The sequence below is a fragment of the Mycobacterium sp. NGS49 genome (assembly GCF_059812565.1).
Window position 1 is genome coordinate 1 of the sequence record NZ_JCALCX010000012.1, and the last position, 208,221, is coordinate 208,221.

General features: G+C 66.9%; 192 protein-coding genes, 3 tRNA genes and 3 pseudogenes. 91 read left to right on the top strand and 107 right to left on the bottom strand.

Features of this window, described 5'->3' with window-relative positions:
- Positions 1–403: hypothetical protein (locus AC5Y7D_RS14045; protein ID WP_499924828.1), on the bottom strand; the 403-nt coding region annotated here is incomplete at its 3' end.
- An 88-nt stretch (positions 404–491) separates the two neighbouring features.
- Between AC5Y7D_RS14045 and AC5Y7D_RS14050 the strand changes: the two genes are divergently transcribed.
- A complete protein-coding gene (locus AC5Y7D_RS14050) occupies positions 492–1,028 on the top strand; it encodes a TetR/AcrR family transcriptional regulator (protein ID WP_499924830.1) in 537 nt (178 codons plus the stop codon).
- A gap of 1 nt (position 1,029) precedes the next feature.
- Here AC5Y7D_RS14050 and AC5Y7D_RS14055 read toward each other — a convergent pair whose 3' ends face one another.
- Positions 1,030–2,280, bottom strand: coding sequence for a cytochrome P450 (locus AC5Y7D_RS14055; RefSeq protein WP_499924831.1), 1,251 nt, complete (start codon positions 2,278–2,280; stop codon positions 1,030–1,032).
- A 153-nt stretch (positions 2,281–2,433) separates the two neighbouring features.
- Here AC5Y7D_RS14055 and AC5Y7D_RS14060 point away from each other — a divergent pair, with 153 nt between their 5' ends.
- Together AC5Y7D_RS14060 and AC5Y7D_RS14065 are read left to right on the top strand one after the other, a co-directional pair.
- Positions 2,434–3,045 (top strand): TetR/AcrR family transcriptional regulator, encoded by a 612-nt coding sequence (locus AC5Y7D_RS14060; RefSeq protein ID WP_499924833.1) that lies wholly within the window; start codon positions 2,434–2,436, stop codon positions 3,043–3,045.
- Between the two features lie 18 nt (positions 3,046–3,063).
- Positions 3,064–3,978, top strand: coding sequence for a ribonuclease Z (locus AC5Y7D_RS14065; RefSeq protein ID WP_499924835.1), 915 nt, complete (start codon positions 3,064–3,066; stop codon positions 3,976–3,978).
- A 12-nt stretch (positions 3,979–3,990) separates the two neighbouring features.
- Here the strand turns inward: AC5Y7D_RS14065 and AC5Y7D_RS14070 are convergent, their stop codons facing one another.
- Complete coding sequence (locus AC5Y7D_RS14070; protein WP_499924836.1) at positions 3,991–5,052, bottom strand: GGDEF domain-containing protein; 1,062 nt, start codon at positions 5,050–5,052, stop codon at positions 3,991–3,993.
- A 279-nt stretch (positions 5,053–5,331) separates the two neighbouring features.
- On the opposite strand from AC5Y7D_RS14070, the gene AC5Y7D_RS14075 reads away from it, so the two are divergent.
- Positions 5,332–6,576, top strand: coding sequence for an HNH endonuclease signature motif containing protein (locus AC5Y7D_RS14075; protein WP_499924838.1), 1,245 nt, complete (start codon positions 5,332–5,334; stop codon positions 6,574–6,576).
- 212 nt (positions 6,577–6,788) lie between these two features.
- Here the strand turns inward: AC5Y7D_RS14075 and AC5Y7D_RS14080 are convergent.
- Positions 6,789–7,884 (bottom strand): annotated as a pseudogene (locus AC5Y7D_RS14080) (IS110 family RNA-guided transposase).
- Positions 7,885–8,060: 176 nt separating this feature from the next.
- On the bottom strand, positions 8,061–9,530 hold the full coding sequence (locus tag AC5Y7D_RS14085; RefSeq protein WP_499924840.1) for an amidase: 1,470 nt from the start codon (positions 9,528–9,530) through the stop codon (positions 8,061–8,063).
- Positions 9,531–9,607: 77 nt separating this feature from the next.
- Between AC5Y7D_RS14085 and AC5Y7D_RS14090 the strand changes: the two genes are divergently transcribed.
- Positions 9,608–9,781, top strand: coding sequence for a hypothetical protein (locus tag AC5Y7D_RS14090; RefSeq protein ID WP_499924842.1), 174 nt, complete (start codon positions 9,608–9,610; stop codon positions 9,779–9,781).
- Between the two features lie 3 nt (positions 9,782–9,784).
- On the opposite strand, the gene AC5Y7D_RS14095 is transcribed toward AC5Y7D_RS14090, so the two are convergent.
- The 3 genes from AC5Y7D_RS14095 to AC5Y7D_RS14105 form a co-directional block, all read right to left on the bottom strand.
- Positions 9,785–11,173 carry an AAA family ATPase gene (locus tag AC5Y7D_RS14095; RefSeq protein WP_499924845.1) on the bottom strand — a complete coding sequence of 463 codons (1,389 nt, stop codon included), beginning with the start codon at positions 11,171–11,173 and terminating at the stop codon, positions 9,785–9,787.
- A gap of 147 nt (positions 11,174–11,320) precedes the next feature.
- Positions 11,321–12,214 carry a fructose bisphosphate aldolase gene (locus tag AC5Y7D_RS14100; RefSeq protein ID WP_499924848.1) on the bottom strand — a complete coding sequence of 298 codons (894 nt, stop codon included), beginning with the start codon at positions 12,212–12,214 and terminating at the stop codon, positions 11,321–11,323.
- A gap of 51 nt (positions 12,215–12,265) precedes the next feature.
- Positions 12,266–13,024, bottom strand: coding sequence for an SCO6745 family protein (locus AC5Y7D_RS14105; RefSeq protein ID WP_499924850.1), 759 nt, complete (start codon positions 13,022–13,024; stop codon positions 12,266–12,268).
- Between the two features lie 52 nt (positions 13,025–13,076).
- On the opposite strand from AC5Y7D_RS14105, the gene AC5Y7D_RS14110 reads away from it, so the two are divergent.
- Complete coding sequence (locus AC5Y7D_RS14110) at positions 13,077–13,478, top strand: YchJ family protein (RefSeq protein WP_499924852.1); 402 nt, start codon at positions 13,077–13,079, stop codon at positions 13,476–13,478.
- Between the two features lie 52 nt (positions 13,479–13,530).
- On the opposite strand, the gene AC5Y7D_RS14115 is transcribed toward AC5Y7D_RS14110, so the two are convergent.
- The 3 genes from AC5Y7D_RS14115 to AC5Y7D_RS14125 form a co-directional block, all read right to left on the bottom strand.
- Complete coding sequence (locus tag AC5Y7D_RS14115) at positions 13,531–14,280, bottom strand: enoyl-CoA hydratase (RefSeq protein ID WP_499924853.1); 750 nt, start codon at positions 14,278–14,280, stop codon at positions 13,531–13,533.
- Between the two features lie 118 nt (positions 14,281–14,398).
- Positions 14,399–15,844: an FAD-binding oxidoreductase gene (locus AC5Y7D_RS14120; RefSeq protein ID WP_499924854.1), complete on the bottom strand. Its 1,446-nt coding sequence runs from the start codon at positions 15,842–15,844 to the stop codon at positions 14,399–14,401.
- A 94-nt stretch (positions 15,845–15,938) separates the two neighbouring features.
- Positions 15,939–16,514: a TetR/AcrR family transcriptional regulator gene (locus tag AC5Y7D_RS14125; RefSeq protein WP_499924855.1), complete on the bottom strand. Its 576-nt coding sequence runs from the start codon at positions 16,512–16,514 to the stop codon at positions 15,939–15,941.
- An 87-nt stretch (positions 16,515–16,601) separates the two neighbouring features.
- Between AC5Y7D_RS14125 and AC5Y7D_RS14130 the strand changes: the two genes are divergently transcribed.
- From AC5Y7D_RS14130 to AC5Y7D_RS14140, 3 genes are all read left to right on the top strand, one after another.
- The gene (locus AC5Y7D_RS14130) at positions 16,602–17,249 is read left to right on the top strand and encodes a hypothetical protein (RefSeq protein WP_499924857.1); all 648 of its coding nucleotides are present in this window, start codon (positions 16,602–16,604) and stop codon (positions 17,247–17,249) included.
- A 42-nt stretch (positions 17,250–17,291) separates the two neighbouring features.
- Complete coding sequence (locus AC5Y7D_RS14135; protein ID WP_499924859.1) at positions 17,292–17,648, top strand: hypothetical protein; 357 nt, start codon at positions 17,292–17,294, stop codon at positions 17,646–17,648.
- A gap of 113 nt (positions 17,649–17,761) precedes the next feature.
- Positions 17,762–18,445, top strand: coding sequence for an LppU/SCO3897 family protein (locus AC5Y7D_RS14140; RefSeq protein ID WP_499924860.1), 684 nt, complete (start codon positions 17,762–17,764; stop codon positions 18,443–18,445).
- 7 nt (positions 18,446–18,452) lie between these two features.
- On the opposite strand, the pseudogene AC5Y7D_RS14145 reads toward AC5Y7D_RS14140, so the two are convergent.
- Together AC5Y7D_RS14145 and AC5Y7D_RS14150 are read right to left on the bottom strand one after the other, a co-directional pair.
- Positions 18,453–19,042, bottom strand: a pseudogene (locus AC5Y7D_RS14145) (SDR family NAD(P)-dependent oxidoreductase); the annotation flags it as partial.
- 52 nt (positions 19,043–19,094) lie between these two features.
- The gene (locus AC5Y7D_RS14150) at positions 19,095–19,526 is read right to left on the bottom strand and encodes a YiiD C-terminal domain-containing protein (RefSeq protein WP_499925217.1); all 432 of its coding nucleotides are present in this window, start codon (positions 19,524–19,526) and stop codon (positions 19,095–19,097) included.
- A 106-nt stretch (positions 19,527–19,632) separates the two neighbouring features.
- On the opposite strand from AC5Y7D_RS14150, the gene AC5Y7D_RS14155 reads away from it, so the two are divergent.
- The 5 genes from AC5Y7D_RS14155 to AC5Y7D_RS14175 all read left to right on the top strand — a co-directional run bounded on the left by AC5Y7D_RS14155 (position 19,633) and on the right by AC5Y7D_RS14175 (position 24,733).
- A complete protein-coding gene (locus tag AC5Y7D_RS14155; protein WP_499924862.1) occupies positions 19,633–20,202 on the top strand; it encodes a DUF2231 domain-containing protein in 570 nt (189 codons plus the stop codon).
- A 58-nt stretch (positions 20,203–20,260) separates the two neighbouring features.
- Positions 20,261–20,872 carry a TetR/AcrR family transcriptional regulator gene (locus AC5Y7D_RS14160; protein ID WP_499924864.1) on the top strand — a complete coding sequence of 204 codons (612 nt, stop codon included), beginning with the start codon at positions 20,261–20,263 and terminating at the stop codon, positions 20,870–20,872.
- 76 nt (positions 20,873–20,948) lie between these two features.
- On the top strand, positions 20,949–22,505 hold the full coding sequence (locus AC5Y7D_RS14165; RefSeq protein WP_499924867.1) for an MFS transporter: 1,557 nt from the start codon (positions 20,949–20,951) through the stop codon (positions 22,503–22,505).
- Entirely contained in the window at positions 22,502–23,278 is a 777-nt protein-coding gene (locus tag AC5Y7D_RS14170) for an SDR family NAD(P)-dependent oxidoreductase (protein WP_499924870.1), read from the top strand. Before AC5Y7D_RS14165 ends, AC5Y7D_RS14170 begins: the two co-directional genes overlap by 4 nt.
- A gap of 93 nt (positions 23,279–23,371) precedes the next feature.
- A complete protein-coding gene (locus tag AC5Y7D_RS14175) occupies positions 23,372–24,733 on the top strand; it encodes a PE family protein (RefSeq protein ID WP_499924872.1) in 1,362 nt (453 codons plus the stop codon).
- 38 nt (positions 24,734–24,771) lie between these two features.
- Here the strand turns inward: AC5Y7D_RS14175 and AC5Y7D_RS14180 are convergent, their stop codons facing one another.
- Entirely contained in the window at positions 24,772–25,587 is an 816-nt protein-coding gene (locus AC5Y7D_RS14180) for an SDR family NAD(P)-dependent oxidoreductase (RefSeq protein ID WP_499924875.1), read from the bottom strand.
- 113 nt (positions 25,588–25,700) lie between these two features.
- Here AC5Y7D_RS14180 and AC5Y7D_RS14185 point away from each other — a divergent pair, with 113 nt between their 5' ends.
- Positions 25,701–26,333 carry a dihydrofolate reductase family protein gene (locus AC5Y7D_RS14185; RefSeq protein WP_499925219.1) on the top strand — a complete coding sequence of 211 codons (633 nt, stop codon included), beginning with the start codon at positions 25,701–25,703 and terminating at the stop codon, positions 26,331–26,333.
- Here AC5Y7D_RS14185 and AC5Y7D_RS14190 read toward each other — a convergent pair.
- On the bottom strand, positions 26,315–26,944 hold the full coding sequence (locus AC5Y7D_RS14190; protein WP_499924876.1) for a TetR/AcrR family transcriptional regulator: 630 nt from the start codon (positions 26,942–26,944) through the stop codon (positions 26,315–26,317). The genes AC5Y7D_RS14185 and AC5Y7D_RS14190 overlap by 19 nt on opposite strands.
- Positions 26,945–27,022: 78 nt before the next feature.
- On the opposite strand from AC5Y7D_RS14190, the gene AC5Y7D_RS14195 reads away from it, so the two are divergent.
- The 7 genes from AC5Y7D_RS14195 (at position 27,023) to AC5Y7D_RS14225 (ending at position 34,794) form a co-directional block, all read left to right on the top strand.
- Positions 27,023–27,691 carry a DUF998 domain-containing protein gene (locus tag AC5Y7D_RS14195; protein ID WP_499924879.1) on the top strand — a complete coding sequence of 223 codons (669 nt, stop codon included), beginning with the start codon at positions 27,023–27,025 and terminating at the stop codon, positions 27,689–27,691.
- Between the two features lie 82 nt (positions 27,692–27,773).
- Positions 27,774–28,802 (top strand): fused (3R)-hydroxyacyl-ACP dehydratase subunits HadA/HadB, encoded by a 1,029-nt coding sequence (locus tag AC5Y7D_RS14200; RefSeq protein ID WP_499924881.1) that lies wholly within the window; start codon positions 27,774–27,776, stop codon positions 28,800–28,802.
- A 396-nt stretch (positions 28,803–29,198) separates the two neighbouring features.
- The gene (locus tag AC5Y7D_RS14205) at positions 29,199–30,362 is read left to right on the top strand and encodes a hypothetical protein (RefSeq protein ID WP_499924883.1); all 1,164 of its coding nucleotides are present in this window, start codon (positions 29,199–29,201) and stop codon (positions 30,360–30,362) included.
- Between the two features lie 75 nt (positions 30,363–30,437).
- Entirely contained in the window at positions 30,438–30,857 is a 420-nt protein-coding gene (locus AC5Y7D_RS14210) for a hypothetical protein (RefSeq protein ID WP_499924885.1), read from the top strand.
- Positions 30,858–31,128: 271 nt separating this feature from the next.
- The gene (locus AC5Y7D_RS14215; RefSeq protein WP_499924888.1) at positions 31,129–32,220 is read left to right on the top strand and encodes an SDR family oxidoreductase; all 1,092 of its coding nucleotides are present in this window, start codon (positions 31,129–31,131) and stop codon (positions 32,218–32,220) included.
- Positions 32,221–32,424: 204 nt separating this feature from the next.
- Entirely contained in the window at positions 32,425–33,327 is a 903-nt protein-coding gene (locus tag AC5Y7D_RS14220; RefSeq protein WP_499924890.1) for an FTR1 family iron permease, read from the top strand.
- A 147-nt stretch (positions 33,328–33,474) separates the two neighbouring features.
- Positions 33,475–34,794, top strand: a complete 1,320-nt coding sequence (locus AC5Y7D_RS14225) for a sensor histidine kinase (RefSeq protein ID WP_499924892.1) — start codon at positions 33,475–33,477, stop codon at positions 34,792–34,794.
- Here the strand turns inward: AC5Y7D_RS14225 and AC5Y7D_RS14230 are convergent.
- The 5 genes from AC5Y7D_RS14230 to AC5Y7D_RS14250 form a co-directional block, all read right to left on the bottom strand.
- Positions 34,776–35,444, bottom strand: a complete 669-nt coding sequence (locus AC5Y7D_RS14230; RefSeq protein WP_499924894.1) for a response regulator transcription factor — start codon at positions 35,442–35,444, stop codon at positions 34,776–34,778. The two genes, AC5Y7D_RS14225 and AC5Y7D_RS14230, sit on opposite strands and share 19 nt — an antisense overlap.
- A 105-nt stretch (positions 35,445–35,549) precedes the next feature.
- Positions 35,550–36,344: an ABC transporter permease gene (locus tag AC5Y7D_RS14235; protein WP_499925221.1), complete on the bottom strand. Its 795-nt coding sequence runs from the start codon at positions 36,342–36,344 to the stop codon at positions 35,550–35,552.
- Between the two features lie 649 nt (positions 36,345–36,993).
- Complete coding sequence (locus AC5Y7D_RS14240; protein ID WP_499924897.1) at positions 36,994–37,287, bottom strand: DUF1490 family protein; 294 nt, start codon at positions 37,285–37,287, stop codon at positions 36,994–36,996.
- Positions 37,288–37,416: 129 nt separating this feature from the next.
- Positions 37,417–38,091, bottom strand: coding sequence for an ABC transporter ATP-binding protein (locus AC5Y7D_RS14245; RefSeq protein WP_499924899.1), 675 nt, complete (start codon positions 38,089–38,091; stop codon positions 37,417–37,419).
- A gap of 387 nt (positions 38,092–38,478) precedes the next feature.
- Positions 38,479–39,255: an SDR family NAD(P)-dependent oxidoreductase gene (locus AC5Y7D_RS14250; RefSeq protein ID WP_499924900.1), complete on the bottom strand. Its 777-nt coding sequence runs from the start codon at positions 39,253–39,255 to the stop codon at positions 38,479–38,481.
- Positions 39,256–39,406: 151 nt separating this feature from the next.
- Here AC5Y7D_RS14250 and AC5Y7D_RS14255 point away from each other — a divergent pair, with 151 nt between their 5' ends.
- Complete coding sequence (locus AC5Y7D_RS14255; protein WP_499924902.1) at positions 39,407–40,381, top strand: zinc-dependent alcohol dehydrogenase; 975 nt, start codon at positions 39,407–39,409, stop codon at positions 40,379–40,381.
- 18 nt (positions 40,382–40,399) lie between these two features.
- Here AC5Y7D_RS14255 and AC5Y7D_RS14260 read toward each other — a convergent pair whose 3' ends face one another.
- Together AC5Y7D_RS14260 and AC5Y7D_RS14265 are read right to left on the bottom strand one after the other, a co-directional pair.
- Entirely contained in the window at positions 40,400–41,614 is a 1,215-nt protein-coding gene (locus tag AC5Y7D_RS14260) for a cytochrome P450 (RefSeq protein WP_499924903.1), read from the bottom strand.
- 52 nt (positions 41,615–41,666) lie between these two features.
- A complete protein-coding gene (locus AC5Y7D_RS14265; RefSeq protein ID WP_499924905.1) occupies positions 41,667–42,386 on the bottom strand; it encodes a hypothetical protein in 720 nt (239 codons plus the stop codon).
- Between the two features lie 207 nt (positions 42,387–42,593).
- Between AC5Y7D_RS14265 and AC5Y7D_RS14270 the strand changes: the two genes are divergently transcribed.
- Complete coding sequence (locus AC5Y7D_RS14270) at positions 42,594–43,085, top strand: TspO/MBR family protein (RefSeq protein WP_499924907.1); 492 nt, start codon at positions 42,594–42,596, stop codon at positions 43,083–43,085.
- Positions 43,086–43,173: 88 nt separating this feature from the next.
- A complete protein-coding gene (locus AC5Y7D_RS14275; protein WP_499924909.1) occupies positions 43,174–44,361 on the top strand; it encodes a lycopene cyclase family protein in 1,188 nt (395 codons plus the stop codon).
- A gap of 44 nt (positions 44,362–44,405) precedes the next feature.
- Here the strand turns inward: AC5Y7D_RS14275 and AC5Y7D_RS14280 are convergent, their stop codons facing one another.
- Positions 44,406–44,849: a nuclear transport factor 2 family protein gene (locus AC5Y7D_RS14280; RefSeq protein WP_499924912.1), complete on the bottom strand. Its 444-nt coding sequence runs from the start codon at positions 44,847–44,849 to the stop codon at positions 44,406–44,408.
- Between the two features lie 114 nt (positions 44,850–44,963).
- Here AC5Y7D_RS14280 and AC5Y7D_RS14285 point away from each other — a divergent pair, with 114 nt between their 5' ends.
- Together AC5Y7D_RS14285 and AC5Y7D_RS14290 are read left to right on the top strand one after the other, a co-directional pair.
- Positions 44,964–45,572 carry a TetR/AcrR family transcriptional regulator gene (locus tag AC5Y7D_RS14285; protein ID WP_499924914.1) on the top strand — a complete coding sequence of 203 codons (609 nt, stop codon included), beginning with the start codon at positions 44,964–44,966 and terminating at the stop codon, positions 45,570–45,572.
- 725 nt (positions 45,573–46,297) lie between these two features.
- Entirely contained in the window at positions 46,298–47,107 is an 810-nt protein-coding gene (locus AC5Y7D_RS14290) for a nuclear transport factor 2 family protein (protein ID WP_499924917.1), read from the top strand.
- Between the two features lie 698 nt (positions 47,108–47,805).
- On the opposite strand, the gene AC5Y7D_RS14295 is transcribed toward AC5Y7D_RS14290, so the two are convergent.
- Entirely contained in the window at positions 47,806–49,104 is a 1,299-nt protein-coding gene (locus tag AC5Y7D_RS14295; protein ID WP_499924921.1) for a glycosyltransferase, read from the bottom strand.
- Entirely contained in the window at positions 49,101–51,341 is a 2,241-nt protein-coding gene (locus tag AC5Y7D_RS14300) for a glycoside hydrolase domain-containing protein (RefSeq protein WP_499925223.1), read from the bottom strand. Before AC5Y7D_RS14300 ends, AC5Y7D_RS14295 begins: the two co-directional genes overlap by 4 nt.
- Positions 51,342–51,629: 288 nt before the next feature.
- On the opposite strand from AC5Y7D_RS14300, the pseudogene AC5Y7D_RS14305 reads away from it, so the two are divergent.
- Positions 51,630–51,965, top strand: a pseudogene (locus tag AC5Y7D_RS14305) (ATP-binding protein); the annotation flags it as partial.
- 88 nt (positions 51,966–52,053) lie between these two features.
- Here AC5Y7D_RS14305 and AC5Y7D_RS14310 read toward each other — a convergent pair.
- Genes AC5Y7D_RS14310 through AC5Y7D_RS14320 form a run of 3 tightly spaced genes read right to left on the bottom strand, consistent with a single transcriptional unit; the run spans position 52,054 to position 55,007 of the window.
- Complete coding sequence (locus AC5Y7D_RS14310; RefSeq protein ID WP_499924923.1) at positions 52,054–53,286, bottom strand: NAD(P)/FAD-dependent oxidoreductase; 1,233 nt, start codon at positions 53,284–53,286, stop codon at positions 52,054–52,056.
- Between the two features lie 3 nt (positions 53,287–53,289).
- Positions 53,290–54,672, bottom strand: coding sequence for a cytochrome P450 (locus AC5Y7D_RS14315; protein ID WP_499924925.1), 1,383 nt, complete (start codon positions 54,670–54,672; stop codon positions 53,290–53,292).
- A 14-nt stretch (positions 54,673–54,686) separates the two neighbouring features.
- On the bottom strand, positions 54,687–55,007 hold the full coding sequence (locus tag AC5Y7D_RS14320; RefSeq protein ID WP_499924927.1) for a 2Fe-2S iron-sulfur cluster-binding protein: 321 nt from the start codon (positions 55,005–55,007) through the stop codon (positions 54,687–54,689).
- A 10-nt stretch (positions 55,008–55,017) separates the two neighbouring features.
- Between AC5Y7D_RS14320 and AC5Y7D_RS14325 the strand changes: the two genes are divergently transcribed.
- Complete coding sequence (locus AC5Y7D_RS14325) at positions 55,018–56,109, top strand: AraC family transcriptional regulator (RefSeq protein WP_499924929.1); 1,092 nt, start codon at positions 55,018–55,020, stop codon at positions 56,107–56,109.
- A gap of 132 nt (positions 56,110–56,241) precedes the next feature.
- On the opposite strand, the gene dnaB is transcribed toward AC5Y7D_RS14325, so the two are convergent.
- Positions 56,242–57,621 carry a replicative DNA helicase gene (gene dnaB, locus AC5Y7D_RS14330; protein WP_499924931.1) on the bottom strand — a complete coding sequence of 460 codons (1,380 nt, stop codon included), beginning with the start codon at positions 57,619–57,621 and terminating at the stop codon, positions 56,242–56,244.
- A gap of 367 nt (positions 57,622–57,988) precedes the next feature.
- Here dnaB and AC5Y7D_RS14335 point away from each other — a divergent pair, with 367 nt between their 5' ends.
- Entirely contained in the window at positions 57,989–58,225 is a 237-nt protein-coding gene (locus AC5Y7D_RS14335) for a hypothetical protein (protein WP_499924935.1), read from the top strand.
- 12 nt (positions 58,226–58,237) lie between these two features.
- Here AC5Y7D_RS14335 and rplI read toward each other — a convergent pair whose 3' ends face one another.
- The 8 genes from rplI to AC5Y7D_RS14375 all read right to left on the bottom strand — a co-directional run bounded on the left by rplI (position 58,238) and on the right by AC5Y7D_RS14375 (position 65,245).
- Positions 58,238–58,696: a 50S ribosomal protein L9 gene (rplI, locus tag AC5Y7D_RS14340; protein ID WP_499924939.1), complete on the bottom strand. Its 459-nt coding sequence runs from the start codon at positions 58,694–58,696 to the stop codon at positions 58,238–58,240.
- 31 nt (positions 58,697–58,727) lie between these two features.
- Complete coding sequence (gene rpsR / locus AC5Y7D_RS14345; protein WP_499924942.1) at positions 58,728–58,982, bottom strand: 30S ribosomal protein S18; 255 nt, start codon at positions 58,980–58,982, stop codon at positions 58,728–58,730.
- 44 nt (positions 58,983–59,026) lie between these two features.
- Positions 59,027–59,545, bottom strand: a complete 519-nt coding sequence (locus tag AC5Y7D_RS14350; RefSeq protein ID WP_499924945.1) for a single-stranded DNA-binding protein — start codon at positions 59,543–59,545, stop codon at positions 59,027–59,029.
- Positions 59,546–59,633: 88 nt separating this feature from the next.
- A complete protein-coding gene (gene rpsF / locus AC5Y7D_RS14355) occupies positions 59,634–59,924 on the bottom strand; it encodes a 30S ribosomal protein S6 (RefSeq protein ID WP_055578152.1) in 291 nt (96 codons plus the stop codon).
- Between the two features lie 111 nt (positions 59,925–60,035).
- Entirely contained in the window at positions 60,036–60,674 is a 639-nt protein-coding gene (locus AC5Y7D_RS14360) for a DJ-1/PfpI family protein (protein ID WP_499924949.1), read from the bottom strand.
- Entirely contained in the window at positions 60,674–62,308 is a 1,635-nt protein-coding gene (locus AC5Y7D_RS14365) for a glycosyltransferase family 87 protein (RefSeq protein WP_499924953.1), read from the bottom strand. Before AC5Y7D_RS14365 ends, AC5Y7D_RS14360 begins: the two co-directional genes overlap by 1 nt.
- Complete coding sequence (locus AC5Y7D_RS14370) at positions 62,305–64,818, bottom strand: transglycosylase domain-containing protein (RefSeq protein ID WP_499924955.1); 2,514 nt, start codon at positions 64,816–64,818, stop codon at positions 62,305–62,307. Before AC5Y7D_RS14370 ends, AC5Y7D_RS14365 begins: the two co-directional genes overlap by 4 nt.
- Entirely contained in the window at positions 64,811–65,245 is a 435-nt protein-coding gene (locus tag AC5Y7D_RS14375; RefSeq protein ID WP_065136884.1) for a DUF5318 family protein, read from the bottom strand. The genes AC5Y7D_RS14370 and AC5Y7D_RS14375 overlap by 8 nt, the downstream gene beginning before the upstream one ends.
- 124 nt (positions 65,246–65,369) lie before the next feature.
- On the opposite strand from AC5Y7D_RS14375, the gene AC5Y7D_RS14380 reads away from it, so the two are divergent.
- The 8 genes from AC5Y7D_RS14380 (at position 65,370) to AC5Y7D_RS14415 (ending at position 72,198) form a co-directional block, all read left to right on the top strand.
- Entirely contained in the window at positions 65,370–66,245 is an 876-nt protein-coding gene (locus AC5Y7D_RS14380) for a DUF1707 SHOCT-like domain-containing protein (RefSeq protein ID WP_499924960.1), read from the top strand.
- Positions 66,246–66,383: 138 nt separating this feature from the next.
- Entirely contained in the window at positions 66,384–66,926 is a 543-nt protein-coding gene (locus AC5Y7D_RS14385) for a PadR family transcriptional regulator (RefSeq protein WP_499924962.1), read from the top strand.
- Positions 66,927–67,005: 79 nt separating this feature from the next.
- Complete coding sequence (locus AC5Y7D_RS14390; RefSeq protein ID WP_499924964.1) at positions 67,006–68,109, top strand: inositol-3-phosphate synthase; 1,104 nt, start codon at positions 67,006–67,008, stop codon at positions 68,107–68,109.
- Between the two features lie 136 nt (positions 68,110–68,245).
- A complete protein-coding gene (locus AC5Y7D_RS14395) occupies positions 68,246–69,148 on the top strand; it encodes an Rv0045c family esterase (protein ID WP_499924966.1) in 903 nt (300 codons plus the stop codon).
- Between the two features lie 17 nt (positions 69,149–69,165).
- Positions 69,166–69,966, top strand: a complete 801-nt coding sequence (locus AC5Y7D_RS14400; RefSeq protein WP_499924968.1) for an LLM class F420-dependent oxidoreductase — start codon at positions 69,166–69,168, stop codon at positions 69,964–69,966.
- Positions 69,967–70,067: 101 nt separating this feature from the next.
- Positions 70,068–70,808, top strand: a complete 741-nt coding sequence (locus tag AC5Y7D_RS14405; protein WP_499924970.1) for a GntR family transcriptional regulator — start codon at positions 70,068–70,070, stop codon at positions 70,806–70,808.
- Between the two features lie 190 nt (positions 70,809–70,998).
- Positions 70,999–71,493: a MarR family winged helix-turn-helix transcriptional regulator gene (locus AC5Y7D_RS14410; protein ID WP_499924972.1), complete on the top strand. Its 495-nt coding sequence runs from the start codon at positions 70,999–71,001 to the stop codon at positions 71,491–71,493.
- Between the two features lie 39 nt (positions 71,494–71,532).
- Entirely contained in the window at positions 71,533–72,198 is a 666-nt protein-coding gene (locus AC5Y7D_RS14415) for an SDR family oxidoreductase (RefSeq protein WP_499924973.1), read from the top strand.
- Between the two features lie 4 nt (positions 72,199–72,202).
- Here the strand turns inward: AC5Y7D_RS14415 and leuS are convergent, their stop codons facing one another.
- Positions 72,203–75,061 carry a leucine--tRNA ligase gene (gene leuS, locus AC5Y7D_RS14420; protein WP_499924974.1) on the bottom strand — a complete coding sequence of 953 codons (2,859 nt, stop codon included), beginning with the start codon at positions 75,059–75,061 and terminating at the stop codon, positions 72,203–72,205.
- Between the two features lie 210 nt (positions 75,062–75,271).
- Here leuS and AC5Y7D_RS14425 point away from each other — a divergent pair, with 210 nt between their 5' ends.
- Positions 75,272–76,375: an LpqN/LpqT family lipoprotein gene (locus AC5Y7D_RS14425; protein WP_499925225.1), complete on the top strand. Its 1,104-nt coding sequence runs from the start codon at positions 75,272–75,274 to the stop codon at positions 76,373–76,375.
- Between the two features lie 55 nt (positions 76,376–76,430).
- Positions 76,431–76,781, top strand: a complete 351-nt coding sequence (locus tag AC5Y7D_RS14430) for a hypothetical protein (protein ID WP_499924978.1) — start codon at positions 76,431–76,433, stop codon at positions 76,779–76,781.
- 33 nt (positions 76,782–76,814) lie between these two features.
- Here AC5Y7D_RS14430 and AC5Y7D_RS14435 read toward each other — a convergent pair whose 3' ends face one another.
- Positions 76,815–77,423, bottom strand: coding sequence for a YqgE/AlgH family protein (locus AC5Y7D_RS14435; RefSeq protein WP_499925226.1), 609 nt, complete (start codon positions 77,421–77,423; stop codon positions 76,815–76,817).
- Between the two features lie 102 nt (positions 77,424–77,525).
- Between AC5Y7D_RS14435 and AC5Y7D_RS14440 the strand changes: the two genes are divergently transcribed.
- Entirely contained in the window at positions 77,526–78,848 is a 1,323-nt protein-coding gene (locus tag AC5Y7D_RS14440; RefSeq protein WP_499924980.1) for an MFS transporter, read from the top strand.
- Positions 78,849–78,860: 12 nt separating this feature from the next.
- Positions 78,861–79,637, top strand: coding sequence for a TIGR03084 family metal-binding protein (locus AC5Y7D_RS14445; protein ID WP_499924982.1), 777 nt, complete (start codon positions 78,861–78,863; stop codon positions 79,635–79,637).
- Between the two features lie 32 nt (positions 79,638–79,669).
- Here AC5Y7D_RS14445 and AC5Y7D_RS14450 read toward each other — a convergent pair whose 3' ends face one another.
- From AC5Y7D_RS14450 to AC5Y7D_RS14475, 6 genes are read right to left on the bottom strand one after another with little or no spacing between them, the layout of a single operon-like run.
- Positions 79,670–80,848 (bottom strand): PPE domain-containing protein, encoded by a 1,179-nt coding sequence (locus AC5Y7D_RS14450; protein ID WP_499924984.1) that lies wholly within the window; start codon positions 80,846–80,848, stop codon positions 79,670–79,672.
- A 7-nt stretch (positions 80,849–80,855) separates the two neighbouring features.
- Positions 80,856–81,203 carry a PE domain-containing protein gene (locus AC5Y7D_RS14455; protein WP_499924986.1) on the bottom strand — a complete coding sequence of 116 codons (348 nt, stop codon included), beginning with the start codon at positions 81,201–81,203 and terminating at the stop codon, positions 80,856–80,858.
- A gap of 39 nt (positions 81,204–81,242) precedes the next feature.
- The gene (gene eccCa, locus AC5Y7D_RS14460) at positions 81,243–85,328 is read right to left on the bottom strand and encodes a type VII secretion protein EccCa (protein WP_499924988.1); all 4,086 of its coding nucleotides are present in this window, start codon (positions 85,326–85,328) and stop codon (positions 81,243–81,245) included.
- Between the two features lie 2 nt (positions 85,329–85,330).
- On the bottom strand, positions 85,331–86,827 hold the full coding sequence (gene eccB, locus AC5Y7D_RS14465) for a type VII secretion protein EccB (protein ID WP_499924990.1): 1,497 nt from the start codon (positions 86,825–86,827) through the stop codon (positions 85,331–85,333).
- Positions 86,828–86,873: 46 nt separating this feature from the next.
- Positions 86,874–87,215, bottom strand: coding sequence for a YbaB/EbfC family nucleoid-associated protein (locus AC5Y7D_RS14470; protein WP_499924991.1), 342 nt, complete (start codon positions 87,213–87,215; stop codon positions 86,874–86,876).
- A 39-nt stretch (positions 87,216–87,254) separates the two neighbouring features.
- Positions 87,255–88,442 (bottom strand): DUF5632 domain-containing protein, encoded by a 1,188-nt coding sequence (locus AC5Y7D_RS14475; protein WP_499924992.1) that lies wholly within the window; start codon positions 88,440–88,442, stop codon positions 87,255–87,257.
- Positions 88,443–88,533: 91 nt separating this feature from the next.
- Between AC5Y7D_RS14475 and AC5Y7D_RS14480 the strand changes: the two genes are divergently transcribed.
- Positions 88,534–88,677 (top strand): hypothetical protein, encoded by a 144-nt coding sequence (locus AC5Y7D_RS14480; protein ID WP_499924993.1) that lies wholly within the window; start codon positions 88,534–88,536, stop codon positions 88,675–88,677.
- On the opposite strand, the gene AC5Y7D_RS14485 is transcribed toward AC5Y7D_RS14480, so the two are convergent.
- The 6 genes from AC5Y7D_RS14485 to AC5Y7D_RS14510 are packed head-to-tail and all read right to left on the bottom strand — an operon-like array spanning position 88,674 to position 92,724.
- Positions 88,674–88,985, bottom strand: a complete 312-nt coding sequence (locus AC5Y7D_RS14485) for a DUF2694 family protein (RefSeq protein WP_499924995.1) — start codon at positions 88,983–88,985, stop codon at positions 88,674–88,676. The two genes, AC5Y7D_RS14480 and AC5Y7D_RS14485, sit on opposite strands and share 4 nt — an antisense overlap.
- A 33-nt stretch (positions 88,986–89,018) precedes the next feature.
- A complete protein-coding gene (locus AC5Y7D_RS14490; protein WP_499924998.1) occupies positions 89,019–89,330 on the bottom strand; it encodes an ESX-1 secretion-associated protein in 312 nt (103 codons plus the stop codon).
- 40 nt (positions 89,331–89,370) lie between these two features.
- Positions 89,371–90,759, bottom strand: a complete 1,389-nt coding sequence (locus AC5Y7D_RS14495) for a DUF4226 domain-containing protein (RefSeq protein WP_499925000.1) — start codon at positions 90,757–90,759, stop codon at positions 89,371–89,373.
- 49 nt (positions 90,760–90,808) lie between these two features.
- Complete coding sequence (locus AC5Y7D_RS14500; protein ID WP_499925001.1) at positions 90,809–91,162, bottom strand: DUF4226 domain-containing protein; 354 nt, start codon at positions 91,160–91,162, stop codon at positions 90,809–90,811.
- Between the two features lie 13 nt (positions 91,163–91,175).
- Positions 91,176–91,958, bottom strand: coding sequence for a C40 family peptidase (locus AC5Y7D_RS14505; RefSeq protein ID WP_499925228.1), 783 nt, complete (start codon positions 91,956–91,958; stop codon positions 91,176–91,178).
- Entirely contained in the window at positions 91,948–92,724 is a 777-nt protein-coding gene (locus AC5Y7D_RS14510; protein WP_499925002.1) for a helix-turn-helix domain-containing protein, read from the bottom strand. Before AC5Y7D_RS14510 ends, AC5Y7D_RS14505 begins: the two co-directional genes overlap by 11 nt.
- Positions 92,725–92,870: 146 nt before the next feature.
- Here AC5Y7D_RS14510 and AC5Y7D_RS14515 point away from each other — a divergent pair, with 146 nt between their 5' ends.
- The 4 genes from AC5Y7D_RS14515 to AC5Y7D_RS14530 all read left to right on the top strand — a co-directional run bounded on the left by AC5Y7D_RS14515 (position 92,871) and on the right by AC5Y7D_RS14530 (position 96,181).
- On the top strand, positions 92,871–93,299 hold the full coding sequence (locus AC5Y7D_RS14515) for a WhiB family transcriptional regulator (RefSeq protein WP_499925004.1): 429 nt from the start codon (positions 92,871–92,873) through the stop codon (positions 93,297–93,299).
- A 102-nt stretch (positions 93,300–93,401) separates the two neighbouring features.
- Positions 93,402–94,784: an acyl-CoA dehydrogenase family protein gene (locus AC5Y7D_RS14520; protein ID WP_499925005.1), complete on the top strand. Its 1,383-nt coding sequence runs from the start codon at positions 93,402–93,404 to the stop codon at positions 94,782–94,784.
- A gap of 27 nt (positions 94,785–94,811) precedes the next feature.
- On the top strand, positions 94,812–95,849 hold the full coding sequence (locus AC5Y7D_RS14525) for a pirin family protein (protein WP_499925007.1): 1,038 nt from the start codon (positions 94,812–94,814) through the stop codon (positions 95,847–95,849).
- Positions 95,846–96,181: a GNAT family N-acetyltransferase gene (locus tag AC5Y7D_RS14530; RefSeq protein ID WP_499925009.1), complete on the top strand. Its 336-nt coding sequence runs from the start codon at positions 95,846–95,848 to the stop codon at positions 96,179–96,181. Before AC5Y7D_RS14525 ends, AC5Y7D_RS14530 begins: the two co-directional genes overlap by 4 nt.
- 2 nt (positions 96,182–96,183) lie before the next feature.
- Here the strand turns inward: AC5Y7D_RS14530 and AC5Y7D_RS14535 are convergent, their stop codons facing one another.
- From AC5Y7D_RS14535 to AC5Y7D_RS14560, 6 genes are all read right to left on the bottom strand, one after another.
- Positions 96,184–97,671: a PPE family protein gene (locus AC5Y7D_RS14535; protein WP_499925011.1), complete on the bottom strand. Its 1,488-nt coding sequence runs from the start codon at positions 97,669–97,671 to the stop codon at positions 96,184–96,186.
- Positions 97,672–97,913: 242 nt separating this feature from the next.
- Positions 97,914–98,180 (bottom strand): YdeI/OmpD-associated family protein, encoded by a 267-nt coding sequence (locus AC5Y7D_RS14540; RefSeq protein ID WP_499925013.1) that lies wholly within the window; start codon positions 98,178–98,180, stop codon positions 97,914–97,916.
- A gap of 16 nt (positions 98,181–98,196) precedes the next feature.
- Positions 98,197–99,504 carry an ammonium transporter gene (locus AC5Y7D_RS14545; RefSeq protein ID WP_499925014.1) on the bottom strand — a complete coding sequence of 436 codons (1,308 nt, stop codon included), beginning with the start codon at positions 99,502–99,504 and terminating at the stop codon, positions 98,197–98,199.
- A 173-nt stretch (positions 99,505–99,677) separates the two neighbouring features.
- The gene (locus AC5Y7D_RS14550) at positions 99,678–100,865 is read right to left on the bottom strand and encodes an NRAMP family divalent metal transporter (protein ID WP_499925015.1); all 1,188 of its coding nucleotides are present in this window, start codon (positions 100,863–100,865) and stop codon (positions 99,678–99,680) included.
- 44 nt (positions 100,866–100,909) lie between these two features.
- On the bottom strand, positions 100,910–101,788 hold the full coding sequence (locus AC5Y7D_RS14555; protein WP_499925016.1) for a magnesium transporter MgtE N-terminal domain-containing protein: 879 nt from the start codon (positions 101,786–101,788) through the stop codon (positions 100,910–100,912).
- A gap of 263 nt (positions 101,789–102,051) precedes the next feature.
- Positions 102,052–102,134, bottom strand: a tRNA-Leu gene (locus AC5Y7D_RS14560).
- A gap of 236 nt (positions 102,135–102,370) precedes the next feature.
- Here AC5Y7D_RS14560 and AC5Y7D_RS14565 point away from each other — a divergent pair.
- The 7 genes from AC5Y7D_RS14565 (at position 102,371) to pknB (ending at position 112,254) form a co-directional block, all read left to right on the top strand.
- Entirely contained in the window at positions 102,371–104,044 is a 1,674-nt protein-coding gene (locus tag AC5Y7D_RS14565; RefSeq protein WP_499925018.1) for an FHA domain-containing protein, read from the top strand.
- Between the two features lie 125 nt (positions 104,045–104,169).
- Positions 104,170–104,637: an FHA domain-containing protein FhaB/FipA gene (locus AC5Y7D_RS14570; protein WP_459360227.1), complete on the top strand. Its 468-nt coding sequence runs from the start codon at positions 104,170–104,172 to the stop codon at positions 104,635–104,637.
- 67 nt (positions 104,638–104,704) lie between these two features.
- Positions 104,705–106,252 carry a PP2C family protein-serine/threonine phosphatase gene (locus AC5Y7D_RS14575; RefSeq protein ID WP_499925021.1) on the top strand — a complete coding sequence of 516 codons (1,548 nt, stop codon included), beginning with the start codon at positions 104,705–104,707 and terminating at the stop codon, positions 106,250–106,252.
- Positions 106,249–107,661 carry an FtsW/RodA/SpoVE family cell cycle protein gene (locus AC5Y7D_RS14580; protein ID WP_499925023.1) on the top strand — a complete coding sequence of 471 codons (1,413 nt, stop codon included), beginning with the start codon at positions 106,249–106,251 and terminating at the stop codon, positions 107,659–107,661. The genes AC5Y7D_RS14575 and AC5Y7D_RS14580 overlap by 4 nt, the downstream gene beginning before the upstream one ends.
- Positions 107,658–109,136: a D,D-transpeptidase PbpA gene (gene pbpA, locus AC5Y7D_RS14585; RefSeq protein ID WP_499925024.1), complete on the top strand. Its 1,479-nt coding sequence runs from the start codon at positions 107,658–107,660 to the stop codon at positions 109,134–109,136. Before AC5Y7D_RS14580 ends, pbpA begins: the two co-directional genes overlap by 4 nt.
- A complete protein-coding gene (locus AC5Y7D_RS14590; protein ID WP_499925026.1) occupies positions 109,133–110,380 on the top strand; it encodes a serine/threonine-protein kinase in 1,248 nt (415 codons plus the stop codon). The genes pbpA and AC5Y7D_RS14590 overlap by 4 nt, the downstream gene beginning before the upstream one ends.
- Positions 110,377–112,254, top strand: a complete 1,878-nt coding sequence (pknB, locus tag AC5Y7D_RS14595) for a Stk1 family PASTA domain-containing Ser/Thr kinase (RefSeq protein WP_499925028.1) — start codon at positions 110,377–110,379, stop codon at positions 112,252–112,254. The genes AC5Y7D_RS14590 and pknB overlap by 4 nt, the downstream gene beginning before the upstream one ends.
- Here pknB and AC5Y7D_RS14600 read toward each other — a convergent pair.
- Both AC5Y7D_RS14600 and AC5Y7D_RS14605 read right to left on the bottom strand, forming a co-directional pair.
- Positions 112,232–112,930, bottom strand: a complete 699-nt coding sequence (locus AC5Y7D_RS14600) for an aminodeoxychorismate/anthranilate synthase component II (RefSeq protein WP_499925030.1) — start codon at positions 112,928–112,930, stop codon at positions 112,232–112,234. The genes pknB and AC5Y7D_RS14600 overlap by 23 nt on opposite strands.
- 44 nt (positions 112,931–112,974) lie before the next feature.
- On the bottom strand, positions 112,975–113,718 hold the full coding sequence (locus AC5Y7D_RS14605) for a DUF881 domain-containing protein (protein WP_499925033.1): 744 nt from the start codon (positions 113,716–113,718) through the stop codon (positions 112,975–112,977).
- A 98-nt stretch (positions 113,719–113,816) separates the two neighbouring features.
- Here AC5Y7D_RS14605 and crgA point away from each other — a divergent pair, with 98 nt between their 5' ends.
- Positions 113,817–114,098 carry a cell division protein CrgA gene (gene crgA, locus AC5Y7D_RS14610; protein WP_055578119.1) on the top strand — a complete coding sequence of 94 codons (282 nt, stop codon included), beginning with the start codon at positions 113,817–113,819 and terminating at the stop codon, positions 114,096–114,098.
- A gap of 169 nt (positions 114,099–114,267) precedes the next feature.
- Positions 114,268–114,681, top strand: a complete 414-nt coding sequence (locus AC5Y7D_RS14615; protein WP_499925036.1) for a PH domain-containing protein — start codon at positions 114,268–114,270, stop codon at positions 114,679–114,681.
- A gap of 120 nt (positions 114,682–114,801) precedes the next feature.
- On the opposite strand, the gene AC5Y7D_RS14620 is transcribed toward AC5Y7D_RS14615, so the two are convergent.
- The gene (locus AC5Y7D_RS14620) at positions 114,802–115,350 is read right to left on the bottom strand and encodes a peptidylprolyl isomerase (RefSeq protein WP_499925231.1); all 549 of its coding nucleotides are present in this window, start codon (positions 115,348–115,350) and stop codon (positions 114,802–114,804) included.
- 136 nt (positions 115,351–115,486) lie between these two features.
- Between AC5Y7D_RS14620 and cwsA the strand changes: the two genes are divergently transcribed.
- Positions 115,487–115,915 (top strand): cell wall synthesis protein CwsA, encoded by a 429-nt coding sequence (cwsA, locus tag AC5Y7D_RS14625; protein ID WP_499925038.1) that lies wholly within the window; start codon positions 115,487–115,489, stop codon positions 115,913–115,915.
- Between the two features lie 143 nt (positions 115,916–116,058).
- On the opposite strand, the gene AC5Y7D_RS14630 is transcribed toward cwsA, so the two are convergent.
- From AC5Y7D_RS14630 to dnaA, 10 genes are all read right to left on the bottom strand, one after another.
- Positions 116,059–116,131, bottom strand: a tRNA-Ala gene (locus tag AC5Y7D_RS14630).
- Positions 116,122–116,262 (bottom strand): hypothetical protein, encoded by a 141-nt coding sequence (locus AC5Y7D_RS14635; RefSeq protein ID WP_499925040.1) that lies wholly within the window; start codon positions 116,260–116,262, stop codon positions 116,122–116,124. Before AC5Y7D_RS14635 ends, AC5Y7D_RS14630 begins: the two co-directional genes overlap by 10 nt.
- 26 nt (positions 116,263–116,288) lie before the next feature.
- Positions 116,289–116,362 (bottom strand) — tRNA-Ile (locus AC5Y7D_RS14640).
- A gap of 59 nt (positions 116,363–116,421) precedes the next feature.
- The gene (locus AC5Y7D_RS14645; protein WP_499925042.1) at positions 116,422–117,270 is read right to left on the bottom strand and encodes a DUF3566 domain-containing protein; all 849 of its coding nucleotides are present in this window, start codon (positions 117,268–117,270) and stop codon (positions 116,422–116,424) included.
- A 71-nt stretch (positions 117,271–117,341) separates the two neighbouring features.
- On the bottom strand, positions 117,342–120,422 hold the full coding sequence (gene gyrA, locus AC5Y7D_RS14650; protein ID WP_499925044.1) for an intein-containing DNA gyrase subunit A: 3,081 nt from the start codon (positions 120,420–120,422) through the stop codon (positions 117,342–117,344).
- A 36-nt stretch (positions 120,423–120,458) separates the two neighbouring features.
- Positions 120,459–122,489 (bottom strand): DNA topoisomerase (ATP-hydrolyzing) subunit B, encoded by a 2,031-nt coding sequence (gene gyrB / locus AC5Y7D_RS14655; protein ID WP_499925046.1) that lies wholly within the window; start codon positions 122,487–122,489, stop codon positions 120,459–120,461.
- A gap of 244 nt (positions 122,490–122,733) precedes the next feature.
- Positions 122,734–123,273, bottom strand: a complete 540-nt coding sequence (locus AC5Y7D_RS14660; protein ID WP_499925047.1) for a DUF721 family protein — start codon at positions 123,271–123,273, stop codon at positions 122,734–122,736.
- Positions 123,270–124,421, bottom strand: coding sequence for a DNA replication/repair protein RecF (recF, locus tag AC5Y7D_RS14665; protein ID WP_499925049.1), 1,152 nt, complete (start codon positions 124,419–124,421; stop codon positions 123,270–123,272). Before recF ends, AC5Y7D_RS14660 begins: the two co-directional genes overlap by 4 nt.
- Positions 124,422–124,451: 30 nt before the next feature.
- On the bottom strand, positions 124,452–125,648 hold the full coding sequence (dnaN, locus tag AC5Y7D_RS14670; protein ID WP_499925050.1) for a DNA polymerase III subunit beta: 1,197 nt from the start codon (positions 125,646–125,648) through the stop codon (positions 124,452–124,454).
- A 525-nt stretch (positions 125,649–126,173) separates the two neighbouring features.
- Entirely contained in the window at positions 126,174–127,673 is a 1,500-nt protein-coding gene (gene dnaA, locus AC5Y7D_RS14675) for a chromosomal replication initiator protein DnaA (protein WP_499925053.1), read from the bottom strand.
- Between the two features lie 571 nt (positions 127,674–128,244).
- On the opposite strand from dnaA, the gene rpmH reads away from it, so the two are divergent.
- The 9 genes from rpmH to AC5Y7D_RS14720 all read left to right on the top strand — a co-directional run bounded on the left by rpmH (position 128,245) and on the right by AC5Y7D_RS14720 (position 134,955).
- Positions 128,245–128,388: a 50S ribosomal protein L34 gene (rpmH, locus tag AC5Y7D_RS14680; RefSeq protein ID WP_077100535.1), complete on the top strand. Its 144-nt coding sequence runs from the start codon at positions 128,245–128,247 to the stop codon at positions 128,386–128,388.
- 21 nt (positions 128,389–128,409) lie between these two features.
- A complete protein-coding gene (rnpA, locus tag AC5Y7D_RS14685; protein ID WP_499925056.1) occupies positions 128,410–128,772 on the top strand; it encodes a ribonuclease P protein component in 363 nt (120 codons plus the stop codon).
- Positions 128,769–129,131, top strand: a complete 363-nt coding sequence (gene yidD, locus AC5Y7D_RS14690; RefSeq protein WP_499925057.1) for a membrane protein insertion efficiency factor YidD — start codon at positions 128,769–128,771, stop codon at positions 129,129–129,131. The genes rnpA and yidD overlap by 4 nt, the downstream gene beginning before the upstream one ends.
- Positions 129,115–130,248 (top strand): membrane protein insertase YidC, encoded by a 1,134-nt coding sequence (gene yidC / locus AC5Y7D_RS14695; protein WP_499925058.1) that lies wholly within the window; start codon positions 129,115–129,117, stop codon positions 130,246–130,248. The genes yidD and yidC overlap by 17 nt, the downstream gene beginning before the upstream one ends.
- 121 nt (positions 130,249–130,369) lie before the next feature.
- Entirely contained in the window at positions 130,370–130,924 is a 555-nt protein-coding gene (locus AC5Y7D_RS14700; RefSeq protein WP_499925061.1) for a Jag family protein, read from the top strand.
- Between the two features lie 113 nt (positions 130,925–131,037).
- Complete coding sequence (rsmG, locus tag AC5Y7D_RS14705; protein WP_499925063.1) at positions 131,038–131,736, top strand: 16S rRNA (guanine(527)-N(7))-methyltransferase RsmG; 699 nt, start codon at positions 131,038–131,040, stop codon at positions 131,734–131,736.
- A 59-nt stretch (positions 131,737–131,795) separates the two neighbouring features.
- The gene (locus AC5Y7D_RS14710) at positions 131,796–132,803 is read left to right on the top strand and encodes a ParA family protein (RefSeq protein ID WP_499925233.1); all 1,008 of its coding nucleotides are present in this window, start codon (positions 131,796–131,798) and stop codon (positions 132,801–132,803) included.
- A gap of 3 nt (positions 132,804–132,806) precedes the next feature.
- Positions 132,807–133,793 (top strand): ParB/RepB/Spo0J family partition protein, encoded by a 987-nt coding sequence (locus tag AC5Y7D_RS14715; protein ID WP_499925066.1) that lies wholly within the window; start codon positions 132,807–132,809, stop codon positions 133,791–133,793.
- A 367-nt stretch (positions 133,794–134,160) separates the two neighbouring features.
- On the top strand, positions 134,161–134,955 hold the full coding sequence (locus AC5Y7D_RS14720) for an acetyltransferase (RefSeq protein WP_499925068.1): 795 nt from the start codon (positions 134,161–134,163) through the stop codon (positions 134,953–134,955).
- On the opposite strand, the gene AC5Y7D_RS14725 is transcribed toward AC5Y7D_RS14720, so the two are convergent.
- The 8 genes from AC5Y7D_RS14725 to AC5Y7D_RS14760 form a co-directional block, all read right to left on the bottom strand.
- Complete coding sequence (locus AC5Y7D_RS14725) at positions 134,942–136,168, bottom strand: N-acetylmuramoyl-L-alanine amidase (protein ID WP_499925069.1); 1,227 nt, start codon at positions 136,166–136,168, stop codon at positions 134,942–134,944. The genes AC5Y7D_RS14720 and AC5Y7D_RS14725 overlap by 14 nt on opposite strands.
- Positions 136,169–136,312: 144 nt before the next feature.
- Entirely contained in the window at positions 136,313–136,663 is a 351-nt protein-coding gene (trxA, locus tag AC5Y7D_RS14730; protein WP_499925073.1) for a thioredoxin, read from the bottom strand.
- Positions 136,660–137,646: a thioredoxin-disulfide reductase gene (trxB, locus tag AC5Y7D_RS14735; RefSeq protein WP_499925078.1), complete on the bottom strand. Its 987-nt coding sequence runs from the start codon at positions 137,644–137,646 to the stop codon at positions 136,660–136,662. Before trxB ends, trxA begins: the two co-directional genes overlap by 4 nt.
- Before the next feature lie 107 nt (positions 137,647–137,753).
- Positions 137,754–138,473: an RsmA family anti-sigma factor gene (locus AC5Y7D_RS14740; RefSeq protein ID WP_499925082.1), complete on the bottom strand. Its 720-nt coding sequence runs from the start codon at positions 138,471–138,473 to the stop codon at positions 137,754–137,756.
- Positions 138,474–138,518: 45 nt separating this feature from the next.
- On the bottom strand, positions 138,519–139,097 hold the full coding sequence (gene sigM / locus AC5Y7D_RS14745) for an RNA polymerase sigma factor SigM (protein WP_499925084.1): 579 nt from the start codon (positions 139,095–139,097) through the stop codon (positions 138,519–138,521).
- A gap of 45 nt (positions 139,098–139,142) precedes the next feature.
- The gene (locus tag AC5Y7D_RS14750; RefSeq protein ID WP_499925235.1) at positions 139,143–142,667 is read right to left on the bottom strand and encodes a murein biosynthesis integral membrane protein MurJ; all 3,525 of its coding nucleotides are present in this window, start codon (positions 142,665–142,667) and stop codon (positions 139,143–139,145) included.
- Between the two features lie 107 nt (positions 142,668–142,774).
- The gene (locus AC5Y7D_RS14755) at positions 142,775–145,186 is read right to left on the bottom strand and encodes a DUF6049 family protein (RefSeq protein ID WP_499925086.1); all 2,412 of its coding nucleotides are present in this window, start codon (positions 145,184–145,186) and stop codon (positions 142,775–142,777) included.
- The gene (locus AC5Y7D_RS14760) at positions 145,183–145,926 is read right to left on the bottom strand and encodes an NUDIX hydrolase (protein ID WP_499925088.1); all 744 of its coding nucleotides are present in this window, start codon (positions 145,924–145,926) and stop codon (positions 145,183–145,185) included. The genes AC5Y7D_RS14755 and AC5Y7D_RS14760 overlap by 4 nt, the downstream gene beginning before the upstream one ends.
- A gap of 272 nt (positions 145,927–146,198) precedes the next feature.
- Here AC5Y7D_RS14760 and AC5Y7D_RS14765 point away from each other — a divergent pair, with 272 nt between their 5' ends.
- The 10 genes from AC5Y7D_RS14765 to eccA (AC5Y7D_RS14810) all read left to right on the top strand — a co-directional run bounded on the left by AC5Y7D_RS14765 (position 146,199) and on the right by eccA (AC5Y7D_RS14810) (position 157,674).
- Positions 146,199–147,650, top strand: a complete 1,452-nt coding sequence (locus tag AC5Y7D_RS14765) for a CCA tRNA nucleotidyltransferase (protein WP_499925089.1) — start codon at positions 146,199–146,201, stop codon at positions 147,648–147,650.
- A gap of 177 nt (positions 147,651–147,827) precedes the next feature.
- Positions 147,828–148,337: a pullulanase gene (locus tag AC5Y7D_RS14770; RefSeq protein WP_499925091.1), complete on the top strand. Its 510-nt coding sequence runs from the start codon at positions 147,828–147,830 to the stop codon at positions 148,335–148,337.
- 207 nt (positions 148,338–148,544) lie between these two features.
- Positions 148,545–148,871 carry a WXG100 family type VII secretion target gene (locus AC5Y7D_RS14775; RefSeq protein ID WP_499925093.1) on the top strand — a complete coding sequence of 109 codons (327 nt, stop codon included), beginning with the start codon at positions 148,545–148,547 and terminating at the stop codon, positions 148,869–148,871.
- 49 nt (positions 148,872–148,920) lie between these two features.
- Positions 148,921–149,211, top strand: coding sequence for a WXG100 family type VII secretion target (locus tag AC5Y7D_RS14780; RefSeq protein ID WP_499925096.1), 291 nt, complete (start codon positions 148,921–148,923; stop codon positions 149,209–149,211).
- A gap of 65 nt (positions 149,212–149,276) precedes the next feature.
- On the top strand, positions 149,277–150,110 hold the full coding sequence (locus AC5Y7D_RS14785) for an ESX secretion-associated protein EspG (RefSeq protein WP_499925101.1): 834 nt from the start codon (positions 149,277–149,279) through the stop codon (positions 150,108–150,110).
- 35 nt (positions 150,111–150,145) lie between these two features.
- Positions 150,146–151,174, top strand: a complete 1,029-nt coding sequence (locus AC5Y7D_RS14790) for a MinD/ParA family ATP-binding protein (RefSeq protein WP_499925105.1) — start codon at positions 150,146–150,148, stop codon at positions 151,172–151,174.
- Positions 151,174–152,655 (top strand): type VII secretion integral membrane protein EccD, encoded by a 1,482-nt coding sequence (gene eccD / locus AC5Y7D_RS14795; protein WP_499925108.1) that lies wholly within the window; start codon positions 151,174–151,176, stop codon positions 152,653–152,655. Before AC5Y7D_RS14790 ends, eccD (AC5Y7D_RS14795) begins: the two co-directional genes overlap by 1 nt.
- Entirely contained in the window at positions 152,652–154,295 is a 1,644-nt protein-coding gene (locus AC5Y7D_RS14800) for a S8 family serine peptidase (protein ID WP_499925111.1), read from the top strand. Before eccD (AC5Y7D_RS14795) ends, AC5Y7D_RS14800 begins: the two co-directional genes overlap by 4 nt.
- Positions 154,292–155,827: a type VII secretion protein EccE gene (gene eccE / locus AC5Y7D_RS14805; protein WP_499925113.1), complete on the top strand. Its 1,536-nt coding sequence runs from the start codon at positions 154,292–154,294 to the stop codon at positions 155,825–155,827. Before AC5Y7D_RS14800 ends, eccE (AC5Y7D_RS14805) begins: the two co-directional genes overlap by 4 nt.
- On the top strand, positions 155,824–157,674 hold the full coding sequence (eccA, locus tag AC5Y7D_RS14810; RefSeq protein WP_499925115.1) for a type VII secretion AAA-ATPase EccA: 1,851 nt from the start codon (positions 155,824–155,826) through the stop codon (positions 157,672–157,674). The genes eccE (AC5Y7D_RS14805) and eccA (AC5Y7D_RS14810) overlap by 4 nt, the downstream gene beginning before the upstream one ends.
- On the opposite strand, the gene AC5Y7D_RS14815 is transcribed toward eccA (AC5Y7D_RS14810), so the two are convergent.
- Together AC5Y7D_RS14815 and AC5Y7D_RS14820 are read right to left on the bottom strand one after the other, a co-directional pair.
- The gene (locus AC5Y7D_RS14815) at positions 157,661–158,836 is read right to left on the bottom strand and encodes a thiolase family protein (protein WP_499925117.1); all 1,176 of its coding nucleotides are present in this window, start codon (positions 158,834–158,836) and stop codon (positions 157,661–157,663) included. The genes eccA (AC5Y7D_RS14810) and AC5Y7D_RS14815 overlap by 14 nt on opposite strands.
- 111 nt (positions 158,837–158,947) lie before the next feature.
- Positions 158,948–159,403, bottom strand: coding sequence for a hypothetical protein (locus tag AC5Y7D_RS14820; protein WP_499925119.1), 456 nt, complete (start codon positions 159,401–159,403; stop codon positions 158,948–158,950).
- Positions 159,404–159,750: 347 nt separating this feature from the next.
- Between AC5Y7D_RS14820 and mycP the strand changes: the two genes are divergently transcribed.
- From mycP to AC5Y7D_RS14850, 6 genes are all read left to right on the top strand, one after another.
- Complete coding sequence (gene mycP / locus AC5Y7D_RS14825) at positions 159,751–161,103, top strand: type VII secretion-associated serine protease mycosin (RefSeq protein ID WP_499925121.1); 1,353 nt, start codon at positions 159,751–159,753, stop codon at positions 161,101–161,103.
- Positions 161,100–162,497: a type VII secretion protein EccE gene (gene eccE / locus AC5Y7D_RS14830; RefSeq protein WP_499925122.1), complete on the top strand. Its 1,398-nt coding sequence runs from the start codon at positions 161,100–161,102 to the stop codon at positions 162,495–162,497. Before mycP ends, eccE (AC5Y7D_RS14830) begins: the two co-directional genes overlap by 4 nt.
- Before the next feature lie 78 nt (positions 162,498–162,575).
- Positions 162,576–163,964 carry an EspB family ESX-1 secretion system-associated protein gene (gene espB / locus AC5Y7D_RS14835; protein ID WP_499925125.1) on the top strand — a complete coding sequence of 463 codons (1,389 nt, stop codon included), beginning with the start codon at positions 162,576–162,578 and terminating at the stop codon, positions 163,962–163,964.
- A gap of 5 nt (positions 163,965–163,969) precedes the next feature.
- Positions 163,970–164,308, top strand: coding sequence for a YbaB/EbfC family nucleoid-associated protein (locus AC5Y7D_RS14840; protein ID WP_499925239.1), 339 nt, complete (start codon positions 163,970–163,972; stop codon positions 164,306–164,308).
- Positions 164,309–164,545: 237 nt separating this feature from the next.
- On the top strand, positions 164,546–166,843 hold the full coding sequence (locus tag AC5Y7D_RS14845) for an EspK C-terminal domain-containing protein (RefSeq protein ID WP_499925128.1): 2,298 nt from the start codon (positions 164,546–164,548) through the stop codon (positions 166,841–166,843).
- Positions 166,844–167,009: 166 nt separating this feature from the next.
- Complete coding sequence (locus AC5Y7D_RS14850) at positions 167,010–167,822, top strand: hypothetical protein (RefSeq protein WP_499925130.1); 813 nt, start codon at positions 167,010–167,012, stop codon at positions 167,820–167,822.
- A 21-nt stretch (positions 167,823–167,843) separates the two neighbouring features.
- On the opposite strand, the gene eccD (AC5Y7D_RS14855) is transcribed toward AC5Y7D_RS14850, so the two are convergent.
- The 14 genes from eccD (AC5Y7D_RS14855) to AC5Y7D_RS14920 all read right to left on the bottom strand — a co-directional run bounded on the left by eccD (AC5Y7D_RS14855) (position 167,844) and on the right by AC5Y7D_RS14920 (position 185,416).
- On the bottom strand, positions 167,844–169,379 hold the full coding sequence (eccD, locus tag AC5Y7D_RS14855; RefSeq protein WP_499925133.1) for a type VII secretion integral membrane protein EccD: 1,536 nt from the start codon (positions 169,377–169,379) through the stop codon (positions 167,844–167,846).
- On the bottom strand, positions 169,376–171,568 hold the full coding sequence (locus tag AC5Y7D_RS14860) for a MinD/ParA family ATP-binding protein (protein ID WP_499925137.1): 2,193 nt from the start codon (positions 171,566–171,568) through the stop codon (positions 169,376–169,378). The genes eccD (AC5Y7D_RS14855) and AC5Y7D_RS14860 overlap by 4 nt, the downstream gene beginning before the upstream one ends.
- 126 nt (positions 171,569–171,694) lie before the next feature.
- Entirely contained in the window at positions 171,695–171,982 is a 288-nt protein-coding gene (locus tag AC5Y7D_RS14865; RefSeq protein WP_499925141.1) for a WXG100 family type VII secretion target, read from the bottom strand.
- A gap of 37 nt (positions 171,983–172,019) precedes the next feature.
- A complete protein-coding gene (locus tag AC5Y7D_RS14870; protein WP_499925144.1) occupies positions 172,020–172,322 on the bottom strand; it encodes a WXG100 family type VII secretion target in 303 nt (100 codons plus the stop codon).
- A 91-nt stretch (positions 172,323–172,413) separates the two neighbouring features.
- On the bottom strand, positions 172,414–173,508 hold the full coding sequence (locus AC5Y7D_RS14875) for a PPE family protein (protein ID WP_499925242.1): 1,095 nt from the start codon (positions 173,506–173,508) through the stop codon (positions 172,414–172,416).
- Between the two features lie 223 nt (positions 173,509–173,731).
- The gene (gene eccCb, locus AC5Y7D_RS14880; protein WP_499925147.1) at positions 173,732–175,486 is read right to left on the bottom strand and encodes a type VII secretion protein EccCb; all 1,755 of its coding nucleotides are present in this window, start codon (positions 175,484–175,486) and stop codon (positions 173,732–173,734) included.
- Positions 175,483–177,747: a type VII secretion protein EccCa gene (gene eccCa, locus AC5Y7D_RS14885; protein ID WP_499925150.1), complete on the bottom strand. Its 2,265-nt coding sequence runs from the start codon at positions 177,745–177,747 to the stop codon at positions 175,483–175,485. The genes eccCb and eccCa (AC5Y7D_RS14885) overlap by 4 nt, the downstream gene beginning before the upstream one ends.
- A 13-nt stretch (positions 177,748–177,760) precedes the next feature.
- Positions 177,761–179,206: a type VII secretion protein EccB gene (gene eccB, locus AC5Y7D_RS14890; RefSeq protein ID WP_499925152.1), complete on the bottom strand. Its 1,446-nt coding sequence runs from the start codon at positions 179,204–179,206 to the stop codon at positions 177,761–177,763.
- Positions 179,207–179,209: 3 nt separating this feature from the next.
- Positions 179,210–180,931 (bottom strand): type VII secretion AAA-ATPase EccA, encoded by a 1,722-nt coding sequence (gene eccA, locus AC5Y7D_RS14895; protein WP_499925154.1) that lies wholly within the window; start codon positions 180,929–180,931, stop codon positions 179,210–179,212.
- Complete coding sequence (locus AC5Y7D_RS14900; RefSeq protein WP_499925157.1) at positions 180,928–181,485, bottom strand: DUF2694 domain-containing protein; 558 nt, start codon at positions 181,483–181,485, stop codon at positions 180,928–180,930. The genes eccA (AC5Y7D_RS14895) and AC5Y7D_RS14900 overlap by 4 nt, the downstream gene beginning before the upstream one ends.
- A gap of 40 nt (positions 181,486–181,525) precedes the next feature.
- On the bottom strand, positions 181,526–182,380 hold the full coding sequence (locus AC5Y7D_RS14905) for an ESX secretion-associated protein EspG (RefSeq protein ID WP_499925160.1): 855 nt from the start codon (positions 182,378–182,380) through the stop codon (positions 181,526–181,528).
- Between the two features lie 2 nt (positions 182,381–182,382).
- The gene (locus tag AC5Y7D_RS14910; protein WP_499925163.1) at positions 182,383–182,694 is read right to left on the bottom strand and encodes an ESX-1 secretion-associated protein; all 312 of its coding nucleotides are present in this window, start codon (positions 182,692–182,694) and stop codon (positions 182,383–182,385) included.
- An 89-nt stretch (positions 182,695–182,783) separates the two neighbouring features.
- Positions 182,784–184,022, bottom strand: a complete 1,239-nt coding sequence (locus AC5Y7D_RS14915; RefSeq protein ID WP_499925167.1) for an EspA/EspE family type VII secretion system effector — start codon at positions 184,020–184,022, stop codon at positions 182,784–182,786.
- A 239-nt stretch (positions 184,023–184,261) separates the two neighbouring features.
- Positions 184,262–185,416, bottom strand: coding sequence for an ESX-1 type VII secretion system transcriptional regulator EspM (locus AC5Y7D_RS14920; protein WP_499925169.1), 1,155 nt, complete (start codon positions 185,414–185,416; stop codon positions 184,262–184,264).
- 368 nt (positions 185,417–185,784) lie between these two features.
- Here AC5Y7D_RS14920 and AC5Y7D_RS14925 point away from each other — a divergent pair, with 368 nt between their 5' ends.
- Positions 185,785–186,075 (top strand): WhiB family transcriptional regulator, encoded by a 291-nt coding sequence (locus AC5Y7D_RS14925; RefSeq protein ID WP_306246627.1) that lies wholly within the window; start codon positions 185,785–185,787, stop codon positions 186,073–186,075.
- A 134-nt stretch (positions 186,076–186,209) separates the two neighbouring features.
- On the opposite strand, the gene AC5Y7D_RS14930 is transcribed toward AC5Y7D_RS14925, so the two are convergent.
- Positions 186,210–187,469, bottom strand: a complete 1,260-nt coding sequence (locus AC5Y7D_RS14930) for a MinD/ParA family ATP-binding protein (protein ID WP_499925172.1) — start codon at positions 187,467–187,469, stop codon at positions 186,210–186,212.
- A gap of 647 nt (positions 187,470–188,116) precedes the next feature.
- Between AC5Y7D_RS14930 and gltB the strand changes: the two genes are divergently transcribed.
- The 3 genes from gltB to AC5Y7D_RS14945 all read left to right on the top strand — a co-directional run bounded on the left by gltB (position 188,117) and on the right by AC5Y7D_RS14945 (position 194,463).
- On the top strand, positions 188,117–192,700 hold the full coding sequence (gene gltB, locus AC5Y7D_RS14935) for a glutamate synthase large subunit (RefSeq protein WP_499925175.1): 4,584 nt from the start codon (positions 188,117–188,119) through the stop codon (positions 192,698–192,700).
- Positions 192,693–194,159, top strand: coding sequence for a glutamate synthase subunit beta (locus AC5Y7D_RS14940; protein ID WP_499925177.1), 1,467 nt, complete (start codon positions 192,693–192,695; stop codon positions 194,157–194,159). The genes gltB and AC5Y7D_RS14940 overlap by 8 nt, the downstream gene beginning before the upstream one ends.
- 169 nt (positions 194,160–194,328) lie before the next feature.
- Positions 194,329–194,463: a hypothetical protein gene (locus tag AC5Y7D_RS14945; RefSeq protein ID WP_499925179.1), complete on the top strand. Its 135-nt coding sequence runs from the start codon at positions 194,329–194,331 to the stop codon at positions 194,461–194,463.
- A gap of 55 nt (positions 194,464–194,518) precedes the next feature.
- Here the strand turns inward: AC5Y7D_RS14945 and AC5Y7D_RS14950 are convergent, their stop codons facing one another.
- Complete coding sequence (locus AC5Y7D_RS14950) at positions 194,519–195,367, bottom strand: LLM class F420-dependent oxidoreductase (protein WP_499925182.1); 849 nt, start codon at positions 195,365–195,367, stop codon at positions 194,519–194,521.
- Positions 195,368–195,394: 27 nt separating this feature from the next.
- On the opposite strand from AC5Y7D_RS14950, the gene AC5Y7D_RS14955 reads away from it, so the two are divergent.
- On the top strand, positions 195,395–195,820 hold the full coding sequence (locus AC5Y7D_RS14955) for a hypothetical protein (protein WP_499925185.1): 426 nt from the start codon (positions 195,395–195,397) through the stop codon (positions 195,818–195,820).
- Positions 195,820–196,830 carry a PHP domain-containing protein gene (locus tag AC5Y7D_RS14960; protein WP_499925188.1) on the top strand — a complete coding sequence of 337 codons (1,011 nt, stop codon included), beginning with the start codon at positions 195,820–195,822 and terminating at the stop codon, positions 196,828–196,830. The genes AC5Y7D_RS14955 and AC5Y7D_RS14960 overlap by 1 nt, the downstream gene beginning before the upstream one ends.
- On the opposite strand, the gene dinB is transcribed toward AC5Y7D_RS14960, so the two are convergent.
- Complete coding sequence (dinB, locus tag AC5Y7D_RS14965) at positions 196,819–198,018, bottom strand: DNA polymerase IV (protein WP_499925190.1); 1,200 nt, start codon at positions 198,016–198,018, stop codon at positions 196,819–196,821. The two genes, AC5Y7D_RS14960 and dinB, sit on opposite strands and share 12 nt — an antisense overlap.
- A 24-nt stretch (positions 198,019–198,042) precedes the next feature.
- Positions 198,043–198,690, bottom strand: coding sequence for a TetR/AcrR family transcriptional regulator (locus AC5Y7D_RS14970; RefSeq protein WP_499925193.1), 648 nt, complete (start codon positions 198,688–198,690; stop codon positions 198,043–198,045).
- 177 nt (positions 198,691–198,867) lie between these two features.
- Here AC5Y7D_RS14970 and AC5Y7D_RS14975 point away from each other — a divergent pair, with 177 nt between their 5' ends.
- Positions 198,868–200,337 carry a flavin-containing monooxygenase gene (locus AC5Y7D_RS14975; protein WP_499925195.1) on the top strand — a complete coding sequence of 490 codons (1,470 nt, stop codon included), beginning with the start codon at positions 198,868–198,870 and terminating at the stop codon, positions 200,335–200,337.
- Here AC5Y7D_RS14975 and rraA read toward each other — a convergent pair.
- From rraA to AC5Y7D_RS15015, 8 genes are all read right to left on the bottom strand, one after another.
- Positions 200,334–200,819 (bottom strand): ribonuclease E activity regulator RraA, encoded by a 486-nt coding sequence (gene rraA, locus AC5Y7D_RS14980; protein ID WP_499925196.1) that lies wholly within the window; start codon positions 200,817–200,819, stop codon positions 200,334–200,336. The two genes, AC5Y7D_RS14975 and rraA, sit on opposite strands and share 4 nt — an antisense overlap.
- 3 nt (positions 200,820–200,822) lie before the next feature.
- The gene (locus AC5Y7D_RS14985) at positions 200,823–201,275 is read right to left on the bottom strand and encodes an Rv3852 family protein (protein WP_499925197.1); all 453 of its coding nucleotides are present in this window, start codon (positions 201,273–201,275) and stop codon (positions 200,823–200,825) included.
- 79 nt (positions 201,276–201,354) lie between these two features.
- Entirely contained in the window at positions 201,355–201,654 is a 300-nt protein-coding gene (locus AC5Y7D_RS14990) for a hypothetical protein (RefSeq protein ID WP_499925198.1), read from the bottom strand.
- Entirely contained in the window at positions 201,651–202,304 is a 654-nt protein-coding gene (locus AC5Y7D_RS14995) for a DUF6474 family protein (protein ID WP_499925200.1), read from the bottom strand. The genes AC5Y7D_RS14990 and AC5Y7D_RS14995 overlap by 4 nt, the downstream gene beginning before the upstream one ends.
- 125 nt (positions 202,305–202,429) lie before the next feature.
- Entirely contained in the window at positions 202,430–202,828 is a 399-nt protein-coding gene (locus AC5Y7D_RS15000; protein ID WP_499925203.1) for a transcriptional regulator, read from the bottom strand.
- A gap of 614 nt (positions 202,829–203,442) precedes the next feature.
- Positions 203,443–203,976 carry a peptidase gene (locus AC5Y7D_RS15005; protein ID WP_499925204.1) on the bottom strand — a complete coding sequence of 178 codons (534 nt, stop codon included), beginning with the start codon at positions 203,974–203,976 and terminating at the stop codon, positions 203,443–203,445.
- Positions 203,977–204,203: 227 nt separating this feature from the next.
- Positions 204,204–204,827: a superoxide dismutase gene (locus AC5Y7D_RS15010; protein ID WP_499925206.1), complete on the bottom strand. Its 624-nt coding sequence runs from the start codon at positions 204,825–204,827 to the stop codon at positions 204,204–204,206.
- 143 nt (positions 204,828–204,970) lie between these two features.
- Positions 204,971–205,123 (bottom strand): hypothetical protein, encoded by a 153-nt coding sequence (locus AC5Y7D_RS15015; protein WP_499925209.1) that lies wholly within the window; start codon positions 205,121–205,123, stop codon positions 204,971–204,973.
- A gap of 507 nt (positions 205,124–205,630) precedes the next feature.
- Between AC5Y7D_RS15015 and AC5Y7D_RS15020 the strand changes: the two genes are divergently transcribed.
- Both AC5Y7D_RS15020 and AC5Y7D_RS15025 read left to right on the top strand, forming a co-directional pair.
- Positions 205,631–206,668 carry a DUF4328 domain-containing protein gene (locus tag AC5Y7D_RS15020; protein WP_499925210.1) on the top strand — a complete coding sequence of 346 codons (1,038 nt, stop codon included), beginning with the start codon at positions 205,631–205,633 and terminating at the stop codon, positions 206,666–206,668.
- 4 nt (positions 206,669–206,672) lie between these two features.
- A complete protein-coding gene (locus AC5Y7D_RS15025) occupies positions 206,673–207,497 on the top strand; it encodes a glycerophosphodiester phosphodiesterase (RefSeq protein ID WP_499925212.1) in 825 nt (274 codons plus the stop codon).
- Between the two features lie 11 nt (positions 207,498–207,508).
- Here the strand turns inward: AC5Y7D_RS15025 and AC5Y7D_RS15030 are convergent, their stop codons facing one another.
- Positions 207,509–208,054, bottom strand: coding sequence for a ferritin (locus AC5Y7D_RS15030; RefSeq protein ID WP_499925215.1), 546 nt, complete (start codon positions 208,052–208,054; stop codon positions 207,509–207,511).
- Between the last annotated feature and the right edge of the window lie 167 nt (positions 208,055–208,221).

Below are 208,221 nucleotides of genomic sequence, written 5' to 3' on the forward strand. Positions count from 1 at the left end.
GCCGGTTGACCGTCGTGGCATCCACACTCGGCGGGCTGACCCGCAGCGCGATCGCACCAAGCGCAAGGAACAGCGAGGCACCGGCGGTCGCGCCGAGAAGCGTCGTCTTCGGCGCTCCGGCCCGCAGGGCGATCAGGGATGCGGCGACGTCGGCGGCGTCACAGACGAGGCCGGCCTGCAGAACCGCCTTGTGTACGGCCGGTTCTGGATAGTGCAAGGCAGCACCCAGAACCAGATCTCGCACACCGAACAGTCGTGTGACAAGTCCGACGCTGGCGCCGTCCGGCAACTTGCCGAGCCCGAAAACCCGCGAGCTGAGTGATGGCGACGCCCAGGAGATTCCGCCGGCGAACATCCGTATGAAGGACATCGTGGTGGCGGCGGGGTGCTGATTGCTGTTCATGGATGCGGTCATCTAAGGCCCGGCCTTTCGTTTGTAGTTGTTACTACAAATAGATCTAACCTGTAGTCGTGACTACAATCAAGACCCAATGGGGCACAAGTACACGCGCGAACAAATCCTCGACGATGCCGTAGCGATGGCATTGAGCGAAGGGCTCAGCTCGCTGACCTTCGGCGCACTGGCCAAACACCTCGGCACCAGCGACCGCGTGATCGTCTACTACTTTCCCAGCAAGACCACACTGGTCACCGACGTCCTCCTCGAGGTCGGCAACAGGCTCCAGCTTGCGCTGGCTCGCGCACTGCTGGAACCCGCTGATGACCACCGGCAGCTGGTCAGAACCGCGTTCAAGGTATTGGCCCGGAACGAGTTCGACCCGCTCTTCGCCGTCTACTTCGAGGTCTGCGGCCTTGCCGCCGCCGGCGTTGCGCCGTACCACGACCTCGCCGCGCCACTGACCGAGGGCTGGATCGACTGGCTGGCAAAGTTTTTCACCGGCAGCACCAACCGCCGGCGCGCCGAAGCCGAGGCCAGTCTCGCGCTCATCGACGGGATGCTGCTGTTGCGGCAACTCGCCGGTCCGGCGGCAGCTGACCGGGCCGCCAAAGTCCTGGGTGTTCGCTGATTCACCTCAGCGAGTAGCGAATCGGCAGGTGCTTGGGACCGCCGACGAACGTGGTTGCGATCAATTGCGGATCATCGGCCATTTCAATGGATTCGATCCGCGGGATCAGCTCGGAGAAGAAGCTGTTCATCTCCAGCCGAGCCAGTGCGGCGCCGAGGCAGAAGTGCACGCCATGCCCGAACGACAAGTGTTTGTTGGGGTCGCGTCCGACGTCGAACCGGAACGGGTCGGTGAACACTTCTTCGTCCCGGTTGGCTGAAACGTAGGACAGCAGCACGGCTTCGCCCTTGGCGATCGGCACCCCGCGCACCTCGGTGTCGGCCTGCGCGGTGCGCATGAACTCCTTGACCGGCACCACCCAGCGGATCATCTCCTCGACCGCGGTGCCCATCAGTCCGGTGTCCTGTTGCAGGCGCTGAAGTTCGGCGGGATTCTCCAGCAGAGCGAGCAGTCCGCCGGAAATCGCGGCACTGGTGGTGTCGTGACCGGCGCTGGCCACGATCACGTAATAGGAGATGGTGTCCATATCCGACAGCGACTCGCCGTTGATGGTGGCATTGGCGATCGCGGACGCCAGGTCCTCGGTCGGATGCTCCCGCCGCGATGCGGTCAGTGCGGAGAAGTAGTTGAAGAAGTCCAGCAGCGTCGCCAGTAGATCGGTGCTGGCCTCGCCGCGCCGGAGTTCGGTGTCGTCACCGCCGAACATTTCCTGGGTGAGCTTGAGCATGCGCGGAAAGTCGGACTCCGGCAGTCCCAGCAGCGAAAGGATCACGTACAGCGGGTAATTCACCGCGATCTCCTGGACGAAATCCAGTTCGGGTCCGCGCTCGAGCATCTTGTCGACGTAGATCTTCGCCAATTCGTCACAGCGGGTCTTCAACGCCCGCATCGCCTTTGGGCGAAACCAATCCACCCCGATCTTGCGCATGTCGCGGTGATGCGGATCGTCCATGTGGATCAGGGTGCGCAGACCGATCCCGGCCTCCTGGTCGGCCAGCAATTTTGCCTCGAGCTCGGTCACCATCAGCAACGGACGCGGGTGGTTGGTGAACAGGTCGTTCTGGCGCTCGATGGCCATCACGTCGGCGTGCTTGGTGATCGCCCAGAACGGTCGGTAGCCCTCGACGTCGACCCACGACACCGGAGCGTGCGCCCGCAGGTGGGTCAGCGCCGCGTGCAGTCGCTTCTCGTCGGCGTAGGCCGCGGGGTCGGCCAGAACCCGCGCCGCCTCGTCCATGATCCGGGTGCTCATATCGTCTCCTGACGGTGCAGTTACCGAGAGAGTCAGCGTCTGCGGGTGGACAACGATCGGGGCGGATTGGCGGCCACGGCAGCACCTCGCACTAATGTGGAACGGTATCGTTCTAGATTATGCCTGCGGCGGCCGATGGGTCAAGATGTCGTTATGACTCTTGCCGGCGGCCGTACCTATGGCGGACTGAGCCCGGAGCAACGTTCGCAGGACCGCCGCTCGCGTTTGGTGGAGGCGGCGCGCACGCTGATCGCCGAAACCGGGGTGGCACCGCTGACCGTCGATGTGGTCGCCCAACGGGCCAATCTCAGTAAGCGGTACTTCTACTCGGAGTTCGCCACCAAGGACGACCTGCTCGATGCGTGCGCCGAGGACTTGTTCAGCCGGTTGTATGCCCAGATGGAGGAGGTTGTGAACACTGTCCCGCTCGCCGAGCGGGTCGAGCGTACGGTCCGTGCGGTCGTGCACACGCTGGCCTCTGATCCCTCCGACGCGCGCTTGTACATGGAATGTCCGGGCTTTCCCCGGCTACGCGAACGCCAGCAGCGCGCGGTGCGCGACTTCAGTGAGCACATGGCCGCCCGCGCGATCGCCTTCACCGGACGACCGAAGCCGGCCGTCGACCGGGTGCTGGCCACCCGTGCGCTGGTGGCCGGAACAACCGACCTCATCGTCGGCTGGCTGCACGGCGACATCGACACCGACGAGGACCGCATCGTCGCCACCCTGACCGCCACCGCCCTCGGAGCGGCGGCGACGCTGTGAGTTGCACGGCGTAACGGCATGTCGGTCCGCGAACTGATCGTGCTGGGCACCGCCAGTCAGGCGCCCACCCGGTACCGCAACCAGAACGGATACCTGCTGCGCTGGGACGGCGAAGGATTGATGTTCGACCCCGGGGAGGGCACCCAGCGGCAGATGCTGCTGGCCGGTGTGGCGATGAGCAGCGTGACGCGATTGTGCCTCAGCCACTTTCACGGTGATCATTGCCTCGGTGTCCCCGGGATCATTCAGCGCCTGTCGCTGGACCAGGCACAGCACCGGGTGCACGCCTACTTTCCGGCGTCGGGGCAGGAATACTTCGCTCGCCTGCATCACGCCTGCATCTTTCATGACCGTGCCGACATCTATGCGCAGCCCGTCGCCGTCGACGGGCCGATCGCGGCGGGCGCATTCGGCGTGCTGGAAGCCCGACGACTCGAACATTCCGCCGATGCGATCGGCTATCGACTGATCGAGCCCGACGGTCGACGATTTGTGCCCGAATTGTTGCAGCGCTTCGGGATCGACGGGCCCGCGGTCGGTGAGCTGCATGCGGCAGGGTCCATCGACTGGGGCGGTCGGAGGGTCGATTTGTCCGAGGTCAGCGAGGCGCGGCCGGGCCAACGGTTCGCCTTCGTCATGGACACCCGGCTGTGCGACGCGGTCTATGCCCTGGCCGACAATGTGGACCTGCTGGTGATCGAGGCGACGTTTCTGAGTCGGGACGCGGACCTGGCCGCGCGTTACGGACATCTCACGGCGCGACAGGCGGCGCGGGTTGCGGCCGAGTGCGGGGTGCGGCGGCTGGTGCTCACCCATTTCTCTCAGCGCTACACCAGCACCCGGGAACACCATGACGAGGCGGCCGAGGTCTTCGACGGAGACCTCGTCATCGCCGACGACCTGGCCCGGATACCCGTCCCCGAGCGATTATGAGCCGACCTCCGATCAACACAGATCGTGGTGGTAGTAGCCGTTGCCGCCCAGCCGCTTTGCCTGGTACATCGCGGCGTCGGAAGCTGTGATCAGGTCAATGAGCAGTGCCTGGTGCTCGGCGGGCGTGGTTTCGTCCAGGTGGGCGCAGGCCGTACCGATACTCGCCGTCACTCCAACCGTCGAGCCCGCGATCGCCTCGCAGATCTCTTTGGCCAACTGTTCGGCGTTGCAATTCGCCGAGGTGCCGGCCACCAGGAATTCCTCCCCGCCGCTGCGCGCCACCACCGCCTGTTCGTCGGCGACGGCCAGTAGTTCCTGCGCGACCTGTACCAAGGCATTGTCGCCCGCGGCATGACCGCGGTTGTCGTTGACACCTTTGAAGTTGTCGAGATCCACCACCAAGACCACCAAGTGGGCGTCGATGCCGCGGCGGGCCAGCATCATCCCCAAGGCATTGTGTGCAAACGCGCGCCGGTTCAGCAGGCCCGTCAACGGATCGCGGTCGGCGCGCAGCAGGTCCCCGGCCAAGGCACGAACCAGCACTGCGATCGCGAGCGGCAGCGCGATGTTGACCTCGAGCACCAGCCAGAGGTCCACCACCGCCAACGAGGGGTGCCCCGAGTTCGCCAACCGCCCGGCTTCGAACAGACCGACTGCGGCGGCCACCGCAAAGTTGTACAGCACGAATCCGGTCGTGTGGAAGAACGCCATATACGCGCCGAAGGTGGCGAAGGCGATACAGCCGATCAACGCCGCCAGCGGCTTCGGGTGCGCCAGACACGCCAGCGCAACGGCGATGTTGCACGTCAATGCGAACGCCACCGACTGCACGCGGGTCGGCCACCGCCAGACCCACAGCAGTGCACCCAAGGTTCCCCCGACGACGGCGGTCCAGGTCATGGCGACCGGCACCGCTCCACGGGGACCATCCGAGCCGGCGAGCAGCACCAGCAGACACAACACCAGCGATGTCGAAATGAACGCCATCAGCGCCCGAGTGGTGCCGCTGATACCGCGCGCAGCCAGGTACCCAGAGAGCCAGTCGTACTGATCGGCCCGCTGCCAGCGGCTCAAGATCCCAGGTTGACGCTTAATTGCCACCACCGATGCAAGAGTCAAGGTGCCGGCCCGCCGCAGCGCGGCTCTCCCGAGGCCGAACACGCAGATTATTGCTGATGCCCTGGGTGGTTGGCGATGATCCCGGAATCCAGCGGCTCAGGCGGATCGCCAATGAGAAATACTCTAGGTGCCAACCGGTGCCGACCGTGAACTCGACCGGCTCGTCCCAGCCCTCTGACAGCGGCGGCGACGCGGGCAGCCGTCAATGTCGTACCCCGCTGTGATGATGGGGTTATGTCTTCGATCGGCTCGGTGGGCTCTGCGGTGACGCTTCCGAAGGAGCGTTTGGAGGTGTTGTTCGAGGAGTTGGCGCAGTTGGCCGGGCAGCGTAACGCCCTGGACGGGCGGATTGTGGAGATCGCGGCTGAGATTGAGCGTGACGGGTTGTGCGGGATGACCGGGGCGCGTTCGGTGGCGGCGTTGGTGGCGTGGAGGCTGGGGTTGTCCTCGACGACTGCGCACACGATCACCACGATCGCAGGCCGGGTGGAGGAGTTTCCGCGTTGCACCCAGGGTTTGCGGGAGGGGCGGTTGTCGCTGGATCAGGTCGGGGTGATCGCGGCTAGGGCCGGGGCGGGATCTGATGAGCATTATGCGCAGTTGGCGCGGCATGCCTCGGTCGCTCAGTTGCGTACCGCGGTCAAACTGGAACCGCGTCCGGAGCCGGATCGGCGTCGGCAGCCTGCGATCACCAAGACCGGCGACGAGGAGTCCACGACGTGGCGGATCACCTTGCCGCATACGGAGGCGGCGACGTTCGAGGCAGCGCTGGCTTCGCATCGGGAGGCGTTGATCACCCAGTGGAAACACGACCGCGCCGACGCCGGGGGCGCCTCCCAGACAGCGCCGCCGATGCCCGACACCCTGGAGGCGTTCATGCGGCTGGTCGAGGCCGGCTGGGACGCCGAGGCCACCGCCCGCCCGCACGCCCAGCACACCACGGTAGTGGTGCACGTCGATGTCGCGCAGCGGGTGGGCGCGCTGCACCTGGGTCCGGTGCTGACCGAGGCTGAACGCCAATATTTGACTTGTGATGCCACCTGCGAGGTCTGGTTCGAACGTGACGGCGAGGTCATCGGCGCCGGGCGCAGCACCCGCGGAGTCAACCGGCGGCTGCGGCGCGCTCTCGAGCACCGCCACCGCAGCTGCGCGGTGCCCGGCTGTGGCGCTACCCGCGGCCTGCATGCCCACCACATCCGGCACTGGCAAGACGGCGGCCCCACCGACCTGGCCAACCTGGTCCTGGTCTGCCCCTACCACCACCGGCTGCACCACCGCGGCGAGATCACCATCACCGGCAACCCCACCGACCTCACCGTCACCGACAGCGACGGAGACCTGCTACACCCCGGCTCACTCGCGCGTCCACCCGACCACCCCCCACCCGACGTGCCGCCCTACCCCGGGCCCAGCGGCGAACGCGCCCAGTGGTGGTGGTACCAACCCTTCCAACCCCAACCACCACCCGGCACCAACTGATATGGGGAGAACTTTGTCAAGTGGGCATGGGCAGGCGCCGTCGAGGAGCTACCGATATTCGCGGGTTGGCTACCGCAGGGCGGGGTTTCGGCTGGATCGCATCCGCGTGTCTAGGGTCGAGCGTCGACCCGGCTGGGTCTGCTCCTAGTTGTGTCGCGGGTCGATCCACGCGCTGCCACCACCGCACTCGCGAGGAAGCAGTCAGGTGGCAGTCAGTCGTCCATCACCGCAAGTGACCAGCACCAGCCGGCCAGCTCGCGGGCGATCGCAACGGTGGCCACGGTGGACCGCTCGCGCCGCGCCAGGAAACCCACCCACCGGTTATGGAGACGATGATTGCCCTGGTGACCTCGCACGTGCCGCCGCCGGAGCCAGCTCCCAGCGCGAACGCATCACCGCTCCGACCTGATACTTCGATCGGTGATGCCAGGCCGCCTCGACGAGTAGCCGCCGCACGTGGGTGTTCCCGGTCTTGGTGATCGGGCCTTGCGCTCGCGGACGACGATGCCGAGGGCACCAAACCGACGAACGATCCGATTGTGCTGCCGGTGAATCGATCCCAGTCGCCGATCTCAACGGCCAACGCCAATGCGGTCAGCGCGCTGACACCGCGAAGGCATGACAGCCTGCGCACCGCCGGAGTGAACTCACTGTCTGCGGCGATGTCCTCGATCGCCGAGTCCAGACTCCGGCGTCTGGCCTGCAGCATCAACACGTGCTCGTAGTCGGAATCGAACGCCATCCGCGTCGCCAGCGTCGTCAACTGCGGCGTGGCCTGCGCGCGCAGCCAGCGATCGTGCGCATCGGTCCAGGCTGCGCCCCCGTGATAGACGATGCCGTGGCGCAGCAGCAGCCTGGACAGTCGATGACGCGCTCTCATCAGATCACCACGGCAGTCTTCGCGCGCACGTACCAAATCGCGGCAGGCCTGCTGGTTCACACTCGGAATCGCCACCAAGGTGACCTCGTCCAGGCGCAACAACCGCGCCAGATGAAGTGCGTCGCGGGCATCAGTCTTCACCCGGTCCCCGGCGGGCTTCTGCAGTTTCGACGGCGCAACGACCTCACATCGAATTCCGGCACCGCTCAATGCCCGATACAACCCAAACCGGTCGGACCGGCCTCATAGGCCACCGCCACCGAGCCTGGCAACCGTTTGATCCACTCCTGGATGTGCTCGTAGGACGGCGTCAACCGAGTCTGCGACACCTTCCCTGTGACGCCGTCAACCGCCGCTACTACAACCGAACGCGCGTGCACGTCCAGCCCAATACTCGTACGCTCAGTGAGCGAGGCCCCGGCCCGCAACCCCCGACACAACGCCGACGGTTACTCATACCGTCTCGACTATCCATCGACGCGAAACAGCGTTCGCGCACAACAGGTTTCATCGCCGTCGATACGGTCGAGTGAAAGCGCGATCAGATGCTGGGGTGTTGGTGCCCGATCTTCGTCGGGAGCGCGGCCGTCGTCATTCGACACCGCTACAGCGCGGCCACCCGATCCGCCCACGGCTGTGCCTGCTCGAGTTGAGCCGCCAACCGGATGAGCAGCGATTCTCCGCCCAGCGGTGCCACGAACTGCACGCCGAGTGGTAGGGAATCAGCCGTCCAGTGCATCGGTAGCGAGATCGCCGGTCGGCCGGTCAGATTCGCCAGCTGGGTGTACGGCACCCAGCCGAGGTTCTTCTCCACCAGGTCGTCCACGATGCCGGTGTGGCGCAGCAGGCGGGCGGTGCGCGTCTTGATCAACGCGTCGGATGCGCGCTGCAAGGCGACCGGCAGGTCGAACTCGCCGATCCTGGGGGGCGGGGTGGCCAGCGTCGGGGTCAACAACAGATCGTGAGACTCGAAAAACGTGCTCAGCCGGCGTGTGTGCTCGTGGCGCCGCTCTACGGCGTCCACATATTCGACGCTGCCGGTCGCGCGACCGGCCGCCGCCATGATCAGCGTGTCGCGTTCGAACGACTCATTGCCGGCGCCCGTCAGGCGCTTGGCTTGGTCAACATCCCAGGCGAGGTGGACAAACCAGGTGAGCAGGAAATCCCGGGCGAGTGCGGCGTCGTCGTACGGGGCCTGCGCCAGTTCCTCGACGTGGTGTCCGAGCCCGGTCAAGATCCGCACCGTCGCTTCGACGGCAGCGACGGCTTCCGGGTGCGGATCGGGGGTGATCGCCGATGGCACCCGCACACCGATCCGAAGCTTGCCCGGGTCCTGCCCCACCGCCGACGCGAAGGGCGCGGCGGGCAGGGCAGGCAGGTAGGGCCCGGACGGCTCGCCTCCGCAGATGACGTCCAGCATCGCCGCGGTGTCGCGCACGGTTCGCGACACGACGCCCTGCACCGCCGCCCCGTGCATGGATTCGCTGGTCGTCGGGCCCATCGGGGTGAGCCCGCGCCCCGGTTTGAGACCGACCAGGCCACAGCAGGCCGCCGGGATGCGGATCGACCCACCGCCATCGTTGGCGCCCGCGCACGGCACGATGCCGGCCGCGACGGCCGCGGCCGACCCTCCGGAGGACCCGCCCGGTGTTCGCTGCAGGTTCCAGGGGTTGCGCGCCGGGCCCCACGCCTCGGATTCGGTGATCCCCTTCGCACCGAACTCCGGAAGGTTGGTCTTGCCGAAGATGACCAGCCCGGCATCTATCCAGCGCTGCACGATGGTCGCGTGCTCGGCGACGGGCTCCCACATCAGGGCGCGACAGCCTTGCGAGCTGGGCAGACCCGCGTAGTCCTGGGCAAGGTCCTTGATCAGGAAGGGGACGCCGGCGAACGGGCCTTCCAGCTGGTCCTGGGGCGGGGCCGGGACATCGCGCACGATCGCGTTGATCCGGGGGTTGACCACCGCGGCCCGCTCCCTGGCGAGCGTGAGCAGCTCCGCTGCCGATACCTGCTTGTCGGCGACCAGCCTGGCCAGCCCGGTGGCGTCGTAGGTCCGATACTCGTCGAAGTTCATGCGTTTGACCGTAGGGCCCGTTGTCGCCTTCGGCTAAGCCTGGTTTCAGAATCACCGATACGGGCGATCCCGGCCGAATGAATCCTCAGCAGCAAGACGAAGACGCCCGGGCGCCCGTCCCCGAGGACGCACGGGAGACGACCCCGGCGCAGCGCGCGGAGGAAGAGCGGCTGGAACACCAGACCGGTGATCCCGACGCGCCCGCTTCGCGGCAATCGCACGATGAGCTCGCCGACGAGAGCACGCGCTAGACCTCAGAGGTACAGGCCGGCCGGCACGGTGGCCCGGTAACGACCGTTGCCTACCTCGGCTAGGAGCGTTGCAGTGCAGATGCGGCCGTCATCACCGGCCAGCACCGCCCGGCGGACCACTTCGCGGATGTCGCTCCCGCTGGTCCGTTCGGGCATGGCTGCGACGACGGCTGCCGTGTCCACGTCGCGGCCACCGGGGATACCGCGGATCAGCGCCGCCAGAATGCGCGCCGCGTCGATACGGTTGGGGTACCCGACTTCGACGACAGAATCGAACCGCCCCGTGCGGATCGCGGCTTTGTCCAGCGTCGCCGCATCGTTCGTCGACGCCAGTGACAGGATGCGGGCGTCGGCTTCGACGTCCATGGCCTGCAACAGCTCCGACAACCCGCCGTCACCGCTCGCACGGCTGCGGCACCACAGGTCGACATCCTCCAGCACGATCAGCACCGGGCCGCCGAGCCGCTGAGCCTCCTCCACCACGGCAGTCAGTAAGTCCTCACCGGCCTTCGCCTCGACGTAGATGACGGTGAATTCGCCGACCACCTCGCGAGCCACCACCGCACTCACCGCCGACTTGCCGGTTCCGGGTGGTCCGCACAGCAGCACACCCCGCCGCGCTCCCAGTCCGTGCGCCCTGAGCACTTCGTGGCGGTCGCGTACGGCCGTGACGCCGAGGTCGACCTCGGTCCAGACCTCGTCCGGAACGATGACGGTCTCGCGGGTCACAGTGGCCGGCAGGTCGATGACCGAGAAGCTGAGCCCTTGATTGTTGGTCGCACGCACTGCCCGTCCGCGGTACGGGTTCAGGTCGTTGGCGCGTTCGGCGAGGCGATCCAGCACCGCCCGGGCGTGCGCCTGATGGTCCGGCGTGACAAACGCGCTCACTTCGGCCGAATGCATGATGCTGTCGCGTGCCTCGATGTGGATGACGCAACCGGTGTCCTCCAGCAACGACCCCGCCGGGAAGTGCACGCGCAAACACAGCGGGTGCCGGTAACGGCGGTCGCCGATCTCGGTTTGTGTCCACTTCGGGGGATAGGCGTACTCGCCGGGACCGATCTCGCAAACCTCTGCGTAGTCCTCCATCCACTCCGCCAACGCGAGAGCGGTGGTCAACCGGGACACCGGAGTGAGTGCCCGTTCCTCGTCGAGCAGATAGCCGCAATCCGGTACACCCAGGCATCGTGCCGTGAAACGTTCTGCGGTTTCAGCACTTTCACGCTCGGCGACGCCGACCAGCAACTCCCCGAGAGCCCGCAGCGCCGGGCGCACCCCGTAGTCCAGGCCATCCAGCCAGCCACCGACGTCGTCGATGACACGACGGTGCGCGGCACCGCCGCCGGTCATCCCGTCGGTCAAATCGGTCAGTTGGTCATCGGTGAGAGTCATCGCCTTGTCACGGTTGTCGGTGGATCAGCAGCGGTCCACCATCGCACCTGAATTCGGAGGCGGTCAACCGGTTTTCGGGCCAGCGATGCGGGAATCTCGATGGCCGACGCCGCAACCCGCCCCCTGGCCTGCCGCCGACGGGGACCGCTAAGTCACTGACGCTGCGTAGATCTGGTCGATGTTCGCTCCGAGCATCTCGTCGAACTCGGCGTCGGTCTGATCGACCGTCAAGCCTTCGGTGAGCGCTCGCGAGAAGCTCGCAATGAGACCGTGATTGCGCGTCAGGATCGCGCAACTTTCGGCAAGGCTGTAGCCGCCGGACAACGCGACCACGCGCAACACCCTGGGATGCTCGATGAGCGGCCTGTACAGGTCGTCTTCGGTGGGCAGGGTCAGCTTGAGCATCACCTGTCTGCCCTGGGGAACCTGGTCCAGTTTCTCGCACAGCGCCGCCAGCAGCAGCCGGTCGGCTCTGGGCTTGTCGGGGCTGTTGATGCTCACCTCGGGCTCGAGGATCGGCATGAGCCCACGTTGGGCGATCCGGTTGGCGTAGTCGAACTGCTGGTCGACGACGGCTTTGATCCCGTCGTCGTCCGGCTCTTGAATGAACGAACGCATCTTGGTGCCGAAGACCCCCTTTTCGACTGCGCGGTCCAGCAGGGAATCGAGCTTGGTCATCGGCTTCATCAGCTGCACACCATTGCCGGCGGTGTCGAGACCCTGGTCGACTTTGACGATCGGCACAATGCCCTTCTGTTCCCACAAGAAAGCCGCGGTGTCTTTGCCGTCGATGGTGCGGTCCATGGTCTGCTCGAAAAGGATGGTGGCGAGGACTCGGTCACCGGAAAAGCTCGGACTGGACATGATGCGTTCCCGCATCTGGTGGATCAGGTCGAACATCTTGTCGTCGCTGTCGTACGCATCTGCTGAAACGCCGTACAGCTTCAGGGCTTTGGGACTGCTCCCGCCACTTTGGTCCAGCGCGGCGATGAAGCCGGGCCGCGAAGCCATCGCGTTGAGTTGCTCCTCGTTCACTGCCATCCCTCCCTCGCGTCTGCAACCTAGAATGCCGCAACGGTGCGCTTCCAAACTTCAACTCGGGACACTGGCCTTCAGCGACGCCAGGGCGTCGGCGTTCAACCGAGCGAACTCGTTGGCCTCCTCGAGGCTCAGGGCGGCCGCGAAGATCTCCGCCATGCGGCTGTTGGTCGCCTCTTCCACGTCGGCGTAACGGTCCTTCTTGTCGGATCCGTCGGCGAAAGGCTCCGGCCAGCCGAACATCTTGGTGTACTCAGGGCCCCTGTTGAGCATGTGCGCTTCCACCGGGCTGATACCGGAGCTGCTGAGCACGGGGAAGTGAACGGCCGCCCGCAGCTCCCGCAGAATGAACATCACCTGCATCGCCCGCGCCGGCGCGTCGTCGGCCAGTGGCATGCTGCGCCAACCCGCGTACAGCGGCAGGTCTTGGCCCGGCGTCGCCGCGATAACCTTCTCCCCCAACGCGGCCAACCGGCCCAGCCCCGCTGCGCCCTTCAAGTACTTGCGGCCGAAGTCAGCGCTTTGTTCCCAGTACGTTTCGGCGGCACCTGCCGCTCCGCGCACCGCCACACCCTCCGCCCAGAGGGCACCCAGGGCGTTCGGCTCGAACACCGCGAACGCCGCGGCGGCGGTCTCGCCTGCGACGTCGCCCAGCACACCGCCACGGCCGGCGACATAGCCGGCCAGCGGGTTCTGATATCCCGCCGCGGCGCTCTCGGCGAAAGTTTCCGGGTGCAGCATGAACACCGCCACGGCCTGTTGGATGGCCGCTCCCGCGGCGCGGGCGGCGTCCGCCATATCGGTGTCGGTCATCGCGACCCTCCTTCGCTGTTTGCGCCAGTTTGCAGCCTGAAACAATCACCTCATGGGCGTCAAGGCGCACGACGGGGAACGGTGCCCCTGCGGGTCGGTCGGCAACTACCTCGAGTGCTGCCGGCCGCTGCACGCCGGCGAACGGCACGCCGACACCGCGCTTGCGTTGATGCGGTCGCGCTTCAGCGCCTTTGCAGTGGGCGACATCGATTACCTGCACGCAAGTTGGCATCCCAGCACCCGGCCGAAGCGAGTGGAATTGGACAGCGACGTCGTGTGGCGTCGGCTGCAGATCGTCGACACCGAAGCCGGTGCCGCAGAAGACATCACCGGGGTGGTCGAATTCCGCGCCCAGTACGTGCGCCACGGCAGTCGCCACATCCTGCACGAACGCAGCCGGTTCGAGCGGGAGAAGGGTCGCTGGTTGTATGTCGACGGGGATGTGCTCGATTGACGCCGGGCGGCAGCGGCGTCCACATCAACGTGATCCGCTGAACCGCAGCCGGTCACCGACCCCGAAACACCGGCGCCCGCTTCTGAAAGCGGGCCACTTGCGCCTCCACGGCGTCTTGGCTCTTCCACGCCGCCTCGAACATCGCTTGGTGGACGGGCCTCTCGGTGTCCCAGGCGCCATCGTCATTAAGCACCCGCTTGGCGTGTTGTATCGACAGCGGGGCCAGCCCGGCGATCTCATTTGCCCACTGCTGAGCGTCCTGGAGAGTGCCGATCCGATTCGCCATCCCGCACAACAGCGCCTCTTCGGCAGGGAGTTTCTGAGCCGCCATCAGCATGGCGCGGGCGCGCCCGTAGCCCACCAGGGAGGTCAGTCGCCGAACCGTCCAGGTATCGGCCGCGAGCCCGTACTTGGCCACTGGCAATTGGAAATACGCGTCGGCATCAACCACTCGGAGGTCGCAGATGACGGCCAGCTGCACGCCCGCTCCGATAACGGGTCCGTTGATGGCCGCGATGACGGGTACCGGCGTGTGGTCGATCGCTGCGTTGAGCGCCAGGGCCTTATCCATCAGTTCGTCGACTAGGTTCTCCGCCGAGGCGGCTTCCGCGCCGGACAGGTCCATCCCGGAGCAGAAGACGCTGCCCTCGCCGGTCAGGACGATCGCCTTCACACCCTCGGCGGCAGCGCCCTCGAATGTCCTTCGCAGTTCATCGATCACGTCGGCGTTGAGGGCGTTGCGCCGTTCCGGACGCTGTATCCGAATGGTCAGCACGTCGGCATCCCGGGAGAGTCCGATCATGCCGTGACCTCCGAGTAGCCGCCGCCGCATTTGGCTGGGCGTCGATGCGACACCGCGTCTCCTTTCCCTGTCAACTCATGCCAACGGCGCCTGATGGCGTCGTTCGCCCGTGTGGTGCTCAAAGGTTGAAGCCGGAGAACATGATTCGGCCCGGATCGTACTTCTGGCGTACGGTGCTCAGCCGGGAGAGGTTCTGGCCGAAGTATCGCACCGGCGGCTGGTTCGCCTCCAGGTAGTTGACGTATCCGCCTACCGAATACTGTTGCACCGCTTGATGTGCGCTGCTCAGCCAACCGGTCGCTGCCGCCGGTGAGCCGGCTGTCTCGACGTACCACTGCACCAGCGCGGACTGTCGTCGCCACGGGAACGCGGTGGCGTTCGGTGCCACCGTTGCCATGGCGCCGTCCAGTGCGTGCATGATCGCCAACATGCGGCCCGCGTTGCGCGGAAAGGCGTCTACCGCGGCGCTGATCCCCTGGGCGACAGCCGGGGTGATCGTTGTGAAGACGTCAGATCCGCCGACATAGCCGAGCGGTGCGGGATTGAGGTTGTTCACGGCCAGATACCGCACCAGATCAAGGTAGTTGAACGTATGGTTCTCGGTGCCGGCCGGTTGCACTCCAACAGCCGAAATGATCGCCGCCGCAACGCTGTTGCCTGAACCTGCGGGACAGGTAGCGAGGATCCGACAATGCGTACCCGTGGCGTCGGTGGTGCTGTCCGCCAATGCCCAACTGTTTCGGTCCGCGGTGCGCAACCAGTTCTGCCAGCCGACGAGGACCTGTGCGAGCGCCTGCTGCGGAAAGGTGAGGTTCACCGCATCGACATCCTGGGTGGCAAACGTGGCAAAGGTCAACGAGGTGGTCACCCCGAAGTTGCCCCCGCCGCCGCCCCGCAGGGCCCAGAACAGGTCCGGGTTGCTGTTGGCGGATGCGGTGACGGTCTGGCCGCCAGGCAGCACCACCGATGCCGAGGTCAATTGGTCGCACAGCAGTCCCGCATGCCGGGACTGGGCACCCAGCCCACCGCCCAGGGCGTGTCCGGCGGCGCCCACCGTGGGGCAGGTGCCGGTCGGGATGCCCCGACCGACCGCGGCCAGCGCCTGGTGCACCTCGTACAAACCGGTCGCGGGCGTCACCGTCACCTGCCCGGTGGCGGCGTCGAAGCTGACATCGCCGGGCAGCTGTCGCAGATCGAGCACCATGGTTCCGTTCGCCGTCGAGGCGCCCGTATAAGAATGCCCACCACTACGCGCAGCGACCCTGAGCTTGTTGGCTGTGGCGAATGCCATCGCCTTCTGCACATCTGCGGCTGATTTCGGGGTGACGATCGCCGCCGGGGTCGAGTCGTTGTAGTTGGTATTGAAGACTTGTTTGGCCGTGCCGAATTGGGCGTTGGTCGGCTGCATGACCTGCCCGCCGAGCGCGCTGGACAGACCGTCCCAGCCGGAGGCGACCGGATCCGCACGGGCGCGGTTGGCGCCGAACACCACACCGGCCGCTAAAGCGCCCACGGCGCCACGCAGAAGTGTCTGCCGGGAGATCTGGGCCGGGCGGTCCGTCATATCTCGCATGGTTGCGCAACGGACTATGGGAACCGGGATGCCGCGGCTGTCGGGGGCTCAACTGTGCCCGAACCGTGACGCCGCCCAGTGCGCGTCACCCGGTTCGGGGCGCGACGAACGGCACCAGTACTTCATCGACGAGCTGCACGATCAGTTCGTCGTCAATCGGGTCGCCGGTTACCAGGAGCCGGTGCCACAGCACGCTCTGACCCAGTTCGCGGGCGATCTCGACGGGTACGTCGGGCCGCACGTCCCCGCGGGCGATTCCCCTGGCGAGCAGCTCGGCCATCTCCTTCTTGCGCCACCCGATCACCTCTGTACGGAAAACCGCGGCGAACTCGGGATCGTTTGCGGCTGCGGCGATTCCGGCCTGGATGACGGCCGCGCGCGGACCGGTGAACACGTCGGCCCACCCGCGAAGGATCGCCAGCATGTCTTGGCGATAACTGCCCGTGTCTTCATGGGGAATCGCCGCGACTGCGGTCCGCAACAAAGTGTCACGCAGCAGCGCCCGGCCGTCTGGCCAGCGCCGGTACAGCACCGCCTTGCTGGTGCCCGCGGCCGCGGCGACCGCCTCCATCGTGACGCCGGCCGGACCGTGCGCACAGACCAGTCCGAGTACCGCGTCCCTGATCGCCGCATCCAATTCCGCACCATGGCGTCGCCGCATCGCATTCCTTCCCAAGAAACGATTGCGTTTCTTACGCTGGGGCCTTACGCTATCGGCAAGAAACGTTACCGTATCTTGGAGGTCGTCATGCAGCCTCGGCCGGTCCTGTACCCGCTGCGTTCGGTGGAGACCGCGACAGTGCACTTCACCACCGCTCCCCACCACCGCCGCCGCGTCACCATCGACCATCGGGCGCTGACTGCCGTCAGCCCGAGAATGGTGCTGGACTGGTTCACCCAGCTGGGTGGCACCATGCCGTACGGCGGCCAGGTCATCGACCGCTATCTCGCCTGGCACCCCATCGATCACATCCGGTGGGAACTGGCCCGTCCGGCGCCGGGCGGGGGTGCGGCCGAGGGCGCGCGTTTCCGCATCGTGGAGGCCTTCGGGGCCAAGCCCGAGTACAAGATCGACGTCATCGACCGCGTGGAAAAGCTTGACGCGACGGGCATCCGCCTGGTGACGCGGGTCGCCGGCGTCATCGTCATGCAGCTGGAGCACACGTGGTCGGCGGGCTCGGACGGCACGCACTACGTCACGGTGCTCGACATCGGGGCGCGAACCCCCCTGTTCGCGCCGGTCAACCGCCTTCTGCATCGACGCTTCCCCGACGACATGGTGCGGGCGTGGATCAAGCACAACATCGAAGAGGTCGGTCAGCTGGAATATCTGCTGCCCCAACTTGAAACACGGCTCGGATCCGTGCCAAGGAAAGATCAAGAACTCGTCAAGTAGCTTCCGCGACGGTGATCGTGTCCGTCAGATCGAGGAGGCACGATGTCGGGTCGCTGGAGCGCATACGCAGGGAAGTTCGCCGCGGTTGTCGGCTTGGGCGCCGGCCTGATGGCCGTCTCCACCGGCATCGCCCATGCGGAAGCGCCCCCACCAGTTGGCTTTTGGGCCAACAGCACTGGCTCCGAACAACTGTTGGTGAGTCAGAGCGGATGCTCGCTGGCCAACGCCGCCGGGGTACCGACCACATCGGGTCCGTGCAGCTGGAACGCGTCTTCGCGCGGCGGAATCCTCACCATCGTGAGCAGCCAGACCCATCGGCCGGCACCGGTCTACTTCAACGTCGTCTGGGTGAACCAGTCGACCATCACCGTCGAGGGTGACGTGTTCTACCGGCGCTGACCCGGAGAAAGTTACTGCGGAATATCCGACAGGTGGCCGATTAGGCTGCTAGCCGGACGGGCGCCACTGCACGGAGTCGCCACGTCGTCGACTCGGGCACAAGGGGTTTGCACATGACAGGCAGCGACAGCAGCACCGCACCGGAGGGTTACCCGGTTCCGCCGACCGGTGGGTATCCACCGCCTCCGCCCGCTGGGTACCCGCCGCCGGGTCCCCAGTACGCGCCGCCCCCACCGCCTCCCGCGGCGCCCAAGAAGGGATCGGTCGGCAAGCGGATCGGCGCGGCCCTGGGTGCGGTCGCGCTCGTGATCGCCGCCAAGTTCGGACTGCACGCGGTAACCCACCGCCATGCCGATCGCCCCTTGACCAACAGTGGCTTCGACTACGCAGTGGGCACCTGCCTGAACCTCGCCAAAGCGGGCATCGCCGTCAGTCCGAGCGATGTACACGTGGAGCCTTGCTCGTCGCCCACGGCACTGTCGAAGGTCGCCAAAAAGTACAAGGGCGCCAAGAACTGCCCCAACGACAACTACGGAACTCTGGAAGGTGGCGGCAGCGGCCTGTGCCTCGAAGACAACCTGACCGTCGGCAGTTGCTATCACCAGGCCTTGATCTCGCACATGTTCGCACCAACCGACTGCAAACCCGGCGTGTTGTCCAGCGACCCGACCTTCCGGGTCGCGACCCGGCAGGACGGCGTCAACGACCCCGCCCTGTGCGATGGTGATCAGCAGGTGGTCAATTTCCCTGAGCCGGCGCTGACGTACTGCATGGACGTTCTGGAACGCAGCGGGTAGGAGGTCGGCCGGCGCCCTTGCCGTTATCGACCCGGTACACGGCGCCGTGCACACCCGAGGCGTCGTCGCTGGCCAGGAACGCGATGACGTTGGCGACGCCGAGGGGTTGCATCATGCCGCGCGGTGCGGCTGAGCGCAGTATCAGGTCGTAGTTCCGCTTCTCCGGGGCACTGAACTGTTCGATCTGCGGGGTCAACATGCCGCCCGGGCACACCGCGTTCACGCGCAACCGATCCGCGGTGTACTCGACGGCCAGGGCACGCGTCAGCCCGATCAACCCGTGCTTGGCCGAGCAGTAGCCGGCCGAATACGCCTGGCCCTCGACACCGGCGATGGACGCGACGTTGACGATGTTGCCGCCCCGGTCCAGCAGGTGCGGCAGTGCGGCGCGGCACAGGTAGAAGGGGCCGTTCAGGTTCACCGCCAGGTCTTGGGCCCAATCGTCGTCGGTCATCGACTCGGTGCGCCGCATCTGATGGCGCCCAGCACTATTGATCAAACCGTTGCCCCCCTGCGTGACAGCAGTCGCGCCGTCTCGGCGCCCAGGCCCGACGAGGCGCCGGTCACGAGGGCGACTTTGCCGTGCATTGTTGCCATTTCGTCCCTCGCCGACTTCACAGGTCTGCGGCGCGCACCCGTCGCCGCAGCGTCAATCTCGATGTGCCCGTAGCTGATACAGCCCGTGCGTGGTGGCAACGACCGTGCCGTCGGCGTCGGTCACCACCGCATCCAGCGTGTAGTCGGACTTGCCCCGTGCGGCCGCCTCGGCTTCGACTCGCGCTATCGTCTCGTCGTCCATGCTCGCTTCAGCGCGCAGCGGGGTGGTGGCCATGGCCCGGAAGGCGATGTCGACGTTCTTCACCAAGGGGAAGTACTTGCTCGTATCGAAGGTGGCCAACGCGATAATGCCGCCCAAGACTTCGGCGACGGTGAACTGCACGCCCGCATAGATGACACCGAAGTGGTTGCCGTTGCCCTCGACCGGGACACTCGCGGCGGCAAATCCGCGGCGCGCCTCGACCACCCGTACACCCATGCGGTCAGCGATCGGGATGGTCGATGTCAGTGCGGAATTCATCATCTCGACGAGCTCGTCAGTCACGGTCTCGATCGTCGCACACGGTCTGCCCACGCGAACGTTCGGGACGGATGCGGTTGGACGCCATCTAACCGGGTAGATAACCGCAATGAACCTGCATCGTGTCTTGGGACGTGTCGAGGAAGTCGAGGTTCTGGATGGGTCCGCCGGAGCGGCCTCCCGGGTGGCCGAACAGTTGCTCGGCCGTCGCGGACTCGCCGGGGCTCTGCGCGGCGCCTGGCTGGGACACCCCGTGCACCCCTTGCTGATCACGCTCCCCATCGGCGCCTGGATGACCTCGGCGGTATTCGACGTCGTCTTCGACGACGCCAGGGCAGCCCGCCGGCTCGTCGCCGTGGGTCTGACCGCCACACCGCCAACCGTGCTGGCCGGATGGGCGGACTACCCGCTGCTCAACCGGCGACAACAGCGGGTGGGTCTGGCGCACGCAGCATCGAATGCGGTCGGCGTCATCATGTTCTCGCTCGCCTACCGGGCGTACCGCAAGGAGCGCCGCCGCCGCGCGCGCGTGTACACGCTGCTGGGTCTGACCGCGATCAGTGTCGGCGGAGCCCTGGGCGGGCACTTGTCCTACGCGCAAGGCGCCGGCATGTTCCGCTGGCAGCCACGACGTGCAGTGACAGACCGCAGCCCGGTAGCGCACCTGCGGGCCGCGTGAGGCCGTAACAGCCTGTCGATTCCACCCGCCCGCGGGGTCCGATGTAAGACTTGTCAACATGGCGTCGAGCCCCTACCACCACGGCAACCTGCGGCAGGCGCTGTTGGACCACGCTGTGGCGCTGGCCCGGGCCGGCGGGCCGGACGCGGTCGTGCTGCGTGATGTGCAGCGGGCCGCCGGGGTCAGTAATTCGGCGGCATACCGGCACTACTCGGATCGGCAGGCCTTGCTGGGTGCGGTTCAGGTCTACGCGATGACCATGCTGGGCGATGCGATGACGGAGTCGATCGATGCGGTTCCCCACCGCGGCCCGCGCAGGCGCCGGGCGGTCGCGCGCTTCAGAGCCACCGGGCAGGCGTACGTCGACTTCGCTCTTGCCGAACCCGGTTTGTTTCGAACGGCTTTCGCGCCTGGCGAAATGCAGCACAACGGCAGCACCGTGTCACCGGACCGTCATCCGTTCGCCATTCTCAGCCGCTGCATCGACGACCTCGTCGCCACCGAAGTGCTCACCCCGAGTTTGCGCGATGGGCTCGACGAAGCGGCGTGGGCGGCCGTGCACGGCCTGGCGACGCTGTACCTCGACGGACCGCTCGCCGCGGCTGATGCAGATCGCAAGCAGCTGATCGTCGACCGGCTCCTCGACGTGATCGAAGTCGGCATCCGCTAGCGACAAATGTTGACAGCGATAACTTCGACTGCCATGCTTGCCGATGTTATTGCTGTCAACATAAGGCGGATTTTCGATGACCATTGACACACCGAACCGTTCCCACACCGAATGGTTGCCGACGCGGGCCCGGCCCGCAGCCATCCTGGTAGTGGTCCTGGTCGCATCGCTGGCCATCAATGTGGAGACCACGATCGTCAATGTCGCGCTGCCCACCCTGAATTCGTCGCTGGGCGCATCGACTCGAGGGCTGCAGTGGATCGTGGACGCCTACAACCTCGCGTTCGCCGCCCTGGTGCTGGCCGGCGGCACTGTCGGGGACAAGTTCGGGCGCCGCGGGACGCTCATCGCCGGACTGGGCCTCTTCGCACTCAGTAGCGTGGGCGCCGCACTGTGCACCACAACCGGATCGCTGATCGCGATGCGGGTGGTGATGGGCGTGGCCGCGGCGCTGATCTATCCCACCACGCTGGCCATCATCACCGACACCTTCCGCGAGCCTCGTCAGCGTGCGGTCGCGATCGGACTGTGGGGTGCGGTCACCGGCCTGGGCGTCGCGGTCGGCCCCATACTCGGCGGCGCGCTGCTCGAGGTGTTCTGGTGGGGCAGCCTGTTCCTGGCCCTGGCCCCCATCGCCCTTGCGGCCGCACTCGCCGCTCCCGTCGTCATCCCCGCCTCCACTCCCGATGCGGGGTCCCGGCTGGACCGAGGTGGACTGGTGCTCTCGGTTCTCATGCTCGGCGCACTCGTCTACACCATTATCGAAGCGCCGGAACAAGGTTGGGGTTCGGTGAGGACACTGGGCGGCTTCGCGGTGGCGCTCGCGGCCGGCATCGGATTCGCGCTGTGGGAACGTCGGCAGCCCGATCCACTGATCGACGTCACACTGTTCACCAACCTGCGGTTCAGCGCCGCAAGTGGGGCCGTCACGGTGGCATTCTTCGCCTTGTTCGGGTTCATTTTCCTGATCACCCAGTTCATGCAGCAATTGCAGGGCTTCGGGCCGCTGGGCACCGGCGTGCGGATCCTGCCGGTGGCGCTGTCGATCGCAGTGGGATCGGTGCTGGGAACCAGGCTGGCCGTCGGCAGAGTCGGCACCAAAGCCGTTGTGTTCGTTGGCCTTTTGCTGATGGCCGCCTCGTTTGCCTGGATCAGCATTATCGACCTGAGCGTCGGCTATCCGGAGATGGCCGCTCAGATGGTGCTGTTGGGCGGCGGGCTGGGACTGACCACCGCGCCGGCCACCGACTCCATCATGGGGGTGGTGCGGCCCGAACAGGCCGGTGCCGGATCGGCGGTCAACGATGCCACCCGGCAGGTGGGCGGCACCCTCGGGGTGGCGGTCATCGGCAGCGTCTTCTCTACGCTCTACATCCGTCAACTCACCGAAAGCCAAGCGCTGCAGGCCTTACCGCAACCCGTCCGGTCGGTGGCGCAGGAGGGCCTGGCACAGGGGCTGGCCGTCGCTGCGAAATCACCTGCCTCGATAGCCGGCGCCGTCCGCGATGCCGTCAGCGACGCATTCCTGTCCGGCATGAGCGCGGGCTGCGTGACCGCCGCGGCGGTCTGCCTGGCCGGAGCGTTCTTCGTGCTGGCCGTGCTGCCGGCACACCCGGTCGGCAGCCGGGCATGACCTGGCTCGAGCGGTACGGACCGTGGGCGGTGATCACCGGCGCCAGCGACGGGATCGGGCGTGCATGCGCGAAACTCGTTGCCGCGGAGGGGGTTAATGTGGTGCTGGCCGCGCGCAACGAGGCCAGGTTGCAGGTGCTGGCCGGCGATTTGGAGAACACGCACGGGGTGAAGACCCAGGTGGTGGCGGTCGATCTCAGCCAAATGGGCGGGGCAGCAACTCTTTTGGATGCGACAGCCAATTTGGACGTGGGTTTGGCGGTCTTGGCGGCCGGATTCGGCACCACCGGACCGTTCGCCGAATCCTCTATGGACGGGGAACGCGAGATGATCGCGGTCAACGTCACCGCCGTCGCGCAACTGGCCCAATCGTTCGCCACGCGGATGGCCGCGCAGCGGCGCGGTGGGATCGTGCTGTTCGGCTCCATCCTCGGCTGGCAGGGCGTGCCTGGCCAGGCGAACTACGCGGCGACCAAGGCTTACGTGCAGACTCTCGCCGAGGGCCTGCACCGCGAACTCAAGCCGCGCGGCGTCGATGTGCTCTCGGTCGCACCGGGCCCGGTGCACACCGGGTTCGCCGCACGTGCGGGCTTGACCATGACCTCGGCCGCCGCCCCCGAGGCGGTGGCTCAAGCGATGTGGTCCGCGCTCGGACGACGCGCGACCGTCGTGCCAGGCCTGCGGGCGAAGTTCCTGACGGCATCGCTGAAAATGCTTCCTCGGCAGCTCAGGTCGATCATCCTGGGCCGCGTCATGGCGTCGATGCGTCGCTGACGAAGTTGCTGCGGAATTTGGGCACGGGCGGGCATACGCTTTTCTGACATGCGGTGATCCTCGGGCGGTCCCCGCGTCGGTTCGGAGGTCGAGATGTCCTTTGTCAGTGTGGTACCGGAGTGCTTGACGGCGGCGGCCTCACACCTGGTGAGCATCGCTTCCTCGGTCGGCGCGGCCAACGGGGCGGCAGCCGCCCCGACCTCGGCATTGTTGGCCGCGGGTGGTGATGAGATATCGGCCGCCATAGCCGGGATGTTCAGCGATCACGCCCAGGCCTATCAAGTCGTCAGCGCCCGGGCCGCGGAGTTTCACCAGCAGTTTGTCCAGCTGCTGAACGCAGGCGGGGCGTCGTACGCCAGCGCCGAGGCCGCCAACGCCAACCCGTTGCAGGCCCTGATCAATCAGGTGAACGGACCTGTCGAGGCGCTGCTGGGACGACCACTGATCGGCGACGGCCGTAACGGCGTAGACGGAACCGGCTCCAACGGGCAGAACGGCGGATTGTTGTGGGGCAACGGCGGTAACGGCGGGTCGGGTGGGGCGGGCCAGAACGGCGGCAGCGGCGGAGACGGCGGCTTCCTGTTCGGCAACGGTGGCCGCGGAGGCGCCGGCGGCGCTGTCCCGAATGGCTTTGCCGGGTTCGGCGGCAACGGCGGAACTGCCTTCGGCCTGTTCGGTAACGGGGGGGCAGGTGGGGTCGGCGGGGCCGGGGGGACCGGCGTCGGCGGCGACGGCGGCAACGGCGGTAGCGGCGGCTTGCTGTTCGGCAACGGCGGCGGCGGCGGTGCCGGTGGTCGCGGGTTCGTTGCCGGTTGGGGTGGCTACGGCGGTGACGGCCTCGGCCTGCTCTACGGGCTTGGCGGCGCCGGCGGTGCCGGCGGGGCCACTCCCTTCAACGGCGGAGTTCCCGGCATCGGCGGGACCGGTGGCAGCGGCAACATTTTGTTCAACGTGATCAGCACCGGCGCCGAAGGCGGCACCGGGGGCGATGCTGCCGGCACCACTACCGGCGGGCAGGGCGGCCAAGGTGGCAGCGGCGCCGGTCAACTCTTCGGCTTCGGCGGCGCCGGCGGGGCGGGCGGCGCTTCGCTGGGCACCGGCAGCGGCGGGCCGGGCGGATACGGGGGCGACGGCGGCGCCTTCTTCGGCATCGGCGGCGCCGGCGGCAATGGCGGGCCCGCCGCTGCCGGCGGACGGGGAGGCGTCGGCGGGCTGGGTGGTCTCGGCGGCATCATCTTCGGCCTCGGCGGCGCCGGCGGCAATGGCTTCGGTGCGGCCGACCTGGCCGTCGGGGGTAACGGCGGCCAGGGCGGCTACGGGGGCTTCTTCTTCGGCATCGGCGGCCACGGGGGCAACGGCGGCATCGGGGCTACCCCGGGAGTTGGTGCACCCGGCGGTTTCGGCGCCTACTTCCTGTTCGGGCCCATCGGGGCGCCGGGGCTGACGCCGGCGTGAGCTGGTAATTCTCGACGGGCGGCGCAGCGCACTGAGTCCTAATGCCCCTTGAATTCGTCCATGGAGTTGTAGACGCCGACACGCCGCAGGTAGAAGTCGCGCAGCCGGATCGGCAGCACGGCGCTGAGCACTTTGTTCATCTTCGACGTCCACGGGATGACGACGAACGGGCTGCCCTGCAGCATCGCCTTCCAGGTCTCGTTGACGACGTCCTCCTGCTCGAGCATCGGCGTGAACAGGATGCCCTTCGCGCCGTCGAACATGCCGGTGTTGATGTAGGTCGGGCACACCGTGGTGATCTTGACCTGCTCGTGGCCCGCCTGTTCGAGTTCCAGGCGCACGGAATCGGAGAAACCGATCGCCGCCCATTTGGAGGCGGCGTAGGCGGCCATGCGGGGAATGGCGTTCAGGCCGGCCGACGACGCGATATTCACCAGGCGGCACTGTTGGCCCGACTCGATCATCGCAGGCAGGAACTCCCGGGCCACCAGCATGGGGCCGATGGAGTTGACTTCCACGGTGAGCATGAAGTCACGCGGCTGGTTTTCCCAGAAGTAACCGTTGCCGCGCACGATCCCGGCGTTGTTGAACAGCACATGGATCGTGCCAACGGTGCTGCGGACCTGCTCGGCCGCCTCGGCGACCCGGTCGGGTGAGGTGACGTCGACGGTGTCGTAGTGGATCGTGCCGCCGGCCGCTTCCAGTTCGGTTGCGGTCTCCTTCAAAGCGGTTTCGTTGGCGTCCCAGAGGACCACCGCAGCAGCGCCCTCCTTGACGGCCTGGGTGGCGAACAATTTGCCGAGACCCATGGCGGCGCCGGTGACTAGGACGTTGGTCCCCTTGACGGATTGCATGATGGAGCTCCTCTGGGCATCTTCGGTGAAGCAACGGGTAGCTCATACCGTTCTATCGCATCAGGGCTTGCACCGACGCGATGAGTTTGTCGGCACACACCGGTCTACCGGTCATGGGCCTCATCCACATTGAGCTGTTCGCCACCCTAGACCTCGTCGGCCAAGCGCCCGGCGGTCCCGACGAGGACCCGGTGGGCTTTCCTTTCGGCGGTTGGCAGGCGCCCTTGATGCACGAGGTCAGCGGGGCGCAGATCGGCGCTGCCTACGAGGGCACCGACGCGCTGCTGCTCGGCCGACGCACGTACGACATCTTCTCGGCCTATTGGCCACATCAGCACGACGGGCCGATCGCCACGCTGTTCAACAGGGTGCCGAAGTACGTGGCCTCGCGCGGCCGGCCCGAGCTGTCGTGGGCCGGGTCCACGCACCTGGGCCACGACCTGGCCGGCGCGGTCCGCGAGATCCGCGACCGGCACGACCACATCAAGGTTGTCGGGAGCCTGAACCTGGTGCAGACGCTGCTGCGCGAGAAACTCTTCGACCGTCTTGACCTCTGGGTTCACCCCATCGTGCTCGGCGTCGGGAAGAAGGTGTTCGACGGCGGCGCGGTGCCCACGAACCTCGGACTCCTGGAACCGCCGGTAGCCAGTCCGACCGGCACGGTGTACCTGCGCTACGGACTCGCCGACGGCACGCCCACAACGGGTGACATGAGCGCGCCCGATCATCAGGCTGCCGGTCGGTAACCCGCCAGGAACACCCGAATAGCGGACTGCACCCGACCCTCGACGTCGATGGCCGCCTGCACCGCCGGGCCGCCGCAGAACAGCGCCTGGTCGATACACCGGCCGACCACCAGAAATGCGAAATGCTCTGCGGCAGTATCGGGTTCGCGCACCTCCAACAGGCCGCGCCAGTCCAGCCGGCGGAAGCAATCGGCGAAGGCCGCCAGCATGCGGCGCGGGGCGCGGTCGTAGTAGAGCGCCGCGAGTTCGGGCAATCGGTTGGCCTCGCCGACCACCAGCCTGCGCAGTTGCACCACGGGTTCTTGAAGGACCGCGCGTAGATAGTCGCCGGCCAACGCGGTCAGGTCCCGTTCCAGATCGGTGGTTTCCGCCAGGGCTGCCACGCGGTCCAGGAACGCCGACACCGTGCCTTCCAAAGCCTCGTCGACAATCGCCATCAACAACTCGTGCTTGTCCCCGAAGTGCTTGTACACCGTCTGTTTGGACACCGCGGCCGACGCCGCGATCGCGTCGACGCTGGTGCCGTGATACCCGCTGGCCAGGAACAACTCCTGACCGGCGGACAGGATGCTCATGCGTTTGCGGGCCGAACGGCCCACTGGCTCGGGCATAACCGGCCTCTCGTGAGTACTGGACAGTCTAGTTTTTGGTACTGTACGGTCTAGTTCCATGGTGACATGGAGGATGCCGTGACCCGTACCGATTGCCCACCTCTTGCAGACCGCGTCACAAAGTCGCTCCTCGGATACGGCGTCATCGCGGGTCCTGTCTACGTGGTGTCGGTTGCCATCCAGGCGGCCACTCGGGACGGATTCGACCCCACCCGGCATGCCGCAAGCCAACTGGCCAACGGTGACCTCGGGTGGATTCAGGTCGCGACGTTCCTGATCACGGGCGCTATGACGGTCGCCGCCGCCGTCGGCGTCAGGCGTGCACTCGGTGCCGGACGGCGCTCCGGGTGGGCCGCCGGTCTGCTCGGCGGCTACGGGCTGGCCTTGATGGTCGCCGGGGGCTTTCGCGCCGACCCGTCGGACGGGTTCCCGCCCGGCACCCCGCCCGGCGTCGGCCACCTGAGCTGGCACGGCCTCACCCACTTCGCCGTCGCAGGGGTCGGCTTCTTATGCCTGGTCGCCGCGTGCTTTGTGCTCGGCGGATGGTTCGCGCGGACGCCGGGCGGCACCGGGTGGGCGTGGTTCTCGCGCGTCACCGGTCTGGTGTTCGCGGCGAGCTTTCTCGCGTTGTCCTCCGGGTCCGGTGGTACGGCGTCGATCCTGGTGTTCACCGCGGCGGTCGTACTGGTGTGGACATGGCTGACGGCCTTGTCAGTCAGGCTTTACCGGAGCGTCGACCACCCCTAGGTCGCGTTTTGCCCGTTGTCGGCGCGCTAGTGTGCTGTGGTCGGCCTCTACCAGCAAGCCGATAGAACAGTTGGGCGAATTCATGACCACAGCGACAGAGGCATCAACGCTCGAATCTCGGGTCGGCCATTACTACGAGATGGACTACACCTACGAGGTGGGGCGCGAGAAGGTACGCGAGTACGCCCGCGCGGTGCAGGACTACCACCCCGCTCATTGGGATGTCGATGCCGCCGCGGAACTCGGATATTCCGGGCTGGTAGCGCCGCTGACGTTCACCTCCGTTCCGGGCATGACCTGCAATCGCCGCATGTTCGAATCGGTGGTCGTCGGCTACGACACCTACCTGCAGACCGAAGAGGTCTTCGAGCAACATCGTCCGATCGTTGCCGGCGATCAACTCCGCATCGACGTCGAACTGACATCGGTGCGCAGGATCGCGGGCCGAGACATGATCACCGTGACCAACACCTACACCGATACCGCCGGCGAGCGGGTGCACACCCTGCACACGACGGTCGTCGGCATCACCGCCGAGGACTTCGATCCGGAGGTCAAGCTCGCCGTGCAGAAGGCGATGATGCACGACGTCAACATCCTCGACACCGGCGAAGCCGACGCCGCCTACGAGAAGACGGTGCGCCCCGAGGGCGAGGTCCGGATCGCGCAGGACACGGCACGCACGCCCGGCACGCCGTCCTTCGACGAGCTGAAGGTGGGTGACGAGCTGCCGGTGCGTCATACCAGGCTGTCCCGTGGCGACCTGGTGAACTACGCCGGCGTGGCCGGCGACGCCAACCCGATTCATTGGGACGAGACCCTCGCCAAGGCGGCCGGGCTGCCCGACGTGATCGCCCACGGCATGCTGACCATGGGTCTGGGCGCCGGATTTGCCTCCGCGTGGACCGGTGATCCCGGTGCGGTGACCCGCTACGCGGTGCGGCTGTCCCAGCCGGCCATCGTGTCGGCCATCGAGGGCGCCGACATCGAATTCAGTGGCCGGATCAAGTCTTTGGACCCGGACACCCGCTCCGGTGTCATCATCGTCGGCGCGAAGTCCGCCGGTCGCAAGATCTTCGGCTTGGCCACGATGAACGTGCGGTTCAGCTGAGAAAGCGGATCGAGCGGGCCGGGTAGTCGACTCCATAATGACGCGATGTCCGTCCGGGCGCAGTGAATTTTGCTGCCCGTGTCCCGCCCCTACACTCCGAGGATGCAATCGGGTCTGCTCCGGCTTGATGCCGACCAGCTGCACGACAGGTCCAACCACTGGAGCCAACGAAGCGCTGATCTCGCCGTCGTAGCGCCGCCCTCACCCGGGCTGCCGTTTCAACCCACCACGTCGGCGGTCGGGAGTGCACATACAGCGGTCGAGCTTGCCGCAGCGACGTTGACCGTCCGCATCCACGCGACATCCGTGGCGGTCGCGGCCTGTGCTGCCGGGTACGTAGGCAACGAAGCGACAGCAACAGCCGACATGGCGGCTGTGCGACCAAGGATGGTGTAGGTGCTGCCGGCTTTGTCCCAAATCCGGGCCTGGAGCACCGAGCATCTGATCGAGGCGGCCAACTACTGGACGACGACCGCCGATCGGTGGGAAGACGTATTCCTACAGTTGCGCAACGAATCCCACACCCTTGTGTGGGAAGGGGCTGGCGGTGATGCGCTGCGCACCCGAACCGGTGCTGACCTGGACATCGTTAGCCCCAAAGCCGATCAACTACGCCAAGCCAGCACGATCGCCCGCGCCGGCGCCGGAACCATCGGAGCCTGCCAACGCCGAGTCATCTACGCCGTCGAGGATGCCCACAACGCGGGTTTTGCTGTCGAAGAAGACATCTCGGTCACCGATACCCGAATCAGCCGCAGCGCAGCCGAACAGGCGTCTCGCCACGCCCAAGCCCAAAGCCTGGCTGCGGACATCCGGCTACGCGCAACACAACTCATCGCGATCGAACAAGAAGTCGCCGCCAGAATCGCCGCCGCTACCGCCGGAATCGCCGCCACCACCTTCCCGGAAACGCCCCTCGACCACAGGCCTCACATCCACGCCGTCGACCGCACGTGGAAACAAGACCCAGCACCCACGCCCCCAGCGCCCGGGCCTGCCGGCCTCAGTGCCGACGATATCCGCAGGGTCCTCGACAAACTGCCCTTCGGGGACCGACCGTTCATCAGGGAGGTCCGTTCACCGGAGGATCTTCAGAATCTGTGGGAATGGGCCCGGCAGAATGGGGTGGAAATACCAAACGGGTACGGCGACCCCAGCATAGGCACTCGATACCAGCTGCCTGACGGCACGACAATCGGGCAACGCTGGGCCGGCGAGTCCACCGGAAGACCCGTCCTTGATGTCCGCCTCCCTGGGAAAGACGGCCATGTCAAGGTGCACATCAACCCCCGAGGCGGCACGCCGGAGTTTCCACCACCAGCCGGGACGGCGCCATCCGGGGCCCCACCGGTCCGAGCGCCGGCCGGACCACCCCTCGTCGCGCGCCCACCAGTCGAACCAGTGCCTGGCCGAGCTGGGTCAACACCACCATTGGTTGGTCTCACTGCTGTGCCCCCAGAATCCATCCCGCACCCCGTGCACCCGCCCCACACCCACCACGGACCACCTGTGCTGGGCAAAGACGAGCTACCAGACTTAGACGAATTCACCCCAGGATGATGACGCCCTCGACGTCGCGCCCAGCCCGTCACGGAAAAACGATGACCCACATGCACAGCGGAAGGATGGCGAACGATGACTCAACCTGATGACGGGCGCCGCGGACACGGAGTGCCGGGGTTCAGCGCCCAAGAGTCATTGCGCGCCCAATTGTTGTCTGACGCACTGGGAAACTGCCTGCCACTGACGCACGTAACATCGGTCATGTCGCACGAAGACCTGGCCGCCAGCCTCAGGGTTCAGCAGGACCTGGCGTTGCGAACCATCCGATCGCTCCTCGACGACCGGCTCGTGCAGATCGGAGATATATCGGGCGCCTCCGATGAACGGATCGTGCCGTGGGATCTCTCGATCGACGACACGATGGACCGTATCTACGACCTCTTCGTCAACCATTACGACGAGCCCTCGTTGTGGGAATTCACGATCTGGCTAGGACTCACTCCAGCGGGTGAACGACTAGCCCACCAGCTCAGGAATCCGGCTAGAGACTGAATCCGGCAAGGGAAGGTGAAGGATCTGCCTGACGGCCGGGCAGCCGCGCTCAGCAGCTGCAGCAGCGCTGGCGGAACCAAAGCCACTGTTATGACCGCATATCCCTGCCTGCCAACGAAACTCGTCGTCCGGCTGATCAGGCCCCCTGGCTCGACAGTCGACGTCCGGTATGTTCCCAAGCCTCATCGCGCTAGGGTCCGAGCAGCAGCGTTTGCCATACGCGACACGCTGCGCATGAGGTGCACGTCCCGCGAGAGAGGAACAACCCTCCATGAGCCGACCATCCACCACGATCGACCCTGCCGCGCCGGTGCTCGTCACGGGAGCCAGCGGCTACATCGGCAGCTGGATCGTGCGTACGGTGCTCGAAGCCGGACACACCGTTCACGGCACGGTACGAAACCCGAACAAGGCATCCGGCCTCGAGCATCTGCACAAGCTGTCCGACGAACACCCGGGCCGACTGAAGCTCTTCAAAGCCGACCTCCTCGAACCCGGCAGTTTCGACGAGGCCATGAAGGGGTGCGAGCTCGTCATGCACACCGCGTCGCCGTTCCTGATCTCCGGCTTCAAGGACGCCGAAGAGGCGCTGGTCCGTCCGGCGCTGGAGGGCACCCGCAACGTGCTGGATTCCGTCAACCGCACCGACAGCGTCAAACGGGTGGTGCTGACCAGCAGCGTGGTCGCGATCTACGGCGACGCCCGGGAGTCACAGGATGTCCCCCACGGCGTGTTCACCGAGGAACACTGGAACACCACCAGCAGTGCCGACCACCAGCCGTACCCCTATTCCAAGACAGTGGCCGAGCGGGAGGCCTGGCGTTACCAGCAGGAACAGGATCGCTGGGACATGGTGACCATTCATCCCGGCTTGGTGCTCGGTCCCTCGCTGACCAGCGGCAGCGACTCGGCGAGCCTGAGCACGATGAAGCAGTTCTATGACGGCACCATGCTGGCCGGCGCGCCGGACATGGCCACCGGCCTGGTGGACGTCCGCGACGTTGCGGATGCGCACCTGCGCGCCGGTTTTACTCCCGAGGCGCACGGGCGCTACATCGCCAACGCCGACACCCTGACCTTCTTGGAGATCGGCAAGATCTTGCGCCGACGGTTCGGCCCGTTCTATGCGTTTCCCAGGACGACGGCGCCCAAGGTGGTCTTCAAAGTCATCGCTCCCGTTGTTGGACTCACCAGAAAGTTCGTCGACCGCAACGTCGGTTACCCGCTGGCATTCGACAACACCCGCAGCCAGAAGGAACTGGGTTTGACGTACCGGCCGGTCGAGCAGACGATCACCGATCACTTCCAGCAGATGCTCGACGACGGCCTGGTGCAACGGATTCCGGGACTTTCCTGGCTTTAGTCGGCGCGCGTTGCCGCTGCTTGGATGAGCTGGAAGCGTGAGGTGATACCGAGCTTGGTGTAGACCTGCGTAAGGTCGGCTCGCACCGTGCTCGGGCTTCTCAGCGCCTTCTCAGCGCCCGTCCCATACTCTCCTGGTCCTCACGCCTTTCGTTACGCGGTGACTGAGACATTCTGACTAGCTAGGGGAGAGGACGGGTGCGACGTGCAAGCCGGATACGGTGCCTTTATCGGGGTTTTCTTGATCGGCCTGCGCGAAGGCTTAGAGGTAACGCTCATAGTCAGTATCGCCGCGGCCTTTCTGAAGCGAAACGGCCAGTCGACTCGTTCGCTGTTTGCTGGTGTTGCTGTCGCCGTACTGATTTGCCTTGCCGGCGGCGTCGGTTTGACCCTGCTGTCTAAAGAGTTGCCGCAGGCCCAGCAGGAAATGATGGAAACCCTCATCGGTGTCGTTGCAATCGCATTTGTGACCTCCATGATCGTTTGGATGGTCCACCACGCCGGCAGACTCCAGGGCAAACTCGAACATGGGGCCGAAGAGGCGGTCAGCCGGGGCGGGTCATTTGCGCTGGTGGTTATGGCCTTCCTTGCTGTGCTGAAAGAGGGCTTCGAATTGTCGGTTTTCTTGCTGGCGGCCGCCGAGAACTCTCACAGCAGCAGCTGGTTTGCCGTTGCCGGCGGCCTAACCGGTATCACGGTAGCGATCGCGGCGGGCGTCGGCATTTATTACGGCGGCTTGAAACTCAACCTACATCGCTTCTTCCGCGTCACCGGGATATTCCTGGTACTCATCGCCGCCGGGTTGGCACTGAATGTGTTGCGCACCGCCCACGAGGCGGGGTGGTTGAACATCGGTCAACAGCAGATCGCCGACCTGTCATTCTGGATTCCGGAGGATTCGCTGCAGGGTGCTCTGGTCACCGGCCTGTTCGGCATTCCCACCGATTCCAGGCTCATCGAGGTGTCGGGCTGGCTGCTATACGCGGTGACAATGGTCTTGGTCCTGATGTGGCCAGCGCATAGTCGGTCCCGCACCCCACGCCAAGAATCCGAATCCATAGTTCCAGCGTCGACAGACTCACCACTGCGGGATCACCTCGGCTCGTGAATGCGCGCTGCGCCAAGATTTCTCAGCCGGCTCTCAGCCACTGCGTAGGAAAATGCGCATGTGCACGAGGTCGGGGGTAACGCGGGTCCGAGGCTCTGGGGTTATACCCGGCCCCGCAACTGGGGAATCGCTACCCGCTCAGCCGTTGTGTCAGCTCTGGTTGTGTTGCTTGCCTTCACACTTGCCGGGACCGCGCTCGACCTGGTTCTTTACCGATTGTTGCTCGACGGGGTCGATGACGCTGCGGCCTCCAGAGTTCAAACTATCGCCGCAGCACTGGAATCCAGATCGCTCGACGACATGGACAGCGGTCTGTTGATGACCGACCAACATGTGGTTGCGATCCAAGTGATTGACCCTTCCGGCACGGTAGTACGGCGGTCGGGCTCTGCGCCGAACACACCGCTGCTCCCCGTTTCTGATTTCAGCGCCAAACTCCGGCGCGGCATCTCCGACGACGCGGCGCCCAGCGACGACATGAGGCTGAGCGGGCAGCGGGTCAACACCGTATCGGGGCAGTACACAGTTCTCGTTGGTGGCGGCAGTGAGGCAGTAGAAGACACCGCGCGGACCGTCGGGCTGCTCCTGGCTTGTGGAGCGCCCATCATCATCGCGGTGGCCGCGGCCGCAACCTATCGGCTGGTGCGACGCTCGCTGCGCTCAGTTGAAGCGATTCGCCGCAGAGTCGCAGCCATCACGACCTCTGATCTTGCCCAACGGGTGCCCGTGTCCGACAACCGCGACGAGATTGCGGCCCTGGCCATCACCATGAACGAGATGCTGGCGCGCCTCGAAGCCGGACAGCAGGCGCAACGAAGATTCGTGGCCGACGCCTCGCACGAACTGCGAAGCCCGCTCACCACCATTATTTCTGGGCTAGAGCTCGCCGAGGTCCACCCCGGAGTCTTCGATACCGAATTAGCCACTCGCACTTTGCTTCCCGAAGCCCAACGCATGCACACTCTGGTTGAAGATCTGCTGTTGTTGGCGCGCGCCGATGAACGACATCTGATTCTGCGAGCAGAAGAGATCGCCCTGGACGACCTCGCTCATATCGAGGCCGCCCGTGTTCGGCGCGCAGGCGCCTGCGTGATCGAAACCGATATCGGCCCAGCGCGTCTGACCGGTGACCCCGTGGCCGTATCGCGGATGGTGCGCAACCTGGTGGACAATGCCCTGCGGCACGCGAAGTCCCGCATCGACATTCAGGTCAGCAACGGAAACGGAACAGCCGTGCTTTCTGTCAGCGACGACGGCCCCGGCATACCACCTAATGAGCGAAGCCGAGTGTTCGAGCGCTTTGTGCGACTGGACTCAGACCGCGCCCGCGGCAGCGGGGGCGCCGGCTTGGGCCTGGCCATCGTCGCTGAGGTCGTCACTGCGCATGGCGGCACAGTCACCGTCAATGACCGTCCCGAGGGTGGAACCACCATGACCGTGACCCTGCCTCAGCACGTCAATCGGTAACCGACACCTCGAACTGTCTCAATAGTGTTGGTGTTGAAAGGATTATCGATTTTGCGCCGCAGGTACCCGACGTAGACTTCCACCACGTTATCGGGGCCGTGGTAGTGCGTATCCCAAACATTGCTCAGTATCTGGGTTTTCGTCACAACGTTGTCCTTGTTGCGCATCAGAAACTCCAGCAACCCGAATTCGCGCGGAGTCAACGCGATCGCGGTCGAACCGCGGTGTACCGTGCGCCGCGCGGGATCCAACGATAAAGAACCCGCCGATAACACGGTAGGGCGCTCGGGCGCACCGCGACGTGCTAAAGCGCGTAGGCGCGCCACCAGCACCCTGAACGAGAACGGTTTCATCAGATAGTCATCCGCGCCGAGATCGAACGCGTCGGTCTGGTCGTGCTCGCCGTCTTTGGCGGTCAGCATCAACACCGGTGTCCACACCCGCTTGGCTCGCATTCGGCGTAACACCTCGTACCCGCTGAGGCCGGGAAGCATGATGTCAAGAACAACGAGATCGAAAGCGTTCTCGGTCGCCTCGTGAAGCCCATCGACGCCCGTCTCGACGGCCACGACGACGAAGCCCTCGGCCCGTAACCCCCGGGATAACGTCGCGGACAAGCGCGCCTCGTCCTCGACGAGCAGGATCCTCACACGGCTACCTTAGGCTTCGTGCGCACGCCACGTCACGCTTTGCCCGGATCAATTCGCGTCGCGCAGTCTCTCAATTGCTCAGTCTCACAACGTAATCCGGTGAAGTCAGCTCGGATCGTCCGACCGGTTCGCCTGATTCAGCCGTTGCGCGTCATCGAAGAGCGATTCTTCGGCGAGGTGGGCAGTAACGAGGGCGGACAGCGCGACGGCGGCAAGCTGCATGTACATGACCACGATCTGGTAGCGGATCGCGGTGAGCGGGCTTGTTCCGGCCAGGATCAGCCCGGTCATCGCACCGGGCAGGCTGATCAGCCCGACCACCTTGGTGGAGTCGATCGTCGGAATCAACGCGGCGCGCAGAGCGGATCGCCGGTGCGGCAAGATCGCCTGTCGTCCGGATTGGCCGAGGGACAGTCGAGCTTCGATGGCCGGCCGCGACTGACGAACTTCATCGTCGAGCCGCCGCAACACACTTCCGGCCGCCAGCATGGCGGAGGAGACGATCATGCCGCTGACTGGGACAATCACGCGGGTCTCGGCAGCGATCACACGTCCGGCCAGCAAAACGGCGAGCGTCAGGCCGGTGCTGGTGCCAACTCCGCCCGTAGCAATAGCCCTGGCGTGTCGTATTCCCGCACCGCGCCGACCGGCGACCTGTCCGGCGATGATCGTCATCATGATCACCCACCCGGCGGCGCCGAGCAGCCTCGTCCACTGGAACAGGACACGAAGAAGAGCACCGGCCGTGACCAGCTGCACGGCGGCGCGTGCGGCGGCGATGACGAGCTCTCTCGTCAAACCCAGCCGCTGTCGGTACGCGACCGCACCTGCCACCGTGACCAACAGCAGCGATACGCCAACACCGCCCCAGCTGGGTACGGCCAGCGCCGATGTCGCCACCGCGGCAAGGGGTGATGTCGGGCGACGCCGGATCACGGGTCCGCGTTGAGATCGTGCTGCCGGGAAGCCAATGTTCGCCATCCACCGTAGGAACCAGGGAACGCCGACGCCGGCCAATCCGAGCGCTACCGTCCCCAGCGGCAGCGCCAGCCAGATCCACCGCAAACGGGCGCGAGTTCCGCCGCGTTGGATCACCTTGCTCGACGGCGGCTGATCGGCGTCGGCAGGCTCGAAGCGATAGCCGATATGGTCTAGCGCTGCGCGCAACCGCTGAATCTCTGGCGGATCATCTGACACCTCACCGCGCGGTTTCGCCAACGTTCGCAGGAGCCGGCTGATGAGGTTGCTCAGCACGCCGCTGTGGCCGCGAGCAACCGGGCAGCACGAGGAATGCTCGCGCGCTGGCGCGGCGTCGGCGGACTCGGCACTGGAGATCGCTGACAGCACGGCTGCGGTGTTGCAGGTTCCGGGCGCATACCAAACCACGACCGAAGCGGTACGCGGATATGCCTGTACAGCGCGCACACCGGTCACCTTGGCGACCATCTCTTCGATCAGGGCAGCTCGCGCCGCATTGTGACGGAACCCGATCGCATGCACCCGCATCCGCCCCGCCGCAGTGGAGACTACCGTTGGACTGACCCCTGCGTCAGCGCACTGCATCATCAGTCTCCGCGAGGTCACCGGACTGGGCGGCCGGCGGTGCAGTCTCCTTTCCCACGCGCTCGGCGGCCTCGGCTACGACGTCGGCGACCGCTAGTCGGGCCCGCTCGGCGCTCTCCTCGGCCTCGCGCGCAAGGCGCAGACCCCATGCCGTCACGGAAACGGTTGCTGCTCGCAGCGGCTTCTTTGCCACCTTGCGTAACCCGTCATACGCAGCCGCTCCGACTATGCCAGTGACCACCGTGGGTGCCGCCTTTGCCAAGATTCCATGCCACACCATCGCTAGGACTCCCTTCACATTGCTTTGCTGATCATTACCAGGTTTCGCCTCGTTGCCAGCCCAGCGTTGTCGACGCCAGCTCTACGCGAACGCAATCCGGCAGTGCGTCGTGGACGGTCGTGCTGGTGATCATGAGACCGAATCGAGATCGAGGTCGCCGGGTCGGGCAGACGCGACCAGGCGACCGTTGTCGAGGACGAAGACCTGCGCGGCGACGCTTTCGATCAAGCCGTGGTCATGGCTGACCAGTACCACGGTCCCGCCGGCGCTCACATGATCGGCGATTAACGCGCCGATCACCTCTGCGGAAGCGCCGTCAAGCGCCGACGTCGGCTCGTCGAGAAGCAGCGTGTTGGGTTCAACGGCCAACGCACGCGCCAGACAAAGCCGTTGCACCTCCCCGCCGGACAACTCCGCGGTCGCGCGCATGGTGAACGCTGACGACAGCCCCACACGATCCAGCAACTCGACCACCCGGGCCTCGGGCAAGTCGTGGCGGCCAACGCAGACCTCGTCAAGTACTCGGTCGCTCAGCAACACCGGCGCTTGCGTCACCAGCCCCACACTCCGTCTTAAAGCCAAGACGTCCATCTCGTTGATGGGCACCCCATCGAGCGTGATACGTCCCGTCGTTGGTTCCGCGAGCCGGTTGAGCAGTCGCAACAGTGTGGTTTTCCCGGCGCCGCTGGCACCCATCAGAGCGGTACAGCTGGCGGCCGGAATACTTGCGCTGACCTGCGCTAACAGCGCAGCCGTGCCGCGGGTCACCGTGACCTGCTCGAGGCAGAAACCGTCCCCGCCCATCAGTCGTGCACCATTATCCGCACAGCCACAGCAGCGCTGCACGCCGCTGTTTCGCGGATAAGGGTGCTCCTGTCGCCACGGCGCCCAGAAAGCGTTCTGCCGCTGGGTACGTGGGTGCGGTAACAACATTGATGCCTTCGTCATAATCCGGCGTGATCACCACGACAGTTAAGCGTAGGAAGGCATCGCTGAGAGATCGCTGAGATTGCTTTGCTCGTTCATACGGTAAGACGACGTGCATCGATCTACCGCGGCGGGTGTCGCACAAGCAGCGCAGTCCCGTTCGGGCCGAGTACTACGGCGCAGATATTGCGCTTGTGCGGGCGAGCAATTCCGCCAACGCTGTCTACCCGTAGTGGTTCTCCGGTCGAGTTGAGCCGGGGAGAACTACTTCGGCGGCATCCGGATGCCGCCGTCGACGCGGACAATCTCGGCGTTCATGTAGGAGTTGGTGATCAATTCGATGACCATGGAAGCCAATTCGTCGGGCTTGCCCAGGCGATGCGGAAAGAGCACCGACTGTCCGAGCTTCGCCTTGAAGGCCTCCGCGTGCTCTCCCTCACCGTAGATCGGGGTGTCGATCAGCCCGGGCGCCACGGTGTTCACGCGGATGCCCACCGCGGACAGGTCACGAGCGACCGGCAGGGTCAAGCCGACGACGCCGCCCTTGGAGGACGAGTAGGCCGCCTGACCGATCTGGCCGTCGAAGGCCGCGACGCTGGTCATGTTCACGATGGCCCCGCGCTCGCCGCTCTCGGTCGGCTCGCTGCGACTCATCATCGTCGCGGCCAGCCGGATGCAGTCGAAGGTGCCGATCAGGTTGATGGCAATCACCTTTTTGTAGGCGTCCAGATTGTGCGCGGAGGCGAATTCACCGTCCTTGCCGATGGTGCGCTGCGCCCAGCCCACCCCTGCCGAATTGACGAGGGCCCTCAGCGGGCCCAGGTCGGCTGCGGTGTTGACGGCGTCCTCGATCTGCTCGGTGTTGGTCACGTCGACGGTGACGAACACGCCGCCGATCTCGTGCGCCAGTTCCTGACCGCGGTCAGCCTGCAAGTCGGCGACGACGACTCGGGCACCCTTGGCGGCAAGTTGACGGGCCGTCGCGGCTCCGATACCCGAGGCCCCACCGGTGACGATTGCGCTAGCTCCATTGATATCCACGGTGAGCACATTACGTGTTGCCGCGTTGCCGCCTGCCGGACCTCCGCAGACCTTGTCCGAACAACACCGTTGGGCTTAGTGTCGCGGGCTAATGACATCCGCGCCTTCTCTTCCCACCACCCGGCAGGTCCGCGTCCATTCGCCAGCGACGGTGTCACTTGATCGCGTGGAGATGGCCTCCTGCGGTCCGCGGGATGCTCTCGTCGAGGTACACGCCTGTGGTATCTGTGGCAGCGACCTCAGCTACATTCGCCTCGGCGGGCTGGCCGGACCCGGCGGGGAGCCCATGCCACTCGGGCATGAGTTCGCCGGGGTGGTACTACAGGTCGGCGCCGAAGTCACCGGAGTGACTCCGGGCCAGCGGGTCGTGGTGCATCCGGGCGACGATGTTTCCGGCCGCATCGGTGGGGGCAGCGCCGCGGGTGGCCTGGCTGATGTTGTGCTGGTCCGCGATGCGGCCGCCGGGGGGCGACTCATCGCAGTTCCCGATGACATGCCCATGGACGTCGCGGCACTCACTGAACCGCTCGCGGTGGGAATGCACGCCGCAGAGCAGGCCGACGTCGAAATCGGCGACATGGTTGCCGTGTTCGGTTGCGGGCCAATCGGTTTGGCCGCAGTCGCCGCGCTTGCCGATCGTGGTCTGAGCGGGATCGTCGCGGTGGATCCCTCGGCGGAGCGACGGCGACTCGCCCAGATTCTGGGTGCGTCGGCGGCGATCGATCCGAGCCAGACGAAGCTGTGGCGGGAACTCGAGCGGCTGCACGGAACCCGGTCGCTGGCTTACGGACACGCCCCGGCCACTGACGCATACATCGAAGCATCCGGATCAGATGCAGTGCTCACCGGCATCATCGATCGGGCCGGACCGGGCGCGCGGATCAGCGTGGTGGCGTTGCACTACCAGGCGGTTCCGGTCAACTTCCTCAATGTGCTGATGAAGGAGCTGACGATCCGCGGCTCGATGGAATATCCGGCCCGATTCGCAGATGCCGTCGACCTGTTGGCCCGCTGCGATCTCTCGGCGCTGATTACCCACCGCTTCCCACTGGACCGGATTGACGCGGCGCTGGCACTGCTCGGTGACAGCCGCGAATGCGGGAAGGTGATGGTCACCGTTTCCTGACCCGGGGAGTCCAGCAGGCTACTTGAAGGTCAAACGCAAGAACTCCCGCCGACGGGCAAGCACGCTGGGCAGCCACGGGCCGACTTCGGCGGCGTCGAACCATTCGGTGCGATCAAGCAGCATCCGCAGCACGGTCGTGGCCTCCAGTCGCGCCAGCGGCGCGCCCAGGCAGAAGTGGATGCCTTTGCCGAAGCTCATGTGTGCCTTGCTGTTTCGGCGATCCAACCGAAATTCGTCGGGGGCCTCGAAATGCTCCGGATCACGATTGACCGCCCCCCACAACAATAGGACCCGGGAATCTTTTGGCAACGCGGTTCCGGCAAGTTCGTTGTCGCACAAGACATGTCGGTAGTGTGCGCGGAACGGCGGCTCCAGACGCAGGGTTTCCTCGACGAACACCCCGAGCAGATCCGGCTGGTCGCGAACCCTCTGCTGCAGGTCCGCGTCGGTGGCCAAAATGTCCACCGCGGTGCCCAACAGTGATGCGGTGGACTCGCCGCCGGCGCTGAACAGGGACACCAGGATGAGTTGAGCGGTGAAAGCGTCGAGCTCCCCGGCCGCTTGCGCCTTGACCAGCGCGCCGATCAGGTCGTCACCCGGATCGGTGGCGGCCTGTTGCAAGCGCGCGGTGATGTAGGCGCTCAGCTCGCCGATGGCGGACATCGACGCGGCCAAGTCCTCGCCCGACATCAGTCCATCCAGCAGTTGGGTGCTGGCATAGCCCCATCGCGCCAACTGGTCGGCATCGGCTTCGGGGACCCCGATCAGCTCGGCGACGATGGTCATCGGCAATCGGTTGGCGACGCCGTCCATCCACTCGATGGTGCCGTCGTCGGCCGCTGTGGCCCAGAGGTTTTCGAAAACCTGCACTATCAGGGGCTGGAACGCCTGCACCCGTTTGGCGGTGAACTGGCCTAGCATCAACTTGCGATGTGCCGCGTGCACCGGGTCATCCGCGGTGACCAAGATGTGGGTGCGGCCGCCCACGCCGTCCATCGGAAAGGCGGCGACCCCTTTGTCTGGGCTGAAAGTCATCGTCGCGGTCAGATTCGACGAATAGACGTCCGGCCGGTTGACTACTTGGGTGATCGCTGGCCAGCTGCTCACCAGATAGAAGTCGGAATCTCCGACGCGGTGAACGCCGCCGTCGGTTCGCAGCCGGGCATACAGCGGGTAGGGGTCCTGGATGGCGGCGTCGCCGAAAAAGTCGACCGGGTCGATTCTTGCGGTCATTGCGTGGACGGTAGCAACTGTAGGGCCGGTCGTCCGACCCATGCGTGCCGGCTCACTGATCGATGGCTTCCTGATCCACGGTGCGCTTCGCGCGCACAGCCGCCGGCCGCGTCGCCCGCCGCCGCGGAATGCGTTCTGTGACGGCGCTCAGCGAGTTGACCATCCTGTTCATCGTGTCGACAGCGGATTCAAGGGTGTCAGCGGTAGGGGTCAACCTCTCCACGGCGGGCGACAACCGGCTCAAGATTTCAGCGGCCTCGGTGAATTGTTCCAGCGGTCCGTTCTTGGCCAGCAGCGTGTCGATGATGCCGCCCTCGGCAAACATCCGCTCGATGATGCCGTCCTCGGCGAACGCGCGCTCGATCGGCCCGTCCTTGGCAAGCAGGCGATCTGCGAGTCCACCGGGCTCCAGGATTCGCTCGAGCGCGCTGCCTTCTACGGAGACCCGGTCGAGGAGACCGCCGGGGGCGGTCAACATGTCGACAACCCCACCCGGCCGGGTGAGCTTGTCCGCGGGTCCGCCGCGGACCAGAACGCGCCCCATCGCCCGGTCGTTTTCGGTCAGCTCGGCAACCCGGTTGGCGCCTACGAGTGCGCCGCGCAGCGGGAAGAGGTCGGTAATCGGGTCGACTGTCTTGGGGCCCTCTTCGCCTATGGATTCCTTAACAGCCCCGAGCGCCATGGCCGCAACGGCGAGTCCGGCGTCGGCTGCCTTGACGCCGGCCCGGACGGGAGCGCTTGCCAGGTCGGCGATGAGCTTGCTGATATTCACGCGGCAAGTGTATGGCTGGGGTGCTGTCTCTGTGGTCGACTGCGCCAAACCGGTGGGCACCTGTCCCGCAGCATGACATGGCGGACTATGCGATAGGACCGGTACATCCCCTGCGGCACAGAATTTTCCGGTTGCCGTCAACGAGTTGTCCCCGCTCGGCCCATCACCGGGCCACCGGCGGTCTCACTCGGGCGCTACCGTGGTCGGATGGTAGATGCCGCAAACCGCCGGGGCGCCGGAAGCGTCGTCGCGTTCGGCTTGTCGTTGCTAGCGGTAGCGCTCACCGCCGGGGTGGGAGGGCTAGCGGCCAACAGTGCCCAGCAGTACGGCCGCCTGCGGCAGCCGTCGTGGGCGCCGCCCGCGTGGCTGTTCGGGCCGGTGTGGACGACCCTCTATGTGCTAATGGCTGTGGCGGCCTGGCTGGTGTGGCGCAGCGGACCCATCAGCGTGACCCGCGCTGCACTCGGCGCTTACGCCACGCAGTTGGTGCTCAATGCGACTTGGACCCCTTTGTTCTTCGGACTTGGGTGGCGCGGCATCGCGTTGATCGACATCGCGATTCTGTGGGCGGTCCTGGTCACCACTGTCGTCTTGTTCTTTCGCCGCAGCGCCATAGCCGGATGGCTGCTGGTGCCCTACCTCCTGTGGACGACCTTCGCCGTGTGTTTGAACCTGGCCGTATGGCAGCTCAACAGGTAAGACTTTCGGGAGCCGGTAATCAGCCGAGCGCTCGCCGGTCCTCGGGTCAGTCCAGCGAATACCGGCGGTGAGAGGCACGATGGTGTCGATGGACGTGTTGGTGGTCGGCGGCGGGCCCGCGGGTTTGGCGCTGGCGGGGGCATGCGCGCGGGTCGGGCTGCGCACAGGGTTGCTGGACCCGTCGCCGGAGCGGCCGTGGACGGCAACCTATGGGATGTGGAGCGCCGAGTTGCCCGCTGACCTGCCCGACTCGGTGGTTGCGGCGCGCGCCGCAGGTCGGGCGATCGCGGTGACGGAGCACCGGCTGGGTTGGGAATACGCGGTACTGGATGTCGCTGCGCTTCGCGGCCACCTCGCCGGCCAGCTGGGCGGGGTGCAGATCCACGCCGGGCGGGCGGTCGGGTCACCGCAGGCCGGCGTTGTTGACCTGGCCGACGGGTCACAGCTGCGGGCATCGGTGGTCGTCGACGCCGGGGGCGGCGCGCGGCCGCTTGACCCGGCCCGCGTGCGGCGGGTGCACGCCGCACAGACCGCCTATGGGCTGATCGTCGACGAGGACATCGCGTCGCCGTTCGTGGCTCCGGGCGAGGCGCTGTTCATGGACTGGCGCCCCAACCACGGTGAGACGGGCTGGCCGACCTTTCTCTATGCGATCCCGTTGGGCGGTGGCCAGGTGCTGCTGGAGGAGACCTCGCTGGCACGCCGGCCGGGGTTGGCCCTGTCGACACTGCGCCGGCGACTGCACGCCAGGCTGGCCCGCCACGGTATTCAACCCCCAGCGGACGCGCCGAGCGAGAAGGTCTCGTTCCGCGTGGACCATCTGCGGCACCGAGGGCCCGGCACACTCGGGTTCGGTGCTGCCGCCCCGCTGATACATCCGGCGACCGGGTTCAGCGTGGCCGGTTCGCTGCAGCTCGCTCCCCGGGTAGCAGCCGCGCTGGCCGCCCGGTTGCCCGACCGCCCCGACAGAGCGCTGGCCGACGCCCGGAACACGGTGTGGCCGATCGGCGCGCGGGCGGTGCACCGCGTCCGGCGAATCGGATTGGAGGCGCTGCTGCGAATGCCACCGGCCGACCTGCCCGGATTCTTCGAACAGTTTTTCGCCCTGCCCGACAAGCACCGCTGGGCGTACCTGACCGGCCGCGACGATCTCCGCGGCACGCTGGCCGCAATGGGTTGCCTCTTTCAGGTTTCGGGGACCCGGCTGCGTCGTCAGCTGGTGCTGCCCGCTCTGCTCCCCCCGCTGCCGACGAACGATGTTGCCGCCTCGAGCTGATTCGACTGCCGCCTGCCGGGCCTGGCGGCCGGCTCCGTCTGCTCCTACCTACGACTCCCCCGCGCACGCGCGAGAAACGCGGTGAGCGCAGCGGTGTCGTAGTGAAACATCCGGGCACCGGCGAGCTTGCCGTCGCGCACCTCGTACAGCGCCAAGACTTCCGAGTCGAATCGCTCGCCGTTCGGACTGACGCCATGCTTCGTGCACTTGACCACGACCTCATCACCGTTGACTGCGACCACACGAGGGTCGAATCGTCGGTCGGCCTTCGTCGGCTGAAGGGGGTCCCACGTTCCGATCCAGGTATTTTCGGGCTCTGATTCGAGTTGCTTCAACAGCACGTTCTTGCCCTTGAGCGTGCCTCCGTACGGCAATGACGCCGCCTCGTGAAACTCCAACTCGTCATGATAGAGCCGCTCAAGCGTCGCGGCGTCACGGTCTTGGACCGCCTGGATCACGTCGAGGACCACCTGAGCTTTGCTGTCCATGTTGCGCTCCCAATTCCTTTGATACTGAGCACCTGCACCGGTAATAGACTAGATGTTCTAGTATAAATCGTCTATTATTGCCCTATGCCGAGGCCAGCGCGTCATACCGTCGACATGCTGCTTGACGTCTCACGCGACCTGGTTTTGCGCGACGGGGTGCGGTGCGTGACGGTCGACCGCATCGTTGCCGCTAGTGGGGCGCCGAAAGGCTCTGTCTATCACCGTTTTTCGGGCTTAGACGACTTATTGGCGACGATGTGGTTACGCGCCGTGCGCCGATCGCAGGACGGGTTCCTTCAGCAACTGGCCGTTGGTGGTGATCCGGTCGAAGCGGCTGTTGCCGCCGGACTGGCTATCCACGACTTCGCGGCGCAGGAGCCCGCGGATGCCCGGCTGCTCGCCTCGGTGCGACGAGAAGATCTCGTCGCCGAGATCACTAATCCGGCGATCGCCGATGAACTGCAAGAGATTAATGATCGATTGCGTGTGGCGCTTGGGGACTTGGCGCGGCGACTCTATGGGCGTGCCACCAGCGAGACGGTGGAACGAACGACCTGCGCGGTGATCGACCTGCCGATGGGGACGATCCGGCGGCATCTTGTGGCTGGGGTAGCGGTGCCGCGCAGTGCGCGGTCACAGTTGGCCGCCGCGATGCAAGCCGCTCTGCACGACGGCACCAGAGCCCGAAAGCGAACGACGGGAACCGGAGAGACTGATGGCTGAAGGGGTCATCGTCGGTGTACTCGCGAATGCTGGCGCGGTACTCGGGGTCTTGTCATTGACCGGCCCGCTGAATTCCGGCAACGGCATCGTCGGTGGTATCGCGGCGCCCCTCGGGCTCTACCTGGTGTGGATACTCTCGTTCAGCGTGTGGTGGCTACGGGACACACGCCGACCGCAATCGAGGCGTGCTCTTCGCGCTCGCCGTCGGCACACCCCTTAGGCCTGACCCAACGGCCCTGGTGAATGTGCACCCCGCTACCAGCCCCGCAGAGCCCGCCAATCGCTCGCGCATCGCGCTCTCCGTCGCCGAGGTCCTGCGGTGAGCGGCGTACGCCAGATCGGCGTACCGCCCTTGGCCCGGACTCTGAGTACTTTGGCGACCGTCGACTACGCGGACACGTTTCTGGTCGACGTCGGCCCGATACGACGTGCGGGCGGCGAATGCTGGGCGCGTGAAATCCTGGAAGGGGCCCCGCTCACGACCCGAAGCCGGCTACTCGTCGGATGGCCCACCGCAACGAACCTGACTACGTTCTGCTCGGAGCCGACTCACGCATCGGAATGCCTGGTGAGCTTCTATTCAAGAAGGAAGGCGGTGCAATCCTTTTCGTGACGTTCGTCCAGCAGAGCAACCTCGTTGCGCGTGCGGTTTGGGCCGTGACCGAACGATTGCACCTGCGTACCGTCGGCGACATATTGGATCAGGCGAGCCGAAGGCTTCGCAGTTGAGCGTCGATACGGACACCGTCGTCGAGGAGTTCCTGCGCCGCCAACGCGCGATGTTCGCAGGCGGTGATCCCGGCCCGGTTGAGCAGATGCTCGCCGACGATGTCGTCTGGCATGTCCCCGGTACCAGCCCGATCGCCGGTGACTATCGCGGTCGCGAGGCGGTGCTCGGGTACTTCCGTGCCAGTCGCGACTCGGCGGGCGGCGCGATGCAGATCGTCGAGAAGGGACTTGCCCATCACGGCGGGGCACTTGTGCAATTGGCTGACGGCCGCGCTGTGCTCGGCGGCCGCGACGTCGATTGGCGCACAGCGGGTATCTATCGCTTGGCCGACAGCCGAATTGCCGAAGCATGGTTGGTACCGCTGAACCAGCGGCACTTCGAAGAGGTTTGGGCCGCAACCCGGGCAGAGCCGTTCGTCTATGTGCAACGGGTACGGCCACAGGACTGTGCGGCCAGCACGATGCTCGGACATCCCCGATTCCTCGAATTCTTCGAGGCCGCGTTCATCGAGTGCTGGTGTTCTCGGTTCGGTGCCATCGACACATCCCTCGGAGCCAGACGGCGCCTGACGGTTGCGGCCGTGAACGTTTGTTACTTAGGGCCGGTGCGTAGCGACGATGAGATGCATGTCGAAGTCGTGCTGGACCGAATCACCAACCGCTGCATCCAGGTGCACTACGACGCCTTCGTCGACACCGCTCACGTCGCCGAGGCGCGTTCGCGATACGTATGTCTCGACGCGCATTCAGGCAGGCCGATCACCCTTCCGAAAAGGCTCCTTGCCTACGTGGCATCACCGCGCTAGTCAGCGGTGTCCGGCGACCTTTGACCCCCGAGTCTGCGCTGGTAGGCCGAAGCAACCATCGCTGTTCCACATACGCATGCATTGCGAACTTGCCGGTTCCGCCATCACTCCATTGTCAGTTGTGAGACCCCGCCATGATTTACGCGGCCCTACATCCGGCGGCTGTAGGTCCTCACCCGCGGCGACATCCCCAGCAGCGACGGACCAGGCGCTTTGTGGACCGTCTGACGGCAAGTGCACCTCGGTTTGTCTCACGAAAGGCTTCATTTCCTACACCGATGACAGGCACCACTCTGCGATGGCCTCCGATTTTATGCTGTTGCCCACGTGTCGGTGCCAACGGCTGTGCTGGTTGATCATCGGCAGCGAGATCATGCTGAGTGGCGGGCCGCCGACCGAGTGGCATGTCGGAACTAACGACGCGCTGAGACTTGCTCCCTAATTCGGCGGCATCGCTGGCGGCGGGTACCTCACGGACGCGATCCCGTCCAGGTTTGCGCGGCGCGTCTCAGGCCAGCCCCACGGAATTGTATTCCGTTCTTGCGCTTGCAAATTCGGCTTCCATCAGCGACGGGTCGGCGATGGTCTGCAATTGCGGCCACTCGGCCTCGCTGTGGTTCGGAGAACGACTCGATCCACGCCTGATCCTGGGGCACGCCGCGGCGGCCGTGGTGCCGCTCGACGGCGGAGGGGCCCGTTCAGGTGCCGGTGGCCGCCAACTCGGCCGGCCCGATGTACCCCGGCGCCTCGCCCGTCCCGAACATGTCGTCGAAGACCCGGAACCGATCGAAGGTCAGAGCGTGCTGCCGCGCCCTCATCTCCATCGCGTGTCGCTCGGACTCCGGCAACGAGATCGCCTGGTCGATAGTTTCCGCGAGCGCCGCCCGGTCGCTGTGCGGCACGATGAACGCGGTGTTGCCCACCGCTTCCCCGGTCCCACCGGTCAGGCAGGTGATGATGGGGCCACCGCCCGCGAGCATCTTCTCGGCCAGCGCGATCCCGAAGGTCTCGACGAACTCCGGTTCCGGCCGCGTCGGCAGGGCGTAGGCCGCGCAGCCGCGCATCAGCAGCGGCTTCTCGTCGTCGTCCACGTCACTCAGGAAGACGATGCGATCGTCCCCCGCCGCCAGGTCCTTGTACTCCTGCAGTTGCGGTCCGGTGCCGGCGACGACGAGCTTGACCTTCTCCGCCGCAGCGGAATCGCGGTAGGCGTGGATCAGGTCGTCCACACCCTTGGCCCGAGCGACCCGGGACAGGAACAGGACGTAGCCGTTGCGCTCGAGCCCTCGACTGGCCAGGACCGCCTCGACGGCGTCCTCGTCGAGGTCGAGGAACGCCCCGGTATCGATCGCCGGGTAGCTGGTCTCGATCCGATCGCGGCATTCCTGCGCGAACCGGGTCCCGGCGCGTTCGTCGAGTTCGGTTGCCGCGGCGACGATCTCGTCCTTCGTGTATTCCGACACGGCGACGACCCGGTCGCTGCCGAGGTAGCGGGCCATCAGCGCGATCGCGGCACCGACCGCCCCGTCGAGCAGGCAGTTGCGAATCACATTCGTGACATCCGACCCGACCGCCTTCGCGATCGTGGTGACATCCGTGTCGAGACCTGCCGTGGCGGCCGCGCTCACCGCGTCCCCGACCACCGTGGTGTGCGGCATCAGGTACATCGACAGGCAGGTCGTCGGAACACCGTCGGTGAGCAGTTCCACCAGGCGGCCGGTGAGGCCGGCCATGTAGCGACCGTCCGGGACGCGGTAGTCACCGACCGGTTCGGGCCGCTCGACGGTGATGCCGGGACTGTACTCCTGCAGGCGATCCAAGGGTTTCAGCGGGAGTCCCGCAGCTTCCAATACGGGAATCGGCCACGTCAACAGTCGAACGTCGTCGAACCCGCGCTTCAGCGCGACCTCGGCGAGGTTACGGGCCTCGCCGCTGTGGCCGCAGATGACCGGGTCGGCTCGGACGATGATGACGAGACGACGAAAAGGACGGTTCATGGTGCCCCCTCGGTCGTTGGGACGGGGCCTCGGGCCGACGGAGGTCTCTCCGACCGGCCCCACGAACTGGGTTCCGGACCCAGCTCGATGTGCAGCGTTCCTGCTGCGTGCAGCTCCTCGGCAGAGATGTGGGTTCCCTGAAGCGGTGTGCCGTTGAACGTTGCGGCTTGCACGTACTGCACCGGCGGAGTCGAGTCGATGCCGTCGGACCCGATCGGCTGCTCGACGAATCCACTGGTAGTGATGGTCAAATCTTTGCCCCGGATCAGTAAGCGGGAACGCTCGAAAGCCGGAGTGTTCACCAAAAAGAGACCTTGGCCGGCCACTGGGAAGAGCCCCAGCGACGCCCACACGTACCAGGCAGATAGGCCGCCGCTGTCGTCGTTACCGGGCAGGCCACCGGGGCCGGTGCCGAACTGCCACGTCAGCGCCGCGTGCACCACCTCGGCCGTCCGGTCGGGTCGGCCGGCATAGTGGTAGGCCCACGGAGCCTCCATGTCCGGTTCGTTGTTCAATCCCTCGAACCGGTTGAGCGCGTAGCCGAACTCCATCTCGGCGGGCTTCGGTTCGATGCCCGGCTGGGTCACCGGTTCGGCGCAGTAGCCGAAGAAGGCGTCGAGCATGCCGACGAAGGCGTCGTCCCCGCCGGCGAGAGCGATCCGACCGGCCATGTCGTGCATCAACCGGAACGAGTAGTTCCACTTACCGCCCTCGTAGTACTCCGAGTCCTTCAACAGGCCGTTCGAGGCGTCGAACGCGTTCACCCAACCCGCGCTGCGCTCCTCGGACTCCGCGGCGAGCCGGGTGTCCCCGACCGCGCGGGCGACCTTGGCGGTGCAGTAGTGGGCGTAGGCGAGGTCGAGGGTGTGGGTGATGGGGTGGACGATGCCCTTCTCGATGAAGTCCTCGCCGTACATCCGCCGCAGGTCGTCGACCATGTGGACCAGGGCCCAACTCCAGTCGATCTCCCGCAGGTTCAGTTCCTGCGCGTCGGCAAGGGCGGTGTGGGCCAACGCGCTCGCCTGCCGGAAGAACCGGTCCGCCCCGCGGGCCATCCGGTAGCCGACCGGGAAGTTGCCCTCTTCCTCGCAGACCCGGATCAACGACTCCAGGAGGTCCGCGGCCCGTTCCGGCACGATCGCCATGAGCAGCGGGATCTGGGTCTTATAGATGTCCCACATGGTGCAGACGTCGAACGCGAACGGCCCGCTGTTGGGCCAGAACGGGGACTCGTCGTCACCGAAACAGGGCTTGATCAGGGAGTGGTAGAGCGCGGTCCCGAAGACCTGACGGCGCGCCTCGGAGCCACCTTCGACCTGGATCAGGTCGAGGTGTTCCTTCCACTTCTTCCGGGTCCGGGCGCGGACGACGCCGAAGGCGTGCTTGCCGCTATCGCACTCGGTGCGCAGGTTGTCGGTTGCCTGCTCGGTGCCGCGCAGGGAGAACCCGATCCGGACCTCGATCACGGTCCCCGCCTGGGCCGGCCCCATGAACAACAGCCCGAACGGCCGCAGGGTGGTCGGGCGGATGTAGTCGAAGTCGAGCCGGGTGCCCCCGTCGATCAGTCGCTTGTCGTGCCAGAGCATCTGGCGCCAACCGGGGGCCTCGACCTCGACGGCGACCGAGAGCGGCACCCCCTCCATCACCACGGTGCCCTGCGCCTTGCCGCGGCCGAGGTTCTCGACCTGCGCGCGCAGCGGCACCGTCCGACCGTGCTCGATCACCAAGCCGCCGCACGACAGGTCGAGCACGACGCGGGCGTTGCGGTGCTCGGGGAACGTGTAGCGGTGAACCGCCACCTTGTCTCCCACGGTGATCTCGCACCGGATGCCGTTGTCGAGGGTCGCCGCGTAGTACCCGGGCGACGACGTCTCGGCGTGGAGCGCCCACGCGGTCCCGAGGTTGTCCAGCGGGTCCAGCATCGGCGTCACTCGGGCGTAGTTGTAGTACTTGCGGATCGCCCCTGTGCCGGACTGCTGGAAGTGCGTGAACCCCGACGCCTGGGTCTCGGCGAAGATCTCCGGCGGCAGTCCCTCGGTGATCTTGGGGTACCGGCCGTAACCGGTCGGGTAGGCACCGGAGTACGCGCAGGCGGACACCATGCCGAACGGGGAGACCGCTCCGGGGTGGGTGTTGCCCACCTGCGGCTTCGGCCACCACCAGGTCGCAGCGAGGTCCCGCGGCGACGGTAGCTGCGTCGCGGCGGTGCCGATGAAGGGATCAATGTGTTCGAGGATGGAGGCAGGCTACGTAGTCACACGGCGATCACGGGTTTCCGCCGTGTGAACTCCTTGGGTCGGGCGAACGACGCCGCGGCCCGGCGTTCAGGTTTCCTCGGCGACCACGGGCCACAGACGCGCGTAGAAGATGCCCAGGGACAGGTAGGTCTTCACCGTGCCCTCCTGTGCCCTCCTTGGAACCGTTGGGGCGCCAAAGCCCCGGAAGCCGGCGGTGTCCGGGGAGTAGGTTCTCGACTTCAATGGCCATTAGCAGTTCAGTGCGTTCGGTCGATGACCAGTAGGTGCCTCTACCGCGGCCTGGCCGACAACACCGTCGGCAAGATCATCGAATCCCTGCTGCGGGTCGATCTGATCATTCTCGACGAACTCGGCTTCGCCCCACTCGATGACACCGCCACCCAGTTGTTGTTCCGCCTCGTCGCCGGCGCCTACGAACGCCGATCCCTGGCCATCGGGTCGCACTGGCCCTTCGAACAATGGGGCCGATTCCTACCCGAGCAGACCACCGCCGTCAGCATCCTCGACCGCCTCCTGCACCACGCCACCGTCGTCATCACCGACGGCGATTCCTACCGCATGAAAGACGCCCAACACCGAAAGGAGCCTCCCAAGCCAACTTAGGAACTACCGCACGGGGTGGATACTTTCAGCCGGCCACCAGCGGATACTTCAACTTGGCCATTGACACGGGGTCTATCCGTCCAGTTGCCTAGTCTGCGGCCGCCAGGAGCTCCTTGACCGTTAGCGATTCATCTCCCACGGTTTCGGGATCAACTGACTGACCCTTGCCCAACAGCCGCTTGGCCAGCATGAACTCCTGTGGCCGGTTGATGCAGTCGGCGGCAATCATCCGCCCCTCGCGGAAGTAGAACGCGGCGAAGCTATCGCCACTGTCGGACTGTCCACGGATGACCACCCGATCATTCCCCTGGTTGAGGCCGGCCATCTGGAGCTTGAGGTCGTACTGGTCCGACCAGAACCAGGGAAGGCTCGTTTGAGCAACCGGCTCGCCGCATATTGCCGCAGCTGCGCTCTTGGCTTGTTCGACGGCGAACGGAACCGATTCGAGGCGGCGGTGCTGACCGGTTTGGTGATCGCGCTGGGATGCGCAATCGCCGGCCGCCACAATGTCGGGATCAGCGGTCTGACAGAACTCATCGACCACGATCCCGTCGTCGACGGTGAGCCCTGCCGCCTGCGCGAGTTCGGTTACCGGCTTGATGCCGACCCCGATGATCACCAGGTCAGCGGGGAACGCGCGGCCATCCGAGCAAACCACCTGCTCGACCCGGTCGGTGCCCTCGATGCTTGCGGCGGTGGCGGCGGTCACGATGACAACACCTTGCTCGGTGTGGAAGCGGTGATAGAACGCCGAGACTTCCGGCGCGGTCACCCGTTGCAACAGCCGGTCAGCCATCTCCACAACGACGACGTCCTTGCCGAGTTGGCGCAGTGAGGCGGCGGTCTCCAGGCCGATGTACCCGCCGCCGATGACTACGGCTCGCTTGACCGCCGGGAGGTCATTTTTGATGGCTTCGACGTCGGCAAGGGTGCGCAGGTAGTGCACCCCGGGCAGGTCGGCACCGGATAGCGGAAGCCGGATCACACTGGCCCCCGTGCACAGGGCCAGCTTGTCGTAGACCACGGCCTTGCCGGCCGCCAGGGTCACCGCCTTGGCGTCGCGATCGATCGCGGTGACCCGGTCGGCGATGATCTCGATGCCGTGCTTGGCGTAGAACGCCTCGGGTCGGATCGCCAGCTTTTCGGCGTCGACTTCTCCGGCGAGGTATGCCTTCGACAGTGGCGGTCGCTCGTAGGGCACCCGTCCCTCGTCTCCGATCAGCTTGACCGGGCCGGACCAGCCACGCTGGCGCAAACTGGTGACCAGCTGCGCGGCCGCATGACTGGCCCCAACGATGACGCAAGTCTGATCGGACGGCACCGGTCAACTCTTGGGAGTCAGCTGCACCATCATGCGCGAGTAGCCGCGCACGAAGTTGGACTGCACTTTCTCCGGCTCGCCCAACACTTCGATGCGCTCGAAGCGTTGCAAAATCTCTTCCCACAGCACGCGCAACTGCATCTCGGCCAGCCGGTTGCCCATGCACCGGTGAATCCCGAAACCGAACGACACGTGATTGCGGGCGCCCTTGCGATCAATGATGAACTGATCCGGGTTGTCGATGGAGCGTTCGTCCCGGTTGCCCGAGGCATACCACATCACGACCTTGTCGCCCTTGCGGATGGTGGCTCCGTTGAGTTCGACGTCCTGTTTGGCCACCCGGCGCATGTACGCCAGCGGAGTCTGCCAGCGGATGATCTCGGAAACCATGTTCGGGATCAGCTTCGGGTTGGCCTTGAGCTTGTCGAACTCCTCGGGGAACTGGTTCAGCGCCAGCACACCGCCGCTCATGGAGTTGCGGGTGGTGTCGTTGCCACCCACGATCAGCAGCGCAAGGTTGCCCAAGAACTCCATCGGCCGGCTAATCAGATCCTTGGTGTCCTTGTTGTTCAGCATCAGGCTGATCAGATCGAAGCTGGGCTCGGCACCCGCCTTCTGCTGCGCCTCCCGATCCCGCCACAATCGCGAGAACGCCCTGGCCATCTCGACCACTGCCGGGAACAGCTCGTCGCGATGGGCCAGCCCGCCCGTGGACTCCGGTGCCGCCGCGGCTAGGTCCGACCATTCCACCAGCTTGAGGCGCTGGTCGTAGGGGAAGTCAAACAACGTGGCCAACATCCGGGCAGTCAGCTCGATGGACACCCGCTCGACCCAGTTGAAGGGCTGGTCGGTAGGCAGGTTGTCCAGCACGTCCTGTGTGCGGGTGCGGATCAGGGCTTCCATCTCTTTGAGATTCTTGGGTGCGACGACCTCCTGGACGGCCTTGCGCTGCTCGTCATGCTTTGGCGGATCCATTGCGATGAACGTTTCGACTTCAAGGCCGCGGGGCCGGTCACCGAGCAAGATGATGGGCTCGGCGGAGAACAGCTCGTGGTGCTTGTCGACGAAGACGATGTCGTCGTACCGCGTGATCGACCAGAACGGGCCGAAGGGGCTGTCCGCCGTGTACTGGACGGGATGTTCGTCGCGCAGCCGCTTGGCATAGGAGTCGAACTTTCCTTGCCGCCACAGGAACGGATCGCTGAGATCGATGTCGCCGATGTCGAGCGTGTCGGCGTCTGGCCGCGGTGTCTCGGTGAACTCGGGCACCGGCGGGTTGATCCCGGACTTGTCGATCACCTTCTGGACCAGGTGTGCGGCCTTGATTTGCCAGTGCATCGGCACCACCGGCGCCGTCGCGTTCATGAGGGTTGCTGACAGATTCATGGTTGCGCCCTTCGCTACATCTGGAATTCGGGCAGCGTCACGGTCAGCCCGTCGAGATCCTCGGTGACGTGGATCTGGCAAGAAAGCCGCGAGGTAGGCGCGGCTTCGGGCGTCATCTCCAGCATCTGCTCCTCGTCGTCGCTCTTGGAGCCGGTCTTGGCGAACCAGTTGCCATCGACAATCACGTGGCAGGTTCCGCAGGCCGCGTCGCCGCCGCAGTCGGCGTCGATTCCGGGCACCATGTTGTCGAGGGCGTGCTTCATCAAGGACTTGCCCTCCTCGATGGAGACCTCGTGCTGGGTGCCGTCATGTTCAGTGAAGGTGACGTGTCCCATACCGGCAACTATGCCCTATCCGGGGCCTCCTCCTGAGGTCATTATTGACACCGAAGGGGTCATTTCAAGACAATTTTCTCTCGTGGAGCCGTCGGCGCAGGCCTGCATCCCCCCGGTCTATTCACGCCTGATCGCGCAAGAACTGGGCATGCGTACCCCCCATCTCACGGCATTGCTGTCTGGGACGGCGATCACGCCGGAGCAGCTACTCGACGAGGCAACGCGGCTAACGCCCGATCAGCAGATCCAGATTGCGTGCAACGCCCTGAGTCTGTCCGGTGACCCGTCATTCGGGATGCGGCTGGGCCGCCGGCTCACCCCGGCCGTGCACGGGCCAATGGGGTTTGTCGCGAGCAGCAGTCCGGATCTGTCGACGGCACTAGAAGCGGTCGGGCAGTTCATGGGGACCCAGATGCCACTGTGGCAGGTTAAGCATGACCGCCGCGAAGACGTTACGGTAATGCGATTTCGACTCACCACCGACGTCCCGGACGAGGTGGCCCGGCTTATGGCCGAAGTCAGCGCGATGGCGCTGTATTCAATCGCTGAGTTCATCGTCGGCCGCGTCCCTGACACCGCCGAAATCGATTTCACACACCCCGATCCCGGTCCGGACGCGAGCTACGGCGACCACCTTCCCGGCCGGGTGCGGCACTCCCGCCCGGTCTTCGAGATTCGCCTGCCCACTCGACTATGCGAGATTCCCAACGCCTCAGCCAATCGCGACACCTACTTGTTGGCTTGGTCCCAGTGCGAGGCATTGCTGGCCGAACTAAAAAGTCCGCAGCCCAGCATGCGGCGCCAGATCGAAACCATGATGCTCACCCACCCCACAGCAGCCTTAACCGAAGATCGTGCCGCTGCTGCACTGTTCATGAGCAAACGCACGTTGGCCAGGCGCCTCAACCAGGAGGGGGCCAGCTTTCGTCAAATCAAAGATGACGTATTGGCTGGCCAAGCCCGGCGCTATCTGCGTGACGAGCGCATGACGGTGCAGTCGGTAGCTGATCTGCTCAACTATCACGACAGCGCCAACTTTCGGCGAGCCTTCAAGCGCTGGTATGGGATGGCTCCGGAGGCGTACCGGCGAACCGCAAGGTAGGCCTACAGTTCTGGTTATCCGCTTCGATTTCAGGACCTCGCCGCAGAACACCACCTGGGAAGCAATGCTGTCGGTGTGGCTGTATAGCCGCTACTCATTGGACAACCCGCGAGAACCTACAAACAGCAATCGTCACCGCGCCATGTTGGCGAACCGCGACAAATGCAATTGGTGCGCAACAGTCACCGTCTTGGTGGGGCCGTTACGGTGTTTGGCGAGAATGAAATCCGCTTCTCCTCCCCGCGGATCGTCGCGCTCGAATGCATCGGGCCGATTCAGCAAGATGACCATGTCCGCATCTTGTTCTAGCGAGCCCGATTCGCGAAGGTCGGACAGCATCGGCTTCTTGTCCGTGCGCTGCTCGGGACCACGGTTGAGCTGGCTGATCGCCACTACCGGTACCTCGAGCTCCTTCGCCAAAAGCTTGAGATGCCTTGAAAATTCCGACACTTCGATCTGCCGTGACTCGACCTTCTTGCCGGACGTCATCAGCTGCAGATAGTCGACAACGACAAGTTTAAGATTGGCTTTCTGGCGCAGCCGACGCGCCTTGGCACGAATCTCCATCATCGTCAAATTCGGCGAATCGTCGATATACAGTGGCGCCTCACTGATTTCGCTCATCCGGCGCGCCAGCCGGGTCCAGTCATCGTCGGTCATGCGTCCCGAACGCATGTCGGCCAATTTGATTTTGGCCTCCGCGGACAACAGGCGCATCACAATCTCGGACTTACTCATCTCGAGGGAGAAGATGACGCTGGCCATCCGGTGCTTGATCGAACACGAACGCATGAAATCCAGTCCGAGCGTCGATTTCCCCACACCCGGCCTGGCCGCCACGATGATCATCTGCCCGGGATGCAGCCCGTTGGTCACCTCATCGAGCTCGGTGAACCCGGTCGGCACACCGCGTGAGATGCCGCCATTGGAGGCGATGGCGTCGATCTCGTCCATCGTCGGCTGCAACAGGTCCTCAAGGGGCACAAAGTCTTCCGAGGTCCGCCGCTCAGCGACCTCGTAGATCTCGGCCTGGGCCCGGTCGACGATCTCGGCGACGTCAGCGCCGTCGGCGCCCGCGTAGCCGTACTGCACCACCCGGGTGCCGGCCTCGACCAGACGGCGCAGCAGCGCCTTCTCGGCGACGATGCCCGCGTAGTAGCCCGCATTGGCGGCCGTCGGCACCGTGGAGATCAGCGTGTGCAGGTAAGGCGCCCCACCGATGCGGCGCAACAGGCCGCGACGATCGAGTTCCGCGGCGACGGTCACGGCATCGGCGGGCTCGCCGCGTCCGTAGAGGTCCAGGATGGCGTCGTAGACGTTCTGATGCGCGGGACGATAGAAGTCGCTGGGCCTCAGCCGTTCCAGGACGTCAGCGATAGCGTCCTTGCTCAGCAGCATCCCGCCCAGCACTGATTGCTCTGCTACGAGATCCTGGGGGGGCTGGCGGCCGTAGTCCTCGCTGGGTGGCGGGGTGTCCATGCCGGGGTGAGGCATGTCATCGACGACCGCCATGGACCACCTCCCTCTGACTCAACCACCGAACATACATTCGATCTCTGACATTCAGGGCGTAAGTCAAGGCCCCGACACCCCGCCCCTGTTTGATCTGGCCGACTCCTCCTCGGTCCGCTCCGCGGACCGCATCGTCACCGCCCCCTGTTTGATCTGGCCGACTCCTCCTCGGTCCGCTCCGCGGACCGCATCGTCACCGCCCCCTGTTTGATCTGGCGTATGCGCCGGAAGAAACGTAAACGGTTGCTAGACAGGACTCCAACAGGGCCTGTTCATGAAGTTGTGGATCGGGTGTGCATACCGTTGATCACCGGTGTTGAACAGGGTGTGGAGTACCTGTGGATCAAACCGCTGATTTTGTCCATCGTTGCTGATGATCGCGATTCAACCCCGCCGAATTCATGTGGACAAGAATCTCTACGGCGTGTCGGCGCAGGTTATCGAGTCGGGCGTGTTGGTTTTCAGCGACATTGTCGGCGAGTTAATGCACGGTTACGCCGGACCCGCGGAGACCTCTTCGGATTCATTCGCCAGCCTGCCGACACTCGAAGGCGACGCGGACAGCCGAAAGCCCGGTGCGGCCGCTGCGAGCCACACCGGGTAAGGGCAAACCGGGCTATCTTTCGCCGACGACTTCGAGCGCGACCTCGACATCGATCTCGGGGTGCAGGTGGACCACCACCGGGTGGGTGCCGACGGATTTGATGTGCGCCTTGGGTAGCCGCACGATGCGCCTGTCCAGGTTCGGCCCGCCGGCCTTCTTGATGGCCGCCACCACGTCGCCGGCGGTGACGGAACCGAACAGCTTGCCGCCGTCGGCAGCGGTCTTCACCGGCAGGGAGACCGACCCGAGCGCCTGAATGGCAGTCTTGATCTCGTTGGCGTGCTCGCGGTCGCGGACCGTCTTGCTCTCACGGGCGCGGCGGATGTCATCGGCCTGCCGCTGGGCGCCGCGAGAGGCGACGATCGCCAGACCGCGCGGCAGCAGGAAGTTGCGGGCGTACCCGTCCTTGACTTCGACCGTGTCGCCGCTGGAGCCGAGGTGGTCGACATCAGCCGTCAGAATCAGCTTCATCGTTATGTGACTTTCGTTGTGCGCGCGGGGATCAGCGCGTCGAGGAGGTGAAGGGCAGCAGCGCAACCTCACGGGCGTTCTTCACCGCGACCGCGATGTCCCGCTGGTGCTGCACGCAGTTGCCGGTGACCCGGCGGGCCCGGATCTTGCCGCGCTCACTGATGTAGGTCCGCAGCAGATTGGTGTCCTTGTAGTCGATGTTCTGGCCCTTCTTGGAGCAGAAGACGCATTTGCGGGCCTTGATCGGCTTCTCCGGAGCCGGGCGCCGCTTGGTGGACTTAGCCATGGGTGTCTGTCTTTCCGTTCTTGTGCTGTGAGAAATGAAGTAGGTCAGAAGGGCGGTTCGTCGTCACCGCCGCCGAACGAACCCGAGGCCGGGGCGCTGCCCCAGGGGTCGTCACCGGATCCACCGGACTGCGCCGGCGCCGACTGGCGGGAGCCGCCGCCGCCACCACCGCCGCTGAAACCGCCACCACCACCGCTGCGACTGGCCTTGTTGACCTTGGCGGTCGCGTACCGCAGCGAGGGCCCGATCTCGTCGACCTCGACCTCCATCACGGTGCGCTTCTCGCCCTCGCGGGTCTCGAAGGAACGCTGCTTGAGCCGACCGGTCACGATCACCCGCGCTCCCCGCGTCAGGCTTTCAGCAACGTTCTCGGCTGCCTCCCGCCAGATGTTGCAGCGCAGGAACAGCGCCTCGCCGTCCTTCCACTCCCCACTCTGGCGGTCATAAATCCGCGGGGTGGACGCCACGGTGAAGTTCGCAACTGCCGCACCCGACGGCGTGAACCGCAATTCGGGGTCAGCGGTGAGGTTTCCCACGACAGTGATAGTCGTGTCACCAGCCATTATTGCCTCCTGGGTCCGCCTGGTGGGTGGGAGTACGAGCCTTAGACCAGCCCTAGTCAAGCCTAAGCAACTGCTCCGACAGCGCGGATCAGTGCTTGTCGGTGCGCATCACCTTGGTGCGCAACACCGACTCGTTGAGGCTGAGCTGGCGGTCGAGCTCGGAGACCGTCGCGGGCGCCGCCTTCAGGTCGATGACAACGTAGATGCCTTCGGCATGCTTGGCGATTTCGTACGCCAGCCGCCGCCGGCCCCAGATGTCGACCTTCTCAACCGATCCACCGTCTTTGCGGACGACGTTCAAAAACGTCTCCAGCGACGGGGCAACGGTGCGTTCGTCGAGCGTGGGGTCAAGGATGACCATGATTTCGTATGGACGCATAGGGACCTCATCACCTCCTCTGGTCTGGGCGGCCACGGAACCTCCGTGGCAGGAGGGTCGCCTGCGTCGGCAACCGCCCCAGAGTACCGGATTGCCCGGCAGACCCGAAATTCACTTCCGTGACTGCAAGAATTCCAACGCCCTGGCCTGGGTCGCCTCGTCGGCCTTGGCCAGCGCGCCGCAGTCGAACGGCGGCTGCGGGTCATACTCGATGAGCAGTTGGGCCGCTTGGGCGGCGACCCGGTCCACCAGCAGCTCGACCAGTCGCAGGGCCATGTCGATGCCGCTGGATACCCCCGCCGCCGTGATGATTCGCTCCGGCAGATGCTCGACGACCCGGTCGGCCACATACCGCGCACCCAAGCGGTTGAGCTCGTCGGCAGCCCGCCAGTGTGTCGTCGCCGTCAACCCGTCGAGCAGCCCCGCACCCGCCAGCAGCAGCGCGCCGGTGCACACCGAGGTGGTGAACGCGGTACCTGGGTGCACAGCCTGCAACCAGCCGCGAATGGCGTCGTCGTGTACCAGGACCCGGGTCCCGATACCGCCGGGGAAAACCACCACATCCGGAGCGGCGACCTCGTCGAAGGCGGCGTCGCAGATGACGCCGAGCATGCCGTTCTCGGTACGCACCTCGCCGCGGCGGTGACCGACGAATACCACCTCGATCGACGGAATACGTTGCAGCACTTCATAAGGCCCGATGGCATCGAGCGCCGTGAAGCGCGGGAACAACGGGATGGCAACCTGCATCAGGCCTCCTGGCCGACCAACTCGGGTTCGGGACGGTGGACCTGCGGGCGCCGAGCCGGGCGCAGCCACCCCGGCAGCCAGCCGGGCGGATTGTCGGGCGCCCGGTCATAGCTGCCGCCGGCCGGATCGTCGACCCGGCCCTGCCAGCGCACCAGGTCTTCGTCCGGCCGGTAGATCTGCCGAATGACCAAGGCGCACAACGCTATCACCGCAATATCGCGCAGCAGGACCGTCGTCGTGAACCACTGCTGGGGCAGCGACCGGTTCGGGTTGCCGTACAGGTAGTACATCCTGGGTACCCAGACCAGCGCGTCAATCGTCATCCACGCCAACAGAACCCGGCGGTGCGGCACGGCGAGCACCGCCAACGGCACCAGCCAGAGCGAGAATTGGGGGCTCCAGACCTTATTGGTCAGCAGGAACCCGGCGACCACCAAGAAGGCCAACTGCGCCAGCCGCGGCCGCTGTGGAGCCGTCAATGCGATATAGGTGATTGCCGCGCAGCACAACACGAACAGCACCGTGACGACGGTGTTCAGCACCGTCGGCGGCTCCCAGAAGCCCAGTGCGGGGTCAAATCCGCGCCAGCCGGTGAACGACTTCACCACGTTGTACAGCGAGTCCATGTCATCGCCACGACGGGTGTTGAGCCGGAAGAACTCTGACCAGCCACGCGGATAGAGAACCATTACCGGCAGGTTCACCGCCAACCAGGTCGCCGCGGTGATCAGGGCGGTGCGAAAGACGTCATGCAGGCGCCCCGACCGGATCCCCAATACCAGCAGCGGCCCCAGGAACAACAGCGGATAGAGCTTTGCCGCCGCACCCAGACCGATCAGAACTCCGGCCAGCATCGGCCTGCGCCGCGCCCAGGCCAGCAGGCCAGTCATCGCGAAAGACGTTGCCAGCGCGTCGAAGTTGGTGAATATCTGAAAGATGAGCAGTGGAGAGGCGGCCACCAGCGCGGCATCCCACACGCGACGTCCGGCCAGGCCGGCCGTGGCCCAGACGGTGCACAGCCAGGCCAGGGCCAGTCCGAATGCCGCAAAGTCGAAGAACATCACCACCTCGGCGATGACCGGGACGGGCAGTAACTTGCTCACCGCAGTGTAGGCCTTCGCCAGGCGCATCGAGACGTACTGATAAAGCCCGGTCAAGACCGGGTATTCCATGTAGCGCACGGCGATCTGACCGTCGTAGCGGATCTGCGGGGTGCCGCCGCCGTCTGTCTCGATCCAGCTGGACTTGTACGGAAACTTGCCCTGGCTCAACAACTCCGCGCCATACAGCGGCACCGTGTCGGAGTAGCACAACTCGTAGTAGGCGCGCTGGTTGTCCCAGTTTGCAACCCGCTGATCCCCGGTTCCGCTGCCCGTGCTCTGCAGGCACGCCGCTTTCGTCGACCAGCCCAATGCCAGAAACACCAACGCGATCATGAACATCACCCGCACCGGGGTCATGAAACGGGTGCGGCCGATCAGCGCATGCCGGCCGACAGGCCCGCCCACCAGGTTCGCCAGCGCGGCACCCAGCACGTCGTTCCGGCTCGGACAGTCGCGGCTGTCAGCGCTTCGCCGGTCGGTGGCCAGCGGTCGCGGGGATATGGTGGCGCGCTCTGTTGGTGTCTCGCTCACGGGGGCGGTTGGGGAATGTCAGCGGACGGTGGCAGCGGCACCGGCGCGCCGGGCGGCGGGGCGGTGATCGTGGTGGGCGGTCCGACCGGAATGGTGATTCCCGGCGCCACCTCAACCGTGGGCTGAATCACCGTCTCCGACGGCGGCGCCGGCGGAGGCGGCGGAGGCGCTGCGGGCACCCCGGCGTACCCGCCGATTTCGGTTGGCTTGGGGAAGGTTTCGTTCGGCTGGCCCTTCAGGGCGCCGTCCATCGTCGCCTTCCAGATGTCGGAGGGCAGGCCGGAACCGTAGACCGCGCCGCCGGAGGCGTTCACCAGGGGCTCGTCGCCTTTGACCGTGCCGACCCACACGGCCGTGGACAGCTGCGGCGTGTACCCGACCATCCAGGCGTCCTTGTTGGATGTGGTGTCACCGAGCTGCGTGGTACCGGTCTTCGCCGCCGACGGCCGTCCACCCGCCAGGTTGTGTCCGCGCGAATACCCGGCGATCGGTTGCATCGCCGCGGTCACGTTGTCGGCCACCGCCTTCGGGATGCGTTGGTCACCGCTGTTGTCGGCAGTGGTGGCGTCGAAGAGGACCTGACCTTCGGCGTTGACCACCTTCTGCACGAAGTGCGGGCGGTGGTACATGCCGGACGCCGCCAGCGTGGCATAGGCCGTCGCCATGTCGATCACCCGGCTCTGGTACTGCCCCAACACGATTCCGTTGTTGGGCGGGCCACCCTTGCCGTCTTCGGACAGTGTGTGTGCCACGCCGGGGAAACTCTCGGCGACACCGGCCTGGTGTGCGGCGTCGGCCACCGCCTGAGGCCCGCCCTTCAGCTTGAGCATCAGCCGGTAGTAAGAGGTGTTGAGCGACATCTTCAGCGCCTCGGCCAGATTGCACGTGCCGCAACTCTCGCCCTCGACATTGGTGATCTTGATGCCGTCGACGGTCAGCGGGGAGCTGTCCACCTGGTAGCCCAGACCGATGCCCTGCTCGAGCGCGGCCACCAGCGCGAACACCTTGAACGACGACCCGGTCTGCAGGCCCGCCTGGGCAAAGTCGAAGCCCTGGGCGTTGGATCCGCCGTAGTAGGCCTTGACGGCCCCGGTGCGCGGATCGATGGACACCGCCGCTGCCCGCATGTCCGGGTCCTGGCCGTCGAGGTACTTCGACACCGCCTTCTCCGCGGCCTGCTGCGCCTGCGGATCGATCGTGGTGGTGACCTGCAACCCCTGGGTATTGAGGGTCTGCTCGTCGATGTTGAACAGCTCGAGCAGTTCCTTGGTGACTTGCCGTTCGATCAGCCCATTGGGGCCGGTGGTCTGGTTCTCCGCACGCGCCTGATCGGGCGACACGGTCTTGGGAAACACCTGGGCGGCCCGGTCATCGGCCGCCAGCGCCTTTGTCTCCACCATGCCGTCGAGGACCCAGTTCCAGCGCGAAAGCGCCCCCTCGGGGTCAACTGCGGGATCAAGTGTCGACGGCCGCCGGATCAACGCCGCCAGCAGTGCACCCTCGGAAACGGTCAGCTGCTCGACGGGTTTGTCGAAGTAAGCCTTGGACGCCGCCGAGATCCCGTACGCGCCGCGACCGAAGTAGATGATGTTCAGATAAGCCTGCAGGACATCGTCTTTGGACCACTCCCCCGCCATCTTGGTCGCGATGACGAACTCCTTGGCCTTGCGCATCACACCGCTCCACCCGTGCTGCGCGGAACCGACCAGTGCGTTCTTGACGTATTGCTGGGTGATCGTGGATCCACCCTGCAGGTCACCGCCGAACAGGTTGTTCTTGGCCGCACGGGCGAACCCGCTGAACGAGAACCCGGGATTGGAATAGAACCCGCGGTCCTCGGCGGCAATCACGGCCTGGCGCACGTGCACCGGTACCTGGCTCAGATTGACGTCAACCCGGTTGCCTTCGGGGGGAACAATTTTCGCGATCTCGGTGCCGTCACTGGCCAGTATTGTGGATACCTGGTTGGTGCGGATGTCCCCCGGCCGGGGCACGTCGACGATGAAGTAGGCCATCGTGAAGGTCACGATCGGCAGCAGGATCATGACGGCCAGGCTCAGGTACAGCGAGCGCCGCACCCATCTCCAGTTGATCTGCTGGGCCCAGGTGGGCTTCGATCCCGGCCTGCGGGCGCCGGGTGATCCGGCGGGTCCCGGCGGGGGCGGTGCACCCGGGGGACGCCGCAGCCCGCTGAGCCGTTCCTGGCCGGGCCGCGGCGCCGGGGACTCCAGCGCCGCCTTGACCTGCCCCAGTTGGTCCTGGGGCGGCGGCGCCGGCGCCGGGTTGCCCAGGGCGGCCTTGACCTGGTCGATCGGGTCGGCGTGCCGGCCGGGGCGGTCATCGGGCACCGAGGGAATGATCGTGGTCAACCGGTCGTCCGGCGGCACTGGGCGCCGCGGCGTCGGCCCGGCGCCCTGCTGACCCCCACCGGGGTGTCCGCCGCCATCCGCCGTCGGCGACTCATGCGGAGTATCGCTGGACGACTGGTGGTGGCGCCCTCCGCTATTCACTGGCCGTGCGGGCGCCGTTGCGCGCCGTCCGCTTGCCACCCGACCCCCGCGGAGGGTGAGCGGGCACTGCCGCACCCAGGACGTAAGACTTCACCAGGTGGTTCCAGCTGCAGGTCCGGCACACTTCCACCACGTGGACAGCAAACTCGGAAAACCGCGTCGCGAGCAGCACCAATTCTTCGGCGGTACGCGCCGAACCGGAAACGGCGCCGAGATGCTCACCGAAAACCCAGGAGACCAGCGTTAGCTGCTCTTTGCGGCAGATCGGACACATCACTTGGCTTTGTTTCCCGTGAAACTTCGCAGCGCGCAGCAAATACGGATTCGCGTCACAGACCTCGGATACGCCGGTGCGCCCCGAGTACACCTCGGCCAGCAGTGAGCGCCGCCGAAGCGCGTAATCCACTACCTGTCGCTGCAGTCGCACGGTGACCAGAGTACGTCGCCATCCCCGGCACCGGCACGCAACCGGGGCTGTTGTCGCGGGGGCGAACCGGTATCCGGTGATCACACGCTGCGCCGGTCGGAGGCCGGACTTCTACGATCATCCCGTGGCGAAATGGTTGAGCGCACCGGCTCGTGGCGGATCGATGACGACTCGGGCCAAGGACAGCGACCGACAGGACGCGTGCCGGATTCTCGACAATGCGCTCAACGACGGCGAGCTGTCGATGGAGGAGCACCGCGACCGGATACGGGCCGCCACCAACGCGGTGACGCTGGGCGACCTGCAGCGCCTGGTGGAAGATCTGCAGTCCGCCGAAAGTGAGCGTCCCGCTCAGATGCCCAAACTCAAGACGCGGGAGAAACGCAACGGGCTGGGCCTGGCTGCCGCCGCCTTCGGCGTCACCGTGCTGCTGGGCATCGGCATCGGCTGGGGCCTGTACGGCAACACCACCTCGCCACTGGACTTCACCTCCGATCCGGGAGCCAAGTCCGACGGCATCGGGCCGGTGGTGCTGACCCCGCCCAAGCAGCTGCAGTCACTCGGCGGTCTGACCGGCCTGCTGGAGCAGACCCGGAAGCGTTTCGGCGACACCATGGGCTACCGCCTGCTCGTCTATCCCGACTACGCCTCGATCGACCGCAAGGATCCCACCGACGATCGGCGCGTCCTGGACTACAACTACCGCGGCGGTTGGGGCGACCCGACCAGTTCTGCCCGCAACAGCAGCACCGACGTCGCCCTCGTCGACCTGGGCAAGTTCGACGTCAAGACAGTGGTGGGCATTCTGCGCGGCGCACCCGAGACGGTCGGGATCAAACAACAGGACGTCAAGTCGATCTATCTGATCGTCGAGCCGGCCAAGGACCCGACCACGCCCGGCGCGCTCTCGCTGACCATTTATGTTTCCAGTGACTACGGCAGCGGCTATATCGAATTGGCCGGCGACGGCACCGTCAAGCGGGTCAACTACGTGAGCTGAACGCTCGCCCCCCGCCCCTTCCGAGTGTGACTAACGGCGCATTAACGGTCAGTGGTGTTGTCGCTAATATATCGGGGCGATACTATGACACGAGGCGTCGTACCGTCGTAACAATCCATGCAAGAGGGAGGTGAATCGATGCTGGAACTCGCCATTCTGGGTCTCCTCATCGAGTCACCCATGCACGGTTACGAGCTGCGTAAGCGGCTCACCGGGCTGCTCGGTGCGTTCCGCGCGTTCTCCTACGGGTCCTTGTACCCGGCCCTGCGGCGTATGCAGGCCGAAGGGCTGATCGCCGAGAACGCCGCGCCGGCCGGAACGCCGGTACGACGGGCCAGGCGGGTCTACCAGCTGACCGACGAGGGCCGCCGACGTTTCACCGAACTGGTCGCCGACACCGGTCCGCACAACTACACCGATGACGGCTTCGGAGTGCACCTGGCATTTTTCAACCGCACTCCGGCGGAGGCGCGCATGCGCATCCTGGAAGGCCGGCGCCGTCAGGTCGAGGAACGCCGGGAAGGCCTGCGTGAAGCAGTCGCGCGGGCCAGTAGCTCGTTTGATCGCTACACCCGTCAACTGCATCAACTCGGGCTGGAGTCCAGCGAGCGTGAGGTCAAGTGGCTCAACGAGCTCATCGCCGCGGAGCGGGCAGCGCCCAATCCCGTCGAACAGATGTAACCGCCTCACCCAGAGCGAACACCGAAACAAACGAAGAACACCAAGCCAAACAAAGTTACGAAGGTTAGGAGAACGCCCAATGAGTGGGAACACACAGGCGTCGACTGATGTACGAGTCGCCATCGTCGGCGTCGGCAACTGCGCGTCCTCGCTGGTTCAGGGCGTCGAGTACTACTACAACGCCGACGAGTCGTCGTCCGTGCCCGGCTTGATGCACGTCCGGTTCGGCCCGTACCACGTCCGTGACGTCAAGTTCGTCGCCGCGTTCGACGTGGACGCCAAGAAGGTCGGCTTCGACCTGTCCGACGCGATCTACGCCTCGGAGAACAACACCATCAAGATCGCCGACGTGCCGCCGACCAACGTGGTCGTGCAGCGCGGCCCGACCCTCGACGGCATCGGCAAGTACTACGCCGACACCATCGAGTTGTCCGACGAAGAGCCGGTCGACGTGGTCAAGGTTCTCAAGGACAACAAGGTCGACGTGCTGGTGTCCTACCTGCCGGTGGGCTCCGAAGAAGCCGACAAGTTCTACGCCCAGTGCGCGATCGACGCCGGGGTTGCTTTCGTGAACGCGCTGCCGGTCTTCATCGCCTCGGACCCGGTATGGGCCAAGAAGTTCGAGGATGCCGGCGTGCCGATCATCGGTGACGACATCAAGAGCCAGGTGGGCGCCACCATCACCCACCGTGTGATGGCCAAGCTGTTCGAGGACCGGGGTGTCTCGCTGGACCGCACCTACCAGCTCAACGTCGGCGGCAACATGGACTTCAAGAACATGCTCGAGCGCGAGCGGCTGGAGTCCAAGAAGGTCTCCAAGACCCAGGCCGTGACCTCCAACCTCACCGGCTCGCTGGCCGGCAAGGTCGAGGACAAGAACGTCCACATCGGCCCGTCCGACCACGTCGCCTGGCTCGACGACCGCAAGTGGGCCTACGTGCGGCTCGAAGGCCGCGCCTTCGGCGACGTGCCGCTGAACCTGGAGTACAAGCTCGAGGTGTGGGACTCGCCGAACTCGGCCGGGATCATCATCGACGCGGTTCGCGCCGCCAAGATCGCCAAGGACCGCGGCATCGGCGGTCCGGTCATCCCGGCGTCGGCATACCTGATGAAGAGCCCGCCGGAGCAGCTGGCCGATGACATCGCGCGCACGCAGCTCGAAGAGTTCATCGCCGAGGGCTGAAGCCCGGGTAACCCCGCCGAGCCTGCAGATTCGTAGGCCGCTACTCGCACTTCCGCTGCAGATTTGCAGGGTGGGTGCATGCACTACGCGTCTGAGTAACTTTCTGTGATCATGCGCCGTTTGTAAAGTCGGTGACGTGACCGACGCCGCGCACGCCGACCTGTCCGGACTCTCCGAGTTCGACCTGCTCGCCGAGAACGCCGAGCAAGCCGGAGTTTCGGGTCCGCTGCCGACCGTCGAGCGGGTGGCTGCCGATGACATCAGCGCACTGCGCTGGGGCGGGACCGACCCGCGGGTGGTCTTCCTGCACGGGGGCGGCCAGAATGCGCACACCTGGGACACGGTGATCGTCGGCCTGGGTGAACCGGCGCTGGCGGTGGACCTGCCCGGGCACGGCCATTCGTCCTGGCGGGACGACGGCGACTACTCGCCGCAGCACAATGCCGACGCCTTGGCTCCGGTGCTGCGCGACCTCGCCCCCAACGCCGAACTGTTGGTCGGAATGTCCCTGGGCGGGTTGACCGGCATCCGGGTCGGCGCGCTGGCGCCCCAGCTGGTCCGGGAACTCGTGCTGATCGACGTCACACCCTCTGCGCTGGCACGCCACTCCGAGATGACCAAAGAGCAGCGCGGCACCGTGGAGTTGATGCATGGCGAGCGGGAATTCCCCAACTTCCAGACCATGCTGGACCTCACCATCGCCGCCGCGCCGCACCGCGAAGTGAAGGCGTTGCGCCGCGGGGTGTTCCACAACTCGCGCCGGCTGGACAACGGCAACTGGACCTGGCGTTACGACGCCATCCGGGTCTTCCCGGACTTCAGCACATTGTGGGACGACGTCGACGCCCTGGCCGCACCCGTGACGCTTGTCCGCGGCGGCTGGTCGGGGTTTGTCAATGAGGAAGATGTCGCCGAACTCGGTAGGCGCGCAAGGCATTTCCGCGGCGCACACGTCGTCGAGAACTCCGGCCACTCGGTGCAGAGTGATCAGCCGCGCGCCCTGATCGATCTGGTACGAACGGTGATCGACGGGCGCTGACGCCTACGGTGGTGAGTATGACCTCACCTGTGCTCCCCGACTTTCCGATCCGCATCGGTGTGCAGCTGCAGCCTCAGCATGCCCCGCAGTACAGCCAGATCCGCGATGCCGTTCGCCGGTGTGAGGATATCGGCGTAGACGTTGCGTTCAATTGGGACCACTTCTTCCCGCTCTACGGCGATCCCGACGGGGCCCATTTCGAGTGTTGGACCATGCTGGCGGCCTGGGCCGAGCAGACCTCACGCATTCAGATCGGCGCGTTGGTGACGTGCAACTCCTATCGCAACCCCGAACTGCTGGCTGACATGGCCCGGACCGTTGACCACATTTCCGGCGGCCGGCTCATCCTGGGCATCGGCTCGGGCTGGAAACAGAAAGACTACGACGAGTACGGCTACCAGTTCGGCACCGCCGGCAGCCGACTCGACGACCTTGCGGGCGCGCTCCCCCGCATCAAATCGCGGTTGGCCAAACTGAACCCGGCGCCGACCCGGGAGATCCCGGTGCTGATCGGCGGGGGCGGCGAACGCAAGACACTTCGTCTGGTCGCCGAGCACGCCGATGTGTGGCACAGCTTTGCCTCCGCCGAAGAATTCCCGGCGAAGTCGGCGGTGCTGGCTCAGCATTGCGAGGCGGTCGGACGGGACCCGGCCACCATCGAACGCTCGGCGTCGGCCGGCAGCGGGGCGAAGCTGATCGGCAACGCCGAAGCGCTGGCCGCCCTGGGCGTCACGCTGCTCACCGTCGGCTGCGACGGACCCCAATACGATCTGGCGGACGCCGCAGCGCTCTGCCGGTGGCGCGACAGTTCGACATAGGCGCAGCTTCATCTGCGAAACTTCTCAACCTACCCGCCCAGTCGTGAGAAACTTGCGCAGCTAAAGGCCGTCGGGTGGCTGAAAAGAGATGCAAAAAACTGATGCCTAAGAAGTACGGGATCAAAGAAAAAGACCAAGTGGTGACGCACCTGCTCAACTTGGTGCTGACCGGGAAACTGCACAGCGGCGACCGCGTCGACCGCAACGAGATTGCGCAGGATCTGGGCATCAGCCGAGTCCCCATCCAAGAGGCATTGGTCCAGCTCGAGCATGACGGCATAGTGTCGACGCGGTACCACCGCGGTGCTTTCGTCGAGCGGTTCGATGAATCGACTGTGCTAGAGCACCACGAGCTCGACGGTCTGCTCAACGGCATCGCCTCCGCCCGCGCGGCGACCAGCCCAACACCGCGCATCTTGGGCGAACTCGACTCGCTGATGCGCTCGATGCGCGCTGCCAAGGAGCCGCGCAACTTCGCCGAGATCGCCTGGGAGTACCGCCGGGTGGTCAACGACGAGTACGCCGGTCCGCGCCTACACGCCACCATCCGCGCATCTCAGAACCTCATCCCGCGCGTCTTCTTCATGACCTACCAGCACAGCCGCGATGACATGCTGCCGTTCTACGAGGAAGAACACGCTGCCATCCACCGCCGCGACCCGGAGGCCGCCCGGTCCGCCTGCATCGGCCGCTCGGCTGTGATGGCCAAGACGATGGTGGCCGAACTGTGCAGGCGCGGAGTGTTCAGCCCGCGCGAGGAGCCCGCGGACCAAGTGGCGGATCCGCTCCCCATACCCGCCGAGCCGGTGGTGACCCGCGAGCGGCCGTCGCTGGTGCTCTAACCCGACCCGTGCCACCGACTCGGCAAAGTTGTCAGGTGCGGGCCTGCAGGGCAGATATTCAGGACCGCCCACACTGAGCGGGGGTAACAGTTGCTCTTGCAGGTGCTGTGACCCGGCCTTTTCTCGGCCAGGCGCGCCCGTGCAGCGCATTGCCTCCACCTATGGGCGTGGCGGGTTAGACTGCCGTTTTATGGCGGACAGCGAACCCACACCCCCGGAGGTGTCGGAGCTGGCGGAGGGGCTGCACCGGTCGCTGTCCAAGCTTTCCACGATTCTGCGCCGCGGCGACCCGGCCGGCGGTGCGGTAGCCGGTGAGTTGACGCTGGCCCAGTTGTCGATCCTGATCACCCTGCTCGACCGCGGTCCGATCAGAATGACGGACCTCGCCGCCCACGAGCGGGTCCGCACCCCCACCACCACCGTGGCGATCCGCCGGCTGGAAAAGGTCGGTTTGGTGAAGCGGTCGCGCGACCCGTCGGACCTGCGTGCGGTGCTGGTCGACATCACCCCGCAGGGGCGGGCGGTGCACAACGAGTCGTTGGCCAATCGCCATGCCGCACTGGCGGCCATGCTCAGCCAACTACCCAAGTCCGACTTGGATATCCTGATGGAGGCCTCGGCGCCCCTGGCCCGGCTGGCCAGCGGTGAGCCGGCCGGCCCGGCAGCCGAGCCCGAAGAAGCGTGAACTTGTTTGCTGCCAACATGATCGGTAACTACTGACGGCATGCCCACCGCACTCATCACCGGCGCCAGTGGCGGTATCGGTGCTGCGATCGCGACGGCACTGGCACCCACCCACACCCTGTTGCTGGCCGGCCGCCCGTCGGCGCGCCTGGACAGCGTCGCCGAAGGGTTGGGCGCCACCACCTTCCCGCTGGACCTGACCGACACCGATTCCATCGAAGCCAGTTGTGAAGTCATCGACGAGCTCGACGTGCTAGTGCACAACGCCGGGGTGTCCATTCCCGGACGGGTCGAGGAGTCGCACGTGGACGAATGGCGCGCTACCTTCAGCGTGAATGTCTTTGGTGCTGTTGCGCTTACGCTGACCCTGCTGCCGGCGCTGCGCCAGGCCCGGGGTCGGGTGGTGTTCATCAACTCCGGTTCGGGCCGCAACGTCTCGCCGGGCATGGCCTCGTATTCGGCGAGCAAGTTCGCGCTGCGCGCCTTCGCCGACTCGCTGCGCAGTGATGAGCCGGCACTGCTCGTGACGTCGGTGCATCCCGGCCGGGTGGACACCGACATGCAGCGAGAACTGGTCGCCTACGAGGGCGGCGAGTACGCCCCGGCGCGGTTCCTGCGGCCCGAGACGGTCGCCGGGGTGGTCGCCAGCGTGGTCGCCACTCCCCGCGACGGTCACGTGCATGAGGTGGTTATTCGCCCCCGCTGATTGGTCACACGACCAGATTCACCATCCGGCCGGGCACCACGATCACCTTGCGCGGGGTGGACCCCGCGAGAAATGCCTGGACCTTCTCGTCGGCCAACGCCGCCGCCTGCACCGCGTCGGTGTCCGCGTCGGACGCCACCAGTACCCGGCCCCGCACCTTGCCGTTCACCTGCACCGGGTACTCGACGGTGTCGTCCACCAGGTAGGAGGGGTCGGCCACGGGGAAGGGGCCGTGCGCCAACGAGGTGTTGTGGCCCAGCCGCAGCCACAGTTCCTCGGCCAGGTGCGGGGCCAACGGTGCCAGCATCAGCACCAGCGGTTCGACGGCCGCGCGCGGGACGCCGTCGCGGTATTGCTTGGTGAGGTGGTTGGTGTACTCGATCAACTTGGCGGCGGCAGTGTTGTTTCGCAGTCCGGCATAGTCGTCGGATACGCCGGCGATGGTGCGATGAAGCGCTCGCAATGTGTCGGCGCCCGGTTCGGCATCGACCGCCCGGATCTCGCCGCTGTCCTCGTCGATCACCAGACGCCACACCCGTTGCAGAAACCGGTGCGCGCCGACGACATCTTTGGTCGCCCACGGCCGGGACGCCTCCAGCGGGCCCATCGACATCTCGTATACCCGCAACGTGTCGGCACCGTAGTCGTCGCAGATCTCATCCGGTGAAATCGAGTTCTTCAGGCTCTTGCCGATTTTGCCGAATTCCTGAAAGACCTCGATCTCACCGTCGGGCCCGGGGTAGAAGAAGCCGCCGTCCCGCTCGATCACGTCCTCGGCGGGCACATACGCTCCGCGCTTGTCGGTGTAGGCGTAGGCCTGGATGTAGCCCTGGTTGACCAGCCGTCGATACGGCTCCCGGGAGCTGACGTCGCCCAGGTCGTACAGGACCTTGTGCCAGAACCGGGAATACAGCAGGTGCAGGACCGCGTGCTCGGCACCGCCGACGTACAGGTCGACACCGCCCGGGTCGTCCGGGCCGTGTTCGGCCGGCCGCGGACCCATCCAATAGGCCTCGTTTTCCCTGGCGCAGAACCGCTCCGCGTTGTGCGGGTCGGTGTAACGCAGCTCGTACCATGAGCTGCCGGCCCATTGCGGCATCACATTGGTGTCGCGGGTGTAGGGCTTGAGGCCATCTCCGAGATCCAACTCGACGTGCACCCATTCGGTCGCCTTCGCCAGCGGTGGTGACGGCTCGCTGTCGGAGTCGTCAGGATCGAACAACACCGGCGAATAGTCCGGCACGTCGGGCAATTCCACGGGCAACGCCGCCTCGTCGATCGCGTGGGCACGCCCGTCGGCGCCGTACACAATCGGAAAGGGCTCGCCCCAGTACCGCTGACGCGCGAAAAGCCAGTCCCGCAGCTTGAACTGGATGCGGGCCCGGCCCCGGCCCTGCGATTCCAGCCGTTCGATCATGGCCTGCTTCGCGTCGGCCACGGTCTTGCCGTCCAAAAAGCCGGAGTTGACCAGCACGCCGTCACCGGCATGTGCGGCTTGCGAAATATCGCCGCCGGCAATGACTTCGACGATCGGCAGGCCGAACTGCCGGGCGAAGTCCCAGTCGCGCTGGTCGTGACCCGGCACCGCCATGATCGCGCCCGTGCCGTAACCGGACAGCACGTAGTCGGCGATGAAGATCGGTACCGGTTCGCCGTTGGCCGGGTTGGTGGCATAGCTGCCCAGGAACACGCCGGTCTTGTCTCTGCTTTCCTGGCGTTCGAGGTCAGACTTGGCCGCGATGGCGCGCCGGTATGCGGCCACCGCCGCGGCGGGGGTGGCGTCGCCGTACGTCCAGTGCACGGAAGTCCCGTCGGGCCAGTCGGCGGCCACCAACTCATCGACCAGCTCGTGCTCGGGGGCCAGCACCAGATAGGTGGCGCCGAAAAGTGTGTCGGGCCGGGTGGTGAATACCTCGATATCGGCTTTCGCGGTGGCGAACAGTGCCGTGGCACCGGTCGAACGTCCGATCCAATTGCGCTGCATGGTCTTGACCTGATCCGGCCAGTCCAGGCTGTCGAGGTCGTCGAGCAAGCGGTCGGAGTACGCGGTGATCCTCATCATCCACTGGCGCAAGCGTTTTCGAAACACCGGGAAGTTGCCGCGTTCGCTGCGGCCGTCACCCGTAACCTCCTCGTTGGCCAGCACCGTGCCCAGACCGGGACACCAGTTCACCATCGAATCGGCGCGGTACACCAGCCGATAGCCGTCGATCACGTCGGCCCGCTCCCCCGCCGACAACGCCGCCCACTGCCTACCGTCGTCGAGAGCCCTTGCACCCGAATCGAACTCGGAAATCAGCTCCGATATCGGGCGAGCCTTTTTCTTGGCGGTGTCAAACCAGGCGTTGTAGATCTGCAGGAAGATCCACTGCGTCCACTTGTAGAACTCGACGTCGGTGGTGGAGAAACTGCGACGGCTGTCGTGGGCGAGCCCGAGCCGGGCCAGCTGGCGCCGGAAGTTGACCACGTTGGCCTCGGTCCTGGTGCGCGGGTGGGTGCCGGTCTGCACCGCATACTGCTCGGCGGGCAGTCCGAAGGAGTCGAATCCCAACGCGTGCAACACATTACGGCCGGTCATCCGATAGTAGCGGGCGTAGACGTCGGTGGCGATATAGCCCAGCGGGTGACCGACGTGCAACCCCTCCCCCGACGGGTAGGGGAACATGTCCTGCACGAAAAGCTTGTCCCGGGGTACGGCTGAGCCGTCCGCAGGCGCCAACGAGCCGACCGGGTTGGGCACGTTGAACGTTCCCAGCCGAGTCCAGTTGTCCTGCCAGGCGCGTTCCAGCCCGGCGGCGAGCCCGGCGGTATAGCGGTACCGCGGCGCGTCAGCGTCGGGTGCAGCGGTCGGCGATTCTGTCACGCCCAACAGGGTATAAGGACGCTTCTGGAAGAGGCCGCGCCGAGCCCGCCGGGCACGGGTTGGTCTCGGTTCCGTTGCACGCCGATCAGAGGTTCATCCCAGCTCTATTTCGGGCATGGTCGATGCCGCTGAGCAGTGGTTACATTCAGCCTCGATGGTGGGTTGCACAAGTTCATCAGCGCCCCAGCTATTCCGGAGGGACCGATCGAGATGATGCAGATCGCGCGCAGCTGGCGGACACTCGTGGGTGGCGTCGCCGCCGGATGTGTCTGCTTCGGGGTCGGCGTCGGGACTGCTTCGGCCGAACCCCTGGTCCCTCAGCCGGCGCAACCCGGCCCCGTGCCGATGCAGCCGGCCACCCAGCCGGGGCAGAGCTCAACGGTGTTTCCGGGCGGCGTCAACAGCAACCGGTTTGCCCCTCCCCCGGCGCAAGCGCCGGGCCAGCTGCCGCTGCAGGTGCCCGGTCCGGTAGCCGCGCCCATTCCGGCGGTGGCCCCCGCGGCCGTTCCGGCCACCGGTCCGGCGCCCGCCGTTGCCGCTCCGCAGCCGCCGGCGGTCACTCCCGCCACCACGGGAACGCTGCGCGAGTACCTCGAGGGCAAGGGCGTCAAACTCGAGGCGCAACGCCCACTGGGTTTCAAGGCCCTCGACATCACCGTGCCGATGCCCCCGCGCTGGACCCAGGTGCCTGACCCCAACGTGCCCGACGCGTTCGTGGTGATCGCAGACCGTGTCGGCGGCAACAGCGTCTACACGTCGAATGCGCAGGTCGTCGTCTACAAGCTGGTCGGGGACTTCGACCCCGCGGAGGCGATCACCCACGGCTTCGTCGACAGCCAGCGGCTGCTCGCCTGGCAGACCACCAACGCCTCGCTGGCCAGCCTCGGGTCGTTCCCGTCGTCGGTGATCGAGGGCACCTACCGCGAGAACGACATGACGCTCAACACCTCGCGACGCCATGTCCTGGCAAATTCCGGCTCCGACAAGTTCCTGGTCTCGCTGTCGGTGACGACCGCCGCCACGCAGGCGGTCGCCGACGCGCCGGCCACCGACGCGATCGTCAGCGGCTTCCGGGTGTCCACACCCGGTGTCGGCGGGCCGGCTCCGGCCGGGGCCGGGGCGCCGACCGCAGCACCAGCGCCCGCCGCGCCCGCGCCGCAGGGACCCGCCCGGCCCGCCGCACCTGCTGCGCCCCAGGCATCAACCCCACCGGCTGCGCCGGCCACTCCCCCGGCGCCGCGGGCCGTCCCCGCGCCCGGGCAGCCTGCCTCGGTGCCGCCCCTTCTCACCCTCACCCCGGCCCCCGGGCACTGATCGGCTGGTGGGAGGCCGGCGCGCGGAAACAGCGGCGGACTCGTATGGTTAGCGCATGCTTATCGCGGGCGTGGTGTCCTTGTGTGCGGCGGTAGCGTCGGCCGCATTCGGTATCTGGTCTCTGTCTCATGCGCCCACCACTGACGCCATGCAGTTGGCACTGCGCTCGATGGCGCCCACCCAGTTCGCTGCCGCGGTGATGCTGGCCGCCGGGGGAGTGGTGGCGCTGGCGGCATCGCCGCACACCGCGGTGGTGGTGGTAATCGTCTGCATCGCAGGCGCGCTCGGCACCCTGGCCACCGGCTCGTTACAGAGCGCCAAATATGCGCTGCGCCGCGAGGTAGCAACCGCCGATCAGCCCGGGTGTGCCGGCAGCTGCGGGGCCTGCACGCGGTCCTGCCACTGAGGGCGGATCGCCGTCGACCGTGGCGTACCGGGACTAGTTCCGGCTCAGGTCGATCGGGTGCGTGGCCAGCAGCGAAAGCGGCAACGGCTGGCGGCGCAACACCTGCCCCCACAGGTCCGCCCGCGGCGGCGCCAGTACGTCAGATGGCAACGCCGACAGGACAATCCAGTCGTCCCGCTCGATTTCGCCTTCGAGTTGCCCGATAGTCCAGCCGGAGTATCCGGCGAAGATCCGCACGCCTTCCACCGCGGGTGCGATCAGATCCGGGTCGGCATCCAGGTCGACCATCACCATGCGGCCCGCGACATGCCGTAACCCCGGCACTCCGTCGGGTTCGGCACCGACCCGCAACACCGCCAGACACAGCGCCGCGTCCCGCTTGACCGGCCCGCCGATGAACATCGTCTTGGGCTTGGCCGCCAGCTTCGCCCACTGCGGCAACACGTTGTAGACGGCCGTCTCGCTGGACCGGTTCAGCACCACGCCGAGCGTTCCGCCCTCGTTGTGTTCGACGATGTAGATGACGCTGCGCCGAAAGGTCGGCTCCAGTAGATCGGTGTTGGCCAGCAACAAGGTACCCGCCCGAACTCGCTGGGCGGCGGGTGCGAAGTTGTCCTCGGGATCTTCGTGCTGCGCCACTATCACATCATGGCACCCGATGCCCGATCGCCGGTGCAAACAGCCGCGCCCGGGGGAAGATTTGTACTGTGATTGGGACGGCGCAGCGCCGACCCGACATTGCCTGTGCCGATCGTGGAAGTGGGTTCAGTGATTCTCACCCGGATGCAGGCGAGCGCACCCGTCGAACTGTGGCGGTCGGTGCGCGCCCTGCCCGACTTCTGGCGACTTCTGCAGCTGCGCATGGCGAGTCAGTTCGGCGACGGTCTGTTCCAGGCGGGCCTGGCGGGAGCACTGCTGTTCAACCCGGACCGGGCCGCCGATCCGATGGCGATCGCACGGGCGTTCGCCGTGTTGTTCCTCCCGTACTCGCTGCTCGGGCCGTTCGCCGGCGCCCTGATGGACCGGTGGGATCGGCGGCTGGTGCTGGTCGGGGCGAACATCGCGCGGCTGTGCTTCATCATCGCGATCGGCACGATTCTGGCGGTCGGTGCCGGCGATTGGGTGCTGTTGTTCGCCGCGCTGCTCGCCAACGGTTTGGCGCGTTTCGTGGCATCCGGTCTGTCGGCTTCGCTGCCGCACGTCGTGCCGCGGCCGCAGGTCGTCACGATGAACTCGGTGGCCGCCGCATCCGGGGCCGCCTCGGCCTTTCTGGGTGCCAACTTCATGCTGGTGCCGCGCTGGCTGGGCGGCGCCGGCGATCATGGCGCGGCGGCGGTCATCTTCACCGCCCTGGTCCCCGTAGCGCTGGCACTGCTGCTGTCGGTCCGGTTCGCCCCGCGGGTACTCGGCCCGGACGACACCAAGCGGGCGATCCACGGCTCGGCCGTGTACGCCGTGATCACCGGTTGGCTGCACGGGGTTAGGACGGTCGTTCAACTCCCGTCGGTGGCCGCGGCCCTGTCCGGGCTGGCCGCCCACCGGATGGTCGTCGGGATCAATTCGCTGTTGATCCTGCTGCTGGTACACCACATGACCAATGCCGACGTCGACGGTTTGGGCACCGCTCTGGTGTTCTTCGCCGCGACCGGCCTGGGAGCTTTCCTGGCCAACGTGCTGACCCCGGTGCTGATCCGACGCTGGGGCCGTCACGCCACGGCGAACGGTGCGTTGGTGGCGGCGGCCGTGATTCAGACCGCAGCGGCCGGGCTGTTCCTACCGGTGATGGTGGTGTGCGGTTTCCTGCTGGGCGTCGCCGGCCAGGTGGTGAAACTTTGCGCCGACTCGGCAATGCAGATCGACGTCGACGACGCGTTGCGCGGACATGTCTTCGCGGTCCAGGATGCGCTGTTCTGGGTCTCCTTCATCGCCGCGGTCACCGTCGCGGCCGCCTTCGTTCCCGACGACGGACGCGCACCGATGTTTGTGGTGTTCGGTTCGGTGATCTATCTGATCGGACTGCTGGTGCATAGCCTGGTCGGCCGTCGGGCCAAGACCGCGAGCGGGTAGGAGGTACTTCAGATGGCCGGTTGCGCTGCGTTCGTCGCCGATCTGCAAGCCGAGAGCGACGACCTCGACGCACTGGTGGCCCCGCTGGCCGCGAAAGACTGGGCCATCATGACACCCGCGCCGGGCTGGACCATCGCGCACCAGATCGGGCACCTGCTGTGGACCGACAGAGTCTCGCTGCTCTCGGTCACCGACGAGGCCGCGTTCGGCGCAGCGCTGGGCGCAGCCGCCGCCGATCCGGCCGGGTTCGTCGATGCGGGCGCCGAAGAACTGGCCGCAATGCCCCCGGCCACGCTGCTTGCCGACTGGCGCAGCACTCGTCGCCGGTTGCACGAGGCGCTGCTCGCGGTGTCCGACGGCCGCAAGTTGCCCTGGTTCGGGCCGCCGATGAGCGCGTCGTCGATGGCCACCGCGCGGCTCATGGAGACCTGGGCCCACGGCCTGGATGTGGCTGACGCGCTCGGTGTCACCCGGGCGCCGACAGCCCGGCTGCGTTCGGTCGCGCACATCGGCGTGCGGGCCCGCGACTACGCCTTCGTCGTAAACAACCTGACGCCGCCGAGTGAACCGTTCTATGTCGAGTTGCGTGGTCCCGGCGGCGACACCTGGTCGTGGGGACCGCCGGAAGCGGCGCAGCGCGTCACCGGTTCGGCGGAGCATTTCTGTTTCCTGGTGACCCAGCGCCGGCCGCGGCATGCGTTGGATGTGACGGCGGTGGGGGAGGACGCGCAACGCTGGCTGCAGATCGCGCAGGCCTTCGCGGGACCGCCCGGGGCCGGGCGTTCGTGAGCCCAGCGCCTTGCCGACTGTGAAGCGGTTTGCTAGCGAGGTTCGCGGTAATCGCGTTCGTCGACGACGACGCGTGCCCGCGTCACCTCGCCCTTCTCGGCCTCGCCGCCGCCTCGCGCCAGCATGCCGCCGGGCGCCATCGGAACCGGGGCGCCGCCGGTGGCGACGGTGGGCCCACGCACCTCCGCGGCGTTGAGCACTCCGGCCCGCAGGCTCGTCGGCTTGCCGCCGACTTCGGGTTCGAAACTGCTGGTGGGCCGGGTGTAACTGGTGAGCCCGGCGCCGGGCAAGCCGCCGGCGGCAGCCACGCCGCCGCCCGCCGAGCCCCCGCCGCCCGCGGCGATCCCGGCAGACTCGGCGACGACCGCCGCATTCGGCGCGCCCGCGGACGGGAACATTCCACCGAACGCCTGCATCATGCCTTGCGGCATGCTGGTGACACTCTGCATGGCCTGCATCGGCGCCTGCACCATCGCCTTGAGCGGCTCGGTGGCGCCGGACACCATCTGCATCGGTTCCTGCATGAACGAACTCAGCTGACCGGTCGACTCGGCGGGCGACGCCGCGCCCCGGCCCGCGCTCTGCGCGGCCTGACCCGACGCCTGTACCGCGTTGTGCATTCCGGTCTGCGCCGCGGCCTGCGCCACCGCTTGTGCCGCTGTTGCCGGTGCGGCCGGCGAAGCACCCATCGGCGCGACGGGTGGAGGCACGGTGAGCGCTGCGATCAGCGCGCTCAACGCACCGGAGTACGCCCAGCCCACCCCGGAGTTGTGCGGCCAGTGCTCGCCGAAATACTCCGAGTCCCGCTCGACGATCCCGGGCGTGTTCTGGCCGAACCAATTGGTGGTGTTCAAGACGGTCCACTCGTCGCGGTTGGTCTGCGAGACCACCGACGGGATGACGGCAGACCGCGCCAGCATGAATGCCTCGACGGCGGCCTGCGTGACGTTGATCTTCTCGGCGGTCCAACCCACCAATGTCTGCAGCCCGGCGTTGAGCCCCGTCGCGGCGACCGCCGAGGCGACCGAACCGACTCCCTGCCACTGCGCCTGGGTGACCAGAGTGTTGACCGAGGAGAGACCCGCCGACAGTTCGTTGTTGGCGGTCTCGGTGACCCACACGGCATTGTTGGCGATCACCGAGGCGGGGGAGCCGGCCTCGAAAATCGCCGCAACGACTTCGGGTGGACCTGTCCAGCGGGGATCCGGCATGGGCGTCCTACAGTCCGACGGCGCCCGCGTTGGCGGCCTCCGCCGCGACGGTGGCGGCCGACGACAAGCCTTGGGCACCCGAGAAGACGGCGCGCTGCCCGACGTGCTCAGCGGCGGTGCCCAGGTAGGCGGCGCCGGCCGCGTTAAGCGCCGCCGCGAACTCGATGGAGTCGGCGTCGGACGCCATCGGCATCACCGCGGTGAGCGCGGCCGCACCGGCCGCCGTGGTGGCGGCCATCTCCTCGCTGATCCCCGCCTCGGCAGCCGCCGACAAGTCGACAGCGCCCGGCACCATGCCGAAGAATCCGCCCATTGCCACCTCCCGAGTCATTCCGCCGAACAGCGCCGGCGGCAAGTTGCGCTGAGTCTAAGTTCACGCCCGGCGCCTGTCGATTCACGTTTGCGGCTCTGCTACCAGCACTCCTTCGATCACGCCGTCGCTGGTGACCAACAAACCCCGCCCCGGCGGCAGTTGCTGAGCGCTGGTCCGGCCGAACACCTTGACCGCCGCCGGATCGTTGTCCATGAACAGAGTCGGAGCCCGCGAGCCCGTCATCTTCTGCAGGAACGGGTTGGTCACCGACACACCTGCCCAGTTCCCGGGCAGGCGCGACGCGATGACGTGCAGGCCGATCTCGCGGCTGCGCTCGATCAGCCCCCACAGCGGCGCCGTCGCCGCGTTCTTGCCGAGCACCCCGTGTGGTCGCAGTTCCTGCTCGTCGTCGATCAGGACGAAATGATGCGGGCCGTCCCAGCTGCGGCGGTTGAGCAACTCCGCCTGGCTCAGTCCGGACGGTGGCAGCCGGTCGCGCAGCAACTGCGCCAATTCGGCGATCGTCGCGTCGATGTCGTCGGCGGTGTACGCGTACGCCCGCACATGGTCCCCCTGGATCCTGCCGATCAACGACGTCTTCGGGTCGATGATGGTGATCTTGGCCTGCTCTGTTGTGCACCGGGCCACGATCATCTGCCCCAGCACGGCCAACGTTGTTGTCTTCCCACATGCTTGCCGGCCGACCACCAGCATGTTCGGCACCAGTCGGGTGGGCAGCGCCGCGGGCTGCAGCGCGGTTTCGCCTATTCCGAACGGGATGGTCAACGGCTCGGCGTGCCCGGCGGTGGCGGCGAAGGCCTCAGCCACCTCGCCGAGCGGAATCCGCTGGGGCAGCCGCGCCAGGCTCTCCACCCGGCCGGCGCCGGTCAGCGCCGCGATGAGCGCACCGACCTCGCGCGTCGACACCCGTTCACCGTCGGGTCCGACCACCTCCGGCACTCCCACCAGCAACTCGAAGCCGTCGCGGGTCAGGCCGAACCCGGGGCGGTCCAAGGTGTTGCGGGCAGCCTTCTTGCGCTCGAATCCCTCGCCCATCTGCGTTTCATCGGGATTGCTCAGCCGCAGCTGGACGCGGGCGTTGGAAACGTTGACCAATTGCTGCTTCTGTCCGATCAGCCACGCCGTCGCCGTGGTCATGACGTGTACACCATACGAAAGGCCCTGGCGGGCAATGGCGATGGCTCGTTCGCCGATGGCAGCGTCTTTGTCGTAGAGATCGCTGAAGTTGTCGATGACGAGGAAGACGTCACCGAATTTGTCTCCCGGATCGGTATTCCCGGCGGCGCCGTCCGGGCCGAACCGCCGTTCCCGGAACTCGGAGATGTCGATCTGATACGTCTTGAAGGCGGCCTCGCGGGCCAGTATCAGGCCCTCGATGGAAGCGATGGTCCGCGACACGCCTTCGCGGTCGGTCGGGCTGACCACCGAAGCCACATGCGGCAGCTCTTCCACCGGGTAGAGCGACGCCCCGACGCAGAAGAACGTCACCCGCTCCGGTCGGTACATCAGCGCGGCGGATGTCATCAGCGTCATCAACGTGGTGGACTTACCCCGCTGGGCGGTGGCGACCACCATGACGTTGTCCATTTCGGCGTTGATCGCATGGACACGCTGGTCGTGTTCTTCCGGGATGTCGACGATGCCCAACGGGAACATCAGGCCAGGATTGTGCCCGTAGTCGACGTGCCACGGCCGACCACGCCACCGAGCCACCAGCGCATCGACGGGTTCGCTGACTTCCAAAGGCGGGAGCCAGATTTGATGCGGCGGACGGGCAGGGTGTGAGACGAGAGACTCCCGAACGACGTCGACGAGCTTTTTCTTGCGGAAGCCGTCGGAGTGGAAGAGGAACTCGTCGGGTTCTTCCGGGGCATCAGCGACCGCCAATGCCGCACTGTCGGACTCGCTGAGGGGTTGGTAGTCCGAGGTGTACGCGCGCGGCCGCGAAAAGCTCATGGCCACTGTCTTGTTCACGTTGGACGTCGTCTTGGGCACCACGAAGGGAGCCGACACATAGAAGCACCTGAACTGCTCGAGGTCGCGGGGACCCACTTTGAGCAGGGCGTAGCCGTTCTCCTGTGACGGCAGATGCAGAGCGGCATCGCTACCGATGACGTCGCGAGAGTCCTCTGCGGTCTCGGCGCGCAGTGCCACCCGAAAAGCGATGTTGCTCTTGGCTTTACTCAGGGACGACAGGTCCAGCCGCTGTCCCCCGAGGGTGAAGAAGACGTTGCAGCCGCGGCCCTCCTGCCCGATATGGATCACCAGGTCGATCCACTCGGGATGGTGGATGAACAACTCGAGATATTCGTCGATGATCACCAGCAGGATGGGGATAGGCTCCAGATCTCTTCCGGCCAGCCGCATTTCCTCATACTCGTTGGCATCGCGGGCCCCGGCATCCTTCAACAGACGGTACCGGCGCGCGATCTCGCCGTTGATGGCCTTGCGCATCCGCTCGGCCAGGTGGCGATCGTCTTTGCCCAGGTTCGACAGTGATCCTGCGACATGCGGAAACCCCTGCAGGTCCTGTGCGGCCGACTCGAACTTCATGTCGACGAAGATCACGATGAACGTCTCCGGTGAATGCGTCAAAGCGATTCCGCTGCAAAGTGACAAAAAGTACTCCGACTTGCCGGACCCAGAGGTCCCGATCACGACGGAGTGAAAGCCGTAGCCACCGAAGTCCTTGGCGCGCAGGATCACATACTGCAGATCGCCGCCCTGCCGGACACCCACGGGTACCATCGCCCACTTGGGGTCGCCGCGCCCCCGACTCTCCGCCCAGAGCCGGTCGACGTCGAGTTCACGCGGGTCGGTGATCCCCAGCGCCCGCAGCAGTTCGCCGGCCTGACTGTCGGTTTCGGACAGGTCGCCGGCGCTCATCGGTGACCATCGGGCCAGCGCGCGCGCGTATCTGTTAGCCGTGCTCTCGGCCAGCGTGTCCGCGACGGCGTAGTAGGTGTTGCGGTGCATGAGCCGGCCCTCGCGCAGGGCGAAGCGCTGGCTGTCGTCGGCGAAGCCGACGCCGACACCGGCGCGAGTAGCCAACCGCAGCACGGTGATTCCCGACATGCCCTTCTGACCGGTCACACCTTCCCACTGCTCCGGGGTGCCCACGTTGTCATCCACGATCACCCAGTGCGGTCCTGACGCCGACGTGGCGGTCGCTTCCATTGGCGACGGCATGGACGTCGGACTCGCCGCCACGGGCGGCGACCACGGCCCGCGACCCTTGCGGTGCAACTCGGCATCGAGCGCCTCTTCCAGCTCGGTGGGGGAGGCGAACACCAGCCGGCGGAGTCCGCATGCGTCGAACATCTCGTCATGCTGGTTGTGGGGCAACCAGACCAGCCACTGCCACTGCTGGGGATGGCGGGTGACCACCATGAGCTTGAGATCGTCCGGGCTGTGGTAGACCGCGAGTGAGCACAGCAGCGCGCGCACCATCGCGTGCAATTCGCTCAAATCCTCTGCGATGAAGCTGAAGCCGGGCTTGGACCGCAGGCTCAGCACCTTGCCGATGCCGCGAATCTTGCTCTGCTCGAGGATGAAATCCCTGAGCGCACCCCCGGTTACCGGCTCGAGCTCCTCGCCAACGGGCACGTCGGGCCACTGCAGGGAAACAGCCGATTCGCCGGCCTGCTGAACGCCGATACCCAGTCGGACATCGAGGAAGTCGGGATCGGTAGGGCGGCGCTCCCACATCCGTGGGCCGCCGATGACCGTACTGAGTTGCTGAGGGTCGGCGTGCACGAACAGCTGGCTGCGGCGCTGCTCCCGGGCGGCACGCTGCACCTCCTCGCGATCGTCGTCGAGCTGGCGCAGGTAGCTACGTCGCTGCTTTTCCATCTCGCCCCAGCTGATCCGGCGTCCCCGCCCGAACCGTCCACCGAACATCAGCGCACCGAAACCGACCAGGCCGATCATCGGAAAGAACCCCGACTGCAAGGACCTGACCCCGGATGCATACATCACCACCAGAGTTCCGACGATCCCCACCAGCAGTGCCGGCAGGGCGATCATCAGCAGGAGGTTGCGCGGCTCACGCTCGGGCAGCGCCAACGGCGCCGCCACCGCCACCCGCACCGGAGGCACGGTGGGCGGCGGGGTGCGCCTGGGACGGACGAAGCCTCGTTTGGACACGACTAACCCCCACTCGAGTCGGGAACGGGCGCCAGCAGACCCCCGGCCGATATCGCGTCCCGGGAAACGAGGGCCGCGTCGCGACTGATGGCCGGTCCGGGGGCGAAGGTGCGTACCAGCGGCCAAGGCGCTTGCACGGCCAGGCGCGGATCCAGTCCCAGCGCCTGCAGCGTCCGCGGATCCGACTGAATCCCGTACCGAACACCCTGCGGCGAAACCCAATACAGACTTTCGCGGCTGCCGGAGGTGACGACGCCACTGGTCGTGGCAACGAAGTTCGCCGCACCCGGCAGGATCAATGTCTGGTTGGCCTCCGTCGAGTCGGGGTTGCGGTCGTCGCGCACCAGATGCACCAGTCGGGCATCCATGCTGACCGGAACCGGCAGGCCCCGGCCGGAGACGATGGCGATTCTGGCCTGCGGGTCGCCGGCCTGTTTCGCCCACCCCACGCAGGTCACCGGATTAGCCGTGGTGTCAACGAAATCCAGCTTCCCCACCGGGTAGTAGTCGACGTCGAGCACGTCGACAACCGGGATGTGGATCAGCTTGTCCGGAGCCACCAGGATGGGTGCGGTCTCTCCCTGAGAATTGCCGGTACGCAACAGGTCCGCGACGAAGCCGGTGATCTTCTGCACCCCGCCGGTCAGCAGGACGTAAAAGCCGTTGACCGCGCCGCCGGCGTCGCGCGATTCCAGCACGCTGCCGACCTTGGCTCCGGGCAGCCACCGCGACGGCGTGCCGGATTCCGGAATGACCGGAGACACCAGAGGTTCGGTAGCGGGCATGGCGTCGAACAGGGCATTGGAGATTTCGATCGGATAGGTCACTCCCAGGTCCAGGCCGAGATTGAACGTGACCGACCGGTCGCCCGGGTCGATACGGGAGCGTTGCCCGCCCCAGACCACGTAGGTCGCATCCTTGTGGGTGACCAGGACGGCCTGCTTCGGGCTCATCACAGCAGCTCTGTCCAGCGGGGTGAGCGCCCCCGCGATCGCGGTGACCACCGGCGGCGTGCCACTGCCCCGGTTCGATCCGCCGACCGGTGCGGTGTCGCACACCGCCCAGGCCGACTCGGCTCCGGCCGTGACCGGCAGGCTGTCCGGCACGCCGGGGATCCCGATCATCGGGCCGGTCGGGTACTTGGCGATCTCACTGGCCGTCACCCAGGTGGGCGCGGTCGCATTCCCGACGACCAACCGTGCCGAAGTCAGGTTCAGCGCGGGGTAGAGGCGGCCGTCGACTTTGGCGTAGATCGCTCCGGTGTCCCGGTTGCCGACGACAGCGGAACCCGCCACCAACCCGGCCGGCTTCATCACGTGCAGCAGGGCCATCCAGCCGACGCCGATGAGGACAAGCACGATCGAGAGTGCCACCGCCGCCTGTTGTTTGCGGTCGTCATGCTTCATCCGGACGGAGAATCGGGTGATCGCGGCCCGCAGCCGGCGGTTGTAGAACAGATGCCCCGAATTCTGGTCGCGGTTGGACAAATTCAGTGGCACAGTGCATCTCCTTCCGGTGACCCGTACGGACCCGCTTCCGTACGCGTCACCCCTGCAGAGGGCCGCCGTACCGCGCCTGGTTCTCGGCTTCGGCCTCTTCCCGCAGCGCTGCGATCGCGAGGTTCAATCTGTCCGCCAGCTCGCCGGGTGCGTAGCCGGTCATCACGTCCGGATGCAACGTCAACTCGAGCAGGCGACCGTCCGAGTTCGCCACCGCGCGCACGTCTCCCAAGTCCACGCTGTAGGTGACGGTCTCAGCTTGGGCGACGAGTGCTTCCCACTTGTCGGCCGCCTCGCTCAGTTCACGAAGAACCGCTTCGACGAGGTCTGCATCGCTTCCGGCGCCTCGGTCGCTTGCTCCGCTGGAACGACCCGGCCCCGACACCATGACAGTATGTCGATGCCTCCCACCAGCGTCAATTCAAACTCAACCGGTGCTTTCCGGCTTGGTTCCGCCTCGATTTCCGGGTGGGGCGGCGTCCAGTTTCGTGAACCAGGCGAAGTGATAGTTCGCCGCAGCCGGGTCACCGGCCACGCGGCACTCGACGGCGGCCAGCAACATGCAGTTCAGCAGTTGCACCGGATCGACCTCGGGGTATCGTGCCAGAACCTGATACCGCGTGGTCTCCAGATGAACACGCAGCAGGTCGAGTTCCTGATCGACGATGTCGGCGCCGGATGCGGCCGCCTCGACCAACGTGTTCGCCAGACGTGGCAGGCCCTCGCGGCCATGCGTTGCCACCGTCAGCTCCCAATCCAGGTCTTCGACCTCGGGCAGCTCCATCGGTTGCCCGGGAGGCGCCACATCGGGGACCTCGCTCGGCCACCTCGCCGGATCTCCCGGTGTGTAGGTCACCGCCCGGGTCGTGGTGCCGAGCAAGTCCACCGCACGGCCGGTCCGACGTTGCGGCTCCAGTAGGCGCACGCCCTGCGGCACGGCGATACCCGGCGGAATCCAACCGTGTGCGAGGTCGGTGACCAGCACCGTCGTCTCGTCCGGGCGCTCACCGACCGCCCAGCTCAACCGCGGCTCCTGACGTGCCACGAAAACCAGCAACCGCTGCAGCCGGTCGGGATTGGCGCCGGGCGCCGGCACACCCTCGGCCGGTCGCTGCTCGACCCCGCCCGGTGTCGGTTCGCCGACGGGGGGCTCGTCGCGGACCGCGGGCATCACCTGCGTCTTGTCCATGTCCAGATGCCGTCGGTCCCGTACGGCGGGCAGCACCTGTGTCTTGTCCATATCTGCGGGCGGCGGCACATTGCGCCGCAGCTCCCGCAGTTGGCGCAGCGTCGACTCGACCCGGCGCACCGCCAGGTCGCGGGCCTCGTCGATCACCGCGGCCTCCGCCTCGCGCCGGACCGAATACTCCATTCCGGATCGGCTGATGGCGCGTAGATCGTCGTTCGCCGAGTCCGCGATTCGCTGCAGGTCGGTTCTGAGATACCCGGCGAGGGTTGCGGTTTCGGCGTCGTCCGGCGATAGTGCGGAAGGCCACAGCCCGCCGAGCACCCAGGGGGTGCAATCGAGCGGCGCGCTGAAGGTGGGCACCAAAAAGGAGTCTTGGGTCGCTCTGCGCAGCCGCTGGCGCGCGGATATCCGACCGAAGATCCCCACCGGTAAAGAGTAGCCGTCCACGCCGCGCAGCCGGCACGGCTTCTCGGGAGGGTGAATTGTGTGGCCGGCTGGGCGTGGGTAGCGTGTGCCCATGGCCGATTCCGCGCTGCAGCGGCAACTCGACGAGGTGCGTTCCCTGCTCAGCCGCGCGCGAGAATTGTTCGGCGACAATCCTATTGAGCCACCTAGCGATATCGCGCCGGACCCGGAGACCGCCCGGACCTGGTTGCTCTAGGCGGTCATCGGCCGCGGATGCAGCCGGTGCTCGAGCAACCGCTCGATCGCGACGTCGAGATCGGCGGGCGTCGGCACCTCCGCAGACGGGGTGTGTCCGGCGGCGACAATCTCGTCGCGCACTTCCAGCAGCGCCTTGAGGCAGGAGACGTCGGCGGTCAATAAGATGCCCTCGGCCAGGGTTTGCGCGTCCGTCTCCATCGCCGCTTCGCTGAGCGCGACACTGTGCAGGTAGCCCCCGCGACACGACCGCACCAGGATGTGGCCACTCGGGTGCACGGTGTCGAAGGCGGGATTCGCGTCAGTCATTGCGGTTCGTCGACTTCTGGGATGCAGGGACGGTCAACGGTCCACGATGCCGCCGAGTTTGTCAGCCGACTCTTGTTCGTGCTGCTCCCACAGGGCCGCTGAGGTGTGCAGGTTCTCGGCGATGGCGGCGTGGTCGTCGGCCTGTTGCTCATAGCATTGCCGCCTCAGCTCGAGAAGTTCGCGGCCCGCTTCGCGTAGTTCGCCGAAGATCGGTCCGAGGGAATCCAGGCTTTGCTGGATGGCGGCGTGCGCCGCGGGCAGGGTCCGCAGCTGGTTCGACGTGTGCTCATGATGGGCGGCGGCTTCCCGCAAGTGCGCCGGCACTACATGGACTCGATCGGCCATCCGCTGTCTCCTCTGTTGTGTGTCCGTGACGGCTGGTGGGTCAGGCCCCGGCCGAGGGCCGGGTGGGCGTCGGTGCGTCGCCGGCGGCCGGCGCCGTTGCCTGCGGCGTCGGGGGGTGCTCCCAGCCTAGAAAGCTGGGCCCGGCCACGGTCGAAATATGCTGAATCTGGCCGTCCAGCAGAGCCCTGCTGAGACCGAGCGCCAGGGCATGCCGGTCGGTGAACATCCCGATGTCGCCCGGCTGGACGTGGGACGGATCGACGGGACTGCTGACCGCGGTGCCTGGCGGCGGGATGGTCATGCCCTGCTGCGCAAACGCGTCCGCGATCGGCATGCCGCCCGCGGCGGCCTTGATCGCCGCCGCGAGTTGCGGGCTGGCCGCAGTGACCGTCTCGCCGGTGGGCAGCGTCACGGTCGTCGGACCCGCCGCCGGCGCTTCCGGTGGTGCCGAGTCCTGACGCTCGTCCTGCTGGTGGTCGTCATCGTGGCGTCCGCGTTCCCGCTTGTCGTCACCCGCGTCGCCGTCAACCGGGTCGTCGCCGAACAACCCGTCGGTCAGCGAACTCGGGTCGCGGCCGGTGCCACCGGCCGACAGGGTCGGCAGCGGGATTCCGGCCGGTGCGCCCAGGGCAGGCATCGCAGCACCGGTCGGGGATACGCCACCACCCCCGCTGGGTGCGGCCGTTGGCGGTGCTGCCGCTGTCGGCGCGGAGGCGGATGCGGCGGTGGGCAGCAGCCCCGGGTCGTCGGGCAACAGCGAGTCGAGCCGTGGATCGGCAGCAGCGGAAGGAACCGTCTGCCGGTCGGCGCTCTGCGCGCTCGGGGATGTCGGCAGCGGCAATGACCGGTGGTCGGTGGGCGTCGGTGACCCGTTGTTCGACGCGTTATACAGCGACGTCCAGGCGGCCATCAAAGCGGACTTCGACGTGTCGTCGAGACTCGCGGTGGCGACCACCTCGCGAATATCCCGCAGCTTGCCGATCAGCAAACGTTGGAAATCCCGCGCACCGGCCGGGGTGTCGAGATCCGACCGCGTCGCGACGGCCATCTCGATGTCCTGCTGGAGCCGGTTGAGCGCGTCGCGGCCTTGCACTGTGGTCAGGTGAGCGTTGAGTATCGCCGACACCACCTGCAGGTCCAGCTGAGCGGTCACGGAATTCTGATGTGCCAGAGCGGCTTCCGCGTCCGCAATGGCCTTCGCTGCGGCACCGTCGGCGCGGTCCGGCGGTGCCGGGGACGCCAGGGGGAACAGGTCTGGATGTTGCTGACGGATCTTGTTGAGAATGGCGGCGAGTTGCGGCGCCGGCGTTAGGGGCGATATCGCTGCGATCCGTTCGTCGGGCGTCAGCCCGGCCATCCATGCCAGCGGGTCGCCGGTGCGCTCCTGGATGATTCGCATCGTGTCCACGAGGTCCTGGTAGGTGGTCACGGCCCCTCCATGCCGCGCGACAGTACCCAAGCGCGGTCACCTGGACAATTCACTCTGTCGGGGGTGGGCAGTACTGCACACGCAGACCCTGCAGCACAGCGCCTTTCGCGCGACTCCAGTCGCGGGCAGCGGTAATGACGGCGGTGATCTCCCGCTGTTTGGCCACCAGGAACCGGTGAAACTCGCGCGCCCCCAACGGCGTATCGGCCGCGAGTTCACCCGCGCGGCCGATCTGGGCGGCGATCGCGTCGAGTCGGCGAACGCTGTCCCGCAGCACCTCGTGCGCGTCGACGAGCGTGTCCGTCAGCACCCGGTCGGCCTCGGTCGCGGCACGGTGCCTGACGGCCAGCGCGGCTTGACGGGCGGCGATCGCGGCTATCGATGATCCGGCTTGGTCCGACATGCTGCAACCTCTTCTACCAGGGCCGCCGGATTGCCACGTTGGCGCCCATCCGGCTGATCCGGACGGAGGCACCCGAATAGGGCGCTTCGACCACCAGGTTGTTCCCGATCGCCATCTGGACGTGACCGGCGTGCGGGAAGACGAGGTCGCCCGGACGGACTTGAGACCGCGGTATCGGGACTCCGTCGTTGATCTGTTGATAGGTGGTGCGGTCCAGGTGCACGCCGGCCTGCGCGTATGCCCACTGGACCAGGCCGGAGCAATCGAACTGGTCGGGGCCGGTGGCACCCCAGACGTAAGGGCGCCCGAGCCGGGAGAGCGCGGCGCGCACCGCGGCGCCGGCGCGGCCGTGCGCCGACGGGAGCCGGGCGCGATGGTGCGAGATCCGGTAGCGCAGCGCCCGCAACGCTGCCGCATGGTGTTGCGACCGGCGCCAGGCGGACAGTACGTGGGCCCGCTGCGCCCGCAACCGCGCCGCCCGTCGGCGCATGGCCTCACGCTGAGCCAGCGGAGTCGCCGGCATGACCGTTGCATCGGCACGGGCTTCGTCGAGGACGCCGCCGGTGAGCCCGCGCGCGACGGCCCGGTCGCGCTGTGCGCCGGCGATGATCGCCGCGACCGCCGAATCCGTATGTGCCGACGACGCCAGCACTACCCGGCTGCGGTTGGCAGCCCGCTGATAATGGCTCGGGCCTGCGACGGTGGGCGGCGCCTGACCCGCGTCGAGCGTCACCGGTGGGCTGGGTCCGGAGAAGAGTTGATGGGCGTGGCTCAGCGCCTCAAGCTCATTCACGATCGCGCCCGTCGGAGATAGGCTCGGTTCCCGGAACCGCGTCTGTGAACGCGCGCACTCGGGGGAGTGCTCCGGGCGCGATCACGCCCCTGTTGCGGATGTCCCACACCTCGTCGCAGCTCACACCGATCAGCGCGGCGATCACCGCGTCCGGCAGCGACGAATGGGCGCACGCCCGGTCGAATCTCGCGCTCAGGCTGGTCGGCATCCGGTTCAGCAGTCCGGTGCGGGTGGCTTCGAGCGCCTGCAGATGCTGCATGAGGCGGCCGGCCGAATCGGCGCCGGCATTCACCGCCACCCGCCACGAGCTGGCGGCGAGCATCTCCGCCTTCACACATTGTGCGATCACAGTCAGAATATACGTCTCGTATTCGTTTGACGCCTCCGCCGGCATCCGATCGATGAGCGAACGCAACGTTTCCAGCTGCGCCTCGGCGTATTCTTCGAGTACGTCGGTATCGCTATGGCGTTCGACAGTGACCGATTCGGGACTTCGGGCGGCCATTGGTGTCGGCGGTCTCACCGTGAGCAGGCGCGCGAGTTCGGCGTCCGGATCGGCCGCGACCAGCAGCCGCGAGTAGGTGCCCGGCGGCAGGCCCAGCCCTTCTTCGACCTTCTGAACAGTACTTTTGTGCGGTTTTCGGACGCCGCGTTCCAGGTAACTCAGCCCCATGATGCTCACGTCGGTGGCGGCGGCCAGGTCGGCGAGCGACCAGTCCCGCGATTCGCGGAGCGCACGGATGGCCGCGCCGGCCGACTCGCGGCTCACGGCGGGCTCCAGGCCATAGCGGAAATATTACACAGCGACCGCACCCTCACAGTGCATATCCGTTTTTGTCACCCTTCTCTTGTCCGTCGGCCCATTTTGTGTATACGCTTTCGCCTACGTTTCACGTGGCACAAGGAGGCTGACACATGGCAAACCCCTGCACATCCAACCCGGAACTGTGGTTCGGCTACCCCGATGACGACGGCGGTGACGGCGCCGCCAAGGCGCGCGTCTACGAACGGTCGGCCGCCGAGGCGAGGGTGCAATGCCTGCGCCGGTGCCCACTTGCACAACAACGCCTGTGCGCTGCGTACGCGATCAAACACCGCGAGGAATACGGCGTCTGGGCCGGCGTGAAGCTGCCCGGTGGTCAGTACCGGAAGCGCGAACAGCTCGCCCACGCCCACGAGCTGCTGCGGCGAATCGCCGCCGGGGAGATCAACGCCCGGGAACTGCCCGAGAACGCCGCCCTGCTGGCCCGTCGGGAAAAAGACGGAAATACCACCGAGGCCACCGCCGGCGCGGTCGTCCTACACCTTCCCGCTGCGCACTCGGGTCCCCGCTCGGCAGCCTGACGTCCGGCCTCGCAAGTTGAGCGGATAGGGGGACCACACCCGGGGTATACGGCGCTCGACAGTGGCCCCGCCCGGGCCGAGGCAACTGAGCAGAGGCGCATCATGACCTTCGACCTGACCCCCACGGCGGCACAGCACGACCTGGCCCGGCGAACCCAACAGTTCGCCGAGGAGGTGATCCGCCCGGTCGCCCTGGAATACGATCAGCGCCAAGAGTTTCCGTGGCCGGTGCTGGAGGAGGCCGCCCAGCGCGGCTTCTACAGCCCGCTGTTCTACCGGGACCTGATCGGCGACCCCACCGGGATTTCGCTGCCGATGTTCATGGAAGAGCTGTTCTGGGGATGCGCGGGGATCGGTCTGGCCATCGTGATGCCGGCTTTGGCGCTCTCGGCGATCGGACAGGCCGCCTCCCCGGAACAGATTCTGGAATGGGCTCCGGAATGCTTCGGGACACCGGGTGATCTCAAGCTGGCCGCGCTGGCCATCTCCGAACCCGAAGGCGGCAGCGACGTCCGCAATCTGCGTACTCGCGCCCGGCGCGACGGTGATGACTGGATCCTCGACGGCCACAAGATGTGGATCGGCAACGGCGGCATCGCCAACGTGCACGTGGTCAACGCGGTGGTCGACGAGGAGCTCGGGCACCGTGGCCAGGCCTTGTTCGTGGTGCCGGGCGGAACGCCGGGCCTGGAGCTGGTGCGCAAGCTCGACAAGCTGGGATGCCGGGCATCGCACACCGCCGAGTTGCGGTTCAACGGCGTCCGGGTGCCGGGCCGCAATCTGCTTGGCGGACAGGACAAGCTCGAGCACAAGTTGGCCAAGGCCCGCGAAGTGGTGGCCGGGGCCAAGAAATCCGGATCCGCGACGCTGGGCACCTTCGAACAGACCCGGCCGATGGTGGCGGCCCAGGCGATCGGGATCGCGCGGGCCGCACTGGAGTACGCGACCGCCTACGCCACCGAGCGGGAAGCCTTCGGCGGACCCATTATCGACAATCAGGGAATCGCATTTCCATTGGCGGACTTGGCGACTCAGATCGACGCGGCCCGCCTGTTGACCTGGCGTGCGTCCTGGATGGCCGCGAGCGGCGTTCCCTTCGAGCGCGGCGAAGGCTCCATGTCGAAGCTGGCCGCCAGCGAGGTGGCCGTCAAGGCCACCGAGCGGGCCATTCAGACAATGGGCGGCTGGGGCTACATCACCGACCATCCCGTGGAAAAGTGGTATCGAGATGCCAAGCTGTACACCATCTTTGAAGGTACCAGTGAGATTCAGCGGATGGTCATCGCCAATGCGCTCGGTTCGGCCGTCGACGTCCCGCCGCTGCACGTGACGGTCGAGCCGACCGGCGGGCCGTTCAACAGGATGTTCGGCAGAGGCACACCGCTGAGATCTCGGGCAGCCGACAAAGCCCTCGCGCTCAAAGACCGCGTTCCCGAACCGGTCATGCGGGTAGCGATGAAGGCGCTCCAGCCGCCGGGTCGGTGAGCAGGTGCTGCGAGTAAGGTCGCGATGGTGAGCAACCTCGAGACCGCCCCGGCCGAAGTTGCTTGCGGCGCTTCGCAGATCGCGGGTGGCGCGCCGGTTGTGGAGATCCTGGCCCCACGGGAGGTGCCCCTTGGTGGACCCCGGGCCATCCGCGTGCAACGCACCCTGCCGCAGCGGCAGCGCTCACTGATCGGGGCGTGGTGTTTCGTCGATCACTACGGGCCCGTGACCGGGAGCCCCGCGCGGATGGATGTTCCGCCGCATCCGCACACCGGGTTGCAGACGGTGAGCTGGTTGTTCAGCGGGGAAGTGGAGCATCGGGACAGCGCGGGCGTCCACGCCATGGTGCGGCCCGGTGAACTCAACCTGATGACGGCGGGAGCGGGCATCTGTCATTCCGAAGTATCGGTGGGGTCCGGTGAGTTGCATGGCGCGCAGTTGTGGGTGGCACTGCCCGATCGGGCGCGCGAAACCGACCGCGATTTCGCGCATTACCGACCGGACCCGGTGTCGGTGCCCGGAGCTGTGGTCCGGGTGTTCTTGGGCGAGCTGGCCGGAAGCCGTTCGCCGGTAGGCACATTCACGCCGCTAGTCGGGGCGCAGGTCGACCTGGACTTGCATGCCGATATCGACTTCGCGGTGGATCCGGCGTTCGAGCACGGGGTGCTGTGCGACCAGGGCGATGTCGCGCTGAGCGGGGTTGCGCTGGCTGCCGCGGAGCTCGGTTACCAGGGTCCGGGCCATCGCGCACTGCAACTTCGCAACACAGGAACCGCGCCCGCGCGGGTCCTGGTGTTGGGCGGCGCCCCCTTCTGCGAAGAGCTGGTGATGTGGTGGAACTTCGTCGGCCGCAGCCACGAGGAGATCGTCACCTACCGCCGGCTTTGGCAGGACGGCAATGATCGTTTTGGAGATCGTTTTGGAGATCGTTTTGGAGATCGTTCTGGAGATCGCTTCGGAGCCGTCCGGGGCTACCAGGGTTCGGTCACCCGGCTGCCCGCCCCACCGATGCCCACCACCCGGCTGGTTCCCCGGTCACTTCCACATCAGAAGGAGCAGACATGACTACCGACAAGACCGGCGCAGAAGTCGACATCAGGGCCGAGGACCGCCGGTACACGATCGCGGTCGCCGGCCAGGAGGTCGGCTTCGCCGACTTTGCCGATCGCGGCGATCAGCGGGTTTTCCACCACACCGTCATCGATCCTGCGTTCGGGGGGCGCGGCTTGGCGACCCTGCTGCTCGAGGATGCGCTGCAGGCCACGAAGGCGGAAGGGCAGCGGATCGTGCCGGTGTGCTCGATGGTGGTCACCGTGCTCAAGAAGCATCCCGAGTACAACGACATCACCGACCCGGTGACGGCCGAAGTCGTGGGCTGGGTCAACACGCAGCCGTGACGCTATCGGCCTTCGGACTCCCAGGTGGTGGGCAGCATCGGAATGGTTGGGCCGCTGCCGAATTCGTCGGCGGGCAGAGTCACCAGACCGGTCGCGTCGGCGCCGGCCCTGGGTGCGGTGCCGCCGAAGCCCATCGCACCAGCACCACGGGCCGACGCCGCCAACCGGGGCTCCTCGACCGACCCGGGGTCGAGATCCAGGTACTCATCGGCGTACTGGTGTTCCGGCATGGTGGCAGCGCGGCGACGTCGAGAGCGGCGTTTGTCCCGGGCGGGCAGCCCGGCAGCCGCCGCCGGAATGCCTTCCGCCGGCGCCTTGGCCCCGGATCCCTCCCGGAACGTCGGCGAGAATCCTTCACCCGGATCTACCCCGGCGACGGCATAGGGGACTGCCGACGCGGGCGACGCAGGTGCGGTTGACGCCGGCGCCGGGCCGGCCGTGGCGGTGGCCGAACCGGCCGCGGCGGGAGCGGGGCCGGCAACGGACGGAGTCAGCGTCGCCAGCGGCCAACTCGACGAGTGCCCCGCTGCGCTGAACACCGCGGGCGGTGCCGCCGCTTCGGCGACGGCGACCGGCAGCTGCTGCAGAAATTGGTAGCCGGCATCGATCACCACACCCAGCGTGATCGCCAGCAGCGGATCGAGCAGCAGCTGAGGATAGGTCAGGGCGGCACCCACGTTGGAGAACACCTGGTAGGCGACGGCAGACAGGAACGGCCCCCACGTCACCAATGCCTGTGACGGGTTGGTCAGGAAGTCGTTGATCAGCTGAAACGTGTTGCCTATCGGGTCCTGCAGGAAATTGGTGATCGGCTCGTATATCTGTTGCACGTACTGCAGGTATCCCTGGAGCAACTGCGCGATGGTGTCGACGAGGTTGAACTGGTTTCCGGCCTCGGCTGCGGGTGCGGCGGCGGCCGGCTGACCGGGTTCGGCAGCCGCTCGGGTGCCGTCGGCTTTGAGCACCGCCGGCGCCGGAGCGGTGGCGGGTACGGCACCCAGGGCCGCGGTGGACGCGGCCTCGTACCCGGCCATCGTGGCCGCCGCCCGCAGCCACATGCGGACGTAGTCGGATTCGTTCAAGGCGATCGGAATCGTGTTGATGCCGAAGAAGTTCGTCGCGACCAGCACCCCGTGAATGACGTGGTTGGCAGCCAATTCGGGCAGCGTGGGCATCAGCGCCAGCGCCGTAGCGTAGGCCGCCGCCGCGGCCTGGTGTTGGCCCGCCGCCGCTTCGCTGGTCGCCTGCGCCTGGATCAACCACCCGATGTACGGCGCGTGCGCGGCTTGGTACCGCACGCCGCTCGGGCCTTGCCAGGAACCCTGGGCCGCGCCCAGCACACCGAGCAGCTCGGCGGCAGCCTCGGCATACTCGGCGCCCAGCGCCTGCCAGGCCTCAGCCGCCGCCAGCAACACCCCCGGCCCCGGCCCACTGGACAACAGAGCCGAATGCACTTCGGGGGGCGAGGCCAACCAGATCGGCGCCGTCACGGCGCACTCACCGCCGGCCTACCCCTCGGCGTCGCAGCCATCAGCAACTGATCCTTCCCGTGCTGCGCCGCTCGGGCCACGCACGGCGGGCCGGAGTCGGCGTCTCGCTGCAGTCACCGCAGTAGGCGACGCAGCGGGCGATGGACCACACCGGCGGGAGGGGTTTTCACCAGATTAGGTTCGCCTAACCAAACACTAGCCGCCGTCGGCGGCGTCCGGCAACGGGGTAGGCCCGGGCACCACTACCTACCGTTGCGTTCGCGGTGCTTGCAGCCCGGCCAGCAACACGGCCGGCGCTTGCCTTCCTCGAGCTCCTCCTGGGTCCGCCGAATGCGGCGCTCGCGGGTGGCCGCCTGTTTGGCGTCCTCGACCCAGCAGATGAACTCGTTGCGCGCCAGGGGAGTGATGTCCTTCCACAGCTCCAGCGCCGTTGAGTTGGCGGCCAGGGCTCGACGCAGGTCTGCCGGCATCTCGTGGACGACTCCGCCCGGTACTTGCTGGCTATTCACGCGGCCAGGTTATCGCTTACTCGTCGTCGTCCTCGATCGACCGCGGACGGGAGTCGTCTCGTTCCCCCAGGGACGGCCGGCGCGTTGCCTGGTGTCCGTAAACGCCCTCCGGGTAGGCCGTTTCCGCATGCTGGCTGAGGTCGACACCGCTCGTCTCCTCCGCCGCGCTGATTCGGAAACCCATGAACTTGTCGATCAGCTTTCCCAGCACGAAGCTCACGGCGAAGGCGTACAGGGCGACCACCACCATCGCCAGGGACTGCTTTCCGAGCTGACCGAGTCCGCCGCCGTAGAAGAGTCCCTTCGGGCCACCGGTCATCACGGCGGTGGCGAACAGCCCGATCAGGAAGACGCCGACAACCCCGCCGACGAAGTGCACCCCCACCACGTCGAGCGAGTCGTCGTAGTTGAGCTTGAACTTGACCAAGATGGCGTACGAGCAGACGACGCCGGCGACCAGGCCGACGACCGCGGCGCCCAGCGTGTTCACCGTGCCGCAGGACGGTGTGATCGCCACCAGCCCGGCCACCACGCCCGACGCGGCACCGAACGTGGTGGGCTTTCCGTCGCGGAACTGCTCCACCGACAGCCAGCCCAGCATCCCCAGGCAGCCGGCCACCAGGGTGTTGAGGAAGATCGCCGAAGCCAGCCCGTTGGCGGCCAGCGCCGACCCGGCGTTGAAGCCGAACCAGCCGAACCACAGCAGTCCCACGCCGAGCAGCACGAACGGCAGGTTGTGCGGGCGCATGGCCTCCACCTTGAATCCGATGCGCGGGCCGAGCACCAGCGCCAGCGCCAGCGCCGACGAGCCCGAGACGATCTCCACGACCAGTCCGCCCGCGTAGTCCAGGACCCCCATCTTGAACAGCCAGCCGGTGGGCGCCCAGACCCAGTGCGCGATGACGGCGTACACCGCCACCGACCAGACCAGCACGAAGACCATCCATGCCGCGAATTTGGCGCGGTCGGCGATGGCGCCGCTAATCAGGGCGGCGGTGATGATCGCGAAGCTCAGCTGGAAGGTGGCGTACAGCAGCTCGGGGACCTGTCCGTGCAGGGTCTCCGGCCCGATTCCGCTCATCCCGGCATGCGCCAGCCCGCCCAGTAACCCGCCGGCGCCGCCGTCGGAGAACGCCAGGGTGTAGCCCAACAGCAGCCAGGCCACGGTCACCAGCGGGATGGAGATGAAGCTCATCATGATCATGTTGAGCACGCCGGTGGTGCGCATCATGCCGCCGTAGAAGATCGCCAGACCGGGCGTCATGAGCAGTACCAGGGCGGTGCTGGCGAGCAACCACGCGGTGGCCGCGTAATCGATGTTCAACTCTGCGACTCCTTCGTGTAGCTGTCGAAGAGAATGTAGACGGCGCTGCAACGCCCCCGTCAGGGCGTCGTATGGCGCCGCGAGCGTGCGCGACACGTCAGGGTATCGGGCGATACGAGGCCGTGGCCGGTGATCTACGGCTCTGCCACCTGCGCCGCCGGTCGTATGACCGCTCATCCGGTGAGCGAGGTGACCGCCAGCGCAGCGACGCAAAGCACCACCATCGCGGTCGTGAGGCCATAGACGATCGTGCCGGCCCGGCCGATGGTGAACGGTCCCATGAGGTCGCGGTCACTCCCGATGCCGATCATCGCGAACAGCAACGGCACTAGCAGCACGGCATTGAGCACCTGGGTGGCCACCAGGATCGTCACGAGCGGGGCGTTCGGGATGAGCACAGCGAGCGCGCTGAGGAGCGTGACGATTCCGAACGTCATGTAGAAGGTCTTGGCCTCGCGGTATGGGTCGTCGACGGCTGCTTCGATGCCGGCGTACTCGCACACCGAATAGGCCGTCGACAGCGGCAGTATGGAGGCAGCCAGCAGCGCCGCCCCAATCAGTCCCACCGCGAACAGTGTCGAGGCGGCGGCGCCGGCGAGGGGTTCGAGAGCCACTGCGGCGTCGGCAGCGTCCTGGATGGGGTGGCCGTCGCGGTGGAGCGTCGCCGCACACGCCACCACGACGAAGAACCCGATGACACCGGTGAGCACCGCCCCTGTCACCACGTCGAGCCGTATCAAAGGAAGGTCCTCGGTCCGAAGCTTCTTGTCGACCGCGTAGGACTGCATGAAGGAGAGTCCCCATGGAGCGAGCGTGGTGCCGAGGGTGGCGGTGACGATGGCGATGGCTTCGCCGTTGGCGGGCATGCTCGGTACCAGCATGCCGTGAAGTGCGGCCCCCCAGTCCGGATGGGCCAGCACGCCGGACCCGACGTAGGCCAGGAAGATCGTCGACAGCAGCAGGACGTGCTCGACGCGGCGGAAGCTGCCCCGTAGCACCAGCAGGGAGACGATCACCGCCGCCGCGGGCACGCTCGCGTAGCGGCTGATGCCGAACAGCTCGGAGCCGGCAGCGATCCCGGCGAACTCGGCACAGGTCGTGCCGACATTGGCGATCACGAGGGCGGCCAGCACTGCACCGCCCAACCGCACGCCGTAACGCTGGCGCACGAGGCCGATGAGACCCTGTCCGCTGACCACACCCATGCGTGCTGCCAGGCCGTGGAAGATCACGAGGGCGACGGTGGAAAGCACGAGCACCCACAAAAGCTGGTAGCCGTGGTTCGTGCCGAGGACCGAATAGGTCGTGATGCCGGCCGGGTCGTCATCCGAGAGGCCGGCGAGTAACCCCGGACCGACCACCGCCAGCAGTCCGCCGAGGGCGAGCCGCTTGCGTTCCGGACGCCTCAAGGTTTCGATCCCTCGGCTCCTCTACCGCCGGCTGGGGTGTGACGCCGGCGAGGCCACACGCGCGAGCGCAGGAAGGGTCCGTCGAGGAGCGCAGGCGACCGTGCGAGGCGGTCCCGCCATCGGGTTGCGTGGTCGACGTGCATGGCGGCCACGATTTCGGCGGCATCCCTGTGGGGCATCGCCCGCAGCACCCGCTCCCCGACGTCCGGGTGGCTGGCGCGGATGACCTCGGCGGCGACGCTGGGGCCCCGGGCGGCGAGAATCTCGGTGGCCGACTCGGTGTCGAGCCGGCTTACCAGTGCAGCGAGTCCCCGCGCATCGAGGTGGTGTACCGCGGACCGTGGGGTTGCCAGCTGCACGGCATGACCCCGCTCGGAGGTCAGGTGCAGGTCGGTCCACGCGAGGGCGTCCTCCCCGGTTCGCGCCGCCAGTCGGCGTAGGCCGAGCCGCCGCAGCACCCCGCCAATTCCGACCTCGACGCCGACGAGCTCGAGCTGGTTCTGGCTGGTGCGGGCGAGCACCACCTCACCGACCCGGGCCAGTCGCTGGCCCACCACGTCGATGACCTGGGTGTCGAGCACGTCGCGCCCCAGCAGGATCTCGTCGGCTCCCAGCGTATCGGTGATCGAGGTGGTCGCGAATGTGGCCGGATCATCGGTGCCGTGTGCCAGCACCAACCCGGTGTGCCGGAAACTCTCGACCGCGGCCCATGGCGGCAGCAGGTCCGGCGCCCGGTGGCGCTGCACGAGGAGTCGCTCGACCAGGCAGGGCCCGGGCCGCTCGTCCAGTTCGACGGTCAGGTCGGCGAGGCGGCCGACCACCCGCCCGTCGGGACCCAGCACGTCGCTTCCAATCATCCGGCTGAGCAACAGCACCCCAGCAGCATGCCCGAGTGACGTGTGTGCGGCGCAAGTCCGGGTCATCTTCGAGCCAGAAATCGGCCCACGATTCGGTCGACCAGCTTTCGCAACCCGTCTTCGCCTCCGGTGAGGCGCTTTCGAAGCGGGGTCTATCGCAGCGCGTTTGGGATCGGCAGCCGTTCCGGCACACGCTGAACGGCGATCCACACAAAGAAAAAGGTCACGACCTCTTTCGAGTTCGTGACCTTTCGCGTCGCAATTCGTAGAACCGCTCACTGTGGGCGAAGGGGGACTTGAACCCCCACGTCCCGAAGGACACTGGCACCTGAAGCCAGCGCGTCTGCCATTCCGCCACTCGCCCGAAACAACCGGAGGACCATATCACTGTAGTGGCTTCGCACCCCAACCGTGCGAGCGGGGGCGTACCGTGCTCACCGCGCCGTAGGTCTCTGATCAGTATCGATGTGGTTCTCTGGATTCTGGCGGTGCCGCCGCGTCGCGCTGTCCCGATACGATTGGCAGTCAACAAGTCACACGGCCGAGTTCCTTCGCCCTCGACCGACGACTCCCGTGCAAAGTAGTGAGGCGAGCGTAAGAATGGGTAGCCAACGAGGGCTGGTTCAGCGCATCGAGCGCAAACTCGAGTCGACAGTTGGTGATGCGTTTGCCCGAGTGTTCGGGGGATCGATCGTTCCGCAAGAGGTGGAAGCCCTGCTGCGCCGCGAGGCTGCCGATGGCGTCCATTCCCTGCAGGGCAATCGCCTTTTGGCACCCAACGAATACATCATTACCCTCAGTGTGCGCGACTTCGAGAAGTTGGGCGGCGACCCGGAGCTCACGTCGACCGCTTTTGCTCGTTACTTGGCGGACTATATCCAGGAACAGGGGTGGCAAACGTATGGTGAAGTGGTCGTCCGGTTCGAGCAGGCCTCGAACCTGCACACCGGCCAGTTCCGCGCCCGCGGGACTGTCAACCCCGACGTCGAGCCCCGCCCGACGGCTACCGATTCCGCCCGACCACAATCACATCATGCGTTTGGCGCAGAACCAGGAGTACGACCGATGACTGACAATCCAGGCTACCGCGGCGGTCAGGGGCAGGGGCGGCCCGACGACTACTACGACGACCGCTACCCGCGGCCGCACGAGGGGGGCCAACCCCCCTACCCGCCGGAGGCCGGTGGTTACCCGCCGCAGCAGGGCTACCCGCCGACCCCACAGGGTGGCTACGGACAGGCCGGCTACCAGGAGCCGGGCGGCTACGGCCAGGGCCAGGGCGGGTATGGCCCGCCGCAGAGTCAACCGCCGGGGCAGCCCCAGGGCGGTTACGGCGACCAGCGCGGTTATGAGCAGGGTGGTTACGAGCAGGGCGGCTACGGGGAGCAGCGCGGCTATGGCGACCCACGCGCCTACGGGGACCAGGGCCAGGGCAACTATGCGCCTACCCACGAGGCGCCGCCGCCGGCCGCGCCTCCGGGCCCGCCGGCTGGAGGTTACGGCGCCCAGGGTGGTTACGGCGGCCAGGGTGGTTACGGCCAGGACCAGGGCTACCAGCAGGGCGGTTACGGTCAGCCGCAGGGTGGTCAGCAGGGCTACGGCTACGGCGAATACGGAAGCGGGCCCGCCCGTCAGGACGAGGGGTACGGCGCACCCAGCGCGCCGCCGGCGCCCCCCGAGCCGCCGCGACCGTCCTACGAGCAGGGCGGCGGTTACGGCCAGGACCAGGGCTACCAGCAGGCCGGCGGCTATGGGCGCCAGGACTACGGCAGCGGCGACTACACCCAGTACGCCGAGGCACCGGCCCCCGGCGGGTACGCCCCGCAGGGCGGTTACGGCGAGCCGCAGGGTTACGCGGAGCCGGCCGGCCGCGACTACGGCGATTACGGCCAACCGCCGACTCCGGAATACGGTCAGCAGGCCGCACCGGATTACGGCCAGGCCGGCGGCTACGGCGGATACGGCCAGGGCGGCTACGGAGCGGTCGGGGCGCAGGTCACGCTGCAACTCGACGACGGTAGCGGCCGGACCTACCAGCTGCGCGACGGCTCCAACATCGTCGGGCGGGGCCAGGATGCGCAGTTCCGGCTCCCGGACACCGGCGTGTCACGCCGGCACCTGGAGATCCGCTGGGACGGCCAGGTCGCGTTGCTCTCGGACCTCAATTCCACCAACGGCACCACCGTCAACAACGCCCCGGTCCAGGAATGGCAGCTGGCTGACGGTGACGTGATCCGCCTCGGCCATTCCGAGATCATCGTCCGCATTCACTGAACCCACTGACTCGAAGCTGCCGCGCATCTCCCCACGTCGAGCGCCGTCGAAGTATCGTGACTTTGCTGAGGTGCTCGGCATAAGCGGCGCGGGGTGGGCAGTGCCGGGACGGAAAGGACCGCCGGATGCAGGGGTTGGTACTGCAACTGACGCGTGCCGGGTTCTTGATGCTGCTATGGCTGTTCATCTGGTCGGTCCTGCGGATCCTGCGCACCGACATCTATGCCCCCACCGGTGCGGTAATGGTGCGTCGCGGGCTGACGCTGCGCGGCAACCTGTTGTCCCCGCGGCAGCGCCGCGACAAGGCGCGGTATCTGGTGGTGACTGAGGGGGCGTTGCAGGGCGCCCGGATCACGCTGAGCGGCCAGCCGGTGCTGATCGGTCGCGCCGACGACTCAACCTTGGTATTGACTGACGATTACGCCTCGACTCGGCATGCCAGGCTGTCTCAGCGCGGCTCCGAATGGTATGTGGAAGATCTAGGATCGACCAACGGCACTTACCTCGACAGGGCCAAAGTGACAACTGCTGTGCGAGTTCCCATAGGTACGCCGGTTCGGATCGGCAAGACGGCAATAGAGTTGCGCCCGTGACCCGCTCCTACCACGACGACGCCGAGAGCGCGGGAGTACCGCCCGTTAGCGGGGGAGAGTTGCGCCCGTGACCCTGGTCCTGCGATACGCCGCCCGCAGCGATCGCGGCCTGGTGCGCGCCAACAACGAAGATTCCGTTTACGCCGGCGCCCGGTTGTTGGCCCTGGCCGACGGGATGGGCGGTCACGCGGCCGGTGAGGTGGCCTCGCAGCTGGTTATCGCCGCCCTGGCCCACCTCGACGACGACGAGCCCGGCGGTGACCTGCTGGCCAAACTCGACGCGGCAGTGCGGGCCGGCAACGCCGCGATCGCTGCCCAGGTCGAGATGGAACCCGACCTCGAAGGCATGGGCACCACGCTCACCGCCATCCTGTTCGCGGGCAATCGGCTCGGACTGGTGCACATCGGCGACTCGCGCGGCTACCTGTTCCGCGACGGCGAGCTCACGCAGATCACCAAGGACGACACCTTCGTCCAGACGCTGGTCGACGAGGGCCGCATCACCGCCGAGGAGGCACACAGCCACCCGCAGCGCTCACTGATCATGCGGGCGCTGACCGGGCACGAGGTGGAACCCACTCTGACCATGCGCGAAGCGCGCGCCGGTGACCGATACCTGCTCTGCTCCGACGGCCTGTCCGACCCGGTCAGCAACGAAACCATCGCCGAGGCGCTGCAGATACCCGATGTCGCCGAAAGCGCGTACCGCCTGATCGAACTCGCGCTGCGCGGGGGAGGTCCGGACAACGTCACCGTCGTCGTCGCCGACGTCGTTGACGACGAATTCGGCCAGACTCAGCCGATTCTGGCCGGTGCGGTATCCGGCGACGGCGATGACGACCAGTTGACGCTACCGAACACCGCCGCCGGCAGAGCCTCGGCGATCGGCCCACGCAAGGGCGAAGTCACCAAACGGGCTGCGCCGCAGGCCGAACCGCCGCCGCGACGGCGCTGGTCGCGGCGCCGGATCGTGCTAATGGTCGGGCTGTTGACGCTGTTGCTGATCGCGGGACTGCTCATCAGCCGCGCCGTCATCCGGAACAATTACTACGTCGCTGACCACAACGGCACCGTCGCCATCATGCGCGGCATTCAGGGATCGCTACTGGGCCTGTCGCTGCATGAGGTGTATTCGTTGGGCTGCCTGAACTCCAACGACGAGATCTCCGACATCAGTCCCGGCCAGCCCGCCGATCGCAGCAACTGCCGCCTGATGAAGGTCGACTACCTCAACGGTCCCGCCCGGGCATCGGTGCAGGCCGGGCAGTTGCCCTCCGACACCCTGGAAGGCGCCCGCAAACAACTCCACGAGCTGGCCAAGTCGCTGCGCCCCAAGTGCCGTCAGGGAGCCACGTCAGCACCCGAGCCGTCGGCCCCGTCGACCAACAGCAGCGGCACACCCGAACCCAGCTTCGTCCCGTCGTCGCCGGCACCGGCCACCCAACCGGCGACCCCGTCCCCGGGCCCGACCCCGGCGCCCAGCACCACGCCCTCGACCCGTTCCAGCACCAGCCCGGCCTCGCCTGCTATGCCGTCTTCGACAACGCCCAGCACGGCCGCGCCGACACCGAGTGAGAACCCGCAACAGCAGGCTGATTGCCGACCCGCGGCATGACCACGACGGAACTGCCGGCACCGGTAGCGGTCACACCCCCGCTGCCCACTCGGCGCAATGCCGAGTTGCTGCTGCTGTGTTTCGCGGCTCTGATCACCATCGCCGCCCTGTTCATCGTGGAAGCCAACCAAGAACGCGGCCTGCACTGGGACCTGACCACCTATGGGCTGGGCTTCCTCACCCTGTTCGGCATCGCCCATCTGGCCATCCGCCGCTTCGCGCCCTACACCGATCCGCTGCTGCTGCCGGTGGTGGCGCTGCTCAACGGGCTCGGGCTGGTGATGATCCACCGCCTCGACCTGGTGGATAAGCAAGGCGGCCGGCACGGGCACCCCAGCGCCAACCAGCAGATGCTGTGGACCCTGGTCGGCGTCATCGCGTTCGCCTTGGTGGTGACCTTTCTCAAGGATCACCGCCAGCTGGCACGCTATGGCTACATCTGCGGCCTGTTCGGTCTGATCTTCCTGGTGATACCCGCTTTGCTGCCCAGGTCGCTATCCGAGCAGAACGGCGCCAAGATCTGGATTCGGTTGCCGGGCTTCTCGATTCAGCCCGCGGAGTTCTCCAAGATTCTGCTGCTGATCTTCTTCTCGGCGGTGCTGGTGGCCAAGCGCAACCTGTTCACCAGTGCGGGCAAGCACGTGCTGGGGCTGACGCTGCCGCGGCCGCGCGACCTGGCCCCGCTGCTGGCCGCCTGGGTGATCTCGGTGGGCGTGATGGTCTTCGAAAAAGACCTCGGCACCTCACTACTGCTGTACGCGTCCTTTCTGGTGGTGGTCTACCTGGCCACCCAGCGGTTCAGCTGGGTGATGCTGGGCCTGGTGCTGTTCGCCGGCGGAAGCCTGGTGGCCTATCACCTGTTCGCGCATGTCCGGGTCCGCGTGCAGACCTGGCTGGATCCGTTCGCCGATCCCGACGGCAGCGGCTATCAGATGGTGCAGGCACTGTTCAGCTTCGCCACCGGCGGCATTTTCGGCACCGGTCTGGGTAACGGCCAACCCGACACCGTGCCCGCGGCCTCGACCGACTTCATCATCGCCGCGTTCGGTGAAGAGCTCGGCCTGGTCGGCCTGGCCAGCATTCTGATGCTCTACACGATCGTCATCATCCGCGGCATGCGCACCGCGATCGCCACGCGCGACAGCTTCGGCAAGCTGCTGGCGGCCGGTCTGGCTTCCACGCTGGCGATTCAGCTGTTCATCGTGGTAGGCGGTGTCACCAAGCTGATCCCGCTGACCGGGTTGACCACGCCCTGGATGTCCTATGGCGGGTCGTCGCTGCTGGCGAACTACGTGCTGCTGGGCATCCTGGCGCGCATCTCCGATGGTGCCCGTCGTCCGCTGCGCACCCGCCCGCGCAAGAAGTCACCGATCGCGGCGGCCAGCACCGAGGTGATCGAGCGCGTATGAACACCTCGCTGCGCCGAATCTCGATGACCGTGATGGCGTTGATCGTGCTGCTGCTGCTCAACGCCACCATGACGCAGGTGTTCACCGCCGACGGGTTGCGGGCCGACCCGCGCAACCAGCGGGTGCTGCTCGACGAGTATTCGCGCCAGCGCGGCCAGATCATCGCCGGCGGCCAATTATTGGCCTACTCGGTGGCCACCGACAGCCGCTTCCGTTTTCTGCGGGTCTATCCCAACCCGGCGGTGTACGCACCGGTCACCGGTTTCTACTCGCTGCGCTATTCCAGCGCCGGCCTGGAGCGGGCCGAGGATTCCCTGCTCAACGGATCGGATGAACGGCTGTTCGGCAGACGCCTGGCCGACTTCTTCACCGGCCGTGATCCCCGCGGCGGCAACGTCGACACCACCATCAGCCCGCGCGTTCAGCAGGCCGGCTGGGACGCCATGCAGCAAGGCTGTGCCGGATCGCCCTGCAAGGGCGCTGTCGTCGCACTCGAACCGTCCACCGGCAAGATTCTGGCGCTGGTGTCGTCGCCGTCCTATGACCCCAACCTGCTGGCATCGCACAACCCCGACGTGCAGGCCCAGGCTTGGCAGAGCCTGCGGGACAACCCCGACAACCCGCTGATCAACCGGGCGATCTCCGAGACATACCCGCCCGGGTCCACGTTCAAGGTGATCACCACTGCGGCAGCATTGCAGGCCGGCGCCACCGAGGGTCAGCAGCTGACCTCGGCAGCGAGAATTCCGCTGCCCAACAGCACCGCGACGCTGGAGAACTACGGCGGCACCGCCTGCGGCCCCGGTGACACGGTGCCGCTGAGCGAGGCCTTCGCCAAGTCCTGCAACACCGCCTTCGTTCAGCTCGGCCTGCTTACCGGCACCGACGCACTGCGCAGCATGGCCCGCGCGTTCGGCTTCGACATGGCCCCGGATCCCATTCCCCTGCAGGTCGCCGAATCGACCGTCGGGGCCATCTCCGACGCCGCCGCACTGGGCATGACCAGCATCGGGCAGAAGGACGTCGCGCTGACGCCGCTGCAGAATGCGGAGGTGGCCGCGGCCATCGCCAACGGGGGCGTACTGATGCAGCCGCACCTGGTAGAAAGCCTCAAGGGGCCGGACCTGGCCAATATCAGTACCACTGCTCCTTACCAGCAGCGCCGCGCGGTGTCGCCGCAGGTCGCCGCTAAGCTAGCAGAGCTGATGGTCGGCGCCGAGAAAGTCGCACAGCAGAAAGGGGCCATCCCCGGCGTGCAGATCGCATCGAAGACGGGTACCGCCGAGCATGGCACCGACCCGCGGCATACTCCACCGCACGCGTGGTACATCGCCTTTGCGCCTGCCCAGGCCCCGAAGGTTGCCGTGGCGGTGCTGGTGGAAAACGGCGGCGATCGTCTGTCCGCGACCGGGGGCGCGCTGGCCGCGCCCATCGGACGGGCAGTGATCGAGGCTGCTTTGCAAGGGGGACCATGAGTCCGAGAGTTGGGGTGACGCTGTCCGGCCGCTACCGGCTGCAGCGGCTGATCGCCACCGGTGGCATGGGCCAGGTGTGGGAGGCGGTGGACAGCCGCCTGGGTCGGCGCGTCGCGGTCAAGGTGCTCAAGCAGGAGTTCTCGCAGGACCCGGAGTTCATCGAGCGGTTCCGGGCTGAGGCACGCACTACCGCGATGCTCAACCATCCGGGCATCGCGCAAGTACACGACTACGGCGAAAGCGCGATGGACGGCGAGGGCCGCACCGCCTACCTGGTGATGGAACTGGTCAACGGGGAGCCACTGAACTCGGTGCTCAAGCGCACCGGCCGGCTGTCGCTGCGGCATGCGCTGGACATGCTCGAGCAGACCGGTCGCGCGTTGCAGATCGCGCACGCCGCCGGTCTGGTGCACCGCGACGTCAAACCGGGCAACATCCTGATCACTCCCACCGGACAAGTCAAGATCACCGACTTCGGTATCGCCAAGGCGGTAGACGCCGCCCCGGTCACCCAGACCGGCATGGTGATGGGAACCGCGCAGTACATCGCCCCCGAGCAGGCCCTGGGCCATGACGCCACCCCGGCCAGTGACGTCTACGCGCTGGGAGTCGTTGGCTACGAAGTGGTTTCGGGTAAACGGCCGTTCAGTGGCGACGGTGCACTGACGGTGGCGATGAAGCACATCAAGGAGCCGCCGCCACCGCTGCCGGCCGACCTGCCGCCCAACGTGCGGGAGCTCATCGAGATCACCCTGGTGAAGAACCCGAGCCAGCGTTATCGCAGTGGCGGGCCATTCGCCGACGCCGTGGCCGCGGTGCGGGCCGGGCGCCGTCCGCCGCGACCCAGCCAGTCGCCCCCGCCGGGTCGCGCCGCCCCCGCAGCCATCCCGTCGGCAACCCCGGCCAGAATTGCGCCCGCTCCCGCCACCCGCACCGCGGCGCCGCGCCGAACCACCGGCGGGCACCGCCCACCCGCTCGGCGCACCTTCTCGTCGGGGCAACGCGCGCTGCTGTGGGCCGCCGGTGTGCTCGGAGCGCTGGCGATCATCATCGCAGTGCTGATCGTCATCAACTCCAAGGCCGACACCCAGCCGTCGCCGCCGCCCACGGTCACCAACACCGGGAGCATGCAGATCACCGAGTTCGGGCCCGCACCCGGTGCGGATCCCGACTGGACGAACAACCCGCGCACCGCCGGACCCGGACTGCACGCGGCGCCAGCCCGATATGAGATACCGCGATGACCACCCCCCGGCATCTGTCAGACCGCTACGAACTGGGCGACATCCTCGGCTTCGGCGGTATGTCCGAAGTTCACCTGGCCAAAGACCTGCGGTTGCACCGCGATGTCGCGGTCAAGGTGCTACGGGCCGACCTGGCCCGGGATCCCAGTTTCTACCTGCGGTTCCGCCGAGAGGCGCAGAATGCCGCGGCGCTGAACCACCCCGCGATCGTCGCGGTGTACGACACCGGCGAGGCGGAGACGCCGGCCGGTCCGTTGCCCTACATCGTGATGGAGTACGTCGACGGCGTCACGCTGCGCGACATCGTGCACACCGAGGGCCCGATGACGCCCAAGCGCGCGATCGAGGTCATCGCCGACGCCTGCCAGGCGCTGAACTTCAGCCACCAGAACGGCATCATCCACCGCGATGTGAAGCCGGCCAACATCATGATCAGCTCCACCAACGCGGTGAAGGTGATGGACTTCGGCATCGCCCGCGCGATCGCCGACGGCGGCAACAGCGTCACCCAGACCGCCGCCGTCATCGGCACCGCGCAGTATCTCTCGCCCGAGCAGGCCCGTGGCGACTCCGTCGACGCCCGCTCCGACGTCTACTCGTTGGGCTGTGTTCTCTACGAAATGCTCACCGGGGAGCCGCCTTTCACCGGTGACTCACCGGTGTCGGTGGCCTATCAGCATGTGCGCGAGGACCCCATTCCGCCCTCGGAGCGGCACGAGGGGATCTCCGCGGATCTGGACGCCGTGGTGCTCAAGGCGCTGGCCAAGAATCCGGAGAACCGGTACCAGACCGCGGCGGAGATGCGGGCCGACCTGGTCCGGGTGCACAACGGCGAGCCCCCGGAAGCGCCCAAGGTACTCACCGGTGCCGAGCGCAAGGCGTTCATGTCGTCGGGCGGTGGCGGCCACGGCGGTCCGCGCACCGACCCGTTGCCCCGGCAGAACTTCGACGACTCCCAGGACCGCAGTGCAGGTTCGGTGGGCCGGTGGGTGGCCGTCGTCGCGGTGCTGGCGGTGCTGACCATCGTGGTGACCATTGCGATCAACACCTTCGGCGGTAACACCCGCAGCGTTCAGGTGCCCGACGTCCGGGGACAGACATCCGCCGATGCGATCGTGGCGCTGCAGAACAAGGGTTTCAAGACCCGAACGCAGCAGAAGCCCGACTCCCAGATCCTGCCGGATCACGTCATCGGCACCGACCCGGTCGCAAACTCCTCGGCGGGTGCCGGCGACGAGATCACCATCAACGTGTCCACCGGCCCCGAGCAGCGCGAAGTGCCCGACGTGTCGTCGTTGACCTACTCCGAGGCGGTCAAGAAACTCACCGCCGCGGGGTTCACCAAGTTCAAGCAGTCCAACTCGCCCTCCACCCCCGAACTACTGGGCAAAGTGGTCGGGACCAACCCGCCGGCCAACCAGACCTCGGCGATCACCAACGTGATCACGATCATTGTGGGTTCCGGTCCGGAGACCAAACAGATCCCGGACGTCACCGGGCAGACCGTCGACGTCGCACAGAAGAACCTCAGCGTCTACGGCTTCACCAAGATCACCCAGACCCAGGTGGACAGCCCCCGCCCGGCCGGCGAGGTGATCGGCACCAATCCGGCCAAGGGTGAGACACAACCCATCGACACCGTCATCGAACTACAGGTGTCCAAGGGTAACCAGTTCATCATGCCCGACGTGACCGGCATGTTCTGGACCGACGCCGAGCCGCGGCTGCGGGCGCTGGGCTGGATCGGTCTGCTGGACAAGGGCGCCGACGTCGACGCCGGCGGCGCCCAGCACAACAAGGTGGTCTACCAGAATCCGCCGGCCGGAACCGGGGTGAACCGGGACGGCGTGATCACGCTGAAGTTCGGTCAGTAGCCCCCGGCGGACCGGGCAGGTCGGTCGGAACATGCGGCCGGATCGCGGTGAGCACCTCGTTCTCCAGCCGCCGCACCAACGTGTCGTCGCGGGCCCAACCGCAGTAACTCAGCCAGTTGGCCAGCATCCGGTGGCCGCCCTCGGTCAGGATCGACTCCGGATGGAACTGGACGCCGTGAATCGGCAGCGTGGTGTGCCGCACCGCCATGATCACCCCGCTCTGGGTGTGCGCGATGGCCTCCAGCTCGGCGGGCAGCGACTCGGGCAGGATGGTCAGCGAGTGGTACCGGGTGGCCGTGAACGGGTCCGGAAGTCCTTGCAGCACACCGACATTGGTGTGGAACACGCTGCTCGTCTTGCCGTGCAGCAGCTCCGGCGCGCGGTCGACGGTCGCGCCGAACGCCACGCCGATGGCCTGGTGTCCCAGACAGACGCCGAGCAACGGTGTGCTCGCCGCGGCGCACGCCCGCACCAGGCTGATCGAGGCGCCCGCCCGCTCGGGGGTGCCCGGGCCGGGGCTGAGCAGGACGCCGTCGAACTCGGCGGCGACGGCTTCGGGTGCTGCGAGCCTGGCATCGTCGTTGCGCCACACCGCGGCCTCGACGCCCAGCTGGCCCAGGTACTGAACCAGGTTGAACACGAAGCTGTCGTAGTTGTCGACGACCAGGATCCGCATCGTGACAGGTTACCGTCCGCTCGGATAGCAGGGGGCGGCTGACGTCAGTAGCCAATGGGGCCGATGGGCTGCGCGAAGTGCAGCCGGACCGGTTCGGCATGCCCGACCACGGCGACATCGGACTTGGCGTCCTCGCGGTAGCCGAGGCCGAAACGGACCACATACTGCTTGTAGAGCGTCACCAGCGGCGCGGCGGCCAGGGCCGCCTGCATGGCCGCGACGTTGCCGATCGCGGTGACCGAGTAGGGGGGGCTGTAGGTGCGGCCGTTGAGCAGCAGCGTGTTGCCCACGCATCGGACCGCCGAGGAGGCGATGATGCGCTGGTCCTGGATCTGGATCGCCTCCGCGCCCGCGCTCCACAAGGCGTTGAGTACCCCGTCGATGTCTTGCTGGTGGACCACCAGGTCGTCCGGGGTGGCATCGCGGGGGAATCGGCCGTTGGCGTCCCGCTGGGCGTCGTTGAGCACCACGACCAGGCCCGGGCCGTGGACCGCGTTCATGTCCGCCTCGCCCGCCAGCTCGGCGGCCCGCTTCAGCATCGCCTGTAGGGCGGCGTCCGAGGAGCGGCCGTGCGCGGCGTCGATCTTTCTGCTCAACGCTTCCCGCTCGGCATCCAGGTGGCTCACCGACAAGCGCGTCTCGCGCACCAGATCGACCAGGCGCGGCGCATCGCTGCGGCGAATCTCCGAGCCACCGGACACCCCGTGCGTAGCAGCCAGCAGCAACCCGGCCAGCAGGCACACCAGCGGAACACCGAAGCGCCACGGCGAACGGCGCCGATCGATCATGGTGTCTCCTGTGGGCTAGTCTCGTAGCCGAGCTCTACCTGCATGCAACGGTAAACGTTGCACCCATCCCGCTCGTAGTTGAGGTATCAGAGGTACACATGCCCAAGTCGAAGGTCCGCAAGAAGAACGACTTCACCGTCAGCGCGGTAAGCCGCACTCCGGTGAAGGTGAAGGTCGGGCCGTCGAGCGTGTGGTTCGTCGCATTGTTCATCGGCCTCATGCTGATCGGGCTGGTCTGGTTGATGGTGTTCCAGCTGGCCGCCTACGGGCCGCAGGCCCCCGCGGCGCTGCACTGGATGGCCGAACTCGGCCCGTGGAACTACGCGATCGCATTCGCTTTCATGATCACCGGGTTGTTGCTCACGATGCGCTGGCACTGAGCAGCCGCGGGACGGGATCAGCGGGCGCGTGATGCATTCATTCCGCGGTTGGTCCGTTATCACGCCGGCAACCTTCCTGTCACCCAATCACACGCGTGTGATTCATCCCCACTGTTGATAGCGTCTGTGGATAACCGTATCTGCCATGGTGAGGGGACCCGGCAAACGTATGCAGCAAACTGAGTGGGCGCCGCAGACGGCCGGCATCGCTGCGTGCGCGATCGGCGGTACGGTCCTGGCTATCGCCGCTGTGACGCTGGTCACAGACCCGCCGGCGCGAGTGCTCGCCGGAATCGCCGCAGCGGGCCTGCTCTTGTTTGCCGGCGGATCCTGGCGTGCCCGACCGAAGCTGGCAATCACCCCCGAGGGTCTGGTGGTGCGCGGCTGGTTGCGCACGCAGGTGTTGCGCCGCGAGGTCATCAAGATCATCCGCATCTCGGAGTTCCGCCGCCACGGGCGCCGGGTCCGACTGCTGGAACTCGAAACCGTCGACGGTGGGCTGCTGGTGCTGTCCCGTTGGGACCTTGGCACCGACCCGCTGGAAGTGCTCGACGCTCTCACCGACGCCGGTTACGCGGGCTAGCCTCTGAACCGCGTGGGGCTCGTTTCCCGCGTGGGGCTCAGTTGCCGCGAGCGCCCGCGTTTGTACACCGACACGCCGATGGGCGTGACATTCTGCGGACCCTCGCGGCAGTGCGTCGCGTCAGGAGATGGTGATCGACTCGATGACGACCGGCTCGGTGGGACGGTCGTTGCCGTCAGTCGCCGTGGTCGCGATCGCGTCGACGACGGCCTGCGAGTCGGGCTCGATGACCTCGCCGAAGATGGTGTGCCGCCGGTTCAGGTGGGGGGTCGGGCCCACGGTGATGAAGAACTGGGAGCCGTTGGTGCCCGGGCCGGCGTTGGCCATCGCGAGCAGGTACGGCCGGTCGAACTGCAGTTCGGGGTGGAACTCGTCGGCGAACTTGTAGCCGGGACCACCGCGTCCGGTACCCGTCGGGTCGCCGCCCTGGATCATGAAGCCCCGGATCACCCGATGGAAAACCGCGCCGTCGTAGAACGGGCCCGAAGGACCACCCGATGCGTTCTGGGTGGAGTACTCCTTGGTGCCCTGCGCCAGGCCGACGAAGTTGGCGACGGTCTTGGGTGCGTGGTTCCCGAACAGGGCGACCTTGATGTCTCCGCGGTTGGTGTGCAGCGTGGCGGTAGCGGTCTGAATGGGGCTGTTAGTCACGGGATCACAGTCTGCCACTACGCGCGGCCCGGCCCGCAGCCGGTACACGGTCGTACGCATCCTTCCGATGACGGTGTGGGCCATCCTCTAGCTCCGAGGGGCCGGTACCTGGTAGGACTGCGTAAGGCTTGAGCAGTACATCGAAAGGCGGCAGATGAGCGAGAAGGCGGAAGCCTCGTTGACCCCACGCGAGCGACTGACCCGTGGCCTGACCTATTCGGCGGTGGGACCGGTGGACGTCACTCGTGGTGTTGTCGGCCTCGGCGTCCAGTCGGCCCACTCCACCGCCACCGAGCTTCGCCGCCGCTACCAGCAAGGCCGGCTGGCGCGCGAACTCGCGGCCGCCCAGGAGTCGATCGGGCTCGAACTCGCCGCCGCCCAGGAAGTGGTCGCCAACCTGCCGCAGCTGCTGCAGGAAGCGCGCCGCAATCAGCGCCGCAGCAAGAAACCGTGGCTCATCGCCGGAGCCGCCACCGTCGTGGTCCTGGCCGGTGGGGCCGTCGCCTTCACCATCGTTCGGCGCTCCGCACAGCCGGAGCCTTCGCCGCGCCCGCCGAGCGTGGACGTGCAGCCGCGCCCGTAGGAAACGGGCCGCTCCCTCTCGACTCTGCGCTGCCGGAATCGGTACTGCGCGCAGTGCTGCGGCAGTGGCCTGAACACGTTCTCAGCGCAGGCTGAGCGCCGCCAGCGCTGACTCGGCGAATGAACCGGAATACCCGAAATTTGTGGAGCCTAGGGGAATCGAACCCCTGACACCCGCCTTGCAAAGGCGGTGCTCTACCAACTGAGCTAAGGCCCCTCTGGGTGGTCCGCCTGATCACCAGGGGCCACATCAGGCGCCACATGCCAGACCTCGACATCGCGCCGCGAACGGACCACCGCCGCCGCACCCAGGGCGGCGGCCGCAGCCAGCGGCAACACGAACTTCACACGACGTTTGGACGGGCACATGGTCGTGGGCCTAGGAGGACTCGAACCTCCGACCTCTTCGTTATCAGCGAAGCGCTCTAACCGCCTGAGCTATAGGCCCGTACTGCCAGTACGGCCGAGCGACGAGATTACCGCACCGGCCGCCCGACTCCCAAAACGTTAGTCCCGGTCGGCCAACGTCACTTCGATACCGCCGATCAAATCGGTCGTCAGGTTATAGACGAACGCGGCGATGGTGGCCATCGCCGTCATCAAGACGATGTTCACCAGGCCGATCAGAACCGCCCCACCGAAGATGGTTCCGCTCGACACCAGTTCGCCGCTGCTGCCGCTGGTGTTGTTCAGTAGGTCACCGACATTGCTGTTGAGCTTGGCCCACACGCCCATGCCGCCGAGCACCAGGTAGAGGAACGCCACCGCGATCATCCACACGAAGAAAAGCGCCACCGACAGCAGCAGCGACACCTTCAGGGTGCTCCACGGGTCGATGCGGCGGATCTGCATGCTGGCCCGCACCGGCCCGCGACCGCGCCGCGAGCCCACCGCGACGCCGCGCGCTTCCCGCGCCTCGCCGGCAGCCGGGCGCGCGGCGGGCGCCGAGGGTGTCTCAGCGGCCCGTTCCGGTTTACGTTGCGTGGCCCGGGGAATCGGGCCGGACAGATCCGGCAATTCGCTGGCGTAGGCCTCGGTGGGTGGATTTTCACTGCGCACGGCTGAGACCTCCGCCGGTGGGCCGGGCGCCGGTGTAGACGTCCCGGAAATGAAACGGTTCAGCCGAGCTTCAGAACTGGTGGGCGTCCGGACGTCGGTGGGCGGGTCGGCCGCCGGACGGGGCCCGGTCGGTGACCCGCTGCGGGCCGCTCCCCGCTGCCAGGGCGGGGAGTCCGCGCCCTCGGGTAGGCGGCCGGAACCGGTCGCCGCATGGCGCGCCCCGGCGCGTTCGGCCGCCCCGTCCCCGTTCGGGCTGTCACCCTGACTGGGGCCGCCCGGCTCGTTCGGTGAACTCACCCCGACTCCTCACATGTCCGCTCAGGTAGCTGAGTCTATGCCCGGTTCCGGACCGGCCGACTCCCGCCCGGTTAGCCACCCGACTCGTCGACGCCGACCTCCGCGTCCGCGTTCTCCTCGGCGTTGCGCGCGATGGCCAGCAAGGTGTCGCCCTCGCCCAGGTTCATCAGCCGCACCCCCTTGGTCTGCCGTCCGGCCTTGCGGACCTGCTTGGCAGTGGTGCGGATGACGCCTCCGCCGGAAGTGATCGCGTACAGCTCGCTCTCGTCGTCCACGATCAAAGCTCCCACCAGGCGGCCGCGGCGACGGTCGTACATCACCGTCAGCACGCCCTTGCCGCCGCGTCCCTGCACCGGGTACTCCTCGATCCCGGTGCGCTTGGCGTAGCCGCCGGACGTCGCGACCAGCAGGTAGGTGCCCTCGCGGACCACGTTGAGCGACAACAGCCGGTCGTCGGTGTTGAATCGCATGCCCTGCACGCCGGAGGTGGCGCGGCCCATCGGCCGCAGCGCCTCGTCGGTGGCGGAGAACCGGATGGACTGGCCGTTGGCCGACACCAGCAGCAGATCCTCCTCGGCCGAACACAGCACCGCGCCCACCAACTCGTCTTCGCCGCGCAAGTTGATCGCCACGATCCCACCGGACCGGTTGGAGTCGAAGTCCGTCAGTTTCGACTTCTTCACCAGCCCGTTCTGCGTGGCCAGCACGAGGTAAGGGGCGTCCTCGTAGCTCTTGATCTGGATGACCTGGGCGATGCGCTCCTCCGGCTGGAAGGCCAGCAGGTTCGCGACGTGCTGACCACGCGCGGTCCGCAGGGCTTCGGGAAGCTCGTAGGCCTTCGCCCGGTACACCCGGCCCTGGGTGGTGAAGAACAGAATCCAGTCGTGGGTGGAGCAGACGAAGAAGTGCCGCACGATGTCGTCCTGCTTGAGCCCGGCACCCTGGACGCCCTTGCCGCCGCGTTTCTGGCTGCGGTACAGATCGGTCTTGGTGCGCTTGGCGTAGCCGGTTTCGGTAATGGTGACGACGACGTCCTCGCGGGCGATCAGGTCTTCGTCGCTGACATCGCCGTCGGCCGCGATGATCCGGGTGCGACGGTCGTCGCCGTGCTTCTCCACGATCTCGCCGAGTTCGTCGCGCACGATGCCGCGCTGACGTTCCGGTTTGGCGAGAATGTCTTCCAGATCGGCGATCTCGGCTTCGATCTTGGCCAGGTCGTCGACGATGCGTTGCCGCTCGAGGGCCGCCAGCCGCCGCAGCTGCATGTCCAGGATGGCCTGGGCCTGGATCTCGTCGATGTCGAGCAACTCGATCAGGCCGGCGCGGGCGATGTCGACGGTCTGCGACGCGCGGATCAACGCGATCACCTCGTCGAGTGCGTCGAGCGCCTTGACCAGACCGCGCAGAATGTGAGCCCGCTCGTTGGCTTTTCGCAACCGGTAGGTGGTGCGCCGGACGATGACGTCGAGTTGGTGTTCGACGTAGTAGCGGATCATCTGGTCCAGGCGCAGGGTCCGCGGCACCCCGTCGACGATGGACAGCATGTTCGCACCGAAACTGGTCTGCAGCTGGGTGTGCTTATAGAGGTTGTTCAGCACCACCTTGGCCACGGCGTCGCGCTTGATCTCGACGACGATGCGCAGCCCGACCCGGTCGCTGGACTGGTCTTCGATGTTGGAGATGCCGGCCAGCCTGCCGTCGCGCACCTGTTCGGCGATCGAGGTGATGAAGTTGTCGTGGTTGACCTGATACGGCAGCTCGGTGATCACCAACGACGTACGGCCGCGCGAATCCTCTTCCACCTCAACGACTCCGCGCATCCGGATGGAACCGCGGCCGGTCGTGTAGGCATCGGAGATACCTTGGGATCCAACGATCAGGCCGGAGGTGGGGAAGTCGGGACCCTTGACCCGCTCCATGCACGCCGCGAGCGTCGCCTCTTCGTCGGCGTCGTAGTTGTCCAGACACCAGAACACCGCCTCGGCGAGCTCGCGCAGGTTGTGCGGCGGGATGTTGGTGGCCATGCCGACGGCGATGCCGCCCGAACCGTTGGCCAACAGGTTGGGGAACCGGCTGGGCAGCACGGTCGGCTCCTGCACCCGCCCGTCGTAGTTGGGGATGAAATCGACTGTCTCCTCATCGATTTCGCGCAGCATCTCCATGGCCAGCGGCGTCAGTCGGGCCTCGGTGTTGTGGCTGACGAATCCGTTGGTCAGGAACGCGTGATCATCGGTGTCGACACGGAGGCTGTATACCGGCTGGACGCCCGCTGCGGTGACGGCAGCGACCTTCGCGTAGTAGAAGCGGCCGTCGGTGAGATCGGTGGCGATGGCAGAAGCATCAACATCGTTCCCGTATTCGCGGAGGAACTGCTGGAGGCCGGGTACGTCTTCGGCCGCGACGGGTATGCGGGCGGACGCTTGAGTATTGGCGACATATCCGGCGTTCATCACCACGCAGTCACCCGGTCGAATTTCTTCGATGAGCTTCCAAAGGACCGTCGGCACACCACCGAGGTTCACTAGACACAGCAGCGGGTGGTTCGCGGTGCCTGTTACCTCATGCCCGTCCTCTGTCCGCACCTGGAATACTGCGTGTTCCCCAGAGTGAAAGAGCCGATCTGCCACGACAGGCGCACCGTGCCGGTCCAGGACCTTGAGTTCAATGACATTGTCGCTGTTGGCCTTTGCATCAGGCACCACATCCGCGATTCGGATCGAACGACCTTCCGGCAACGCCACCAACGCATCACCAGTCACGCAGTACCGCATCGCGGCCGGCGGGTCATTCCCCGGTGAACCGAAGTTGCCCTGCCCGTCAACCAGCGGGTAGCGCAGTGACCACGGCTGGGCCATGCGCACCAGCGTGTCGTAGATCGAGGCGTCACCGTGCGGGTGGTAGTTACCCATCGTCTCGGCCACCGAGCGTGCCGACTTCGCATGGCTGCGATCCGGCCGGAAACCGCTGTCGTACATGGCATACAGCACGCGGCGGTGCACCGGCTTGAGGCCGTCGCGGACTTCCGGCAGGGCGCGGCCGACGATCACGCTCATCGCGTAATCGATGTAGCTGCGCTGCATCTCCTGCTGAATGTCGACCGGTTCGATCCGGTCTGCGGGTCCATCACCAGGCGGCAGCGTCGTGTCAGTCATAGATTCCTCGTCTGCTGGTTGAAACGCGGACTGCGGTTAAACGTCTAAGAAGCGAACGTCTTTGGCGTTACGGGTGATGAAGCTGCGCCGCGCCTCGACGTCCTCACCCATCAGGATGGAGAACAGCTCGTCGGCCGCGGCGGCGTCGTCGAGGGTCACCTGGCGCAGCACCCGCACCGACGGGTCCATCGTGGTTTCCCACAGCTCCTTGGCGTCCATCTCGCCCAGACCCTTGTAGCGCTGGATGCCGTCTTCTTTGTTGATCTTCTTGCCGGCCTTCGTCCCCGCCTCCAGCAGACCGTCGCGTTCCCGGTCGGAGTAGGCGAATTCGGGCTCGGTGCGCTGCCACTTCAGCTTGTACAGCGGCGGCTGGGCCAGGAACACGTGGCCGTGTTCGAGCAGCGGACGCATGAAGCGGAACAACAACGTCAACAGCAACGTCGAAATGTGTTGTCCGTCAACGTCGGCGTCGGCCATCAGCACGATCTTGTGATAGCGCAGTTTGGTGATGTCGAACTCGTCGTGAATGCCGGTGCCGAGCGCGGTGATGATGGCCTGGACTTCCGTGTTCTTCAGCACCCGGTCGATGCGGGCCTTCTCCACATTGATGATCTTGCCGCGCAGCGGAAGGATCGCTTGGAACATCGAATCACGCCCGCTCTTGGCCGAGCCGCCGGCCGAGTCCCCCTCCACCACATACAGTTCGGACTTTCGCGGGTCGGTCGAGCGGCAGTCGGCGAGCTTACCGGGCAGGCCGCCGAGGTCCGTTGCGCTCTTGCGGCGCACCAGCTCCCGCGCCTTGCGCGCGGCCATCCGAGCCTGCGCGGACGACACCGCTTTGTTCACCACGGTTTTAGCTTCGGAGGGGTTGGCCTCGAACCAGTGCGTGAGCTGTTCGTTGCACACCTTCTGCACGAACGACTTGACTTCGGTGTTGCCCAGCTTGGTCTTGGTCTGGCCCTCGAACTGTGGTTCGGCGACCTTCACCGAGATGACCGCGGCCAAACCCTCGCGGATGTCATCCCCGGTCAGGTTCGGGTCCTTCTCCTTGAGCAGCTTCTTGTCTTTGGCGTACTTGTTGACCACCGATGTCAGGGCGCTGCGGAAGCCCTCTTCGTGGGTTCCGCCCTCGTGGGTGTTGATCGTGTTGGCGAAGGTGTGCACCGATTCGGAGTAGCCGCCGTTCCACTGCATCGCGATCTCGACCTCGTGGCCAGTGCCTTTGCCTTCGAAGTCGATGACGCTCTGCTGGATCGGACTCTTGGTCCGGTTGATGTGTTTGACGAAATCGACCAGACCGCCGGGGTACTGGAAGGTGCGCTTCTTGACCTTGTGCGGGGCTTTGGATTCGGCCGCCTTTTCCTCGGCAGACTTCGGGGCTTCGGCGGTATCGCTGACGACTTCATCGACGATTTCGTCCTGCTCCACCCGCTCGTCGGTGAGATTGATGGTCAGGCCCTTGTTCAGGAAGGCCATCTCCTGGAGTCGGCGCGCGACCGTCTCGAAGTCGTATTGAGTGGTTTCGAAGATCTCGGAGTCTGCCCAGAATCTGATCGTGGTCCCGGTCTTCCTGGTCGCCTCACCCTGCTTGAGGGTGCCCGGCACGGCGCGGTCGTAGTACTGCGACCATTCATATCCGTCGCGTTTGATATCGACCTCGAGTCGCTTCGAGAGCGCGTTCACCACCGACACACCCACGCCGTGCAACCCGCCACTGACGGTGTAGCCGCTGTTCTCGCCGCCGAATTTGCCGCCGGCGTGCAGTTGGGTCATGACCACGTCGACGGTCGGCGCGCCGGTAGCGTGCATGGCCACCGGAATCCCGCGGCCGTCGTCGGCGACCTCGACACTGCCGTCGTCGAGCAGGCGCACGTCGACCTTGGTGGCGTAACCGGCCATCGCCTCGTCGACCGAGTTGTCGACCACCTCCCAGATCAGGTGGTGCAGGCCGCGCTCCCCGGTGGAGCCGATATACATGCCGGGGCGTTTGCGGACCGCCTCCAATCCTTCCAGGACGGTGATGGCGGAAGCGCCGTATTCGTTTGCCTTCTTCTTCGGGGCAGCCACGGTCGGAATGCTCTCCTTGGGGTTGCATGCGCGCGGTCCAGTCACCGCAGCGGGCGCATTCGCCTACTCTACCGTGAACCACCGTCAGCACCGATTTTGTGGGCGCGTTTCCGCCCATCTGATTGCGCCGTGCGCTCAATTTCTTCGCTGTTGCCGCGTCCCGACGTTCCAGATAAGCCTCTGTCAGTTTCTGGCGGCTCTGAGACGGCTGTGACCGGTGTCTTGTCAAGCCGGTGCAACAGCCCTAGCCATAGGTGTCGCGGGGCCCGCGCCCGGGAATGTGACGGGGCCCCTTCCGCCAGGACGGCGCCGCCGGGCCGGTGATCCTCAGCGACGTCACCACGCCGTTGCCGACAGCCGCGGCGATCTTGGCTAAAAGTTGAGCCTGCATCAACCGCAACTGGGTGGCCCATGCCGTCGATTCGGCCGTTACGCTGAGCACCCCGTCATGCAGTGCGACCGGGGTGGCATGTTCGGCGATCTGCGCACCGACCACCGACATCCAATGGCCGAAAACGGTGCCTTCGGCCACGTGGGTGGTCCAGCCCTGTTGCTTGGCCAGGTCGCGGGCCAACCGTCCCAAGGGTTGCGGATCACGCTGATCCGGGCCCGGCCCCGACCATCTGCGCCGCGCCCCGGCGATGCGCCGGCGGGGGAGCGGCGCGGCGCGGCCACGACCGGCGTCCTGCCCCCGCTCGCGGGCAGCCGCCCGGGCCTCCTCCAGGGTGCGGCGCACCAGATCGAGGCCGCGCTGGTTGACGTCGTCTTGGTTGTCCTCGGTCATGCCCGCACCTCCGAGACCGGACCCAGGTCACTGTCACGTAGCTCGACGGTCAAGCGTCTGGCCTCCCAACCATCGGGGATGTCTTCGGGCACGGCCGCGGTCACCAGCACTTGCTCGGCGGATTCGGCGACGGTGGCCAACGCGCGGCGCCGTTTGGTGTCCAGTTCGGCGAAAACGTCGTCGAGTAACAGCACCGGATCGCTGCCGTCGGTGCGTAGCAGTTCGTAGGCGGCCAGCCGCAAGGCCACCGCAAACGACCACGACTCGCCGTGACTGGCGAAACCCTTGGCGGGTTGGTCGCCCAGGCGCAGTTCCAGGTCATCGCGGTGCGGACCGACCAGACACACGCCACGTTCGAGCTCGGCAGTCCGCCGTGCCGCCAGAGCGCTCAACAATGCGGCTTCCAACGAGTGCGCATCGGTGCCGGCCGCGGGTGCCAGCGCATCCGTGCTGGCACGGTAACCGATTGTGGCCGAACGTGATTCGGGTGCCAGTAGCTGATAGGCCTTTTCGACCTCTGGTGTCAACTGGTTCACCAGATCGATGCGCGCGGCCATCAGGGCGGCGCCATGCTCGGCGAGCCGGCTGTCCCACACCTCGAGGGTGTCCAGCGCTCCCCGGTCGCCCCGCAATCGCGCACCGGACAACGATTTCAGCAATGCGGTGCGTTGACGGAGCACCTTGTCGTAGTCGGCGCGCACCCCGGCGATGGTCGGTCGCCGCACCGTCGCCAGGTCATCCAGATAGCGGCGACGATCAGCCGGGTCACCTCGCACCAGCGCCAAGTCCTCCGGGGCGAACAACACCGCGCGCAGCACCCCGACGATCTCCCGGGTGCTGCGTACCGGTGACCGGTTGAGCCGGGCTTTGTTGGCCCGGCCCGCGGCGATCTCGAGGTCGACGGCACATTCTCGGCCCTCGTTGACCACGATCGTCGACACCACGGCGCGCTCGGCACCGGCCCGGATCAGAGGTGCATCGGTGCCAACGCGATGCGAACCCAGTGTGCTCGAATACCAGAGCGCCTCAAGGATATTGGTTTTTCCGAAGCCATTTCGGCCGACGAACACCGTGCGCCCCGGCTCGAGGTCGAGGTCGGCACGCGCCCAGGACCGGAAATCCCGCAACGCCAAATGCCGGACGTACACCTACTTCGCACCTCTGTCGGGACCCGGTGCTCAGCCCGGTAGCCGCACCGGCATCAGCAGATACACGTATTCCGTGGGCACCGCCGGGAACGGGCCGTTGCCGCTCGGCACCGGGTCGTCGGCCGCCGCGGGCCTTAACAACGCCGGTTTGCCCGGGGTGGTGAAACCGAAGGACACCCGCTCGGAGTGCAACGAGCCCAGCCCGTCGGTCAGGTAGGTGGGGTTGAATGCGATCGTCAACGGGTCTCCCGCGTAGTCCACCGCGAGGTCTTCCTCCGCGCGCCCGACATCGTCTGCGCCGGCCGACAACCGCAGCATGCCCTCAGCGAATTCCATCCGAATCTGTGCACCCCGGTCGGCCACCAACGCCACCAGCTTGATCGCCTCGGTCAGTTCGGCCACGTTGATGGTGGCGACCGCGGTGTGCTCGGCCGGTAGCAGCTGGCGGAATTTCGGGAATTCGGCATCGAGCAACCGGGTGGTGCTGCGCTTGCCGTTTCCGGTGATGCCCAGCAGGCCGTCCTTTCCGACCGTCGATCCGGCGCCCAGCGACAGCCGAACCTCCGAACCGTCGGCGCCCGCTTTGGCCGCCTCGGCCAAAGTCTTGGCCGGGACCAGAACCGCCGCCTCGATGTCGGGCGACAGCGCCGACCAGGTCAGCTCCCGGACCGCCAGGCGAAACCGGTCGGTTGCCGCCAAAACCACCGTCTCCCCGGAAATCTCGACCCGGATACCGGTCAGCATCGGCAACGTGTCGTCCCGGCCTGCTGCGATCGCGACCTGCCCGATCGCCTCGGCGAACAGTTCGGCAGGCAGTGTGCCGGTCTCCTCGGGCAACGTCGGCAGGGTCGGGTAATCCTCGACAGCCATCGTCGGCAGCGAGAACCGGGCACTTCCGCAGGTCAGCGCGACGCGGTTGCCGTCGACATAGAAGTCCACCGGCTTGTTGGGCAATGCTCTGGTGATATCGGACAGCAGCCTGCCGGACACCAAAACGCTTCCCGGTGAGGCGATTTCAGCAGCGACCTGCACTTCGGAGGAAACCTCGTAGTCGAATCCCGAAATGGTCAGCCCGTCCTCGCCACCGGTGAGCAACACCCCGGAAAGTACCGGCACGGTCGGCCGGGACGGCAGGTTCTTGGCCACCCACGACACCGCATCGGCGAAGGACTCCCGGACCAAGCGAAACTTCAAATCGGTGACAGCCCGTGTTGTAGCCGCGTCCATTGCGTCCCTTCACCTAACGTGACTTTCAAATCCGTGCCCAGCTCCCCCGCCGGCGTTGGGGACCCTCCGTGACGAACGCCGGTGGCGGTGATTCGCCACGACGACCGCAACAGCAGTCGAACAACAACCGTAGAGCCTCCGAGGCCAACTTGAAAGCTAGTCGTCGGCGGGGACAAGGAGGGTTCGGGGCTGCTCCGCGCATCGTGTGCGGACCGATGTCCCCAGTCGCGTTCTTCAAAGAAGAAATGACGAAGAGATCTCAATATCAGTATTAAGGGCTGTGCAATCTGGGGACAGGACGCTCTTGCCGCAGCTTGGAAGCGGAAGAGCGCTGTGGATGGCTGTGGGTGGGGCTGTGTGATCCGCGGTGCACGGTTGGGGACGAATGACCGATGTGCACCGCGCGATGAGTCCTGCACTCCAGTTTCGGCCAGTTGTACACACGCCTACTCACACCGCAGAGGTGATACCGGTGTGACTCGAGGGAGAAAAGTTTTTTGCAGAATTTCCGGCCGGGAGGGCGTTTCAGCGCTTGGAGCGCTGCCGGATGCGCGTGGTGAGTTCTTTGACGTTGTCGAAGATCTCGCGGCGCTCGGCCATCTCGTTGCGGATCTTGCGTTCGGCGTACATCACCGTGGTGTGATCGCGGCCGAACGCCTGGCCGATCTTGGGCAGCGAGAGGTCGGTGAGTTCACGGCAGAGGTACATCGCGATCTGCCGGGACTGGGCCAGGGGGCGTGCCTTACCCGGACCCCGCAGTTCCTCGACGGTGGTGTCGAAGTACTCGGCGGTGGCCGCCATGATGGTCGCCGCGCTGATTTGCATGCCGCTGGCGTCGGCGATCAGGTCGCGCAACACGATCTCGGCCAACGACTTGTCGATCGCCGTCTTGTTCAGCGAGGCGAAAGCGGTGACCCGGATGAGCGCCCCTTCGAGTTCCCGGATGTTGCGTTCGATGCTGCTGGCGATGAGCTCGAGCACGTCGTCGGGCACCGCCAGCCGCTCCACTTGGGCTTTCTTGCGCAGGATGGCGATGCGGGTTTCCAGATCGGGCGGCTGTACGTCGGTGATCAGTCCCCACTCGAACCGGGTGCGCAGCCGGTCTTCCAACGTGGCGAGCTGTTTGGGGGGCCGATCGGAGGAGATGACGATCTGCTTGTTGGCGTTGTGCAGGGTGTTGAAGGTGTGGAAGAACTCCTCCTGGATACCGTCCTTGCCTTCGATGAACTGAATGTCATCGACGAGCAGGACGTCGACATCGCGGTAGCTGCGCTTGAAGGACACCTTGCGGTCATCGCGCAGCGAGTTGATGAAGTCGTTGGTGAATTCCTCGGTGGACACGTACTTGACGCGCATGCCGGGAAACAGCCGCTGGGCGTAGTTTCCGGCCGCGTGCAGCAGGTGAGTCTTGCCCAGGCCCGATTCGCCCCAGATGAACAGTGGGTTGTACGCGCGGGCCGGCGCCTCGGCGATCGCCAGGGTCGCCGCATGGGCGAACCGGTTGGAGGAACCGATGACGAAAGTGTCGAAGGTGTAGCGGCGGTTGAGGCTGGTACCGGAGGCGGCGGCGTTGTCGGTGGCGGTCGGGCGCTCGGCGAAGTAACTCGGCCAGCTGTGTCCGGGGCCCACGACGGTGTCACCGCGGTCGTTGTCCTGCTCCGGGGGTTCGGTGTCGGTCGATTCCGCGTCATGCACTGGGGCTTCGGAAGCAGGGGAGACGTCGTCGTCGGCGGGTGGGGGAGCGATGCGCACGCCGAGCTGGATCTGCTGTCCGAGGCGTCGGCTCAGTGCCTCGGTGATCGCGGTGCGAAGGTGGCGTTCGATCTCATTCTGGACGAACACGCTCGGCACGGAGAGCAGAGCAAACCCCTCGACGATGGTGAGCGGTTGTACCAGCTTCAGCCAAGCCCTTTGCTGGGCGGTCAGCGGCGAGGTCGTGGTGGAACCGTTGTCGGTCTCACCGTTGAGTTCGGAGACGACCGAGTTCCATACCGTGGCGAATCCGGAACCGGGGTCATCGGTCAACGACGCATCTCCCTGGTCCGACGGTCGAAGTACAAAGTTTCGGTAGCAACAACGCACCTGTCCACATGGTTATCCACAGATGTGGAAAGGAAGGTCGATAGCAAGCCGCAGCCTACCGGCAACGGCTCGCGATCTTCGTGCTGTAGACAACCATGGGATTGCCCGAGCAGCTAGTCGATCCGCCATCCTCGCTTCAGTGTCATTGTCGACAGAGTTCCAAGTCGTACCGGCTCGGAAACTACCCCGCCCGAAGCTAACAGTTTTCGCTCCGGCTGCCAACAGTTCTATGTAATCTGCTGGCGTCCTTCACGATCCTGCGATCCGGGCGGTTCTCGGGACCAGGATCACGCGGTGGGAGAGGATGTGCTGGGTCTGCTGGGACGGGCGAGGTTTGACCAGGAGAAGCCTCGTCAGTACCCTCAAACAGTCGCCCGAACGTCGGCGATACGGCTGCGACCCGGAATCACCATCTTCGGGGACCGCGCCGGCCAGCAAGCGAGAACACCTTCGCCCACGAGTTGCCGAGCATCAGCGGGCGGATTGTTATGCCATACACAGCGAGGAGAACGCGGTGGCCAAGGGCAAGCGGACCTTCCAGCCGAACAATCGGCGTCGAGCCCGCGTTCACGGATTCCGGCTGCGGATGCGCACCCGTGCGGGGCGGTCCATCGTTTCCAGCCGGCGTCGTAAGGGTCGCCGCGCTTTAACTGCCTGATCGCACCTCGGGTTTCCAGCGGTGCTTTCCGCACGGAACCGCATGAGGCGGTCCACCGAGTTCGACGCGACGGTGAAGTACGGGATGCGCACGGTGCAGCCCGACGTCGTCGTGCATGTCCGCCGGGCGAGTCAGCGCGAAGACGCCGAGGGCCCGCGGGTGGGCCTGATCATCGCCAAGCGAGTGGGTACCGCAGTGGAACGACACCGGGTGGCGCGGCGGCTGCGGCATGTCGCGCGACCGCTGCTGGACAGTCTGCACCCCCGCGACCGCGTGGTGATCCGTGCCTTGCCCAGCAGCCGTCACGTGTCGTCGGCGTGGTTGGAGCAGCAGCTGCGAAGTGGCCTGCGGCGGGCTTTCGAAACGGCGGGTGCCGAGCGGTGACCGTGTCGGTGCGCGGCCCTGCCAGTGTGGCCCGGTCCGGCGGCAGGGTAAGCACCCCAGTGGCGCGCGCCGTGATCTATCTGATCAACCTGTACCGGCACATGGTGTCGCCGCTGCGGCCGGCGACGTGTCGTTTCATTCCGACCTGCAGTCAATACGCCGTGCAGGCTCTCACCGAATACGGCTTGATCCGGGGTGGCTGGCTGGCAGTGGCCAGGCTCGCCAGGTGCGGGCCGTGGCATCGGGGAGGATGGGATCCGATTCCGGAGCGCCATGAGTGCCCGGTCGATGTGGACGTCTCGCCAGGAGCGGTCGAGGACCGCTCGGCGAAGCAAGGGGAGAGTGAATCTGTTGTTTGATTTCTTCAGCCTGGACTTCATCTACTACCCGGTGTCATGGATCATGTGGCTCTGGTACAAGGCGTTCGCGTTTCTGCTGGGGCCGGACAATTTCTTCGCCTGGGCGCTGTCGGTGATGTTCCTGGTCTTCACCCTGCGCGCACTGCTGTACAAGCCCTTCGTCCGCCAGATCCGCACCACGCGGCAGATGCAGGAGTTGCAGCCGCAGATCAAGGCGCTGCAGAAGAAGTACGGCAAGGACCGGCAGCGCATGGCACTTGAGATGCAGAAGCTGCAACGCGAGCACGGCTTCAACCCGATCCTGGGCTGCCTGCCGATGCTGGCCCAGATCCCGGTGTTCCTCGGGCTCTACCACGTGTTGCGCTCGTTCAACCGCACCACTGGCGGCATCGGGTTGCAGTCACTGTCGGTGGAGCAGAACAAGATGATCGGCAACTACGTCTTTACCGCGGTCGACGTGCAGAACTTCCTGAGGGCGAACCTGTTCGGCGCTCCGATCGGGGCTTCGATGACGCAACGTGGCGGGTTGGACGCCTTCGAACACTTCAGCCGGCCCGCCGTGATCGCGGTCGGGGTGCCAGTGATGATCCTGGCCGGTGTGGCCACGTACTTCAACAGTCGCGCGTCGGTGGCGCGGCAGAGTCCGGAGGCCGCGGCCAATCCGCAGACCGCGATGATGAACAAGCTCGCGTTGTATGTCTTTCCGCTGGGCGTGGTGGTGGGTGGTCCCTTCCTGCCGCTGGCGATCATCCTGTACTGGTTCGCCAATAACATCTGGACGTTCGGTCAGCAGCACTACGTGTTCGGCATGATCGAAGAAGAGGACGAGGCGAAGAAGCAGGAGATTCTGCAACGCCGGGCGGCCAATGCGCCGGCGCCGGGTGTGAAGCCCAAACGGTCCAAGGCGGCGTCGGCGTCCGGATCGGCGGTCGAGACGGAAGCTGCGCAGCCGAACCCGGCCGACGCCGAGGAGACGGCGGTGGACGGCAAGGTCGAGGAGTCGCCGTCCGCGAACACGCCGCCAGCGCCGTCGGCCAAGCCGAATGCGGCGAATCGAAGTAGCGGTCCGGGTCGTACTCCCAGACCGGGAGCACGGCCGAGGAAGCGCAAACGCTAGTCGGCGCCCGAACTTGCCGGGGCCGGGCCGGCCTACCAGGTCGGCTCGCCCGAGAACACCCAGCAAGACAGCGCGGTGTGATGCCGCCGAAACCAACCCGTGGATGAGGGGAGAGAAAGCCATGACGGACGCTGACACCACTGAACTCGACGTCGACGCGACAGGTGCACCGGAGGAGGCAAGCACCGATGCCGTGGACGAGTCGGACGACCTGGAGGAGCGGTTGGTCGCCGAGGGCGAGATCGCCGGTGACTATCTGGAAGAGCTGCTGGACCTGCTGGACTTCGATGGCGACATCGATTTGGATGTCGAGGGCAACCGCGCGGTGGTGAGCATCGACGGGAGCGACGACTTGAACAAGTTGGTCGGTCGCGGCGGCGAGGTCCTGGACGCGCTGCAGGAGCTGACCCGGTTGGCGGTGCATCAGAAGACTGGGGTACGTAGTCGACTGATGCTCGACATCGCCAGTTGGCGTCGCCGGCGGCGGGAGGAACTGGCGGCGCTGGGCGATAAGGTGGCGCGGCGCGTTGCGGAGACCGGTGAACGCGAGGCTCTGGCGCCGATGACACCGTTCGAGCGCAAGATCGTGCACGACGCGGTGGCGGCGGTGCCGGGTGTGCACAGCGAGAGCGAGGGCGTGGAGCCGTCTCGGCGCGTCGTCGTCTTGCGTGACTGATCCGTGACCGAACGTGATCGGCCCGTGATCCACCGAGTTACAGCAATGTAGTTCGCCGGGGGATCGGGCGGTGGCGGGACCAAACGGACGAACGGCCAGCGGAGCGGGAGGGAATGTTTCACGTGAAACATGAAGATCCGCACCATCCGGCCGCGAGCCCATCGGCGGGCGGCACCGATATTGCCGCCGAGATCTTCGGCCCGCGTCTGGGTCTCGCCCAGCGTTACGCCGAGGTGTTGGGCACCGCCGGTGTCGAGCGAGGGCTGCTCGGACCCCGGGAGGTCGAGCGCATCTGGGACCGGCACATCCTGAACTCGGCTGTCGTCGGGGAACTGCTCGCTGATGACGCCCGAGTAGTCGACATCGGGAGCGGGGCCGGACTCCCGGGAATACCACTGGCGATCGCCCGGCCGGACCTCGACGTGGTGTTGCTCGAGCCGATGCTGCGACGCAGCGAGTTCCTTCTCCAAGTGGTGGAGGAGCTCGGCCTGCCGGTCGACGTCGTGCGCGGACGGGCCGAGGAGCCGGCGGTGAGGAAGCAGTTGGTCGGCATGGATGCGGCCGTGTCGCGGGCGGTCGCGGCGCTAGACAAGTTGACGAAGTGGAGTATGCCGTTGCTCAGGGTCGAGGGATTGATGGTGGCCATGAAGGGGGAGCGCGCTCCCGATGAAGTCCGGGAACACCGGCGTGTAATGGCGGCCGCGGGTGCCGTCGATGTCAGGGTGGTGATGTGTGGCGTGAACTTTTTGGAGCAGCCCGCGACCGCGGTGGTGGCGCGTCGGGGACGGCCGATGCGGCGGACCGACAGGTGAGCGCCCTGAGATGGACCCGCACCGCACCCCAAGCACCGGGGCCGTCCGGTGCGACCGAGATGCCGGCCGAACGGACACCGTTGACATCGGTAGGGCGGTCACCCGTGAGCCCAGGTGCCGGTCCCGGCTTGGCAGCGACACCCGCGGGGGCGCACAATCCCACCGTGAATGTTTCACGTGAAACATCGACCGAATTCGACACCCCGATCGGGGCTGCCGCCGAACGCGCGATGCGGGTCCTGCACACCACCTACGATTCGGTTCCGCGACCCCGGCAGCGGCGGTTGTTCACCATCGCGAATCAGAAGGGTGGCGTCGGTAAGACCACGACCGCGGTGAACCTTGCGGCCGCACTCGCGGTGCAGGGGCTCAAGACGCTCGTCATCGATCTCGACCCGCAGGGCAACGCAAGTACCGCGCTGGGGATTGCCGACCGCAAATCTGGGACCCCGTCCTCCTATGAGGTGCTCATCGGCGAAGTCACCCTGCGCGAGGCTCTGCGCCGCAGTCCGCACAGTGAGCGCCTTTTCTGCGTCCCCGCCACCATCGACCTGGCGGGTGCGGAGATCGAACTGGTCAGCATGGTGGCCCGGGAAAACCGGTTGCGCAACGCGCTGGCCGAGCTGGACGACTTCGATTTCGACTATGTCTTCATCGATTGCCCGCCGTCTCTGGGTCTACTCACCATCAACGCGTTGGTTGCCGCCCCAGAGGTCCTGATCCCCATCCAATGCGAGTACTACGCGCTCGAGGGCGTATCGCAGTTGATGCGCAATATCGACATGGTGAAGGCCCACCTCAACCCCGCTCTCGATGTCACCACCGTCATCCTCACCATGTACGACGGACGCACGAAGCTCGCCGATCAGGTGGCCGAGGAAGTCCGGCGCTATTTCGGCGACAAGGTGCTCCGCACCGTGATCCCGCGCAGCGTGAAGGTCTCGGAAGCACCGGGCTACAGCATGACGATCATCGAGTACGATCCCGGGTCGCGTGGGGCGATGAGCTACCTCGACGCCAGCCGAGAACTCGCTCAGCGCGACCGACCACCAGCCGCGAAGGGATAAGCAATGACCAACCCGTCACGCAGGAAAGGTGGTCTGGGCCGCGGCCTGGCGTCGCTGATTCCGACCGGCCCCGTGGAGGGGGACCCCTCGACCTACGGGCCGCGGATGGGTTCGGCGGCAGCCGACGTCGTCATCGGCGGGCCGCTGCCCGATGCCGCCGCGATGGGGGCGGTGTACCGGGAGATCGCGCCGTCGGATATCGAACCCAATCCACGGCAGCCACGCCAGGTGTTCGACGACGAGGCGCTCTCCGAACTGGTGCATTCGATCCGCGAGTTCGGCCTGCTGCAGCCGATCGTGGTGCGTGCGGTTCAGGTATCGCAAAGCGGTGCGCACTACCAGATCGTGATGGGGGAGCGACGTTGGCGGGCCGCGCAGGAGGCCGGACTGGCGACCATCCCGGCGATCGTGCGTGAGACCGGCGACGACAACCTGCTGCGCGACGCGCTCCTGGAAAACATCCACCGCGTACAGCTGAACCCCTTGGAAGAGGCAGCGGCATACCAGCAGCTGCTCGACGAGTTCGGGGTGACCCACGACGAATTAGCCGCACGCATCGGCAGATCACGCCCGCTGATCACGAACATGATCCGCTTGCTCAAGCTGCCGATCCCGGTGCAGCGACGAGTGGCCGCGGGCGTGCTGTCCGCGGGGCACGCCCGTGCATTGCTGTCGCTGGACGCCGGCCCGGATGCCCAGGAGGAACTGGCCGGCCGGATCGTCGCCGAAGGATTGTCGGTGCGAGCCACCGAGGAGGCGGTCACCCTGGCAAACCGCAGCGACCACGCGGCGCCGACCCCGCCGCGGCGCAAGCCGATCCAGATGCCGGGTCTGCAAGACGTTGCTGAGCGGCTGTCGAACGCCTTCGACACCCGGGTTACGGTGGCTCTCGGCAAACGCAAAGGCAAGATTGTCGTCGAGTTCGGATCGGTCGAGGACCTACAGCGGATCATCGAAATGATGACGCCGAAGACCCCTGGCAAGGCATGACCGGACATATTCTGTAATTACGTCACTGTGACACTCGGGTGCTCAGAGCCGGCATACGATCGGCTGCGGGAACCGTCCTTCAACGGAGATATGTTGTGGGTCAAGACATTTGGAGTCCCGGCCGACTGCCGCAACGGTCCGGTCCGCAGGGTCGATCGCGGCCGGTGAGGAATCGGCGGGGGACCGCAGAGTTACCCGGCCACCACTGGCCGGAAAGCGACCGACTCTCCTATCCTGAGAGGGTTGCCATCCACTGTCGCGAGACGCGGGCGGGACACACGACGGCCTCACTGAGTGACGCTGCGGGCCGCCGCCCGCGCAGGAGCGAGGCCATGGGGTTGGGTACCGCACGGAGGCCAGGAGACTAGTGTCAGCTCGGATCACAGCGCTGCGGCTCGAGGCCTTCGAGCAGCTGCCCAAGCATGCGCGCCGCTGCGTGTTCTGGGAGGTCGACCCGGCGACCCTCGGCAAGGACGAGCACCTGGCCGACCCCGAGTTCGAAAAAGAAGCGTGGCTGTCGATGGTGATGCTGGAGTGGGGCTCCTGCGGACAGGTCGCGACGGAGATCCCCGACGAACGCAGCGAGGCCGAGCCGGCCGTTCTGGGATACATCCTGTACGCCCCGCCCCGCGCGGTACCGCGAGCCGGCCGCTTTCCCACCGCGCCGGTGTCGGCGGATGCGGTGCTGTTGACCTCCATGGGCATCGAGCGGGGGCAGGCCGACGCAGGCGTGCTGGACGACCTGCCGCACAACCTGATCACCCGTGTCATCGACGAGCTGGTGCGCCGCGGTGTGCGTGCGCTGGAGGCATTCGGGCGCACCCAGGCGGCCACCGATTTGCAGGAGCCGGTGGACGATGACGTCCGGCCGGTCCTCGACGCGCTCGGCGACTGCTCGGTGGAGCACTGCATCATCGATGCCGACTTCCTGATCGACGCCGGTTTCGTGGTGGTCGCGCCGCACCCGTACTTCCCCCGGTTGCGTCTGGAACTGGATAAGGGGCTGGGCTGGAAGGCCGAAGTCGAGGCCGCGCTGGAACGCTTGCTGGAAAACGCTCAGCTGCAACAACCGGTGGGGGCTTCTTGCGCGGCAGGCGGGACGGCCGCCGGAAACCCGTTGACGGCCGGGCGGGCAGGAAATCGCGAAACTAGGAGCCGCTGAGCCTGCTGGCCCGTTCGCGCTCGACGGACAGCTCGTGCGCCAGCAGTTCGGCAAAGGTGAAGGTTCCGGTGGGCCGGTCGTTCTTGCCCAACAGGTAAAGCCGTTTGACGGCGGCAAGGATGCCCTCGGCGATGGCATCGCGACTCTGCGTCGAGATCAGCATTTCCCGGTCGCCCGGGTTGGTGATGTATCCGACGTCGACCTGGACGGTGGGCATTCTGGTCAACCGCAGCAGATCCCAGGTCCGGCCGTGCACCCTGCAGTCCCGTAATCCGGTGCGGGCCACGACTTCCCGTTGAATGAAGTCAGCAAGATTGCGCCCGATGGTGGACACCGAGCCGTGTGAATTGCCGAAGTGAAACGACGCGACCCCGTTCGCGGCCGGGCTGGTCTGCGTCTCACAACGCAGGCTGATCATCAGGTCTGCGCCAACGGAATTGGCGGTGGCGGCGCGTTCGGCGTCCGACGGGCTGCGGTTGGTGGGGCGCGACAGAAAGGTCTCCATGCCGATGGCCGTCATTCGACCTTCGAGCCGGCTTGCCAAGTCCCACAACACATCTGATTCACTGATCGGTCCGTCCGGACCCTGGGTGATCAGACCGTGGTCGCTGCCGCCGCGGCCCGGATCGATGATGATGCGCTTGCCGGACAACTTCGGGCCCGAGCTGCGTACCAGCTCTTCCTCACGAATCGCGTGCGGCGAACCACCGCTGACCCGGGAACTGAGAAAGTACAAGGACCGCAACGTTTCCGGGCCGCAGATGCCGTCCGCGGAAAGACCGTACTCGCGCTGGTAGGACATCAGCGCATTGTGCGTCTGCAGGCCGAAGTGTCCGTCCACCAACCCGGTGTAGAAGCCGAGGTCTTGCAGCCTGGCCTGCAGTGTCGCGACGTCGTCGCCGAAAAGTGGCGCGCCGAACTGGTGATACAGCGTGCGGGCGCCGAGCCGGTACGAGGCTTCCTTGAGGGCGCGGTAGGTGGCCTCGCCGACCACGCCGTCGACCAGCAGCCCACGATGTTGCTGGAACGCACGCACAGCGTGGTCGAGTTCGCCGTCGAACACGTCAGCCGCGACGTGCCGGCCGGTGGTCAGGTCGTCGTCGGAGCTCTCCAGCATTCCCAGTGCGGCCAGCGCCGCCCGGATCTCGGTGACAGCGGCCCCGCGGTCGCCGCAGCGCAGCGCGTCGCCGTCTTCGCGGCGCGGACTCGGCATACCAAGGGCCCTCCGGGACTCATTGACATCGCTGCCAGAAGCAGCGCAGTTAACCGGTATTGTCGCAGATCCTCGCCAATATCGAGAAAACCCCAGGCCAATCATGGACTCGTTTCTGCAACGGGAAACGAGCCGGATCGGCGATCAGGACAGGTTGGGAACGGCGTCCGACAACTCCCGCAGCAACGCGGCCTTGCCCTTGGCGCCGACGATCCGTTTCACCGGCTGACCGTCCTTGAACAGGATCAGGGTGGGGATCGAGACGACCTGGAAGTCGCGCGCGGTCTCGGGGTTGGCGTCCACGTCGAGTTTGGCAACGGTGAGATCGGCGGACCGTTCGGCCGCAATCTCTTCGAGCACCGGCGCCACCATCTTGCAGGGCCCGCACCACGTCGCCCAGAAGTCAACCAGCACAGGCTTATCGCTGGACAACACGTCGCCGGAGAACGAGGCGTCCGATACCTCGATCGTGGCGGACTTCGCGGAATCGCTCATCGCTGTGCTCCAATCAACTCGGTACTGTCGGCGGGGCCGGCCGCCTCGTGCCCGGCCAGCCACCTCTCGGCGTCGATGGCGGCCGCACAACCGCTGCCCGCGGCGGTGATGGCCTGCCGGTAGGTGCGGTCCACCAGGTCTCCGGCGGCGAACACCCCGTCCAGCGACGTGCTGGTGGTGTGTCCCTGCACCAGGACGTAGCCGTCCGGATCCACCTCCACTGCGTCCCGGACCAGGGCCGAGCGCGGCTCGTGGCCGATCGCGACGAACACGCCGGTGACCGGCAGCGTGGTCTCCTCGCCGGTGACGGTGTCGCGCAGGCGCAGCCCGGTGACCGTGGTGTCGCCGTCGACTCCGAGTACGGCCTTGTTGGTGAGGATGGTGATCTTCTCGTTGGCCTGCGCCCGGTTGAGCATGATCCTGGAGGCGCGGAACTCCTCGCGGCGGTGGACCAGGGTGACGCTGCGGGCGAACCTGGTGAGGAAGGTGGCCTCCTCCATCGCCGAGTCGCCGCCACCGATGACGGCGATGTCCTGGTCGCGGAAGAAGAAACCGTCACAGGTGGCACACGAACTGACGCCGCGGCCCAGCAGTTCCTGCTCGCCGGGCACGTGTAGGTAGCGCGCGGCAGCACCCATGGCCAAGATGACGGCCCGGGCCCGGAACGTCTCGCCCTCGGCGGTCACGACAGATTTCACCGGCCCCTCCAGCGACACCGACTCGACGTCTTCCATGCGCAGGTCGGCACCGAATCGCAGCGCCTGCTCGCGCATCTGGTCCATCAACTCGGGGCCGGTGATGCCGTCGCGGAACCCGGGGTAATTCTCCACCTCGGTCGTCGTCATCAGCGCGCCGCCGAATGCGGTGCCCTCGAATACCAGCGGCTTGAGCTGTGCGCGCGCGGTGTAGAGGGCGGCGGTGTAGCCGGCCGGGCCGGAGCCGATGACGATGACGTCGTGGACGGTGTCTGAGGAAGCGGTCATGCGTGCCTTTCGGAACGGAAGCTGATCAGTGGGCGTGATCTGCAAATCGTACGAACGCCAGCGTAGGCGCGGGTGTTCCCGGCTGCGACGCACGACACCATGGGCGGCTATGCGCGCGCGATCGCGGTGGTGGCCAGCAGTCCGGTATCGGCGGCGTTGCAGTTCAGCGCCACCGCGAAGGCCAACAGGCTGTCGGGCGTGTCACCGCGCAGCACCAGTAGCACACCCGGTCGGGCATTGACCTCCACTGGCTGCGCGCCCAGCACCGGCTCGCTCGCCGGGTAGCCCAGGCCGCCGAGACAGGATGCGCGTTGGCTGACGTTGCTGAGCGCACCGAAATCGGGCGGGCGGCGCAGTAGGTCCCGGATCTCGGCCGCCGACAGCGGTATCACCGGGACGGGGGTGGAGACGGTGATGTGGTTGGCGGTGACGGGCGCGCTGGGCGTGGGATCCGGCTCGTTGAGCAGGGCGGTGGTTCCGACGCCGATGGCCGCCACCACCGCGCACAGCCCGGCGACGCCGGCGATGACGCGGGCCGGACGCAGCGGTGGCCGGGCGGCGTGCGCGGCCCCGGATGCCTGCAGTGCGTGCGTGACGGCGGCGATGACCTCCGGGGGCGCCTCGGGAGCCGGAGACGAGCCGGCGGTCGCGATGTCGCTGCGCACCCGGTGCAGCGCCTGCAGCGTGTCGGCTGCCTGCGGGTCGGTGCGGATGCGCCGGCGCACGCGGGCAGCGGTGTCGTCATCGAGCAGACCCGCCTGCAGGTCGGCCAGCAACTCGACGGTCAGGGGTGGATCTGGCGGGGGATCGTCGTCGGCGGCACTCATCCGCCTCAGTGTCCGTCATCGCCGCCGGGTGCACCGAGATGGCCCCTAATCCGTGCCGCGACGCCGGGCGTCGGTGCCGGCGTCCAGGTAGCCCAGCAGGTCGGCGAGCCGGGCCCGTCCGCGGGCGCACCGGCTCTTGACGGTGCCCTCGGCCACCCCCAACAGCCGCGCGGTCTCGGCGATGGAGTAGCCCTGCATGTCGACGGCGACCAGCGCCGCCCGCTGCTGGACCGGGAGTCGGAGCAGCGCGCGGTGCACCATCAGCGCCGTCTCCACCTGGCAGGTGCGGTCGGCGACGGAGTGCCGGTCCTCGATCGGTACCGTCGGACGGGCGCAAGTTCGGCGAACCCGATCCAGGCAGGCGTTGAGCACGATGCGGTGCAACCAGGTGCCGACCGCGGCGTCGTAGCGGAACGCGGCTGCGCTGCGGTGCGCCGAGAGCATCGCGTCCTGGAATGCGTCGTCGGCGTCCTCGCGGGTAAGGCTGGTCAGGCGCGCGAGGCGGTACAGCTGCCGGTGATGGCGGCGGAACAGCTCGGCGAAGGCCCGGCGGTCGCCGGCCACGTGCGCGGCGAGCAACTCGGTGTCACTGCGTTGCGGTAAACCCCGTCTGCAGAAACCCACCGCCGGACGGTAACCAATCCGCGGCGGCCGGGCACTTCACCTAGATCAGGAGGCGGCCTGGATCGTGATGTCCGAGACGTCGGCTCGGCTCTTGCCGTCGGTGGTGCCCAGCGTGGAGATCCAGACCAGCAGGTTCGACGTCGGTGAAGTCGTCTTGACCGGGATGTTGTTGTGGCCGGGCTTGAGCGTGGTGGCCGGTGTCAGGACCGTGGTGTCTTCCAGCTTCGACGGGTTCGGCGAGGACGACGAGCGGATCTCCACCTTTGTTCCGGTGCTGGAGATGTCGAGTCCGACCATGCCGACCACCGTGGGGGTCGGCAGCTGCAGCATCAGTCCGACCCCGTTCTTGAAACCGGGGAAGGGGACCGCGTCGGAGTAGGTGTCGGTCTGCCACACGGTGCCCGGGCTGCCGTCGATCGCGTTGCCCGCATCGCCGGGGTTGTCGGCGTCGCCGCCGGGGGAGAAGACCGTGGCTCTGGTGGGCTTGACGAAGCTGCCCGACGGGGCCGAACTGCCGGGCGACTCCGAGGCGGCCGAGGATGTCGGGTTGTTCAGGCCGAGCTGGTCGCCCTTGAGGCCATTGCCCACATCGCCGAAGATCTCGCTGACCACCGAGGCCAGCACCAGCAGCGCGATCAGCAGCACAACCGCGCCCGCCCCGAGGCCGATCAGGATGTTGCGGCGCCGCCGGGAGTAGATCTCGCCGCCGCGCTCGGCGGCCCGCCGGGGCGACGCCGGCACGGGTGGCTCGGCGATCGGACCGATCACCTCGGTGCGGTCGGCGACCGCGGTGGCCTGCTGCAGCAAATTCAAAAGTGTTGAGGCGCTGCGTATTCCGCCGTCCTCCTGGACCGAGCGGACCGCGACCGCGGAGATCTGGAACGGGATGTCGCGGTCGACCACGGTCGGTTCGACCGGCTGACCGTTGGCGTCGCGGTCGGCCGGCGCCAGTCCGCTGCGCACGCCGTACTCGGGCAGCGGCCACCGGTTGACCAGCAGCGCGTACAGCGAGGCGCCGATGCCGCGGATGTCGTCCTGCGGGTTGGCGTCGGGCATGGTCGCGGGGTAGGCCAGCACCACGTCGCCGTCGATGCTGACCCGCACCCGGCTGGGATGGTCGATGGACAGCGCGACACCGGCCCGGTGGGCGGCGTCGGCCGCCGCGGCCAGCGACTGCATCGCCCGGATGGCCCCCACCGGCGACGGCGAGGTGTCGGCCACTTCCTGCAAGGAGCCGCCGCGGATCCACTCCGAGACCACCAGACCTCCGGACCCGGTGTGCACCACGTCGAGGATCCGGGCGATGCCGGGCTTGTCGATCCGGCTGAGCCGCAGGGTGCGCGACAGGATCTCCTGCAACACCTCCTCGGGCAACGCGCCCTCGGGATCGACGAAGGTGAGCGCCACCTGCCGGTCCAGCGCGGTGTCCAGGGCCTGCCAGAAGTACAGGGGCGGCGTGCCGCCGTGGGAGATGAGCAGCCGGTAGCGCCCGTTGGCAATGCGGGCGCCCGGCACGAGATTGAGGTCGTCCTGCGGCGGTTCGGCATCGCGCTCCCGTGGCGCGTCGAATGGAATCGGCCCACGGCTGTCGGCGCTGCCGCCGAGCGGGTCCCGCGGCGGCATCCGCCGACTGGGAATGTCTGGCTGGAAATCGTCGGCGCGCGGCGGCTGCGGTTGCTCGCCGGCCGTCGAACGGGGTGAGGCGCTATCCGAAGTGCGGTCGGTCACCTCCGGTCCTTTCGCTATCCCGGCCCTGGCCACCGGGGGTCTGCGCCGGATCGGCTCCTGGACCGCGTGTCCCCCCGGCAGGGACGATTTTCTTTGGTCAGGGTACGTGACGGGGCGCGGTGCAGACGACACCGTGGCCTCGGCGGGCGCCGGACGCCCGCGTCCGAATCGCCGCTGGACGGCCGCAGCGGCCGCCTGCGCTTCGGGCACGCGCGCACCGAGCAGCACCGCGGCCAGGACCGGCACCATGATCAACCCGAGGACGAACAGGCGGAGCAGCGAGCCCATGCCGCCGTGCTCGGTCAATCGGTGCAGGCCGAGCAACCGATCGGCGACGTGGGCGATCAGCCCGGCCAGCAGCGACGCCGAGATCGTCACCAATATGGTGCGCACCGCGCCGAGGTCGATCAGCCCGCCGCCCTTGGGTCGCAGGCTGCGGCGCAGCAGGAAATGGCCGACGACGGCGCCGGCGAGAAAGCCCAGGCCGTTGGCCGTGCCGAGGTAACCGGCGACGAGGTCTTTGTTGCCGGTGACGTGCGGGGCCAGCAGCGAGCCGGCGATCTTGACCGAGGTGATCACGATGATGATCACGATCGGCGTCCAGGGTTGCTCGCGGGCGTAGAAGACCCGCAGCTGCAGCAGCACCAGGGCGTAGGGGAGCAGCGTGAACGCCGACAGCGCGATCGCGGCGCCCAGGTAGCCGGCGTCCACCTGTCCGAAGTGGCCGTAGGCGAACAGCGCGCTCCCCATCGCCGGGCCGCCGACGGTCATGAAGGCGACCGCCGGAATCAGGGTGATCATCGTCAGCCGGGTGGCCAGCGACAGGTCGGCCAGTACCGCGGGAATGTCGTCCGCGGCAGCGTTGCGGCTCAGGCGGGGCATCACCACGGTGAGCACCGTGACGCCGATCATGCCGAACGGCAGCATCAGCACCAGCCAGGTGTAGTTGTAGATCGCCGGGCCGGAGGCGGCGGCCGAGCTGGCGATCTGGTTGCCGACAACCAGGCCGAGCTGGCTGATCAGTACGTAGAGCACCATGGCCGCGGCCATGGTGCCGAAGCGCTTGAGGCGATCGTCGAGGCCCCACAGGGGGCGCAGGCTGATGTGCTGGCGCCCGATGGCCACCAGCAGCACCGCGGTCTGAGCGAACACTCCCAGGGTGGTGCCGATGCCGAGGACCAGCAGCTTGGCGTTGCCCATCTCGACGGGGTCGACCGACAATTCGCCGGGGACGGCCAGGTAGATGCCCAGCGTGGCGATGGCGACGACGTTGTTCACGACGGGTGCCCAGGCCGGGGGGCCGAAGATGTTGCGGGTGTTCAGGATTGCCATGAACACCGAGGACAGGCCGTAGACCAGCACCTGCGGCAGCAGCAGGTAGGCGAAGGCGGTGGTCAGCGGCTCGTTGACCGCGGGGTTGCGCCCGAGCATCAGTCGCACCAGCAGCGGAGCCGCGGCCACCGACAGCACGGTGGCCACGATCAGCAGGGTGGTCGCCAGGGTGACCAGCCGGCGCACGAAGGCCGTGCCGCCGTCGGGGTCGTCCTGCTCGGCCCGGGCCAGCACCGGCACGAAGATCGCGGTGAACGTCGCCTCCAGCACCAGGGCGGCGACCAGGTTCGGCAGCTGGTTGGCCACCGAGAACGAACTGGACTGCGCCGCACCCAGGATCGCGGCCAACAGCACGATGCGGCCGAAGCCGGTGAGCCTGCTGATCAGGGTCGCGAAAGCCATGCCCCACGACCGCGACACCACGGCGGCGTCGCTCAGTTCCGCCGGGCGGGCCCGCTTGGGTGCCGCCGGCCGCTGTTGCTGTGGCGTCCGGCCGGGGCGCGGTGGCAGCCCGGGTGGCGGCACGGTGCTGCCCGGCTGAGACAGCTGATGACGGGGTGGCGCAGGCTGCGGCGCCGGCCGCTGCGGCGCTGGATGCACCCGCCTGGGTGCGGGTTTCATACGCGGTGCTCTTCGTGGACCCGCTGCTCGATCGCCCGTTCCGTTCCGTCGCGCGGCCGCAGATGTCCGCCCGGTGGCGGGTCGGGGCGATCGAGGTCGGCGCGGTCGGGCTGGCCGCGGAAGCGATGCCACAGCCGCCGCCCGGCCAGGGCGACCAGCACCGCCGCCGCGGTGAGCGTGATCGCGAACAGCACCTTGCCGTAGGCGTTGGAGTGCACCGACAACCGCACCGGTTCGCCCAGCACAGTTCCGTCCGGAGTGCGCAACCCGACGTCGATGGCGACTCGCTGGGTGAAGTTGACCTCGATGGGGACCCGTAGCGGCAGGTATCCCGGTGGCAGCTCGATCTCACCGATGTCGCTTACCGTCATCCCGGGTGGCGCCTTGACCTGGAGCCGCACCCGGATGGGCACGGCCAGTCCGTTGTGCAGCGCGAGCGGCAGCGGGCTGTGCTCGGTGGCCAGCGTGTAGGAGCCGCCGGGGTTGACGATCGTGACCGAGCCGAAGAAGTCGTTGACCGTGGTGCCCACCGCCGTCAGGCGCTGCTGGGCGAGTCCGTTGCGGGTGTCGGGCGGCACCGACTCGCTCAGCGCGCGCAGCATGTCTTCGCGCAGCGGCGCGGTGTACTGGGGGCCAGTCAGGCCGGTGCGCTCGTCGGTCATCAGCGCCTCGGTCAGCTTCGACAGCCGGGCCACCTGCCCGGCGATCTGTCCGGTGACTTCGTCGCTGAACCGGCCTCGCTGCGCGGGGGAGTCGCTCGGTGGCACCGGGTTCTCGGATCGGGCGGCGGCGTCGGCGACCAGAGCGGGCAGCGGACGGGGCACGGCCAGGCCGGAATGTATGGAGGTGGCCAGCGCGGTCAGGATGAACTGCGCGTCGTCGCCCTGCAACGACCACACCGCCGGCGGCACCAGGATCTGGGTGCGGGGGCCCGCCTCCGGGGTGAGGCTGCGCCACAGCATGGCGCCCAGCGCGTCTTGGCGCCGGGCGGTGGCGGAGTCGTGGTTGACCCGGATCGACAGGGCGGGGTCCAGATAGGTGGGAACGACCGGGTTGGTGCCGGCCCCGGCCAGCGCGGCGCCGACGGCGGGATCAAACGGCGCCGCCACCACCTGCGGTGACAGCCGATGGGGGGTGACGTCGGCGCTGCCGGGGTCGGTGCCGTCCTGAGCGGAGAAATCGGCGGCGGCGACCGCGACCGTGCCGTCGTTGGCGTTGAGCAGGCTGACAGCGCGGCCGGTCAACGCGCCGTCGGGCAGCAGGGCGGTGCCGCGTACCGAGGTCACGTCCAGGATGCGGTCGACGATCTCGCCGTTGCGGATGGTGGCGGTGGAATTCAAGCCGGGGTCGTTGACGCGCTGCAGGGCATCCAGGTCGGCCTGCGCATAGGGCAGGGGTGCCACACAGGTGCGGTGGGCAAGGGCGCGCAGCCGGTTGAGCCACGTCGTCGCGGCGGCCTGGCCGGTGCCCGGATGGGTGGGGGTGCCCGGCAGCTGCGCCGGCCCGTCGGCAGAGTTGGACACGACGTAGCCGGAGGTCATCGCGTTGACGGTGACGAGCAGGTCCGGGTCGACGGCCAGGCACAGCGCGCGCCCGACCGCCCCGTCTGGGTCGACGTCGCGGCTGGTCGCGAGCTCCGCCGCGGCCAGCAGGATGTCCAGGCGGCCGCCGTTGGCCAACGAGTTCGCCAGGTCGTCGTCCACCAGGCGGACCGGGATGGTGCCGCCGGGCACGCCCGGTGCCAGCCGGGGCCGGTCGGCAAGTGGCCACAGCATGGTGATCCAGACCGGTTTGGTGGTCTCGGGTGCCACCGCGGGGGCGGCCTCGGCGTCCCGGTCGGCGTTGTCCGGCGGGACCCCCACCACCGGCAGCAGGAACCGCGCATTGTCCAGCCGGGCGGGTGCGCCGTAGTCCGGCGTGCCGTTGACGTTGACCAGTACCGGGTAGATGCCGGGCTTGTCGACGGCCAGCGACGGCTTGGTGAGCGAGCGCAGCGGCGCGGACAGGGTGAACCCGGCCTGCTGCCCCCGCTGCAGTTCCGGGGACACGGTAAGAAAGTCCGCGGCGGCCTCGTACTGGTCGGTGCCGCCGTCGAGTGAGGTGCGCAGGCCCGTTGACGCCGCGACTGCCGAGGCGTGTTCGAGGCGGACCATCACGTCGCGGACCGGCCGGTCGCCGATGTTGGTGACCATGCCGCTGACGGTGACGACGGGCTCACTGGTGGTGGTGACGACGTCCGGGCTGACCTGGTCGATGCGGACCTGCACGAAGGGCGTGGCGGTGGGTTCGCCCGCGCTCGCGCGCGGGGTGCTGCCAGGGGCGGTGAACAACATCCCGAAACCGGCCAGAATGCCGATCACTGCGGCGAGACGCACCAACCTGGACCAGCAAGATCGCGGCGCCGTCACGGCCCCCGCCCGTGACCGTTCTTCTTGCCCGGTTCCGGGTCGTTGGCATGGCGGGTGCGCGAGTGGGTCTGCGGCCGCCGCCGCGGGGTGCTGGGCGGAAGCGGCGGCAGGGCGTCCTCGCCGTCGTTCTGCAGCTTGTCGATGAGTTCGTCGGCCCGCTCGGCCAGGCGGCGTTCGTCGGCGTAGGCCAGCCGGGAGGGCAGTTCCCGGATGGGCACCCACGCCACCTCGGCAACCTCCAGGTCTTCGTCGCAAAGCTCCCCGCCCAAGAACCGCATCAGATAGTGGTGCACGGTCTTGTGCACCCGTCGTCCGTCGGTGACGAACCAGTAGTCGATGCGCCCGAGCGCGGCCAGCACGCCGCCGCGGATCCCGGTCTCCTCGGCGACTTCCCGGATGGCGGTCTGCTCGGCAGTCTCACCCATCTCGATGTGTCCCTTGGGCAGCGACCACAGCATCCTGCCACGCCGGTCGATGCGTCCGATCAGCGCGGCCACCTGCGATTCGCGTGGCCCGTCGATGCCGTCGATGACCAGCCCGCCGGCGGAGGTTTCGTGCACGGTACGCATCCGGTCGGGCGCCCGGCGCGGCCGCGGTCGCCGGCTCGCTGCGGTGGCGGGGGTGGGGGCGGTGTCGGCCGCCGGCTGGCCGTCCGTATTGTTCTCAGCCGGACGCGCGCCGCCACGACCGCGACGCCTGCCCCGGCGTCGACGTGGTTTGGCTTGTTCGCCCTCCGACACCCAAGCGATATTAGCTGGCACGGGCCGCTGTTCCCGATGCACTCGCCGTCGTCGGACACCTTTGGTCACGTGAGTCGCGTAAGACCCATTCGTCACAGCAGTCTCTGGATTGGGCGGGTGGCTTTGCGCGGCGCGGCATCGGGTGTGCGGTGGTGGCGGGGTTTTCGCGTCCAGGCCGCCCTGGATGCACACCGGAGTCGGTGAACGCACACTCGACGCCCAGCCCGGACGTGCGCTGAGTCACCGCGGCGTTCCTATTAGGCTCACCGAACGTGGCCGAACCCGTCCCGGACGCCGAACTGCTGACCGCGGCCGCGGTCGCACTGCACCAGTACGCGCCCCAGTTGCGCGAGCTGGGCACGGCGTTCGCGGCCGCCGGCTACGAGTTGTACCTGGTCGGCGGGTCGGTGCGGGACGCCGTGCTGGGCCGGCTGAGCCCGGACCTGGACTTCACCACCAACGCGCGGCCCGAGGAGATCCAGCAGATCGTGCGGCCGTTCGCCGACGCGCTGTGGGACACCGGCATCGAGTTCGGCACCGTCGGGGTCGGCAAGAGCGGGCACCGGCTGGAGATCACCACGTTCCGGGCCGACACCTATGACCAGGTGACGCGCCATCCCGAGGTACGGTTCGGCGATCGCCTGGAAGACGACCTGGTGCGCCGCGACTTCACGGTCAACGCGATGGCGGTACGCATCACCGCCGATGGATTGGGTGAATTCCTCGATCCGCTGGGCGGTCTGGTCTCGCTGCGCGCCAAGGTGCTGGACACTCCGATGGCCCCGGAAGTGTCCTTCGGCGACGACCCGCTGCGGATGCTGCGCGCGGCGCGGTTCGTCTCCCAGCTCGGCTTCACCGTGACACCGCGGGTGCTGGCCGCGATCGAGGCGATGGCCCCGCAGCTGGCCCGGATCAGCGTCGAGCGGGTGGCCGCCGAGCTGGACAAGATGCTGCTTGGGGCGCACCCGGTGGCCGGCATCGACCTGCTGGTGCAGACCGGCATGGGCGAGGTGGTGCTGCCCGAGATCGGCGGCATGCAGATGGCGATCGACGAACACCACCAGCACAAGGACGTCTACCAGCATTCGCTGACGGTGCTGCGCCAGGCCATCGAACTTGAGGACGAGGGACCGGACCTGGTGCTGCGCTGGGCCGCGCTGCTGCACGACATCGGCAAGCCCGCCACCCGGCGCCACGAACCCAACGGCGGGGTGAGCTTCCACCACCACGAGGTGGTCGGCGCCAAGATGGTGCGCAAACGGATGCGGGCGCTGAAGTACTCCAAGCAGATGGTCGACGACGTGTCCCAGTTGGTCTATCTGCACCTGCGGTTCCACGGCTACGGCGACGGTAAGTGGACCGACTCTGCGGTGCGCCGCTACGTCACCGACGCCGGCCCGCTGCTGGGCAAGCTGCACAAGCTGGTGCGCGCGGACTGCACCACCCGCAACAAGCGCCGGGCCGCCCGGCTGCGCGCGTCGTATGACCGGCTCGAGGAGCGCATCGCCGAGCTGGCCGCACAGGAGGACCTGGCCCGGGTGCGCCCGGATCTGGACGGCAACGAGATCATGCGGCTGCTCGACATTCCGGCCGGCCCGCAGGTGGGCCAGGCGTGGCGGTTCCTCAAGGAGCTGCGCCTGGACCGCGGGCCGCTGTCCAACGAGGAGGCGACGGCGGAGCTGCTGGCGTGGTGGCAGACGCGGGGCGCGGACGCTTCGGACTAGTGCAACTATTGCCGGACACGTTCAACGATGGGCTGCCAGACGGCGAAACCGCGGCCTGGCAAGGCAACGATTCCTGATGCCGGCGTTATCATCCCGACCCGTTCGATCGGGTCATCGTCGCGCAGGTTGCCCGGCGGAGGCTGGAACCCCCGGCCGTGGCGCCCCGTCCAAGCTTGCATGGACTACTGCATCGGCGAAGACGACGGCACGGCATCGATCTGGAATCGCACACCTGACGTCGACCTTGACGGGGACGGCAACTTAGACGCGATTGGGCTCGATCTCGACGGCGACGGCATGCGCGACGACGCGTTGACCGACTTCGACGGCGACGGGTCGGCAGACCACGCCGTGCTGGACATCGACAACGACGGCAACCCGGAAAGCTACTTCGTGGACGACGGATCGGGGACGTGGGCCGTCGCTGTAGACCGCGGCGGACAGCTGCGGTGGTTTGGTCTGGACGGTGTCGAACACGCCGGTGGGCCGCTCGTAGATTTCGACGGCCAGGGCCGGCTTGACGACCGTTTGTTCGACACCGACGGCGACGGAACGGCCGACCGGGTGCTGTCCAGCGACTCGCCGGGGATGACCGGCTATATCGATACTGACGGTGATGGGAGTTGGGACATTCGTGTCACGGACACCGATGGTGACGGAAGTGCCGACGGCGCATCCATTCTATGAATTCATCGAAACATCAGCGCAGCTAACGGCGCCAACCTTTTCCGCTTCCCACCGTTTGACAGGCGGTTGTTTCTCGTGTCCACTAAACAGCCTGATCAAACCCCTGTGGAGCAACGGCGCCCGGTGAAGTGACAGCGCGGTGGAGCTGGTCTAGCTTTACGCAGACCCTGGCTCGGGGAGTGCATTTAATTGAGGGAGACGTAAATAATGGCAAATGCGACCGTTGTCACGCCGGAATTGCTGCGCAATACGCAGCAGCGGATTGAAACGCGACTGCAGGAGGCTGTGGCAATCGCGAACCAGTACCTCAGTGGCCACGAGAACATCATCAGCGCGACCGGCTGGGCCGGCGACGCCGGTTCGGCATCCCTGAACACCGCCGGTCATATCCATCACGATCTGCAGCAGATCATGACCGGCGGACAGCGGCTGGCGCACGGGCTGGGACAGGCCGCGGTTCTCATGGAGAACCACGAGGCGGACGCGGCGCACAACCTCAACGGAGTCTTCGGCGGCGGGACTCAGGCCGTCTAGCCCCTTCAGCTTCCGAATCGCTGACCCACCAAGTAAGGAATCAATCGTCATGACAGATCAGATCGTCTACAACCATGGAGCCGTCATTGGTTTCGCCGGGGAGGTAGGTGCGCAGGCCGCCCAGTTGATGGAAATCCACGCCGACGTCTTGCACATGACCCAGGCGCTCGGGGACTTCTTCCAGGGACATGGCGCCACGGCGTTCTTCGACGCACAGCAGCAGATGCTGCGCGGCCTCGAGGACCTGATTCAGACCGTCAGCCGCCATGCGCACACCGTCCACAATGTGGACGAGATGGCCCAAGCGACCGACGCCCAGATGGGCGCCTTGTTCAGCTAGCAACTTCGAGCGGGCCGGCGGGGCGCATGCACAGCGTGCGCCCCCTGGCCCGCATTGGGGACCTCGTGTTAACCACCACAGTCGACGGGCTCTGGGCCCTGCAAGTACTCACCGGAATCGAGACGGTCGCGCCGGAGCTGGGCCTGCGACCGCATCTGCCCAGCGCCGAGCCCCGGCGGCTGGCGCTGGAACACCCAGTCACGGCCGAACTGCGCGACGCCGGAGTCATCGACGCGTTCGGCACCGTTGATCCTCCGGTAATGGAGTGGCTGACGGTTCTTTCGCGCCGAGACATCGCCTTGATCATCCGGGTGTGTGCGCCCGGTCACGACCAACCGGCCGGGGTGCTGCTTGCCAGGTTTGCGCACTGGTGGGTGGCCATGGAGCGCTCGGCCGATCTGGTTCGCATCAGCGGTGCGGGCACGGCCGGCACCGAAGGATCGGCGACCACGGTCCTCAACGGTCAGATCGAGCGGTTGTGCGGCAACAACGGGCCCGCATCGCTGCGGCCCGTCACCCTCGACGCCGACGCCATGCGGACTGCGGCGGTCGGCCGAGAGGCATTGCACACCTTCCTTAACGGGCAGCAGCTCGACGTCGACCAACTGAGGGTGCTGACGCTGGCCGCAGATCGCAACCGATCGGCGCAAGCTTCGATCGTCGCCACCCAGGCCGGTATCGAGACGGGACGATCGCAACGCACCCACATCGAACCGGGCGCGGTGACAATTATCGACACCGTGGAGGGGAGACTGGTCGCCGAGGACGTCGAATCCGCGGGAAAGAAGTGGATGATCATCGCGCCCGGTACCAGCAGCAACGTCGCTGCCGCGATCAACCGCATGGTACGGCGCCTGCCGGCCCGGCAGGACTGGCATTCGTACCGCAAAGTTGTGTAGTCGAGAGGCATCACTCAAGTGTTAGCAATCGCGCTGTGAAGAACGCATGGAATACGGGCTCGAATACCGTTGAGCACAATGGGCTTTCGCAACGGGAAGCGTCCCCGGGCCGTTACCAGCACCAGGAGTCCGTTTCCGGCACCTTGCGCATTTCCGACATGGTGGCTCCGCGCAAGATCCCACCCGGAGCCGGTTGGCGCAAGTTCGTCTACGCGATCTCCTTCCAGACCATTAATCTCGGCGAGTCACCGGCCGAGAGACACCACCGAGAATTGCAGGCGCGGATCCGGCGCCACATCCGCAAGCAATACGTGATCGGGGTGATCTCCGGCAAAGGCGGCGTCGGCAAAACAACGATGACCGCCTGTATCGGCGGGGCGTTCCGGGAATGCCGACCAGACAACGTCGTCGCCATCGACGCAGCGCCGGGATTCGGGACGCTGGCGGGCCGGATCGACGAGTCGCCGCCGGGCGACTATTCGGCTGTGTTGAACGACACCGACGTCCAGGGTTACGCCGATATCCGGGAACATCTGGGGCAGAACAGCATTGGCCTGGACGTGCTGGCCGGGAACCGGGCCTCGGATCAGCCACGGCCGCTGGTGCCGTCGATGTTCACCGGCGTGCTGTCACGGTTACGCCGCACCCACACCGTCATAGTGGTGGACACATCGGACGACCTGGAGCACCCGGTGATGAAGGCGGTGCTCGACGCCTGTGATGCCCTCGTCTTCGTCTCCGGATTGACCGCCGATACCTCGTTGCCGGTAACCCGCGCGATCGACCTGCTGCGCTCGATGGGCTATCACGAACTGGTGTCCCGCAGCACCGTCGTTCTCAATGACAGCCGCAACAAGTACGACCCGGACGCACGCAGCTACCTCACGGAACGGTTCAAGCAATCCGGCGCCACCGTCGAATTCATGCCCTACGACCCGTATCTGGCCAAGGGCGGCATCATCGACACCCGCCACGAACTGAAGAAGCCGACCCGGCTGCGGCTGTTCGAGATCACCGCCGCCCTGGCCGACAAGTACATTCCGGATGCCGACAGGCCCCGCTAATGCCGAGGGTTTCGTTTCCGGCGCGTTGTGCCGTTGCAGTTGTCTGCGGTGAACACCTTCTCTCGCAGGTCTATCCGGCCTCGGTGCCGGTCGAGGTCTTCATCGACAACGCCGTCGAGTTGCTCAACGACGAGCTCAAGCGGCGTGGCCTGGCCGGACTCGAGGCCGGCGTCGGGTACGAGTTGCACAAAGCCAATGGCGTGCGGCTGGATGTGACGAAGACCCTCGATGAACTCGGCGTCGAAGACGGCGCCACGCTGGCTCTGGTACCCGCGGTCGAGGGGGAATCATTCGAGCCGCAGTACGAGTCGCTATCGACCGGGCTGGCGCGGGTGGGCAAGAAGCTTTTCGAACCGGTCACCGTGCAAACCGCCGCCCACACCGCGCTGGCCATCGGTGTGGCCGCCGCCACCACCATCCTGGGATTAGCTGTGCGGCAACGTTTCTCGACTGACTCGCTGATGCCCAGCATCGTCGCCGGCGGTGTCGGGCTGCTGGCGGCCGCCGGCGCGGTAGTGGTGTGGCGGTGGTGGCCGCACCGCGCCGACATGCTCGACGGCCTGGGTTGGCTGAGCGTGCCACTGCTCGCGGTGAGCCTGGGCGCCGGCGCGCCGGGGCACCCCGGATCGGCCCACATCTTCATCGGCACACTGTCGACCTTGGTGATGGCCTGGGCGATCGCCGCACTGACGGAACGGCACGCCACGGTGGCGGCCGCGGTCGTGACCCTGTGCGGACTGGTCGTTGCCATTGCGGCAGTGCGGATGTGGTGGCCGGTGCCCGCGCAGTGGCTGGGGATGTGCACCCTGATCGCGCTGCTGTTGGTCCTTACCCTGGCCCCGACGATCGCACTCTGGGTCGCCCGGATCCGGCCGCCGTACTTCGGGTCGATAACCGGTCGCGACTTGTTCCGACGCAGCGCCGGACTGCCGACGGATGCGGTGGCCCCGGTAAGCGAGGGCGGCGACGATGACGCAAATCCGGACACCACACCTCGTGGCGCACGAATCGCTGCGGCCGCGATGCGGGCCAATCACGTGTTGACCGGGATCTGCGTGGGGGCTGCGGTGGCGTTGCCCGCGGCGGTGTGGTGGTCATTGATGCCGGGCCGCGACCGGAGCGCTGCGGCAGCGCTGCTGGCCGCGCTGTTCGTGGTGATCTTCATCAGCAGGGGCCGGGCTTTCGCCGACAAGCGCCAGGCCGTGGCCCTGGTGTCCGGGGCGGCGTTCGCGACCTGCTTGGGGGTCGTCAAGTACGTCGTGCACGCGCCGGCTTGGTCGGCGCAGGCGCTGCTCGCCGCGTCGGTGCTGCTGGTCGCTTTCGCGGGAGCCGGATTGTTGGCGGCGCTGCTGGTTCCGGTCACCAGGTTCACCCCGCTGGTCCGAATGGCCGCGGAGTGGGTCGAACTCGCGGCCATCATCGCCGCGCTTCCGATCGCCGCGTGGATCGGGGGGCTGTTCACCTGGGTGCGCATGCGATGAGCCGGACAGCCGTTGGGGCCCGGCGGGCCTGCGCGATGGCCCTGGCCAGCGGTGTCGTGGCGTTGTCGACGGGTTATCCTGCGGCACAGGCGATTCCGGTGCCAACGATCGATCCGGCCCGGGTACCGGCAGACGGCAAGCCCGCCGCCGACCAGCCGATGCGGCAAAGCAACATGTGCGCACGGACCATCACCGTTGCCGATCCCAACGTGGCGGTGACCGCCCCGGGCTTCACGATGCTCAACATCAGCAAGGCCTGGCAGTACTCCACGGGCAACGGGGTGCCGGTGGCGATCATCGACACCGGCATCAATCCCAGCCCGCGGCTTCCGGTGGTGGCCGGTGGCGACTACATCATGGGTGGCGACGGGCTGATGGACTGCGACGCGCACGGCACCATCGTGGCGTCGGTGATCGGTGCCGCACCCCAAGGAACTCCGATGCCCGCCCGGATGCCCAGTGCCGCTGCCTTTGCGCCACCGGTCGGGCCGCCTGCGGTCGAAGGGGCGCCGCCACCGCCCGGGGGTCCGCCGCCCCCACTGGCCCCACCGCCACCACCCACCCCCGTGACGGTCACCGAGACCAGACCGGCGCCGCCACCCCCGCCTGCCGATGAACCATCCAACGGTCCGGGGGAGCCGGGTGTCGGGACGACCGACGTCCCGGAGGTGCCGGCTCCCCCGGCGGGAGCACCGGACGGCGTCGTCGGCGTCGCACCGCACGCGGTGATCATCTCCATCCGCCAGTCGTCGCGGGCCTATGAGCCGGTCAATCCCGGACCCGGCGACATGGAGGTACGGAAGAAGGCGGGTTCCATCGCCACGCTGGCCAGCGCCCTTGTGCACGCGGCGAATATGGGCGCCAAGGTGATCAATATCAGCGTGACGTCATGCGTGCCGGCCGCTGACCCGCTGGACCAGGCTGCGATCGGCGCCGCTGTGTGGTACGCCGCCACCGTTAAGGACGCGGTGATCGTGGCTGCCGCGGGCAACGACAGCGAAGACGGCTGCGCCCAGAACCCGTCGTTCGACCCGCTGGACCCGTCCGATCCCCGTGACTGGCATCAGGTGAAGACCGTGTCGTCGCCCTCGTGGTTCGCCGATTATGTGTTGTCGGTAGGGGCCGTCGACAACACGGGTGCGGCCATCAACAAGAGCCTGGCCGGGCCCTGGGTGGCCGCGGCGGCCCCCGGCATCGGCATCATGGGCCTGTCTCCGCAGACCGGTGGACCCGTCAACGCCTATCCACCGGTTCGGCCCGGCGAGAAGAACATGCCGATCTGGGGCACCAGCTTCTCCGCCGCCTACGTCAGTGGCGTCGCGGCCTTGGTGCGGGCCAGGTTTCCGGCGCTGTCCGCCCATCAGATCATCAACCGGATCGTGCAGACCGCGCACAATCCCCCGCGCGGGGTCGACAATCAGGTCGGCTACGGTGTGGTGGATCCGGTGGCGGCGCTTACCTTCGATGTGCCTGCGGGAGAACGGCTTCCGCCTGGGACGCATACCCGGATCGTCAAGCCGGCAGTCCCGCCGCCGCCGCCGGATCACCGCGCCCGCAATGTGGCGTCGATCTTCGCCGCCATCGTTGTCTCCGTGGTGGCGGCGACCGCGCTGATTACCCGGGCGCGGCGGGAGCGATGACCGCCGCAACGAGGCCGGTGACCGTCGTCGGCCTCTTTCTCGCGACCCTCGCCGGGTGGGCGACCGGTGGTTACGCCGGCGCGGCAACGGGTTTGACGCTCGGCCTGGTCATCACTGTCGTTCCCTGGCGGGGGCAGACGGCGTGGTCATGGCTCGTCTTGTGGTGGCTGCGGAACCGCCGGATTGGGTGGACTGAACCGCGCACCGTCGCCAACGACCGCGCCGGCGGAGGGGTGCGATGTCAAGACGGGATCGCGATAGCCGCAGTGCAATTGCTCGGCAAGGCACATGTCCCGACGCTGTTCACCGGCTCGACCGCCACCCACACCGAGAACGCCTTCGACATCACCGATCTGGCGCCGATGCTGCGGCAGAGTCTGGGACTGGGGGTGCAGTCGCTCAGCGTGATCAGTACCGGAGCGCGGCGGCGGCCTACCGGCGACTACCCGCGGGTGTACGACACGCTGATCGGGACCCCGCCCTACGCGGGGCAGCGCGAAACCTGGCTCGTCGTGCGCATTTCGGCGCTGGCCAACGCCGAGGCGCTGCAGGCCCGAACGTCGTTGGGCACAGCCACGCTGGCCGCCGCACAACGGATCAGTGCGGCGATGCGCCAGCGTGGGATTCGGGCGAGGGTGGCCACTGCCACCGACATCGTCGAGTTGGAGCACCGCCTGGGTGCATCGGCGCTGGACGTGCTGAATCGTCGCTGGAACTCGGTGCGGGGGGAGGGCGGCTGGCTGACCACATACTGGTATCCGCCCGGGGACATCACTACCGAGAGCCTGGGTCAGGCCTGGGCCATCCGTGCGGACGGAATCACGCAGAACATCACGCTTTTCGGCGACGGCGGCGTCACCGCTACGATGACGATCCGCAGCGCGCAACCACCGACCGGGCCGCCAAGCATGCTGTTGCGGACGTTGCCGGGCGAACAGGCGGCCGCGGTCGCGGCGAACCTGTGCGGGCCATTGCCGCCGGTGCGCGGAATCCGTCGTGGGCGGTTGACCGATCCGATTGTGATTCCAATCGGGCCTTCCGGCGTGCTGCTGGGGAAGGTGGACGGCGGCAACCGGATCATGCTGCCCCTCGATGACCCGGGCGAATTCAGCCGCGTCCACATCGCCGCGGACGACGCACTGGCCAAACGCATCGTGGTCCGGCTGGCCGGAGCGGGCGAACGGATCACGGTTCACACGCGCAATACCGAGCGCTGGGACAGTGTCAGGATGCCCGACGTCGCCGTCACCGACCTGGCCAAGCCGATCCCCGGTACCACTGTCAGCGTGGTGGACGGTACAGTCACTCCGGCGCCCCGCCCGAATACGCTTGTCTCCGTGGGTGACTTAGGCGCCGACTATCGCGGATCCGCCAATGTGCTGATCACCCAGACAGGTCCGGCGACGGTGTCGGTACTGGCCGCCGGTCAGGTCCACGCTGTCGAGGTCGAACTGTTCCGCGCCGAGAACCGTTATGTGTCAACCGAACCCCTTCCTCGGAGTAACGACCTAGCCGTGGTGGAAGCGCGATGACGAGTTCCACCATGACCGCTGCCGCTCGAAAGCGGTTCGATCAGGCGATGGCGTTGTTGGACCGCGACCCCGCCGCCGCAGGTAGTCGTTTCCGGGAGGCGACCGAGATCGACCCGTCGATGGCGGACGCGTGGCTGGGCCGGATCGCCGCGGGAGACGAGTCGTTGACGACGGTGCGGCATCTTTACGAGTACGGCTCTCGGCTGCACCGCGAGACGAACCGTCTAGGCGTGCGACTGTCCGCGCCGGTCAAAGCCGGTCCTTACCTGTCGATTTCGGTGACGGAGTCATCGCATGCGGGGTTGGCGCTGGCCAGTGCGCTGGTCGACGCGGGGGAGTATGCCAAGGCCGACGCGTTGCTGCACGAGCCCGCCCTGCTGGACACCTGGGAGAACCACCAGTGGCAGCAGCACATCGAGGCCTACCTGATGTTCGCCACCCAGCGCTGGCCGGACGTGCTCGCCGTAGCAGCAGCGGTGCTGCCCCCGCAGGCGATCATCAGGTCAGCGGTGACGGCGGCGACCTGCGCGTTGGCGGGCCATGCCGCCGCCCACCTGGGTCAGGCGCGTCTCGCGCTGGAGTGGACCGATCGCGTGCGGGTGCACTCCGCGACAGCCGCGCCCCGCACTGGCCGTGACGAAGCCGCTATCACCGCGATCGACGCAGCGGACTTCCCCTTGATTGCAGGTGATTTGGCCTACGTGCGGGGGATGGCGCACCGCCAGCTCTGTGACGAACCGCAAGCGCAGGTGTGGTTGTCCAAAGCGACGATCAACGGAGCCCTGATGGTGTCAGCGAAGCAGGCACTGGCCGACCCCACTCTGCAGCTTTCGATCACTGACGAGGAGGCCATCGCTACGCGGACCGACAGGTGGGACGTGCACACCCAGCGGTCTGTCCAGCAGCGCACCGAGGCCGAGCAGGAAGAACGGCGGAATCAGCTGCTGCAGGAAGGTCGGGCGCTGCTCGACAACCAGGTCGGATTGGCCGAAGTCAAGCGGGCGGTCGCCGAGTTGGAGGATCAGATCGAGGTCCGGGCGCTGCGACTGGCGGCCGGGTTGCCGGTGGCCAATCAGACCAATCACATGCTGCTGGTCGGCCCACCGGGCACCGGCAAGACGACCACCGCCGAGGCGCTGGGAAAGATCTACGCCGGCCTGGGTATCGTTCGTCACCCGGAGATCGTCGAGGTGAAGCGGGCCGACTTCTGCGGCGAGCACATCGGGGCGTCAGGACCGAAAACCAATGAGCTGATTGATCGTTCGCTGGGCCGTATTCTTTTCATGGACGAGTTCTACTCGCTGGTGGAACGACACCAGGACGGGCGACCGGACATGATCGGGATGGAAGCGGTCAACCAGTTGCTGGTGGCGCTGGAGGTCCACCGGTTCGACTTCTGCTTCATCGGCGCCGGATACGAAAACGAAGTCGACGAATTCCTCACGGTGAACCCGGGTTTGGCCGGCCGCTTCAATCGGAAGCTGCGATTCGAGTCGTACACACCCGACGAGCTGGTGGAAATTGCGGTGCGCTACGGCGACCCCAGAGCAACCGTCGTCGAGCCGGGCGCCGCCGAGGCGTTGAAGGCGGCCTGTGCGACGCTGCGTTCGTATCGTGCACCGGACGGCACCCACGGCGTCGACTTGATGCAGAACGGCAGATTCGCGCGCAATATCGTGGAACGGGCCGAGCGGCTGCGGGATTCACGGGTGGCCGCACAGCATCGCAGCGCCAAGGGGTCGGTGACAGTGGACGATCTGCAAACCCTGCGCACCCAGGATGTGGTCACCGCGGTGCAAGAGGCATGTGCGGAAAAGCATGTCCCGCTGGACCTCACACCTCGATGACGACAGCCCCGCCCTGCCCGCCGCCCGCGCACATCGCGGCCACACCGATTCCTCCGCCGCGCCGCATCAACTCATACGTCAGCGTGGTCACCATCCGCGCACCGGAGGCCGCGATCGGGTGGCCGAGGCTGCAGCCGCTGCCGGAGAAGTTCACCTTCTCCTCGTCGAGGCCGTACTCCCGGCACGCGGCGATCGGCACCGAGGCGAACGCCTCGTTGATCTCCCACAGCGCCACGTCGCCGGGCACGAGCCCGGCCCGCTGCAGCACCTTGCCGATCGATGCGACGGCGCCCAGCCCGCAGTCGCGCGGCGCCACCCCGGCCGCGGCCCAGGCCCGGACCTTGCCCATCACGTGCAACCCCTCGGCCGCGGCGTAGTCGGCACCGACCAGCGCCACCGCCGCGGCGGCGTCGTTGGTGCCGCTGCTGTTGCCGGCGGTGATCGAGAACCCCTCGATCTCCGGGTGCAGTACTTTCAGCCCGGCCAGCTTCTCCACCGTGGTGTCGCGGCGCGGGTGCTCGTCGACAGCGAACTCGGTCACCGACCCGTCGAACTGGGTGATCTTCAGCGGCAGGATCTCGTCGGCGAACTTGCCGGCGTCCTGGGCCGCCACCGCGCGCTGGTGCGAGCGGGCCGCCCAGGCGTCCATCTCCTCGCGGCTGATGCCGACCGACTGCGCGGTGTTCCACCCCACGGTGATCGACATGTCCTTGGCCGGTGCGTCCGGTGTCTCCACGTGGGTGGGCGGCATCCACCGCTCCTCGAACTTCAGCTCCGGACCCGGGATGCGCCAGTTGGTCAGCGGCGTCATCGACAGCGACTGCACGCCCCCGGCGATCAGCACCCGCTCCATGCCCGAGCCGATCTGGGCGGCGGCGTTGCCGATCGCGGTGAGGCTGCCCGCGCAGTGCCGGTTCACCGACTGGCCGGGCACGTGCTCCAGACCGGTGGCGGTGGCCGCGTAGCGGGCCAGATCGCCGCCGCCGTAATGAGATTCGGCGAAGATGAGGTCGTCGATGGCCGACGGGTCCACACCCGAGCGGCGCACCACCTCGGGCAGCACCGCGGTGATCAGCGACTCGGGCGGGGTGTTGACGAGGGTGCCCTTGAAGGACCGGCCGATCGCCGTCCGGACGGCACCGACGATGACGGGTGTGGCCATCTTTGAACCTCGTAATCTCTAACGGGGGACCCAGGCCCTATCGTAGCAAGTACCGTATTTACAATAGTAACCACGTATGTAACGTCTCGGCGGCGCCTGAAAACCGTACCGCTAGGGCCACGGCGGTCCTGGTGGACGAGGGGCCGGCGGGGGATAGTGCGGGGGCGGGTAATGCGGCTGGCTGCCGGGTCGGGGCGGGTAAGGCGGTTGGTTCTGCTGGGGGTAGGGGGGAAGACCGCCCGCCGGCCCGTAATACCCCGGGCCGCCCGGGGGCATGGAGTTCTGCGGCGCCTCGGGACGGCTCACGGCGGCCCTGATCCCCAGCCCAATGCCCGCGATCGTCACCACGGAACCGACACCGAGCGCCACCCAACCCATCGTGTGGTCGAGGTTGCGCTGCTCCTGGTAGGTCCGGGTGGAATGCCGGCGCTTCGTGCACGTGTCGCCGGCCTGCATGACCCTCCCGTCACACTTCACGACGGTCTCGAAGGCGAAGTAGGAACCGAAGGCGATCATCCCCAGCCCGATGAGGAGGAGCAGCACGGCTGCGAAGATCCTGTTACTCATGGGCACCTCTCCGGAGAATCGCCGAACCCCATTCACGGTCGGCACCTAGATACTGCGCCGCGAAGTCCGGGCATGTCCATCCTTGCCAAACCACCGGCGTCGTGTGCCACGTCGAGTTCGCGAATGCGCTGGCACACAACACCTTTGGCTCCCAGCGGGCAGCACTCGCGGCTCCCGTCGCGAGAAGGCCCGCGGCCGATCCTTGCAAGTGCGTTGGGTGCCCGCTGCACTACATTGCGCGCACATGACAACCCGGACCCGAATAGCGCCGTTTACGCACCTGTTACGTCTAAACTGCTGCCAGGATCGACACGCCGCACGAACTCAATGAATGGAGTGATTCGGGGGTGCACCGGATCTTGCTGATGACGGTGGCGCTGGCCGTGGCAATGGGATTCACCGCGCCGCCGGCACTGGCCATCACCCCGCCCCCGATCGATCCCGGAGCCCTGCCACCGGACGTCACCGGTCCCGATCAGCCCACCGAACAACGCGTCCAATGCTCGGGACCCACGGTGCTGCCCGATTCCACCTTCCACGATCCGCCCTGGAGCAACGCCTACATCGGGGTCTCCGAGGCCCACAAGTTCGCCACGGGTGCCGGTGTGACGGTCGCCGTGATCGACACCGGCGTCAACGCGTCGCCCCGCGTTCCGGCCGAGCCCGGCGGAGACTTCGTCGACCAGGCCGGCAACGGGCTGTCCGACTGCGACGCGCACGGCACGCTCACCGCGGCGATCATCGGCGGCCGGCCCGCACCCACCGACGGCTATGTCGGCGTCGCACCCGATGCCCGCCTGATCTCGCTGCGCCAAACCTCCGAAGCTTTCGAACCCGTCGGCGCCCAATCGAATCCCAACGACCCCAACGCCACCCCGGCCGCCGGTTCCATCCGCAGCCTGGCCCGCGCGGTGGTGCATGCCGCGAATCTCGGCGCCGGCGTCATCAACATCAGCGAAGCCGCGTGTTACAAGGTGACCAAGCCGATCGACGAGGCGAGCCTGGGTGCGGCCATCGACTACGCCGTCAACGTCAAAAACGTGGTGGTCGTCGTCGCGGCCGGTAACACCGGTGGTGACTGCGCGCAGAATCCGCCGCCCGATGCGGCCAACCCCGGCGACCCGCGCGGATGGAACAAGGTGCAGACCGTGGTCACGCCCGCCTGGTACGGCGACCAGGTGATCACCGTGGGCGGCATCGGCCAAACGGGCGTCCCCAGTACCTTCTCCATGCACGGGCCTTGGGTTAACGTGGCGGCACCAGCCGAGAACATCGAATCGCTCGGTGACCGCGGTGACCCGGTGAATGCCTTGCAGGGCAAGGAAGGACCGGTGCCGATCGCGGGCACGTCGTTCGCCGCGGCCTACGTCTCAGGGGTTGCGGCGCTGGTGCGCCAGCGGTTCCCCGAACTGACGCCCGCACAGGTGATGCAACGGATTGAGGCCACCGCGCGCCATCCGGGCGGCGGGGTCGACAACTTGGTCGGTGAGGGCACGATCAACGCCCTGGCGGCCTTGACGTGGGACATCACCCCGGGGCGGGGCACCATGCCCTACGACGTCCGCCGGATGCCGCCGCCGGTCATGGCACCCGCCCCCGACCGGCTGCCGATCACCGTGGTCACCCTCGCGATCGGTGGCCTGTTGGTGGCCCTCGCATTCGGCTCGCTGGCGGCCCGGGCGTTGAGGCGCCGGCGATGAGCAGTCCGATTCGGCTGAAGTTCAGCACCGGCCACACGCTGGTGCTGGCGGTGCTGGCGCCGGTGGCGATCCTGCTGTTCCTCCCGACCCGGCACTGGTGGGCCGGAATCGCGGTGGCCGCCGCGGGTGCCGTCATCGCCTTCGTCACCTTCTTCGGACGCCGGCTGACCGGCTGGGTGGCAACGGTTTTCGCCTGGCTGCGCCGGCGTCGCAAACCACCGGACATTCCGTCCGACCCCGTGGTCGGCGCCACGGTGAAGCCGGGCGATCACGTGGCGGTGCGGTGGCGTCGCAGCCACCTGATCGCGGTCATCGAGCTCAAGCCGCGGCCGTTCACGCCGACGGTGATCGTGGACGGCAAGGCTCACACCGACGATGTGCTGGACACCAGGCTGCTGGAACACCTGCTGGAAGTGCACTGCCCGGACCTGGAGGCCGACATCGTCTCGGCCGGCTACCGGGTCGGCAGGACCGCCACTCCCGAAGTGGTGAACCTCTACCAACAGATCATCGGCGCCGACCCGGCCCCGGCCAATCGCCGCACCTGGATCATGCTGCGCGCCGATCCCGCACACACCAGCAAGTCCGCGCAGCGCCGCGACGAAGGTGTTGCCGGTCTGGCCCGTTATCTGGTGGCGTCGGCGACCCGCATCGCCGACAACCTGGCCGGCCACGGCGTGGACGCGGTGTGCGGACGCAGTTTCGACGACTACGACCACGCCATCGATATCGGCTTCGAAGGATTTGTGCGGGAGAAGTGGTCGGTGATCAAGGGCAGCGATTGCTACACCGCGGCCTACACCGCCCCCGGCGGCCCGGACATGTGGTGGTCGGCGCGCGCCGACCGCACCGTCACCCGGGTGCGCATCGCGCCGGGGATGGCGCCGCAGGCCACGGTGCTGCTTACCACCGTGGGCAAGCCGAAGACACCGCGCGGCTTTTCTCGCCTGTACGGCGGACAGCGGCCCGCCCTGACCGGGCAGAACCTCATCGCCCACCGGCACTGCCAGATCCCGATCGGGTCGGCCGGCGTGCTGGTGGGTGAGACGGTGAACCGGTGTCCGGTCTACCTACCGTTCGACGACGTCGACGCCAGCCTCAACCTGGGTGATGCGCAGACATTCACCCAGTTCGTGGTGCGCGCGGCGGCCGCGGGGGCGCATGTGACCGTAGGCGCGCACTTCGAGGAGTTCGCCCGCCTGATCGGTGCACAGGTTGGTCCGGTGGCCAAGGTGACGTGGTCGAACGCCACCACTTACCTGGGTCCGCACGCCGGGGTGGAGCAGGTCATCCTGCGCCACAACATGGTCAGCACGCCCCGTCACCGGCAGCTGCCCATCCGGCGCGTTTCCCCACCCGAGGAGAGCCGCTTCCAACTTGCATTGCCGAAGTAGCAAGCTGTTCGATTTTGGTGCACGAACCTCGAACTTTAGCGACGATAATGGTTAGAGCATTAAGGAGGACGATCCGATATGACTCAGCCACAGACCGTAACGGTGGATCAGCAAGAGATTCTGTCGCGGGCCAACGAGGTCGAGGCGCCGATGGCGCAGGCGCCGACCGATTCCCCCACCGCGCCGTGCGCGCTCACATCGGCGACCAACGCGACCGAACAGATCAGGCTCAACACCGAGAACATGATCTCCTTCCTGGAGATCGGCGCCCGCGAGCGGAGCCGCCTGGCGACCTCGCTGCGCAATGCGGCCAAGGCATACGGGGACGTTGACGAAGAGGGCGCGACCGCCCTGAACAACGACGGCGGTGAGGTGGCCGCAGAATCGGCGGGCGGCGCCGGCGGCGACGAGTCAGCGGGGCTGCAGGACACTCCGCAAGTGGCGGCCGCGGGCGACGAGGGCTTCACCGACCTGGAAACCGCGGCCAAGAAGATCGAGACCGGCGATCAGGGCGCCTCGCTCTACCGCTTGTCAGAGGTGTGGAACAAGTTCAGCTTCGCCCTGCAGGGGGATGTCAAGCGGTTCCGCATTTTCCAGAACTGGGAAGGCGACGCCGCGACCGCGTGCGAGGACTCCCTGGAGCAGCAGCGCCAATGGATCGTTTTCATGGGGGAGAACGCGGCAGCGGTGGCCCAGCAGGCCTTGTTCATGGCGAAATTGCAGGACTACGCCAAGCGCAACCACCCCACCTCGGAGGACATCGCGGCGCTGAGGAAGATGGTCGCGGACGGCAACAAAGAGGCCATCAAGGTATACGCCCAATATCAGGAAACCTCCGAAAAGATCCTGCAGGAGTACGACACCAAGTCCGCCCAGGTCAAAGCGCTCAACCTGAAGCGGCCGCCGGCGGCCATCAAGATCGACCCGCCGCCGCCGGCGCAGACACCGGGCCTCATTCCCACCCAGGTGATGCAGGCGGCGGCGATGGCCGGTGGCGGATCCGGCTCCGGCATGCAGCCGCCCATGATTCCGCCCACCGGCGGCGGCGGCGCCGGCGGCGGCATGCCGGCCGGCGTGAGTGAAGAGCTCGCCTCGGCCCGTGACGCCGCCGCGAATCTATCGAAAGAGCCTGGCATGAAACCGATGTCGCTGGGCGGTGGCGGAGGCGGCGGCGGCATGCCGGCGATGCCGCTGGCACCGGCAACCGGTGGCATGGAGACCGGCGAATCGATGCGCCCCGCGGGCGCGGGCGACCTCGGGGGCGCCGGGCAGGGTGCCGCCGCGGGTCGCGGCGCGGCCGGCGGCAGTGGCATGGGCATGCCGATGGGTGGCCATGGCCAGGGTGGGGGAGGCTCCAAATCCAAAGGGGCACAACAAGATGACGAAGCGTTGTACACCGAAGACAGGGCGTGGACCGAAGCCGTTATCGGTCAGCGCCGCCGGCAAGACATGAAGGAGTCGAAGTGACCGACATGGATATGGACCCGCATGTCGCGGCGGCCCTCGCCCTGGCGGCGCGGTTTCAGCAGGCCCTGGAGGGCACGCTGAACCAGATGAACAACGGGAACTTCCGCGGCGAGGACGAAGCCGAGACCGTCGAAGTGACCATCAACGGGCACCAGTGGCTGACGGGTGTGCGCATCAACGAGGGTCTCATCAAGGAGTTGGGCGCCGAGGTTGTCGGTGCCCGAATCAACGAGGCTCTGCAGAACGCGCAGCAGGCCGCAACGCAGTACAACTCGGCCGCGGGCGAACAGCTCACCGCGGCACTCGAGGCAATGACCAAGGCAGCCTCCAACAACCACGGCTGATAACGCGCCACGCGCACTCCGGGCTTCGGGCATTCCGGATGGTTCGGCACGCATTTGTGCTGTGCCGATATCGCGCATTCGAATTTCGCACAGGTGATTGGCGGTGCGTTCGGCATCGAATGCTGATCGCGAAATTGCCGCAGCCAGCAGGCTTTAGCCTCAGTTACGCTTGGTAACCAGGTACTTAATCGGCAGACACGTCGCAGCGACCTACTGCCGTTCGGAGGAGAGTAGGCGATGGGCATTCCCAGACCGACAGGCGAGTATGCCGGTCAGATGCTTGAGGGCGGCTGGCCCGAGGCCGACGAGGACGCTTTCTACGACCGCGCACAAACATTCAACGCAGTGCTGCACCGGGTTGCCGATGTCATGGATTCAGCCCGCCACCAGCAAGTGGAGGTGTTCCAAGGAGGTGTCTGGTCCGGCGGCGCCGCCAACGCGGCCAACGGCGCGCTCGGCACGAACCTCAACGAAATCAGTACTCTGCAGGATTATCTCGCGACCGTAATTACCTGGCATCAGCACATCGGCAATTTGCTCACGCAGGCGAAATCGGAGATCGGCAACAATGTCGACGGCGCACACCGGGAAATCTCCATCCTGGAGAATGACACCGAGCTGGAACCCGAAGAACGCCGACAGGCGATCAATTCGTTGGTGTCGGCCGCGCGTCAGGCCAATGCCAGTCTGCTTGCCGAGACCGCTGAGCAGGTGCTCGAGTCCAAGAATTGGAAGCCGCCGCACAATGCGCTGGAGGACTTGCTGCGCCAGGTGACGCCACCGACGCCGGAGGTACCGACTCTGGTGGTGCCGACACCTCCTGCCCCGACCCCGGTCGGTCCCGCTCCGGCGCCCTTCGAACCCGTCCCGGTCAACCCGTACAACCCACTGGAACCCGGCAAGCCGCTGAACCCTATCGTCCCGACGCCGTTCGAGCCGGTGCCGGGCAACCCGTACGACCCGCTCAACCCCAGCACTCCGCTGAACCCGGTCAATCCGACCACCCCGATCACACCGGTCCCGCCGCTGAACCCGTCGACCCCGGTGACGCCGGTCAAGCCGTCGCCGCCGGTGACCCCCGTCAGCCCGATCACGCCGATCAAGCCGCAGCCGGAGGACAAACCGGTCAAGCCGGTCACGCCGACGCCGACGCCCGCGCCCGCCCCCGCGCCGGCTCCGGTGAACCCGACCCCGGTCAATCCGGCGCCGGCCCCCGCTCCCGGTCCCGCGCCGGTGGGCCCGTCGGTGCCCGACCAGCCGTCGCTGCCCACCGATCCCGGCACCACGCCCTCCACCAACACCCCGGGCGACGAGCCCACCCGCGTCAAGCCCGCGGCCGCGGTGGACGCGCCCACGCACCAGGGCCAGGCGGGTGGCCCGCAGAGCCCGTCGCACCGCGGCGACGACTCGTCACCGGCCATGGCGCCGGCGGCGGCCACCGGCATCCCGGCGGCATCCGGGCGCGGCTCCGCACCCGGGGCGGGATCGGCCGCGCCGGCTAGCGCGAGTCCCGCGGCAGGTGGTTCCACCCCGCCGGGCGCCGGCTCACGTGGCGCAGGTGGACGGGCACCCTTGGGCGGTGCCGGGAAGGCACCTGCCAGCGCGACGCCCCGGGCCGCCTCGGCCCGCACCGCTCCGCCGGCGCGCCCCACTGCGGCCGAGCGCGACGACGACGCGCAGAAGGACAAGCACCCGCCGGCCGACGACGTGACGGCATTGCCGTCGGTTCCGGTCTCGGCGGCGCGGGCGGCCCGCGACGCGGTCGCCGCGGCTTCCGCGCGCGGCGCCAAGAAGGACCCGCTGCGGCTGGCCCGACGGATCGCCGCGGCGTTGAATGCGCGTGACAGCCGCCGCGACGACGACTACGGCTTCTTCTGGGTCACCGCGGTCACCACCGACGGCGAGATCGTGGTGGCCAACAGTTACGGCCTGGCCTACATCCCGGAGGGCATCGAGCTGCCCGCCAAGGTCCACATGGCCAGCGCCGACCGCAATTTCCCGGTCGACGAAAGGGCTCGCACCGCCACCTACCCGGTACTGGCGATACAGGGCTGGGCCGCATTCCACGACCTCAAGCTGCGCGCGGTGATCGGCACCGCGGAGCAGTTGGCGAACTGCGACCCGGGCGCTGCCAAGGTCATCCTCGAAGAGGACGACATCCCGGAGAGCGGCAAGATGGTCGGCCGGCAACGGCTGGAAGTGGTCGACCCGGCGTCGGCGGCCCAACTCCAGGAAACCGACGACCTGCACCTGGTGGACCTGCTGCCGCCAGCACCGGCGGACGCCAAGGCGCCCGACGACGAACGGCACATGCTCTGGTTCGACCTGATGAAGCCGATGACCAGCAAGGCCACCGGCCGGGAGGCGGCGCACCTGCGGGCATTCCACGCCTACGCCGCCCACAGCCGCGATCTCGCGCTGCATCAGGCCTACGCCGCCGCCGACGCGGAGGCGCAACGTCCTGCGGTCGTCGACTTCCTGTACTGGCGCTACGTGACCGCGCTGCTCGACAGCGCACTGACCGAGAGCTCCTGAGGCCGGGCCTGGCACCCGGCCGGCAAACCCCGCAGCGCCTTCTGCGAGGGGGTGTCGGCACGCCGGACGGGTGCGGGACGAAACGGGCCCGCAAATTGGCGCGCCGGGGGTTCCGGCACGTCGGGTAAGATTTTGCAGATGGGAAACGTAGGGAAGGGATGCTGTGATGGCAGAACCGCTGGCCGTTGATCCCGCACGCCTGATCGCTGCAGCGAGCAAACTCACCGAGCTCGTCTTCCCGGCGCCGCCCGCACCGATGGCCGTGGCGGGATCAGACTCGGTGTCGGCCGCGATCAACCAGACCATGCCCGCGATCGAATCACTGGTCACCGAAGGGATACCCGGGGTCACCGCTTCCCTCAAGCGCACCGCCACCAGCATGGGTGCCGCGGCCGACATCTACACCCAAGCCGATCAGTCGCTGGGGCAGGCGCTGTCCCAGTACGGGTTCGGCGCGGACGGTCAATCGCTGAGCGCCAATGTGATGGGCGCCCTCAACAGCCAGTCCAACGGCCTGCTGGGCGGCGCGGGCGCAGGCGCGGCCGCCGCCGCCATGGCGGGTGGCCCGGCAGCTGCGGCACAGCAGCTGTTGGGTGCCGCGTCCGGGGGCGCGGTATCGGAGCTGGGCGCGACGATTGGCGCGCAGGCCGAAGCGCTGTCGCCGCGGGTCGCCGCGACGGTCCCGCAGTTGATCCAACTGGCGCCGATGGCGCAGCAGATGGCTCCCATGGGCCAGCAGGTCGGCCAGAGTGTGCAGCAGGCCGCGTCGCAGGCGGGCCAGAGTGGGGGAGCCCCGGCGCAGCTGGCCAGTGACACCAAGCCCGCTGATGAAGAGAAGAAGGACGACGAAGCCAACGACGAGGCGGACGGTCAACAGTCCGAAGGCGCCGCAGCGGGCGGGGCCACGCTGGTCAGTGCTCCGGTAGCGGCTGCCGGCGGCGGGACAGCGCCGGGCGGATCGGTCGCGGCGCCGATTTAGCCGGCGACGGCCCAGAAGGGCCTAGAAGCGCAGGTTGCGTACCAGATCGTAGACGCCGGAGATCCACAGCAGCAACGGAATGATCGAGGCGACCACGGCGCCGTCCACCAGTTCTGTGATGCGTTTGACCACCGGTGAGAGCCGGCGAACCGGGGCCATGGCGCTCACGATGGTCAGCGTCAACACCACCAGCACCAGGTAGCTGGTGAGGATCACCCACGCCCACTGCGGATACCAGAGGCTGAGCCGGACGGTCAGACCCGTCGGAATCGCGACGGTCGCCGCCAGCAGGGCCCAGGCGCACCAGCGATCCACGTAGAGCCGCGAACGGAACCCGCAGAGCACCGTGAGCAGTCCGGCTATCACCAGGCTGTGCACGAAGAAGTGCCCGCGCACGACCACCGCGACGGCGCCGGTGGCCAGGATCACCGCGCCCGCCGTCACATACCCGACCAGCAGTTGCTTGGCGAGTCTGCTGCGCTCGGTCAGCCGTGCCGCCGATGCGGGCACCGACGCGATGATCGCCTGCCAGGTCGGGGTCTCGTCCTTGGCGGTCTCGTCGACGGCCACCGGGTCGAGCAGCTCCTCGTTGTCGACCGTTTCCCCGGGAACCGGAATGGGCGGCAGCGCAATGCGGGCGACGGCGACGGTCAGTTTGGCCGCCGTGGTGATGACGAACAGCCCGAACGCGATGGCCCCGGCCGGCACCCACTTGCCGTACCCGTAGCCCGTGGCGATCGACGCGCCGATTACGGCGATCGTCGTCACGACGACGAACGCAGCCACTTCGTGGCGTTGCCGCGGCCCGCCGCGCACCGCCAGGGTCAGGAACAGCACCGCGGTGGCAGCAGCCGCAAGCTGTGGCGCCCCAAGGGAACTCACTCCCCGCGGCAGCGGAACGGCGATGCCGGCCGCGACGGCGAGCAGCGGGTAGGCCGCGATCAACAGGCACTCCGAAAGCTCGGCCCGGTCGTAGAACCGCTTCGCCACGAACGCCGCCACCAGGGCGGCAACGCCGACCACGGCGATCGCGATCGGCCAGACCCAGTGGCGCCCGGTTACCCACCAGGCGCGCATGGCGACGGCGGCGATCGGCAGCATGAAGATCGGGATGGCCACGGCGATGAAGCGGTCGACCGCCTTACGGTCGAATTCGGGGCTTTCGTCCAGTACCGCGATCGCGTCGATGACGTCTTCGACCAGGGGTCGGTATCGCTCCGTCCGGCTGGCCGAGACCAGCGTCAGCAATGATCCGTCGACCACCCCGGCCTCGTCGAGTGACTGGTCTAGCTTCAGCGGCGGCGCGCCCGGCCGGGCGAAGGTCCAGACGCCCTGAGCGTTGAAATCGAACCCCGCCAGCACGTCGGCCGGGGTGTCCTCGAGCAGATCGGCCAGCACCGAGACGGTTTCGTCGATATAGGCGGCCATCGGCGTGGCCGAGGGCAACACCAGGTCGGTCATCCGTCTGCCGGTCAGGACGGTCACCCGCGTGGTGGCAGGTCGAGCGGGGGCCGCCCCGGTGGTGGCAGGGCCAGCAGCTACAGCAGGTGCGCTCAACGACGTCCAGCCCTTTCAAAATCGTCGGACAGAACAGCGGCCAGCTCGAGCACCCGCCGCTGATAGCCGGGGCTGAGCCGGTCGAGCTGGATCTCCCTTCCCTCCGCGATGTGCTTGTCCCACGGCAGGAGCACAACCCGGTTCGGTTGAACCAGCTGTTGAAACTGTCTCACCAACTGCTTGTCTGCGACATTGGTTTCACCAACCGCAACGTGATTGATGACCACCACCACGCGGCTCAGCAGGTCCTGGTAACCGTTGTTCCGCAGCCATTCCAGGGCGCTTCCGGCTTGCCGCGCGCTGTCCAGCGACACATTGGTCACGATCACGATCGCCGATGCGGTCTGCAGCACGCCGCGCGTCACCGGATCAAACAGCCCGGGGCCGCAGTCGGCCAGCACCAGGTTGTAGAACCTCGACACGGTATCGACCGCGAACCGCAAGTCCTCGCCACTGAGTCCGCGCTGGGCGGTGGTGTACTCGGCGGTCGGCAGAATCTCCAGGTTGTGCCTGTTGACGCTGGTATGGGCGCGGACATCGTTGTAGTGCGACAGGTTCTCCTCGGCGATCAGATCCGCGATCGACGACGGTGACGTGCGGCCCGCCCGCTCGGCGAGGTTCCCGCAGCCCGGATCGGCGTCCAGCACCAGGATCCGGTCACCGCGCACCTGCGCCAGCATCGTGCCCAGGGTCACCGTGGTGGTGGTCTTGCCGACGCCGCCTTTCAGCCCGAGCATGCCGATCTGGTACGAGCCGCGCGGCTTGCGGCTGACCCGGGTGCGCAGCTCCAGTTCGTACTTCTCGTCACGGGACAGTCCGACGTTGATCCGGGTGACCTGGTAGAGCGCCCGCCGCCAGCCTCGTTGTGGGATGTGCCTGGGCGCCCTCGAGTGCGCCGCCGGTCGCGACTGGGGCGCAGCGGCCGGTGCGCGGGGTGGTTGTTCCTGGGCAGGCGGCCGCGGTGGTGGTGCCGTAGCCGCCTGCCGAACCGGGGCGGCAAGTGGTTCGGGCATGCCGGGTGCCGGGCGGGCATGTACCGGAATCGGGCCGGACGGCGCCCGCCGCTTGCCACCCTGCGCAGGGGGTGGTGGCTGGGGGGCCGGTCCAGGGCGTGGCTGGGGATTGGAACCGGCAGGCATCGGAACTCGGAAGTACGGGCCGGTTTCCGGGTCGGCTTCGGCCGATTCCGGGTCGGGCAGATACCGATGGCCCCGACGTGCCCGCCGCGACGGTGGCGGCGCCTCCGAAGGTGGCTGCTCCGGCCCCGACTGCTGGTGTGCTTCCCCGAGTCGCACGCGACGGTTGCCGTCGGGCTGGGCCGGCGGGGCTTCCCACGCCGGGGGCGTGCCGTTGCCGGGTACCCGATCCGGTGAGTGGTTGGGCGCGCGGTGCGCGGCCCGGGTGACCGGCGGCGGTGGCGGTGCGACGGGGGTGGGAGGCGGCGGGGCGGGCCGGGCAGCGGGCTCGGGCGCGGTCTGCCGCGGTTCGGGTCGAGCCGGCGCCGCGGGCTGCGCGGGGGCGGGGGGAGCCGGAGGTTCCGGGGGTGCCGCTTCGGGTTCGGCCGGCGCCGGTGGAGGCGGGGGTGGCCCGCCGATCGGCATCGGGGGCCTCGGTGGCGACGAAGCCGGTTCTGCGGCCGCCGGTTCGGCAGCCGCCGGCTCGGGTTGTTCGGCGTGCGGTGCCGGTTCGGGAGGCGGCGCCTCGGGGGCGGCCGGTCGAACCGGCGGTGGCCCGGAAATCGGCGCGGTGGGAGTGGCCGGCGCAGGCTCGGGATTGAACTCCGGGAGTGGTGGCGGCGGCGGCGGAGGGGGTGGTCCGCCGATCGGCATCGGCGGCAGTGCGGATTTGCCTGGGCCACCTCGCCCGCCGGCCGGCGCGGCGGCTACGGGCGGTTCGAGGTCGAACTCCGGTGGTGGGGGCGGTGGCGGTGGCGGCTCGGGCGGCGGTTCGGGTGGAGCACCACCGATCGGCAGCGGGGGAAAGGCAGGGGGTGGGGGCGACGCGACTGCGGCCCGCGGCGGCACCGGGGGCGCGGGCTGCGACCAGTCGATGGGAGCGCCTGCGTCGCCGTTGCCCCCAGGCGGCGCAGTGAAGGACGCATTCGGATCGAAAAAAGTTTGCCCGGCATCGTCGTCGGGTGAGTCGGATCCCCCAGCGGGCCGAAAGAGCTTGTCATAGTCGGCCGGCATGAGAACCTCTCTGAAGGTCGTCACAAATGGCAAAAACGTCGAAGCACGAGAAGGGGCGAGATCCCCCGGATGGGTTGAACTCGCCCGATCTCGTGCTTCGAGATTCTACGCGCAGGAAGACGCTCCTTACGCAAACATTCCCGTCACGTTGCCCTCGGTGGACGCCATGGCCTGACTGGCCTCGCTGATCGTGCGTGCGAGGTTCTGCAGCGATTGGTTGAGCTCCAGCGCGGTCGTGTCCCACCTCTGTTGAACTGCGTTGTAAGCTTCCTGGCCCTGGCCTGCCCAAGCGGCCTGAAGCCTGGTCAGCGACTGCTTGCCTTCGTCGAGCAGGGAGTGAATGGTGCTGACATTTCCCTGAATGGTGCTGGCCGCAGCCTCGATGGCCCCAAAGTGCCACTGCTGTTCTGTCATGTTGTGTGCTCCGTTTCTCGGTGGTATCGGGGGTTTATCAGAAGTTCATCTGCGCGGACAACGTCTGCGACTGCTCGTCGTCGGCGCGCTGGTAGTGGACGCCAGCCTGAGTGAGGTTCGCCGCGATGTCGTCGAGTTCAGCCTTTTGCTTGTTGCCGGCTTCCTGAAAGCGGAGGACGGCTTGCTGGGCGGCTTGACCGGCAGCACCCCGCCATTGGCTCTGCAGCTGTTGTGCGGTGGACTCGACCTGCTGGATCTGAGCCTTCAGGTCGGTGGCGATCCGATCGAAGGTGCGCCCCTCTGCGTCGAGGGCAGCGTGATCGGTCTTCATCTCTGCCATGCTGGACTACTTTCTCTCTTTGCATACCTCGCCATGGTTGGCAAGTCTTCCGGCCCGGTTTGGCCGGGAAGTCTGTTGCGGGTGCGGGCGATCACCAATCGTCCTCGTCGTCCCACACGTATTCCTCTTGCTCGTCGCGCTCCTGCGAGGCCGGAGCCGGGGCTGCCAGGCCAGGCCGGGAACTGCCACCGCCGTGTGTGCCCTGACCCATCGCGCCGGCACCTACCGGGGCCGCGCCGCCGGTCGCCGAGTCGCCGGCGGCTGCCGCCGGCATCATCGCGGGCCCGACGGGTTTGTCGATCAGTCCGCTCATCAGCGGCGTGCGGGCGAGCGTGCCGCCCGCGCCCGGCAGGGCTTCGCCACGCAGCAGACCCGAGCCGACGCTGGCGCCCGAGCCGCCGGCCAACGGATGGTTGGACAAGGGGCTGGCCCCAAGCAGACCCATCTGGGCGCCTTCTTCGTCGCCGAGTCCGGCGCCGGTGCCGCCGCCGCTGCCCATCTGACTGAACATCGAGGTCAGCTGCTGTGCCGGCTGGGCGAGCTGCTGCATCGGACCGCTCAGTTCCGCGACCTGGCCGGCAGTCGCCGACAACTGGCCCGAGGTGAGGCTGCTGGGCATGGCCAACATCTGGGTCGAGGACACGCTCTGGCTCATCGCCGGGTCGAGGATCGACGCCATCGGCTCGATCTGGTCGAACATGGTGTTGGCGAGCGTCTCGGCCTCATAGATGTCCATTGCCAGTGCGGCCTGCAGCCACATCCGCACGAAGTAGTCAATCTCGTTGAGGGCGATCGGGATGGTGTTGATCCCGAAGAAGTTGGTGGCCGCCAGCACCGCAGTGGTGACGTGGTTCATCGCGATCTCGGGCAGCGATGGCGTGGTCGCCATGGCCTGCGTGTAGGCAGCGGCCTGCGCGGTCGCCTGCATCCCCCGCGTCTTGGCCTGGGTCGAAGCGGTTTGCAGCCACGTCACCATCGGCAGGGCCGAGGAGATCGCCTTGTCGCTGCTGCCGCCCGTCCAGGCCTCGCCCAGCGAGTTCAGCCGTGCGGTCAGTTCGACGGCCTGAGCGTCGAGCGCCGCCGCGAGCGCTTCCCATCCCAAAGCCGCGGCCAACATAGGAGCCGGCCCTGCTCCGGCCATTAGCCGTGCCGTATTCAGCTCTGGTGGCATGGCGTGCCATAGCATGGTGATCAACTCCCCTCGTAATTCTCTACGGCGATTGCGCGACTACGCGAAACACCGTTTTATGATTTGTTCAGTTGTTCACGTTGATTTTGGCTACGAGACCCCAAACTTCGCCGTTTATCGCGGGACCGAGCCCCTGGTTAGCGTTCCGTGGGGGCCGATTCGCCGGCTCCGTTCTAGCGCTGAAATAATCCTAACCGGGGATTGGGGATGGTCCGTGCACTTATTCTGCGAGGTCGTCTGGAGGCTCGATGTAGGGCGCCTGGATGACCTCCTTTCCCTCTGGTGAGACCAGAAATGCCTGGCCAGGAGGTCGGCGCTTGACTTTGAACTCACTGGAGGGGAACTCCTGCTTGTCCCCGGAGAGGAACATCGTCGGTGCGCCCGACCCGAAAGCCGCACCGACGAACTTGTCCATGGTGGCCTTGTACGCCTGGCTCATCTGGCAAGTGACAATGATGTGCAATCCGATATCTGCCGCGGCGGGTAATAGAGGCGCCAACGGGGCCATAGGGGGCATACCGCTGGCGGCACCCACGATCATGTGCCAGTCGTCGACCAACAGCACGAGGTCAAATCCGCTCCACCACGAACGGGAACGCAATTGCGCTGTCGTCAGACTGGGCGGCGGGAGGCGCTTCTTCAGGTTGACTGCCAGTGCCTGCACGGATTCGTCCAGGCTCTGACTGTTGCGGTTGATCGCGCCGGCCTGCAACAGGTGCGATTGCGGCACCGCGCCCAGCAAGCCGGAACGGTAGTCGGCGATCATGAATCGCACCTGGTCGGGACTGTTGCGGGCGCAGATGGCGCGAGCGATGGCGTGCGCGATGGTGGTCTTGCCGGACTTTGCCGCCCCGAAGATCAGCAGATGCGGGTTGGCGTACATGTGGCTGTAAGCCGGCGTCATGTCGGTCTCGCGCAGTCCGACCGGAATCTCCCAGCGGGTGCGGTAGTCGGACTCGGGACCCGGTGGGCTGGGGTCCAGCTCGAAGAGATGGATGCGCTCGGGCAGCACCCGGACCGGCGGCGCCTTTTCCGTGGTCTGGGACGCGATGTGGTTGACACCCGCGGTGATTGCCTCGACCAGGTTCTCGGTGCTGTGCACGCCGTCGAATCGGGGCACGCCGATCATCAGGTGATGCTTTTCCATCGAGACCGCGCGGCCGGGACGGTTCGCCGGGATCTCTCGCGTGATCCGGTCGATCTGCGTCTCGTTGACGTCGCCGAGACGAAACTCGATCTTGGTGCCCAGATAGTCGCGGATGCGCGACTTCAGCTCGGTCCACCGCGGCGTCGATATGATGACGTGCACGCCGAACGCCAGGCCCTGCGCGGCCAGGTCCTGCACCGCACTCTCGAGCTCGCTGAACTCACTGACGAAACCGGGCCATCCGTCGATGACCAAGAACACGTCGCCGTAGGGATCGGCCGCGACGGGCTGATTGGGGTCGTCGCGCAGCTGCCGGTACATCGCCATCGACCCCACGCGGTGCTCTTTGAACAGCTGCTCTCGTTGCCGCATCACGGTCTGCATCTCGGCGACCACCCGGGAGACCTTGTCGGGTTCCGAGCGGTTGGCGATGCCGCCGACGTGGGGCAGGTTCTCCAGGTAGATCAACCCGCCGCCACCGAGGTCGATGCAGTAGAACTGCACGTTACGCGGGGAGTGAGTGGCAGCCGCGGACATGACCAGTGTCTGCAGCAGCGTGGACTTCCCGGTCTGCGGGGCGCCCCCGATGGCGATGTTTCCGCCCGCTCCGGACACGTCGACGCCCCACACGTCCTGCAGGTGCCGGCGCGGCTCGTCCATGATCCCGAGTGGGAACCGCAGGGGTTGGCGCCGGTCGCGCTCGACGAGCTCATTGAGCGGCGTCGGGTCCGACAGCGGCGGCAACCACATCTTGTAGGCCCGCGATTCCGCGGTGCTCAGCTGGTCGAGCACCACCTCGCGTAACGCACGCACTTCGGTATCGGTCACGGTGTCAGCACTCCTTCGCCGGTGGGAGGTGCCCCCGCCTCGACCACGGGAGCCGCGGTGAACTGGTGGATCTTCACGGACTGCTTGATCGCGCTGGTGCTGCGCTTGCTGCCGTCACCATTGGTCTCGACGCTGGCCGGAGGGATGTACGGACCACCGATGTAGAAGGTGCTGAACTTGACGGGGTCTTCCATCCCGACCCGCAGGAATCCGACTCCACTTTCCTTGTTGGTGATGTACTGCGCTTCCGGAGTTCCGATGACCGCCTTCGACTCATGGGAACTGGTGGTACGCAACGCTATTCGGTAGGTGAGGTTGGGCTCGAGCTTATCTATGCGGGCACCCCCGGTTTGCAGCGACTGGGTGGCCAGCAACAGGTGCACGCGTAGCGACCGGCCCACGCGGCAGATCCGGTCGAACAGGCCGATGAAGTCCGGGTGACTCTGCAGCAACTCGGCGAACTCGTCGACGACGACGAAAAGCGTTGGCAGCGGAGCCAAGTCGGCGCCCCGCTCGCGGTACTTCTCGTATTCGGCCACTCCGGACAGGGCACCGGCCGCCCCGACCTGCATACCGGCCTGCCGCAGCAGGTTCTGCCGTCGGTCGAGCTCGCCGGTCAACACCTCACCCATCCGGCTGACCAACTCCGCTTCCTCGGCCATGTTGGTGACGACGGCCGCGGTATGTGGAAGCTTCTCCATGCCCAGGAAGGTCGAACCACCCTTGAAGTCGGTGAGCAGCAGGTTCACCTGATCCGGGTGGGTCATCGCCACCAGTGACAGGATCAGGGTGCGCAGGAACTCCGACTTGCCCGAGCCGGTGGTGCCGATGAGCATGCCGTGCGGTCCGGCGCCGAACTCCGCGCCCTCCTTGATGTCGAGGTACATGACGTTGCCGGTCTTGAGCTCGTGACCGAAGGGAATTTTGAGCCGATCGCGGTCGGTGTCGGTGTACATCCGCCAGCGTGCCGGCGTCACCTCCTCAACACTCTTGGCGCCGACCATCTGGTGCCACTCGGTGGCGACCTTCTTCTGCACCCGCTGCGTCTTGTCCAGGATGGTGCCGGTGATGGACCACCCGGCGAGCTTTCGGGCCACCCGGCCGGCTTCCAGCGGCGTCAGGCTGTCGGCGGTCGAGGTCACCAGGCGGAATTGCTGCCCCGGTAACCGGTCCTCGGCGGTCCCGTCCTCGTTGGCGCGGATCCGGTAAGCCGACCCGCGGTGATTGCCCAGGGTGAGCACCGTGACACCAGCCCGGCCGTCGGGCGGGAATCCCACCTTGCCACCGGTGAGGTCGACGACGACGACATAGGGCCCGGTGGGCAGGGTGTCAGGAGCATGTGGGCCGCGCGCGGCCAGGTCGGCCAACGCGTCGGGGCGGGTGTAGATCATCCGGACCGGACCGGCGGCGTCGGTCTCGGTCTGGTGCTGAACGTGCGGGAGCCACTTCAGCCACGACCAGTCCGGATCATCGGGGTCCTCGGTCAGCACCCGGATCTGCAGTAGGTCCGGTGGATGGAACACCGCCAGGTGACAGATCATCGCGGCCAGCATCCGGTCCGCGTTGGGCCGGTGGCCACCGATTGCAATCGTCGGAAAGGTGCGCAGCTGAAGGAGTTTCGGGCAATCGTGGATGAGGCCGTGGGTGCGCAGGAACTTCACCACCCACATGTGGCTGACCGGTTCCAGATACGGCTGGGGTGCCGCGGCCGAGGCCGCCAGTTCACCGCCGACCGCCGGTTTCAGCAGCCGGTCCACGGCCGGCTGGTCGCCGATCCCGATGCGGGTGGCGGCATAGAAGTCGCTGTTGGCCGGCCGGGACCACTGCCGTTGCGTCCCGACGATCGACAGCAGATCGTCGGGATGCGGGGCGTGGTAACTGAAGAAGGCGACCTGGGAGGTGGCCGAGGCGGTCACCCGACTGCGCAGCCCGGCGAGGTAGCGCAGGTATTCCTTGCGGTCCGCGTTGATCTCGGGAACCTTCTTGCCGCCGCCGCCGGTGCCCCCGGCCATGCCGCCGACCATCATCATGATCATCATCAGCGGCATCATCAGCATGTAGGGCGACAGCTGCTTGGTGCCGCCGGCCAGCATGATCGCGATCATGCCGACCATGCACCCGCCCATCACGTAGGGCAATGCCTTCTGGATGCCCGACGGCGGAATGTCGATGCCGAGGTCGTCGGGCGGCGTGAGGCTGATCTCGCCGGGGCTCAGCCGCGGGCCGCGCGTGATGGTCGGCGTGAACTTCTTCGTTGTCATGATCTGTCCGATGTCATTGCGGGGCTCCGGGAGTGCCGCCCGGAAGCTTTCGGGGTGTGGGATCCGCCGGTAGCGTTTCGTGCTCCAGCATGGCCGCCTCCTTGGAGAGCACCGGCCCGTCCACCAGCAGCCGAATGATCTCCCACGGCGCGGTTTTCGGTGCGCTCAGGCCCAGCGCCTTGGCCGCATCGGCGTTGGGCACGCCGTAGCGCACCCCCTCGGGGTCGATGTAGTACATCGACTCGCCGTAGCGCGGATCAGGAGACTGCAGCTGCACGAACTTGCCCCCGTCGATGTAAACCGTTGCCGATCCCTGGATCTGCTTGATGCCGTTGTTCATCAGCGACGAGGGGATCGGTAGATGCCGGCCGGACAACACGGTGGTCTTGGGTGCCTGGTCGCCGGCGGCGCGGTCCCAACTCCAGCACAGCGTCGGTTCGTCCGGCCGGGACAGGATCTTGAGCTGGCCCTCCGGAAGCGGTGAGGGATAAACCCGTTCGGGTATCCGCACGACCACGCTGGGTACCACCGCGGGCGGTGCGACCAGACCGTGCGACTGTGTGGCGCGCAGCGCCGTTGCGGTGGTCGAATTGACCATGGCGATGCCGTCGGGCAGCACCACGTAGTACTGCGGGCCCTTCTCGGCGTGGATCTGGAACACCGACCCGATGACCAGTTCGTCGGACAGGCCGAGGTTGTTGGGCGTTCCGGCGAACGGTATGGGCGGCAGCTGCCAGGAACCTTGGCTGGGCAGCGCGTTGAACATCCCCTCGGAGATGGGGACGGGTTTGGCGGTGACGGGTATCCCCATCGCCGAGGTGAGGGCCCGGTCGCTGAGATCGATCAGGTGACGGCCCTTCTCGGTGACGATCCACTGCTGACCCTGGTAGCTCGCCAGCAGCGCCTCGTTGGAGTCGACCGGGTCGACCGAGGAATCGATCAGCAGCGGCATCCCGATCACCGAGGTCTGTACCGCGGGTGACGCGGTGTCGGCCCGGGCGACGGTGTCACACAGAGTCCAGATCGAATTGCGGTCGCCCGACACCGGGGTGGCGTACGGCGCACCCGGAATGCCGAGCGTCTGTCCCAGCGGCAGCTTGCTCAGCTCCGAGGACTTCACCGTGGCCGGGCTGGCCGGGCTGCCCAGCACAAGTCGCGCGGACGTCAGGTTGTACACGGGGTGCAGCTGTCCCGACATGATCACGTACAGCTCGTTGGTCGCCCGATCGGTGAGCAGCGTCGTACCGCCGAGTTTGCCCTGAGGCTTGAAGAACGCCAACAGCCCCGCGCCCACCAGGATGACGATCGCGATGACCACACCGAGCCAGACCGAGCGGCTGTAGAACTGCAGGGGATCGTCGAACATGCGGGTGTCGCGCCGCACGATGGCATGCTCGACTCGGCGAAGCAGGAAGCGCCAGCCGCTAACCTGAACCTTGGTGGTCAGGCGAAGCCCCATTTGTCACTCTCTCATGTTCAGCTGTGCATGCACCGCGGCGATCGCCTCGGCCATGTCGGTGCCATTGATCTCCTGTAGACGGTCCACGTCGAGAGCCTCGATGTCGAGACCCTGGGCCAACCTCATATCGCGGCATTGTTCGGCAGCCTCGACCAGTTGCCGCGCGTAGCGTCCGTTGCCGGCGATGTCCAAGGCGGGCCGGCCGCGCAGGGTTCGGTCATGCAACAGCTTGGCCGCCGCCAGTACCTCGTCGGCCGCCTCCGCGGTCAGCATCGAATCATTGGCAGCCGCAATTACTTTGGCGATCTCGAGGATCTCCTCGGGGCTGTAGGTGTCGAACTCGATGCGGGTGGCGAAGCGCGAGCGCAGGCCCTCGTTGGTCTCCAGCAGCCGGTCGATGTCGTTGCTGTAGCCGGCGATGATGACCACCAGACGGTCGCGGTCGTTCTCCATCCGGGCCAGCAGCGTGTCCATCGCCTCCTGTCCGAACGGGTCGGTGCGCCCGTCCCGCTCCTGCACCAGCGCATAGGCCTCGTCGATGAACAGCACGCCACCCAGGGCATGGTCGATGGTCTTGGCGGTCTTGACCGCTGACTGCCCTTCGTACTCGGCGACGAAATCCTTACGGGAGGTCTCCACCAACTTCGGCTCGGCGATGACGCCCAGACCGGCCAGGATGTTGGCCACTACGCGCGCGATCGTCGTCTTGCCGGTGCCGGGCGGGCCGGTGAAGATCATGTGCTTGCTGGGCTGGGCGACCTTCATGCCCTTGGCGGCGCGCACCCGCGCCATCAGGGTCGCCGCCCGGTACCGCTCGATCTGCGTTTTCACCCGGCTGAGTCCGATCTGGCGGTTCAGCTCTGCCTGAGCCTCTTCCAGCAGCCGGTCGCGACCGGAGTTGTCGGTCACCACGCTGCCCGGATCCCAGGGATCCGAGCGCGAGGCGATCTGCTCGGCCGTCGTCGTCTTCAACCGGTACGACGGATCCTTCAGTGCCGCGGCGACTTTGGGTTCCGGATGAGTGGTCTGCAGCCACTCCAGCAGCGCGACGGCGGCATCCTCGTTGCCCTGGCTGCGTCGGGCCATCGCCAGAAACCATGCGATGGACCGCGCGCACGCTTCACCGGCCGGCGAGTCGTTGGCTTCGGTGAGTCGGCGTTCGGCCTCGGTGAACAGGCCCAGGTTGGCCGCGGCCACGCCGTGCGCGACCCCGGCAGCACCGGTGAGGAACTTGTCGGGCCATTTTCCGGCGCCCTTGACCTCGTCGATCACGTCGGTCCAGCGTTCCGCGGCACCGTAGATCACCGCCTTGAGCCAGGACACCAGATGCTCTGACCCGGGGACCGAGCTGGCTTCCATGGCTTCCAGCGCGTCGGCGTAATTGCCCTGCGTCGCTTCCGAAGACGCGAAGCCCATGGTCACCGCGAGCGGAGAGGTGATCGGGTAGGTGATGTCGCCGTAGATCCCCCCGATGGGAACCCGCGCGTTCAGGGTGCTCATCGAGATCTGGGCGGCGCCGGAAAGCTGCCCGAAGTTCCGGCGCGAATACCAGGCCCGGAAGAGCGTGACGCGGTCGGTGTCGCCGCAGCGAATCCGTCCCACCCATGCGTCGCATGCCGTCTCGTCGTAATTTGTTATCTCGGTGAACAGGTCGAGTGACCGTGCCTCCGACAACGGCAGCATGCCGACGGCACTGTCAAACAGACCGGCCAGGCGATCGGTCATTTATCACCGTTGTAGCGAGCGGTGTAGTCGACGTCGTACCGGCTGGCGAACACCTCCGCCTCGCGCGCGGCCGCCTCTTCGGGCGTCGGCAGGTTCAGCGTCATTCCGACGAACTCGTGCAGCAGCGCATTCTGCTGCTCGCTCTCACCGGTCATCTCGCTCATGTTCTCCACCATGAAGGTGTGCTGAGCGGCCCGCGCCTTCTGCCGGGCCAGATCGGCGATGACGAAGATCTCCTCGGCGAGCGCGGTTTCCGACATGCTCGATGCCTTGTCGGTCACGGTGATGGTGTGGACCCGGCCGTCCATGAGCGCGGTGACCGACACCGATCCCTGCGGGTTGGTCACGGTGAACAATGCGAGGTCGGGTTCCTCTTCCTGGTCGGTCAAACCCTCCAGGGCCTCGAGCCCCGGGTCGGCGTCCTGGGTCGCGGGCGGAGGCGCGAACTCGTCGAGCGCGTCGAGAGAGGATTCCTCGACGTCGGTGCCACCGCCGCCGGAAAAGTCCAGCGCGCCCAGATCGTCGCTGTCGTAGTCGTTCCCGGGCAGTTCCACTGTCGGGTCCTTTCTCGATTCGGAAGTGCGTGAATTGGTCTCAGGCGGAGGCTTGGGCGCGGTCCAACCAGGAGCCGGCCGGTAGCAGCTCCAATAAGCTGTCGAGGGCACGCTGCAGGTTCTGCTGCGTTCCGGGCAGGAAGCTTCCGTACAACTCCCCGCCCACGCGCCGTGGCAACGAGACCAAGCGACCGTGCTTGGAGTCGAGAACGCCTGCGGCAGCGCTGGTGTGAGTGGTGGTGCCACCGGGATGGCGTTCGGTTGCGATGATCTCCACCCAGCTGGTTGGGTCGCTGACGATCTCGGTGTAGATGCGTGCCTGGGCCATCGGGATGCCGTGACTGGCCAGCTGCGCCGCCGTCGTGCACTCGGCCAGCTCGCTGGCCACACCGGTCAACGGTTCGACGCTGGCCGGTTCGGCCGTGCCCAGCACGGTGGTCACCATTCCGGCCAACCCGACTTGCGGTGCCACGAACTGCAGCACCAGCAGGTCCTCGTCGCGTGCCGCGACGACGTGGGTTTCGCCCTTGCGGCACACGACGAATCGCACCATCACGCCGCCCGCCGAACCGCCTCGGTCGCGGCGCCACCACCGGCACTCCAGGGTCCGGTCCGCCCGGCTGATCGTTTCGGCCATCGTGGCGACGCTGGGATGGGGCTGACCGTTGTGGTCCAGCACTCCTTGTGCGGTGAGGTCGCGCTGCACCTGTTCCCAAACCTTGTCCCGCAGATCTTCCTGCGGAATGTTGGGTCGGATCCCCAGGGCAACCGGGAAATCCACCAGGTGCAGTCGGTCGGCGATGACCAACATGCCGTCGATGGTCACCTCGACGCCCACCACGTCATCGACCGGGCCTGCGAGGCCCGCACGACCAGCAGCGAGCGGACCCGACATGATCAGCCGAAGATCTTGTCGATGATGCCGCCCAGCCCCTTGTCGGCGTTGAGATAGGCGGTGGCGGCCGAAATCAGGTTGGTGGCCAGCCCGTTGCTCACGCCCTGCACACCCTTGCCGGTGTTGGAGCGGCTGGTCTCCACGTCCCGCAGGGCATTGTTGAACTTCGACGTGAACGAGCCGTGCGTCATCGAGACCCGGCCGCTGATCCCGCTGACCGTGTTGGTCGCGGTCCCGAATTGGCCGGCAATCTCGGTTTGCATGCCCGACAGCACCCTCAGGAATGAAGGAACGACTTCGAGAACTCCTGACATGGGGTAAACCCTCCTCTACGTTTAACTTCTTACTCGCTATGGCTTTGGCTTGCTATGGGTTTGGCCGTTTCGTGGCCGGCTGTATGCAATTACAGGACGGTTCCTTGCTGGCCCGGCTGGCCACCCGCTCCCGCTTCGACCGGCGCGCGCTCCCCATCGGAGCCCGCTGCCGCGCCTCCATCGTCCTTCTGGCCCGCCTGCTGGGCTTGCGCGGAGATCATCTGCGCCTGCTGGCCGGCCATGCTGCCCATCTGGCCCGGACCACCGCCGACCGCCATGAGCTGCTGCAACTGGCCCATCGTCGAGGTGATCTGACCGACGCCGGGCAATTGGGCGAAGTTGAGCAGGTTGCCGAAGCTCAGCGCCGGCAGGCCGGCGAAGCCGCCCAGGAAGTCGGGCAGCGCGGCCAGTTCGGTCCAGGTGGGCAGCTGGCCCAGGTTGCCGACACCGGGGAACAGGTTGCCCAGCGAGGGAAGGCCGGGGAACAGGTTCGGAATGGAGGGCATGCCAGGCAGGTTGGGGAAGCCCGGGATGAGCCCGCCGCCACCGAAGTCCGGGAAGCCGGGGAGCAGGCCGCCGAAGTCCGGCAGACCGGGGATGGACGGCCACTGGAACTCGGGCAGACCCGGGATCGGCAGGTTGAAGTCCGGAAGGCCCGGGACAGGGGGCCAGGTGAAGTCGGGCAGCCCGGGAATCTCGGGGAAGCCGGGGATCGGGATGTCGGGCAGCTTCGGAGGCCAGATGGAGTCGATGATGCCGTCGATGATCCCCGGGATCAGGCCGGCCAACGCCGGCAGGTTGGTCAGGATGTCGAGCAGCCGGCCACCGAGTCCGATCATGCTGGCGGCATTCATGGCCGTCATGATCGTCAGGTAGAGCAGCGCGCCCCCGACCACGGCCATCGCGAGTCCACAGGACGGAATCGCCAGGGCGACCGACGCGGCGTCACCGATGATCCAGAGGTGGTCCTCAAGCCACTTGCAGGCTTTGTAGACCCCGTCGACCATCTTCTTCATCGCCCGCAGCACGTCGCGGGTGTCCGACACATGCTCCGCCTGATTGGAGATCAGGTTGCCGGTCAAGTTGTCGATGTCGCCCATGAGCTTGGCCCGGAGTTGCTGGGCCGTGTTCTGGTTCAAATAGGCGTCCGCGGCCTGACCGATCCAGCTGGTACCGGGAATGGCCAGACCGATCTTGTCGGCGACCCCTTTGAACAGTGACGAGCCGGCATTGAATATGTCACCGGGGTCGGGAAGACCTTCGCCCAGCAAAAACAACTGAGCGTAGATGAAGTTACTGGTGGTCTTGCACATCGCGCTACCCGACATGTGAGTGATTCCTTACGTTGGCTTGTTGGTGTGCACGGTCATTTTCTTTATGCTCCCTCGCACCGTACGTTGAGCTTAGCAGCGCATTGACAGGGCTAGATGCACGAATTTTCAGATGGGGCTGGCCTTTTCGCGTGCACGGCACGGCCGGACCCACAGCGGGATTTCGGGGCGGCAGACGCCTGCCCCGGCCAATCCGTCCGGGGCGCGTCAGCGAGTGACCGCGTCCCGAGTGCAATTCAATTGATCTGACTGATGAGTTCTTCGATCGCTTGGACAGTTTCGGCCGGCAACGCTTCTTCGGCCTCGGCCCGCACGATCATTTCCTCGGTTACTCCGGCCGCTTGCGCGGTTTCCAGTGTCGAAAGATTGGCTCGCCGGCGCGCGGCATACAGACGTTGCGCCAATGTCGCACCGGGCGCCGTTGCGCCCAGCGTCATCAATTTGTCGTGGTATCGGCGCACCGAGCCCATCGCCTTGATGAGTTCCGGGGTGATGCGACTGATACGGGTGGCCTGCACGGCGATCGCCTCGAGTTGGCGCAGATCGGCCAGAATCGGTGCGGCCCGTTCGGTGAAGTCGGGATCCTCGGGCGAGGGCAACGCGGCAATGGCCAGGCTGCAGGTGTCCACCGCAGCGGCCACGGCTTGAGCGATCAGCGACGCCGGGCCGTCGCCGGCCGACGGACCCTCGGCGACGGTATCGGCGGCGGGCATCGCGACCGTCTGGTTGGCGGCCGCGTCGCCTTCCCGGATGCGGGCGATGGTGCCCGCGGGCCATTGCAGAACTTCCTCGAGCTTGGCGCGGGTTCGTTCCCGGGGCCAACTGCGACCCTTCTCGAAGGAGATGAGCGCACCGGCGTTGATGATGCCGTCGGCGGCCAGGCTGCGCTGGCTGATGTCGAGCTCGCGGCGGCGGGCCGCGGCGGCGGCCCCGGCGCGGACCACGCCCGGGTCGGCGTCGTTGGTCTGATCATCCTGACGGGGCTCTTCAGGCAAATTCGTCGGCCTGACGACTTCGAACGTCAACGCCTTGCCTCCAGTGGGATCGCCGAACCGGACGTTTTTGGTGTCGCTGACAGATGTGGTTTCGCGCAGTTCGTCGACGAACATACCGCTCCCGCGGTGGTCGACGACGCGCCAGTTTCCGTTGGAGGGCACTGCTTGCCGGTCGAACCCCGGAGCCTGCGGCTCGGCGACCCGCAGTCCCTGGCGGTCTAGTTCGGCGATGCCCAAGCCGGGTGCGATCGGATGTGCCGCGACACCGCGCAAGGCGGCCAGCGCAGCCGGCCCCACGGTCGATTCGGCGTCAGGCATGTGCGTGGGATCCTCGCTTGCGGTGGTCAGGGCGGGCAACACCGCGGGCTGCACGGTTCGCCTTTCGCTGACCAACATGGTAACCGTTGCACCCTTTCATTGCTATACCTTCGCTACGCTTTTCGGCGGGCCGTCCGGCTCGTGCGCGGTGAACTCAAACCCGACAACTGCTACGGTTAACCATAGCGCCAACCGCAGCCGCTGGGAACACTTTGGCGGAAAGCTGTGCACAGAACCAGCCGATCAGCAGCCGACGCACAGCCTATTGACAGGTAGTAACCCCTGGTAATTGCAGGTTGCAAGGGTAAGCTCGCCCTTCGCGCTGTAAAGGTGTAGCACCAACGCGAAACTGCTGCAGATCAAACTGTTGCACTGCGACGGTTGATCCGCTAGCCTTCTTAACCGAGGGGCAGAACGCGCAACGCTTTATGGAGGAATGCAGAGACATGACCGCAACAACTCTTTACGAGGTCCCGCAGCTGGGCGTGTGCACTCAAGACCCCGACCGTTGGACCACCACCCCGGACGACGAGGCCAAGACCTTGTGCCGGGCCTGCCCCCGCCGCTGGCTGTGCGCGAAGGAAGCCGTGGAATCGCCTGGTGCTGAAGGCCTTTGGGCCGGTGTCGTCATCCCGGACTCGGGCCGCCCGCGGGCTTTCGCGCTGGCCCAGCTGCGCTCCCTGGCCGAGCGCAACGGCTTCGCCGTGCGCGAGCGGGTGACAGCTCAATCGGCGTAACCGCCAAACTGCGTCAACAGCGCGAGAAATCCGGCCGATTTCTCGCGCTGTTTGCGTTGTCGGCAGGCCACCGGCTCCACCTACGCCGAGCGTGACGTGAGGGCGGAAGGCCCCACCGAACTACCACCGCCACTTCACCTTCGGCGAAAGCCACCGCCAACCGGTCTATCGGCCCGCGAGGCGAAGTATCCGACGATGGTGGCCGCAACCTGGAGGAACTTCAGTCTCGTGGCCGGCGCCATCTCGTGGGTCACATCGATGACGCCGCCCGGGCGCAGATGGGGATCGAATGGCACTTCGACCACCGGCTGTCCGTGGTTGACGAACTCGCGGACCAGCAGGGAGCGGGTGCGTTTGTCGGCGTGCCCGTCGGAGTCGTTGAGCACGACGACACTGCGTTGCAGCAGGCTGCCGAGCTGATGATCCGACAACCACTCGACGGTCTTGGCGGCAGCTGCAGCGCCGTCCGCCCACGGCGAGGAGACCACGATGAGGGCATCCAGGTCGCGCAGCACCTCCTGGGTGACGGCGGCATCCATCGTTGATCCACAGTCGATGACCGAGATCGCGAAGTGCCGGTCCAGCCGCAACGCGGCTTCCCGGTAAATCGCCGGGTCGAGTACCCGGCGCGGACCCGACAATGGCTCGCCGCCCAGCACATAGAGGCCGGTCGCATTCCTGCCCACCCGCGCGGTCACGTCGGCGAAGGACTGCAGGTGCTTGTCGGCGGTCAGTTCCCAGAACGAACCGGTGGTCCGCGGATCGATTCTGCTGCTCAGGCGACCGAAGGCGGTGTCGGCGTCGATGGCGACGATGCGGTCCTGCTGGCGCAGTTCGGCCAGGATCGAGCCGACGCTGGCGGCCACCGACGTCTTGCCGACGCCCCCCTTGCCGAGCACACCGACCTTGTGATTGCCGTGCAGGGCGGTTCGGATCGTCGCCTCGAACTGCGCAGCCTCGCGTTGCACGGCGGACGGGCCGGGCTTGACCAGGCCGAACGTCGCCGTGCGCACCATGCGACGCCAACCGCGCTCGGCGGGGTGGGTGACCGGCGCGGGCGCTGCGCCCGGCCAGGGACCGGGGGGCGGCGCCGGAGGCAGCGGCGGCTCCCGCCGCGGTGGCGGGGCGGGCGGCCGCTGGCGCGGCGGTGGCGGTGGACTCGGTGGCGCTGGACTCGGTGGCGGTGGCGGCGTTGCCGGTGCCGCGGGCGCGGGAGGCGCCGTGGCCGGCGCCTTGGCGGGGGTCGGCGGCCCCGGCGGGGGAGGCGGCGCGGCCGGCGACGGCACTGCGGCCGGAGGGGCCGGTCGGGGGCTCGCGACGGGCGGCTGGGGGGGACGCGAGGCCGGTTGCTCGGGACGCATGCGGTTTCGCAGAAATTCTTGGGGCTCGTTCATGGGCTCCTCGGGGTGCCGCCTTGGGTGCCAAGGCCTGTCAGCCAACGCCGGACGCTGACGTCCAGTATCGGTCACCGTCGGGAGGGCGCCAGCCACCCTGGAATCGCGCAAACTGGGCGCACCCCGGGTGCCGGGGCGGCGTGCAACGGACCGGTGCTGGCCACTCCGTTTGCCCTGACTTTGCTGCCACGCGTTATTGCGCGACCGTGGTGCGGGTGTGACGGGCGGGTATAGCGGGGACGCCCTTGGCAGGGCGGCGGTGGCGGCCGCTGCAGCAAACTTTGCGTCAGGCGGTGCGATCCTCACCACAGTGCGCGGCGATCGCCCATGGTCGCAGGTCACGTCGCGGGGCTGTCAATCGCTGGTAACAGCGAATTTACGGAGCCGCCAGTTGAAAGGTTAGTATTGGTAAGTTGGCATGTCAGGCGGTTTTTGTCATATCGTTTTACGACTTGTCGAAACAAGGTACGGGGCTACCGTTCAATGCTGCACGGACCAATCCCTGACCGGATTGTCTCCGCTTGGCGGACAGCCTGTCGATGAGACCGAGGGGGCCCGGCCCGCAACCTCCGGGTGCGGTCCCACTATCGGAGAAAGTCGATTCGCGAAGCGGCCGTGCAGAAAATCTGCTGAAGGGTTAGGTGGGAATGACGCCCAAGCGCGTCGGGCTGTATAACCCCGCATACGAACACGATTCATGCGGTGTGGCCATGGTCGTCGACATGCACGGCCGGCGTAGCCGCGACATCGTCGACAAGGCCATTACCGCGTTGCTCAACCTCGAGCACCGCGGTGCTGCCGGTGCCGAACCGCGCAGTGGTGACGGTGCGGGAATCCTGATTCAGGTCCCGGATGCGTTCCTGCGCGCGGTCGTCGATTTCGAGCTGCCCGAGGCGGGCAGTTACGCGACCGGCATCGCTTTTCTGCCGCAGTCTTCCAAGGACGCCGCAGCGGCATGCGCCGCGGTGGAGAAGATCGCCGAATCCGAGGGCCTGCAGGTGCTCGGCTGGCGCAATGTGCCGACCGACGATTCGTCGCTGGGCGCGCTGTCGCGCGACGCGATGCCCACCTTCCGCCAGGTCTTCCTGGCCGGCGCCTCCGGCATGGCTCTGGAACGCCGTGCGTACGTGGTCCGCAAGCGAGCCGAGCACGAACTCGGGACGAAGGGCCCGGGACAGGACGGGCCGGGCCGCGAGACCGTGTATTTCCCGAGCCTGTCCGGCCAGACGTTCGTCTACAAGGGCATGCTCACCACCCCGCAGCTCAAGGCCTTCTACCTCGATCTGCAGGACAACCGGCTGACCAGCGCGCTGGGCATCGTGCATTCCCGGTTCTCCACGAACACCTTTCCGTCCTGGCCACTGGCACATCCGTTCCGGCGAGTCGCCCACAACGGCGAGATCAACACCGTCACCGGCAACGAGAACTGGATGCGCGCCCGTGAGGCGCTGATCAAGACGGACATCTTCGGGTCGCACGACGACGTCGAGAAGCTGTACCCCATCTGTACGCCGGGGGCTTCGGACACCGCGCGCTTCGACGAGGTGGTCGAGTTGCTGCACCTGGGCGGTCGCAGTCTGGCCCACGCGGTGCTGATGATGATCCCCGAGGCGTGGGAGCGCCACGAGTCGATGGACCCGGCGCGGCGCGCGTTTTACCAGTACCACGCGGCGTTGATGGAGCCCTGGGACGGACCGGCCTCCATCACGTTCACCGACGGCACCATCGTCGGAGCGGTGCTGGACCGCAACGGGTTGCGGCCTTCCCGGATCTGGGTCACCGACGACGGCCTGGTGGTAATGGCGTCGGAAGCCGGCGTGCTCGACCTGGACCCGTCGACCGTGGTCAAGCGGATGCGGCTGCAGCCGGGCCGGATGTTCCTGGTGGACACCACACAGGGCCGCATCGTGGCCGACGAGGAGATCAAAGCGGAGTTGGCCGCCGAGCACCCCTACCAGGAGTGGCTCGACAACGGCCTGGTTCCGCTGGACCAGCTGCCGGCCAACAAGTACGTTCGCATGCCGCATCACCGGCTGGTCGTGCGGCAACAGACCTTCGGCTACACCTACGAGGAACTCAACCTGCTGGTGGCTCCGATGGCAGGCACCGGCGCCGAACCGCTCGGGTCGATGGGCACCGACACTCCGATCGCGGTGCTGTCGAAGCGTCCCAGGATGCTCTTCGACTACTTCCATCAGCTGTTCGCCCAGGTGACCAACCCGCCGCTGGACGCGATCCGCGAAGAGGTGGTGACCAGCCTGCAGGGCACCACCGGCGGGGAGCGCGACCTGCTCAGCCCGGACGAGAACTCCTGTCACCAGATCTCGCTGCCGCAGCCCATTCTGCGTAATTTCGAGCTGGCCAAGCTGATCAACCTCAACCCCGAGGACGAGGTCAACGGACGGCCGCACGGCATGCGGTCCGAGGTGATTCGCTGCCTGTACCCGGTGGCAGAGGGCGGCGCCGGACTGGCTGCGGCGCTCGACGAGGTGCGGGCCAAGGCATCGGCGGCGATCGCCGGCGGTGCGCGGCTGATCATCCTGTCGGACCGCAACTCCGACGAGACGATGGCCCCGATCCCGTCGCTGCTGGCCGTCGCCGGGGTCCACCACCATCTGGTGCGGGACCGCACCCGTACGCAAGTGGGCCTGGTCGTCGAATCGGGCGACGCTCGCGAGGTGCACCACATGGCCATGCTGATCGGGTGCGGCGCGGCCGCGATCAACCCGTACCTGGTGTTCGAGTCAATCGAGGACATGCTCGACCGAGGTGTGATCGATGGCATCGAACGCAGCAAGGCGCTCAACAACTACGTCAAGGCCGCGGGCAAGGGCGTGCTGAAGGTGATGTCCAAGATGGGCATCTCGACGCTGGCGTCCTACACCGGCGCCCAGCTGTTCCAGGCTGTGGGCATCTCCGAGGACGTGCTCGACGAGTACTTCACCGGGTTGGCCTGTCCCACCGGCGGTATCACCCTGGACGACATCGCCGCCGATGTCGCGGCCCGGCATGCGCTGGCCTACCTTGACCGCCCGGACGAGCGTGCGCACCGCGAGCTCGAAGTCGGTGGCGAGTACCAGTGGCGCCGCGAGGGCGAGTACCACCTGTTCAACCCGCAGACCGTGTTCAAGCTGCAGCACGCCACCCGGAGCGGTCAGTACAAGATCTTCAAGGAGTACACCCGGCTGGTCGACGACCAGAGCGAGCGCATGGCATCGCTGCGCGGGCTGCTCAAGTTCCGTGCCGACCTGCGGCCCCCGGTGCCGATCGACGAGGTCGAGCCGGCCAGTGAGATCGTCAAACGCTTCTCCACCGGCGCGATGAGCTACGGGTCCATCTCCGCTGAAGCGCACGAGACGTTGGCCATCGCGATGAACCGGTTGGGTGCCCGGTCGAACAGCGGTGAGGGTGGCGAGGACGTCAAGCGTTTCGACGCCGACCCCAACGGCGATTGGCGGCGCAGCGCGATCAAGCAGGTCGCCTCCGGCCGGTTCGGTGTCACGTCGCACTACCTTACGAATTGCACCGACATTCAGATCAAGATGGCCCAGGGCGCCAAACCCGGTGAGGGCGGCCAGCTTCCGGGGCACAAGGTGTATCCGTGGGTAGCCTCGGTGCGGCACTCCACGCCGGGAGTCGGGCTGATCTCGCCGCCGCCGCACCACGACATCTACTCGATCGAGGATCTCGCGCAGCTGATCCACGACCTGAAGAACGCCAACCCGTCCGCGCGCGTGCACGTCAAGCTGGTGTCCGAGAACGGGGTCGGGACGGTGGCCGCAGGTGTGTCCAAGGCGCACGCCGACGTGGTGCTGATCTCCGGTCACGACGGTGGTACCGGCGCGACGCCGCTGACGTCGATGAAGCATGCCGGTGCGCCGTGGGAACTGGGTCTGGCCGAGACGCAGCAGACCCTGCTGCTCAACGGGTTACGCGACCGGATCGTGGTTCAGGTGGACGGCCAGCTCAAGACCGGCCGGGACGTGATGATCGCGACGCTGCTGGGTGCCGAGGAATTCGGTTTCGCCACAGCACCCCTGGTGGTGGCCGGCTGCATCATGATGCGGGTCTGCCACCTGGACACCTGCCCTGTCGGGGTGGCCACCCAGAACCCGCTGCTGCGCGAACGGTTCACGGGCAAGCCGGAATTCGTCGAGAACTTCTTCATGTTCATCGCCGAAGAAATGCGAGAGTACATGGCGCAGTTGGGCTTCCGGACCGTCAACGAGGCGGTGGGCCAGGCGGGGGCACTGGACACCACCCTGGCGCGTGCGCACTGGAAGGCGCACCGCCTGGACCTCACCCCGGTGCTGCACGAACCCGAGTCGGCGTTCATGAACCAGGACCTGTACTGCAGCTCGCGGCAGGACCACGGTCTGGACAAGGCACTCGACCAGCAGTTGATCGTGATGAGCCGCGAGGCGCTGGACTCGCAGAAGCCGGTCCGGTTCTCGACCACGATCAGCAACGTCAATCGCACCGTCGGCACCATGCTCGGCCACGAGGTGACCAAAGCCTACGGCGGACAAGGGTTGCCGGACGGAACCATCGACATCACGTTCGAGGGATCGGCGGGCAACAGCTTCGGGGCGTTCGTGCCCAAGGGGATCACCCTGCGGATCTACGGTGACGCCAACGACTACGTGGGCAAGGGCCTGTCCGGTGGCCGAATCGTGGTGCGGCCGTCCGACAATGCGCCGGATGGCTATGTCGCCGAGGACAACATCATCGGCGGCAACGTGATCCTGTTCGGCGCGACCAGCGGCGAGGTCTTCCTGCGCGGCGTGGTCGGCGAGCGGTTCGCGGTGCGTAACTCCGGGGCACACGCCGTCGTCGAGGGCGTCGGTGACCACGGTTGCGAGTACATGACCGGTGGCCGGGTGGTCATCCTGGGCAGCACCGGCCGCAACTTCGCCGCCGGCATGTCGGGTGGTGTGGCCTACGTCTACGACCCCGACGAGCAGTTGCCCAACAATCTCAACATCGAGATGGTGGACGCCGAGGCGCTGGACTCCGACGATGCGGAGTATCTGCACGGCATCATCACGGCACACGTCGATGCCACCGATTCCGCTGTCGGCCAGCGCATTCTGGCCGATTGGCGCAACCAGCAGCGGCACTTCGTGAAGGTGATGCCGCGGGACTACAAGAAGGTGCTGCAAGCGATCGCTGACGCCGAACGCGATGGCACCGATGTCGACAAGGCGATTATGGCGGCGGCACATGGCTGATCCAACCGGCTTCCTGAAGTACACCCACCGCGAGTTGCCCAAGCGGCGACCGGTTCCGTTGCGGCTCAAGGACTGGAAAGAGGTCTACGAGGAATTCGAGGTGGAGACCCTGCGCGAGCAGGCCACCCGCTGCATGGACTGCGGCATCCCCTTCTGTCACAACGGTTGTCCGCTGGGCAACCTGATCCCGGAGTGGAACGACCTGGTGCGCAGGGGCCGCTTTCGCGACGCGATCGAGCGCCTGCACGCGACCAACAACTTCCCCGACTTCACCGGCCGGTTGTGTCCGGCGCCGTGTGAGCCGGCGTGCGTGCTGGGCATCAACCAGGATCCGGTGACGATCAAACAGATCGAGCTCGAGATCATCGACAGGGCCTTCGACGAAGGCTGGGTGGAGCCGGTGCTGCCGCACTGCGACACCGGGAAGACGGTCGCGGTGGTCGGATCGGGTCCGGCCGGATTGGCTGCGGCGCAACAACTCACCCGCGCCGGACACAAGGTGACCGTGTTCGAGCGCGACGACCGGATCGGCGGGCTGCTGCGCTACGGCATCCCCGAGTTCAAGATGGAAAAGCGGGTGCTGGACCGTCGGCTCGAGCAGATGGCCGCCGAGGGGACCCAGTTCCGGGCCGGGGTCAATGTCGGTGAGGACATCACCGCCGAGCAGCTGCTGGCCGACTTCGACGCGGTGCTGCTGGCCGGGGGCGCTACGGCCTGGCGCGAGCTGCCGATTCCGGGCCGCGATCTGGACGGGATCCACCAGGCCATGGAATACCTGCCGTGGGGCAACCGGGTCCAAGAGGGAGATGACGTCCTTGGGCCCGACGGAGAGCCGCCGATCACCGCCAAGGGCAAGAAGGTGGTGATCATCGGTGGTGGTGACACCGGCGCCGACTGCCTCGGCACCGCGCATCGTCAGGGCGCGGCGCGCATCCACCAGTTCGAGATCATGCCCCGGCCGCCGGAGACGCGTGCCGCGTCGACCCCCTGGCCGACCTATCCGCTGATGTACCGGATCGCCTCGGCGCACGAGGAGGGTGGCGAGCGGGTGTTCTCGGTGAACACCGAGGAGTTCGTCGGCGACGACGGGCACGTGACTGCGCTCAAGGTGCACGAAGTGGAGATGCGCGACGGGAAGTTCGTCAAGGTTGAAGGCACCGACTTCGAACTCGAGGCCGACCTGGTGCTGCTGGCCATGGGTTTCGTCGGTCCGGAGAAGCCGGGCCTGCTCACCGAGCTCGGCGTGAAGTTCACCGAACGCGGGAACGTGGCTCGCAGTGACGACTACGAGACCTCGATCCCGGGCGTATTCGTCGCCGGTGACATGGGCCGGGGCCAGTCGCTGATCGTCTGGGCCATCGCCGAAGGGCGGTCGGCCGCCGCGGCGGTGGACCGTCACCTGATGGGCTCCAGCGCCTTGCCCGCGCCGATCAAGCCCACGGCGGCACCGCTGACTTAGTCACACCCGTCACACCCGAAACATTTGATAAACATTGGGCGCGCCGCGCCACGTTTGCCAGTGCGCTGGTGTCTAATGGCTGTCTGTGGGCTCCGTCACATAAAGGCAAGCTCGGGCCGCCCAGGAGCCACGACCGCGTTAGTCGATCGCAGGAGTTACCACCGTGCACATGAATCCAGTTCCCCGGACAAGAATGGCGCGAATCGCCTGGTCACTGGTTCGACACCCGGTCAAGAGCCGCGAGTTTCCGGCCAAACACGAGCGGTTGGTGACGGCCGAAGAGCTGCTGCGGTACGCCATCTGACCATACCGGTCGCGGCGGTCGGCCGCTCTGGCCGACTCCGGATGGTGTTTGCTCGTTAGCTCAAGAGACCTGAATCCCGAATCGCCTCGGCCAGCGGCTGCAGCACCGCAGGATCGTGCGGCGGAGCGAGGTAGACGATGCCGAGGTCCAGGCCCTCCGCACCGAGGGCGGCCGCGGTCTCGATCACTTGCCTGTAATTGCGATCGGGTCCAAGGCCCAGATGGGCCGACAACGTGATCTCCTTCGGGTCGCGCCCGATGTCTTTGCAGCGCGCCGCCAGCACGTCGCGCTTGCGCGCGAACTCCTCCGGCGTACCCCCGGCGAAATTCCAGTGCTGCGCGTAGCGCGCGGTGATGGGTAGCGTCCGCTTCTCCCCGCTGCCGCCGATGGCGATCGGCGGGTGCGGTCGCTGCGGACCTTTCGGCTCGTTGCGGGCGTCCTTGAGTTGGTAGTAGCGGCCGTCGAAGGTGGTGGTTTCCTCGCTGAGCAGGCCGACCAGCACCTGGCAGGCCTCCTCGAACCGAGCGAAGCGTTCCTTGATGCTGCCGAGTCCGATGCCGTACGCACCGGATTCTTCCTCGTTCCAACCGGCGCCGATACCGAGTTCGAGGCGGCCACCCGAGATGATGTCGAGCGTGGCCGCCATATTGGCCAGCACCGCCGGGTGGCGGTAGTGGATGCCGGTGACCAGGGTGCCCAGCCGTAGCCGCCTGGTGGCCTGGGCGAGCGCGGTGAGCGTCGTCCAACCCTCCAGGCAGGGCCCGGTGGAGTCGGAGAAGATCGGGTAGAAGTGGTCGAAGGTCCAGCCGGATTCAAAGACGTCGATGTCGTCGGCAGCCTGCCAGACGGCCAACATATCCGGCCAGGTGGTGTTCTGCGGTGAGGTCTTGAATGCAAATCGCATGACCTCGACACTAGACTCGGTCAAACGATGATTCTCGGAGTCGATACCAAACTCACCCTGCTGGCCACAGGCCTGATATTTCTCCTGGCGCTGGGTCTCGGCGTATGGAAGTACCGGCAGATCACGGTCGCACCGGACCACCGCGCACACGTCTACGTCGACATCGCCCACCGGGCGGCGCTGCTCTACGCGTTCGCGACGCTGCTGTTCGCGCCGTTCGTGGAGCTCAGTGTGTGGCCGGCCTGGGTGAACCTGACCGCGACCGGTGTCGCGGTGTTCTTCTTCGTCGGTGCGATCGGGAGTTACATCGTGCACGGCGCACGGCGCGACACCGAGAACCAGTTCGACCCGCCGGTACGCGGCACCGGCGTCATGATGACCCTGTTGATCGTCGGTGAGATGGGCGGTTTCGGCGTGGTGTTCGCCGGCTTCATCGCGGGGCAGCTGCTCTGATGGATCCGGTTTTCGCGCTGCGACAGATCGCCTACTACAAGGACCGCAGCCGTCAGGACCCCAGGCGGGTGATGGCGTACCGCAATGCCGCCGACATCATCGAGCGGCTGGACGAGGCCGCCCTGGAGCGGCACGGCCAGGCCGGCAGCTGGCAGTCGATTCCAGGGATCGGGCCCAAGACCGCGCAGGTGATCGCGCAGGCGTGGGCAGGCTACGAACCCGACCAGTTGGTCGAATTGCGTTCTAACGCAGAAGATCTCGGTGGGGCAGAGGTGCGCGCGGCGCTACGCGGTGATCTGCACCTGCACTCGAACTGGTCGGACGGCTCGGCGCCGATCGAGGAGATGATGGCCACCGCGGCCGCGCTGGGGCATGAGTACTGTGCGCTGACCGATCACTCGCCGCGGCTGACGATCGCCAACGGCCTTTCGCCGGACCGACTGCGCAAGCAGCTCGACGTGATCGACGAGTTGCGGGAGAAGTTCGCGCCGCTGCGCATCCTCACCGGGATCGAGGTCGACATTCTGGAGGACGGCAGCCTGGATCAGGAGCCCGAACTGCTGGATCGCCTGGACATCGTGGTGGCCAGCGTGCACTCGAAGCTCGCGATGGAACCCGCGGCGATGACCCGCCGGATGGTGCGGGCGGTCTCCGACGGGCACGCCGACGTGCTGGGCCACTGCACGGGCCGCCTGGTCTCGGGCAACCGCGGGATCCGTCCGGAATCGAAGTTCGACGCCGAGAAGGTGTTCACCGCCTGCCGCGACCACGGCACCGCGGTGGAGATCAATTCCCGCCCGGAGCGCCGGGACCCGCCGACCCGGCTGCTCAACCTGGCCCGCGACATCGGCTGCGTGTTCAGCATCGACACCGATGCGCACGCGCCGGGCCAGCTGGATTTCCTCGGCTACGGTGCGCAGCGGGCGCTCGACGCCGGTATCGAGCCGGACCGCATTGTCAATACCTGGCCGGCCGACCGTCTGGTGGAGTGGGCGGCATCAGTCGGATAGGTGCGGCATCTCCAATCCCGGGTCGCGCCCGACCAGCACGGCGCGTGTCAGCGCGGACTTGCCGTAACGCCGGTGAACCTCGTCGATCGCCTGGTCCACCGCGGGTGACTCCCCGGCGAACGGGAGCGTCAACTGCTGGGCACCGCTGCGGTCGATGCCCGAAACCGCGAATCCGACCAGTGTCAAACCCTTTTCGGCGATCAGCGGCGCGGCCGCGGCCACCAACCGGCGGGCCGTGGCAAGGATGGGCTGTGTCGAGGCAGTGGCCCACGGCATCGTCTGCGACCGGGTCGCGCGGCTGAAGTCATCGAAACGCAGCCGCAACGTGACCGTCCGTCCGGTGCGCCCCGCGGCGCGCATCCGGCCGGTGATCCGGTCGATCAGGTTGACCACCACGGCGTCGACCTCGGTGGCCGACAGGGTGGTGCCGGCTCGCCCCAACGCCCGCTGAGCTCCCACCGAGCGGCGGCGCACCCCGGTAGTCACGCGGCGGCGGTCGATGTTGCGGGACAGGGCGTAGAGCTGGCGTCCCATAGCCTGCCCGAGCATCGAGGCGAGCGCGGACTCGCTGAGTTCGGCTACCTCGGCGACCGTGGTGATGCCGTGCGCGTGCAGCTTTTCGGCGGTCACCGCCCCCACCCCCCACAGCCGGCGTACCGGCAGCGGATGCAGGAACTCCAGCTCCCTGTCGGGCGGCACCAGCAGCAGGCCGTCGGGCTTGGCCTCCTGGCTGGCGACCTTCGCCAGGAACTTGGTCCGGGCGATTCCCACGGTGATGGGCAGGCCGACCCGCGCGCGTACGTCCGCCCGAAGCCGCGCGCCGATCTCGACCGGCGTACCGGACACCCGTCGCAAACCGGCGACGTCGAGGAACGCCTCGTCCACCGACAGCGGCTCGACCTCCGGTGTGCAGTCGTGGAACACCTCGAACACGGCGTCGCTGGCTTTCGAGTAGGCGCTCATTCGCGGCGGCACCACGACGGCGTGTGGGCACAACCGGCGCGCCCGCGCCCCGCCCATTGCGGTGCGCACCCCGTAGGCCTTCGCCTCGTAACTGGCGGCCAGCACTACGCCGCCGCCGACGATGACCGGACGGCCCCGCAGGCCAGGGTCGTCCCGCTGTTCGACGGAGGCATAGAACGAATCCAGATCCGCGTGCAGGATGGACGCCTCACAGCGCACGAACATATGTTCGCACAGCGCTACGACAGGCTATTGCTTCTCGCCGTAGATGGCGCTGACCCAGATATGCACCAGCGTGTCGAGCACGCTGGCCTCCGGCACCGAGGGTTCCTCGGCGAGAAACGACGCGGACAACGCCCGCTCGTTCATCAAGTTGAGCGCCGTGGCCAGCTCCAGGGCGGGCAGGGTGGCGGGTGCGGCGCCCCGTTCCCGTTCGGCCTCGATCACCGAAGCGGTGTGGGCGATCCACTTCTGCATGAACGTCGACCACAACTCCCGGGCCTCGGCGTTGATGGCCCGCACGCCCTGACCGCCCCGGATGACGGCCCGATGTGATCCGAACGTCTGGAAGAACACGTTGATCCCGGTGCGCCACATGTCCTCATGGCCCGCCTCGAGCCGGTCGGCGAGAGCTTGCAGCGCTTCGTCCGCCTCGTTGACGACGCGGTCCAGCAGGGTCAACAACACCGCCTCTTTGGACGGGAAGTAGAAGTAGAAGGTGGGCCTGGAAATGCCGGCGCCTTTTGCCAGGTCGTCGACCGAGATGTCGGCCAGGGGCCGCTCTTCGAGCAGCCTTTCCGCGGTGGCCAGGATCGCCAGCTCGCGCTCGTCACCGGAGGGCCGGGCGCTGCGCCGGCCCCGGGGGAGCGAGGCTCTGCCGGCCGATGAGGTTGCCACGCTGGCAGCTTACACCGTGTTGAGATCCTCGACAGCATGTCGACGAAGGTCAGCAGCCGGTGCCGATCCGCCTCCTGCCTTCGGGTTCGCCTTTCCTCCGGCCCCGGGCCGCCCCCTGCCGGTCGCGGCTCGACATGTCGTTGACGGTATCGACACAGCGTTGATAGCGTGGCCGATATGACTGAGCACCTTGACGTCGTGATCGTGGGCGCCGGCATCTCGGGGGTGAGCGCGGCCTGGCATCTGCAGGACCGTTGCCCGACCAAGACTTACGCGATCCTGGAAAAGCGCGCCGACATGGGTGGCACCTGGGACCTGTTTCGCTACCCGGGTATCCGCTCCGACTCCGACATGTACACCTTGGGCTTCCGGTTCCGGCCCTGGACCGGACGCCAGGCCATCGCCGACGGCAAACCGATTCTCGAGTATGTGAAAAGCACCGCGGCCATGTACGGCATCGACAAGCACATCCGCTTCCAGCAACGTGTTGTCGGAGCGGACTGGTCGAGCGTTTATAACCGGTGGACCCTGCAGATCGACAGCAACGGCACCCGAAACACCCTGACCTGCTCGTTCCTCTTCCTGTGCAGCGGCTACTACAACTACGAAGAGGGCTACGCACCCAAGTTCGCGGGCACCGAGGACTTCACCGGGCCGATCATCCACCCGCAGCACTGGCCGGAGGATCTCGACTACCAGGGCAAGAACGTCGTGGTGATCGGCAGTGGCGCCACGGCCGTGACTCTCGTTCCCGCACTGGCGAATTCGGGTGCCAAGCACGTCACCATGCTGCAGCGCTCGCCCACCTACATCGTCTCGCAGCCGGAGAAAGATCCCATCGCCGACAGGCTCAACCGCGTCCTGCCGGAGAAGGCGGCCTACACCACGATTCGCTGGAAGAACGTGCTGCAGCAGGCGGCGGTCTACGGTGCCTGCAAGAAATGGCCGCGGCGGATGCGCAAGACGCTGATGGGTTGGGCGCAGCGTCAGCTGCCCGAGGGCTATGACGTGCGTAAGCACTTCGGCCCGCACTACAGCCCCTGGGACCAGCGGCTGTGCCTGGTGCCCAACGGCGACCTGTTCCGCGCGATCCGGCACGGCAAGGCCGAGGTGGTCACTGACACCATCGAGCGGTTCACCCCTACCGGTATCCGGCTGAACTCGGGTGCCGAACTGCAGGCCGACATCATCGTCACCGCAACGGGTTTGAACCTGCAACTGTTCGGCGGAGCGACCACCAGCGTCGACGGCGAGCCGGTCGATCTGACCAAGACGACGGCCTACAAGGGCATGATGCTCTCCGGCCTCCCCAACATGGTCTACACCGTCGGGTACACCAACGCCTCGTGGACGTTGAAGGCTGACCTGGTTTCCGAATTCGCCTGTCGCCTGCTGAATTACATGGACGACAACGGGTACGACACCGTGGTGGCCGACGAGCCGGCGCCCGACGTCGAAGAGCGGCCATTCATGGAGTTCACCCCGGGCTACGTGTTGCGCTCGCTCGACGAGCTGCCCAAGCAGGGCTCGCGCACCCCGTGGCGGCTGAACCAGAACTACCTGCGTGACATTCACCTGATCCGGCGCGGCAAGATCGCCGACGAAGGCCTGCGGTTCGCGAAAAAGCCTGCCCCGGTAGGGGTTTAATCTCCTGCAGCGACGACGACAACGCCGTCGTCGTCGCTGTAGGCCAGCTGGCCCGGTACGAACGTCACCCCGCCCAAGGTGACGTCGACGTCGCGTTCACCCGCGCCGGTCTTGGTGCTCTTGCGCGGGTTGGTGCCCAGTGCCTTGATCCCGATATCGATACCCCGCAGGGCGGCTGAGTCGCGCACCGCACCATTGACGATCAGGCCGGCCCAGCCGTTGGCGCGGGCCAACTCGGCGATCAGGTCACCAACCAATGCGGTATGGAGAGAGCCGCCGCCGTCGATCACCAATACCCCGCCGTCACCGGGGTTCGACAGGACCGACTTCAGCAGCGCATTGTCCTGGAAGCAACGCACGGTGCTGATCGGCCCGGCGAATTCGCTACGGCCACCGAACTGCCGGAACTGCAGATCGCAGCTGCGCACCTCGGGTCCGATGTCATCGACCAGGTCAGCCGTCGGACGGAATGTCACTGCCATCAGTCAGCGGCGGCGCAACTGCCGGACCAGCAGCAGGGCCAGCAGGCTCAGCGTCGCCGCGACCACCCACGGCACGGGGTGCAGCGATGACGGCTCGGAAACCTCCTCGGGTAGGGGGTTGGCCGCCTTCTCCACCGTCGACTTCGCTTGTGCTGCGGCGTCTTTGGCGGCCGCGAGCTGTCCGTTGGTGTCGGCGCGCTGCTGCAGTTCCGCGGGCGTCTCGACAGGCTGCTCAACCGGCTCCGGGGCGGCCGGCTCCGCCTTCTTGACGGGAACCTGCTTGGCCACGGCCTTCTTCGCCGGTGCCTTCTTGGCCGGGACTTTTGCAGCGGCGGCCTTCTTGGCCGGTGCCTTCTTGGCCGGCGCTTTTGCGGCCGACGCCTTCTTGGCGGGTGCCTTCTTGGCCGGCGGCCCGGATTCGGGCTCGCCGTCGGGTCGGTCCTGCGGGTCTGCCATGCGGCCGCTCCTTTGCAGCTTGGTCGTCGCTAGTACGTCGCGCGAAACTTGGGTCCCATCATGCCAGGACGCGCGTGGGCTACGGTCTGCGCCGTACGGACCACATCGCGACGACGGCGACAGCGGCCACGGCTCCTACCGCGAACGGCCAGGCAGGAAGCTCGCCGTTCGGGTCTGCGGGTGCGGCTGCGGGCTCCGGTTCGCCGGTGCGGGCCGGCCACCTGTCGGCTTCCGGCCCGACCGACACCCCCGCCCACGCCAGGTTGTCGCCGCCGGAATGAACCTGCGCCCAGGCCGTGGGGCTGATCGGCGCGGCGCCCAGATACAGCGCGCCGGCCAGGGCGATCGCGACGACAGGGCGCCGACGTGCTGCTTTCACAGCCCGAGCCGGGCCAGCAGGTCGGCTTCGATGCCGTCCAGTTGGGAGGAGATGGCCGCGTGAGCCGCCCGACGCCGCTGGGTCGGCATGTTCTCCGCGGCGGTGACGGCCGCGGACAGATCGGCGAGCCGGTCGCTGATGGCCGCCACGAACTGCTTGGTCTCGGCGTCCTTCGGCTTCTTTTCCTGCACTGCCCGCAGCGACTGTTCGGCTCCGGCGACCCGCGCCGAGAGCCGGGCGCCGTGCCCGGAGAACTGGCCGATCTGGGCCAGCGGAATGCCCAGTTGGTCGGCGCGGCGCTGATCGAGGAAACCGCGGGCGGCAACGGCTGCCCGGTAGATCAGCGGCGTCAGAATCGGGGCCAGCAGCCGCGACACCGTCAGGGTCCGGCGGATCCTGGTGGGCGACAGAAGCTTGCCCTCACGCGCGGCCTTGAGTTCGGTCTCGGCTACCTTCAGCGCGACCCGGTCGCTGTCCTTCTGGGCCTTGAGCTGCGCCTGGAGTGCCTTCTCCGCCGCCTTCCGGTCCGCCTTGATGCGGCGTTTCTCGTTCTTGGCCGACAGCCGGGCCTCCAGCTTGGCGCGGGCCTTGATCGCGCGGGCTTCGGCGCGACGAGTCGCACGGCTCTTTCGCTTGCGGAACAGGCCCATTCCCGGCCGCCCTCCCGGTATCTCGTGAACTGACGCGGCGCATGTGCGAGCGCTGGGCCAACCCTAATCCGAGCAGACGGCGCTCGGCCCGCCAGGTCAGGGGTCTACCGATTGGGCAACCGGCCTCAGGCGTCGAGCCCCTCGGCGCGGCGCAACTCGTCGATGCGGTCGAGAACCTTCTGCTGCGCCTCCGGGGACAGACCGTGTGAGCGCACGGCGATGCGGCGCACACCGTCGTCGCGCACACTGCCGTGGAACTGCAGCTCCTTGTCGAGCTTTTCGTAGTAATCGTCGTCGGTGAAGTACGCCGGCTTGATCCGGAAGAAGTTGGCGAGCGCGGCCATGGTGGCTGACGACGGGTTCGTGCGGTTGCCGGAACGTAGCTGGGAGAGGTAGGGAGCCGACATCGTGACGCCCTCGGCCTTGAGCGCGGCGATCACCTCCGCGGAGGTGTGCGGGCCCCTCCCGGGTGGATACACCGTGTCGAACAGGCGGTTCAGGCGGGCAGCGAACGTCGTGCTCATCGATATGACCTCCACCGGGGCGCTAAGAGCAAACGGTTATCAATAGGTATTTGCTGATCATGGTAGCGACTGATCGTGTTCACCACCAAGTGCAAACCCGATCGTAGCCCGTACTACCATGCGGGGCGACCGGGGGCGACGCCGTCCAGGAGCCACCGAACGAAGCGGCCAGGTGTCCACAAAACGACCGGATTTCACAGGTTATCCGCAGAATACCCGCTCTGCCCGCGCGCTGTGATTGGTCGTCGCCGGCGACGACGGTCGCAGCCGCGAACGCTCACCCAATCGAAACGAGTGCCTCCGGGCAACCAGCGCACGGTCGAAAAGCGACCGCTGGTCACTTTGCTGTCAGCCGCCGTTAAGGCCGCATCGGGCCACCGCATCCGCGACTGCGGGTCCGCGCCGCCGGCACGGGAGGGACGTGGCAGAGCGCTCGCAGCCGCGGCCGTGCCGGCGGCCGGGCCCGCGGGGCATCCGGTGTCTGAGAGTGGTCCTGGACTCCGCCGGCGGGCGCTTGGCGCCGCCCCGCTGGAGTTTGCGCCGCAATTGAGGTTGCCGCCGGCACGACGACCGGCGGCGCGACTGACGAATTCGCACCGGAGTGCCGTCGACGGCTACGCCGCAAGCAGCATGGCGAGGATTGCGGTGTCGGGATGGCTGATCGGGTCGACGCCGACGCGGCTCACCATCGAGGTGATGGTTCCGTCGGCCTCCGCTTCCACCCACGCGGCGCGGTGTTCCAGGCCCAGGTAGGGCAGGCCGGGCAGCAGTACGCACCCCGACGCGGCGCCGGTGCATTCGGGCAGCGATGGCGTCGTCTCCGAGGGCGGGTGCAGCATCAGCAGTGCGGGAGGCTGATGGTCCGCGAAATAGCCTGGCTGGATAGCTGTTTCGCCGAATACGGTGCCTTCGGCCAGGACCAGGCCGACGGTGCCCGGCTCCGGCTCGTCGGGAAGCTCCTCCCGGGCACCGAACACCGTTGTGGTGGAGAGCAATCCGGGCAACGAGGCGACCCGTACCGCCACCATCAACAGCTGAGCCCATTCTTTGGTGGAATCTGGCCAACGGCCAGAGATCACAAACCCTTTCAGGGCACCGCGAGCATGAAAGGGGGACACCCCTATCGGCCGGTCTGACCCAGCATCCATCTTGCCCTCCGTGACGCCTTCATCCGAAGTAACCACGCTGGTAGCTCGAACAAATGGTAGCTCGAATAATCAAGCATGCGCGGCGTATTCGTCCCCCGCAAGTCGAGGTGCTGTGGATAGGCGGACCAGGGGCGGCGTCACCTGTCCGCACCGGGCCGTGCGGTCACCGCTGCGCCAAAAGACAAGGGCGCCGCGCGATGTCGCGCGACGCCCCGGCCTGGAGGGGATCAGGGAAAGATCAAACCTGAGGTTTTCGACGTCGCCGCTTCGTAGCGGGACTGCACGTCCGCCCAGTTGACGACGTTCCAGAAGGCCTTCACGTAGTCGGCTTTGACGTTCTTGTACTGCAGGTAGAAGGCATGCTCCCACATGTCGACCTGCAACAGCGGAATGACACCGAGGGGCACGTTGGCCTGCTGGTCGTAGAGCTGGAAGGTCAGCAGCCGTCCGCCCAGAGTGTCGTAGCCGAGCACGGCCCAACCCGAACCCTGCAGGCCGTTGGCTGCCGCACTGAACTGAGCCTGGAACTTGTCGAACGAGCCGAACTGGTCGTCGATCGCGGCGGCGAGGTCACCGGTCGGCTTGTCGCCGCCGTCCGGCGACAGGTTCTTCCACCAGATGGAGTGGTTGACGTGGCCGCCCAGGTGGAAGGCCAGGTTCTTCTCGTTCAAGAAGATGGCCGAGTGGTCGCCCTTGGCACGCGCCTCTTCGAGCTTGGCGATCGCGTCGTTGACGCCTTTGACGTAGGTGGCGTGGTGCTTGCTGTGGTGGATCTCGTTGATCTGACCGGAGATGTGCGGCTCTAGTGCTGCGTAATCCCAGTCCAAGTCGGGCAGGGTGTATTCAGCCACGGCTTTCCTTCCTTCGATGAGCGGATCGTCTGACATGCCATTCACGGGGTCCCGTCATGCGGCGACCTGGCATCTTCAACCCTGCTCCATGACCGCGCGCGCCGCAAGGACGACCCCTGCGATACCCGGCAGTCGAGCCCGAATCAGGAGAGTGCGATGAGCGCGAGGATAGCCAGCAGTGCCAGGGCGATCAGACCAGCGCGCAGTGCGGCGACGACATAGGCCTGGTTCCAGGCGGGCGACCCCGAGTACGAATTCGACTTGGTCGAACCCGGACCGAACGAATGTGTGGCCATCAAATGCCTTCCAACTGCATGTCCACCTCGCCGCGCCGAAGCACGCCAGTGAGGTGAGTCACAATGAAGCTCCGCGTCCGCGATCATACGCCAAACGCGCGGCGCGGGAAAACGGACCGTGGCCCGCGCCGTGCCGCGGTGACCTTCGTGTTTTCGGTGGTGGGAAGCGTGGATGACTTGGCACCGTCTGGTGCGTTTGGTCACTGCAGAGACCGGGTAATCCCCTTTCCAGGTGCGTTGATCTATTCGCTCCGGGCACCCGCAGGCTGTCGATTGAGGCCTGCTGTTACCGCACTGTTATCCACAGTTGACTTCAAATCCCGCCGATAGAGGGCGTCGTACCCTCTTGTCCCAACTGTGGATAAACCTGTGGAAACTGTGGATAGTCCGGTTTAGCTGTGTCCTACGTCACGCCTAGTTTTACTGTGGCGGGTGTCGGCCTCGGCGGCGGCTGTGCTAAGAGCCGTCGCTCCGCCCACGGCGGCCGGTACCCATTAGGCTGGTCCGGTGATTCAGGTGTGCTCTCAGTGCGCGACGCGGTGGAACGTCCGCGAACGCCAGCGCACGTGGTGCCCCCGCTGCAGGGGCGCGCTGATGGCGCCGCTGGCCGACATGACCCCGGGCGATCCCCGGTGGAGCGCGGCCAGGACGCAGATGTCGGCCGTCCCCGCCGCGCCACGCACGCCGCCGCGACTGCCGCCCGGATTTCGGTGGATAGCGGTGCGGCCGGGCGCCGCGCCGCCGGTGCGCCCGGGGCGCCGGCCGCTCGGCCCGACACCTCGATACTCGGTGATACCGCGTTGGGGTCTGGTGGACCGGGCGCCCCAGACGGCGGTGGGGTCGTCGGACGCCCCGGTCGAGCCCGGACCGACCGCCGAGTTGGTGCGCATGCTGATGTTGGCCACTCAGCTGGTGCTCGGCGGAGCCGCGCTGGTGTATGCGCTGCGCTACGGACTGCTGGTCTACAACCGCAACTCGCTGCTGAATTCGCTGGTGGCCATCGCCGCGGACTGGCTCGGCATCGTGGCCAGCCTGGCGGCGATGGCGGTGCTGCTGGGCTGCTTCGCGGTTCTCATCCGGTGGTTGGTTGCGCGCCGGGCGGCCGCGTTCAGCTACCACGGCCTGCCCGAGCATCGCTCGACCCGCCGGTTGTGGGCGGGCTGTCTGCTGCCGTTCGCCAACCTGGTGATGGCGCCCGTCTACGTCATCGAACTCGCGCTCGTGGAGGACCACTACGAACGAGTTCGCAGGTCCATCGCCGGGTGGTGGCTGGCATGGGTGGTGAGCTACGTGGTCTCGCTTTTCGCGATTGCAACCAGCTTGTCCAGCGATGCTCAGGGCATCGCCAACAACACGGTGATGGTCGTGGTGGCCTACCTGGTTGCGGCGGTCACCGTCGCCGCGGCGGCGCGGGTCTTCGAGGGGTTCGAGCGCAAACCCGTCGAACGGCCGGCGCATCGTTGGGTTGTCGTGCCGGCAGATCCTCCCGCCGCACCGGTACCGGCCGCAGCGGTTGAGCCGGAGGGACAGGAACCGGCAGCATAAGCGTATGACGCGGGCGGACGAGGTGCTGGCCGGGCATCCCTTCGTGGTTGCCCACCGTGGCGCGTCGTCATCGCGCCCCGAACACACCCTGGCCGCCTATGACCTGGCCTTGAAAGAGGGCGCCGACGGTGTCGAATGCGACGTCCGGCTGTCTCGTGACGGCCACCTGGTGTGTGTGCATGACCGCCGCCTGGACCGAACCTCGACGGGGGAGGGACTGGTCAGCACGACGACGCTGGCCCAGCTGCGCGAGCTGGAATACGGGGTGTGGCACGACAGCTGGCGTCCGGACGGTACGCACGGCGACACCGGTCTGCTGACGCTGGACGCGCTGGTTGCCCTGGTGCTCGACTGGCAGCGGCCGGTCAAGATCTTCATTGAGACCAAGCATCCGGTGCGCTACGGCTCGCTGGTGGAAAGCAAGCTGCTGGCGCTGCTGCACCGCTTCGGCATCGCCGCGCCGGCCTCTGCGGATCGGTCACGTGCGGTGGTGATGTCGTTTTCCGCGGCCGCGGTCTGGCGAATCCGCAGAGCGGCGCCGATGCTGCCCACCGTGTTGCTGGGCAAGACCGGCCGCTACCTCACCAGCAGCGCGGCGACCGCCGTCGGGGCTACCGCGGTGGGACCCTCGCTTGCCGCGCTGAAGGATTACCCGCAGCTGGTGGACCGCTCGGCGGCCCAGGGCAGGTCGGTGTACTGCTGGACCGTCGACGATTACGACGACATCGACTTCTGCCGGGAGGTCGGGGTGGCATGGATCGCCACCAACTACCCGGGCCGCACCAAGGCGTGGCTGGAAAGGCGACAGGCGAGCGAGAACAGCGGCTGATCAGCTGTGTGCTAGAGGCGCCCGCCGGCAGGCTGGGGCGCGTCCGGCCCGGCCGGCGCACTCGCCACCTCACGCGCCACGTAGTTCTCGAGTTCGAACAGGTTGGACCCGGCCCGGTCGGCCACCCGCAGCAGGGTGGACATCAGGGACATCTCCTCGACCTGTTCCTTCAGGAACCACTGCATGAACTGCTCACCGAGGTAGTCGCCCTCGTCGCGGGCCACCGCCGCCAGCCGGGTCACTTGGTCGGTGACGGTGCGTTCCAGGTCCAGCGCCAGCGCCAGTGCGTCGCATGGCCCGTCGAATTGATTGCGGACGGCGTCCGCCCCGGGGATCTCCACCCGCAGATCGCGATCGAGCAGGTGCCGCACCATCATCATCGCGTGATTGCGTTCCTCGACCGCCTGCCCGTAAAAGTGCTGCGCCAATCGGGGCAGATCTTCGGCGTCGAAATAGACGGCAATTGCGACATATTGCTGAGCCGCCGTGAACTCGTTGAATATCTGCTCCTGCAGCAGGGCGTGGAATTTTGTCTTGTGCCCATCAAAATCCGTCATATTCTGCACGTTAGTCCTGCTAGAGGGGCATCTGCAACGAAGGTTTCACTTACTCAGGAAAGGGTTTCCTAACCCGCAATTGGTCAGAAACCCCCATTCCTTAAAGGGCAGGTTTACCTAACTGTCCGGCGATTGGCCGCCATTTTATGGCGCGCGTCACAATTATG

Coding starts and splice junctions, on each gene's coding strand:
- AC5Y7D_RS14050 (WP_499924830.1), top strand. CDS start 492: ATGGGGCACAAGTACACGCGCGAACAAATCCTCGACGATGCCGTAGCG.
- AC5Y7D_RS14055 (WP_499924831.1), bottom strand. CDS start 2,280: ATGAGCACCCGGATCATGGACGAGGCGGCGCGGGTTCTGGCCGACCCC.
- AC5Y7D_RS14060 (WP_499924833.1), top strand. CDS start 2,434: ATGACTCTTGCCGGCGGCCGTACCTATGGCGGACTGAGCCCGGAGCAA.
- AC5Y7D_RS14065 (WP_499924835.1), top strand. CDS start 3,064: ATGTCGGTCCGCGAACTGATCGTGCTGGGCACCGCCAGTCAGGCGCCC.
- AC5Y7D_RS14075 (WP_499924838.1), top strand. CDS start 5,332: ATGTCTTCGATCGGCTCGGTGGGCTCTGCGGTGACGCTTCCGAAGGAG.
- AC5Y7D_RS14085 (WP_499924840.1), bottom strand. CDS start 9,530: ATGAACTTCGACGAGTATCGGACCTACGACGCCACCGGGCTGGCCAGG.
- AC5Y7D_RS14090 (WP_499924842.1), top strand. CDS start 9,608: ATGAATCCTCAGCAGCAAGACGAAGACGCCCGGGCGCCCGTCCCCGAG.
- AC5Y7D_RS14095 (WP_499924845.1), bottom strand. CDS start 11,173: ATGACTCTCACCGATGACCAACTGACCGATTTGACCGACGGGATGACC.
- AC5Y7D_RS14100 (WP_499924848.1), bottom strand. CDS start 12,214: ATGGCAGTGAACGAGGAGCAACTCAACGCGATGGCTTCGCGGCCCGGC.
- AC5Y7D_RS14105 (WP_499924850.1), bottom strand. CDS start 13,024: ATGACCGACACCGATATGGCGGACGCCGCCCGCGCCGCGGGAGCGGCC.
- AC5Y7D_RS14110 (WP_499924852.1), top strand. CDS start 13,077: ATGGGCGTCAAGGCGCACGACGGGGAACGGTGCCCCTGCGGGTCGGTC.
- AC5Y7D_RS14115 (WP_499924853.1), bottom strand. CDS start 14,280: ATGATCGGACTCTCCCGGGATGCCGACGTGCTGACCATTCGGATACAG.
- AC5Y7D_RS14120 (WP_499924854.1), bottom strand. CDS start 15,844: ATGACGGACCGCCCGGCCCAGATCTCCCGGCAGACACTTCTGCGTGGC.
- AC5Y7D_RS14125 (WP_499924855.1), bottom strand. CDS start 16,514: ATGCGGCGACGCCATGGTGCGGAATTGGATGCGGCGATCAGGGACGCG.
- AC5Y7D_RS14130 (WP_499924857.1), top strand. CDS start 16,602: ATGCAGCCTCGGCCGGTCCTGTACCCGCTGCGTTCGGTGGAGACCGCG.
- AC5Y7D_RS14135 (WP_499924859.1), top strand. CDS start 17,292: ATGTCGGGTCGCTGGAGCGCATACGCAGGGAAGTTCGCCGCGGTTGTC.
- AC5Y7D_RS14140 (WP_499924860.1), top strand. CDS start 17,762: ATGACAGGCAGCGACAGCAGCACCGCACCGGAGGGTTACCCGGTTCCG.
- AC5Y7D_RS14150 (WP_499925217.1), bottom strand. CDS start 19,526: ATGATGAATTCCGCACTGACATCGACCATCCCGATCGCTGACCGCATG.
- AC5Y7D_RS14155 (WP_499924862.1), top strand. CDS start 19,633: ATGAACCTGCATCGTGTCTTGGGACGTGTCGAGGAAGTCGAGGTTCTG.
- AC5Y7D_RS14160 (WP_499924864.1), top strand. CDS start 20,261: ATGGCGTCGAGCCCCTACCACCACGGCAACCTGCGGCAGGCGCTGTTG.
- AC5Y7D_RS14165 (WP_499924867.1), top strand. CDS start 20,949: ATGACCATTGACACACCGAACCGTTCCCACACCGAATGGTTGCCGACG.
- AC5Y7D_RS14170 (WP_499924870.1), top strand. CDS start 22,502: ATGACCTGGCTCGAGCGGTACGGACCGTGGGCGGTGATCACCGGCGCC.
- AC5Y7D_RS14175 (WP_499924872.1), top strand. CDS start 23,372: ATGTCCTTTGTCAGTGTGGTACCGGAGTGCTTGACGGCGGCGGCCTCA.
- AC5Y7D_RS14180 (WP_499924875.1), bottom strand. CDS start 25,587: ATGCAATCCGTCAAGGGGACCAACGTCCTAGTCACCGGCGCCGCCATG.
- AC5Y7D_RS14185 (WP_499925219.1), top strand. CDS start 25,701: ATGGGCCTCATCCACATTGAGCTGTTCGCCACCCTAGACCTCGTCGGC.
- AC5Y7D_RS14190 (WP_499924876.1), bottom strand. CDS start 26,944: ATGCCCGAGCCAGTGGGCCGTTCGGCCCGCAAACGCATGAGCATCCTG.
- AC5Y7D_RS14200 (WP_499924881.1), top strand. CDS start 27,774: ATGACCACAGCGACAGAGGCATCAACGCTCGAATCTCGGGTCGGCCAT.
- AC5Y7D_RS14210 (WP_499924885.1), top strand. CDS start 30,438: ATGACTCAACCTGATGACGGGCGCCGCGGACACGGAGTGCCGGGGTTC.
- AC5Y7D_RS14215 (WP_499924888.1), top strand. CDS start 31,129: ATGAGCCGACCATCCACCACGATCGACCCTGCCGCGCCGGTGCTCGTC.
- AC5Y7D_RS14240 (WP_499924897.1), bottom strand. CDS start 37,287: ATGGTGTGGCATGGAATCTTGGCAAAGGCGGCACCCACGGTGGTCACT.
- AC5Y7D_RS14245 (WP_499924899.1), bottom strand. CDS start 38,091: ATGGGCGGGGACGGTTTCTGCCTCGAGCAGGTCACGGTGACCCGCGGC.
- AC5Y7D_RS14260 (WP_499924903.1), bottom strand. CDS start 41,614: ATGACCGCAAGAATCGACCCGGTCGACTTTTTCGGCGACGCCGCCATC.
- AC5Y7D_RS14270 (WP_499924907.1), top strand. CDS start 42,594: ATGGTAGATGCCGCAAACCGCCGGGGCGCCGGAAGCGTCGTCGCGTTC.
- AC5Y7D_RS14275 (WP_499924909.1), top strand. CDS start 43,174: ATGGACGTGTTGGTGGTCGGCGGCGGGCCCGCGGGTTTGGCGCTGGCG.
- AC5Y7D_RS14280 (WP_499924912.1), bottom strand. CDS start 44,849: ATGGACAGCAAAGCTCAGGTGGTCCTCGACGTGATCCAGGCGGTCCAA.
- AC5Y7D_RS14285 (WP_499924914.1), top strand. CDS start 44,964: ATGCTGCTTGACGTCTCACGCGACCTGGTTTTGCGCGACGGGGTGCGG.
- AC5Y7D_RS14295 (WP_499924921.1), bottom strand. CDS start 49,104: ATGAACCGTCCTTTTCGTCGTCTCGTCATCATCGTCCGAGCCGACCCG.
- AC5Y7D_RS14315 (WP_499924925.1), bottom strand. CDS start 54,672: ATGAATCTGTCAGCAACCCTCATGAACGCGACGGCGCCGGTGGTGCCG.
- AC5Y7D_RS14320 (WP_499924927.1), bottom strand. CDS start 55,007: ATGGGACACGTCACCTTCACTGAACATGACGGCACCCAGCACGAGGTC.
- AC5Y7D_RS14325 (WP_499924929.1), top strand. CDS start 55,018: ATGCCCTATCCGGGGCCTCCTCCTGAGGTCATTATTGACACCGAAGGG.
- dnaB (WP_499924931.1), bottom strand. CDS start 57,621: ATGGCGGTCGTCGATGACATGCCTCACCCCGGCATGGACACCCCGCCA.
- rplI (WP_499924939.1), bottom strand. CDS start 58,696: ATGAAGCTGATTCTGACGGCTGATGTCGACCACCTCGGCTCCAGCGGC.
- rpsR (WP_499924942.1), bottom strand. CDS start 58,982: ATGGCTAAGTCCACCAAGCGGCGCCCGGCTCCGGAGAAGCCGATCAAG.
- AC5Y7D_RS14350 (WP_499924945.1), bottom strand. CDS start 59,545: ATGGCTGGTGACACGACTATCACTGTCGTGGGAAACCTCACCGCTGAC.
- rpsF (WP_055578152.1), bottom strand. CDS start 59,924: ATGCGTCCATACGAAATCATGGTCATCCTTGACCCCACGCTCGACGAA.
- AC5Y7D_RS14360 (WP_499924949.1), bottom strand. CDS start 60,674: ATGCAGGTTGCCATCCCGTTGTTCCCGCGCTTCACGGCGCTCGATGCC.
- AC5Y7D_RS14385 (WP_499924962.1), top strand. CDS start 66,384: ATGCTGGAACTCGCCATTCTGGGTCTCCTCATCGAGTCACCCATGCAC.
- AC5Y7D_RS14390 (WP_499924964.1), top strand. CDS start 67,006: ATGAGTGGGAACACACAGGCGTCGACTGATGTACGAGTCGCCATCGTC.
- AC5Y7D_RS14400 (WP_499924968.1), top strand. CDS start 69,166: ATGACCTCACCTGTGCTCCCCGACTTTCCGATCCGCATCGGTGTGCAG.
- AC5Y7D_RS14405 (WP_499924970.1), top strand. CDS start 70,068: ATGCCTAAGAAGTACGGGATCAAAGAAAAAGACCAAGTGGTGACGCAC.
- AC5Y7D_RS14410 (WP_499924972.1), top strand. CDS start 70,999: ATGGCGGACAGCGAACCCACACCCCCGGAGGTGTCGGAGCTGGCGGAG.
- AC5Y7D_RS14415 (WP_499924973.1), top strand. CDS start 71,533: ATGCCCACCGCACTCATCACCGGCGCCAGTGGCGGTATCGGTGCTGCG.
- AC5Y7D_RS14425 (WP_499925225.1), top strand. CDS start 75,272: ATGATGCAGATCGCGCGCAGCTGGCGGACACTCGTGGGTGGCGTCGCC.
- AC5Y7D_RS14430 (WP_499924978.1), top strand. CDS start 76,431: ATGCTTATCGCGGGCGTGGTGTCCTTGTGTGCGGCGGTAGCGTCGGCC.
- AC5Y7D_RS14445 (WP_499924982.1), top strand. CDS start 78,861: ATGGCCGGTTGCGCTGCGTTCGTCGCCGATCTGCAAGCCGAGAGCGAC.
- AC5Y7D_RS14450 (WP_499924984.1), bottom strand. CDS start 80,848: ATGCCGGATCCCCGCTGGACAGGTCCACCCGAAGTCGTTGCGGCGATT.
- AC5Y7D_RS14470 (WP_499924991.1), bottom strand. CDS start 87,215: ATGGTGTCGGGGCCGGGTCGTTCCAGCGGAGCAAGCGACCGAGGCGCC.
- AC5Y7D_RS14480 (WP_499924993.1), top strand. CDS start 88,534: ATGGCCGATTCCGCGCTGCAGCGGCAACTCGACGAGGTGCGTTCCCTG.
- AC5Y7D_RS14485 (WP_499924995.1), bottom strand. CDS start 88,985: ATGACTGACGCGAATCCCGCCTTCGACACCGTGCACCCGAGTGGCCAC.
- AC5Y7D_RS14490 (WP_499924998.1), bottom strand. CDS start 89,330: ATGGCCGATCGAGTCCATGTAGTGCCGGCGCACTTGCGGGAAGCCGCC.
- AC5Y7D_RS14500 (WP_499925001.1), bottom strand. CDS start 91,162: ATGTCGGACCAAGCCGGATCATCGATAGCCGCGATCGCCGCCCGTCAA.
- AC5Y7D_RS14515 (WP_499925004.1), top strand. CDS start 92,871: ATGGCAAACCCCTGCACATCCAACCCGGAACTGTGGTTCGGCTACCCC.
- AC5Y7D_RS14520 (WP_499925005.1), top strand. CDS start 93,402: ATGACCTTCGACCTGACCCCCACGGCGGCACAGCACGACCTGGCCCGG.
- AC5Y7D_RS14530 (WP_499925009.1), top strand. CDS start 95,846: ATGACTACCGACAAGACCGGCGCAGAAGTCGACATCAGGGCCGAGGAC.
- AC5Y7D_RS14565 (WP_499925018.1), top strand. CDS start 102,371: ATGGGTAGCCAACGAGGGCTGGTTCAGCGCATCGAGCGCAAACTCGAG.
- AC5Y7D_RS14570 (WP_459360227.1), top strand. CDS start 104,170: ATGCAGGGGTTGGTACTGCAACTGACGCGTGCCGGGTTCTTGATGCTG.
- AC5Y7D_RS14580 (WP_499925023.1), top strand. CDS start 106,249: ATGACCACGACGGAACTGCCGGCACCGGTAGCGGTCACACCCCCGCTG.
- pbpA (WP_499925024.1), top strand. CDS start 107,658: ATGAACACCTCGCTGCGCCGAATCTCGATGACCGTGATGGCGTTGATC.
- AC5Y7D_RS14590 (WP_499925026.1), top strand. CDS start 109,133: ATGAGTCCGAGAGTTGGGGTGACGCTGTCCGGCCGCTACCGGCTGCAG.
- pknB (WP_499925028.1), top strand. CDS start 110,377: ATGACCACCCCCCGGCATCTGTCAGACCGCTACGAACTGGGCGACATC.
- AC5Y7D_RS14600 (WP_499925030.1), bottom strand. CDS start 112,930: ATGCGGATCCTGGTCGTCGACAACTACGACAGCTTCGTGTTCAACCTG.
- AC5Y7D_RS14605 (WP_499925033.1), bottom strand. CDS start 113,718: ATGATCGATCGGCGCCGTTCGCCGTGGCGCTTCGGTGTTCCGCTGGTG.
- crgA (WP_055578119.1), top strand. CDS start 113,817: ATGCCCAAGTCGAAGGTCCGCAAGAAGAACGACTTCACCGTCAGCGCG.
- AC5Y7D_RS14615 (WP_499925036.1), top strand. CDS start 114,268: ATGCAGCAAACTGAGTGGGCGCCGCAGACGGCCGGCATCGCTGCGTGC.
- cwsA (WP_499925038.1), top strand. CDS start 115,487: ATGAGCGAGAAGGCGGAAGCCTCGTTGACCCCACGCGAGCGACTGACC.
- gyrA (WP_499925044.1), bottom strand. CDS start 120,422: ATGACTGACACGACGCTGCCGCCTGGTGATGGACCCGCAGACCGGATC.
- AC5Y7D_RS14660 (WP_499925047.1), bottom strand. CDS start 123,273: ATGACCGAGGACAACCAAGACGACGTCAACCAGCGCGGCCTCGATCTG.
- dnaN (WP_499925050.1), bottom strand. CDS start 125,648: ATGGACGCGGCTACAACACGGGCTGTCACCGATTTGAAGTTTCGCTTG.
- AC5Y7D_RS14700 (WP_499925061.1), top strand. CDS start 130,370: ATGACGGACGCTGACACCACTGAACTCGACGTCGACGCGACAGGTGCA.
- rsmG (WP_499925063.1), top strand. CDS start 131,038: ATGTTTCACGTGAAACATGAAGATCCGCACCATCCGGCCGCGAGCCCA.
- AC5Y7D_RS14710 (WP_499925233.1), top strand. CDS start 131,796: ATGCCGGCCGAACGGACACCGTTGACATCGGTAGGGCGGTCACCCGTG.
- AC5Y7D_RS14715 (WP_499925066.1), top strand. CDS start 132,807: ATGACCAACCCGTCACGCAGGAAAGGTGGTCTGGGCCGCGGCCTGGCG.
- AC5Y7D_RS14725 (WP_499925069.1), bottom strand. CDS start 136,168: ATGCCGAGTCCGCGCCGCGAAGACGGCGACGCGCTGCGCTGCGGCGAC.
- trxA (WP_499925073.1), bottom strand. CDS start 136,663: ATGAGCGATTCCGCGAAGTCCGCCACGATCGAGGTATCGGACGCCTCG.
- trxB (WP_499925078.1), bottom strand. CDS start 137,646: ATGACCGCTTCCTCAGACACCGTCCACGACGTCATCGTCATCGGCTCC.
- AC5Y7D_RS14740 (WP_499925082.1), bottom strand. CDS start 138,473: ATGAGTGCCGCCGACGACGATCCCCCGCCAGATCCACCCCTGACCGTC.
- AC5Y7D_RS14770 (WP_499925091.1), top strand. CDS start 147,828: ATGGACTACTGCATCGGCGAAGACGACGGCACGGCATCGATCTGGAAT.
- AC5Y7D_RS14775 (WP_499925093.1), top strand. CDS start 148,545: ATGGCAAATGCGACCGTTGTCACGCCGGAATTGCTGCGCAATACGCAG.
- AC5Y7D_RS14780 (WP_499925096.1), top strand. CDS start 148,921: ATGACAGATCAGATCGTCTACAACCATGGAGCCGTCATTGGTTTCGCC.
- eccD (WP_499925108.1), top strand. CDS start 151,174: ATGCCGAGGGTTTCGTTTCCGGCGCGTTGTGCCGTTGCAGTTGTCTGC.
- AC5Y7D_RS14800 (WP_499925111.1), top strand. CDS start 152,652: ATGAGCCGGACAGCCGTTGGGGCCCGGCGGGCCTGCGCGATGGCCCTG.
- eccE (WP_499925113.1), top strand. CDS start 154,292: ATGACCGCCGCAACGAGGCCGGTGACCGTCGTCGGCCTCTTTCTCGCG.
- eccA (WP_499925115.1), top strand. CDS start 155,824: ATGACGAGTTCCACCATGACCGCTGCCGCTCGAAAGCGGTTCGATCAG.
- AC5Y7D_RS14815 (WP_499925117.1), bottom strand. CDS start 158,836: ATGGCCACACCCGTCATCGTCGGTGCCGTCCGGACGGCGATCGGCCGG.
- AC5Y7D_RS14820 (WP_499925119.1), bottom strand. CDS start 159,403: ATGAGTAACAGGATCTTCGCAGCCGTGCTGCTCCTCCTCATCGGGCTG.
- eccE (WP_499925122.1), top strand. CDS start 161,100: ATGAGCAGTCCGATTCGGCTGAAGTTCAGCACCGGCCACACGCTGGTG.
- espB (WP_499925125.1), top strand. CDS start 162,576: ATGACTCAGCCACAGACCGTAACGGTGGATCAGCAAGAGATTCTGTCG.
- AC5Y7D_RS14840 (WP_499925239.1), top strand. CDS start 163,970: ATGGATATGGACCCGCATGTCGCGGCGGCCCTCGCCCTGGCGGCGCGG.
- AC5Y7D_RS14845 (WP_499925128.1), top strand. CDS start 164,546: ATGGGCATTCCCAGACCGACAGGCGAGTATGCCGGTCAGATGCTTGAG.
- AC5Y7D_RS14850 (WP_499925130.1), top strand. CDS start 167,010: ATGGCAGAACCGCTGGCCGTTGATCCCGCACGCCTGATCGCTGCAGCG.
- AC5Y7D_RS14860 (WP_499925137.1), bottom strand. CDS start 171,568: ATGCCGGCCGACTATGACAAGCTCTTTCGGCCCGCTGGGGGATCCGAC.
- AC5Y7D_RS14865 (WP_499925141.1), bottom strand. CDS start 171,982: ATGACAGAACAGCAGTGGCACTTTGGGGCCATCGAGGCTGCGGCCAGC.
- AC5Y7D_RS14870 (WP_499925144.1), bottom strand. CDS start 172,322: ATGGCAGAGATGAAGACCGATCACGCTGCCCTCGACGCAGAGGGGCGC.
- AC5Y7D_RS14875 (WP_499925242.1), bottom strand. CDS start 173,508: ATGCTATGGCACGCCATGCCACCAGAGCTGAATACGGCACGGCTAATG.
- eccCa (WP_499925150.1), bottom strand. CDS start 177,747: ATGACAACGAAGAAGTTCACGCCGACCATCACGCGCGGCCCGCGGCTG.
- eccB (WP_499925152.1), bottom strand. CDS start 179,206: ATGGGGCTTCGCCTGACCACCAAGGTTCAGGTTAGCGGCTGGCGCTTC.
- eccA (WP_499925154.1), bottom strand. CDS start 180,931: ATGACCGATCGCCTGGCCGGTCTGTTTGACAGTGCCGTCGGCATGCTG.
- AC5Y7D_RS14905 (WP_499925160.1), bottom strand. CDS start 182,380: ATGTCGGGTCCGCTCGCTGCTGGTCGTGCGGGCCTCGCAGGCCCGGTC.
- AC5Y7D_RS14910 (WP_499925163.1), bottom strand. CDS start 182,694: ATGTCAGGAGTTCTCGAAGTCGTTCCTTCATTCCTGAGGGTGCTGTCG.
- AC5Y7D_RS14915 (WP_499925167.1), bottom strand. CDS start 184,022: ATGTCGGGTAGCGCGATGTGCAAGACCACCAGTAACTTCATCTACGCT.
- AC5Y7D_RS14920 (WP_499925169.1), bottom strand. CDS start 185,416: ATGTTGGTCAGCGAAAGGCGAACCGTGCAGCCCGCGGTGTTGCCCGCC.
- AC5Y7D_RS14925 (WP_306246627.1), top strand. CDS start 185,785: ATGACCGCAACAACTCTTTACGAGGTCCCGCAGCTGGGCGTGTGCACT.
- AC5Y7D_RS14930 (WP_499925172.1), bottom strand. CDS start 187,469: ATGAACGAGCCCCAAGAATTTCTGCGAAACCGCATGCGTCCCGAGCAA.
- gltB (WP_499925175.1), top strand. CDS start 188,117: ATGACGCCCAAGCGCGTCGGGCTGTATAACCCCGCATACGAACACGAT.
- AC5Y7D_RS14940 (WP_499925177.1), top strand. CDS start 192,693: ATGGCTGATCCAACCGGCTTCCTGAAGTACACCCACCGCGAGTTGCCC.
- AC5Y7D_RS14945 (WP_499925179.1), top strand. CDS start 194,329: ATGAATCCAGTTCCCCGGACAAGAATGGCGCGAATCGCCTGGTCACTG.
- AC5Y7D_RS14950 (WP_499925182.1), bottom strand. CDS start 195,367: ATGCGATTTGCATTCAAGACCTCACCGCAGAACACCACCTGGCCGGAT.
- AC5Y7D_RS14955 (WP_499925185.1), top strand. CDS start 195,395: ATGATTCTCGGAGTCGATACCAAACTCACCCTGCTGGCCACAGGCCTG.
- AC5Y7D_RS14960 (WP_499925188.1), top strand. CDS start 195,820: ATGGATCCGGTTTTCGCGCTGCGACAGATCGCCTACTACAAGGACCGC.
- dinB (WP_499925190.1), bottom strand. CDS start 198,018: ATGTTCGTGCGCTGTGAGGCGTCCATCCTGCACGCGGATCTGGATTCG.
- AC5Y7D_RS14975 (WP_499925195.1), top strand. CDS start 198,868: ATGACTGAGCACCTTGACGTCGTGATCGTGGGCGCCGGCATCTCGGGG.
- rraA (WP_499925196.1), bottom strand. CDS start 200,819: ATGGCAGTGACATTCCGTCCGACGGCTGACCTGGTCGATGACATCGGA.
- AC5Y7D_RS14985 (WP_499925197.1), bottom strand. CDS start 201,275: ATGGCAGACCCGCAGGACCGACCCGACGGCGAGCCCGAATCCGGGCCG.
- AC5Y7D_RS14995 (WP_499925200.1), bottom strand. CDS start 202,304: ATGGGCCTGTTCCGCAAGCGAAAGAGCCGTGCGACTCGTCGCGCCGAA.
- AC5Y7D_RS15000 (WP_499925203.1), bottom strand. CDS start 202,828: ATGAGCACGACGTTCGCTGCCCGCCTGAACCGCCTGTTCGACACGGTG.
- AC5Y7D_RS15005 (WP_499925204.1), bottom strand. CDS start 203,976: ATGGATGCTGGGTCAGACCGGCCGATAGGGGTGTCCCCCTTTCATGCT.
- AC5Y7D_RS15015 (WP_499925209.1), bottom strand. CDS start 205,123: ATGGCCACACATTCGTTCGGTCCGGGTTCGACCAAGTCGAATTCGTAC.
- AC5Y7D_RS15025 (WP_499925212.1), top strand. CDS start 206,673: ATGACGCGGGCGGACGAGGTGCTGGCCGGGCATCCCTTCGTGGTTGCC.
- AC5Y7D_RS15030 (WP_499925215.1), bottom strand. CDS start 208,054: ATGACGGATTTTGATGGGCACAAGACAAAATTCCACGCCCTGCTGCAG.